Origin of the sequence: Micromonospora sp. RL09-050-HVF-A, assembly GCF_019374995.1 — a bacterium.
Lineage (GTDB): Bacteria > Actinomycetota > Actinomycetes > Mycobacteriales > Micromonosporaceae > Micromonospora > Micromonospora antibiotica.
Map to the genome: position 1 here is coordinate 4566251 of NZ_JAGKQP010000002.1, position 229060 is coordinate 4795310.

The 229060-nt window shown below is 72.1% G+C and carries 213 protein-coding genes, 5 tRNA genes, 5 pseudogenes and 1 riboswitch (2 of these 224 cut by a window edge); of the genes and pseudogenes, 97 read left to right on the top strand and 126 right to left on the bottom strand.

All coding sequences use genetic code 11. The features are described 5' to 3' along the window. The 4 genes from J7462_RS20060 to J7462_RS33375 all read left to right on the top strand — a co-directional run. Positions 1–962: the 3' portion of a hemolysin family protein gene (locus J7462_RS20060; RefSeq protein WP_255598825.1), read on the top strand. The gene continues 346 nt to the left of window position 1, outside the view; 962 of the gene's 1308 nt are visible here — the last part of the coding sequence; its start codon lies beyond the left edge, outside the window; it ends in the stop codon at positions 960–962. Then, complete coding sequence (locus tag J7462_RS20065; protein WP_219465458.1) at positions 955–1959, top strand: hemolysin family protein; 1005 nt, start codon at positions 955–957, stop codon at positions 1957–1959. Before J7462_RS20060 ends, J7462_RS20065 begins: the two co-directional genes overlap by 8 nt. 177 nt (positions 1960–2136) lie before the next feature. After that, positions 2137–3135, top strand: coding sequence for a C40 family peptidase (locus J7462_RS20070; protein WP_219465459.1), 999 nt, complete (start codon positions 2137–2139; stop codon positions 3133–3135). Between the two features lie 156 nt (positions 3136–3291). After that, positions 3292–3428: riboswitch (cyclic di-AMP (ydaO/yuaA leader) on the top strand. Between the two features lie 12 nt (positions 3429–3440). Next, the gene (locus tag J7462_RS33375) at positions 3441–4481 is read left to right on the top strand and encodes an NlpC/P60 family protein (RefSeq protein WP_208565242.1); all 1041 of its coding nucleotides are present in this window, start codon (positions 3441–3443) and stop codon (positions 4479–4481) included. Between the two features lie 50 nt (positions 4482–4531). Here the strand turns inward: J7462_RS33375 and dcd are convergent, their stop codons facing one another. After that, positions 4532–5110, bottom strand: a complete 579-nt coding sequence (gene dcd, locus J7462_RS20080; RefSeq protein WP_208565243.1) for a dCTP deaminase — start codon at positions 5108–5110, stop codon at positions 4532–4534. A 191-nt stretch (positions 5111–5301) separates the two neighbouring features. Here dcd and J7462_RS20085 point away from each other — a divergent pair, with 191 nt between their 5' ends. Continuing rightward, on the top strand, positions 5302–5856 hold the full coding sequence (locus J7462_RS20085) for a pyridoxamine 5'-phosphate oxidase family protein (protein ID WP_219465460.1): 555 nt from the start codon (positions 5302–5304) through the stop codon (positions 5854–5856). 69 nt (positions 5857–5925) lie between these two features. Here J7462_RS20085 and J7462_RS20090 read toward each other — a convergent pair whose 3' ends face one another. After that, on the bottom strand, positions 5926–6960 hold the full coding sequence (locus J7462_RS20090; protein WP_219465461.1) for a zinc metalloprotease: 1035 nt from the start codon (positions 6958–6960) through the stop codon (positions 5926–5928). 234 nt (positions 6961–7194) lie between these two features. Between J7462_RS20090 and J7462_RS20095 the strand changes: the two genes are divergently transcribed. Continuing rightward, a tRNA-Gly gene (locus J7462_RS20095) sits at positions 7195–7268 on the top strand. Positions 7269–7357: 89 nt separating this feature from the next. Here the strand turns inward: J7462_RS20095 and J7462_RS20100 are convergent. From J7462_RS20100 to J7462_RS32390, 13 genes are all read right to left on the bottom strand, one after another. After that, on the bottom strand, positions 7358–8587 hold the full coding sequence (locus tag J7462_RS20100) for a site-specific integrase (protein ID WP_219465462.1): 1230 nt from the start codon (positions 8585–8587) through the stop codon (positions 7358–7360). Continuing rightward, on the bottom strand, positions 8587–8757 hold the full coding sequence (locus J7462_RS20105; protein ID WP_255598827.1) for a helix-turn-helix domain-containing protein: 171 nt from the start codon (positions 8755–8757) through the stop codon (positions 8587–8589). Before J7462_RS20105 ends, J7462_RS20100 begins: the two co-directional genes overlap by 1 nt. Beyond that, positions 8750–10579, bottom strand: a complete 1830-nt coding sequence (locus J7462_RS20110; protein WP_219465464.1) for a replication initiator — start codon at positions 10577–10579, stop codon at positions 8750–8752. The genes J7462_RS20105 and J7462_RS20110 overlap by 8 nt, the downstream gene beginning before the upstream one ends. Further along, positions 10576–11151: a DUF2637 domain-containing protein gene (locus J7462_RS20115; protein ID WP_219465465.1), complete on the bottom strand. Its 576-nt coding sequence runs from the start codon at positions 11149–11151 to the stop codon at positions 10576–10578. Before J7462_RS20115 ends, J7462_RS20110 begins: the two co-directional genes overlap by 4 nt. After that, on the bottom strand, positions 11148–11339 hold the full coding sequence (locus tag J7462_RS20120) for a hypothetical protein (RefSeq protein ID WP_145921118.1): 192 nt from the start codon (positions 11337–11339) through the stop codon (positions 11148–11150). The genes J7462_RS20115 and J7462_RS20120 overlap by 4 nt, the downstream gene beginning before the upstream one ends. Before the next feature lie 5 nt (positions 11340–11344). Continuing rightward, positions 11345–11599 (bottom strand): hypothetical protein, encoded by a 255-nt coding sequence (locus J7462_RS20125; RefSeq protein ID WP_219465466.1) that lies wholly within the window; start codon positions 11597–11599, stop codon positions 11345–11347. Continuing rightward, positions 11596–13212: an FtsK/SpoIIIE domain-containing protein gene (locus J7462_RS20130; RefSeq protein ID WP_255597804.1), complete on the bottom strand. Its 1617-nt coding sequence runs from the start codon at positions 13210–13212 to the stop codon at positions 11596–11598. Before J7462_RS20130 ends, J7462_RS20125 begins: the two co-directional genes overlap by 4 nt. Positions 13213–13491: 279 nt before the next feature. Further along, the gene (locus tag J7462_RS20135; RefSeq protein WP_104113758.1) at positions 13492–13887 is read right to left on the bottom strand and encodes a transcriptional regulator; all 396 of its coding nucleotides are present in this window, start codon (positions 13885–13887) and stop codon (positions 13492–13494) included. A 134-nt stretch (positions 13888–14021) separates the two neighbouring features. Further along, positions 14022–14846 carry a hypothetical protein gene (locus J7462_RS20140; RefSeq protein WP_219465467.1) on the bottom strand — a complete coding sequence of 275 codons (825 nt, stop codon included), beginning with the start codon at positions 14844–14846 and terminating at the stop codon, positions 14022–14024. A 300-nt stretch (positions 14847–15146) separates the two neighbouring features. Continuing rightward, positions 15147–15923 carry a glycosyltransferase gene (locus J7462_RS20145; protein WP_308290960.1) on the bottom strand — a complete coding sequence of 259 codons (777 nt, stop codon included), beginning with the start codon at positions 15921–15923 and terminating at the stop codon, positions 15147–15149. Further along, a complete protein-coding gene (locus J7462_RS20150; RefSeq protein ID WP_219465468.1) occupies positions 15911–16732 on the bottom strand; it encodes a GntR family transcriptional regulator in 822 nt (273 codons plus the stop codon). The genes J7462_RS20145 and J7462_RS20150 overlap by 13 nt, the downstream gene beginning before the upstream one ends. 149 nt (positions 16733–16881) lie before the next feature. Beyond that, the gene (locus J7462_RS20155) at positions 16882–17127 is read right to left on the bottom strand and encodes a precorrin-4 C11-methyltransferase (protein WP_219465469.1); all 246 of its coding nucleotides are present in this window, start codon (positions 17125–17127) and stop codon (positions 16882–16884) included. A gap of 91 nt (positions 17128–17218) precedes the next feature. After that, entirely contained in the window at positions 17219–17551 is a 333-nt protein-coding gene (locus J7462_RS32390) for a hypothetical protein (RefSeq protein ID WP_255597805.1), read from the bottom strand. Positions 17552–18105: 554 nt separating this feature from the next. On the opposite strand from J7462_RS32390, the gene J7462_RS33380 reads away from it, so the two are divergent. Then, complete coding sequence (locus J7462_RS33380) at positions 18106–18525, top strand: GntR family transcriptional regulator (protein ID WP_219465470.1); 420 nt, start codon at positions 18106–18108, stop codon at positions 18523–18525. A gap of 201 nt (positions 18526–18726) precedes the next feature. On the opposite strand, the gene J7462_RS20170 is transcribed toward J7462_RS33380, so the two are convergent. Together J7462_RS20170 and J7462_RS20175 are read right to left on the bottom strand one after the other, a co-directional pair. Further along, the gene (locus tag J7462_RS20170) at positions 18727–19455 is read right to left on the bottom strand and encodes a HEPN domain-containing protein (RefSeq protein WP_219465471.1); all 729 of its coding nucleotides are present in this window, start codon (positions 19453–19455) and stop codon (positions 18727–18729) included. A gap of 2 nt (positions 19456–19457) precedes the next feature. Then, entirely contained in the window at positions 19458–20696 is a 1239-nt protein-coding gene (locus tag J7462_RS20175; RefSeq protein WP_219465472.1) for a DUF262 domain-containing protein, read from the bottom strand. A 635-nt stretch (positions 20697–21331) separates the two neighbouring features. Here J7462_RS20175 and J7462_RS20180 point away from each other — a divergent pair. The 3 genes from J7462_RS20180 (at position 21332) to J7462_RS20190 (ending at position 23469) form a co-directional block, all read left to right on the top strand. Further along, positions 21332–21496, top strand: a complete 165-nt coding sequence (locus J7462_RS20180) for a hypothetical protein (RefSeq protein WP_219465473.1) — start codon at positions 21332–21334, stop codon at positions 21494–21496. A gap of 760 nt (positions 21497–22256) precedes the next feature. Then, positions 22257–22520, top strand: a complete 264-nt coding sequence (locus tag J7462_RS20185; RefSeq protein ID WP_219465474.1) for an e9imm peptide — start codon at positions 22257–22259, stop codon at positions 22518–22520. A gap of 61 nt (positions 22521–22581) precedes the next feature. Continuing rightward, positions 22582–23469: an LLM class flavin-dependent oxidoreductase gene (locus J7462_RS20190; RefSeq protein WP_219465475.1), complete on the top strand. Its 888-nt coding sequence runs from the start codon at positions 22582–22584 to the stop codon at positions 23467–23469. Between the two features lie 113 nt (positions 23470–23582). Here the strand turns inward: J7462_RS20190 and J7462_RS20195 are convergent, their stop codons facing one another. Both J7462_RS20195 and J7462_RS20200 read right to left on the bottom strand, forming a co-directional pair. Then, on the bottom strand, positions 23583–24014 hold the full coding sequence (locus J7462_RS20195; RefSeq protein WP_219465476.1) for an ASCH domain-containing protein: 432 nt from the start codon (positions 24012–24014) through the stop codon (positions 23583–23585). Positions 24015–24178: 164 nt separating this feature from the next. Then, positions 24179–24727 (bottom strand): phosphoribosyltransferase family protein, encoded by a 549-nt coding sequence (locus J7462_RS20200; RefSeq protein ID WP_219465477.1) that lies wholly within the window; start codon positions 24725–24727, stop codon positions 24179–24181. A 219-nt stretch (positions 24728–24946) separates the two neighbouring features. Between J7462_RS20200 and J7462_RS20205 the strand changes: the two genes are divergently transcribed. The 4 genes from J7462_RS20205 to J7462_RS20220 all read left to right on the top strand — a co-directional run bounded on the left by J7462_RS20205 (position 24947) and on the right by J7462_RS20220 (position 29333). Further along, a complete protein-coding gene (locus J7462_RS20205) occupies positions 24947–25591 on the top strand; it encodes a septal ring lytic transglycosylase RlpA family protein (protein ID WP_219465478.1) in 645 nt (214 codons plus the stop codon). Positions 25592–25678: 87 nt separating this feature from the next. Next, positions 25679–26806 carry a PP2C family protein-serine/threonine phosphatase gene (locus tag J7462_RS20210; protein WP_219465479.1) on the top strand — a complete coding sequence of 376 codons (1128 nt, stop codon included), beginning with the start codon at positions 25679–25681 and terminating at the stop codon, positions 26804–26806. A gap of 117 nt (positions 26807–26923) precedes the next feature. Then, complete coding sequence (locus tag J7462_RS20215) at positions 26924–28780, top strand: acyl-CoA dehydrogenase (protein WP_219470507.1); 1857 nt, start codon at positions 26924–26926, stop codon at positions 28778–28780. A gap of 283 nt (positions 28781–29063) precedes the next feature. Further along, positions 29064–29333 carry a DUF6458 family protein gene (locus tag J7462_RS20220; RefSeq protein ID WP_091253403.1) on the top strand — a complete coding sequence of 90 codons (270 nt, stop codon included), beginning with the start codon at positions 29064–29066 and terminating at the stop codon, positions 29331–29333. An 89-nt stretch (positions 29334–29422) separates the two neighbouring features. On the opposite strand, the gene J7462_RS20225 is transcribed toward J7462_RS20220, so the two are convergent. Continuing rightward, entirely contained in the window at positions 29423–29959 is a 537-nt protein-coding gene (locus J7462_RS20225; RefSeq protein WP_219465481.1) for a histidine phosphatase family protein, read from the bottom strand. A gap of 124 nt (positions 29960–30083) precedes the next feature. On the opposite strand from J7462_RS20225, the gene J7462_RS20230 reads away from it, so the two are divergent. Continuing rightward, a complete protein-coding gene (locus J7462_RS20230; protein ID WP_208565265.1) occupies positions 30084–30374 on the top strand; it encodes a DUF6458 family protein in 291 nt (96 codons plus the stop codon). A 129-nt stretch (positions 30375–30503) separates the two neighbouring features. On the opposite strand, the gene J7462_RS20235 is transcribed toward J7462_RS20230, so the two are convergent. Continuing rightward, a complete protein-coding gene (locus tag J7462_RS20235) occupies positions 30504–31181 on the bottom strand; it encodes a hemolysin III family protein (RefSeq protein WP_219465483.1) in 678 nt (225 codons plus the stop codon). Between the two features lie 107 nt (positions 31182–31288). Here J7462_RS20235 and J7462_RS20240 point away from each other — a divergent pair, with 107 nt between their 5' ends. From J7462_RS20240 to J7462_RS20250, 3 genes are read left to right on the top strand one after another with little or no spacing between them, the layout of a single operon-like run. Then, complete coding sequence (locus tag J7462_RS20240) at positions 31289–31900, top strand: allophanate hydrolase subunit 1 (RefSeq protein ID WP_219465485.1); 612 nt, start codon at positions 31289–31291, stop codon at positions 31898–31900. Positions 31901–31931: 31 nt separating this feature from the next. Then, positions 31932–32903, top strand: coding sequence for a biotin-dependent carboxyltransferase family protein (locus J7462_RS20245; protein WP_219465486.1), 972 nt, complete (start codon positions 31932–31934; stop codon positions 32901–32903). Next, entirely contained in the window at positions 32887–33636 is a 750-nt protein-coding gene (locus J7462_RS20250; RefSeq protein WP_219465488.1) for a LamB/YcsF family protein, read from the top strand. Before J7462_RS20245 ends, J7462_RS20250 begins: the two co-directional genes overlap by 17 nt. 84 nt (positions 33637–33720) lie before the next feature. Here J7462_RS20250 and J7462_RS20255 read toward each other — a convergent pair whose 3' ends face one another. Continuing rightward, positions 33721–35559, bottom strand: a complete 1839-nt coding sequence (locus J7462_RS20255; RefSeq protein ID WP_219465490.1) for an NHL domain-containing thioredoxin family protein — start codon at positions 35557–35559, stop codon at positions 33721–33723. 83 nt (positions 35560–35642) lie between these two features. Continuing rightward, a complete protein-coding gene (locus tag J7462_RS20260; protein WP_255597809.1) occupies positions 35643–35825 on the bottom strand; it encodes an AlpA family transcriptional regulator in 183 nt (60 codons plus the stop codon). A gap of 699 nt (positions 35826–36524) precedes the next feature. Here J7462_RS20260 and J7462_RS20265 point away from each other — a divergent pair. Next, a complete protein-coding gene (locus tag J7462_RS20265) occupies positions 36525–36680 on the top strand; it encodes a DUF397 domain-containing protein (protein WP_219465495.1) in 156 nt (51 codons plus the stop codon). 128 nt (positions 36681–36808) lie between these two features. On the opposite strand, the gene J7462_RS20270 is transcribed toward J7462_RS20265, so the two are convergent. The 4 genes from J7462_RS20270 to J7462_RS20285 all read right to left on the bottom strand — a co-directional run bounded on the left by J7462_RS20270 (position 36809) and on the right by J7462_RS20285 (position 43173). Next, a complete protein-coding gene (locus tag J7462_RS20270) occupies positions 36809–40477 on the bottom strand; it encodes a HEAT repeat domain-containing protein (protein ID WP_219465497.1) in 3669 nt (1222 codons plus the stop codon). Positions 40478–40621: 144 nt separating this feature from the next. Beyond that, the gene (locus tag J7462_RS20275) at positions 40622–40975 is read right to left on the bottom strand and encodes a nitroreductase/quinone reductase family protein (RefSeq protein WP_219465498.1); all 354 of its coding nucleotides are present in this window, start codon (positions 40973–40975) and stop codon (positions 40622–40624) included. A gap of 433 nt (positions 40976–41408) precedes the next feature. After that, entirely contained in the window at positions 41409–42059 is a 651-nt protein-coding gene (locus tag J7462_RS20280) for a transglycosylase SLT domain-containing protein (RefSeq protein ID WP_219465499.1), read from the bottom strand. Between the two features lie 301 nt (positions 42060–42360). Then, positions 42361–43173 carry a hypothetical protein gene (locus J7462_RS20285; RefSeq protein WP_219465500.1) on the bottom strand — a complete coding sequence of 271 codons (813 nt, stop codon included), beginning with the start codon at positions 43171–43173 and terminating at the stop codon, positions 42361–42363. 268 nt (positions 43174–43441) lie between these two features. On the opposite strand from J7462_RS20285, the gene J7462_RS20290 reads away from it, so the two are divergent. Then, a complete protein-coding gene (locus tag J7462_RS20290; RefSeq protein WP_219465501.1) occupies positions 43442–44500 on the top strand; it encodes a DUF2690 domain-containing protein in 1059 nt (352 codons plus the stop codon). 45 nt (positions 44501–44545) lie between these two features. Here the strand turns inward: J7462_RS20290 and J7462_RS20295 are convergent, their stop codons facing one another. The 8 genes from J7462_RS20295 to J7462_RS20330 form a co-directional block, all read right to left on the bottom strand. Then, positions 44546–44758 (bottom strand): hypothetical protein, encoded by a 213-nt coding sequence (locus tag J7462_RS20295; RefSeq protein WP_208565277.1) that lies wholly within the window; start codon positions 44756–44758, stop codon positions 44546–44548. A 112-nt stretch (positions 44759–44870) separates the two neighbouring features. After that, entirely contained in the window at positions 44871–47786 is a 2916-nt protein-coding gene (locus tag J7462_RS20300; protein ID WP_219465502.1) for a hypothetical protein, read from the bottom strand. Between the two features lie 342 nt (positions 47787–48128). Next, on the bottom strand, positions 48129–48266 hold the full coding sequence (locus J7462_RS20305) for a hypothetical protein (RefSeq protein ID WP_208565279.1): 138 nt from the start codon (positions 48264–48266) through the stop codon (positions 48129–48131). 220 nt (positions 48267–48486) lie between these two features. Then, positions 48487–49983, bottom strand: a complete 1497-nt coding sequence (locus J7462_RS20310; protein ID WP_219470509.1) for a dihydrolipoamide acetyltransferase family protein — start codon at positions 49981–49983, stop codon at positions 48487–48489. A 5-nt stretch (positions 49984–49988) separates the two neighbouring features. After that, positions 49989–50978: an alpha-ketoacid dehydrogenase subunit beta gene (locus J7462_RS20315; protein WP_219465503.1), complete on the bottom strand. Its 990-nt coding sequence runs from the start codon at positions 50976–50978 to the stop codon at positions 49989–49991. Beyond that, the gene (pdhA, locus tag J7462_RS20320; protein ID WP_208565281.1) at positions 50978–52156 is read right to left on the bottom strand and encodes a pyruvate dehydrogenase (acetyl-transferring) E1 component subunit alpha; all 1179 of its coding nucleotides are present in this window, start codon (positions 52154–52156) and stop codon (positions 50978–50980) included. Before pdhA ends, J7462_RS20315 begins: the two co-directional genes overlap by 1 nt. A 684-nt stretch (positions 52157–52840) precedes the next feature. Beyond that, positions 52841–53005 carry a hypothetical protein gene (locus J7462_RS20325; protein WP_219465504.1) on the bottom strand — a complete coding sequence of 55 codons (165 nt, stop codon included), beginning with the start codon at positions 53003–53005 and terminating at the stop codon, positions 52841–52843. Between the two features lie 3 nt (positions 53006–53008). After that, positions 53009–53185 (bottom strand): hypothetical protein, encoded by a 177-nt coding sequence (locus tag J7462_RS20330; protein ID WP_219465505.1) that lies wholly within the window; start codon positions 53183–53185, stop codon positions 53009–53011. A gap of 734 nt (positions 53186–53919) precedes the next feature. On the opposite strand from J7462_RS20330, the gene J7462_RS20335 reads away from it, so the two are divergent. After that, on the top strand, positions 53920–54495 hold the full coding sequence (locus J7462_RS20335) for a phosphatase PAP2 family protein (protein WP_308290962.1): 576 nt from the start codon (positions 53920–53922) through the stop codon (positions 54493–54495). 255 nt (positions 54496–54750) lie between these two features. Here J7462_RS20335 and J7462_RS20340 read toward each other — a convergent pair whose 3' ends face one another. Beyond that, positions 54751–55437, bottom strand: coding sequence for an NUDIX domain-containing protein (locus J7462_RS20340; protein WP_219465507.1), 687 nt, complete (start codon positions 55435–55437; stop codon positions 54751–54753). Between the two features lie 76 nt (positions 55438–55513). Between J7462_RS20340 and J7462_RS20345 the strand changes: the two genes are divergently transcribed. Then, entirely contained in the window at positions 55514–56623 is a 1110-nt protein-coding gene (locus tag J7462_RS20345; protein WP_219465510.1) for an SPFH domain-containing protein, read from the top strand. After that, on the top strand, positions 56620–57531 hold the full coding sequence (locus tag J7462_RS20350; protein WP_219465512.1) for a hypothetical protein: 912 nt from the start codon (positions 56620–56622) through the stop codon (positions 57529–57531). The genes J7462_RS20345 and J7462_RS20350 overlap by 4 nt, the downstream gene beginning before the upstream one ends. Positions 57532–57634: 103 nt before the next feature. Here the strand turns inward: J7462_RS20350 and J7462_RS20355 are convergent, their stop codons facing one another. From J7462_RS20355 to J7462_RS20365, 3 genes are read right to left on the bottom strand one after another with little or no spacing between them, the layout of a single operon-like run. After that, positions 57635–58861: a hypothetical protein gene (locus tag J7462_RS20355; RefSeq protein WP_219465514.1), complete on the bottom strand. Its 1227-nt coding sequence runs from the start codon at positions 58859–58861 to the stop codon at positions 57635–57637. Positions 58862–58914: 53 nt separating this feature from the next. Then, positions 58915–60597 (bottom strand): GTPase, encoded by a 1683-nt coding sequence (locus tag J7462_RS20360; RefSeq protein WP_308290963.1) that lies wholly within the window; start codon positions 60595–60597, stop codon positions 58915–58917. After that, entirely contained in the window at positions 60594–62447 is a 1854-nt protein-coding gene (locus J7462_RS20365) for a GTPase domain-containing protein (RefSeq protein WP_219465516.1), read from the bottom strand. The genes J7462_RS20360 and J7462_RS20365 overlap by 4 nt, the downstream gene beginning before the upstream one ends. A gap of 208 nt (positions 62448–62655) precedes the next feature. Between J7462_RS20365 and dnaK the strand changes: the two genes are divergently transcribed. The 5 genes from dnaK to J7462_RS20390 all read left to right on the top strand — a co-directional run bounded on the left by dnaK (position 62656) and on the right by J7462_RS20390 (position 67401). Further along, the gene (gene dnaK, locus J7462_RS20370; protein WP_219465519.1) at positions 62656–64533 is read left to right on the top strand and encodes a molecular chaperone DnaK; all 1878 of its coding nucleotides are present in this window, start codon (positions 62656–62658) and stop codon (positions 64531–64533) included. Between the two features lie 48 nt (positions 64534–64581). Continuing rightward, complete coding sequence (grpE, locus tag J7462_RS20375; protein WP_219465520.1) at positions 64582–65325, top strand: nucleotide exchange factor GrpE; 744 nt, start codon at positions 64582–64584, stop codon at positions 65323–65325. A gap of 82 nt (positions 65326–65407) precedes the next feature. After that, entirely contained in the window at positions 65408–66592 is a 1185-nt protein-coding gene (gene dnaJ / locus J7462_RS20380) for a molecular chaperone DnaJ (RefSeq protein ID WP_219465523.1), read from the top strand. A gap of 29 nt (positions 66593–66621) precedes the next feature. After that, entirely contained in the window at positions 66622–67065 is a 444-nt protein-coding gene (locus tag J7462_RS20385) for a heat shock protein transcriptional repressor HspR (protein WP_219465524.1), read from the top strand. Positions 67066–67191: 126 nt separating this feature from the next. Then, a complete protein-coding gene (locus J7462_RS20390) occupies positions 67192–67401 on the top strand; it encodes a hypothetical protein (RefSeq protein ID WP_219465525.1) in 210 nt (69 codons plus the stop codon). Positions 67402–67476: 75 nt separating this feature from the next. Here J7462_RS20390 and J7462_RS20395 read toward each other — a convergent pair whose 3' ends face one another. The 4 genes from J7462_RS20395 to J7462_RS20410 all read right to left on the bottom strand — a co-directional run bounded on the left by J7462_RS20395 (position 67477) and on the right by J7462_RS20410 (position 70156). Beyond that, a complete protein-coding gene (locus tag J7462_RS20395; RefSeq protein ID WP_219465526.1) occupies positions 67477–67908 on the bottom strand; it encodes a hypothetical protein in 432 nt (143 codons plus the stop codon). Positions 67909–68081: 173 nt separating this feature from the next. After that, positions 68082–69287 (bottom strand): cation:proton antiporter, encoded by a 1206-nt coding sequence (locus tag J7462_RS20400; RefSeq protein WP_219465527.1) that lies wholly within the window; start codon positions 69285–69287, stop codon positions 68082–68084. 5 nt (positions 69288–69292) lie between these two features. Beyond that, the gene (locus J7462_RS20405; protein ID WP_088641912.1) at positions 69293–69793 is read right to left on the bottom strand and encodes a cation:proton antiporter regulatory subunit; all 501 of its coding nucleotides are present in this window, start codon (positions 69791–69793) and stop codon (positions 69293–69295) included. Positions 69794–69925: 132 nt separating this feature from the next. Next, a complete protein-coding gene (locus J7462_RS20410; RefSeq protein ID WP_219465528.1) occupies positions 69926–70156 on the bottom strand; it encodes a winged helix-turn-helix domain-containing protein in 231 nt (76 codons plus the stop codon). 468 nt (positions 70157–70624) lie between these two features. Between J7462_RS20410 and J7462_RS20415 the strand changes: the two genes are divergently transcribed. The 15 genes from J7462_RS20415 (at position 70625) to J7462_RS20490 (ending at position 83955) form a co-directional block, all read left to right on the top strand. Then, a complete protein-coding gene (locus J7462_RS20415; protein WP_219465529.1) occupies positions 70625–70876 on the top strand; it encodes a hypothetical protein in 252 nt (83 codons plus the stop codon). A gap of 191 nt (positions 70877–71067) precedes the next feature. Beyond that, complete coding sequence (clpB, locus tag J7462_RS20420; RefSeq protein ID WP_219465531.1) at positions 71068–73659, top strand: ATP-dependent chaperone ClpB; 2592 nt, start codon at positions 71068–71070, stop codon at positions 73657–73659. 329 nt (positions 73660–73988) lie between these two features. Next, positions 73989–74393, top strand: coding sequence for a hypothetical protein (locus tag J7462_RS20425; protein WP_219465533.1), 405 nt, complete (start codon positions 73989–73991; stop codon positions 74391–74393). 96 nt (positions 74394–74489) lie between these two features. Next, positions 74490–75116, top strand: coding sequence for a DUF4178 domain-containing protein (locus J7462_RS20430; protein ID WP_219465534.1), 627 nt, complete (start codon positions 74490–74492; stop codon positions 75114–75116). A gap of 2 nt (positions 75117–75118) precedes the next feature. Next, positions 75119–75826 (top strand): DUF2617 family protein, encoded by a 708-nt coding sequence (locus J7462_RS33695; RefSeq protein WP_374197540.1) that lies wholly within the window; start codon positions 75119–75121, stop codon positions 75824–75826. 173 nt (positions 75827–75999) lie between these two features. Beyond that, entirely contained in the window at positions 76000–76425 is a 426-nt protein-coding gene (locus J7462_RS20445) for a DUF4247 domain-containing protein (RefSeq protein ID WP_208565302.1), read from the top strand. Between the two features lie 40 nt (positions 76426–76465). After that, entirely contained in the window at positions 76466–76888 is a 423-nt protein-coding gene (locus J7462_RS20450; RefSeq protein WP_219465535.1) for a DUF350 domain-containing protein, read from the top strand. Beyond that, entirely contained in the window at positions 76888–77640 is a 753-nt protein-coding gene (locus J7462_RS20455; RefSeq protein WP_219465536.1) for a hypothetical protein, read from the top strand. The genes J7462_RS20450 and J7462_RS20455 overlap by 1 nt, the downstream gene beginning before the upstream one ends. Continuing rightward, entirely contained in the window at positions 77637–79214 is a 1578-nt protein-coding gene (locus J7462_RS20460) for a polyamine aminopropyltransferase (protein WP_219465537.1), read from the top strand. Before J7462_RS20455 ends, J7462_RS20460 begins: the two co-directional genes overlap by 4 nt. 34 nt (positions 79215–79248) lie before the next feature. Continuing rightward, entirely contained in the window at positions 79249–80232 is a 984-nt protein-coding gene (locus tag J7462_RS20465) for a hypothetical protein (RefSeq protein WP_219470515.1), read from the top strand. Positions 80233–80385: 153 nt separating this feature from the next. Then, entirely contained in the window at positions 80386–81264 is an 879-nt protein-coding gene (locus J7462_RS20470; protein WP_219465538.1) for a hypothetical protein, read from the top strand. 73 nt (positions 81265–81337) lie between these two features. Beyond that, a complete protein-coding gene (locus J7462_RS20475; protein WP_219465539.1) occupies positions 81338–81994 on the top strand; it encodes a hypothetical protein in 657 nt (218 codons plus the stop codon). Positions 81995–82003: 9 nt separating this feature from the next. Continuing rightward, on the top strand, positions 82004–82813 hold the full coding sequence (locus tag J7462_RS20480) for an SDR family oxidoreductase (protein WP_219465541.1): 810 nt from the start codon (positions 82004–82006) through the stop codon (positions 82811–82813). 167 nt (positions 82814–82980) lie between these two features. Next, the gene (gene pyrE, locus J7462_RS20485) at positions 82981–83520 is read left to right on the top strand and encodes an orotate phosphoribosyltransferase (protein ID WP_091252187.1); all 540 of its coding nucleotides are present in this window, start codon (positions 82981–82983) and stop codon (positions 83518–83520) included. A 57-nt stretch (positions 83521–83577) separates the two neighbouring features. Next, positions 83578–83955, top strand: coding sequence for a helix-turn-helix transcriptional regulator (locus tag J7462_RS20490; RefSeq protein WP_007454255.1), 378 nt, complete (start codon positions 83578–83580; stop codon positions 83953–83955). A 369-nt stretch (positions 83956–84324) separates the two neighbouring features. Here J7462_RS20490 and J7462_RS20495 read toward each other — a convergent pair. From J7462_RS20495 to J7462_RS20525, 7 genes and pseudogenes are all read right to left on the bottom strand, one after another. After that, positions 84325–85107, bottom strand: a pseudogene (locus J7462_RS20495) (DedA family protein); the annotation flags it as partial. Positions 85108–85289: 182 nt separating this feature from the next. After that, on the bottom strand, positions 85290–86849 hold the full coding sequence (locus tag J7462_RS20500; protein WP_219465542.1) for an LPXTG cell wall anchor domain-containing protein: 1560 nt from the start codon (positions 86847–86849) through the stop codon (positions 85290–85292). 253 nt (positions 86850–87102) lie between these two features. Beyond that, complete coding sequence (locus J7462_RS20505; RefSeq protein WP_219465544.1) at positions 87103–89616, bottom strand: polynucleotide kinase-phosphatase; 2514 nt, start codon at positions 89614–89616, stop codon at positions 87103–87105. Then, positions 89613–91052, bottom strand: coding sequence for a 3' terminal RNA ribose 2'-O-methyltransferase Hen1 (locus J7462_RS20510; RefSeq protein WP_219465546.1), 1440 nt, complete (start codon positions 91050–91052; stop codon positions 89613–89615). The genes J7462_RS20505 and J7462_RS20510 overlap by 4 nt, the downstream gene beginning before the upstream one ends. A 265-nt stretch (positions 91053–91317) precedes the next feature. Then, the gene (locus J7462_RS20515) at positions 91318–92916 is read right to left on the bottom strand and encodes an LPXTG cell wall anchor domain-containing protein (RefSeq protein WP_308290964.1); all 1599 of its coding nucleotides are present in this window, start codon (positions 92914–92916) and stop codon (positions 91318–91320) included. 199 nt (positions 92917–93115) lie between these two features. After that, complete coding sequence (locus J7462_RS20520; RefSeq protein WP_219465548.1) at positions 93116–94663, bottom strand: LPXTG cell wall anchor domain-containing protein; 1548 nt, start codon at positions 94661–94663, stop codon at positions 93116–93118. Positions 94664–94766: 103 nt separating this feature from the next. Further along, positions 94767–94979, bottom strand: coding sequence for a hypothetical protein (locus tag J7462_RS20525; protein WP_219465549.1), 213 nt, complete (start codon positions 94977–94979; stop codon positions 94767–94769). Between the two features lie 124 nt (positions 94980–95103). On the opposite strand from J7462_RS20525, the gene J7462_RS20530 reads away from it, so the two are divergent. Continuing rightward, positions 95104–95487 (top strand): phage holin family protein, encoded by a 384-nt coding sequence (locus J7462_RS20530; protein WP_208565315.1) that lies wholly within the window; start codon positions 95104–95106, stop codon positions 95485–95487. A 143-nt stretch (positions 95488–95630) separates the two neighbouring features. Beyond that, complete coding sequence (gene fbaA, locus J7462_RS20535) at positions 95631–96653, top strand: class II fructose-bisphosphate aldolase (RefSeq protein ID WP_208565316.1); 1023 nt, start codon at positions 95631–95633, stop codon at positions 96651–96653. 88 nt (positions 96654–96741) lie between these two features. Here fbaA and J7462_RS20540 read toward each other — a convergent pair whose 3' ends face one another. Further along, the gene (locus J7462_RS20540; protein WP_208565317.1) at positions 96742–97947 is read right to left on the bottom strand and encodes an LOG family protein; all 1206 of its coding nucleotides are present in this window, start codon (positions 97945–97947) and stop codon (positions 96742–96744) included. Between the two features lie 395 nt (positions 97948–98342). Here J7462_RS20540 and J7462_RS20545 point away from each other — a divergent pair, with 395 nt between their 5' ends. Beyond that, positions 98343–98771 carry a DUF3151 domain-containing protein gene (locus tag J7462_RS20545; RefSeq protein WP_219465550.1) on the top strand — a complete coding sequence of 143 codons (429 nt, stop codon included), beginning with the start codon at positions 98343–98345 and terminating at the stop codon, positions 98769–98771. A 72-nt stretch (positions 98772–98843) separates the two neighbouring features. Here J7462_RS20545 and J7462_RS20550 read toward each other — a convergent pair whose 3' ends face one another. Next, complete coding sequence (locus tag J7462_RS20550) at positions 98844–101102, bottom strand: chromosome partitioning protein (RefSeq protein ID WP_219465552.1); 2259 nt, start codon at positions 101100–101102, stop codon at positions 98844–98846. A gap of 76 nt (positions 101103–101178) precedes the next feature. Then, positions 101179–102060 (bottom strand): annotated as a pseudogene (locus J7462_RS20555) (hypothetical protein); the annotation flags it as partial. A gap of 408 nt (positions 102061–102468) precedes the next feature. On the opposite strand from J7462_RS20555, the gene J7462_RS20560 reads away from it, so the two are divergent. The 3 genes from J7462_RS20560 (at position 102469) to purD (ending at position 106547) form a co-directional block, all read left to right on the top strand. Continuing rightward, entirely contained in the window at positions 102469–103758 is a 1290-nt protein-coding gene (locus J7462_RS20560; RefSeq protein ID WP_208565321.1) for an adenylosuccinate synthase, read from the top strand. A 191-nt stretch (positions 103759–103949) separates the two neighbouring features. Beyond that, entirely contained in the window at positions 103950–104894 is a 945-nt protein-coding gene (locus J7462_RS20565; protein ID WP_219465556.1) for a type IV toxin-antitoxin system AbiEi family antitoxin domain-containing protein, read from the top strand. A gap of 402 nt (positions 104895–105296) precedes the next feature. Next, positions 105297–106547, top strand: a complete 1251-nt coding sequence (gene purD, locus J7462_RS20570; RefSeq protein ID WP_219465558.1) for a phosphoribosylamine--glycine ligase — start codon at positions 105297–105299, stop codon at positions 106545–106547. Positions 106548–106780: 233 nt separating this feature from the next. Here the strand turns inward: purD and J7462_RS20575 are convergent, their stop codons facing one another. The 4 genes from J7462_RS20575 to J7462_RS20590 form a co-directional block, all read right to left on the bottom strand. Further along, positions 106781–107971, bottom strand: a complete 1191-nt coding sequence (locus J7462_RS20575) for a serine hydrolase (RefSeq protein WP_219465560.1) — start codon at positions 107969–107971, stop codon at positions 106781–106783. A gap of 198 nt (positions 107972–108169) precedes the next feature. After that, on the bottom strand, positions 108170–109735 hold the full coding sequence (locus tag J7462_RS20580; protein ID WP_219465562.1) for an AMP-binding protein: 1566 nt from the start codon (positions 109733–109735) through the stop codon (positions 108170–108172). Positions 109736–109884: 149 nt separating this feature from the next. Further along, positions 109885–111099 (bottom strand): acyl-CoA dehydrogenase family protein, encoded by a 1215-nt coding sequence (locus tag J7462_RS20585; RefSeq protein ID WP_219465563.1) that lies wholly within the window; start codon positions 111097–111099, stop codon positions 109885–109887. A gap of 2 nt (positions 111100–111101) precedes the next feature. After that, complete coding sequence (locus tag J7462_RS20590; protein ID WP_208565327.1) at positions 111102–111554, bottom strand: SCP2 sterol-binding domain-containing protein; 453 nt, start codon at positions 111552–111554, stop codon at positions 111102–111104. A 77-nt stretch (positions 111555–111631) separates the two neighbouring features. Between J7462_RS20590 and J7462_RS20595 the strand changes: the two genes are divergently transcribed. Beyond that, positions 111632–112270: a TetR/AcrR family transcriptional regulator gene (locus J7462_RS20595; RefSeq protein WP_219465564.1), complete on the top strand. Its 639-nt coding sequence runs from the start codon at positions 111632–111634 to the stop codon at positions 112268–112270. Positions 112271–112429: 159 nt separating this feature from the next. On the opposite strand, the gene J7462_RS20600 is transcribed toward J7462_RS20595, so the two are convergent. The 7 genes and pseudogenes from J7462_RS20600 to J7462_RS20630 form a co-directional block, all read right to left on the bottom strand. Next, positions 112430–113047, bottom strand: coding sequence for a DedA family protein (locus J7462_RS20600; RefSeq protein WP_219465565.1), 618 nt, complete (start codon positions 113045–113047; stop codon positions 112430–112432). A gap of 107 nt (positions 113048–113154) precedes the next feature. Further along, positions 113155–114455: pseudogene (locus tag J7462_RS33005) on the bottom strand (adenylosuccinate synthetase). Positions 114456–114535: 80 nt separating this feature from the next. Further along, the gene (locus J7462_RS20610) at positions 114536–115501 is read right to left on the bottom strand and encodes a hypothetical protein (protein WP_219465566.1); all 966 of its coding nucleotides are present in this window, start codon (positions 115499–115501) and stop codon (positions 114536–114538) included. Between the two features lie 10 nt (positions 115502–115511). Beyond that, the gene (locus J7462_RS20615; RefSeq protein WP_219465567.1) at positions 115512–116582 is read right to left on the bottom strand and encodes a serine/threonine protein kinase; all 1071 of its coding nucleotides are present in this window, start codon (positions 116580–116582) and stop codon (positions 115512–115514) included. Next, positions 116579–117331 carry an NUDIX domain-containing protein gene (locus J7462_RS20620; RefSeq protein WP_208565336.1) on the bottom strand — a complete coding sequence of 251 codons (753 nt, stop codon included), beginning with the start codon at positions 117329–117331 and terminating at the stop codon, positions 116579–116581. Before J7462_RS20620 ends, J7462_RS20615 begins: the two co-directional genes overlap by 4 nt. A gap of 82 nt (positions 117332–117413) precedes the next feature. Beyond that, the gene (locus J7462_RS20625; RefSeq protein ID WP_219470521.1) at positions 117414–118493 is read right to left on the bottom strand and encodes a MaoC/PaaZ C-terminal domain-containing protein; all 1080 of its coding nucleotides are present in this window, start codon (positions 118491–118493) and stop codon (positions 117414–117416) included. Beyond that, positions 118493–119938: a 3-oxoacyl-ACP reductase gene (locus tag J7462_RS20630; protein ID WP_219465568.1), complete on the bottom strand. Its 1446-nt coding sequence runs from the start codon at positions 119936–119938 to the stop codon at positions 118493–118495. Before J7462_RS20630 ends, J7462_RS20625 begins: the two co-directional genes overlap by 1 nt. A gap of 56 nt (positions 119939–119994) precedes the next feature. Here J7462_RS20630 and J7462_RS20635 point away from each other — a divergent pair, with 56 nt between their 5' ends. The 3 genes from J7462_RS20635 (at position 119995) to purB (ending at position 123655) form a co-directional block, all read left to right on the top strand. Next, positions 119995–121287, top strand: a complete 1293-nt coding sequence (locus J7462_RS20635; protein WP_219465569.1) for an acetyl-CoA C-acetyltransferase — start codon at positions 119995–119997, stop codon at positions 121285–121287. Between the two features lie 324 nt (positions 121288–121611). After that, positions 121612–122049: a hypothetical protein gene (locus tag J7462_RS20640; RefSeq protein WP_219465570.1), complete on the top strand. Its 438-nt coding sequence runs from the start codon at positions 121612–121614 to the stop codon at positions 122047–122049. Between the two features lie 181 nt (positions 122050–122230). Further along, positions 122231–123655 (top strand): adenylosuccinate lyase, encoded by a 1425-nt coding sequence (purB, locus tag J7462_RS20645; RefSeq protein WP_219465572.1) that lies wholly within the window; start codon positions 122231–122233, stop codon positions 123653–123655. A gap of 290 nt (positions 123656–123945) precedes the next feature. On the opposite strand, the gene J7462_RS20650 is transcribed toward purB, so the two are convergent. Next, positions 123946–124563, bottom strand: a complete 618-nt coding sequence (locus J7462_RS20650; protein ID WP_219465574.1) for a YbjQ family protein — start codon at positions 124561–124563, stop codon at positions 123946–123948. Positions 124564–124587: 24 nt separating this feature from the next. Next, positions 124588–125271 carry a DUF1986 domain-containing protein gene (locus J7462_RS20655; protein ID WP_219465576.1) on the bottom strand — a complete coding sequence of 228 codons (684 nt, stop codon included), beginning with the start codon at positions 125269–125271 and terminating at the stop codon, positions 124588–124590. 462 nt (positions 125272–125733) lie between these two features. Here J7462_RS20655 and purS point away from each other — a divergent pair, with 462 nt between their 5' ends. The 4 genes and pseudogenes from purS (at position 125734) to J7462_RS20675 (ending at position 130363) form a co-directional block, all read left to right on the top strand. Beyond that, positions 125734–125994 (top strand): phosphoribosylformylglycinamidine synthase subunit PurS, encoded by a 261-nt coding sequence (purS, locus tag J7462_RS20660; RefSeq protein WP_208565347.1) that lies wholly within the window; start codon positions 125734–125736, stop codon positions 125992–125994. Then, positions 125991–126674 carry a phosphoribosylformylglycinamidine synthase subunit PurQ gene (gene purQ, locus J7462_RS20665; RefSeq protein WP_219465578.1) on the top strand — a complete coding sequence of 228 codons (684 nt, stop codon included), beginning with the start codon at positions 125991–125993 and terminating at the stop codon, positions 126672–126674. The genes purS and purQ overlap by 4 nt, the downstream gene beginning before the upstream one ends. 70 nt (positions 126675–126744) lie before the next feature. Next, positions 126745–129187: pseudogene (purL, locus tag J7462_RS20670) on the top strand (phosphoribosylformylglycinamidine synthase subunit PurL); the annotation flags it as partial. A gap of 420 nt (positions 129188–129607) precedes the next feature. Further along, positions 129608–130363 (top strand): 2-phosphosulfolactate phosphatase, encoded by a 756-nt coding sequence (locus J7462_RS20675; protein WP_219465583.1) that lies wholly within the window; start codon positions 129608–129610, stop codon positions 130361–130363. 220 nt (positions 130364–130583) lie between these two features. Here J7462_RS20675 and J7462_RS20680 read toward each other — a convergent pair whose 3' ends face one another. Next, positions 130584–132926: a carboxypeptidase regulatory-like domain-containing protein gene (locus J7462_RS20680; RefSeq protein WP_219465585.1), complete on the bottom strand. Its 2343-nt coding sequence runs from the start codon at positions 132924–132926 to the stop codon at positions 130584–130586. Between the two features lie 180 nt (positions 132927–133106). On the opposite strand from J7462_RS20680, the gene J7462_RS20685 reads away from it, so the two are divergent. The 5 genes from J7462_RS20685 (at position 133107) to amcA (ending at position 137781) form a co-directional block, all read left to right on the top strand. After that, on the top strand, positions 133107–133430 hold the full coding sequence (locus J7462_RS20685; protein WP_374197585.1) for a sterol carrier family protein: 324 nt from the start codon (positions 133107–133109) through the stop codon (positions 133428–133430). Positions 133431–133597: 167 nt separating this feature from the next. After that, complete coding sequence (gene purF, locus J7462_RS20690) at positions 133598–135133, top strand: amidophosphoribosyltransferase (protein ID WP_204958527.1); 1536 nt, start codon at positions 133598–133600, stop codon at positions 135131–135133. A 59-nt stretch (positions 135134–135192) separates the two neighbouring features. Further along, complete coding sequence (gene purM, locus J7462_RS20695) at positions 135193–136347, top strand: phosphoribosylformylglycinamidine cyclo-ligase (RefSeq protein ID WP_219465588.1); 1155 nt, start codon at positions 135193–135195, stop codon at positions 136345–136347. A 128-nt stretch (positions 136348–136475) separates the two neighbouring features. After that, positions 136476–137579: a cyclophane-forming radical SAM peptide maturase AmcB gene (amcB, locus tag J7462_RS20700; protein WP_219470523.1), complete on the top strand. Its 1104-nt coding sequence runs from the start codon at positions 136476–136478 to the stop codon at positions 137577–137579. Next, positions 137548–137781: a multiple cyclophane-containing RiPP AmcA gene (gene amcA, locus J7462_RS20705; protein ID WP_219465589.1), complete on the top strand. Its 234-nt coding sequence runs from the start codon at positions 137548–137550 to the stop codon at positions 137779–137781. Before amcB ends, amcA begins: the two co-directional genes overlap by 32 nt. 183 nt (positions 137782–137964) lie before the next feature. On the opposite strand, the gene J7462_RS20710 is transcribed toward amcA, so the two are convergent. Both J7462_RS20710 and J7462_RS20715 read right to left on the bottom strand, forming a co-directional pair. Further along, positions 137965–138183, bottom strand: coding sequence for a DUF3073 domain-containing protein (locus tag J7462_RS20710; protein WP_208565355.1), 219 nt, complete (start codon positions 138181–138183; stop codon positions 137965–137967). A 344-nt stretch (positions 138184–138527) separates the two neighbouring features. Continuing rightward, positions 138528–139610: a Glu/Leu/Phe/Val dehydrogenase gene (locus J7462_RS20715; RefSeq protein ID WP_219465591.1), complete on the bottom strand. Its 1083-nt coding sequence runs from the start codon at positions 139608–139610 to the stop codon at positions 138528–138530. A gap of 264 nt (positions 139611–139874) precedes the next feature. Between J7462_RS20715 and J7462_RS20720 the strand changes: the two genes are divergently transcribed. Further along, complete coding sequence (locus J7462_RS20720) at positions 139875–140714, top strand: hypothetical protein (protein ID WP_219465593.1); 840 nt, start codon at positions 139875–139877, stop codon at positions 140712–140714. Between the two features lie 251 nt (positions 140715–140965). Then, complete coding sequence (locus tag J7462_RS20725) at positions 140966–141175, top strand: BldC family transcriptional regulator (protein ID WP_007073996.1); 210 nt, start codon at positions 140966–140968, stop codon at positions 141173–141175. A gap of 109 nt (positions 141176–141284) precedes the next feature. Here the strand turns inward: J7462_RS20725 and J7462_RS20730 are convergent, their stop codons facing one another. After that, positions 141285–141665: a PPOX class F420-dependent oxidoreductase gene (locus tag J7462_RS20730; RefSeq protein ID WP_208565358.1), complete on the bottom strand. Its 381-nt coding sequence runs from the start codon at positions 141663–141665 to the stop codon at positions 141285–141287. 43 nt (positions 141666–141708) lie between these two features. Here J7462_RS20730 and J7462_RS20735 point away from each other — a divergent pair, with 43 nt between their 5' ends. Beyond that, positions 141709–142500, top strand: a complete 792-nt coding sequence (locus tag J7462_RS20735; RefSeq protein ID WP_208565359.1) for a bifunctional 2-polyprenyl-6-hydroxyphenol methylase/3-demethylubiquinol 3-O-methyltransferase UbiG — start codon at positions 141709–141711, stop codon at positions 142498–142500. 77 nt (positions 142501–142577) lie between these two features. Here the strand turns inward: J7462_RS20735 and J7462_RS20740 are convergent, their stop codons facing one another. After that, positions 142578–142883 (bottom strand): hypothetical protein, encoded by a 306-nt coding sequence (locus J7462_RS20740; protein WP_208565360.1) that lies wholly within the window; start codon positions 142881–142883, stop codon positions 142578–142580. Positions 142884–143052: 169 nt separating this feature from the next. Here J7462_RS20740 and J7462_RS20745 point away from each other — a divergent pair, with 169 nt between their 5' ends. Both J7462_RS20745 and J7462_RS20750 read left to right on the top strand, forming a co-directional pair. Continuing rightward, positions 143053–143907, top strand: a complete 855-nt coding sequence (locus tag J7462_RS20745) for a 3-hydroxyacyl-CoA dehydrogenase family protein (protein ID WP_219470525.1) — start codon at positions 143053–143055, stop codon at positions 143905–143907. Beyond that, complete coding sequence (locus J7462_RS20750; RefSeq protein WP_219465595.1) at positions 143904–144647, top strand: enoyl-CoA hydratase/isomerase family protein; 744 nt, start codon at positions 143904–143906, stop codon at positions 144645–144647. The genes J7462_RS20745 and J7462_RS20750 overlap by 4 nt, the downstream gene beginning before the upstream one ends. Before the next feature lie 48 nt (positions 144648–144695). On the opposite strand, the gene J7462_RS20755 is transcribed toward J7462_RS20750, so the two are convergent. Then, positions 144696–146048, bottom strand: a complete 1353-nt coding sequence (locus J7462_RS20755) for an ABC transporter substrate-binding protein (RefSeq protein ID WP_208565362.1) — start codon at positions 146046–146048, stop codon at positions 144696–144698. A 183-nt stretch (positions 146049–146231) separates the two neighbouring features. Here J7462_RS20755 and J7462_RS20760 point away from each other — a divergent pair, with 183 nt between their 5' ends. Next, complete coding sequence (locus J7462_RS20760) at positions 146232–146621, top strand: hypothetical protein (protein WP_219465597.1); 390 nt, start codon at positions 146232–146234, stop codon at positions 146619–146621. Positions 146622–146657: 36 nt separating this feature from the next. Here J7462_RS20760 and J7462_RS20765 read toward each other — a convergent pair whose 3' ends face one another. Further along, positions 146658–147071, bottom strand: a complete 414-nt coding sequence (locus tag J7462_RS20765; RefSeq protein WP_219465599.1) for a hypothetical protein — start codon at positions 147069–147071, stop codon at positions 146658–146660. Between the two features lie 127 nt (positions 147072–147198). Between J7462_RS20765 and J7462_RS20770 the strand changes: the two genes are divergently transcribed. Continuing rightward, entirely contained in the window at positions 147199–147915 is a 717-nt protein-coding gene (locus J7462_RS20770; RefSeq protein ID WP_219465600.1) for a DUF2786 domain-containing protein, read from the top strand. A 12-nt stretch (positions 147916–147927) separates the two neighbouring features. Here the strand turns inward: J7462_RS20770 and J7462_RS20775 are convergent, their stop codons facing one another. From J7462_RS20775 to J7462_RS20815, 9 genes are all read right to left on the bottom strand, one after another. Continuing rightward, positions 147928–148452, bottom strand: a complete 525-nt coding sequence (locus tag J7462_RS20775) for an SRPBCC family protein (protein ID WP_208565366.1) — start codon at positions 148450–148452, stop codon at positions 147928–147930. Positions 148453–148850: 398 nt separating this feature from the next. After that, positions 148851–148924, bottom strand: a tRNA-Phe gene (locus tag J7462_RS20780). A gap of 102 nt (positions 148925–149026) precedes the next feature. Beyond that, positions 149027–149103, bottom strand: a tRNA-Asp gene (locus tag J7462_RS20785). Between the two features lie 31 nt (positions 149104–149134). Continuing rightward, positions 149135–149207, bottom strand: a tRNA-Glu gene (locus tag J7462_RS20790). A 143-nt stretch (positions 149208–149350) separates the two neighbouring features. Then, positions 149351–150139: a polysaccharide deacetylase family protein gene (locus tag J7462_RS20795; RefSeq protein WP_208565367.1), complete on the bottom strand. Its 789-nt coding sequence runs from the start codon at positions 150137–150139 to the stop codon at positions 149351–149353. Positions 150140–150202: 63 nt separating this feature from the next. Then, positions 150203–151141 carry a MerR family transcriptional regulator gene (locus J7462_RS20800; protein WP_219465601.1) on the bottom strand — a complete coding sequence of 313 codons (939 nt, stop codon included), beginning with the start codon at positions 151139–151141 and terminating at the stop codon, positions 150203–150205. Next, entirely contained in the window at positions 151131–151793 is a 663-nt protein-coding gene (gene idi / locus J7462_RS20805) for an isopentenyl-diphosphate Delta-isomerase (protein ID WP_219465602.1), read from the bottom strand. The genes J7462_RS20800 and idi overlap by 11 nt, the downstream gene beginning before the upstream one ends. Positions 151794–151797: 4 nt before the next feature. Then, the gene (crtI, locus tag J7462_RS20810) at positions 151798–153279 is read right to left on the bottom strand and encodes a phytoene desaturase family protein (protein ID WP_219465603.1); all 1482 of its coding nucleotides are present in this window, start codon (positions 153277–153279) and stop codon (positions 151798–151800) included. A 28-nt stretch (positions 153280–153307) separates the two neighbouring features. Beyond that, positions 153308–154462, bottom strand: a complete 1155-nt coding sequence (locus tag J7462_RS20815; RefSeq protein WP_219465604.1) for a polyprenyl synthetase family protein — start codon at positions 154460–154462, stop codon at positions 153308–153310. Positions 154463–154526: 64 nt separating this feature from the next. Between J7462_RS20815 and J7462_RS20820 the strand changes: the two genes are divergently transcribed. From J7462_RS20820 to J7462_RS20830, 3 genes and pseudogenes are all read left to right on the top strand, one after another. Continuing rightward, positions 154527–155438 carry a phytoene/squalene synthase family protein gene (locus tag J7462_RS20820; RefSeq protein WP_219465605.1) on the top strand — a complete coding sequence of 304 codons (912 nt, stop codon included), beginning with the start codon at positions 154527–154529 and terminating at the stop codon, positions 155436–155438. Then, positions 155435–156757 carry a deoxyribodipyrimidine photo-lyase gene (locus tag J7462_RS20825; protein WP_219465606.1) on the top strand — a complete coding sequence of 441 codons (1323 nt, stop codon included), beginning with the start codon at positions 155435–155437 and terminating at the stop codon, positions 156755–156757. Before J7462_RS20820 ends, J7462_RS20825 begins: the two co-directional genes overlap by 4 nt. A 151-nt stretch (positions 156758–156908) precedes the next feature. Next, positions 156909–158392 (top strand): annotated as a pseudogene (locus J7462_RS20830) (NAD(P)/FAD-dependent oxidoreductase). A gap of 222 nt (positions 158393–158614) precedes the next feature. Here J7462_RS20830 and J7462_RS20835 read toward each other — a convergent pair. From J7462_RS20835 to J7462_RS20845, 3 genes are all read right to left on the bottom strand, one after another. Then, positions 158615–159370 carry a crotonase/enoyl-CoA hydratase family protein gene (locus tag J7462_RS20835; RefSeq protein WP_219465607.1) on the bottom strand — a complete coding sequence of 252 codons (756 nt, stop codon included), beginning with the start codon at positions 159368–159370 and terminating at the stop codon, positions 158615–158617. A gap of 450 nt (positions 159371–159820) precedes the next feature. Next, positions 159821–160012, bottom strand: a complete 192-nt coding sequence (locus J7462_RS20840; protein ID WP_219465609.1) for a DUF397 domain-containing protein — start codon at positions 160010–160012, stop codon at positions 159821–159823. After that, complete coding sequence (locus tag J7462_RS20845; RefSeq protein WP_219465611.1) at positions 160003–160770, bottom strand: helix-turn-helix transcriptional regulator; 768 nt, start codon at positions 160768–160770, stop codon at positions 160003–160005. The genes J7462_RS20840 and J7462_RS20845 overlap by 10 nt, the downstream gene beginning before the upstream one ends. A gap of 198 nt (positions 160771–160968) precedes the next feature. Here J7462_RS20845 and J7462_RS20850 point away from each other — a divergent pair, with 198 nt between their 5' ends. Then, on the top strand, positions 160969–161247 hold the full coding sequence (locus J7462_RS20850) for a flavin reductase (RefSeq protein WP_308290966.1): 279 nt from the start codon (positions 160969–160971) through the stop codon (positions 161245–161247). Between the two features lie 149 nt (positions 161248–161396). Then, the gene (locus J7462_RS20855) at positions 161397–162248 is read left to right on the top strand and encodes a Rieske 2Fe-2S domain-containing protein (RefSeq protein WP_219465612.1); all 852 of its coding nucleotides are present in this window, start codon (positions 161397–161399) and stop codon (positions 162246–162248) included. Between the two features lie 396 nt (positions 162249–162644). On the opposite strand, the gene J7462_RS20860 is transcribed toward J7462_RS20855, so the two are convergent. From J7462_RS20860 to J7462_RS20915, 12 genes are all read right to left on the bottom strand, one after another. Then, the gene (locus J7462_RS20860; RefSeq protein ID WP_219465613.1) at positions 162645–163955 is read right to left on the bottom strand and encodes a LysM peptidoglycan-binding domain-containing protein; all 1311 of its coding nucleotides are present in this window, start codon (positions 163953–163955) and stop codon (positions 162645–162647) included. Between the two features lie 131 nt (positions 163956–164086). Further along, entirely contained in the window at positions 164087–164461 is a 375-nt protein-coding gene (locus tag J7462_RS20865) for a hypothetical protein (RefSeq protein WP_244251708.1), read from the bottom strand. 53 nt (positions 164462–164514) lie between these two features. Next, a complete protein-coding gene (locus J7462_RS20870; protein WP_219470552.1) occupies positions 164515–164991 on the bottom strand; it encodes a TadE/TadG family type IV pilus assembly protein in 477 nt (158 codons plus the stop codon). A gap of 176 nt (positions 164992–165167) precedes the next feature. Beyond that, positions 165168–165674, bottom strand: coding sequence for a TadE family protein (locus J7462_RS32410; protein WP_255598854.1), 507 nt, complete (start codon positions 165672–165674; stop codon positions 165168–165170). An 11-nt stretch (positions 165675–165685) separates the two neighbouring features. Continuing rightward, positions 165686–165877, bottom strand: a complete 192-nt coding sequence (locus J7462_RS20880; protein WP_208565381.1) for a hypothetical protein — start codon at positions 165875–165877, stop codon at positions 165686–165688. Positions 165878–165905: 28 nt separating this feature from the next. Next, positions 165906–166766: a type II secretion system F family protein gene (locus tag J7462_RS20885; RefSeq protein ID WP_219470556.1), complete on the bottom strand. Its 861-nt coding sequence runs from the start codon at positions 166764–166766 to the stop codon at positions 165906–165908. Then, the gene (locus J7462_RS20890; protein WP_219465615.1) at positions 166766–167665 is read right to left on the bottom strand and encodes a type II secretion system F family protein; all 900 of its coding nucleotides are present in this window, start codon (positions 167663–167665) and stop codon (positions 166766–166768) included. The genes J7462_RS20885 and J7462_RS20890 overlap by 1 nt, the downstream gene beginning before the upstream one ends. Continuing rightward, on the bottom strand, positions 167662–169215 hold the full coding sequence (locus J7462_RS20895; protein ID WP_219465616.1) for a CpaF family protein: 1554 nt from the start codon (positions 169213–169215) through the stop codon (positions 167662–167664). The genes J7462_RS20890 and J7462_RS20895 overlap by 4 nt, the downstream gene beginning before the upstream one ends. Further along, positions 169205–170008 carry a ParA family protein gene (locus J7462_RS20900; protein ID WP_219465617.1) on the bottom strand — a complete coding sequence of 268 codons (804 nt, stop codon included), beginning with the start codon at positions 170006–170008 and terminating at the stop codon, positions 169205–169207. Before J7462_RS20900 ends, J7462_RS20895 begins: the two co-directional genes overlap by 11 nt. 2 nt (positions 170009–170010) lie before the next feature. Then, positions 170011–170661, bottom strand: coding sequence for an SAF domain-containing protein (locus tag J7462_RS20905; protein ID WP_219465618.1), 651 nt, complete (start codon positions 170659–170661; stop codon positions 170011–170013). Positions 170662–170773: 112 nt separating this feature from the next. Then, a complete protein-coding gene (locus J7462_RS20910) occupies positions 170774–171694 on the bottom strand; it encodes a hypothetical protein (protein ID WP_219465619.1) in 921 nt (306 codons plus the stop codon). Beyond that, the gene (locus tag J7462_RS20915; RefSeq protein WP_208565387.1) at positions 171688–172251 is read right to left on the bottom strand and encodes a hypothetical protein; all 564 of its coding nucleotides are present in this window, start codon (positions 172249–172251) and stop codon (positions 171688–171690) included. The genes J7462_RS20910 and J7462_RS20915 overlap by 7 nt, the downstream gene beginning before the upstream one ends. Positions 172252–172796: 545 nt before the next feature. Here J7462_RS20915 and J7462_RS20920 point away from each other — a divergent pair. Continuing rightward, positions 172797–173525: an A24 family peptidase gene (locus J7462_RS20920; RefSeq protein ID WP_308291123.1), complete on the top strand. Its 729-nt coding sequence runs from the start codon at positions 172797–172799 to the stop codon at positions 173523–173525. A gap of 23 nt (positions 173526–173548) precedes the next feature. Here J7462_RS20920 and J7462_RS20925 read toward each other — a convergent pair whose 3' ends face one another. Then, on the bottom strand, positions 173549–174199 hold the full coding sequence (locus J7462_RS20925; protein ID WP_219465620.1) for a phosphatase PAP2 family protein: 651 nt from the start codon (positions 174197–174199) through the stop codon (positions 173549–173551). A 173-nt stretch (positions 174200–174372) separates the two neighbouring features. On the opposite strand from J7462_RS20925, the gene J7462_RS20930 reads away from it, so the two are divergent. Continuing rightward, entirely contained in the window at positions 174373–176718 is a 2346-nt protein-coding gene (locus J7462_RS20930; protein ID WP_219470562.1) for a glycoside hydrolase family 65 protein, read from the top strand. Here the strand turns inward: J7462_RS20930 and J7462_RS20935 are convergent. Continuing rightward, complete coding sequence (locus J7462_RS20935) at positions 176683–177168, bottom strand: hypothetical protein (RefSeq protein WP_219465623.1); 486 nt, start codon at positions 177166–177168, stop codon at positions 176683–176685. The two genes, J7462_RS20930 and J7462_RS20935, sit on opposite strands and share 36 nt — an antisense overlap. A 183-nt stretch (positions 177169–177351) precedes the next feature. On the opposite strand from J7462_RS20935, the gene J7462_RS20940 reads away from it, so the two are divergent. Next, positions 177352–178134, top strand: a complete 783-nt coding sequence (locus tag J7462_RS20940) for an SAM-dependent methyltransferase (protein WP_308290969.1) — start codon at positions 177352–177354, stop codon at positions 178132–178134. On the opposite strand, the gene J7462_RS20945 is transcribed toward J7462_RS20940, so the two are convergent. Beyond that, complete coding sequence (locus J7462_RS20945) at positions 178107–179345, bottom strand: MFS transporter (RefSeq protein ID WP_219465625.1); 1239 nt, start codon at positions 179343–179345, stop codon at positions 178107–178109. The genes J7462_RS20940 and J7462_RS20945 overlap by 28 nt on opposite strands. 214 nt (positions 179346–179559) lie before the next feature. Next, positions 179560–180033, bottom strand: a complete 474-nt coding sequence (locus J7462_RS20950; RefSeq protein ID WP_219465627.1) for an Rrf2 family transcriptional regulator — start codon at positions 180031–180033, stop codon at positions 179560–179562. A gap of 308 nt (positions 180034–180341) precedes the next feature. Between J7462_RS20950 and J7462_RS20955 the strand changes: the two genes are divergently transcribed. Then, positions 180342–180734: a Fur family transcriptional regulator gene (locus J7462_RS20955; protein WP_208565392.1), complete on the top strand. Its 393-nt coding sequence runs from the start codon at positions 180342–180344 to the stop codon at positions 180732–180734. Between the two features lie 271 nt (positions 180735–181005). Here the strand turns inward: J7462_RS20955 and J7462_RS20960 are convergent, their stop codons facing one another. Next, on the bottom strand, positions 181006–181398 hold the full coding sequence (locus J7462_RS20960) for an SCO5389 family protein (protein WP_219465629.1): 393 nt from the start codon (positions 181396–181398) through the stop codon (positions 181006–181008). A gap of 172 nt (positions 181399–181570) precedes the next feature. On the opposite strand from J7462_RS20960, the gene J7462_RS20965 reads away from it, so the two are divergent. Beyond that, positions 181571–181645: transfer RNA gene (locus tag J7462_RS20965), tRNA-Lys, on the top strand. A 375-nt stretch (positions 181646–182020) separates the two neighbouring features. On the opposite strand, the gene J7462_RS20970 is transcribed toward J7462_RS20965, so the two are convergent. Both J7462_RS20970 and J7462_RS20975 read right to left on the bottom strand, forming a co-directional pair. Next, entirely contained in the window at positions 182021–182395 is a 375-nt protein-coding gene (locus tag J7462_RS20970; RefSeq protein WP_219465631.1) for a type II toxin-antitoxin system VapC family toxin, read from the bottom strand. After that, positions 182392–182646 carry a type II toxin-antitoxin system Phd/YefM family antitoxin gene (locus tag J7462_RS20975; protein WP_219465633.1) on the bottom strand — a complete coding sequence of 85 codons (255 nt, stop codon included), beginning with the start codon at positions 182644–182646 and terminating at the stop codon, positions 182392–182394. The genes J7462_RS20970 and J7462_RS20975 overlap by 4 nt, the downstream gene beginning before the upstream one ends. A gap of 793 nt (positions 182647–183439) precedes the next feature. On the opposite strand from J7462_RS20975, the gene J7462_RS20980 reads away from it, so the two are divergent. Together J7462_RS20980 and J7462_RS20985 are read left to right on the top strand one after the other, a co-directional pair. After that, positions 183440–184021, top strand: a complete 582-nt coding sequence (locus tag J7462_RS20980) for a TetR/AcrR family transcriptional regulator (RefSeq protein WP_208565394.1) — start codon at positions 183440–183442, stop codon at positions 184019–184021. A 454-nt stretch (positions 184022–184475) separates the two neighbouring features. Further along, positions 184476–185339 carry a ParB N-terminal domain-containing protein gene (locus J7462_RS20985; RefSeq protein ID WP_219465635.1) on the top strand — a complete coding sequence of 288 codons (864 nt, stop codon included), beginning with the start codon at positions 184476–184478 and terminating at the stop codon, positions 185337–185339. 54 nt (positions 185340–185393) lie between these two features. Here the strand turns inward: J7462_RS20985 and J7462_RS20990 are convergent, their stop codons facing one another. The 9 genes from J7462_RS20990 to J7462_RS21030 all read right to left on the bottom strand — a co-directional run bounded on the left by J7462_RS20990 (position 185394) and on the right by J7462_RS21030 (position 196135). Next, complete coding sequence (locus J7462_RS20990; protein WP_219465636.1) at positions 185394–186755, bottom strand: aminotransferase class V-fold PLP-dependent enzyme; 1362 nt, start codon at positions 186753–186755, stop codon at positions 185394–185396. Positions 186756–186850: 95 nt separating this feature from the next. Next, on the bottom strand, positions 186851–188389 hold the full coding sequence (locus J7462_RS20995) for a GMC oxidoreductase (RefSeq protein WP_219465638.1): 1539 nt from the start codon (positions 188387–188389) through the stop codon (positions 186851–186853). A 37-nt stretch (positions 188390–188426) separates the two neighbouring features. After that, positions 188427–189599 carry an acyl-CoA dehydrogenase family protein gene (locus J7462_RS21000; protein WP_308290970.1) on the bottom strand — a complete coding sequence of 391 codons (1173 nt, stop codon included), beginning with the start codon at positions 189597–189599 and terminating at the stop codon, positions 188427–188429. Continuing rightward, complete coding sequence (locus J7462_RS21005) at positions 189596–190339, bottom strand: class II aldolase/adducin family protein (RefSeq protein ID WP_219465640.1); 744 nt, start codon at positions 190337–190339, stop codon at positions 189596–189598. The genes J7462_RS21000 and J7462_RS21005 overlap by 4 nt, the downstream gene beginning before the upstream one ends. Beyond that, positions 190336–191079 (bottom strand): dihydrodipicolinate reductase C-terminal domain-containing protein, encoded by a 744-nt coding sequence (locus J7462_RS21010; protein WP_219465641.1) that lies wholly within the window; start codon positions 191077–191079, stop codon positions 190336–190338. The genes J7462_RS21005 and J7462_RS21010 overlap by 4 nt, the downstream gene beginning before the upstream one ends. Continuing rightward, complete coding sequence (locus J7462_RS21015; protein ID WP_208565400.1) at positions 191072–191341, bottom strand: acyl carrier protein; 270 nt, start codon at positions 191339–191341, stop codon at positions 191072–191074. The genes J7462_RS21010 and J7462_RS21015 overlap by 8 nt, the downstream gene beginning before the upstream one ends. Positions 191342–191388: 47 nt before the next feature. Further along, positions 191389–192816: a class I adenylate-forming enzyme family protein gene (locus J7462_RS21020; protein ID WP_219465642.1), complete on the bottom strand. Its 1428-nt coding sequence runs from the start codon at positions 192814–192816 to the stop codon at positions 191389–191391. A 3-nt stretch (positions 192817–192819) separates the two neighbouring features. Next, positions 192820–194301, bottom strand: coding sequence for a nitroreductase family protein (locus J7462_RS21025; protein ID WP_219465643.1), 1482 nt, complete (start codon positions 194299–194301; stop codon positions 192820–192822). Positions 194302–194503: 202 nt separating this feature from the next. Continuing rightward, complete coding sequence (locus J7462_RS21030; RefSeq protein WP_219465644.1) at positions 194504–196135, bottom strand: FAD-dependent monooxygenase; 1632 nt, start codon at positions 196133–196135, stop codon at positions 194504–194506. A gap of 212 nt (positions 196136–196347) precedes the next feature. Here J7462_RS21030 and J7462_RS21035 point away from each other — a divergent pair, with 212 nt between their 5' ends. Next, positions 196348–197382, top strand: coding sequence for a ketoacyl-ACP synthase III family protein (locus J7462_RS21035; protein WP_219465645.1), 1035 nt, complete (start codon positions 196348–196350; stop codon positions 197380–197382). A gap of 34 nt (positions 197383–197416) precedes the next feature. Further along, complete coding sequence (locus tag J7462_RS21040; RefSeq protein WP_219465646.1) at positions 197417–198559, top strand: ThiF family adenylyltransferase; 1143 nt, start codon at positions 197417–197419, stop codon at positions 198557–198559. Positions 198560–198623: 64 nt separating this feature from the next. Here J7462_RS21040 and J7462_RS21045 read toward each other — a convergent pair whose 3' ends face one another. After that, positions 198624–199124, bottom strand: coding sequence for an FBP domain-containing protein (locus tag J7462_RS21045; protein WP_219465648.1), 501 nt, complete (start codon positions 199122–199124; stop codon positions 198624–198626). Between the two features lie 110 nt (positions 199125–199234). On the opposite strand from J7462_RS21045, the gene J7462_RS21050 reads away from it, so the two are divergent. Further along, the gene (locus J7462_RS21050) at positions 199235–200656 is read left to right on the top strand and encodes an MDR family MFS transporter (RefSeq protein ID WP_219465650.1); all 1422 of its coding nucleotides are present in this window, start codon (positions 199235–199237) and stop codon (positions 200654–200656) included. Positions 200657–200772: 116 nt separating this feature from the next. On the opposite strand, the gene J7462_RS21055 is transcribed toward J7462_RS21050, so the two are convergent. Continuing rightward, complete coding sequence (locus J7462_RS21055; RefSeq protein WP_219465652.1) at positions 200773–201999, bottom strand: 3-deoxy-7-phosphoheptulonate synthase; 1227 nt, start codon at positions 201997–201999, stop codon at positions 200773–200775. Positions 202000–202290: 291 nt separating this feature from the next. Then, positions 202291–203184, bottom strand: coding sequence for a glucose-1-phosphate thymidylyltransferase RfbA (gene rfbA / locus J7462_RS21060; protein WP_219465654.1), 894 nt, complete (start codon positions 203182–203184; stop codon positions 202291–202293). A gap of 528 nt (positions 203185–203712) precedes the next feature. Between rfbA and J7462_RS33385 the strand changes: the two genes are divergently transcribed. The 8 genes from J7462_RS33385 to J7462_RS21100 all read left to right on the top strand — a co-directional run bounded on the left by J7462_RS33385 (position 203713) and on the right by J7462_RS21100 (position 212885). After that, positions 203713–204582, top strand: coding sequence for a helix-turn-helix transcriptional regulator (locus J7462_RS33385; RefSeq protein ID WP_219465656.1), 870 nt, complete (start codon positions 203713–203715; stop codon positions 204580–204582). Positions 204583–204613: 31 nt separating this feature from the next. Continuing rightward, on the top strand, positions 204614–205378 hold the full coding sequence (locus tag J7462_RS21070; RefSeq protein WP_219465658.1) for an SDR family NAD(P)-dependent oxidoreductase: 765 nt from the start codon (positions 204614–204616) through the stop codon (positions 205376–205378). A gap of 444 nt (positions 205379–205822) precedes the next feature. Further along, positions 205823–206944, top strand: coding sequence for an acyltransferase (locus J7462_RS21075; RefSeq protein ID WP_219465659.1), 1122 nt, complete (start codon positions 205823–205825; stop codon positions 206942–206944). Positions 206945–206998: 54 nt separating this feature from the next. Then, complete coding sequence (locus tag J7462_RS21080) at positions 206999–208123, top strand: glycosyltransferase (RefSeq protein ID WP_219465660.1); 1125 nt, start codon at positions 206999–207001, stop codon at positions 208121–208123. A 93-nt stretch (positions 208124–208216) separates the two neighbouring features. Beyond that, positions 208217–209002: a 2,3-dihydro-2,3-dihydroxybenzoate dehydrogenase gene (locus tag J7462_RS21085; protein WP_219465662.1), complete on the top strand. Its 786-nt coding sequence runs from the start codon at positions 208217–208219 to the stop codon at positions 209000–209002. A gap of 24 nt (positions 209003–209026) precedes the next feature. Next, on the top strand, positions 209027–209737 hold the full coding sequence (locus tag J7462_RS21090; RefSeq protein WP_305072054.1) for an isochorismatase family protein: 711 nt from the start codon (positions 209027–209029) through the stop codon (positions 209735–209737). Next, the gene (locus J7462_RS21095; protein ID WP_219465666.1) at positions 209704–211656 is read left to right on the top strand and encodes a chorismate-binding protein; all 1953 of its coding nucleotides are present in this window, start codon (positions 209704–209706) and stop codon (positions 211654–211656) included. Before J7462_RS21090 ends, J7462_RS21095 begins: the two co-directional genes overlap by 34 nt. A 26-nt stretch (positions 211657–211682) precedes the next feature. Further along, positions 211683–212885: an FAD-dependent monooxygenase gene (locus J7462_RS21100; protein ID WP_219465667.1), complete on the top strand. Its 1203-nt coding sequence runs from the start codon at positions 211683–211685 to the stop codon at positions 212883–212885. 14 nt (positions 212886–212899) lie between these two features. Here the strand turns inward: J7462_RS21100 and J7462_RS21105 are convergent, their stop codons facing one another. From J7462_RS21105 to J7462_RS21130, 6 genes are all read right to left on the bottom strand, one after another. Beyond that, positions 212900–213946: a hypothetical protein gene (locus J7462_RS21105; protein WP_219465669.1), complete on the bottom strand. Its 1047-nt coding sequence runs from the start codon at positions 213944–213946 to the stop codon at positions 212900–212902. Between the two features lie 268 nt (positions 213947–214214). After that, on the bottom strand, positions 214215–215012 hold the full coding sequence (locus J7462_RS21110) for an ABC transporter ATP-binding protein (RefSeq protein WP_219470567.1): 798 nt from the start codon (positions 215010–215012) through the stop codon (positions 214215–214217). Further along, positions 215009–216076 carry an iron chelate uptake ABC transporter family permease subunit gene (locus J7462_RS21115; RefSeq protein WP_219465671.1) on the bottom strand — a complete coding sequence of 356 codons (1068 nt, stop codon included), beginning with the start codon at positions 216074–216076 and terminating at the stop codon, positions 215009–215011. Before J7462_RS21115 ends, J7462_RS21110 begins: the two co-directional genes overlap by 4 nt. Continuing rightward, positions 216073–217122, bottom strand: coding sequence for an iron ABC transporter permease (locus tag J7462_RS21120; protein WP_255597821.1), 1050 nt, complete (start codon positions 217120–217122; stop codon positions 216073–216075). Before J7462_RS21120 ends, J7462_RS21115 begins: the two co-directional genes overlap by 4 nt. After that, a complete protein-coding gene (locus J7462_RS21125) occupies positions 217119–218057 on the bottom strand; it encodes an ABC transporter substrate-binding protein (protein ID WP_219465673.1) in 939 nt (312 codons plus the stop codon). Before J7462_RS21125 ends, J7462_RS21120 begins: the two co-directional genes overlap by 4 nt. Before the next feature lie 64 nt (positions 218058–218121). Then, positions 218122–218973: a siderophore-interacting protein gene (locus J7462_RS21130; protein WP_219465683.1), complete on the bottom strand. Its 852-nt coding sequence runs from the start codon at positions 218971–218973 to the stop codon at positions 218122–218124. A 234-nt stretch (positions 218974–219207) separates the two neighbouring features. Between J7462_RS21130 and J7462_RS21135 the strand changes: the two genes are divergently transcribed. Continuing rightward, a complete protein-coding gene (locus J7462_RS21135) occupies positions 219208–219768 on the top strand; it encodes a carboxymuconolactone decarboxylase family protein (RefSeq protein WP_219465685.1) in 561 nt (186 codons plus the stop codon). 49 nt (positions 219769–219817) lie between these two features. Here J7462_RS21135 and J7462_RS21140 read toward each other — a convergent pair whose 3' ends face one another. From J7462_RS21140 to J7462_RS21150, 3 genes are read right to left on the bottom strand one after another with little or no spacing between them, the layout of a single operon-like run. Beyond that, on the bottom strand, positions 219818–220669 hold the full coding sequence (locus tag J7462_RS21140; RefSeq protein ID WP_219465687.1) for a serine/threonine-protein kinase: 852 nt from the start codon (positions 220667–220669) through the stop codon (positions 219818–219820). Then, positions 220588–221199, bottom strand: a complete 612-nt coding sequence (locus J7462_RS21145; RefSeq protein ID WP_219465690.1) for an FHA domain-containing protein — start codon at positions 221197–221199, stop codon at positions 220588–220590. Before J7462_RS21145 ends, J7462_RS21140 begins: the two co-directional genes overlap by 82 nt. Positions 221200–221213: 14 nt before the next feature. Continuing rightward, positions 221214–221900, bottom strand: a complete 687-nt coding sequence (locus tag J7462_RS21150; protein WP_219465691.1) for an SAVMC3_10250 family protein — start codon at positions 221898–221900, stop codon at positions 221214–221216. A 94-nt stretch (positions 221901–221994) separates the two neighbouring features. Between J7462_RS21150 and J7462_RS21155 the strand changes: the two genes are divergently transcribed. Continuing rightward, positions 221995–223581, top strand: coding sequence for a protein kinase (locus tag J7462_RS21155; RefSeq protein WP_219465697.1), 1587 nt, complete (start codon positions 221995–221997; stop codon positions 223579–223581). Next, positions 223554–225557, top strand: a complete 2004-nt coding sequence (locus J7462_RS33390; protein WP_219465698.1) for a WD40 repeat domain-containing protein — start codon at positions 223554–223556, stop codon at positions 225555–225557. Before J7462_RS21155 ends, J7462_RS33390 begins: the two co-directional genes overlap by 28 nt. Here J7462_RS33390 and J7462_RS21165 read toward each other — a convergent pair. Then, on the bottom strand, positions 225547–226263 hold the full coding sequence (locus J7462_RS21165; protein WP_219465700.1) for a hypothetical protein: 717 nt from the start codon (positions 226261–226263) through the stop codon (positions 225547–225549). The genes J7462_RS33390 and J7462_RS21165 overlap by 11 nt on opposite strands. A gap of 309 nt (positions 226264–226572) precedes the next feature. Here J7462_RS21165 and J7462_RS21170 point away from each other — a divergent pair, with 309 nt between their 5' ends. Continuing rightward, positions 226573–228108 (top strand): hypothetical protein, encoded by a 1536-nt coding sequence (locus J7462_RS21170; RefSeq protein ID WP_219465703.1) that lies wholly within the window; start codon positions 226573–226575, stop codon positions 228106–228108. A 323-nt stretch (positions 228109–228431) separates the two neighbouring features. Next, positions 228432–229060 carry the 5' portion of a tryptophan dimethylallyltransferase family protein gene (locus J7462_RS21175; protein ID WP_219465705.1) on the top strand. The gene runs 511 nt beyond the window's last position, so the window shows 629 of its 1140 coding nt (coding positions 1–629); the start codon lies at positions 228432–228434; the stop codon falls past the right edge of the window.

The following is a 229060-nucleotide window of genomic DNA, read 5'->3' on the forward strand; positions in this document are numbered from 1 at the left end:
CGAAGAACCTGGCGCTGGCCCGGCCGATGCCGGCAGCGCTGGCCACCGCCGGGCCGATGCGCGCCTTCTCGCGGGCCTTCGGCTGGCTGATCAGAGGGCTGAACAACTCGGCCAACCGGCTGGTCCGCCAGCTCGGGGTGGAGCCGCAGGAGGAGTTGGCCAGCGCCCGCTCCCCGGAGGAACTGGGCCTGCTCGCGGCCATCTCGGCCCGCGCCGGGGCGCTGCCACCGGACACCGCCATGCTGCTGCGGCGCACCATCCGCTTCGGCGACAAGCGGGCCGCCGAGGCGATGACCCCCCGGGTGGACGTGATCGCGCTGCGGGCCACCGCCACCGTCGCCGAGCTGCTCGACCTGTCCCGCCGGACCGGTCGGACCCGGTTCCCGGTCTACGAGGAGACCCTCGACCTGGTCACCGGGGTCGCGGCCGTACCCGACGCGCTCGGGGTGCCGCTGGCCGCGCGGGCCGGCACCACCGTCGCCTCGGTCGCCCGCGAGCCGGTGTACGTGCCGGAGAGCCTCGACCTCGACGGCGTGCTGGCGGCGTTGAAGGCCGCCGGGTCCGACCTGGCGATCGTGGTCGACGAGTACGGCGGCACCGACGGGGTGGTGACCGTCGAGGACCTGGTCGAGGAGCTGGTCGGGGAGATCGCCGACGAGTTCGACCCGGCCACGGTGGACGACGCCCACGACACCGGGCTGACCGTGCCGGGTGGGGAACGGACCGTCCTGGTCGACGGGGTGCTGCGGGAGGACGAACTGTACGAGCAGACCGGCTTCCGGCTCCCCGAGGGGCCGTACGAGACGCTGGCGGGGTTCCTGATGGCCCGGCTGGGGCACATCCCGCTGCCCGGCGAGACGACCGGGGCGGACGGTTACGAGTTCACCGTCGTCGAGGTGGAGCGGCACCGGATCGAACAGGTCCGGGTGGTTCGCCCCGAGGAGCCGCACGTCGATGACTGAGCTGCTGGTGGCGGTGGTGCTGCTGCTCGGCAACGCGTTCTTCGTGGGCAGCGAGTTCGCGTTGATCGCGTCCCGGCACACGGTGGTGGAGCCGTTGGCCGCGACCTCGAAGCGGGCCCGGTGGGCGTTGTCGGCGATGAACCAGATCCCGCTGATGATCGCCGGGGCGCAGCTCGGCATCACCGTCTGCTCGCTCGGGTTGGGCGCGATCGCCGAGCCGGCCCTGGCCCACCTGCTGGAGCCGGTGTTCCACGCGGTGCTGCTGCCGGCGGGCGCGGTGCACCCGGTCTCCTTCCTGATCGCCCTGGGCGTGGTGGTCTTCCTGCACACGGTGGTCGGCGAGATGGTGCCGAAGAACATCACCCTGGCCGGGCCGGAGCCGTCGGCGCTCTGGCTGGGGCCGGCGATGCTGGCGTTCTGCCTGGCCACCAAGCCGCTGCTGCTGGCGATGAAGTGGGCGGCCCGGCAGGTGCTGCGGCTGTGGGCGGTGGAGGCCGCCGACGCGGTCAAGACGGTCTTCACCGCCGAGGAGTTGGCCGGGCTGGTGGCCCAGGCCCGTACCGAGGGGCTGCTCGACGCCGAGGAGCACGCCCGGATCACCGGCGCGTTGGCGTTGCACGCCCGGACGGCGGCGGACGCGCTGCAGCCGTGGTCGACGGTGACCACGGTGGCCGAGGACGTCTCACCGGCCTCTCTGGAGGTGCTGGCGACCACCACCGGCCGGTCCCGCTTCCCGGTGGTGCAGCGTTCCACCCGCCGGGTGCTGGGCTTCGTGCACGTCAAGGACGTCCTGGGGTACGCCGGGGCGTCCCGTCGGGCACCGGTGCCGGCCGAGGTCTACCGGCCGCTGGCCGTGGTGCCACCGGACCGTACGCTGGCCGATCTGCTGCTGGCGATGCGACGCGAGCGGCGGCACATGGTGCTGGTGAGCGACGGTCGCCGCCCCCTGGGTGTGGTCACGCTCGACGATGTATTGACAGCAATCGTTGGAAATTGAGCGAACACCCTTTGTGTGCAAGCGATTGCACTGATGTGATGGAGGGCCCACCCGCCTTGATTCCCCACCGGGACTCCCCCTAATGTTGCACCGGCCGCTGTGGGTCGTCTGCCTCCTTCTTCCCCTTAGCGAGGCGCCCGGCGGTCGGTTGCAAAGGAGTCGACGCCGGTGGCAACCATGCCCCCTCAACGTCACGTCCAGGGCCAGCCGCCCGCCCGGCCGGCAGTCCTTCGGCGGGTCGCCCGCCGCCTGCTCACCGTGGTCGCGGCGGTCGCCGTCGGTGCCGGGATGCTCGCTGTGCCGGCCCACGCCGCGCCGTCGCCCGAGGAGATCGAGGCGGCTCTCGACAAGCAGTGGGAGCAGCTCGAACCCACCATCGAGAACTACAACAAGGTCCGGGCGCAGCTGAAGGTCAACCGCAGGAAGTCGGCCGACCTGCAGAAGAAGATCGAGCCGTTGGCCCTGCAGAGCGAGTTGGCCCTCGGCCGGGTGGGCGACCTCGCCTCCCGCTACTACAAGTCCGGGCCGTCGCAGGAGTTGAGCGCGCTGCTCACCACCAGTCGGCCGGGCACCCTCGCCGCGCAGTTGACCATTCTGGACCGGCTCGCCGCCGAGCAGCGGCGGGAGGTCGAGGCGGTGCTCGTGGTGCGCCGCAAGTACGACGCCGAGAAGCAGAAGCTCGACACCCTGATCGCCGCCGAGGTGCAGCAGGAGAAGGATCTCGCGGCCAAGAAGACCAAGATCAACGCCGAGATCAAGCGGCTCCAGGCGGCCATGCCGAAGACCACCGTCAAGGTGAACGGCTGCCCCACGATCAACGGGGTGGTCAGCTCCGCCGCCCGGACCGCGATCGCCACCGCCTGCGCGCAGGTCGGTGACCCGTACGTCTGGGGCGCCACCGGGCCGAACTCGTTCGACTGCTCCGGGCTCACCCAGTTCGCCTACAAGGCGGCCGGCATCTCGCTGACCCACTTCACCGGTGCCCAGTGGAACGAGGGCAAGGCCATCCCGCGCTCCGAGGCCCGCCCCGGCGACCTGGTGTTCTTCTTCAGCGACCTGCACCACGTCGGGCTCTACCTGGGCAACGACATGATGGTGCACGCACCCCGGACCGGTAAGCCGGTCCAGGTGACCAGCATCAACTACATGCCGGTGGCCGGCTTCCGCCGACCCTGACCAGCGCAGACGCCAACCCCCGGCCCGATGGGCCGGGGGTTGGCCCGTCTTCGGGTCACGGAGTGTGCCGGCCCGGCGGGTTGCGGATCGATAACGACCATCTCTACTCTGGTCAATCGTCGGTCGGCACCAGGTCCGCCCCACCCGGGGTGGCGTCGGCCGGCACCGCCGAGTCGCCTCCGGGCGAGCCGGGGACCCAGGTACGCCGGGGTGAATCCGCAACCACTGCGGTAGGGCGCTCCCTTCCCGCCCGAACCCGTCAGCTAACCCGGTAGGCGGTCGAGGAAGAAGGAGCCCGGAGCCCGGTGGCACACGATGCCCCGCGCCCACCGTCACGCCGGTCGACCCAGGTCGCCCGCGAGACGACGGTGCCGCGCCCACGTTGGTCCCGCTTCACCACCACCCTCGCCACCCTGGCCGCTGTCGCGGTCGCCCTGACCGGTGGCGCCACGGCAGCCCACGCCGACCCCTCGGTCGCCGAGATCGAACGACAGATCGACCAGGACTGGAACAAGCTCGAACCGATCATCGAGCAGCACAACGCCACCCGCACCGACCTCGCAGCCAAGCGCCGGCAGGCCGACGAACTGGGCAAGCGGATCGCCCCGCTGCAACGGCGGGTGGACCAGGCGATGAACCAGGTCAGCGGCCTCGCCGTCCAGGCGTACAAGGGCGAGAACATGTCCACCGTCAATGCGCTGCTCGGCAGCCACAGCCCCAGCCAGGTGGTCGAGCAGTTGGGGTTGCTGGACCGGTTCGCCAGCCGCCAGCAGCGCGAGGTGCGGACCGTCGCGGCACTGCGCGACGAACTCGCCGCGACCAAGGCGCCGTTGGACGAGATGGTCGCCCAGCTGACCCGTACCGAGGCCCAGTTGGCGGCGAAGAAGAAGCAGATCAACACCGAGATCGACAAATTGCAGAAGCTGCGGCTGAAGGTCTACGGCAACGGCGGCGGGGGATCACTGCGCCCGGCACCCTGCCCGGCCGGCTACCCCGGCGGCCCGTCCGGCACGGCCGTCAAGTTCGCCTGCGCCCAGATCGGCAAGCTGTACGTGTGGGGCGCGGCCGGCCCCAACAACTACGACTGCTCCGGGCTGACCATGGCCGCCTGGGCGAAGGCCGGGGTGTCGCTGCCGCACAACGCCCGGCAGCAGCGCCAGGTCACCGACCGGGTCAGCCGGGCCGACCTGCGCCCCGGCGACCTGGTCTTCTACTACTCCGACCTGCACCACGTCGGGATGTACGTCGGGGACGGCTGGGTCGTGCACGCCTCCCAGGCCGGCAAGCCGATCACGATGAAGCGGGTCGACGACGGGCCGGTCAACAGCTACGGCCGACCCGGCTGAGCCACGCGTCCGGGCCCCCTGACCCGGGGGCCCGGCCCGGTGGGGTGTGGTCAGCGGGTGGGCCAGATGCGCCAGTTCTGCCAGGAGCGGCTCTGCGTCGGCCCGCGCTGGCCCTGGTAACGCGACCCGTACACCTCCGAGCCGTAGGGGTGCTCGGCCGGCGAGGAGAGCCGGAAGATGCAGAGCTGGCCGATCTTCATGCCCGGCCACAGGGTGATCGGCAGGTTGGCCACGTTCGACAGCTCCAGCGTGACGTGGCCGGAGAAGCCCGGATCGATGAAGCCGGCGGTCGAGTGGGTGAGCAGGCCCAGCCGGCCCAGGCTCGACTTGCCCTCCAGCCGGCCGGCGAGCTGGTCGCCGAGCGAGATGACCTCGAGCGTGGAGGCGAGCACGAACTCACCCGGGTGCAGCACGAACGGTTCGCCCGCCGGCACCTCGACCATCGACGTCAGGTCGTCCTGCTGCACGGCCGGGTCGATGTGGGTGTAGAGGTGGTTGTTGAAGACCCGGAACAGCTTGTCGAGGCGCACGTCGATGCTGGACGGCTGCACCAGACTCGGCTCGAACGGCTCCAGCGCCAGCGTGCCGGCCTTGATCTCGGAGACCAGGTCCCGGTCGGAGAGCAGCATCGGGCCACCCTATCGAGCACGCCAGTCCGCCCTGCCTACCGGGCCGTCCCGCCGGCCTCGTCGGCGCGTCGGCCGCCCCGACCCACCGGGCCGCCGGCGGTCGTCGTCGGCGGTGGCTGCGGGGCGGATGCCGGGCCCTTCCACCTGCGTGTCGGACTGATTTTCGAACGCCTGTTCGATAGGATGACGGCATGGCATCATGGTCCGCATTCGCCGCCGACGAGCCCCGACTCGCCGACGGGATCCGCCTTCTCCTCCAGCAGTACGGGCCGGGTTTCGGCTACCTGGCCACCGTCCGCGCCGACGGTGGTCCCCGGGTGCACCCGGTCTGCCCGCTGGTCACCGACGGCGGGCTCTTCTGCTTCGTCGTCGACTCACCCAAGCGACGCGACCTCGAACGTGACGGCCGCTACGCGCTCCACTCGTTCCCGGCGGAGGAGAGCGACGACGAGGCGTATCTCGCCGGTCGGGCCGAGCCGGTGGCCGATCCGGCCCGGGTGGCGCTGGTGGCTGCGATCGGTCGGGCCGCTCCCCAGGTCGACTGGCGGCTCTTCGAGTTCAGCGTGGACGTCGCCATGCTGACCCGGCGTGACCACGGCGGCCAGTTGCGTCCCGACGGCGGGCGTCCCGCCGTGCAGGTCTGGCTGGACCCGACAGCGGGCCGGCCGGGTGTCGCCGACCTGCCCGACCAGCGGCCGGCCCGGCGTGGTCGGCACGGGTTCGACACCCGGCGTACCGCCGCCTGACCCGGAAGACGACGGTGCCGGCCCCGTCCGGGAAGGACGGAGCCGGCACCGGTGCCTGCGGTGTGTCGGTCAGGCCGACGCGCGGTAGGCGGTCCAGGCGTTCACCATGCGGCTCGCCTGACCAGCGGTGAACTGGTACATGCACGAGTCGTAGGTGTAGTCCATGAAGTTGGTGATCGGGTCCTTGCCGGACGCGGTGCAGGTGTCCCGACCGGTCGGGCACTCGAAGGCCGGCTCACGCTCGGCCGGGGTGTCCGAGACGCCGTCGCCCGAGCCCGAGCAACCACCCTGGAAGGTGTGGTAGAGGTTCAGCCAGTGGCCGACCTCGTGGGTGCCGGTGTCACCCAGGTTGTAGTTGGTGGCGGTGCCACCCGGCAGCGACTCGCCGAGCACGACGACGCCGTCCATCACGTCCAGGGTGCGCTTGGGGAAGGTCGCCCAGCCGAGCAGGTCGTCGCTCAGCTCGCCCAGGTAGAAGTTGAGGGTGTTCTTGCCGCCGGTGCGCAGCTGGGTCTTCATCGCCCGCTCGGCCGAGGAGCCCTGCACGATCGGGTACCAGGACGCGTTGGTGACCCGGTTGATCTTCTGGAGCTGGAAGGTGAAGCCGGTGGCCGCGCCGCCGGTCGCACCGCTGTAAGCCTGGTTGAGCACGGTGATCTGCGAGTTGATCAGCGAGTCGGGGATGTTGCCCCCGGCCCGGGTGCTGTCCCGCTGGATCACGTGGACGACGACCGGGACGGTGATCGGGGCCAGCGCCACCGTCGTGCCCTCGCTCGAACCGGTGCGGATGCTGGACTTCGACCGCAGGGCGCTGTTGCGCAGGGCGGCAGCGAAGTCCGCCTCCCGCTCCTTGACCTGCGTGGCGGTCAGCTGGTTCGGGTCGTGCCGCTTGTGCGCGGCCTTGCTGCCGCCGCGAACGCGCGCGTCGGAGTGGACGTCCTCGTGGACGTCGGCCGGCTCCGCGCAGGAGGCGTTGTCGGGGGCTGCGGAGTATGCGGAAGCCGCAGGCACGACGCCCACCGCAGCAGTGCTCAGCAGCAGCGCGAAGGTCGTCGATGCGACGCCGGCGGCACGCCGGGTCAGCAGGTTGGGACGTAGTCCCATGGGCCCACCTCTTTCTGGCGGCGCGACAGGGGGTATGTCGCGCCGAGGTCGTGAACGTGGGGGTGACGTTACAACTGATCGACACGTTTGAGAACGTCCCTAAGCTGCTTCTGTGAAACATCTGACCGTTTCATTTCAGCAGGTGGTGGTCGATCGGCTACGGAAGGTGTCCGGCGGCGTGCGGGGGTGCCAGGGTGCGCGGGCGTGGTCACCTCAGGTACAGTGGTTCCGCTTGCGGGTGTAGTTCAATGGCAGAACATCAGCTTCCCAAGCTGACAGTGCGGGTTCGATTCCCGTCACCCGCTCCACCACGAAGGCCCTGACCAGGATGCGAATCCGAGTCAGGGCCTTCGATGTTCCAAGGTCAACGATCATGCACCGTGCCATTGGCGTGCCATTAGGGCCGCTCGCCACCGGCCTCGTCCCGGTCGGTCGGCCGCTTCCCGCCCTTCTTCCCGCCGGCCTTCTTCCCGCTCTTGCCCTTGCCGCCGGTCGCCTTCCTGGTCTTCTTCCGGTCGGCCCGCACCGCCTCGTGCAGCGCCTGGGCGATGGCCCGGTCGGCTTCCGCCGTGGCGTGCTGGTAGATCAGCGCCGCCTGCGGCGAGTCGTGCCCCATCCGGGCCATCAGGTCCCGGGTGCTGGCCCCGGTCTGGGCGGCGAGGGTGTTCCCGGTGTGCCGCAGGTCGTGGAAGTGCAGGTTGGGCTGACCGATCCGGGAGATGTTCGCCTTCCAGTCGATGAGCTTGTTCAGGTTGCCCCGCCAGATCGGGCGCCCACTCTCGGTGGTGAACACGAGAGCTTCCGGGTTGTCGTCGACCTCGGCGGCCAGGTGGTCACGGACGACCGCGACGACCGCCGGGGGCAGGGTGATCGTGCGCCGGCCCGCCCGGGACTTCGGTGGCCCGAGCACCAGGCCGACCCCGCGCTGTTCGGTGTACGCCTGCCGTACCCGGATGGTGCCGGTCACCGTGTCGACGTCCTGCCGTTGTAGCGCGGCGACCTCACCCCAGCGCAGGCAGCCGAAGGTGGTCACGAGGACCAGGGCGCGGTACCGGGGCGGCACGATGTCGGCCAGCTTGAAGACCTGGGCGAGGGTGAGCACCGGCCGTTCCGCCGGCTTTTCCTGGTCGGCCCCTGGGATGCGGCACGGGTTCCGGGGCAGGATCATGTCTTCCTTCACCGCCGTCATCAGCACCGCCCGCAGCAGCCGGTATGCCTTGGCCGCCATGCTCACCGAGACGCCGTTGCCGAGCAGATTCGCCCGCCAGTCGCGGACCATCGGTGTGTCCAGCCGACCCAGCTCGGTCCCACCGAGGTACGGCACGATGTGTTTGTCGAGCAGCCACCCGTACAGGTGCACGGTCCGGGGTCGCAGGTTCGGCCGCTGGTCGATCCAGCGTCGCGCGTAGTTGGCAACCTTGATCTTGGCCCGGGTGGGGTCGGTCCACTCGTGCCGGGCAATCTGCGCCTCAACCAGCGTGAGGTACCGGTCCGCGTCGGACTTCCGGGCGAACGTCTCCGGCGCGTTGCGCATCTGCCCATCCGGGCCGGGGTACCGAGCCTGATAGCGCCCCGAGGGCAGCTTGCGGACGCTGCCGAACCGGCGGTGACCTTCCTTGTTCGCCATCACGCCACCCGCTGAAGGTCGCGCCACACATCCGAGGCGGTCAGCGGCTCCACCCGCCCGGACTCGACATGCGCGGCCAGGTCGACGGCCTTGATCCGGACGCTACGGCCGAGCTTGTGGAACGGGATACGCCGTTCGGCGACCAGCCGGCGGACGTACCGCTCACTCATGTTGATCCGGGCCGCGGCCTGCTCGATGGTCAAAACCTCGTCCACTGTCGCCTTCCTCCCCGTCGTGCCGTGCGTTGTGCTGAGTTGCCGAAGGATCGGCCGACCCCTGGGCGGCCCGGTCCTTGGCGGCGAGTAGTTCGGACCGCCAGCGGGCGCGTTCGCTGATCGACCGCATGAGCCGATGGGACAGCGGCCCCACGTCCGGGTCGTCGGGCCGGGCGAGTTCCCAGGCGTGCCGGACCCGTTCGACGTTGTCGCCCTGGTCGTCGACGAGCTGCCGGGTGTTGTCGGCCGCGCCGCTGTCGGTGGTGGTACCGAGCAATGCCCGCACCCAGGCCCGGACGTCGTGCTTGTGGTCGCTGAGGGTCTTGCCGGACCAGTCGCGGGAGATGAGGATGCGCCGGCCGCCGATGCCGAGGGTGTCCCGCTGGTGGACCTTGCCCTTGCACCGGCCCGGCTTGAGCTTCGGGTTCGCCTTCTTCGGTTGGACGCCGTAGAGCAGCCAGTTGGCGCACCGGTCGGTGCAGGGGGTGACGCGCAGTTCCCGCCAGAGCCGGTCGAGGTGTTTGCGGTGCCGGTCGGTGGTGGCCTTGTGGACGTCGCCGGTGTGCTTGGTGATGTACTTCGTGACGTACCGGATGGTCCGTTCCGCGTCGGTGGTGCCGGGCATGACGCCTCGGGCGTCGACCTGGGTACCGAAGCGCACGACGTGCACCGGTTCCGCGTCCGGGTCGTTGTCGATGGCGTCGAGGGCTTCCGTCCAGGTGGTCAGCGGGCACCGGGTGTCCGGGTCGACCCACGCCGCCGCGTCCTCGTCCCACACCGGGGGTCGGTCGGCGGTGTACTGCTGGACGTCGACCGTCGGCCACCACACCTGGTGATAGGTGGCCGCCGCGACGGTGCGCAGGGTGTCGCGGGGGATGGTGCCCCGGATGGCGAAGTGGGCGTGTGGGGCGAGTCGGCGTTGCGGCTCGACGCAGCCGGCGTACTGGACGTTCCAGCCCTCACAGCGGCGCAGGTTCTGCCAGAACCGATCCAGGAGCCGGGGGAAGTGCACGGCGTCCCAGGCGGCGCGGCGGTAGTCGTACCGGTCGGGGTTGACCGGGGTGCCGTCGGGCCGGACCGGGCCGTAGGAGTCGAGGGTGAGGGTCAGCCACATCGACGGCCGGTAGGTCGACCCGTCCGCAGCGGTATACGTCCTGCCGACCGTGCGCCGCTCGACCTTGCGCCGAGGAAGCTCGGGCGCGTCCTGCCGCCGTTTGGTGGAGCGCTTACGCCGGCGGCCGGTGTCGTCGTCGGCGTCTTCGTCGACGCCCGCGTGGGGTGGCCCTACCCGCCCGCGCAGGCCCTCCGCCGTGATGGCCTCTTCGACCTCGCGGACTCCTTCGTCGAGTTCTTCGACCTGCCCCCACTCGGCGGCGCGGATGGCCTCGTCGCGGGAGAACTCCAGGTGTGCGCGGAACAGGATCAGCGCCTTCTGTTCCTCGGTCGCCGGTTCCGGTGGCGGCAACGGCTCGTCGTCGCGGTGCCAGCCCTCCCGGATCTGGGCCTGCCGCAGTCGGCGGTTCTTCTTGGCGCACGGGGCGCACTTGTCTTCCCGGGTGGCACCACAGGGCAGGTCGATGACTTCGGTCAGGCCGGTGTCGAGGTCGGTGCGGCGCATGGCGAGGGGGCGCACGCAGACGCCGTACTCGGCGGCGATCTCCTTGAGGACGTCGACCGAGCGGGGTAGCGCCATGCGGGCCGCCCGCGACCCCGGCCGAGGAACAGCGACCGGGGTCGGGGTGGCGGGTTCGAGGCCCGGGAGGGTGGGGGCGGTCATCGGATGATCCCGACGACGTGCGGCCGGTTCGAGGGGACAACACGCGGAGGCAGCACGGCCGCCGGGGCAGAGATGGCAGCCGGTGCCGGGACAGCCGGCGGCACGGGGTCGGCCGGACGCTCGGGTACCGGGTCGGTGGTGGCCTGCTCGGGCACCTCGTACCAGTCGCCCGGGGGTTGGTCCGGTGCGGGAGCCGGCGGCACGGCGGGAGCGTTGGACAGGACGACCTTGACCAGGGCGAGGAATGCCAGGGACGGCACGGCCGCCACGGTCCAGCCCCACACCGAGGGTTCCGCTTCGGCGACCTGGGCGGCGAGGGACAGCAACGCGAACGCCACCAGGAGCGAGCCGACCAGGCCGACAGGGCGACCGGCACGGCGGCGGGCGCGGAGTTCAAGGCCGAGGTAGATCGCCATCAGTTCGACGGCTACGGCGTTGGCCCAGCCGATCCAGTCGGGTTGGCCGTGGGCGACGGACAGGTCGTGGACGTGGGTGAAGGCGGCAGCGCCGGCCATGCTGCCGATGGCAAGCAGGATCACCAGGCGTACGGCGGTTTCGGTGCGTGCGGTCATCGCCACTCCTGCATCGGCTTCTCGCGGATGGTGAGGTCGATACGGATGCGCCGGTCGGCCATGTCGGGGCGGCGGTTGACCATGTGCGCGAGGCCGTGCAGGGCGGCGGCGGTCTGGTCGGCGGGGCCGACGAGCCGGATGCGCAGCGGACGCCGGAGCCGGTTGATGACGCGGGCAAGGGTGGTCATGGCGGTTACCTCCGGGCCGGTCGGATGTCGGTGCGGATGTAGTCGGGAGGGGTGCCGAGCGTGGCGACGGCTTCGGAAAGGCAGCGCCACAGCGCCCACGCCTCGTCAGGGGTCAGGGACATTCGCCGCCGGCCCGCACCGACCGCCAGATAGACGGGGTACGGGTCGGGTCGGTCGTGGTCGACGCGGACGGACACGGCGGTGACCGGTTCGGGGGTACGCAGCCGGTAGAAGCGCCGGCCGTCGGTCGGGCCGGTCATCGGGGTTCACCCCGGTCGGCGTCGAGGATGGTGCGCAGCGCGTCGGGAAGCAGTGGCCCGCGTCGAGGCCGGGGCAGCGCCGGCCGGGCCGGTTCCGGGGTCGACTCGCGGCCGACCTGGGCGAGGATGTCCGCCGCGTCGGCCGGGGCCGGGTACCGGTGCGCCAGGTCGCGGATGTCGTCGTCGCTGACGTAGGAGAACCGGACCCGCATCGGTTCCGGGGTGCCGTCGAGGATCACGTACCCCACGCCCTTGGCCCATCGGGGCATCTGATCCGCGAGGGCACCACGGTTGCGGGCACCGTCACCCAACACGAGATCAACCTGAGCTGCCTCGGTCAGCCCGAGGGCGATGCGGGTCGGGAACAGGTCCCGGAACGGCAACACCTCCTTGCGCGGGTCCTGCAACGCGGCCACCACCAGCACCCCGACCCCGGCCCCCTGCGACAGCAGCAACCCCAGCGAGACCGCGATGCGCTTACGCAGGTCGACGTCTTGCAGGTACGCCGTCAGCGCGGCCATCTCGTCGATGACGACCACGACCAGGGGGTCATCCCCGGTCGGCGTGTGCACCCGAACGGTGCCGGCGAGTCGGGTCTGACGCTCCCGCATCACGGTCACGGCCTCGTCGAGGAGATCGGCCATGGCCTCGAACGACTTGCAGGCGAACCGGGCGAACAGCGGCCGGCCCATGGCGAACTCCATCCCGCCCTTGGGGTCGATCACCCACAGCCGCACCAGGCCCGACGTGATGCCACCGGCCAGCGAGCGGACCAGCGACCACAGCACCGAGCCTTTCCCGGAGCGGGTGGCCCCACCGATCAGCACATGGGTGGCGAGCAGGTGCAGCGACCAGGTGCCCAGGTCCTCCCGCCGCGCCAACGGCAACCCGGTGAAGTCGGGAACGGCCGGGGTGTCGAACGGCGGCACCACCGGCCGCAGCGCGTCGGTGCGGACGAGCACCAGGTAGACCAGCGTGGGTCGGTCCCGGAACCGCAACCGGTCGACCCAGCCGAGCGGCAGAGCCCAGTAGCCGGTACGGGTCGGCGGGGTGTCGGGTCGCTCGGAGTAGACCCGGGCGTGCCGCCGGCCGAAGGCGTACGCGAGGTTCGCGGTGACCTGTTGGAAGTCGGCCGGGGTCTGCCCCCGGACCATGCGCACGGTCAGCACGTCCAGGGCCTGATCCGAGCGCACCCGCAGCAATTGCGGCAGGACCGGCCGGTGGTCGTACGTTGCGGCGAGGCCGCACAGGGTCATGGCCTCGGGCCAGGCCCGCCGGTAGACGACGACCTGACGGAATCGGCCGAGCAGCGGCCCGGCGCACCACCGCCACCAGGACGTCTCATCGCGCCACCGCCACAGGGCCGACACCGCCGACGCCAGCACCAGCGGCACGACCAGGCCCGGCCATCCGTGTTCGGTGTAGAGGACGGCGGCGGCCACGGCCAGGCCCACGGTGATCGGGTGACGCAGGCACCACCAGCAGAACCGGGCGGCCCAGCGCAGCACCAGGCCGAGCACGACCAGCCACATCGGCAGGACGAACCGCTTCGGCCGGACCACCATCAGATCCCCGGCGGTCACCATCACGACCCCGCCACGAGGACGGCGCATCATCGCCCACCCCGCAGGGACACGAACCGGCCCGACGCATCCCGGACCGGAGGAAACGGAAGAACGAGCTGCCCGACACACCCGGCACACCGACCGTCGGCACCGGTGGCCGGGTCGAACCGGGACTGACACACCTCGCACCGAGGCGAAGCCGGGGCAGCCGAACGCCTACGCTTGGACACGTCACTACCTCTCTCGACAGAGCAGGGGAAAGAGACACCAAGGGGGCGGGGCTGCCGTCCGCCAAGACCAGACAGCCCCGCCCCCAACCTTCAGCGGCTACGCCGCCGCCTTCTTCGCCACGCCTGCCGGGGCACGCATCCCGGTCGCCCGCAGCGAGTACGCCATCCGGTTGTTGTTGGTCACGTACGGCGTGACCGTCATGCCCTCGAACTCCACCGCCTCGAACGGCGCACCCGTCGGCGGAACCGGCTGGTAGTCGGCGGAGATCTTGACCGTCGTCTCCCGGGAACGCTTGCCAAGCTCCGGGTCCAGGTCCATCACCCGCACCTGCCACACCCGCTGACCGGTCAACTTGTCCTTCGCCGGGCTACGCCGCCCGGTCTTCTCGTCGTAGTCCTCGACCTCACCCAGGGACTCGGGGACCAGGGCGCACCCCGCCGGGAACACGTCCTCACAACGCACGGCGAACCTCGTACCGCCACGCAGAGCCATCGCTCAACCTCCAAGTCGTTGACATGTCTGCCAAGTGGAGACTCCAAGGTAGACGCCACTTGGCAGACAAGTCAACAACTTGGAGGGGTGCGGAAGCCGCAAGCCCTCTGCCAGCGAGAGGGCTTGCGGTCAACTCACTGGATGGCTTTCCCGCGCAAGGTCAGCACCTTCATGAGCTTCTGGTCTAAGTCCACTACTAAGCCGCGAACGTAACAAATTAAGTCAAAACCGAGCCGCCTTCCAAAGGAATCGGCTATTTCGGAATCGGGAATTCCTTCCAACTCTTGGTTAATGTAAGCTCTTTTGGTATAGCCTTCAGACAAAAGTGCGGCATGGAGCGAGAATCTATCCAGAAAGTCCGACGTGAGTCGAATCCCGGCGGCATCGGCCATTTGTTGGTAGACCGTCCTCCATGTTGCCATGCCCAGCTCGTACAACTTCTTCTCAATCAACAGGATGCTCTTGCGGTGCTGCTCTTGCCCAAGCAAGCCTTGCAGACTCACGGTCATCCCCGCCCGTGCGAGGCGCTGGGCTATATAGGCGATACAGACCTCCTCGATGACATCTGGCAGCGTGGCTACATCGCTCCGAACAATGCAGAGCTTCTCCTTCAGAACCCCGGTCGTTGGGGTCAGCACGTTGCTTCTCCATGCGTGATAGCGTGCATAAACTGCGAGATCACCATGGTAGCGATGAATGCTATTCCAGAAGATGTCAAACTTGCCCTGGGTGAGATCTTCCAGCCCGCGAATCCGGGCTTCGGAGAGCAGTGCTTCCCTGCTAGGCCGTCCACTCTTCTGCTTTATCGCGATACTCGATTGCACGCCGTTCCCCAGGTAGATATCAACTCCTAGTGACAAGAAGCAGAGCACTTCGGGACGCCCAGGGTGAGCTTTCTGGTCAAACAAGCCGTGCAACGGCAGAGCAGCGAGGCTGACTTCCTTAGGGTGAGTGAACATGGGAGGATTTTGCCCAAGCCCGGCCAGCTTGACAAGCGGTGGACCTGCTTCCGGCTTCGACCCCGCAGCCATTCGGCTACGGCGGGAGTCGCTGCATGGAATCGCATTGAAACGAAGGCCGCGAGGCAGTCATCCCATCCGAAAGTTACTCACGGATTAACCCGTAGGAATGATCCGAGCGGGCCCCAGCCTGACCTGAGGTAGTGAGGCTGCTCCACGAGGCAGAGAAGGCTGAGACGGCAACCGGGATGAGAGCATGAAACCCTAGCCGCAACCCGACACGCGGCGAGGAGTGCGGTTCTACCCCTTAGTGCTGCTGCCGAAGCCGCGCGGGACCGCCGAGGCGAGAGCCTGGGCTCTGGCCTCGATGATCTTCATGCGGGCTTGGTACTCGGCGGGCTCGCGGTGTGCGGCTTGGCTGGTGACCTGGCCGGGCCATTTACGGTAGAGCAGGCCGTATTCGCGGGTGAAGTAGCCGGCGCTGACGGCGTTGGCGGCCAGGAGCAGGCCGGTGTCTTCGGAGGCGGGTAGGGCCATCCAGCCGCCGAGGGCGAAGACGAGATCCCGCCGTAGGCACAGGGTCGCCGGGTGTACGGATGCCCGGTAGTCGTTGGCCTGCCAGAACGCCAGGACCGCACCCCGGTCGATGACCCCACCGGCCGGGTCCTTGTCCCATCCGGCGGTCGACCCGTCGGGCAGCAGGTCGAGCACCCGCGAGGTGGTCCACCCGATCTGCGGGTGCGCGTCGAACGCGGCGATGTCCCGAGCGAGCGCGCCGGGGGTCAACTGGTCGTCAGCATCGAGAACCTTGATGAGGTCACCGTCAACCCGGGACAGCGCAAGGGTCCGAGCAACACCAGGCCCACCAGGACGACCCGTGCCGAGGCTGATCCGAGGGTCGTCGGGCAGCACGTCGGCCAGGGCTCCGGTCTGTCCGTCTTCCTGGACGAGCCATTGCCAATCCCACCCCGGCGGCATCTCCTGCTTGGCAAGCGACTCGTACGCGCCAGCCAGGTATCCGATGCTGGGCGCGTGGACCGGGGTGATGACCGAGACGAGCTGCGTCAAGTTTTCCACCGCTGGAGTTTGTGGGAGTAGACAAGCTCGGTCCGGTCCCCCGGCATCACCACGTCAGCGACCTCGACCACCCGGCCGGTGGTGTCGACGGAGGTCTTCCGCACGGTGAGCACGGAGACGCCCGGGTCGATGTCCAGCAGTTCGGCCTCATCCGGTGACGGGGGCCGGGCGCGGATCTCGTCGTCGATGCGGTCCAGTTCGATGCCGAGGGTGTAGAGCTGGTGTTGCGTGCCGCCGGGCCAGGGTTCCTTGCCGGCGTCGAGCAGGTCCGGGTTCGCGGCTACCAGGTCGTAGGGCAGGTAGGAGTACGACACGGTCAGCGGCGCGTTCTCGTGCCGCGACGACGTCCAGTAGACCCGGCGCAGCAGCGGCGCACCCGGCTCCACCTGCAAGGCCGCCGCCATCTCCTCATCGGCGTCGACGCGGGTGTACTCGGCGTGGAACTTGAGGTCATCGACGGTCAGGCCGGTGTCGTGCTCGGTCGCGCCGGTCTTCAACCGTTCATCCTCGTCGAGCAGGACCCGGTCCTTCTCCCACTGGTACCGCTCGGTGTTGCGTCGGCGTACCCGCTGACGGGGTGCCCGCACGTAGGTGCCGCGCCCCTGCTCCGCGCGGACCAGACCCCATTCCCGGAGCTGCCGGATGGCGTTGCGGACGCTCGTGCGGGACAGCCCGGACGACTCGGCCAGCTCGGTTTCGCTGGGCATCAGCGTGCCAGGGGCAAGCTCCCCGCTCATGATCTTCACCCGCAACTCTTCCGCGAGTTGCAGGTAGCGAGGGCGCCAGTCCCGGCCATGCACACCGGTCACCGTACCCCCTAGACGTTCCAACGTCTGCCAGGTGGTCCCCCCAGCGGGCCGCTCCGGCACCGCCGGCACCACCACCGCCCCTGCTCGCGGAGCCTGCCCACGACGCCCACCAGGCGCACGGGCGGAAGCGGCCCGCCGGCCGTTGGTGTTCACCGCGGCTCTCCCGTCTGGCCGGGCCGCCCGGCCTGTGCCTGCATGGCGTGTCGGGCGTGGGTCAGTTCCTCGATGAGCCGGTCGACGTGGTTGAGCGACAGGAGCACGGTCTGCGTGGTGCCGAAGTGGGTCGCGTCGAGCTTGATCGCCGGGTCGCGGCGGGTGAACCGGTCGATGAGCAGTTGCAGACTCACCCAGCCGGTCCCCTCCCGCCCGATCGTGGCCAGGTACCCCCGGTGCATCGGATCGTTCGGTCCACAACCCCGACACCACGGCGGACACACCACCGGCCGAGGCGACGCCGGCCCCCGCCGGTTCATCATCGGAAAGCCGTCACTCATCGCCGGCCCCCTGCCCGCCGGCCTGCGCCAGCAACCCACGCAACTGCTCCACCAACTCGGCCGCCTCCGACAGCGACAACTCCGCCCAGGCGTTCCCCGCCCGACACGACGCGTGCACGCACACCAGCGGAGCACCGGGAGTCTCGGCGCTGATGAGGTACGTGACGACGAGCCCACTCGCCCGCTTCTCACCGACGCGCAGCATGTGGCCGCGATGACGACGGGCCATGTGCGCCATCACCGGCGGCACCAGATAGCCGCACCGCTCCGGCGTGCACCAGTCCGGGTGACTCGTGACCGGGGCCGGCTTGCTCGGGCGGGTCATCGTGTCCACCGCCCGCCGTGGCCCCGGTGCGCCTGAGCCACCGTCATCAACGGCGCATACCGCAGCACGGGAAGTTCCCGCGTGACGTCAGCCGACCACCACGACGCAGGGACGACCGATCCGCCGGACGACACCGATGGCTTGTCGCTGCTGGTGGCCGGGATTGGTGTACGTCGGCGCGGCCACCAGGACGACAACCAACCGCGTCGACGATGAGAGCCGGACATCGCACCTCCACAGGTAGACGAGGAACCGGCGGCCGACCACGAGCGTGGTTGTGGCCGACCGCCGGCCCGGATGAAGGCACGGCGCACCGTCCGACGCCGGACGGGTCGGGTATCGCCGAGCCAACTTGTCTACGCGGCTACCGCAACCGGTCCCACAGGACGCCGCGCATAGGTGCGGCCAGGGCCGACACCGCGACCACCCCTGACACGAGCCGTCACCCCGGCCGCACACCAGGAAACGTATCTACAAGTGGACGAGTTGTCCAGACGTCGAAACACGTCGCTTGCTTGGCACTTGGTACAACAAGTGCCAGGTACGGTGAACAGGTGCCCACCCCGCACTACGGACAACCCCGCTACCGCACCATCGCCGACGAACTGAAGCAGCGCATCGAGCGTGGCGCGATCCCGCCCGGAGCCGTTTTGCCGACCGAGAGCGTGCTTACGGCCGAGTTCCGGGCAAGTCGCGGCACAATACGTCAGGCGATATCTGTTTTGCGAGATGAGGGCTTCGTCACCACCGAACACGGTAGGGGTACATACGCGAACGCGCGCACCTGTAACTGCAATACCGACCGGTGTAAGGGCACGAAAGAAAGAGTGAATGAAGTTGCGGCCGATGCAGGCCTAGCAGCCCTTTTCGAGGTCGAAGTTGGCACGCCACTGATCGAAAGCGAGAGCATTTCACGAACGGGAGCGAGAGTTGAGATGGTCGTAAGGTTATATCGGCTGCCGCGGCACGATTAAAATGGCTGCTCCATGTGGACTCGATCGTGTGAGTCGCGAAACAGTCGAGCCAAAGTTGAGAGAGCGTTAAGTCCGTCGATAGAGCGAAGAAATGGAGTCGAGGCGCCTAAACTCGCAGCTCGGATGAACGAGCTCTCTAGGTGCCCTGACTCCACTCTCTTGACCACTCTCAGAAACGCAGGTGGACAGTGACCGAATAGATCAGATATCCAGCTCCTCGGTTAGAGTATGGGCGCGTCGAGCAGAAGCAATTAAAGCATCGATGTGCGTCTCCAATTGCATTGACAAAACGAGGGCTAGACTCTCAACAAAAAGGGCGTTCTCGAGTAGTTCGGCCCGAAGAACGTGGGCGGCGTCGGCCGTATGGGCGACCTGGTGTCGCGAAGTCACCAGACTTTCGAGTTTTTCCGCGCAGTAGTCGAGCGACACAGGCTTAGGCCACGTTTCGCCGAATGGCTGAGAGACCTTTCTGAAAATGTCGTTGAATCCAACGTTCTTGAACATTCGTTTGACGCAATCTGGATCTGGGTTGTTGCCGGTGGAAGACAAAGCTCTTGGCGAGAAAGAGCCGCCAACAATCGCCTTTGCGGCTGCAATTACCTCCGGCAACCGATTCACCTTCTCCGACCCGCGTGAGCGATGATCTCCCTTCATGGCTAACTCGAGCGACGTGTAGATTGCGGCTGTATGAATCTTGTCGCCATAGTGAGCCAGTGGAATTCGCTCTTGACGGAGGCGGTCTAACTGCTCCTCGAAAAGTGTCCGAAGGAACGACTCGAAACATGCGACGGTTAGAACCGTGCAGGCTCCACGCAGCCCAAAGCACACTGCACGATCTTCAACCTCTGGGGGATCAGCGTAGCGCTCTTCCAATTCAGCTAGCGCCCTCACAGCGATTAGGGAATGCCTTAGGCTCTCCAGCGCTGCCATGCCTAGCTCACGATAGAAGCGATCGTGTGGCGGACTAGCCTGATTCGTTCTCGGAAGTAGCTCGGAGTGTTGGTTGCCGAGTCGATTGCCGACCTAAAGGTAGGGTCACTGAAAAGCTCCTTGACTCCGGTAATTAAGGCATCCTGATTCAGTTCTAGCTTAGAAATATCGAAGTCCTGGACAGCAAATATCTCGGCATCGAAAGCCGCTGCCAGCACCGGTTTCCTCCATGTCTGCTTCTCGGGCATCCAACGGCGGTAAGCATATTCGCCGAAAGCTGCCATCGACTTACGGACCGACTCTCTGAAAGCTGATCGAAGTTCCTCGACCTGAGAGATCGGCATGGAGTGATTATTTACCATAAAATCATCGAGACGGCGACCCATTCCCCCCTTGAAGGTCTCCCAATCATCTTTGAAAGATAGGTACCTGAGCACAAATTCAGCATCTCGCATCTCTTTATAGAGTTCAGACTTGTGCCTATCGGCAATCCCTAGAGCTTTGTGAAACAAATCAGAAGAAGATTCTTCGAGAATCATCTCATTCAAGTTGCCGGGCCATGCGCTATTCCGGATTTCCTGGGGATTCAAGCGAATGCCGCCAGTGTTCAGCCTCTGAAATACCTGGTACTTGACGTCGGAGTCCGACTGGCGAAGAATGATGATGGCCCGAATTGCGGCCCTGGTTTCCAGGATGGTCTGAAGGGTTCCGGGCAACTCGTCAATGGAGCTTCCGTTTAGTTCAGAAAAAACCTCAAGGCCAGTGAGGCGAAGACGCCCGACTAGAAAGTCATTGATGGCAGTGAGGCGCTGCTTACCATCGATCACCGAGTATCGACCATACTCGTCCTCGTTGAGGAAGATTGGCGGTACCGGAACATTCATCAAAAAGGATTCGATCAGTTGTGACTTGCGTACGTTGGTCCAGCGATTGCGTCGCTGGTACTTTGGCGACAAGTCGATCTTTTTAGCTCGCACAAGACTGGAGAGCGAGAAGAGGTTATAGTCGACAGCGCTAGTGACAAGGTCTCGCTGCTTCGCCTCCCAGAAGCCAACAGGATCGTTGCCATACTGATCATCGAGCTGTGACTCGGCCTCCTCGACGTCTCGGACTTCATCGACCGGATTCTCGTCACCCGTGTCTAGGGCTCGGTCACTCAAGGGAACCTCCAACTCTCGGCGGGTCTTGTGTATCAGATGGCAGCTGTCTCTTCTAACCGAGTAGCACTCGTAGAAGGTCATGGGTCTCTAAGTCGCGGTGAGGAATGATCCGGGGTGCCCTCATACTCTCGGTACGCTGCGTGACACAGCATCTTATGCCGATCTACGCTTGCGTCGGCAGGGCTCGGCTACTCGACGGTCTTCTCGACGATAGTTGCCGATTCCTTCTATTTTGGATCAAGGCACCGCGCGCAGCGCGGTGCGGGCGCGGTGGCCCCGTCCGGCGGCAAGCCGCCCCGGTCGTCTGCGACGCCGGGGCGGGAAGCCGCCGACAGCCGACGGGCTGCCGCGCCCACAGCACCCCGAATCTGGATAACGAACCACGACCAGGCCGTGACGATCGCCGGGGTGGCTGGCCCCGTCGGGCTTTTGGCGATCGGCTGCCGCGCCGGCTTCGCCGGCTTGCCCTCGGCCCTCCCAGGTCACCCCGCGTCGCGCCGAATCCGACCACACCGGGTCCGCCTACGCTGTCGCGGTGGACGTGGGCAGGGTGTGGCGGCTGTACCACCGGGGCGAACTGGTCGGCGAGATCGACGAGCAGAGTCACGACTTTCCCGTGGACGTACGGCCGGTTCCGACCGCTGCCGGGGTTCGGGCCGCTACGCCCGCTCTTTGTCGCCCAGAACGCCGCCCTCGACGCGGACGACGACGAGGTCATGATCCGGATCGACGACGAGATCCGGGCCGCCCTGACGATGACCCACCCGGACGGCCCCCAGGTGGCCGAGTTCCTGTTGAGAATCGAGGACGACGAGGCCGGCTTCCGGTGGCATGACGAGCCGTTCGAGAACGGGCAGCCCGTGCCATTAGCGTGCCATTAGGGCAGGACAGCAGGGGTCAACCCAGGCCACCAGGGACCACCGCGACCAGGCCGCCGGCCCGTCGACCTCCCACCCATCGTCAATTCCCAAGCTGACAGTGCGGGTTCGATTCCCGTCACCCGCTCCACCACGAAGGCCCTGACCAGGATGCGAATCCGAGTCGGGGCCTTCGATGTTCCAAGGTCAACCAGGGCGCACCGTGCCGATGGCGGGAGCATCAGCGGGCAGTACAGCACGACGCTACTCACCTGGCTCGGAAGCCAGCTGAGCACCGGCGCGGCCGACAGCGGGGTTGTCGCGGTAACAAGTCATGGCCTTGGGCCGGGGTAGCGGCTCCAGGTGCCGCCTGCGTTGGTGACTTGGCGGTTGCGACGAGAGTTACGACCCCGGTGACGTCGCCCAGGCGGCGACCCCGGCGACCTGAAGCCCACTCGATCGGCATGGCGGGGGAGCGGATACCCGTGCGCGTCCTTTAGACCTGATGACGTGAACGACTCACACCGACGGCCGAAGCGGTGTCGACGTCAGCACACTCCGCCGCCCGCCGCCCGCCGCCCGCCGCCCGCCGCCCGTCACCCCCCGCCTGACCACCTGTCACGCCTCACTCGCCGCCTGATTCGTTGACGACATCAGCTCGAAAGGACGCGCCAGGACCACCCGACCTCGGGCCGACCTGGACGACAGCCCGGGGCGGAAACCTCGACACCTCCCCGTCGAGGATCATGTGGGGTGCCATCGGCCCTGCTCCGAGGAGGTCACCGTGCCGGCGAAGCTGACCCGGGACGAGGCCGTCGCCCTCGTCGAGCGGATCATGCGGCTCGACTATGCCGACGACGGCGAGCTGAACGACTGGCTGGACAGACTCGCACGCGACCTCGTCTGTCCGGACGTCTCCGATCTGATCTTCACGACCACCCCGGAGCTGACGGCCACCGAGGTCGTCGACCGCGCGCTGGCCTACCGGCCGATCGTGCTGAAGGCGACCCCGTGGTCGGAGACCGAGGAGCAGACCCGGCCTGACTGACCCACGTGAGCGCGGGCACCCGGCACGGAAAGGGCCGGGGGCGGCGTCGGGACGTACCCTGGTGATCATGCGGATTGGCATCGTGATCCTTCCCGACCAGCGGTGGCCGGAGGCGCGTCGGCGCTGGCAGCAGGTGGACGCGTGGGGCTTCGACCACGCCTGGACGTACGACCACCTGGGTTGGCGGGACCTGGTCGACGGTCCCTGGTTCGACTCGATGTCGACGCTGACCGCCGCTGCCACGGTGACCGAACGGATCCTGCTCGGCACCCTGGTCGCCTCGCCCAACTTCCGGCATCCGGCGGCGTTCGCCCGGCAGGTCACCACCCTCGACGACATCTGCGGCGGGCGGCTGCTGCTGGGTCTCGGCGCGGGTGGGATCGGCTTCGACTCGGCGGTGCTGGGCGGGGAGACGCTGCCGCCCCGGCCGCGGGTGGACCGGTTCGGTGAGTTCACCGAGCTGCTGGACCTGATCCTGCGGGAGGACGGCACCACCTGGCGGGGTGACTGGTTCTCCGCCGTGGACGCCCGCAACAACCCCGGCTGCGTGCAGCAACCCCGGGTGCCGTTCGTGGTGGCCGCCAACGGGCCCCGGTCGATGCGGTTGGTCGCCCGGTTCGGTCAGGGCTGGGTCACCACCGGCACCGGCGAGGAGGAACTGACGGCCTGGTGGGGCGGGGTGGCGACGCTCTGCGCCCGGATGGACCGTACCCTCGACGAGGCCGGCCGCGACCCGGCCAGCCTGCCCCGGTACCTCTCCCTGGACTCGGCGCCGGTCTTCTCGCTGAGCAGCGCGGACTTCTTCGCCGAGCAGGTCGCGCGGGCGGCGGCGCTCGGCTTCACCGACGTGATCACGCACTGGCCCCGGGCCAGCAGCTGGTACGCGGGCGACGAGGCGGTGCTGGCGGACGTCGCCACCCGCCTGCTGCCGGAGCTGCGCACGCCCTGACAGGTCGCCGCACGCACTGCGGGGTGCCGCGGGCCCTGAGCGGCTGCACACTGAGGGACCCCGCACGCACCGGCAGGGGGCCGGACACTGACGGGGTGCCGCCCCGGCCCGGTTCAGGTGCCCAGGTCGCCGGTGCGTATCCCGCCGTCGCCGGCCGAGACCAGTCGGAACCGGATGCAGACGATCTCGGTGTCGTCGGTGACCGGGGTGCCGGCCCGGGCCCAGAAGCCGGCGTGCCCCGCCCGCCAGTCCTCGATCGAGCGGTCGCCCTCCCCCTCGGAGCGGGCGAAGTCCCAGGGGACCCGGGCGAAGGGGACGACGTCGATTCCAGTCACCTCGACCACTCCGACGAGCGCGTCCCGGTCGTCGACCAGGGCCAGCCGTTCACCGACGTGCTCCAACTCCTCGGCCTCGGCGGCGTACTCGGTGAGCAGGCCGGCGGTGGCCGTCTTGACCCCGGTGAGCACCAGCGTGTTGAGGGTGGTGCGCAGCTCACCGGGGGTGCCGAGGGCGAGCGTGCGGAGTCCGCCGATCCGTGGCCACATGCGGCCGAGGCTACCGGGGTGCCGCTGTCCCGTCGCCCGGCGCACCACCGGCGGTGGCGGTGGACTGAGTCGCCGGACAGGTCGCCCCGACCCTGGCCACGCCGACCGATCTGCTGGTCGCCAAGTCGCTCGGCACCCTGGCCGGGCTGACACGGGAGCGTGGGTCAGGGCAGGTCGGCGGGGGTGAGTAGCCCGCGTGCGCCCAGTTCGGCGGCGACCGGGTCGGGCAGGTCGACGACCACGGCGGCGACGCCGACCCAGTGTGCGCCCCGGGCGGCGCAGAGGTCCCGGACGGCCCGCACCTGGGCTCCGGTGGCGACCCAGTCGTCGACCATGAGCACCCGGTCGTCCGCGCCGAGCCGGTCGTCGCGTACCGCCAGGTCGACCTGCCGGCCCCGGAAGTCGGGTGGGCTCTGCGCCCAGGTCAGCGGGCCGGCGGGGAGTCGGCCGTCGCCGGGCTTGTGGGCCGGGACGAAGCCGACACCGAGGGCGGTCGCGGCGAGCGGCCCGAGCATCAACCCGGTCACCGCGGGGGCGACGACGACGGTCGGCCGGTCGGGGTGGAACGGCGCGACCAGGGCTGGTCCGAGCCCGGCCAGCACCTGCGGGTCCCGCCACCAGCCGGAGACGTCGCTGACCAGGTGGCTGCTGCCCGGCCCCGGGTCGACCCAGCGGAACAGCTCGACCAGGCGGGCGCGCAGCGCAGCGGTCATGGCCCCATCCTCGCGGTACGCGGCGCGGCGGTCATGACCCCATCCTCGGCGGTGAATGCCAGCGGTGGCATTCTGGCCCGTGCGGCCCACCGGCCGTCGGCTGATCGGTCACACGTATCACTGTAATTCCGGGCATACCACCATGATCACGTTGACTTCGGAAGTGCTTCTGTCGTTACGGTCCGAGCCGCTATGAAGGCCTACGAAAGGACCGAGCCGGTGGTTGGCAGGCACTCCCGTACCCGGATCTTCTCCTCGCCCGCCGGCATCGCGGCCACCGCCGCGCTCGGTGTCGCGCTCGCCGTCGGCGGCACCGTCGGCGCGGTGCAGCTGACGGCCGACGACGCGCCGGCCCCCGTCGTCGTGGACCCGGTCACCCCCGGCGTCGTCGGCACCACCGCCGCGCCGACGCCGAGCCTGAGTGCCAGCCCCACCGTCTCCCCGACCGCCAGCCCGTCGCCCACCGCCACGGCCAGCCCGAAGGCGACCCGGACCCAGGCCGCTTCCCGGAGCAAGCCGCGCACGCCCGCGCCCAAGCCGTCCGCCACCACGAAGAAGGCGGCCCCGAAGAGCAACGTCGTCGACAGCGGCTCGTGCGGCGCGTCCTTCTACGACGAGGGTCAGTTGACCGCCAACGGGGAGAACTTCGACCCGAGCGCGCTGACCGCCGCGCACAAGACCCTGCCGTTCAACACCAAGGTCCGGGTGACCAACCCGGCCAACGGCAAGTCCGTCACCGTGCGGATCAACGACCGTGGCCCGTTCGTCGACGGGCGCTGCATCGACCTGTCCCGGGCCGCCTTCGCCGCGATCGCCTCGGTCGACCTGGGTGAACTGACGGTCAGGTACGAGGTGCTGGGCTGACGGCGAACGGTGACACCAGCGGGACGGCCGGGTAGAACACCCTCAATCGTGGGGCTAGGTTCATTCTCCGGCCCGGTTCCATCAGGCATGCTGTCCCACGTACGTAAACATGCCTTCCAGTTGGGCCGAGGCCCACTGAGTCCCGGGTCCCGCGCCGGCGTCGGCGCGGCCGTCGGGCTGCTCGCGCTCGTCTCGGCGATCGAGTCGGCCGACGGCCGTGCGGTGCACTACGTCGCACTGATGACGGTGGCGCCGATCCTGGCCGCCGGTTTCGCCTCGTGGCGGGCGGTGGCCGGGGTGGGTTTCCTCGCGCTGCTGGTCGGGGCCGGTTTCGCGGTGGCCGATCCGGCGATGAAGCTGACCACTGCGGTGTCCCTGGTCGGGATCGCCTTCGCCACCGTGGTGGCGGCCAGTGTGGCGGCGGTCCGGCAGGGGCAGGTGGTGCGGATCGGCGAGCTGTCCCGGCTGGCCTCGGTGGCTCAGCAGGCCGTGCTGCGTCCGCTCGGCCCGCAGGTCGGGACCCTGGCGGTGGCGGCCCGGTACATCTCCCCCACGGCCACCGCCGAGATCGGCGGTGACCTGTACGAGGCGATAGACACCCCGTACGGCGTCCGGATGATCATCGGGGACGTGCGGGGCAAGGGGCTGGACGCGGTCCGGCTCGCCAGCATCGTGCTCGGCTCCTACCGGCACGTCGCCTATGAGCGGCCCGACCTGCGGGCGGTGGTGGCCGACCTGGACCGGGCGGTGGCCCGCAACGTGGGGGACGAGGACTTCGTCACCGCGGCCGTGGTCGAGGAGCGCGGCGGGACGCTGACCATCGTCAACTGCGGCCATCCGGCGCCGTTGCTGCTGCGTCGGGGCGCGGTGATCCCGCTGGAGCCGCCCGCGCCCGCGCCGCCGCTGGGTTTCATGCCGGTGGTCCGGCCCCGGGTGGAGCGGCTGGAGCCGGGCGACCGGCTGCTGCTGTTCACCGACGGTCTCGGTGAGGCACGCCGGGACGGCGAGTTCTTCCCGACCGCCGACCGGGCGTGGCGGCTGCTCGGCCACGGCACGGTCGGCGACGGTCTGGCCTCCCTGGAGACCGCGCTGGTCGAGTGGGTGCACGGGCGGCTCGACGACGACATCGCCCTGGTGCTGATGGAGTACACCGGGCCGCGTAGCGGGGTGACGGTGGCGGTGCCCTCGTGGGAGGTCGGCGCGGCGGAGAACTGACGCGCGCCGGGCTGTGATCGCCGTCACTTCGACGATCGGGTTGTCGCTGCCTACCGGTGAGTAATACAGTGGGGGTTACTGATCGGTAACACCTGTCCGGAAGCGGGGCCAGTGAGCATGACCCACTACAAGAGCAACCTTCGGGACCTTGAGTTCAACCTGTTCGAGGTCTTCGGGGCGGACCGGACGTTCGGCCAGGAGCCGTACACGGACCTGGACGTCGACACCGCCCGCAGCTTCCTCTCCGAGGTCGACCGCCTGGCCCGTGAGGACCTCGCGGCCAGCTACCAGGACAGCGACCGCAACCCACCGGTCTTCGACCCCGCGACGCACACCGCACCGCTGCCGGAGTCGTTCAAGAAGTCCTACCAGGCGTTCATGGACTCCGAGTTCTGGCGGCTGGACCTCCCCGAGTCCCTCGGCGGCAGCAGCGCCCCGCGCGCGCTCTGGTGGTCGCTCGCCGAGCTGGTGCTCGGCGCCAACGCGCCCGTCTGGATGTACGCCTCCGGCCCGTCCTTCGCGCACGTGCTGGAGGTCGAGGGCACCGACGAGCAGAAGAAGTGGGCCAAGCTCTTCATCGACCAGCAGTGGGCCTCCACCATGGTGCTCACCGAGCCGGACGCCGGCTCGGACGTCGGCGCCGGCCGGGCCCGTGCCGTCCGGCAGCCGGACGGCTCCTGGCACATCGAGGGCGTGAAGCGCTTCATCACCTCCGGCGAGCACGACCTGAGCGACAACATCGTCCACTACGTGCTGGCCCGTCCGGTCGGCGTCGAGGGCGTCGGCGGCCCGGGCACCAAGGGGCTGTCCCTGTTCGTCGTGCCGAAGTTCCACTTCGACGCCGAGACCGGCGAGCTGGGCGAGCGCAACGGCGTCTACGCCACCAACGTCGAGCACAAGATGGGCATCAAGGTCTCCAACACCTGCGAGCTGACCTTCGGCGAGCACGGCGTACCGGCCAAGGGTTGGCTGCTGGGCGAGAAGCACGACGGCATCCGGCAGATGTTCATGATCATCGAGTATGCCCGGATGATGGTCGGCACCAAGGCGATCGCCACTCTGTCCACCGGCTACCTCAACGCCCTGGAGTACGCGAAGAACCGGGTGCAGGGCGCCGACCTGACCCAGCAGGCCGACAAGGCCGCGCCCCGGGTCACCATCACCCACCACCCGGACGTGCGCCGTTCGCTGCTGATGCAGAAGTCGTACGCCGAGGGGCTGCGGGCGCTGGTCTGCTACACCGCCACCTGGCAGGACAAGATCGCGATCGCCGAGGCGGCCGGCGACGAACCGGCCACCAAGCTGGCCAGGCGGGTCAACGACCTGCTCCTGCCGCTGGTCAAGGGCGTCGGCTCCGAGCGGGCCTACGAGCTGCTCGGTCACGAGTCGCTCCAGACCTACGGTGGCTCCGGCTTCCTCCAGGACTACCCGCTGGAGCAGTACGTCCGGGACGCCAAGATCGACACCCTGTACGAGGGCACCACCGCGATCCAGAGCCTCGACCTGATCTTCCGGAAGATCGTCCGGGACAACGGCAGGGCGCTCACCTCGGTCGCCGGTGAGATCCAGGAGTTCATCAGCACCGAGGCCGGCAACGGGCAGCTCAAGGAGGAGCGGCAGGCGCTCGGTCGGGCGCTCGCCGAGATCCAGAACATCCTCGTCGTGCTGACCGGTTGGCTCGGTGAAGCCCAGGGCGGCGACACCCGCAGCCTCTACAAGGTCGGCCTGAGCAGCCGCCGCTTCCTGCTCGCCCTCGGTGACCTGGTCGTCGGGTGGCTGCTCCAGAAGCAGGCCGACGTGGCGCTGAAGGCGCTGGCCGGTGAGGTCTCCACCACCGACCAGGCGTTCTACACCGGCAAGGTGGCCGCCGCCCGGTTCTTCGCCCGTGAGGTGCTGCCCCGCATCGGCGCCGACCGCCGGATCATCGAAGGCGCCGACCTGGACATCATGGACATCCCCGAGGAGGCCTTCTGAACTGACCGCCGGTCCCGACCGGGTCGAGCCGGCCGGATTCGGCGGGTGACGCGCATGGGGCCGATGTGGCGGTGTCCGGGACGTCCGGACATCACCACATCGGCCCTTCTGCGTCGACCATGAGGATCGGGACAGCGCCACCCCTTGAGGCGTGCGGGAAGCGGTCGGGAGAGGGGCCAGATTTGCCGGGTGCGATCCCGGTAGGAGGGCTGCTGGGCGGGTAACCCGCGCGGACCACGTCAGGGCACGCCCAACGGCCACCGCACGGGGGAGTGCAGCGCACATGGGCATTGGTAGCGGCATCTTTCTCATCGCGCTCGGCGCGATCATGACGTTCGCCATCCGGGCCGACGTCTGGTGGATCAACCTGCGCGCCGTCGGCTGGGTCTTCATCCTGGCCGGCCTGGCCGTGCTGCTCACCACGCTCTGGTTCTGGCAGGACCGGCGCAAGCGGGCGCGCACGCTCATCGTGGAGGAGAACCGGCTCTCCCACCCGACCGCGATGATGCCGCCGCCGCCCGATCCGCCGCCGCCCACCGCACCCCCGTCCTGACCGTCCGCCCCGCTGGACGACACCGGCCGCTGACCGGCCGCGCGCAGGACGACGTCACCAGAGCCGGGCTGCCCGGCGGGTGGGTCGGGTCAGCCGCGGGCGGTGTGCCGGTCGACGACCGGGGTGTCGCCCGGTGTCAACTCCGCCCACGGGGCTGCCGCCCGGTGCACCACCAGACCGGTGGTACGCAACCCTTCCCGGTCGGCCCCTTCCGGGTCGAGGAGCACCGACAGCAGCGAGATGCCCGGGTTGTGGGCGACGAGCAGGACCGTGTGGGCCTCCGGCTCGACCATCCGCACCAGGTCGAGCAGGTCGTCCGGGTGCGCCTCGTACGCGGCGGCGGCGTACCGCACCACCGGTGCTGTCCCCGCCGGGCCACCCTCCGGCGGGACCCCGGTCATGCCCAGCGCCACGTCGTGCCAGGTCTGCATGGTCCGGCGGGCCGCCGAGCAGATCACCACGTCGGGGAGGAGACCCTGCCCGGCCAGCCACGCCCCGGCGGCGGCGGCGTCGGCGTGCCCGCGTGCGGTCAGTCGCCGGTCGACGTCGGAGCCGCTCCCGGGCTGTTCGGCCTTGGCGTGCCGCAGCAGCACCAGTGTCCGTGTCTCGGCCTCGCCGTCCGTCATTCCTCCAGCTTGCCTGATTGACGCGAGTGTCGCCTGGGTATGTCAGTGGGGCCACTCGCTCATCGATGCCCTCGATGGCCGTGGCGGGTGGGTAACGCCAGCTGACAGCCAAGGAGGCGACGTCATGGGCATCGGTGCCAGCATCTTCCTCATCGCGGTGGGTGCGATCTTCGCGTTCGCCGTCGACGCCGATCTGGGATGGCTCAACCTCGACGTGGTGGGCTGGGTGCTGATGCTCGCCGGCCTCGTCGGGCTGCTGACCACCCTCTTCTTCTGGAACAGCCGTCGCCGGGCGGTGGTGACCACCGCCGTGCGTCAGGACCAGGTCGTCGCCGACCGGGTCGTGCCGGTGCAGGGCGGCCAGGTGGTACGCGAGGAGTACCGCGAGGCGCGCGGCCCGGGTTACCCGGTCTGACCGCACCGCACCACATGATCTCAGGGGCCCCGCAACGGCGCGGGGCCCCTGAACTGTTCCCTGCTCAGGCCGGCTCCGGCTTGCCGCGCGGCCGGCGCGACTGCCCCCGGACCGGCCGGAGACGGGTGATCAGGTGAAGAGGGCGAAGTAGATCGCGATGTGGTGACAGAGGGCGGCGAGCAGGGTGCAGGCGTGGAAGAACTCGTGGTGGCCGAAGACGGTGGGCCAGGGGTTGGGCCGCCGCAGCGCGTAGAAGACCGCGCCGATGCTGTACATCGCCCCACCGGCGGCGAGCAGCACCAGCACGGTGACCCCGCCCTGGCGCAGGATCTGCGGGAGGATCGCCACCGACACCCAGCCGAGGGCCAGGTAGAGCGGGGCGGAGACCCAGCGCGGAGCGTGCGGCCAGATCAGTTTGACGGCCACGCCGGCCAACGCCCCACCCCAGACCAGGCCGAGCATCAGGGTGGCCATCCGCCGGTCGAGCAGCAGCGCACAGAGCGGTGTGTAGGTGCCGGCGATGAACACGAAGATCATCGAGTGGTCCATCCGGCGCATGATCTGGTAGCCGCGCTCCGACCACACCCGGCGGTGGTAGAGGGCGCTGGTGCCGAAGAGGCCGCAGACGGTGACGCTGTAGATCAGGCAGCTGACCAGGGGCGCCCAGCCGGGACGGGTGGCCGCGACGGCGCAGAGCACGGTGCCGCAGACGAGCGCGACAAAGAACGCGTAGGTGTGCAGCCAGCCGCGCATCCGGGGCTTACCGATGTCGACAGGCTTGAGTCGAAGCGGTGCGGAGGTGGTCACGGAATCAGGTTACGGCACCGTAGGTTACTTCTAGGTAGTGCGACCCGTCACCAGACCTGTCGAGTCTAGCGACCCTGGACGGCACATCGATCGGGGAGTATGGCGGGATGCGCATCCGACCCGTGGGCCGGCACGCCCTCCTGCTCGACTGTGACGACCCCGGCCAGGTGGAACGGTGGCGGGCCGAGCTGTGGCGACGCCGCGCCGCCGGTGAGCTGGACGCCGCCGAGATCGTCCCGGCGGCCGGCACCGTCCTGCTCGACGGGGTGCCCGACCCGGAGTCGACGGCCACCCGGATCGCCGGCTGGACCCCCGACCCGGTCACCACCACAGCCGACGCCGGCACCGTCGACGTTCCCACCGTGTACGACGGTGAAGACCTGCCCCTGGTCGCCGCGCACTGGCGACTGACCGTTCCCCAGGTGGTGCAACGCCTGCGGGACACCGACTTCCGGGTGGCGTTCTGCGGCTTCGCCCCCGGCTTCGGCTACCTGACCGGCCTCCCCCCGCAGTACGCGGTGCCCCGGCTGCCCACCCCGCGCCCCCGGGTGCCCGCCGGCTCGGTGGCCCTGGCCGGCCCGTACGCGGGGATCTACCCGACCGCCTCGCCGGGTGGCTGGCTGCTGGTGGGGCGGACCACGCTCACCCTCTTCGACGTGGCCGCCGACCCACCGGCCACCCTCACCCCCGGCACCCGGGTCCGGCTGGTGACCGGGTGACCGGCGGTCCCCGGCCCCGGCCGGTGCCGGCATGACCGGGACGAGTCGAGCGGAGCAGCCGGAGCAGCCAACCGGGCCGGCCGGGGGCGGGCCGACCGGGGGCGGGGCGATCGGGGTGCGCCGGGCGGAGCAGCCATCCGGGCCGACCCGTGGGGTGATCGAGGTGCGCCGGGCGGGACCGCGTACCACCGTGCAGGATCTGGGGCGGCCCGGGTGGGCGCATCTCGGCGTACCCCGGTCGGGGGCGCTGGATCCGGCGGCGCTGGCGCTGGCGAACCGGCTGGTCGGCAACCCGGCGGACGCCGCCGGTCTGGAGTTGACCCTCGGCGGCGGTGAGCTGCGGCTGACCCGGGCCGGCACGGTCGCGGTGACCGGGGCCGACGTCGACGTCCGGGTCGACGGCCGCCCCGGCGACGTGGGCCGGCCGTTGGCGGTGCCGGCGGGGGCGGTGCTGCGGATCGGGTCGCCCCGGCACGGGCTGCGCAACTGGCTCGCGGTCGACGGGGGGATCGCCGTCGACCCGGTGCTCGGCAGCCGGTCCACCGACACCCTCTCCGGCCTCGGCCCACCCCCGGTCGGCGACGGCGACCGGCTCCCGCTCGGCCCGCCGGCCGGGCCACCCGCCCCGGTGGACTTCACCGTCGGCCGGCCGGTGCCGGACGAGCTGTGGCTGACCCTGCGCCCCGGCCCACGCGCCGACTGGTTCACCGCCGACGCGCTGGCGTCGCTGCTCGGCACGGCGTACACGGTGAGTCCGGTGAGTGACCGGGTCGGTGCGCGACTTGTCGGCGCGGCGCTGCCCCGCGCGGTGGCCGGGGAGCTGCCGAGTGAGGGCGTGGTGCTCGGCGCGGTGCAGGTGCCCGCCGACGGCCAGCCGTTGATCTTCCTGGCCGACCATCCGACCACCGGCGGGTACCCGGTGATCGGGGTGGTGGACGACGTGACCGGGCTCGCGCAGGCCCGACCGGGGACTACGGTGAGATTCCATGGACCTCAACGCTGACCTCGGCGAGGGATTCGGCATCTGGCGGCTCGGCGACGACGAGGCGCTGCTCGACCTGGTCACCTCCGCCAACGTAGCGTGCGGCTTCCACGGCGGCGACCCGTCGACCATGCGGCGGGTCTGCGCCGCCGCCGCCGAACGCGGCGTCGCCGTCGGCGCGCAGGTCGGCTACCGGGACCTGGCCGGCTTCGGCCGCCGGCACATCGCGTACGGCTTCGACGAGCTGCGCGACGACGTCACCTACCAGCTCGGGGCGCTCGACGCGTTCTGCCGACCGTCCCGCACCCGGGTCCGCTACCTCAAACCGCACGGCGCGCTCTACCACGCGGCGGCCACCGACGAGGTGCAGGCTGCCGCCCTGGTCGCGGCCGTGAGCGGGTGGGATCACGAACTGCCGATCCTCTGCGCGCCCGGCTCCACCCTCGCCCAGCTCGCCGTCGGCGCGGGCCTGCGGGCGGTCCCCGAAGGCTTCGCCGACCGGGGTTACCTGCCCAACGGGGCGCTGGTGCCGCGTACCGCGCCGGGCGCGCTGGTCACCGACCCGGAGGAGGTGGCCGTCCGGGCGGTCCGGATGGCCACCGAGCAGACGGTGGTGGCGGTCGACGGGACCGTCGTGCCCTGCCCGGTCGCCTCGATCTGCCTGCACGGGGACAGCCCCGGCGCGGTCGCCTCGGCCGCCCTGGTGCGGGCCGCGCTGATCGACGCCGGGGTCACCCTCACCCCGTTCGCCTGAGAACCGTCCCCGGTCGCCTGCTGGCCCGGCGCGGGTCCGGTGCTCCCGCCCGCCCGCCCGGCGCGGTGCCGACCGGGCGGGCGCTCAGGTGTCCAGGCCGCGCAGCACCAGCGGGACCCGGGTCGCGCCGTCGTCGACGACCCGCACCGGGACGCCCCAGTCCTGCCGGGTCAGGTGGCAGGCGGCGTGCTCGACGTCGGCGTCGCAGGTGGCGGCCTGGGCGGTCACCTGGAGCACCCCCTGCGGTACGGCCGGGTCGATCACCAGCCGGCGGGACAACTCGGTGCCGGTGCCGGCCCCCTCGACCAGCAGCTCCGGCGGTGAGGCCGAGACGACCAGCCGGGTCGACGGCCCGTACGTCTCGTCCAGCTTCTGTCCCGGCGCCGGCGTGAAGATCACGTCGAGGGTCACCTCGCCGGGCGCGACGTCCGTCGGTTTGCGTTCCAGCCGGTGCCGGGGACCGTCCACGGTGTCCGCCCCGGCTGCGGTCAACGCGCCCGGGGCGAGCCGGGTCAACCGGTGCGCGGCCGACTCCACCACCAGCACCCCGCCGTCGGCGGTGAGCACCAGATCGCTCGGCTCGGCCAGCCCGTCGGCCACCGTGGCGACCTGGCCGGTCGCCGGGTCGAAGCGGCGTACCGCGCCGTTGTAGGTGTCGGCGATCAGCACCGAGGAGTCAGGCAGCGCGCACACCCCCAGCGGATGCTGGAGCAACGCCCGGTCGGCCGGCCCGTCCACGTGCCCGAAGTCGAACAACCCCTGCCCGACGGCGGTGCCGAGGACGCCGTCCTGCACGAAACGGATCGCGCTGGTCTCGCTGTCGGCCACCCACAGCCGGGTGCCGTCGGCGGAGACCGACAGGCCGGACGGCTGGGCCAGCCACGCCTCGGGCAGCGGGCCGTCGCGCAGCGCCTCGACGGTGGTGCCGGCCCACATGCCGGCGGTCCGCTTGATCGGGTCGAACCACCAGAGCTGGTGGATGCCGGCCATCGCCACGATGACCTTGTCGTCGTACCAGGCCAGGTCCCAGGGGGAGGAGAGGTCGACGGAGAGCGCGTCGTGGGCGTGGTCGTCGACCGTGGAGCGCCACTGCCGGCCGGTGCCGGCGACAGTGGTCACCTCGCCGGTGTCCAGGCGTACGCCGCGCAGCAGGTGGTTGACGGTGTCGGCGACCAGCAGGTCGTAGCCGGCGACCTCGGCGGCGTGCGCGGGCAGCAGGCAGAGCCCCTGCGGCTCGGCGAAGCCCGCCGAGCCGGCCGGCCCGTCGACCCGACCCCGCTCACCGGAGCCGATCCGCCGGATCAGCGTCTCGCCGTCGGGGGCCAACTCGACCAGGCTGTGCCGGGCCGAGTCGGAGACCAGCAGGTTTCCGCCGTCGCGCAGCACGGCCTTGCCGGGGAAGCGCAGCGTCGTGTCCGGCGGCGTCGGCGGCACGTACGGCCCGTCGCCCCGGTGCAGGGTGCCCTTGGCCTCATGGGTGGCGATCAGGTCGTCGAGCAGCCGGATCAGCCCCTCGGCGTGTCCCTCGCCGGCCATCGTGGCGACCACGTAACCCTCCGGGTCGACCACCGCCAGGGTGGGCCACGCCTTCGCCGCGTACTGCTGCCACATGTCCAGCTCGGGGTCGTCGAGCACCGGGTGGTGCACGCCGTACCGCTCGACGGCGGCGGCCAGCGCGGCCGGGTCCTTCTCGTGCTCGAACTTCGGCGAGTGCACCCCGACGACGACGAGCACGTCGGCGTACTTCTCCTCAAGCGGGCGCAACTCGTCGAGCACGTGCAGGCAGTTGATGCAGCAGAAGGTCCAAAAATCGAGCAGAATGATCTTTCCCCGCAGGTCGGCGAGCCTCAGCTCCCGCCCACCGGTGTTGAGCCACTGCCTGCCCCGCAGTTCCGGGGCCCGTACGCGCGGTGTCGTTCCCATGCCTGTCAGCCTGCCACGTCGCCCCGGGCCGGGCCGGGCATCGTGACCCGGACGACGGTCAGGCCGGCCGCCGACCGAGCTTTCTAGCCCGAGCCGCCTTCGTTGCGCTCTCGTCGCTTCGCGGCGTAGGCACGGACCTCGACCGCATCCCAGATCCGGCCGACGGTCAGGGTGTCGATTGGGGCCGGAAAGTCCGGGCGGTCGACCAGGATCGCGGCGCGCTGGCGGGAGACGCCGAGATAGTCGGCGACCTCCGAGAGGGCCATCACACGCACGGTCGGACCATCCGGTGACGCAGGTAGGCAACCTGTCACCGAGGGGGTTGACGACCTGCCTACTGGTCCGCCAATGTTGAGCCTATGCCTCTACGCAGAGCAACGGAGCCGATACCTTCTGATCTCGTCCACCGTCGCCGCCGATGGTCCCGCGCCTGCATCTGCGGCCTTCGGTGGCGGCACTGCCCGGATCGCCTGCGGAGCCCGGAGCCGGCCGAGCCGCTTCCTCTGCGCCCGGGATGGGCGAACGAGCCGACCCACACCTACCCGCAGCCTGGCCGGGGACCTTGGCCGACGCGGGGTCAGGCGCATCGCGCCAACGTGGGGCGGCACTGGTGACCGCCCACCGGCCGCAGCGTCCGGCGTGGTGCTGCGGGGCATGCCAGCAGCCGTATCCGTGTCCCGAGGCGCAAAAGACCCTCGCGGCGGGCGATCTGTGGACAACCCAGAGATACCTGGCGCGCCTCTTCGTGACGGCAGTGGATGATCTTCCGACGGTGCCGGTGGCGGACCTGTACGCCAGGTTTCTGCTGTCGGTGCCCGTCCGGGGCTCCAGAGCGGACCGTAGCCGACAGGTGTCATCGGGCAGGCTGAACTGATTGCTGACCTTGGTATGTCATGGGACGCTATCCGAGGTGAAGCGTTGCCGCTGGGCCTGACCCTGGACCTTCTCACGGAAGTAACGAGGACATGGACCTGACCGGTGCCAAATGGTGGAAGTCGTCCCGCTCGTCCACCAATGGCGGCGCATGCGTCGATGTTACCGGGGATCTGGGCGATGCGGTCGGCGTGCGAGACGGCAAGGATCCGAACGGCCCTGCTCTCGTCTTCGCCCCGGCGGCCTAGTGAGCATTCGTCTGCCGGCTCCCTGAGTGGGCCTGATCGGTCCAGTACCGTTGCGCCCGGTGCGATTGAGCGGCTGTGCTGTCAGGGCGAGGGCTGACGTGCACGTGCTGGCTGGCTGTCCAAGCCGCTCATTGTTCGCCGATTGAGGGAGAGGCTGTTTCGGCGTAGGCTCGAAGGGTTTCATACGCTTCGTCCCTTATTAAGGCTCTTCCCCACGCGTCATGACTGCATGCTTTGGCCAGTTCCGGTAGGAGATCGGGCGCTAGTTGCGGATGGCGGCGGGAAAAATCGATCAATGTTCCCTTTGCCTCTCGGCGCACAGCGTCATCTCTATTGGCCAATAAAGGCAGAAGCGCACCTTGGAGTTTTTTTGAGGCCGTTGCTTGGCGCAGCGCCCGGACTGCTTTAGCCATTGTTTGCCTTGAAAAGTCCATGGCGATGATGGTGATCAATGCGGCAGTGGTCGATTCGGTGAGTGTGCCGACTTCGGCCAGTGCTCGGATCGCCTCGACCTGTACATCTGGGTTGGTGTGAGTGGTGGCGAGATCGGTTATCGCGGTGACGGCGGGGTCGGTGAGTGCGCCTGCTTCGGTCAGCGCCCGGATCGCCTCGATCTGTACAGCCGGGTTGGTGTGGGTGGTGGCGAAGGTGGCCAGTGTTGTTCTGGCGGGTTCGGTGAGTGCGCCTGCTTCGGCTAGTGCTCGAATCGCCATGATCTGTACGTACGGGTTGGTGGGGGCGGTGGCGAGGGTGGCCAGCGCGGTGGTGACGGGTTCGGTGAGTGCGCCTGCTTCGGTCAGCGCCCGGATCGCCTCGATCTGTACGTACGGGTTGGTGTGGGTGGTGGCGAGGGTGGCCAGGGTGGTGGTGGTGGGTTCGGTGAGTGTGGCGGTTGCGGTCAGCGCTCGGATCGCTTCGATCTGTACCTCTGGGTCGGTGTGGGTGGTGGCGAGGGTGGTCAGCGTGGTGGTAACGGGCTCGGTGAGTGTGGCGGTTGCGGTCAGCGCTCGGATCGCTTCGATCTGTACCTCTGGGTCGGTGTGGGTGGCCGCGAGGGTGGTCAGCGTGGTCGTAACGGGCTCGGTGAGTGCGGCACCGTCGGTCAGCGCCCGGATTGCCCGGATCTGCACATAAGGGTCGGTGTGGGTGGTAGCGAGGGCGGTCAGAGCGGTGGTGGTGGGTTCGGCGAGTGCACCGCCTTCGGTAAGCACCCGGATCACTTCGATCTGTAAGCGTGAGTGGATGTGGGTGGTGGCGAGTGTGGTCAGCGCGGCGATGGCGGGTTCGGTGAGTGCGTCGGCTTCGGCCAGCGCCCGGAACGCCTCGATCTGCACGCGCCAGTGGGTGCGGGTGGTGGCGAGTGTGGTCAGAGCGGTGGTGCTGGGTTCGCTGAGCGCGCCGAGCCGGGCTGCGATGACCGCAAGTTGGCACCACCGCAGCAGGGTGGTGTCACCCGACGGGACGGCACGACTGTCCAGGGCGGCGCGGAATCGATCAGCAGCCTTGGTGCCGCCCAGTGCGGCCAACCGCTCCCTCAGGGCGGCCAGATAGGCGGAGAAACGGCACCGGCTGTGTTCCTGGTCCAGCCACTCGTCGACCGCCTGGCCGATCACAGCGTCGATGGTCGCGGTCTTCAGGGGTGTGTCGTCGGCCAGGACCCGGAGCATGAACAGGAAGTCCCGGCCCAGCAGTTCCTCGTACGGGCTGGGGTTGCCTTCGGCTGGATAGATCGCCTTCGCCACCACGTCGTCGATCTGCTCGACGTAGTCGGTGCCGATCAGGCCGAGCGCGAGCAGGATCGGCTCCTCGTAGCGGGGGTCGTGCAGCCGGCGGCGGATCTCGCTGATCCGGTCGGTGGCCGAGCCGCGGAATGCCAACGCCCGGCCGGCGTAGTACTCCTCGAAGGTCAGGTGGGCGAACCCGTACCGGCCGGGAGCACGTTCGACCAGCAGGCCGGTGTGCGTGTCGGCCTTGTCGACGAACTCAGTCACCCCCAATCCGGCGTCGGTGCCCAGCGGGTCGGCAGTCTCCAAGAGGCGCGGATCCCACCTAATGCCCTGGTGTGTCGCCCACAACGGACCGAGGACTTCGAGTAGTTCCCGACGGGTGGCGGCTCCCTCCGGGCGGTGCTCGTGCATCCACCAGCCCAGCTCGGTCAGCCACCGGGTCAGGATCCGCTCGTCGGGCAGGTCGGCCTCGGCAACCCCCTGGGCGCTGCGCCAGGTGCGCCCGAGCGCGTTGCACACCTCCACGTACGCCTCGACCCGGCGGTGCGGAAGCCGGCCGCTGGCCCGGTGCACCAGCACCAACGCGGTCAACAGCAGGGGGTTGGCGGCCAGCCGGCGTACCCCGGCGTTGGTCTTGAGGGCCTGTTCGATCGCGGCGGCCTCGCGCGCTCCGGCCAGCCGGGTCGCCTCGGCGGACCGGCCCGGGGTTTCGGCGCGCTCGACCTCGCGGCAGTAGACGTCGAGGAACCGGCTGATCGTCGGGTCGTCCATGTCCTGGAGCCGCACAGCGCGGAACGGCTCCGGCAGCGGGGCGGCCTGGTAGCCGGCGATCCGGCTGGTCACCACGAACCGGTTGCCCTGCCGTGCGTGGGCGGTCACGAAGTTGACCACCGCCGTGACCACGCCCCGGCGCAGCTCGGCCGAGGCGATCTCGTCCAGGCCGTCCATCAGCACCAGGCAGCGGCCGGCGTCGAGCTGGCGGCGCAGCAGGTCGGGCAGGCCCGGCAGGGTGCACTCCGCGCGGCGGAGCTGGCCGGGCAGGAACTCGCCGATGCCCACCTCCGCGAACCCCTGGCGGGCATACTCGCCGATGCGGAGGTAGATCGGGAACAGTGCGTCCCGGCCCTGAACCTGCTCGCCGTCGATGAGTGCTCGGGCGTGGGTCAGCGCCAGGTAGCGCAGCAGGGTGGTCTTGCCCGTTCCCGGATCGCCCAGGACCAGCAACTGGGCGGTGTCGCGGGCCGCGTCGAGCACCGGCTGCCTGGCCGGCTGTTCGGTCTCGGTGGCGAAGCGGTGGCCGTACTCCGTCTGCAACCGGTCGAGGGCGGTCTCGAAACCGGTGTGGTCCAGCGTCCCCTCGGCCACCTGGGCGGCCAGCCGCTCCCGCTCGCGCTCGAACCAGGCCCGCGCCCGGTCGCCGGGATTGCGGTCCCGCTGCCCCTGCAACCCGACGAACACCTCGCCCAACGGAAGCTGCACGGTGGTGTTCCGGACCACCCCCACGGTACGCAGGTAGCGGTGCTGGTCGATCAGCCAGCGCAGGTAGGCGATCCGGTCGTCATCGGTGGCGTCGACCGCGCCCAGGTGCTCGGCGATGCGGCTGGTCGCCTGGGCGGTCGACGCGGCATCGGAGCGGCCGAGCATCCCCTGGAGGGCCGCCTCACGGCGTACCTCGGTGTCCAGCCCGTCGAGCAGGGCCTTGAACGCCGGCCGCAGCAGGCCGATCCGGTCGAACCGCTCGTCGTCGGAGGCGGCCGGGCCCAACGAGTCGACGGCCCGTTCCGCCAGCCGCACCGGCGAGGCCGGCACACCGGGGATGAGCACCTTCGTCAGCTCGGGAGTGCCCTCGTGCACCCAGAAACCGTCGTTGACGTCGAACTCGGCCAGCCGGTCGCCGTACGACCGGTTCAGCTCGGTGAGGGCGCGGCGCAACGCGCGCTCCAACGCCTTGCGTTCCGGGTCTCCCCACACGCGGGCCTTGATTTCCTTGGCGGCGGCGGTGCCGATCTCCTTGCCGAGCTGCGCCATGATCGACTTTGCCAGCGCCGTGGCCAGCGCGACAGGGTCCATGGCCGGCAAGTGTAGGCGTCACCAACCACAAGGGAGGGTCGCATAGCCGACCGGCTCCCGGTCGGCACGCACGTCGATACCCGGCCGGACCGGGCATCGTGACCCGGACGTCGGTCGGGACGGTCGACGCGCCGGCCCGCCGCGTCAGGGGGTCAGGTCGACGGTGACGGTGACCCGGCCCCGGTCGTCCCGGCGGGCCACCGCGTGCCCGGCCCGGTCGACCCCGTCGAGGTTCACCGAGATCGGGCCGCCCGCGCCCAGGAAGTTCCGCCACCACTGCTTGGCGTCGGGCATCGCGACCCGGATGACCACCGCGTCGCCGGCCCGTCGGTAGGCGACCGGCGTGCTGAACGTCCGCCCGGAACGGCGACCGGTGTAGGTGACCACGGCCAGGTGTCGCTGGAGGAACCGCCCCCAGCGTGGCGACGACCGCAGCGCCATGATCCGGGCGTTGAACCGCCGCGCGAATCCCGAGGGGAACGATCCTCGTTGACCCATCGGGCCTCCGTCGTCGATGTGAAAGCTCCACGCCGACCGTAACACCGACCGGTCCCCGGGAACGTGAGCGAGAGCCGCGATTGCCGGCCGCTACAGGGCCGGGGAGTGATGCCGGCGTACACCGGTATGCCTGTCAGTCATATTTATGCCTGTCAGGCATACCGCTCTCCGGACATGGTGTGGGTCGCCGCCGCCGCGCCCGGAGGGGCGAGGCATGGGTCTCCGCCCCCACCCGGAGGGGCGAGGCATGGGTCGCCGCCCTCACCCGGAGGGGTGAGGCATGGGTCGCCGCCGCCGCGCCGGAGGGGCGAGGTGTCGGTCGCCGCCGCCGCGCCCGGAGGGGCTGTGGGTCGTCGCCGCGCCGGAGGGACGGCGGCCACGACGGAGCCGCGCGGGAGGGTCGGCCCTGCCCGCGCGGCCCCGAACGGGACGGTCAGCAGCGACCGACCATCGTCTTGACGTCGTAGGTGGTGTTGACCCAGGTGTCGGCCACGTAGCCGGTCACGCCCGTCGCCGGGTTGGTGATCCGGTCCCAGGTGGACGACGGCCAGTAGCCGCCGCTCACGTACTCGCCGAAGGTGTAGCAGGCGATGTTCACCGTGGCGCCGTAGTTGACGGAACCGGCGATGCCGTAGGTGGTGCCGGGCCCGGTGCGGATGTTGAGCGAGGGGTTGGCCAGGATCGTGCCGGTCACGCCGACCGGCGGGTTGCCCCCGCCGAGGCGGGCCACGGCGGCCTGCGCGGCGGACAGATAGCTGGCGTACGCCCCGTTGTTGTACGTCGACCAGGGCTGCCAGTTGCTGCCACCGCTGGAGATGTTGTAGGCGGCGTTGGCGTTGCACTGGGCGGTGTACGCGCAGGTGTCGTTGACGGTGGGGTGGTAGCAGTTGTTGATCTGCCACAGCCCCCGGTCCAGCGAACCGTTGGGGCAGCCGGCGGTGGGGCCGTTGCTGCCGACCGCCGACGGGTTGCAGGAGGACTCGGCCATCGCGACGGCCACGGCGGTGACCAGCGGGTTGTTCCGGAACCCGGCGGCGTACGCGACCTGGGCGCACAGGTCGATGCCGACCGCGTTGACGCCCACCCGGTTCGCCTTCGCGCCGGTGGCGGGGCCACCGACACTGGCCGGCTTGGCCTGGTCGACGGGACGGGGAGCTGCCTTGGCCTGGTCGGCCGGGCGGGGGCCTTCGCGGCGTGGGCGGCCGGGCCGGTGGTGGCGGGTGCGGCGGTGGCGGGGGTGGGCATGGCGCTGACGCCGACGACGGCGACCAGCGTCAGGCCGAGGGCCAGGCGCAGGGCACGCCGGGCCGCGGGGGTGGGAAGGGGGAGACGCATCATGATCCTTTCAGCGGACGACCGGAGGGGAGCCGGGCAGGGTGGGGGCGTCAGCGCCCGGTCCACTCCGGGTCGGCGTAGGACCAGCCGAGGTACGGCGCACCGGGCCAGGACTGCGAGACGCGGCGGACGGTGGCCGCCGAGGTGATGTAGTTGCCGTTGCCCTCGGAGAGCATCACGTGGCCGTAGTACCCGTTGATCGACGCGGCGGCGTAGAAGACCAGCGCGCCGGCCGGCGGGGTGCCCGTGGTGCGGATCATGCCGCGCGAGTACAGCGAGTTGTAGTGCACGATCGCCGACGCGTAGCCGCTGGCCGCCCGACCGTAGGCGTGCCCGACGAAGTTGTCGCACCAGCCGTCCCACTGGTGGTTGGAGTCACCCAGGTCCCCGTTGGTGTACGCCTGGCCGATCACCGACCGGGCCCAGGCCATGGCGCGGTCCTCGCGGGTGCCGGTGGGCGGCGGGGTGGTGGTGCACTCCGGCTCACCGGCCAGGTACTGGTTGAACCCCGGCGTGTTGGTGTAGTAGTCGCTGATCCAGCCGCTGGCCGGGGAGCTGATCCGGTGCCAGACGGTGTTGCCGGAGATGTTGCGCCCGCGTACCGCACACTCGGCGACGAACCCGGTGCCGTCACCCAGGAGCGCCACCGAGCCGGCGTTCGCGTCGTACGGGCTGGTGCGCACCATCAGGCCGGCGCCGCCCGTGCCGGCGACGCTGTAACCGGAGATGCCGGCGAACGACGGTGCGGCCGTGCCCACCAGGACCACCGCCGTGACGGCGCAGGCGGTGAGGATCCGCCCCACGAGTCGCGGCAGTCGGCGGGGCACTGCGCCGGTGGCATTCGTACCGTTCGGCTGATACACGCGGTTCTCCTTGTCGAGAGTTCGGCACCGCCCCGGAATCGGCGCGGTGGGCCCGTCGGACGGTGACTCGCGCGGTCCGGTATCCCCGGGGTGAACGCGATTTCGAGCCGTTCGGATGCGTGCCGGGGCCGACACTCCCCGTGAGATCATATTCAGCGGCACCTATCCGGCGGGTGGCTGCTCCGGGGTCGATCCTGTCCTGACGCCCGCCTGTAAAGCACTGGCATGACGCACGTTGACACCAGGGTTTACACGCAGGGGAGGGCCCATGACGGGGCGAAGTGGACGACTTGACGGCCAGGTTCCCGCCGACGCCGGGGACCACGACGACAACGGCCGGAATCATGCGGGCGTTACCCGGGACCACGACGGCGAGGGCGGCGGACACGACGGCGAGGGCGGAGATCACGACGGCGAGAGCCGGCACCACGAATTCGTCGCTGACCTGGCCCGGCTCCGGCGCGAGGCCGGGCAACCGTCGCTCCGGAAGATGTCCGCGACCGCGCACTACTCGCACACCGCGCTGGCGGGTGTGCTGTCCGGGGCCCGCCTGCCGTCGCTGGAGCTGACCATGGCGTTCGTCCGGGCCTGCGGCGGTGACGAGGCGGCCTGGCGGGCCCGCTGGCACCGGGAGGCCGGCTCGGGGCCGCAGCAACCGGGGCCGGAGCCGGCGGGGTCGCAGCCGGCGGGGTTGCAGCAGCCGGGGTCGCAGCCGGCGACGGCAGAGTCACCGGGGGACTCGACACCGCGACGGCCGGTGACGCGACGGCCGGCGGTGCCCCGGTGGGCGCTGGCCGCGACGGCAGGGCTGACCGTGCTCCTCGCCGGCTCGATCGTGCCGCTGCTGGTCGACGCGCGCTCCCACCCGAACCGGCAGGCCGAGCGACCCGTGGACACGTCGCTCCCGGCACCCGCCGCCGCTCCTCCGACCGACGGGGCCGACCCGCAGGAGGAACGCTGCCAGGTCGACGCGGTCAGCGCGGAAACCGTCCCGGTCCCGGACCCCGACCCGAAACAGCCGCCCTACGGGAGCCTGACGCTGCGCTACTCGCCGCGCTGCCGGGCCGCCTGGCCGCTGTTCGTCTCCACCGAGCGGGTCCCGACCGGGTCGACCGTCCGGCTGTCGGCCACCCGCCCCTCCGACGGGGCGGTCACCCGGTTCGACTACCCGTTCATGGTCAAGCGCCAGGTGTACAGCGTGTTCGGCAACATCCTGCGGACCACCCCGGGGTGCGTGTCCGTCACCGTCGACATCACCGCGGCGGACAACCGCAGCGTGCTGGCGAGCGCGCGGACCCCCTGCGTACGACCCGACGCCCGGACATGACACCGCCCTCCGCGCCGGGCGCGGAGGGCGGTGCTGGCTCGTCGGTCAGACGTGCTGGGTCTCGGTCGTCGAGGGGTGCAGCTCGGCGGTGGTCTCCGTGACGAACCGGCCGGTGCTCGCGCTGCGGTGGACCTCCTGGTCCCCGCCGCCACCGACCTGCTCGGTGGTGGTGTGCCGGGGGTCCCGCTCGGTGGTGCTCTCCTTGACGAACCGGCCGCTGCGAGCGCTGCGGTCGACCTCGTTCTCGTTGCCTGCCATGGGGGTTACCTCCTCGGGCCACGTCACTGTGCCCCATAGACTGCCCAGCCCGCAGCGCCCGAAACACCGACGGCGGGGCACGGTCCACCGTGCCCCGCCCGTCGGTACGCCGTTACTGGCCGGCCGGCTTCAGGCAGAGCACCCGGTCGACCCCGCCGCCCGGCAGCACCACGTGCGGCTGGGTCGGATCGGTGCACTTCTCCTTGGCGTCCACCTTGGACACCACCGTGAAGGCACCCGGTTCGTTGCAGCCCGCCGCACTCGCGTTCTCACCGGACTGCTTGACGCAGGAGCCGACGGCCGGGTTGAAGGGAGCCGGCCCGTCGTCCGAGCCGATCTTGCCGAGGAGCATCAGCAGGCCCAGCGGGACGGCCAGGATCAGCACCGCCACGATCAGCACCAGGGCGAGCACCCGCCCGTTGCGTACCTTCGGGGCGGGCTGCTCGGCCTTCTGCTCCGGCTCCGGGTCCGGCTTGAACGCGTCGAAACGCCCCTGCTCCGATTCCGCCGGCCAACTGGCGGTGCCGGACTGCTGACCAGCCGGTGCGGACTGCTGACCGGCGGCCGGGAACTGCTGACCGGCGGGCGGGAACGGGGAGGCGTACCCGCCGTGCGCGGGGTCGTGCGCCGGGTGGCCGTACCCCGGCACCGGTGCGGCACCGGCCGGTGCGCCGCTGGTCGGGCCGGCACCGTACGGCTCGGCCGGCCGGTCCGTCGGCCCGTGCGGGCGGGTGCCGTTCATCGGCCGGTTGCTGCCGGCCGGGTCGGCGAAGGCCGGGATGCCGCCACCGAACGCGGGCGGGGCGGCCGGCGGCGCGGACGAGGGCGCGTCGGCACCGAAACCGTGCGGCCGGTCCTGATCGTCGAAGCGGGACCGCTCCGGACCGTCGAACCGGGTCCGGTCCTGGTCGTCGAAGCGGGGGCGTTCCGGCTCGTCGAACCGGGGCTGCTCGGCACCGTCGAACCGGCCGCGGTCCTGGTCGGCGAAGCGGGGGTCGTGCTCGGGCCGGTGGTCGTCGTGCTCCGGGGTCTCCTCCGCCGGCTCCGGGCGGGCCGGTCGCCCGTACACCCGGGGCTGCGGAACCACCGGACCACCCGGACGGGCCCCCTGGTCGCTGGGGGGGACGACCCGGCTGGCCATGGGCACCGAGGCGCTGGCGGAGGCCCGGCCGACAGCACCGGCCTCCCCGGCGTCGGCGGCCGGCACCTGGGCGCGACCGGCACCGGCGCTCTCGGCCTCGGGGGCGAGTCGCTGGGCGGGCAGTGCCGGACCGGCCGACAACTGCGGCTGCTCCGGCGCACCCCAGGCCGCTGCCTCACGGCCGTGCGGCGACTGCTCGGCGGGCCCACCGAACGCGGCCGGCGGGACGTAGTCGGCGGGCGGCGCGGCGGCCAGGCTCGCCCCGGGGACGCGCTGCTCCTGCGGCGGGAGCGGCACCGCGTTGGCCGGTGAGATGCCGGGGGCCGGCCCTGGCTGGTAGATCGGCTGGTCCTCGTTGCGTCGGGGCTCCCACGCCCCCTCGGCGGGCTGGCCGGCGGGCTCGGGGTGGCCCCACGCCTGCCCGGGCGCCCACGGCTCGGCGTCCGGCACGACCGGGCGCTCGACACCCGCCCGCTGTGGCGGGTGGTGGTCACCGGCGGCACCGCCCCAGGCGGGGGGGCCGTCGGGTGCGGCCACCGACGCGGACGCCCGTCCCGGCAACTCCGGGGGCGTCCAGGCCCCGGGCTCCGGGTGGTCCTCCCGGGAGGGTACGGCGGCGGCACCACGGGAGCCGGCCTGTGGTGCCGGCCACTCCTGGCCCGGTGCCGGGTCGTCCTGTTCGGTGCGGGGCGGGGCCCCGGCGGGCCAGGCATCGAGGGCGGGCTGCTCGCGGCGGCCTTCCCAGCGGGCCGTGGCGGGCTCTTCCGGTGCCCCCCACGACGGCTGCCGGTCCTCCTGCGACCCGTTCGACCAGTCACCGGGACGACCGGTGTCGTCCGGTCCGGACCGGTTGGCGGACCAGCCGCCGGAGCGGGCCGGGTCGTCCTCGGTGGACCAGCCCTCGGCACCCGGTGCGGTGCCCGGCGACGCGTGGCCGCCCGGGTGTCCACCGGTCTCCGGCTGCGGCCACCCCGCCTGGTTCGTGGGCTCCGGCTGGGCCGGTACGGGCACCGAGGCCCTACCGGCGGAGCGGTGCACCTCGTCGGGGTGCGCCGGAGCACTGGTCGCCCAGCCGCCGGAGTTGCCCGGCGCGTCCTGCGGGTCGGCCGGCCAGCCACCCCGCGCCGGATCGGCCCCGGCCCGGTCCTCGGCCGGCCAGCCGTTACCCCGGGCGGCGTCGCCCGGCCAGCCGTTGGTGCCCGCTGCCTCGTCCCGCTGTGGCGCGGGCGCGGTACCCCAGCCGTTGGTGCCGGGGGCTGCTTCCTGCTGCGCGGCTTCCTGGCCCGCCCAGCCGGCGGGCGAGGTCGGGGCCGGATCGGCCGGAGTGGACCAGCCACCGCCCGCCGGCTTGTCGGGCTGCGGCACCCGGGCGGCACCCCGGGCACCGGCGTCGGACTGCGCCCAGGCCGGGGCGGGCTGCTCGGACTGTGCCCACGCGGGCTGCGGAGTGGACTCGGCGTTTCCGGCGGCCGGTGCGGGCGCGGTGGCCCAGGCGGGCTGCTCCGGCTGCCCGGCCCAGGCGGGCTGCGACGGACCGGCCGGCGGGGTCCACGCCTCGGTGGGCGGTGACTGCCGGGCCGGCGGGGCCCACGCCTCGGTGGGCGGTGACTGCCGGGCCGGCGGGGCCCACGCCTCGGTGGGTTCGGACTGTTGCGGAGCCTGCGCGCCACCCCAGGCCGCCGGTGGGGCGGGGGGTGTCCAGGACGGACCGGTCGGGTTGGCCCGGCCGGTGGGGGGTGGCGGCGCCCAGCCGAGGTCGGGCGTGGCGGGGGTGCCGTACCCGGGGTCCTGCTGCGGCTGTCGGTCGCCGTACGGCACCGGTCCGCCGGAGCCCGGCGGCACCTCGTCCGGCTCCTGGCCGGGGCGGTGCTGGCCCTCGGACGTCATGGGTGCGCCTCCTCCATCACATGTCGGCCGCCGATGCCGTCCGTCCGGTCGGCCGTGTCGCCGGTGCCCGGCGGGTCGGCCGTGCGGGCTCCCCGCACGGTATCCGGTTCGCGCGCGCGGCACCCAGGGAGCACCGGCCGTCACTCCACGTCACCGGGCGGTGTCGATCGGCATCCATCGGGCGCGATCGGTGCCCAGGTCGGCGGTTGGCGACCGGAACCACCGTACCGGGCGTCATGGCGAGGGGGAATCCCGGTCTCAGGGGGTGCGGAACGCCGACGACCCGCCCGGGGCCCGGGCGGGTCGTCGATCTGGAGGAGGGGGAGAAAAGTCGGTGTGGCGTCAGCTCAGGTGACGCTGGGCGATCGCGAGGATCTCCTCGCGGACCGCGGGCGAGTTGGCGGAGCGCAGCGCGTGCTCGATGGCACGGGCCCGACGGGTGGCGTCACGACGGGTGCGGATTCGCTCGATCATGCTCATGGTGTCTTTCCTTCGGCTATTCGGTTGTCGGCCCCTTGATGACTCCATTGAACACCCACCGGCCGCCGATTGCCATCGATTATTAGGTGAGCTGCAACACGGGCCTAAGGATCGTAGGTCAGGGGGCGATATGGGCCACTGTTTCTTTCCCCAACGGCAACGGCCGGTGTGCCGGGTGTTCACCCTGGGCACACCGGCCGTGGCCGGAACGTCACCGGTCTCAGGTCCAGGCGAGCAACGCCGCCTCCGGGTCGGCGAGGAAGTCCCCGATGTCGCGCAGGAACTTCGAACCCAACTCGCCGTCGATGATCCGATGGTCGAAGGAGAGCCCCAGGGTGGTCACCTGGCGTGGCTTGACCTTGCCCTTGTGCACCCACGGCAGCTCGCGGACCGCACCGAAGGCCAGGATCGCCGACTCACCCGGAGGCAGGATCGGGGTGCCGGTGTCCACCCCGAACACCCCCACGTTGGTGATCGTCAGGGTGCCGCCGGACATGTCCGCCGGAGAGGTCCTCCCCGCCTTGGCCGTCTGCACCAGACCCGTCATCGCATCCGCCAGCTCACGCAGCGTGAGTCGACCGGCGTCCTTGATGTTCGGCACGATCAGGCCACGCTCGGTGGCCGCCGCGATACCGAGGTTGACGTACTCCTTGACGACGATCTCGTCACCGGCCCAGGTCGAGTTGACCATCGGGTGCCGCCGGACCGCCAGCAGCACCGCCTTGGCGACCAGCAGCAACGGCGACACCCGGACGTCCCGCCACTCCCGCCGCCCGCGCAGCCGGTCCAGCGCCTTCATCGCCCGGGTCACGTCCACGGTCAGGAACTCCGTGACGTGCGGTGCGGTGAACGCCGAGCGGGACATGTTCTCGGCGGTGAGCCGACGTACCCCCTTGACCGGGATGCGCTGCTCGCGGTCCGCGCCGAAGCTCGCGGCCGAGGTGGCCGGCGACGTCGCCGCCAGCGGCTCGGCCACCGCCGTGCTCCCGTCCACCGCCCGCTGTACGTCCGCACGGGTGATCGACCCGAGCGGACCCGACCCGGTCACCGTGGCCAGGTCGACCCCGAGGTCCTTGGCGAACTTGCGCACCGGCGGCTTCGCCAGCACCGGGCCGGCGACCCGGCCGTTGCCGTTCACCGTCGGCGCGACCGGTGCCGCAGCGACCGGCGCCGCAGCCACCGGCGCGGCCGGAGCCGCCGTCGTGACCTGGGCCGGCTCGGTCGGCCGGGGGCTGGTGGCAGGTTGCCGGGGCGGGCCGTCCCTGCGCTGCCGACGCTTGGCCGGCGCGTTGCGCGGGCCGTAACCGACCAGCACGGCGGTACGCCCACCCGGGGCGACCCCACCGATCAGACCCGGCTCGACCATGCCCTCGGCGGGCGCGACCTGCACCGCCGCCAACGAAGCAGCCGACGGGGTGGGCAGGTCCGCCGACGCGGCGGCGGTCGTCGACTCCGGCACCGGCCCGGCACCCGGGTCGGTGTCGATCGCGATGATCGGGGTGCCGACCTCGACCGTGCTCCCCTCCGGGTGGAAGATCGACCGCACCTCACCGGCCCACTTCGCCGGGATCTCCACGGCCGCCTTGGCCGTCTCCACCTCGACGATCGGCTGGTTCAGCTCGATGACGTCGCCCACCTTGACCAGCCAGGCGAGGATCTCCCCCTCGGTCAGGCCCTCACCCAGGTCGGGCAGGTTGAACTCCTTGATCCGGGACATCGCGCTCACCAGCCGAAGGTGCGGTCGACGGCGTCGAGCACCCGGTCGAGGTCGGGCAGGTACTCCTCCTCCACCCGGCTCGCCGGGTAGGGGGTGTCGAAACCGGTGACCCGCAGCACCGGCGACTCCAGGGAGTAGAAACACTCCTCGGTGACCCGGGCCGCGATCTCCGAGCCCAGCCCCAGGTTGCCCGGGGCCTCGTGGACGACCACGCACCGGCCGGTGCGCCGCACCGACTCGTAGACGGCGGTCAGGTCCAGCGGCGAGAGCGTACGCAGGTCGACGACCTCCAGCTCCCGGCCGTCCTCGGCGGCGGCGGTCGCCGCGTCCAGCGCGGTACGCACCATCGGGCCGTACGCCAACACGGTCGCGTCGGTGCCCGGCCGCACCACCCGGGCGGCGTGCAACGGGTACGCCCCGGACAACGGGGCGTCCAGGTCGACCGGACCCTTCTCCCAGTAGCGCCGCTTCGGCTCCAGGAAGACGATCGGGTCGTCCGAGGCGATCGCCTGCTGGATCATCACGTACGCGTCCTGCGGATTGGCGCAGGTCACCACCTTCAGCCCGGCGGTGTGCGCGAAGTACGCCTCCGGCGACTCGGAGTGGTGCTCCACCGCGCCGATGCCCCCGCCGTAGGGGATCCGGATCACCATCGGGATGGTGACCTTGCCCTGCGAGCGGTAGTGCATCTTGGCCACCTGCGACACGATCTGGTCGTACGCCGGGTAGACGAAGCCGTCGAACTGGATCTCGCAGATCGGCCGGAAACCCCTGATGGCCAGGCCGACGGCGGTGCCGATGATGCCGGACTCGGCCAGCGGGGTGTCGATCACCCGCTGGTCGCCGAAGTCCTTCTGCAACCCGTCGGTGATCCGGAAGACGCCGCCGAGCTTGCCGACGTCCTCGCCCATGATGACGACCTTCGGGTCGTTCTCCAGGGCCCGACGCAGACCGGTGTTGAGGGCCTTGCCGAGGGTGAGCGTCTCCGTGGCCATCAGTGCGCGCTCCCCTCGAACGACTCCAGGTAGGTGCTGAACCGGGCCCGCTGGGCGTCCAACTCGGGCGAGCCGTGCGGGTAGACGTGGTCGAACATCGACACCGGGGCCGGGTCGGGCAGTTCGAGCACCCGTTCGCGCAGGTGCACCGCCTCGGCGCGGGCCTGCTCGTCGACCTCGGCGAAGAACGCGTCGTCGGCGATCTGCTGCTTGTCGAGGAACGCCTTCATCCGGGCGATCGGGTCCTTGGCCTGCCAGGCCTCGACCTCACTGGCGATCCGGTAACGGGTCGGGTCGTCCGAGGTGGTGTGCGCGCCCATCCGGTAGGTGTACGCCTCGATCAGGCTGGGGCCCTGGCCGAGCCGGGCGTTGTCCAGCGCATGCCGGGTCACCGCGTACGACGCGAGCACGTCGTTGCCGTCGACCCGGACACCGGGGAAGCCGAAACCGCCGGCCCGCCGGTAGAGCGGCACCCGGGTCTGGCGTTCCAGCGGCTCGGAGATGGCGTACTGGTTGTTCTGGCAGAAGAAGACCAGCGGGGCGTTGAAGACGCTGGCCCAGACGAACGCCTCGTTGACGTCGCCCTGACTGGTGGCGCCGTCGCCGAAGTAGGCGATCACCGCCTCGCCGTCCTCGGTGCCGGTCTTGCCGTCCATGTGGACGCCCATGGCGTACCCGGTCGCGTGCAGGGTCTGCGCCCCGATGACGATCGTGTACATGTTGAACTTGAACTCGTTCGGGTCCCAGCCGCCCTGGTCGACGCCACGGAACAGGCCGAGCGGCATGATCGGGTCGATGCCCCGGCAGTAGAGGACGCCGTGCTCCCGGTAGGTCGGGAACGCCATGTCCTGGCTGCGCAGCGCCCGTCCGGAGCCGACCTGGGCCGCCTCCTGACCGAGCAGCGAGGCCCACAGGCCCAGCTCGCCCTGCCGCTGCAACGCGGTCGCCTCGGCGTCGAGCTTGCGGACCAGCACGAGGTCGCGGTAGAGGCCGCGGTACTCCTCGTCGGTGAAGTCGACGCGGTACTCGGTGCCGTCCGGGCCGGTCGCGCTCTCGATCCGCTCCCCGGTGGGGGTGAGCAGCTGTACGAGTTCCGGCTCAGCGGTCGCGGCGGCTCGCCGGGACCGGGGTGCGGCTCGCCGGCCGCGGCTGGAGACCGCAGGGTCGCCCTTTGCCATCCGTCTCTCCCTGTCGTGTCTGTGCCCGAGCCGGGGGGTCACCCGTCCGCGCACAACGTGCGCCGGCCCGGCTGTTGCCGGACTGGTTCCTGGCGGCCGTGCCTAGCCCCGGTGGGGGTTGCCGCACGACCTGAGCCGGATCCATGGGTCGAACCCGGTTCGGGAGCGTCGGCGAGCAGCCATGCCTGCCACGGGGTACGCGGAGGTGCGGCTGCGTTGCCGTCGTGCCTGAATGATTGCAGAGGAGGTGAGCGGCCCCACAGTATGGCCCTCCCGCCGGTGACGACATGTCCGCTTGGTGACCCGTGGACTTTTTTGTCGCCGTGCCGCGCCTGCGCCGGCCGGGCCTGCGCCTGCGCCCGCGCGGGCCGCGCCGATGTCGGGCGATCGTCGCCGGACCGGCCGGGTGACGGACTTTTTGTGTGTCGACACGCTGTGGTGCCTGGTGAACTGGGCGTCACTGGGTCAAGCTGACCGGTATTGGTGGGCGTTTGGCGCATAATGTCCGTTCTGATCCGTGCTGCCCACCGGCGAACACGTCCAGGTCGACGAGGGAGTTGCGGTGTCCGAGCCAGGTGACGGTCCTCCGGTCCCCCTCCTCGGCCGGCACCGGGCCGGCGGCGGCAGCTACCGGCGGATGATCGGCGTCCACCGGGCACCCGGCGTCGGTGCGCCGCACCGGGGCTACCTGTTCACCGTCGCCCTGCTCGCCGGGGCCGCCTCGATGCCGGTGCTCGCCGCGATCAGCGCCGGCTCGGCCACCGTGGGCAGCACCGCGTTGCCGGACGAGGGCACCCCGTTCCTGCCCACCCCGTCGGTCGGGCCGGTCGTCGTCCCGGTGCCCGCCACCGGTCAACCGGCCCGCCCACCGGCCACCGCACCGGCACCGCCCGCCACCGCCCCGGCTCCCGCCACCACCGGCCCCGTCCACCGTCGGGCTGTGCCCGCCGCCACGCCCCGGCCGATCCGCCGGACGTCGGCACCCAACGCGCCGTCCCATCCCACCCCCACCCCCCACCCGACCCCCACCGCCACACCCCACCCCACGCCGAGCCCGAGTCCGGACCCGGACCCGGACGTCGAGCCGACCGCCACCCTCTCCGAGCCACCGCCGGACCCGTCGCCGACCTCGGCACCCTCCGACACCGCCACGCCCACCTCCGCACCCCCGCCCACCCCCACCCCCGCACCCACGTCGACCCCGGAGCCCGCCCCGACGCCCGGGTCCACGTCGCCCCCGCGTCCACCCCGACGCCAGGCCAGACCGCCACCCCGAGCCCCGACCCACCTTCACGGTCACGCTGGTCCCCACCGCGCGGCCCCGACCCACCGCGACGGCGATCCCGGCCGGCACGACCCACCCCACGCGTCCACGGTCGCAGACCCGTCCCGTACCGCGCATCGGACCAACCGCCGGTCGCCCGTCGATCCCGGTCGCCCGCCCGTCGGCCACCCCGGTCCCCGCACCGCAGGCACCCGCCGTACCCGTGTCGCAGACCTCCGCCGGGTCCGCGTCGACCCTCCACGACACCACCGACCCGGACGGTACGGTGACGAGCGAAGCCGCAGGCTGAGCCGCGGCGGCCCGGATGCCGTCGGTCGACCCGTCGACCACTGCGGTGTGCCGGATCGGGCACCACGGATGCGGGGGCGGAACGCTGAGTACGCGCGACGAGGGCGGCGACCGGGCCGCCCCCGACCTGGCCGACCCTGCTCCGTTCGGAGGGTCACCTGCCGCTGCCGAGCCGGTCGGGTCGGGGGCGGTGGCGACCCGGGTGGCCCGGCTGGTGACCGAGGTGACCGCGCCGGCCGTGCTGGTCACCGCGCTGACCGTGGTGATCGGCTGGCACGGTGCGGGTGGGGCGCGCGGACTGGCCTGGGGGCTGCTCGCCACGGTCTTCGCCGCCGGTATCCCGTTCACGTATATCCTGGGTGGGGTGCGGCGGGGTCGACTCACCGATCATCACATCGGTCGCCGCGAGCAGCGTCGGGTGCCGCTGCTGCTCGGGCTCGCCTCGGCGGCCACCGGGCTGGCCCTGCTCGCGGCGCTCGGTGCACCGCGCCCGGTGCTGGCCCTGGTCGCGGCCGGGGTGGTCGGCCTGGTGGTCGCGGTGGCGGTCAGTCACTGGTGGAAGATGTCCATCCACTCGGCGGTGGCCGCCGGCACGCTGGTGGTGCTGGTGCTCACCTTCGGCCCCCGGCTGCTGCCGGCCGTGCCGCTGCTCGCCCTGGTCGGCTGGTCCCGGGTGCGGCTGCGCGACCACACGGTCGCGCAGGTCGTGGTGGGCGCGCTGGTCGGCGGCCTGGTGGCCGGGCTGGTCTACGCGCCGCTCTCCTGAGCCCTCGTGCCGAGCCGGGCAGACCTGGCGCAGCGCCCAGACCGGTCGCAGCGCCCGGCGACCGGTGCCGGTGGGACGGGTGCCGGTGGGATCGGTGCCGGGTGGTCGGTCCGGGCAGTGACGAGGTCGGGGGCGGTGATCCGGTCCGGGCAGTGCCCCGGTCCGGGCAGTGACGAGGTTCGGGCGGTGACGAGGTTCGGGCGGTGACGAGGTCCGGGCGGTGGTCCGGTCGGGGCGTCGGGCCCGGCGGGCGGTTCAGGGTTCGGGGCGGAGCATGGGCGGGTGGAGCCGGGTGGCCGGGCCCCGGCGGAACAGTTGGGCAGGTCGCCCCCGGTCGCCCTCGGTGGCCCGGCCGGCGGGGCTGACGAAGCCGGGGGTGCCGGTGACCTTGCGGTGGAAGTTGCGCGGGTCCAGCCGGGTGCCCCAGACCGTCTCGTAGACGGCCCGCAGCTGGGCCACGGTGAATTCGGGCGGGCAGAAGGCGCTGGCCAGCGGGGTGTACTCCAGCTTCGCGCGGGCCCGTTCCAGGCCGTCGGCGACGATCCGGTCGTGGTCGAAGGCGAGCTGGCCGGGGGTGAGCCGGTCGACCGGCACCCACTCCGCCGAGGCGGCGTCCGAGCCGGCCACCGGGGTGGGCAGGTCGGGCAGCAGGGCCAGCCAGGCGACGGTGACCACCCGTCCGCGCGGGTCGCGGTCCGGCCGGCCGTACGTGCCGAGCTGCTCCAGGTGGCCGGCCGGCTCGGGGAGCCCGGTCTCCTCGGTCAGCTCCCGGACGGCGGCGTCGGGCAGATCCTCGTCGATGCCGACGAAGCCGCCGGGCAGCGCCCACCGGCCCTCGTCCGGTGGGATGCCCCGGCGGACCAGCAGCAGGTGCAGCGCGTCGGCGCGCACGGTGAGGACCACCAGGTCCACCGTCACGGCGAAGGGCGGGTAGTCGGTCATCTCTTTATCACCACCTTGACGATAACCTATCAGAGTTGTTATCGTCGGGTAGACGAAAAAGAGGAAGGTGTGAGACATGGCCGACGTGACGAGGCGACTCTTCCTGCGCCACCTGCGCGGGACACCGACCAACTGGGTGCGGCTGCACGTCGACGGGCGGGTCCGGCGGGAAGGGACCGGCCAGTCGTTCTGGTACCGACCGCTGACCGCCGTGCTGAGCGAGGTGCCGGTCGACGACCGGGAGCTGCCGCTGCTCTTCCACGCGCGTACCGGCGACTTCGCCGACATCACCGTCCAGGCCACCGTGACCTACCGGGTGGCCGACCCGACGCTGGCCGCCGCCCGGCTCGACTTCTCGATCGACCCGCGCACCGGTAAGGCCCGGTCCCGACCGCTCGACCAGGTGGCCACCCTGCTGGCCGAGCTGGCCCAGCAGCCCGCCCTGGACCTGCTCTCCCGGGTCCCGCTGGCCGAGGCGCTGACCACGATCGCGCCCATCCGGGAGGCGGTCTCCGCAGCGCTCGACACCGAGCCCCGGCTCGCCGACATCGGGGTGGCCGTGGTCAGCGCCCGGGTGGTCGCCGTCCGGCCCGAACCCGAGCTGGAACGCGCCCTGCAGACCCCCACCCGGGAGGCCGTGCAGGTGCAGGCCGACCGGGCCACCTACGCCCGCCGGGCCCAGGCCGTCGAGCAGGAACGCGGCATCGCCGAGAACGAACTCCAGAACAAGATCGAGCTGGCCCGCCGGGAACAGCAGCTCGTCGAGCAGCACGGCGCGAACACCCGCCGCCGGGTCGAACTCGACGCCGCCGCCGAGCTGGCCACCGCCCAGGGCAAGGCGGAGCGGGAACAGGTCGCCAACGCCGCCGCCGCCGAACGGGCCCGGGTGTCCGCCACCGCCGAGGCGGACAAGGAACGGCTGCTCGCCGCCGGTGCCGCCGACAAGGAACGGGTGCTCGCCGTGGCCAAAGCCGAGACGGTACGCGCCGTCGGCGCCGCCGAGGCCGAGGCGGAGGCGGCGAAGCTGGCCACGTACGCCACCCTGCCGCCCGGGGTGCTGCAAGCCCTCACCGTCCGGGAACTCGCCGGCCAGCTCCCGCCGATCGGCCAGCTCACCGTCACCCCGGACCTGCTGGCCGACCTGCTCGGCCGGCTCACCGGCCCGACCGGGACGGTGGACCGGTGAGCGGCACACTGACCCCCCGGGTGGTGGTGGTCCGCCGCCGCAGCGAGCTGGAGGAGCTGCTCGCCCGGCACGGCACCCGGGCGGCGGCCCAGTGGTACCTGCGCGCCCGGGGCCGGGACCTGGCCGAGGTGGTGGACCGGCACGAGGCCCTCCAGACGGCGCTGACCGCCGTCGGGGCCGCCGTACCGGCCGACTGGCGGCGCGGCACGGTCGACCGGGACGACCTGCCCCGGTTCCTGTTCGGCCCGGAGGACGTGATCGTCGCCGTCGGCCCGGACGGCCTCGTCGCCAACGTGGCGAAGTACCTCACCGGGCAACCCGTCGTCGGCGTCGACCCGGAACCGGGCCGCAACGCCGGGGTGCTGGTCCGCTGCACCGGCGACCAGATGGCCGCCCTGCTGCCGGCGGTGGCCGCCGGGACCGCGCCGCTGCGCCACCGGGCCATGGTCCGGGCCACCCTCGACGACGGACAGGAACTCGTCGGCCTCAACGAGGTGTACGTCGGGCACGCGTCCCACCAGTCGGCCCGCTACCTGCTCGACGTCGGCGGGGACGGCCGGCCCCGGCAGGAACGGCAGTCGTCCTCCGGGGTGGTCGTCGGCACCGGCACCGGGGCCACCGGCTGGTGCGCCTCGATCGCCCGGGACCGGTCGGCAGCCGTCCCGCCGCCCGCCCCGCAGGAGCCGGCCCTGTGCTGGTACGTGCGGGAGGCGTGGCCCTCACCGGTCACCGGGGTCGAGCTGGTCGCCGGCCGGCTCGACGGCACCGACGCGCTGGAGCTGACCGCCGAGTCCGACGGTCTGGTGGCGTTCGCCGACGGGCTGGAGGCCGACCGGCTGACCCTGCGGTGGGGCCAGCGGGTACGCCTCGACGTCGCCCCCGGCCGGCTGGCCCTGGTCGAGCCGTAGACCGGCCGGGGACGTCACGGGGCCACCCCGGCGCGTCGCCGGGTGGTCAGCGCGTCGCCGGGTGGTCAGCGCGTCGCCAGGCCCGCAGCGCGTCGTCGGACGGTCAGGGGGTGTCGTCCCCCAGCCGTTGCCGGTTGGCCTCGATCCAGGCGTCCAGGGCGACCGGGTCGTCGGGGTCGATGCCGTCAGCCATCAGCTGGGCCACCGCCGCCGTCGCCGGGCTGCGCCGCTCGCCTGTTGAATAGAGCCGGGCGAACTCCGGCACCAACTCCTCGATCGCCTCGTCGGTCTGGGTGCCGGCCCGTTCGGGCAGCCCCCGCCGCCGGGCCGCGAACGCCGCCCAGGCCCGCAGCACCCGGGGCAGCAACGCCGCGTCGTCCATGTCCAGCACGGCCCGCCGGTGCACCCAGTCGAGCAGGAACAACCCGGCCACCGCCGGGCTCCAGCGCAACGGGTCGGCGTCCGGGAAGCTCGCCGAGTGGTCGAAGAGCAGCCCCAGGCAGAAGTGCAGCGAGGCCAGCTCGGCGTCGCTGTCGAGGGTGTTCAGCCCATGGCGGGCCGCCTCGGGGGAGGACAGGAAAGCCCGGACCAGCGTGGTGCGCTCGTCGGCGCTGAGCGGCTGCGCGTCCCAGCCGGTGGTGCCGGCGCTCGGCTCGGGCAGCACCGCCAGCCGTGCCCCGACCAACGCCCGGTCGGTGGCGAGCGAACCCTCGGCGGGCAGGTCACCCAGGTCGTCGGTGATCGTCAGGTGACGACCCACCTCGCCGTGCATCCGGGCCGGGTCCTCCTCCCGGAACCATGTCAGGTCGTCGTCGGCGCACATCTGCCGGACCTGCTCCAGGATCCGTTCGGCCGGCCCGCCGACGAAGACGTCCTTGGTGATGCCGATGTTGTGGTCGACCAGTGCCACCAGGGCGTGCTCCGGGCCGCCCGACTCGTCGTCGTAGGCGAAGGTGGCCAGGTAGGAGGTCTGGTCGCCGTACACGTCGCCGTACGACCAGGTGCCGGTGAGGTGGACCCGGCCGAGCTGACCGGCCCAGGCCGGGGCCTGCGCGCCGGGGCGGACCTTCGCCGCGCCCTCGGCATCGGGCACCAGCGCGGCGAAGACCTGACGGATGGTGGTGGCGGCGGCCGTCCGGCGGCGGGAGGTGGCGGCGAGGAAACCGGAGACGAATTCCCGGACCGCCGTTTCCCGGTCGGTCTCGGCGATCGCGTAGACGCTGCCCAGCAGCGCCGTGCCGAGCATCTCGGCGTCGAGCGCGCAGTCCAGCCTGGTCACGTCGCGGGCCGCGGAGAGCACCGCGTCGTAGGGGGTCTTTGGCGTGGCCATGGCACGACCCTACGCCGCCGCGCAGCCCCGGACACCTGTGCCGGCGGCGGCGTTCACCGGGTGGCGTCCTGCCAGGCGCAGCGGGCGAGGGCGTACCGGTCGAGGAGGGCCCGGACGGGGATGAGGACGTACTCCGCGCCGACCCGGGCGACCGCCTCGGTGAGCCGCTGCTCGGCCCGCTGTCGGGCCCGTCGGGCCGCCCAGCGGATCACCGGCCGGGTCACCGCGGCCACCAGCAGACCGGCGAGCAGCCCACCGAGCAGGAGCACGGTCGGCAACGGTGCCTCCCCCACCCGGGGATAGTCCAGCGCCGGCAGACCCAGGGCACGCAGCGCGTAGCCGAGCACCAGCCAGCCGAGCCCGGCCACGGCGGCGAGGGTGACCAGCCACTGGAGGGCACCGACCAGCCGCCACCAGAACGGCCGGCGGTCCATGCCCAGGTCGGTGCCGGCGACCGCGCCGTCCAGCGCGTCCGGCAGGTCGGCCAGCCGGGACCGGGCGGCGGCGGTCACCGCGGCCGGCCAGGGTGCCGGGAGTTTCTCGCCGGACCGGTGGCCGACGGCGCGGATGGCCAGCCCGAGGGCGGACTGCTGGGCGGCTGTCGGGTCGGGCACGGAGGTGGCAGCGAGCACGGGCTCCGCCGGGCGCTGCGGATCGGTGGTCGGGCCGGGCAGGTGCAGCCGGTGCAGCGGGTCGGGGCGCAGTTTGCGCCAGCCGCGTACCAACGGCCAGCCGGTGGCCCCGCCGGCCCGGTGCCGGTACGCCCCCTCGACCGCGGCGGCCACCGCCGGCACCCCGGCCGACTCGGCCAACGCCCGGTCCAGGGCGCGGACCGTCGCGGCGTCCGGGACGTGCCCCGGGGCTTCGACGGCGACCAGTTCGCCCAGGGACGCCGCCACCGTGTCGGCGTCGCCGGAGAGCCGGCGCAGCGCGGCCTGCCGGTCCGACACCGCCCGTTCCAGCGCCTCCCGCAGCCCGGTCATCCCGTCCGGCTCGACCGCCGTGGTGGCCAGCAGCGGCACCCCGTCGAGCCCGTCGACGTCGAGCAGCCGGCGCAGGTCGGCCAGCACCCGGGGCAGCTCGGCCGGGGGCAGCCGGTCGGCCTGGTTGAGCACCACCACCGTCACCTCCCGGTGCCGGTGGAACTCGCGCAGGTAGCTGTTGTGGATCACCCGGTCGGCGTACTTCTGCGGGTCGACCACCCAGACCACCAGGTCGACCAGGCCGAGCAGCCGGTCCACCTCCAGCCGGTGGGACCGTTGCACCGAGTCGAAGTCGGGCAGGTCGAGCAGGATCAGACCGTGCAGGGCGGACTCGTCGTCGCCGTCGAGCGCGCTCTCCCGGACGAACCGGTGCCGGGGCAGCACCCCGACCCAGTCGAGCAGCCGGTTGCCGCCGTCCAGCGGCCCCCAGACGCAGGCGTGCGCTACACCGGTGGTGGGCCGGCGCACCCCGACCGGGGAGAGTTCCATCCCGGCCAGGGAGTTGAACAGGCTGGACTTGCCGCTGCCGGTGGCGCCGGCCAACGCCACGACGGTGTGGTCCCGGGACAGCGACAACCGGGTGCCGGCCCGCTCGACCAGGGTGTGCGCGCCGACCAGCCGGGTGTCGGGCACCTCGCCGTCGACCGCGTCGAGGAACCGGCGGATCGCGTCGAGGCGGGCCACCAGCGCGTCGGCGTCGACCCGCTGTTCACCCCGGAGCGCCTCGCGCATCCGACCGACGATGTTGGTCACCGGGTGCCGTCCTCGGAGGTCGGGGTCGGGATCGGTAGGGCCTGGCCGGTCTGCCCGGCGAGGCCGCTGTGGTGCCGGGCCAGCTCGACCCGGCCGCCGGCCCGGCGCAGCGCCGCGCCGACCTCCGCACCGGGTCGGGCCCCGTCGGTGCGGGCCAGGTAGCGGCCCGCCTCCTCGTCCAGCAGCGCGCGGACCCGTTCCAGCAGGTCACCCCGGGCCTTCGCGGCGAGGGTACGCACCGCCTGGTCGCCGAAGATCGCCTGGAGTACGGCCTGCGCGGCGACGGTGGTGCCGGCCCCGGTGGCCACCTCCAGCCCGGTCGGGATGAACGCGGTGGAGGCGAAGACGGCGATCATCACGGCCAGCCCGGTGGCGTTGACCGCGTACGCGGCCGTCCGGGCCACGAACCGCCGGTCGCCGCCCTCCTCCCGGACCAGCTCCAGCACCCCGCGCTGCCAGTCCCGGACCAGCCGCTCGGCCCGCTCGGGCAGGTCGGCCGACGGGTGCGCCAGCGGCGGGTCGAGTAGCGCGGCCCCGGCCGGGTTCGCCTTCCAGGCGGTGTACGCGTTCTCCGCCGCCTCGGAGGCGACCCCGCGCAGCAGGGTGACCAACTGTGACTCGATGGCGTTGCGCAGGTCGGTGGCGGGGGTGGCGGGCCGGCCGGTTACCGCGGCGACGACCCGGTCGCGCAGCCGGCCGATCCGGGCCTCCAGCGTCCGGAAGAACTCGCCGGTGCCGACGAACTCCTGCCAGCGGGCGAGGACCTCGCCGCGGAGCAGCCGGCCGTCCTTCAGCCCTTCGGTGACGGTCCGGTGCGCGCCCTGGTAGGCGGCCCGGACCCGGTCGTCGAGGGCGTCGGCGGCGACCATCTGCTCGTCGGCCGCGTCGGCGAGCATCTCCACCGTCGGGTGCAGTGAGGCGAGTGCGCCGTCGAGGGTCTGCCGGACCACGGCGGCCCGGGCCTCGGCGTCGGCGGCGAGCCGGGCGAACCAGGTGCCCAGCGGTGCGGTGACCCGGTCGGGCAGCAGGCCCTGGCCGTCGACCCAGGTCTCCGGCAGGACGAACAGCGGTGCCGCGCCCAACTCCTGGGCGGCGAGCATCTCGGACAGGTGGGCGGCGATCTCGTCGGCGGCCTCGGGGGGCACCCGGTCCAGCACCATGGCGATCGCGGCACCCCGGGAGCGGGCGGTACGCAGCAGCTCCCACGGGACGGCGTCGGCGTACCGGGCGGCGGTGGTGACGAAGAGCCAGAGATCGGCGGCGGCGAGCAGTTGGCCGGCGAGGGCCCGGTTGGCGTCGACCACCGAGTCGATGTCGGGGGCGTCGAGGAAGGCCAGCCCCGGGGGGAGCGCGGGCGCGGTGACCAGGTGCAGGGTGCCCGGATCCTCGCTGGGTTCGTTGGTCCGGGTCAGGCCGGGCAGCAGCTCACCCTGGCGGAACCAGGCGGCGTCGGCGGGGTTGCAGACCAGCACCGGGGAGCGGGTGGTGGGGCGGAGCACGCCGGCGGCGCTCACCCGGGCCTGGACCAGGCTGTTGACCAGGGTCGACTTGCCCGCGCCGGTGGAGCCGCCGACGACCACGAGCAGCGGGGCGTCGAGCCGGGCCAGCCGGGGCAGCAGGTAGTCGTCGAGCTGGTCGGTCAGCGCCCGGCCGGTGTGCCGGGCCGGCTCGGCCGAGGGCAGCGCGAGCGGAAACCGGGCCGCGCCGATCGCGGCCCGCAGGCCGGTGAGGGCGGCGGGCAGGCCGTCTCCGGTGGGGCCGGGCGGCGTCTCGTCGGTCTCCGACGGCCCGGTGCGGGCGGCGACGGTGGGCGCGCCGGACCGGGTGGCGGGATCGCCGTGCGTCGTCACCGCTAAAGCGTGCCCGACCGATGCAACAGAGACAACCGGAGGGTAGTAACGGTCGGGTTGCGTCGGGTCGGCTCAAGTCGACTTGCGCTTTGGCGATCGCGTGGCACTATTGAGTCAAGTTCACTCAACTTGTGGTGTGGTCGCTGCGGGCGGCCCTCCCGGGCAGGCCCTCCGACCTGCCCACCCGTAACGAAGCGAGGAAGCGAAGATGGCACGTGCGGTCGGTATCGACCTCGGCACGACGAACTCCTGCGTCAGCGTTCTCGAGGGCGGTGAGCCCACCGTCATCGCCAACGCTGAAGGCTCGCGGACGACCCCGTCGATCGTCGCGTTCGCCCGTAACGGCGAGGTGCTCGTCGGTGAGGTCGCGAAGCGCCAGGCGGTGACCAACCCGGACCGGACCATCCGCTCGGTCAAGCGGGAGATCGGCACCAACTGGACCGTCGACATCGACGGCAAGAAGTACACCCCGCAGGAGATCTCGGCGCGCACGCTGATGAAGCTCAAGCGGGACGCCGAGGCGTACCTGGGTGAGCAGATCACCGACGCGGTGATCACCGTTCCCGCCTACTTCAACGACGGGCAGCGGCAGTCCACCAAGGAGGCCGGTGAGATCGCCGGCTTCAACGTGCTGCGGATCGTCAACGAGCCGACCGCGGCGGCCCTGGCGTACGGGCTGGACAAGGGCTCCAAGGAGCAGACCGTCCTCGTCTTCGACCTGGGCGGCGGCACCTTCGACGTGTCCCTGCTGGAACTGGCCGAGGGCGTCGTCGAGGTCAAGTCGACCAGCGGTGACAACCAGCTCGGCGGTGACGACTGGGACCAGCGGATCATCGACCACCTGGTGAAGACGTTCCGCGGCGAGCACGGCATCGACCTGGGCCAGGACAAGATGGCCCTCCAGCGGCTCCGCGAGGCGGCCGAGAAGGCCAAGATCGAGCTGTCGGCGGCCACCACCACCAACATCAACCTGCCGTACATCACCGCCGGCGCGGCCGGCCCGCTGCACCTGGACGTGACGCTCAGCCGCGCCGAGTTCCAGCGGATGACGCAGGACCTGCTGGACCGCTGCAAGGGCCCGTTCGAGCAGGCCGTGAAGGACGCCGGCATCAAGATCTCCGACGTCGAGCACGTGATCCTGGTCGGCGGCTCCACCCGGATGCCGGCCGTCACCGACCTGGTCAAGCAGCTCACCGGTCGCGACCCCAACAAGGGCGTCAACCCGGACGAGGTCGTCGCCGTCGGCGCGGCCCTGCAGGCTGGCGTGCTCAAGGGTGAGGTCAAGGACGTCCTGCTGCTCGACGTGACCCCGCTGAGCCTGGGCATCGAGACCAAGGGCGGCATCTTCACCAAGCTCATCGAGCGCAACACCACCATCCCGACCAGGCGCTCCGAGGTCTTCACCACGGCCGACGACAACCAGCCGTCGGTGCTGATCCAGGTGTTCCAGGGCGAGCGCGAGATCGCGGCGTACAACAAGAAGCTCGGCACCTTCGAGCTGACCGGCCTCCCGCCGGCGCCGCGTGGCGTGCCGCAGGTCGAGGTCGCCTTCGACATCGACGCCAACGGCATCGTCAACGTGCACGCCAAGGACCTGGGCACCGGCAAGGAACAGAAGATGACGATCACCGGCGGCTCCTCGCTGCCGAAGGACGACATCGAGCGGATGCGCCGCGACGCCGAAGAGCACGCCGACGACGACAAGCGTCGCCGCGAGGAGGCGGAGGCCCGCAACGTGGCCGAGGCGCTCCAGTGGCAGACCGAGAAGTTCCTCGCCGAGAGCGGCGACAAGCTGCCGACGGAGAACCGGGAGCAGCTCAACGAGGCCCTCGGCGAGCTGCGCGGCGCGCTCGGCGGTCAGGACATCGAGAAGATCAAGGCGGCCCACGAGCGGCTCGCCCAGGTCTCCCAGCAGGCCGGTTCGCTGCTCTACGCGCAGCAGGCCGAGCAGGGGGAGCAGCCGGGCGCGGCAGGTCCGGGCGCGGGCGCCGGTGCCGGCGCGGGTGCCGGTGCCGCCGGGGCCCCGAAGGCGGGCGGCCCGGACGACGTGGTCGACGCGGAGATCGTGGACGAGGACAAGAAGTGACGGTCCGCGCCGGACACGAACTCACCGCACAGGGATCGAGGTAGTCGTATGACGGAGAAGCCACGAGTCGCCGACCCGGGCGCCTCCGGGTCGACGCCGGGTGGCTCCGAGCCCGCCGACGACGGGCCGCGGGTCGTCATCCGGAACAACCGCAAGCTGGGCAGGACCGAGGAGCCGCCCGCCGCCGCCGACGCCGGGGCGGACGCCCCGGCCGAGGGGCTGGTCGAGGAGGCCGAGGTGATGGTCGACGAGATCGAGGCCGAGGCGACCGCGCTCGACGGGCCGGCACCGACCGGTCCGCCGGTGGTGGACGCCCCCGCGCAGCCGGTCGACGACAGCCCGACCGGCTCGCCGCTCGGCGCCGAGCTGGAAGCCCTCCGGGCCGAGCTGGACGAACGGACCCGGGACCTGCAACGGGTGTCGGCGGAGTACGCCAACTACCGCAAGCGGGTGGACCGGGACCGGGGCGTGGTCCAGGAGCAGGCGACCGGCTCGGTGCTCGCCGCGCTGCTGCCCATCCTGGACGACCTGGACCGGGCCCGGGAGCACGGCGACCTGGTGGGGCCGTTCGGCACGGTGGCCGAGCAGCTCACCACGGCGCTGGGCAAGTTCGGCCTGACCCCCTTCGGCGAGAAGGGCGATCCGTTCGACCCGACCCGGCACGAGGCGGTCGCGCACCAGACCTCGCCGGACGTGGACGAGCCCACCTGTGTCCAGGTGATGCGCCGGGGCTACCTGCTCGGTGAGCGGCTGCTGCGGCCGGCCATGGTCGCGGTCGCCGACCCGCAATAGTGCACGGCCATCCGGTCGCCCCGCCCACCCTCACCCGGTGGGCGGGGCGACCGGGCCACATCTCACGGAAGGGGGTGGACCGGTGAGTTCCAAGGACTGGATCGAGAAGGACTTCTACGCCACGTTGGGCGTGGAGAAGTCCGCCTCCTCAGACGAGATCAAGAAGTCGTACCGGAAACTGGCCCGGGAATCGCACCCGGACCACAACCCCGGTGACCCGAAAGCCGAGGAGCGGTTCAAGGGCGTCTCCGAGGCGTACGCGGTGCTCGGCGACGACACCAAGCGCCGCGAGTACGACGAGATGCGCTCGCTGTTCGGCTCGGGCGCGTTCCGTCGGGGCGCGCCCGGCACGGGTCAGCCCGGCGGTGCCCCGTTCGACGTCTCCGACCTGTTCGGCGGCGGTGGCGGGGACACCCGGTTCGGTGGTGGCGGCTTCACCGACCTGTTCAGCTCGATCTTCTCCGGCGGTGGTGCCGGTGGTGCCGGTCCGACGCGGGCACGTGGCCCGGCCCGGGGCCGGGACGTGGAGACCGAGGTGGCCCTCGACTTCGGGGACGCGGTGCGTGGTGTCACCCTGCCGTTGACGCTGCGCGCGCCCGGGGTCTGCGACACCTGCCACGGCAACGGCGCGAAGCCCGGCACCCAGCCGACCGCCTGCCCGGTCTGCCACGGCGCCGGGGTGACCACCCGGGACCAGGGGTCGTTCAGCTTCTCCGAGCCGTGCCGCAACTGCCAGGGCGTCGGCACGGTCGTCGAGGAGAAGTGCCCCGAGTGCCACGGCACCGGCGGGGTCACCAAGACCCGCACGTTGAACGTCCGCTTTCCCGCCGGGGTGGCCGACGGGCAGCGGATCAGGTTGGCCGGGCGGGGCGAGCCGGGTCAGCGGGGTGGGCCGGCGGGCGACCTGTTCGTCCAGGTGAAGGTCCGCCCGGACGACCTGTTCGGGCGTACCGGTGACGACCTGACGCTGGCCGTGCCGATCACCTTCGCCGAGGCGGTGCTCGGCACCGACCTGCGGGTGCCCACGCTGGACGGCGCGGTGACCCTGCGCGTGCCGCCGGGGACCCCGTCCGGTCGGGTGCTGCGGGCCCGGGGCAAGGGTGTGGTGCGTCGCGACGGTCAGGCCGGTGACCTGCTGGTCACGTTGGACGTGGTGGTGCCGGCGACGGTGTCGGACGAAGCCCGGGCGGCGCTGGAGTCGTTCGCCGACGCGACGCCGCCGGCGGCCCGGGAACATCTCGACGCGCGGGTGCGTCGGGTCGGTTGACCGGTTGACGGGTGCGGAGGTGAGTGGAGATGTCGGACGGGTTCGTCGGTTCGGGTGACGCCGCCTACGAGGCCAAGGTGCTGATGATCTCGGTCGCGGCACGGATGGCGGGGATGCACCCGCAGACGTTGCGTCAGTACGACCGGCTCGGCCTGGTGCAGGCCGGTCGGGCGGCCGGTGGCGGGCGACGCTACAGCGTGCGGGACGTGGTCCTGCTGCGTGAGGTCCAGCGGCTCAGCCAGGACGAGGGTGTCAACCTGGCCGGGGTGAAACGGATCATCGGGCTGGAACGCCTGGTGGAGCAGGCCCAGCAGCGGGTGGCCCGACTGGAGGCGGAGCTGGACGCCGCCTACCGCCGGATCGCCGAGCTGGAGACGCTGGCCAGCGGTTTCTCCCGGGGTGACCTGGTGCCGACCAGTCGCACCTCCACGGCGCTGGTGGTCTGGCGTCCCCGCCGCACCCCCGACCGCTGACCCTGGCCCGGCCCGCCGGGTCGGCGGTGGTCTGCGGTCGGGGTTTTCCGGCGGTGGGTGGTCGTTCCGGCTAGCCTGTTGTCAGGTCCAACCAGGTCAATTCGGACTCCGACGGCGGGGGGAACCGTGGCGGAATCGGCGAAGAAAGTGGCCCGGCAGGCGGAGGAGCGGCTCAACAAGGTGGCCGAGAACGTCCGGGAGAAGTTCGACCGGGTCACCGAGGGCAAGTTCTCCGACACGGTGAAGAACGGCAGGTTCGCCGAAGGGGCCGACCCCGGGGCGGACCGGGAGCGGACCGGGGAGAAACGCCGCAACCAGGGCGGATCGGCACGCTGACGATCCGTCGACGTGCGGGCCGGGACCCACGGGGGTCCCGGCCCGTTCGCCGTCCGGCTGCGGGTGCGCCGCCGGTCAGCCGAGCCGGCGGTTGTCCCGGACCAGGCCGCCCTCGCACCAGTCGTGGTAGGTGAAGAGTTCCTGCCGGGCCAGCAGCGCCCGACTGTTGTACGCCCAGTTGCGCATCAACTCGTCGCCGTCGCGTTCGGCCTGCTCCACCAGTTTGCGGAAGCGACGCTTGGGGTGGGCGCGGAAGTTCGTTCGGATGCCGTCGGCCGCGTAGATGTAGAGGCAGTGCAGGGCGAAGCGGCGCGCGGGGCAGGCCGGGTCCAACGCCAACTCGAACAGGGTGAGCACCAGGTGGTCGCCGGAGACCAGCAGGTCCCAGTCTTGTGGCAGCGAGGTCAGCGGCACCGAGTCCGGCTGGTACGCCCAGGCCCGTAGCTCCCCCGACGACGGGTCGACGGGGTTGGCGAAGCCGTGGAACGGCGGATCCTGCACGCTCACCGGCAACCTTCCGCTCACATCCACGGGGTGCCTCCGTGCGCCCGCGGGACCCTGTCCTGCTGGGGCGCAACGCTAGCCGCCGCTGCCCGGCCGGCGGAAGACCCCGCCGGGAGCAATTCGGCAACGGAGGCCCTGGCCAGGCCACCTGTGTGAGGGGCCTGGCCAGGCGGTTCTCAGTCCGTGGCGGGTACCGGCTGGGGCTGTCGGGCGGCGATCCGTCGACGCAGCCTCTGCTTGAACCAGCGCATGTCGGGCAGGCGGGCGAGCATCGGACCGGTGATCACGGTGATCAGCACGTACGCCGTGGCGAGCGCCGCCAGTTTGGGTTCGACGGTGCCGGCGGCGACGGCCAGACCGGCGATGACGATGGAGAACTCGCCGCGCGGCATCAACGCGAAGCCGGCCCGCCAACGGCCCGGTTCGGCGATGCCGGCCCGGCGGGCCGCCAGGTAGCCGGTGAGCAGCTTGGTCCCCATGGTGACCACGGCCAGCACGATCGCGGGCAGCAGCACCGGCGGCATGTCCCGGGGGTCGGTGACCAGGCCGAAGAAGACGAAGAAGACCGCGGCGAAGAGGTCCCGCAGCGGGGAGAGCAGTTCGGTGGCGTGGTGCGCCACCGGCCCGGACAGGGCGATGCCGACCAGGAACGCCCCGACGGCGGCGGAGACCTGGAGCCGGGCGGCGATGCCGGCGACCAGCAGGGTCAGGCCGAGCACCCCGAGCAGCAACGCCTCCGGGTCCTTCGCCGACAGGGCGGCGGAGATCAGGTGGCCGAAGCGGATGGCGACGACCAGCACGATCACCACGGTGAACACCGCGACACCCAGCGCGATCCCACCCTTGACCAGGCCCACGCCGGCCAGCAGCGCGGTCACCAGCGGCAGGTAGAGCGCCATCGCCAGGTCCTCGATGACCAGCACGGAGAGGATGACCGGGGTTTCCCGGTTACCGACCCGGCCGAGGTCGCCGAGCACCTTGGCGATCACCCCGGACGACGAGATCCAGGTGATGCCGCCGAGCACCACGGCGGCCACCCAGCCCCAGCCGAGCAGCAACGCGAAGCCGAAACCGGGCAGGGCGTTGAGCGCCGCGTCGATCAGGCCGGCCGGGGCCGCCGAGCGCAGGTTGCCGACCAGCTCGTTGGCGCTGTATTCCAGGCCGAGCATGACCAGCAGCAGGATGACGCCGATCTCGGCGCCGACGGCGAAGAACTCCTCGCTCGCGGCCAGCGGGAGCAGGCCACCGTGCCCGAAGGCGAGCCCGGCGAGCAGGTAGAGGGGGATGGGGGAGACGCCGAACCGGCGGCTGAGCCGGCCGAGCAGCCCGAGCAGAAGCAGGAGCGCGCCGACCTCGATGAGCAGTGTGGTGGTTTCGTGCATACGCCTCAGCCGTCCGGGTCACTGTCGGCGAGGATGGCTGTCACCCCGTCGAGACCCTGCCGGGTCCCGACCACGACCACCACGTCACCGGCCGCGAAGCGGAAGGTGGGATCGGGCGAGACGTTGACCTCGCCCTGCCGGAGCACCGCCACGATGGAGGCGCTGGTGCGGGTACGTGCCTTGGTGTCACCGAGCCGCTTGTTGACGTACTTCGACCCGGCCGGGATGGCGATCTGCTCGGTGAGCAGCCCGGCCGCCTGCTCGCGCAGGCCGGAGAGCTGACCCAGCATCAGCGACGCGCCGAGGATGTCGGCCAACGCCTCGGCCTCGTCGTCGGTCAGCGGGATGTCATGCTGGCAGGAGTCGGGATCGTCCGGGTCGTAGAGGACCAGGTCGCGGCGGCCATTGCGGTGGGAGACCACACCAAGCCGGCGACCGGACTCCGTCATCAGATCATGACGTACGCCGATTCCGGGTAAGGCGGTCTGTTCGACACGTACTCGCACGGACGCGAGGCTATACCCTGCGCCCAAGCTGGGCCCGTTGGACGTCTGTGCTGCTGGCGGGCGCTTTCCGGCAGGCACCGGCTGTGCTCGCCGGCTCGCCGGTCGGTAACCCTGTGGGGCCGGGTGGCTGGCTCAGGACGAGCCCTCGGCGGGTGCGGCGACGAAGACGCCGACCCCTTCGAGGGTTTCGGTGAGCCCGGTGGCACGCAGGATCATCATGGCCTTGCCGACCACGGTGTCCGACACGCCGTATTCCCTGCACAGCTGCGACCTGCTCGGCAGCTTGGTGCCGGGCGGCCACTCTCCTGAATCGATCTTGTTCTTCAGCTCGTCTGCGAGCACCTGGTACTGCTGCTTGGGCATGCTTCACTCCCCGGATGGCACGCCTATCTGATCACGCTCGCACCTCCAACCTCAAGCAATTGTGGGTGGGTCGTTGACCTGCAACCGGTACCGATTGTAGGTTCGAGGTGAACGCCCCCGGATGGCACTCGGGGCGCTCAGACGGTCGGGGCGGGCATCCCCCGTGGCCCGTCCCGACCATGTCACCGGCCCTGTCGTCGTACCGCTGAGGTGGGCTGCGACGGCAGGGCGGGCAGCCCGGCCGAACCGGCAGCGCGGCCGGGCTGCCCTTCCAGCACCGCGACACCGAGCCGTCCAGCGAAGGAGCGCCATGGGGTACGAGTCGCCGCACCCACCGTCGAAGCTCGACCTTGGTCAACTCAGGTGGGGCGATATTGCGGTGTCCGAGCCATCGCTATACCGCCATTGGGCCGATACTGCTTCGGCCCGCCCGGGGTGGCGTGAGCCGGGTCGGGCGGGTGGGGAGGCATGACCGGGCGGTATGTCGTACACCTGCCGGTGGTCGCTGCGGACCTGGCGCGGGCCAAGATGCTCGCCCGGACGGCGGCCCGCTCGCTGGCCTTCCTCGCCCACGTCGACCCCGGCGAGACCACCGTCTCCGCCGAGGATGATCAGGGGGCACGCCACCGGGTCTTCTGCGACAACCGGCTGGACAGTGGTCGGCGGTGCGTGCTCCGGGCCGACCACGAGACCCCCTGCGCCGCCCGCCTGCCCCGCTGACTCCTGAGCGGAGGTGGGCGAGGCGGGGTGGAGTGCGGCAGGGTGCGGTGGGTCAACTGAGGTGGGCCGGAGTTCGTCGGCCGACCTCGAACGAGAGTTTGTGACGCGAGTCACATAGCGAGAGTTGAGCGGAATAGGCTCAACTCTGGTGGTGTCTCTTACTAGTGGACACGCCGATCCCGGGGGAGCCCATGAACACGGAACGACTCACCACCAAGAGCCGCGAAACCATCACCGGTGCCGTCGCGCTGGCCAACCAGCGTGGTCACGCCACCGTGGAACCCTGGCACCTGCTGTCGGCACTGCTCGACACCGACGGTTCCACCGCTGCCGGCCTGCTGCGCGCCGCGGGTGCCGACCCCGCCGAGCTGCGCCGGGTCGCCCAGCGCGCGGTCGACGCGCTGCCCGCAGCCCGTGGGTCCAGCATCGCCGAGCCCACCCTCGCCCGCGAGTTCGTCAACGCCATCGGGGCCGCCGAGCAGATCGCCCGGCCGCTCGGCGACGAGTACACCTCCACCGAGCACCTGCTGGCCGGTCTGGCCCGGGTGGGTGGCGCGGTGTCCAACGCGCTGAAGTCGGCCGGGGCCACCGAGGAGAACCTGGTCGCCGCGTTCCCGACGGTGCGGGGCGGGGACCGGCGGGTCACCACCGCCGACCCGGAGCAGACCTACCAGGCGCTGACCAAGTACGGCGTCGACCTCACCGCGAGCGCCCGCGACGGCAAGATCGACCCGGTGATCGGCCGGGATTCGGAGATCCGCCGGGTGATCCAGGTGCTCTCCCGGCGTACCAAGAACAACCCGGTGCTGATCGGCGAGCCCGGCGTCGGTAAGACCGCGATCGTCGAGGGCCTGGCCCAGCGGATCGTGGCCGGCGACGTGCCCGAGTCGCTGCGCGACAAGAAGCTGGTCTCGCTCGACCTCGGCGCGATGGTCGCCGGGGCGCAGTACCGGGGGCAGTTCGAGGAACGGCTCAAGTCCGTCCTGGAGGAGATCAAGAACTCCAACGGGCAAGTCATCACCTTCCTCGACGAGCTGCACACCGTGGTCGGCGCGGGCAAGGGCGAGGGCTCGATGGACGCCGGCAACATGCTCAAGCCGATGCTGGCGCGCGGCGAGCTGCGGATGGTCGGCGCGACCACCCTCGACGAGTACCGCGAGCACATCGAGAAGGACCCGGCGCTGGAGCGTCGGTTCCAGCCGGTGCTGGTCGGCGAGCCCACCATCGAGGACACCATCGGCATCCTGCGCGGCCTCAAGGAACGCTACGAGGTGCACCACGGCGTCCGGATCACCGACGCCGCCCTGGTCGCCGCCGCGTCGCTGTCCGACCGGTACATCACCGACCGGTTCCTGCCCGACAAGGCGATCGACCTGGTCGACGAGTCCGCGTCCCGGCTCCGCATGGAGATCGACTCCCGGCCGGTCGAGGTGGACGAGATCGAACGGGCGGTCCGCCGGCTGGAGATCGAGGAGATGGCGCTGGCCAAGGAGCCCGACGCCGCCTCCGCCGAGCGGCTGGAGCGGCTGCGTAAGGAGCTGGCCGACAAGCGCGAGCAGCTCACCGCCCTGTCCGAGCGCTGGCAGACCGAGAAGAGCCACATCACCAAGCTCTCCACCGCCAAGGAGGAGCTGGAACGCCTCGGCGGCGAGGCCGAACGGGCCGAACGCGACGGCGAGCTGGAACGCGCCGCCGAGCTGCGCTACGGCCGCATCCCGGCGCTCAAGGCCGACCTGGCGCGGGCCGAGGAGGAACTCGCCCGGCTCCAGGCCGACGGCGCGATGCTCAAGGAGGAGGTCGGCGCGGACGACATCGCCTCCGTCGTCGCCTCCTGGACGGGCATCCCGGCCGGCCGGCTGCTGGAGGGCGAGACCGCCAAGCTGCTGCGGATGGAGGAGTCGCTGGGCGGCCGGGTCGTCGGCCAGGCCGAGGCCGTCGGTGCCGTCTCCGACGCGGTACGCCGGGCGCGGGCCGGCGTCGCCGACCCGGACCGCCCCACCGGCAGCTTCCTGTTCCTCGGCCCCACCGGCGTCGGCAAGACCGAGCTGGCCAAGGCGCTCGCCGAGTTCCTCTTCGACGACGAGCGGGCCATGGTCCGCATCGACATGAGCGAGTACGGCGAGAAGCACTCCGTCGCCCGCCTGGTCGGTGCCCCGCCCGGCTACGTCGGCTACGAGGAGGGCGGGCAGCTCACCGAGGCGGTGCGCCGCCGCCCCTACTCGGTGATCCTGCTGGACGAGGTGGAGAAGGCCCACCCGGACGTCTTCGACATCCTGCTCCAGGTGCTCGACGACGGTCGGCTCACCGACGGTCAGGGTCGTACCGTCGACTTCCGCAACGCGATCCTGATCCTCACCTCCAACCTGGGGTCGTCGGTGATCAGCGACCTGACGCTCGCCGAGGAGCAGCGCCGGGAGGGGGTGCTCGCGGTGGTCCGCTCGCACTTCAAGCCGGAGTTCCTCAACCGGCTCGACGACATCGTGGTCTTCGCCGCGCTGCGCGGGGACGACCTGCGGTCGATCGTCGACATCCAGCTCACCCGGCTGCGTCGGCGCCTCGGCGACCGCCGGCTGGCGTTGGACGTCAGCGACGCCGCCCGGACCTGGCTCGCCGAGCACGGGTACGACCCGATCTACGGTGCCCGCCCGCTGCGCCGCCTGGTCCAGTCGGCCATCGGCGACCAGCTCGCCAAGGCCCTGCTGGGTGGCGTGATCCGGGACGGCGACACGGTACGGGTCGACCTGTCCGACGACAAGAACGCCCTCACCGTCACCTCCACCTGACCCCGCCCCCGCCGCCCCTCCCCCTCCCGCCCTCCCTCCCGCCCCGCCCCCGCCCTGGTGATCAAGAGGTTTACGTCACGAGAGCGCTTTCCCTCGACGTAAACCTCTTGATCACCCCCCGCCCCGGCCTTCCTGCGCCGGTGATCAAGAGGTTTACGTCACTGGGAGCGCTCTCTGGTGACGTAAACCTCTTGATCACCGCGGTTGGCGAGAGCTGAGTGCGGTTGGGCGGAGGTTGAGTGGGGGCGGGGTGGGTCGAGTGGGGGGTGGGGCGGGTTGGGTGGGGGTGGGGTGGGTGGTCAGGGGTGGGGCGGGGAAAGGAGAGGGGCATGTTCGGGATGCGGAAGAAGAGCGGCGACCCGGAGCTGGACGCCGCCGTGCGGGAACTCGCCGGGGCGGACACTGTCGCCTTTGGCGGGGTGGGGTTCGCCGGCACGCTGCTGCCGGTGACCGAGGCGTACCGACGGGTGGGGGAAGCGTTCGCGCAGCGCCCCCGGCAGGCCCGTGAGCAGGTCGACTGGCTGCTGCGGCACGGCTCGCCGGCCGGCCGGGCGTACGCGGCGACGCTGTTGGAGGGGGTCGATCCGGCGGCGGCCCGGGATGCCTGGGCGGCCCTACGCGGCATCGACGACGAGTTCACCACCTTTGCCGGCTGCACGATGGGCAGCACCACGCTGGGCGGGTACGCGGCGGACCGGCTGGCTGGTCAGCACACCGACGATGACACTCGGTAGCTGACTGTTTACTCAGGATTCGCTGAGTTTCCCCAGGTGCGCGGGGTGCGCGGGGTTGTTACCGTCTCCGCCGATGCACTTGGGGAGGTGGTCGGGGTGAACGGTTCGGTCGCGTACGTCGTGGCAACGTTGGGATGTCTGATCGGGGTCGCCGGGATCGTGGTGGCGGCGGTGGCTTTCAGCCGGAGCCGGAAACCGAACCGGCCGACACCGGCGAAGGACCCGTTCCGCGACACCGACTCCGACGCGCTGCGCGGGGACCCCCGCAAGCTCAAGCCCGGCGACATCGTCGAGATCCGTGGGGTGTCCTACGCGGTTCGTGGCTCGGTGCACCTGGTCGAGGGCGGCTGGAGCTGGGCCGAGCACCTGCTGGACACCGTCGAGGGCGACAAGCGCTGGCTCTCCGTCGAGGAGGACCCGGACCTGGAGCTGGTGCTCTGGACGGCCGAGCCGGCCGCCACGATCACCCCGGGCGCACCCACCCTCGACTTCGCCGGCCGCCGCTACTCCTGGGAGGAGTCCGGCCAGGCCCGCTATTCGGCCACCGGCAGCACCGGCCTCGACCCGTACGGCACCGTCCGCTACCAGGACTACCGGGGCCAGGGCGGCGAGCGGCTCTCCTTCGAGGCGTACGGGGACGCCGGCTGGGAGGTGGGCCGGGGCGAGCGGCTGCACCGCGCGGACGTGATGGTGTACCCGCAGTCCGGCCCGGGGGGGTCCTGATCGTGCTGGTCAGCCTGGACACCCCGTACGTCGACACCTGCGCCGCCGACCTGAGCCTGGCGCTCGGTGGCCCGGAACGCCCCGCCCTGCACATCCGTGACGTGACCCTGCCCGGCGGCGTACGGCTGCGGCTGCGCCTGCTCGGCGCGTCCCACCAGGTCGTCCTCACCACCCCGACCGGGTTCACCACCCCGGCCGCTTCGACCGGGCTCGCCGACGCGGACATCCCGACCGGGCTCGGCACCCCGGCCGCTCCGACCGGGCTCGGCACCCCGGCGGCTTCGACCGGGCTCGCCGACGCCGACACCTCGACCGGGTGGGCCGACGCGACGGGTCCGGCAGCGGCGGGTGGGCTGGTCGAGACGGTCGCCTGCCTGCCCGGTCGGCCCCCGCACCTGCCCGGCGACCTGCACGACGAGGCGGGTGGCTACCGGTTCACCGCGACCGTGCTGCGCCCCGCCGAGGGGGAGCTGCACACCCGGATCGCCGCGCTCCGCGCCGACCTGGCCGACGACCCGTACGCCCTGGTCGGGGTCTTTCCGGGGGACCCGGACGCGGTCACCGCGCTGGCCGTACGCCCCGACGCGCCGGACGGCACGGTGGGCTGGCGCACCTGGCACGCGTACCCCCAGACCAACGAACTGGTCCTGACCGAGACGGTGGTGGACCTTCTGCGAGCCCCGCAGTCGCGAACGGAGGAGGCACCGTGAGCGCGAGGAGTGAGCCGGTTCTGCGAGCCCCGCAGTCGCGAACGAAGGAGGCACCGTGAGCGCGAGGAGTGAGCCGGTTCTGCGAGCCCCGCAGTCGCGAACGAAGGAGGCACCGTGAGCGCGAGGAGTGAGCCGGTTCTGCGAGCCCCGCAGTCGCGAACGAAGGAGACACCGTGACGTACCGACGTTGGTTCGTGGTGGGGGTGGCGTTCGCGGTCGTCGGCGCGCTGGTCGCCGCCTTCGCGATCTTCTACGGCAACTTCTCGCCCCGGGGCTACATCGAGGACCGCTACACCCGGGCGGCGGCCCGGGACATCGGGCGGGACGCCGTCGCGTACACCTCGAACCGGACCCCGAGCCAGGTGGCGGACGACGTCACCGGTGCCTGGAAGCCGGCCGACCAGTACGTCGACGGCAGCGGCGTCTACCTGCGCTACGACGACGACTCGCTGGTGATCCTGCCGATCGCCGCCGGCTCGCTGATCCTGCTGGAGCGGATGCGCACCGCCTACCCGCGTTACCACTCGACGGTGGGCAGCCACTGGGGTTGGGGTCGGGGCAGCACCGTGCGTGGTGGCGGCCCCGGCTCCGGCAAGTGACGCGTATCGATCCCGACCGAACGAACCCCTGGAGCACGCTGTGCAGAACCTGGTCACCGACCTGCTGGTCACCCTCGCCTACGGGGTGGTCGGTGTCGTCCTGATGGCCGTCGGCTACGTGCTGGTGGACGTGGCCACCCCGGGCAAGCTCCACGAGCTTATCTGGACCGAACGCAACCGTAACGCCGCGCTGCTGCTCACCTCGAACCTGGCCGGCGTCGGCATCATCGTGGTGGCCGCGATCGCCGCCAGTGAGGACGACTTCCTGCTCGGCCTGGTCGGTTCCGCCGCGTACGGGATCGTCGGCCTGGTCATCATGGCCCTGGCGTTCGTGCTGCTCGACGCGTTGACCCCGGGCAAGCTGGGCACGCTGCTGGTCGACCAGCAGCCGCACCCGGCGGTCTGGGTGTCGGCGATGGTGCACCTCGCCACCGGCGCGATCATCGCCGCCGCCATCAGCTGATGACCACGGCGAAGCAGCCGGCGAAGCCGAAACAGAACGCGGGTGCCTGGGTCGTCTGGATCGTCCTCGGCCTGGTCGTGGTGGTCTGCGTGGGCAGTAGCCTCTTCAACCGGGACTCCGGCGGCACCGACGTCCCCGCCCCGGCGGCCGACGAGCGCGCCGACACCGTGCCGCTGCTCGCCCAGGCGACCGCCAGCCAGGGCATCTGCTACGGCTGGCGGCTGGAGGAGTCGTTCCTCTCGCCGGTGAGCGTCGGCTCCAACCTGGGTGACGGGGTGGCGGTGGAGGAGGACGACCGCTGCCCGCGCTGGGTGCAGGTCCGCGCCCGGATCACCTACACCGCGGAGAGCAGCGAGAGCAGCGACTCGGCGACCATCACCGTGACCGGCTCGGGCGACTTCTCCCGGGCCGACCTCTACGCCGTGCAGACCGGTCTGACCCGGTTCGGCCTGCACGAGGACGTCTTCGTGGACGACCCGGGCTGGGCGATCTGCCGCGCCGCCGTGGCTTTGCCGCTGCTGGTCGCCGAGACGGGTGCGGCACCACCGGCGGCCACCCCGACCGCCGACCCCGGCGTGGTGGCGGCCCCGCTGCCGGACACCGGCAGCGACTTCTGGCGGGACCGCTGGGGTACGGTGCTGGCCGCCGCCGGCCTGCTGCTGGTCGCCGTCCTGCTGATCACCGTCGGGTTCGTCCAGCGCGGCCGGCAGCGGGCGGCGACGCCGGCCGGGCGTTTCCGGGGGGCGCGGTGACCACGGTCGACGAGACTCCGGCGGTCCGGCCGCGCTGGCGGTGGGCCCGCGCGTCGGTGCTGCTCGCGGTCTTCGTCTGCGCCGCCTGCGGCCTGGTGTACGAGTTGGCCCTGGTCGCGCTCGGCAGCTACCTGATCGGCGACACGGTCGGGCAGGCGTCGATCGTGCTCGGCGTGATGGTCTTCGCGATGGGGATCGGGGCGCTGGTCGCCAAGCCGTTGCAGCCCCGGGCCGCCGCCGCGTTCGCGGTGATCGAGCTGACCCTGGCCCTGCTCGGCGGCCTGTCGGTGCTCGGCCTCTACGCCGCGTTCGCCTGGCTCGACCTGTACGGCCCGGCGCTGGTCGGCACCGCGTTCGTGCTGGGTCTGCTGATCGGCGCGGAGATCCCGCTGCTGATGGTGATGCTGCAACGCATCCGGGAGCAGGCCGCCGGCAGCGCGGTCGCCGACCTGTTCGCCGCCGACTACGTCGGCGCGCTGCTCGGCGGGCTCGCCTTCCCGTTCCTGCTGATCCCGGTCTTCGGCCAGCTCAAGGGCGCGTTGGTGGTCGGCGCGGTGAACGCGGTGGCCGGCCTGGCCCTGGTCTGCACGGTGTTCCGCGCCGAGCTGAGCCGCCGGGCCCGGCTCGTGCTGGGCGCCGGCTCCGTGGTGGTCGCCCTCTGCCTGGGGTACGCCTGGGTCACCGCCGCCGACTTCGAGGTGACCAGCCGTCAGCAGCTCTACCGCGACCCGGTGGTGCACGCCGAACGCTCCCGCTACCAGGAGATCGTGCTGACCCGGTCGGTTCGCGAGGTCGGCCACTCCGTCACCGACCTGCGGCTGTTCCTCAACGGCGACCTCCAGTTCAGCTCGATCGACGAATATCGCTACCACGAGGCGCTGGTGCACCCGGCGATGCGTGGCCCGCGCGGTGAGGTGCTGGTCCTCGGTGCCGGCGACGGTCTCGCGGTCCGCGAGATCCTGCGCTATCCGGACGTGCGCCGGGTGACCGTGGTCGACCTCGACCCGGCGGTGGTGGCGCTGGCCCGCTCCGAGCCGCAGCTGCGCGCGCTCAACGGCGGTTCCCTCGACGACCCCCGGGTCCGGGTGCTCAACACCGACGCCTTCGGCTGGTTGCGGACCGCCGGCGAACGCTTCGACGTGGTCGTCGCCGACCTGCCCGACCCGGACGAGACGGCCACCGCCAAGCTCTACACCGTCGAGTTCTACGCCCTGATCCGTTCGGTGCTCGCCGAGGGCGCCCGGCTGGTGGTGCAGTCCGGGTCGCCGTACTTCGCGCCCCGGTCGTACTGGTCGATCGAGGCGTCGATCCGTGAGGCGGGCTTCGCCACCGTGCCGTACCACGTCGACGTGCCGTCGTTCGGTGACTGGGGGTTCGTGCTCGCCGCGCCGGGCGGGGCCCCGCCGCCCCTGGAGTTACCGGCCGACGCGCCCCGGCTGCGTTTCCTCGACCCGGGGGTGCTGCGGGCGGCGGCGGCCTTCCCCGCCGACCGGGGCCGCCTGGACGTGCCCTCCTCCACCCTGTTGCGGCCCAGGGTGCTCGACTACGCCCGCAGCGAGTGGCGCGGCTACTAGCCTCGGACTGATGTCACCGTCGCTGCGCCGCCGGCTGCCACCGCGTGCGGTGGACGCTGCGGCGTACCTGCAGGCGTTCGTGCTGTCCGGGGTGGCGACGGTGCTGGTCACCCGGGCGTTCCTGCACGCCACCGGCTACCCGCAGCTCGGCGGCGGCGGCCTGCACATCGCGCACGTGCTCTGGGGTGGCCTGCTGATGACCGTCGGCCTGGGCGTCGCGCTGATCTTCCTCGGTGGGGCCGCCCGGATGGCCGGCGCGGTGCTCGCCGGGGTTGGTTTCGGGCTGTTCATCGACGAGGTCGGCAAGTTCGTCACCGCCGGCACCGACTACTTCTACCGGCCGGCCGCCGGGATCATCTACGCCGTGTTCGCCCTGCTGGTGGTGATCACCCAGGCGCTGCGCGAACGGATCCGGCTGACCCCCGGCGAACGGGTGGCGAACGCGTTGGACGTGATCGTCGGCGGGGTCGGCCGGGGGTTGACCGACCGGCGCAGGGTGGCCACCCTGCGGCTGGTCCGGGGTGCCGGCCCGGAGGTCGAGTCGGCGGTCTCCGCGCTGCTGGACGTGGTGCCGCGCCGGGAACCACCGCCACGGCGGTTCTGGCAGCCCTGGGTGGCCCGGCTGCGCGGCGCGCTGCTCCGGCTGACCGCCCAGCGTTGGGTGGTCCTGCTGGTGGTGGCCTACCTGGTCATCGAGCCGGTGGCGACGGTGGTGGCGGTCACCACCGAGGGGGTGACCGGCGAGCTGGACCAGCTCGGCGAGTGGGGCGCGGTGCTCGGGGTGTCGGCCTCGGCGGTGGTCGCCGGGGTGCTGAGCATCCGCGCCGCGTTCCTGCTCCGCAACGACCGGCGGGCCGCGTTCCGGCTGTTCAAGCTGGCCCTCCTGGTCGACCTGCTGTTCGGGCAGATCTTCAACTTCACGGTCAACCAGTTCGGCGCGGTGACCGGGCTGGCGGTGGACCTGCTCCTGCTCGGTGTGGTGACCGCCGAACACCGCCGGTTGGTGCGCGAGTCGTGACCCGGGGAAGCGCCCGCCTGATCCGCTTCGGTCGCGGCCCCGCGCCCGGCCGATGGATGATTCGGCAGGTCGATCATCGGGTACGGCTCCGTCGTAGCCGGTACGACGGGACTGCGGACGTTACCGTGGTGCGGTGATCTAGGAAGGAGAATCATGGTCGATTCCCACAGCACGCCCGCCCGGACCCGTCCGGGTCTGGTGACGCTCTCCAGCTATCTGCTGATGTTCTTTGCGGCGCTCCAACTGATCGGGCTGATCCTCACCCTCGCGATCAGCGGCAAGCTCCGCCAGGCGTTCGAGGACGCGTTCGAGGGGACCGCGAGCGAGGTCGAGGGGCTCGGCACCGCCGTCGTGGTCTTCGCCGTCGCCGCGTCCGCCATTCTGCTGCTGATCGCGCTGGCCCTCGTCGTCCTGGCGATCTTCAACAACCGGGGCAAGAACGGCAGCCGGATCGCCACCTGGGTGGTCGGCGGCATCATGGTCTGCTGCGTCGGTGGTGGACTGGTCAACGGTTCCGCCGGTTTCAGCGGTTCCGCCGGCTCCGGCTCCGGCAACGCGCCGAGCGCCGAGGAGTTGGAGCGCAGCATGAACGCCGTGCTGCCCTCCTGGTACAACCCGGTCAGCACCCTGCTCGGCGTGCTCAGCCTGTTGGCCCTGCTGGCGGCGCTGATCCTGCTCGCCCTGCCGAAGTCCAACGAGTTCTTCCGCAAGCCCAAGGGCGGCTGGGAGCCGCCGGTTCCCGGTGCCGCCTACCCGGCCACCCCGGGCTACCCGGCCACCCCCGGTTACCCGGCCACCCCGGGTTACCCGGCGACGCCGGACTACCCGCAGCCCGGCACCCCCGGCCAGCCCGGTGCCCCCGGACCGTCGTCGACCCCGGGTCAGCCCGGCCGGTCGGCGTCCACCCCGGGCGTGCCAGATCAGCCGCAGCCGTCCGACGGCCAGTCCTGGCAGCCGCCGTCGGGTGGGGAGCCGGACCGGCCCGCCGGAGGCAGCGGCCCGGACGACCCGCAACGCCCCGCCGGCAGCTGACGGGCGCGTAACAGCGACACCGACGATTCCCTCCGAGTAGGTTGCACACCGACGCCTACCGGAGGGAATCGTCGTGTCGTACCCGGATCAGGTGCCGGCCCGCCGGCCGGTCGTCGTCACCACGGCGGCGGCGCTGCTCGGGCTGATGGCGCTCGCCGCCGGGGTCTACGCCGTGACCACCCTGCTCGCCCTGGGCGGCACCGTCGACCGGTTCCGGGTGGCCGCCGCCGACACCGCCGCCGACCCGGGCGACGTCGACGGCGTGGTCCGACTGCTGCGGCTCGGCACGGTCGGCGCGGCGGTGCTGACGGTGCTGGTGGGGCTGCTGCTGGTCGGCCTCGCCGGTGGGCTGCTCGCCCGTCGTCGGGCGGCCCGGATCGGCGTCTGGGTGGTCTGCGGGCTGGGCCTGCTCGCCGGTGGGTGCGCGCTCGCGGCGCTGGTCGGCCAGCGGGTCAGGCCGCTGCGGCTGGGCAGCGGGGACCAGGGCGTCGCCGACCTGTTCGGCACCCTCGACGACGCCTACCCGTCCTGGTGGGTGCCGGTGAACGCGGGGGTTTCGGTGGGCCAGGCCCTCGGCTACCTTGTGGTGGCCGTGCTGCTGGTGCTGCCGGCGGCGAGCACCTGGTTCGCCACCCGCCGCCCGGTGGGCCCCGGCTCCGGGCCGCCCCCGTTCACCCCGGCGTCCGAGCCTGACCCCGGTGCCGTTCCGCCGGTGCCGCCGCCCCGTTGAGGAGCAACCGTGACCGCCGACCGACCGGCTCCGGGCCGCCGCGCGCTGATCACCGGTGCCACCGCCGGCATCGGTGAGTCGTTCGCCCGCCAACTCGCCGCCGAGGGCTGGGACCTGATCCTGGTGGCCCGGGACGCCACCCGGCTCGACGCGACCGCCGCCGAACTGACCGGCCGGTACGGCAACCAGGTCCAGGTCGTACCGGCCGATCTGTCCACCGACGACGGTTGCGCCCGGGTGGAACGGCGACTGACCACGGGCGACCCGGTGCACCTGTTGGTCAACAATGCCGGGCTCAGCCTCAGTCGGCCGTTTCTGCGTTCCACCGTCGCCGACGAGACCCAATTGCTCCGGTTGAATGTGCACGCGGTACTCCGGCTCACTCTCGCCGCGCTCGGGCCAATGATCGAACGCGGCGATGGGGCAGTGATAAATGTCTCTTCGGTTGCCGGGTTCGGCCCGGTGATGCCGGGCTCCACCTATCCAGCCAGCAAGGCATGGGTCACCAGCTTCAGCGAGTCGATCGGGCAATCCACCCGGGTGGCGGGCGTGCACGTGATGGCGCTCTGCCCCGGCTACACCCGCACCGGCTATCACGAGCGCACCGGCATCGACATGTCCGGCATGCCACGGTGGATCTGGCTGCGGGCCGACGACGTGGTCGCCGAAGCCCTGCGTGACCTGCGGAAAGGCAAAACGGTCAGCGTGCCGGACTGGAAGTACAAGCTGGCCGTCGCGAGCCTTCGACACGTACCGCGGCGGTTGTTGCGGGGTGCCTTCCGGGACCGGCGGGGGCAGCTCGATCCGGCCGGGGAGTGAGCGGGCGTCGGCGCGGTACGGTGCGCGGGCCGCCCGCTGTCCTGCGACAACTCTGCCCGTGCGATCGCGCAGCGTAGCCGTCCATCGCCAGTCATCGGTCGATCGGGTGACCGATCCGGGTGGGCCGCACACACGACCCACAGACTTGCGCAGTACCCTCTATCGGCATGGGGGACCACGACGACCTGCGTAAATTCATCACTGACCTGGCTGTGGTCCATGGCCGGGTCGTGCTCTCCTCGGGGCGGGAGGCGGAGTGGTACGTCGATCTGCGTCGCGTGACTCTCCATCACCGGGCCGCTCCCCTGGTCGGTCGGGTGATGCGGGAGCTGACCGCCGACTGGAATTACGACGCGGTCGGTGGGTTGACCCTGGGTGCCGATCCGATCGGCATCTCGATGTTGCACGCCGCCGCGGAGACCGATCGACCCCTGGACGCCTTCGTGGTCCGCAAGGCCGGCAAGGCGCATGGTCTCCAACGGCGGATCGAGGGTCCTGAGGTGGCCGGCCGGCGGGTACTGGCGGTGGAGGACACCTCGACGACGGGCGGCAGCGTGTTGACGGCCGTCGAAGCACTACGCGAGGCCGGGGCGGAGGTCGTGGGCGTGGCGGTTATCGTCGATCGTGGCGCCAGCGACGTCGTACGCGCCGCCGGACTGCCGTATCGGGCGGCCTTTACGTTGGCTGACCTCGGCCTTGTGGCGTGAAAATTTGCCGATTCGGATCTGCTGATATGCAGGCGGATCGATGCTGCTGGTGGAAGGATGGAATACGTGGGAACTGCGTTGGCTGAAATGACCATGCCTCAGATCTCGCCGCTTGCCGGCGAGCCGATCGAACGTGCCGACGCCGAGCGGCTGGCGGGGGTCCTCAAGGCCCTCGCCGACCCCGCTCGGCTGCGGCTGCTCAGCCTGATCCAGTCGGCGCCCGAGGGCGAAGCGTGCGTGTGTGACCTCACCGCGCCGCTCGGCCTCTCGCAGCCGACGGTCAGCCACCACCTCCGCATCCTCACCGAGGCCGGCTTGCTGGAGCGGGAGAAGCGTGGTGTGTGGGCCTACTACCGGCTGGTGCCGTCGGCGATCGCTACGATCGCCGACCTCCTCACGCCGCCGCGCAAGCGGGCCACCAAGAAGGCCCGCTGACTGCACCCGTCGCCCCCACCAGGGGGTGACGTCCGATGGCGTACCAGGGGTGGCGTCATCGGGTGGTGACGGTTCTCCGTCACCGGTCAGTTTGCTGATCCACCACCGTGCCCGCGGTGGCGTACGCGTATGCAACGGCCGGTCCTCTCCCCGAGGGCCGGCCGTTCGTCGTCCCGGCGTTCAGCGGCCCTGACCGTGCTCCGGGTACCGTCCACCGTCCTGCGGCGGCTGGGGCTGACCGTAGGTCTGCGGCGGGAACTGCTGGTCGCGGCCGTGCGGCTGGCCGGGCTGCCCACCGCCGTAGGGCTGCTGCTGCGTTTCACCGTGCTGCTGCCCGTGCTGCTGCGTTTCACCGTGCCGCTGCCCGTGGTGCGGGTGGTGGTGCTCGACGGCGTCCCGGACGGCCTCGACCGCCCCCACCGCGCTCGCGGCGGCGACCACCGCGACGGCCTCACCGCGTCGACGGGCCTTACGGTCGCGCAGGAACTCGAAGAAGATCGGCAGCACCGAGATCAGGATGATCAGCGCGACCACCGGCAGGATGTACCGGTCGATCTTGTCGCCGATGGCGTTGTAGATCTGGTCGGCGAGCAGGTAGCCGATCAGCAGGATGCCGTCGACCCAGAGGATCGCCCCGACGACGTTCCACAGGAGGAACTGCTTCGCCGGCATGCCGAGCGCACCCGCCACCGGGTTGAGGAACGTCCGCACGATCGGGATGAACCGGGCCAGCACCACGGCCTTGGCCGGGCCGAACTTCTGGAAGTAGAACTCCGCCTTCTCCACGTACTCCTTCTTGAAGAGTCGGGAGTTGGGGCGCTCGAACATCCGGCGGCCGTAGCGGGCCCCGAGCCAGTGCCCGAGCTGGGCCCCGACGATCGCGCAGATCGGCCCACCGATCAGCAGCCCGACCAGGGAGAGCCGGGTGCCGTCGCCGAACATCGCATCGGCCACCGGCGAGGCGGCGACCCCGGCCAGGAAGAGCAGCGAGTCGCCGGGGAAGAAGAACCCCACCAGCAGACCGGTCTCGGCGAAGAGGATCACCCACACGCCGACCAGTCCGAAGGTCTGGAGCAGATCCTTGGGGTCGAGCGGATTCAGCGCGACCGTCTCGGCGACCACCCGCGTCTTCTCACCTGTGTCCACGGCCACACACCATACCGAGCCCGCGAAGCGTCGGTCGCGGCACGCGCCCCTTCGACCGTGATCTCACCCCGGGCCCGCCCGGACGGGCCGCGACGCGGCCCCACCCAGGCCACGACGCGCCCGGGTCGGGCCACGACGCACACCCGCCCAGACCACCCGCGTCTGCTCAGGCCACGACGTGCGCCCGCTCAGGCCACGAAGTGCGACCGGCGGCGGCGGGCCGCCAGGTAGCTGCCGACCCCGGCCACCAGCAACAGACCACCGACGGTGGCCACCAGGCCGGTCGGGGAGCCGGTGATCGGCAACGAGCCGTCGTCGCCACCCTGACCACCCGAGGCGGGATTCACCAGGATCTTCGCGGTGTCGTTGCTCGGGTCGAGGTCCTTCGCGCCCACCGGGCCGTTGCTCAGCTCGACCTTGCCCGTCAGGGCGCCCGCCCGATCGATGCGGAACGAGAACGGCAGGGCGACCTTCCCACCCTTGCGGATGACGTCGTACTGGTAGCAGAGGTAGGCGCGGGCACCCGGCCGGCCGCCCTCCTCGTCCTGGATGTCGGCGTCGAGGCAGTTCTTGGGTGCCTTGACGGCGGTGACACCCTTCGGCACGGTCATCGTGACGACCGTGTAGAAGTCGCGACCGCCGTTGGACGACGAGGCCGGTCCCCGGTTGGTGTAACCGATCTTGACCGGCACGGTCTCGCCCACCCTGGCGGTGATCCGCACCTCGTCTGCCGCCAGGTCGGCCCGCTGGTTGCCGGTGACGGTCAACTCGACGGCGGTTTCGTTGTCGGTCGGCCTGACGTCGGTCTGTGCTGCCCGGGCCGTGCCGCCGGGCAGGCGGGTACCGGTCGACTCCAGCCGCAGCACACCGCCGGTCCCCTGCTGGTCGAGCGTGTAGCTGGGCTGCGCGTCCGCCCAGTCCTGCGCGGTGAACCAGGTGGCGGTGCCGGGCTGGATGTTCGGCGCCGAGACGTCACGGGGCACGGTGACACCGAAGCCGCCGTCGACCCGGAGTGCCCGGCCCGGCGCGATCTCATCGTCGAAGGTGCAGGCGAACAGGTTCGGCGTGAAATGCACCAACCCACCCTTGCTGCCGTAACGGCAGTTCTGGTAGCGCTTCGACGGGGTGAGCCCGTACGCGGCCGAGACGAGGAGCACCACGCCCCGCGCGGTCTCCTTCCCCCGGTTGCCGACCGACAGGCTCATCGGCACCGTGGCACCGGGACCGCCGGTCAGCGTGACCGCGGGACCAGCCACCAGGTCGACCCCCTCGCCGATGAGAACGGTCGAGGCGGTGGTGCTCGTACCCGTCTGAGGGCTGGTCACGGTGATCCGGATGCGGCCCTCCTGACCCACCTCGGCCCCGGGGCGCGGCAGCACCGGGATCAGCAGCAGGTTCGACCTGTCGTTGTCGATGGCCGAGCAGGTCAGGACGGTGCCCTTGCGGGTGCAGGCACGGCTTGAGGGATTGCGTACGTCGGCGAAGGCCTCGACGGCGCCGAAGTCCACGGTGGCGGTGTACTCAAGCGGGAGCCGGTCGCCCAGCACGTTGAGGGACACGTCCTTGCCCGGACCGCCCGGGGCGAGGGTGATGTTGTTGGCGTAGGTGGTGAACCCGGCCACCGTGACCACATCGGGGGAAGCTCCGGGGCTGGCGGGGGCGGCCGGGGCCGGAGCGGCGGAGGCGACGACGCACACGCCCACCACACCGAGTCCGGCCAGCCAACGACGCGTCGCGTGCTTGCGCATCAGTGGATCCTGTCCTGAGGAAGGGCTGGGGCGGTTGTCGCAGCCTACGGAATCCGTCCCGGTCGGGCCGCCCCGCGACGACGGGTGTCGGCGGAATGGACCGAACGGTCGTCGACTCCACCCAACGACCCGACCCACCCTGCGACCCGCCCTCTGCCCGACCCGACCCCCTGCCCGACCCGCCCTCTGCCCGACCCGACCCCCGGGCTGTCCGCCCTGGGCCGGGTTCGCTCACCCGGCCCGGGGCGGGCGGTCAGAGGCGTGGGTCGACCGGCTCCGACTCGCAGGCGAGGATCGCGAAGACCAGCGCGTGCCGACGCCACAGCGGGACGTCGGCGGCGTACCCGTCCAGGGCGGCCAGGCCGAGCGCGTGCTCGCGCAGCGCCAGCCCCCGCTTACGGCCCAGCGAGCGGCGACGCAACGCGGCGAGCTGGTCGGGAGCGGTGTAACCGGGGCCGTAGATGATCCGCAGGTACTCCCGGCTCCGGCACTTGATCCCCGGCTGGAGCAGCGAACCGCGTGCCGACCGGGCCGCCGGACCGGCGTACGGCTTGACCACCATCCCCTCGCCACCGGCCCCGGTCAGCGCCGACCACCACTCGGTGGCCGTCGCCACCGCCGCCTCGTCGGCCAGCTCCACCACCTGCCGTCGGGTCGGCGTGAAGAACTCCGGGTCGGCCGCGCAGAGCCGGTCGGCCAACGCCAGGTGCCAGCCGTGGTCCCGGTCGGTGAAGGTCACCGTCGCCCCGGCCAGCACCGCGAACGGCGCCAGGGTCACCCCGCGCAGCCCTTCGGTGGGGGCCACGTACGCCCGGTAGGCCGCCGAGTAACCCTCGATCTCCGCCCGGCGGGCCGCCATCCGGTCCCGCAGCGCGTCCACCGGCAACCCGCGGGCGCTCGCGGCCTCCAGCGCGGCCAACGCCGCCGGCACCGCCGCCCGGCCGGCCGCCCCGACCCCGGCATACTGCTCGCGGATCAGCCCGCCCGCCTTCGCCGACCAGGGCAGCAGCTCACAGTCCAGCAGCAGCCGGTCGGTGCCCAACTCGTCCCACAGCCCGGCCGTGCCGACCGCCGCCCGGACCCGGTCCAGCAGCTCCCCGTCCCACGGCGGGCCGAAGAACGGCCGGCCGGTGCGGGTGTGCACCACCCCGCCGCCGAACGGACCCGGTTCCCGTTCGACAAGCACCACCGCCCGGGAACCCATGTGCTTCTCCTCGCACACCACCCGCTGCACGCCGGCCGACCGGTAGTCGTCGAACGCCTGCGCCGGGTGTTCCAGGAACCCTGGCACGGTCGACGTCGAGCAGGGTGCCATCGTCGGCGGCAACCAGACCAACCGGCCCGGGTCCACCGCGAACCGGCTCATCACCTCCAGCGCGGCGGCGGCGTTCTCCGCCGGCACGGTCAGCGTGCCGTAGGCGTGCTCCAGGTGCCGCCGCCCGGTCACGTCGGCCAGGTCGAGCACCGTGTCCGGGCGGGTCGGGGTGCTGACCAGCGGCCGGGCCGGGGCGTACCACTCCCGCTGGGCGTCGACCGAGACCAGCTCCCGTTCCGGGTAGCGCAGCGCGGTGAGCTTCCCGCCGAAGACGCAACCGGTGTCCACGCAGATCGTGTTGTTGACCCATTCCGGCGTCGGGGTCGGGGTGTGCCCGTACACGACCGTGGCCGCACCCCGGTAGTCGCGCGCCCACGGGTAGCGCACCGGCAGGCCGTACTCGTCGACCTCGCCGGTGGTCTCGCCCCAGAGCGCGAACGAACGGACCCGGCCCGACGTGCGGCCGTGGTAGGCCTCCTTCAACCCGGCGTGCGCCACCACCAGCCGGCCGCCGTCCAGCACGAAGTGGCTGACCAGGCCGTCGATGAAGGTCGCCACTCCGGCCACGAACGCCGGGTCCTCGGCGTCGAGCTGCGCCATCGTCTCGGCCAGGCCGTGGGTGAGTTTGACGTCCTGGCCACGCAGCTTGCGCAGCAGCTTGTGCTCGTGGTTGCCCGGCACGCAGATCGCGTGCCCGGCCGCCACCATGCCCATCACCAGGCGCAGCACGCCGGGGGAGTCCGGGCCGCGGTCCACCAGGTCACCCACGAAGACGGCGGTACGACCAGCCGGGGGCACCGCGTCCACCGGGCGACCCGCGTCGTCGCGGTGCAGCAGGTAACCCAGCCGCGTCAACAACGACTCCAGCTCCGCCCGGCACCCGTGCACGTCACCGACGACGTCGAACGGCCCGGTCAGCTCCCGCCGGTCGTTGAACAGCTTCTCCAGCCGGATCCGCGCGGCGTCGATCTCCTCGACCCCGCGCAGCACGTGCACTGTGCGGAACCCCTCCCGGGCCAACTGCCCGGACGACCGGCGCAGGTCACGTTGCATCCGGGCCAGCACCTGCCGGCCGTGCGTGCGGTCGGTGCGGGCCCGGGTCCGTTCCCAGGCCAGCGCCTCCGGCACGTCCAGCACGATCGCCACCGGCAGCACGTCGTGCTCCCGGGCCACCGCCACCAGCCCGGCGCGGGCGTGCGGCTGGAGGTTCGTCGCGTCGACCACGGTGAGCCGGCCCCGCCGCAGCCGCACCCCCGCCACGTGGTGCAGTGCCCCGAACGCGTCGGCGGAGGCGGACTGGTCGTTCTCGTCGTCGGCGACCATCGCCCGGAACGCGTCCGAGGCGAGCACCTGACTGGGCGCGAAGTGCCGGGCGGCGAAGGTGGACTTGCCCGAGCCGGAGACACCGACCAACGCCACCAGGGCCAGCTCGGGAATGTCGAGAGTGGTCATCGGGTCGCCTCCTGGCTGCCCACGGCGGTGAGGACGGCGAGCTGGGTGGGGTGGCCCAGCTCGGGGTCGTGGTCGCCGACCCCGCTGATCGTGGCCGTGTAGCCGTGCGCGGCGGCCACCCGGTCGACCCACGCCGCGAACTCGGCACGGGTCCACTCGAACCGGTGGTCGGGGTGCCGGAACCGACCCGCCGGCAGCCCCTCGTACCGCACGTTGTAGTCCGCGTTGGGGGTGGTCACCACGAGCGTGCCCGGTCGGGCGTGACCCAGGACGGCATCCTCCAACGCGGGCAGCCGGGCCGGGTCCAGGTGCTCGACGACCTCCATCAGCACCGCCGCGTCATAGCCGCGCAACCGGTCGTCCCGGTAGGTCAACGCCGACTGCCACAGCCGGACCCGGTCCTGCTGCCGCTGGGGCAGCCGGTCCAGCCGCAGCCGACGGGCGGCCACGGTCAGCGCCTGGGGAGCGACGTCCACGCCCACCACCTCGGTGTAACGCCGGTCGGCGAGCAACGCGGTGAGCAGCGCACCGCCGCCACACCCCAGGTCCACCACCCGGCTCGCGCCGCTGGCCGCCAGCGCGGCGAGCACCGCCTCGCGCCGCCGCACCGCCAGGGACGCCCGCCCAGGGTCGGCGTCCGCCGGGCCGGTGGCCTCGTCGACACTGTCGTCCGGCGCGGGTACGTCGGCCAGCCGCAACTCGGCCAGCCGGGCCATCGCCTGCCCGGCCAACGCCCGCCGGTGCGCCAGGTAACGCCGGGTGATCAACACCCGGTCCGGGTGGTCGGCCAACCAGCCCGCCCCGGCCCGCAGCAGCTTGTCGATCTCGTCCGGGGCGACCCAGTAGTGCTTGGCGTCGTCCAGCACCGGCAGCAGGACGTACAGGTGGTTGAGGGCGTCGGCGAGGCGGACCGTGCCGGTCAGGCAGAGGTCGACGTACCGGCTGTCACCCCATTCGGGGTGCTGTTCGTCGAGCGGGAGCGGGGCTGCGGTGACCGTCCAGCCGAGCGGGGCGAACAGGCGTACCGCCAGCTCCGCACCGCCCCGGCAACGCAGCACCGGCACCCGGATGCTCAGCGGGATCGCCGTGCCGGCCAGCTCCGGGCGGTCCCGGGACACCCCGCGCAGCGCGGAGCGGAACACCGTGGACAGCGCGGAGGACAGCAGGCTCGACGCGGCGTAGGCACGGTCGTTGACGTACTGCCCGAGGGTGAAACTCTCGGGGGTGGACGCCGCCCGCCGCCGCCCCACCCCGAGGCGCTGCGGATCGACCTCGACCAGCAGGGCGGCCGTGCACCGCTGCTCCGTCGCCTCCGGGTAGAACACGTGCGCGGTGCCCGCCGGCAGGTCGAACTCCTGCACCCGGTCGGGGTGCTTGACCAGTAGGAAACCGAGATCCGTCGCCGGCCGGTGGGTGGTGGTCAGGGTGAGCAGCACGCGCCCATGATCCCAGCGTGGCCGATCCGGCGTCGTCCTCATTTCCCCCGGGGCCGCAGCTCCCCGGGGCCGCAGCTCTCCGGGGCCGCAGCTGTCCGGGGCCGCAGCTCTCCGGGGCCGCAGCTCCCCGGGGCCGCAGCGGTCCGGGTGCGCGGGCGGCGAGGCGCAACGCCCGGCGGTCCGGCCCGGTCGGGTGCGCGGGCGGTGGAACGCGACGCCCCGCCGACCCGGGCGGGTCGACGGGGCGTCGAAGGTGCAGCGGAGATCAGGCCACGAAGCGGGTCCGGCGGCGGCGGGCCACCAGGTAGCCGGCGGCACCGGCGACGAGCAGCAGTGCGCCGACCCCACCGACCAGGGCCGTCGAGCTGCCGGTGATCGGGAGCGGGCCACCGTCACCGGCGCCCGCGCCCCCGTCACCCCCGCCGGGGCCGTCCGTGCCGCCGTCGGGGCCGGTCGCGTTGACGAGCAGCTTCGTGACGTCGTTGGCCGCGTTGGTGTCCTCGGTGAACCCGTCGCACGCGCACTTGGCGTTGATCGTCACGGTGCCTGCGGCGTCCGGGACCACCTTGTCGATCCGCAGGTCGAACGAGAAGGTCTGCTTCTCGTTCACGGCGAGGTAGGTGTCCGGGAGGCAGCGGTACGCCTTGGCGCCGGGCGTGCCGGCCTCCGACCAGTCCGCGTCGCCATCGTCGAAGGGCATGCAGGTGTCGGGCACCTCGACGGCGGTGGTGCCGGTCGGCACGACGACGTCCACCTTCGTGACGGGGGTGCCGCTACGGCTGAAGTCCAGCGACGCCGGTCCGTCGTTACGGACGCCGATGGTGGCATTGACCACCTCACCGGCCTTGCCCTTCACCGAGTTGCCGATCGCGGCCAGGTCCGTCCCGTTCTTACCGGTGGCCTTGACCACCACGCTGGACCAGTTGTTGTAGGGGTCGGTGTCGGACTGGAGACCCCGGCGGTTGCCGCCCTTGCCCAGGCTGAGTTCACCGCCGTCACCGGGCTTGCCGATCGAGATGTCCAGATGCGCCAGGTACGTCGTGAAGTCCTCGAACTCCGCCACCGTCATCCAGTTGTGGTAGCCGTAGCTGCGGCCCGGGGCGTAGGCGTCCTTGCCGAGCAGGTACGGGGCGTCAGCGGTCCAGCTCTCACCGGGAGCCGCGACGAGGTCGGTGAAGCTGCACGTGCGTAGCTGGTCACCCTCGTAGGTGCAGTTGCTGTACTTCTTGCCGGGGCGGATGGCCCGGTCGTGGTCGAAGACCGCCACGGCACCCTTGACGGTGCTCTGCCCGACGTTCTGCACCGTCAGCGGGGCGGTGAAACTCCCACCGGGGGCCGTGGACCGCGTCACCTCGGTGCCGCCGGCGAGGTCGACACCCTCCCCGACCCGGACCTTGGCGGTGTGGCTGGCCGACTTGGCACCGTCCGCGCTGACCGTCACCTTGAGGTCGCCGCTGTCGCCGTCCTGGGCGTCGGCGGTCGGTGCGATGACGACGTTGAAGTAGCCGCCGATGCCCCACTCATCGAGCTCGACCTCGAACGGGTCGGTGCAGACCAGGACGCCCTGCTGCGGCGAGGTGCAGTCACCGCTGCCCACGCTCTCCGGCTTGACCGTCACCTTTGCGCTGAGCCCGGCGAAGTCGTAGCGCACGCTCAGGCCGCGCAGGACGGCCGGCACGGAGCTGTGCAGCGTGGGCGAGTTCGTCTTGCCTTCGGAGCCGAGTGCGACGGTCGTGTCATCGAAGTAGATGCCAAGATTGACCTTTGCGCTCTCGGCCGACGCCGGGGTGGCCGAGGCGGCGACGAATGCTCCGGCCACGCTCAGCCCGGCGAGCCAGCGCCGGGTCGAGTGCTTGAGCATCATGGATTTCCTCCCGTGGGTGAGCAGCGAAGCCTGCGAATCCTATGGATCTCGCGCTTCCCGTGCTGCCCGTGCTGCCGCGCGGGTCCAGAGATGGGCCGAACGGCCGGCTGAACCGACACAACGGCCGGGTCGGGTCCGTGGACGGTTGCGGCGACCCGCCGGACCGGGTCGCCGACGGGACTCGGATGGTGGAGGAGGATCAGGCGACGAAGCGGGTCCTGTGACGGCGGGCCACCAGGTAGCCGCCGAGGCCGGCAATGAGCAGCCCCCCACCCAGCGCGGCGAGAGATGCGGCGGCGCTGCCGGTGATCGGCAGTGAACCGTCCCCGTCCGGTTCCCCACCGGCACTGCCGTCGGCGGCCGGCAGGAACACGATCTCCGCCCGGTCGTTGCGGTGATCGGTGTCACCGTCGAGGGCGGTGGTCACCGCCCCGGCGGTCCGTCGGGTCAGCCGGTCGACGCGCAGCGTCAATGCGTAGGAGAAGGTCTCCCCGGCATCGGCGAAGTCCCCGGGACCACCGCACCCGTAGGACCGGGCACCGGGCTCGCCTATGTCGCCACCGTTCCACTTCCCGTCGGTGACCGGGTAGCAATCCCAGACGATGTCGACCACCGTCAGGCCGTCCGGGATGTCGACCTGCACCAGGGGTTGTTCCCGCCACGTCTCCACGGTCGTCGGCCCCAGGTTGCGGAAGCCGATCGTCATCTTCACCCGGTCACCGACCCGCACCCGGGCCTCGTCGCCCACGGCGGCGGCGTCCGCCGTCCGGTCGCCGGTGATGGTCACCCGGACGTCGGTCCAGCTGTTCCGGACGGCGGGATCGGTCCGTGCCGCGGACGGTTGGGCGACCAGGCGCAGCTCGATGCCGTTGCCGGGAGTGTCGGGCGGTTTCGGGGCGGTCGGATCGTTCTCGACCAGCGCCCAGTCGTCGGTGGTCCACCACTGGAGCCGGTTGGTCAGCACCAGGCCGCTGCGGGCGATCCGGTTCACCCTGAACGGCAGCGGATCCGAGAGGCGGTAGGTGACGCCCGGTTCGAGTTCCGTGTCGAAACGGCAGACGAGCGGGGTGCCCTCCCTCCACCGGCAGTTGCGGAAGTTGTCGCGGTACGTCAACAGCCAGTCCGGATCCATGGTGAGCACGACACCGCGTTGGGGTCCGGGGCCGGCGTTGCGCACGGTGCCGGTGACGTCGAGCAGGTCGCCGGGTTCGACGCTCAGCTCCGCCTTCGGTGCGGTCTGCAGGTCGACCCCCTCGACGACGGTCACCGTGGTGGTCCGGGTGCCGCTGGCCGCGGACGACGTCACGTCGAAGCGAAGCTCGACCCGGGTGTCCAACGGCGCGTCGGACCGGGCGTCGATCTGGAAGAACAGGGTGGGAAACTCGTTCGACATGGCCGCCTTGCCTTTTTTGGCGGTGCAGCGCAGGTGCCTGTCGGGCTGGGCGCAACTCCAGCCGTCGCCCGAGGTGGTGAGGCGGCCGACCTTGTCTAGCTCGGACAGGTCCAGGCCGAGGTGGAAAGGCTCGCCCTCGGCAAGGTAGGTGATGTCGATGCGGACCTGACCCGAGGTGCCGTGCCCGGGGGCGACCAGCAGGTCCCGCGATTCGATCTTCACCGCGCCGGCTGCGGCCGGCGCGGCGGCGGAGACGAACGCGCCAACGGCCAGGGCGGGGGTGGCGGCCGTGCCGACGAACACGCCGACGGCGACGAATGTGGCGAACCAGCGCCGTAGGTGGTGCCGAAGCATGAGGACTACCTCCCGGCGGGTGACGGAAAGTGCTTAGCCTCTCACGCAGGTCACACTCCGCGTTGCCCCGCCACGCCGGGACGACGTCGGTCGGCCCGCACCGTCAGCGGTAGTCGTCCTCGTCGGCGGTGACCACCCGGGCCTGCTCCATCGCGTCCCAGTCGTCGACCTCCAGGCCCCGGTGCGGCTCCGCGTCGGTCTCGTCCGGACCGACCACGGCGGCCTGCTCGACCGCGTCGGCCGGCTCGGCCTCCAGGTCGCGTTCCTGCGGGTCGAGGTGGTCGCTCGGGGTGAAGTCCTCGTGGGGCTGACCCATCGTCCCTCCCTGGTGCCGGCGGCCTGTCCACCCCACCGTACGGGCTGGTGGCGCAGGTCGCCCGGTGGGCGCGGGAACGCGGGAACGTCCCACCGGGGACGTCGGGTGGTGTCAGGATGGGTCGGTGGGCTTCCTGATCCGACTGGTGATCACGGCGATCGCGCTGTGGGTCACCACGCTGATCGTGCCCGGGGTCGACGTCACCGGGCGCAACGGCGCGAACACCGCGCTCACCCTGCTGGTGGTGGCGCTGATCTTCGGCGTCGTCAACGCGGTCCTCAAGCCGGTGATCAAGGTGGTCGGCTGCGTGTTCTACCTGCTCACCCTCGGGTTGTTCGCGCTGGTGGTGAACGCCCTGCTGTTCATGCTGACCGATTGGCTCGCGCGCGCCCTCGACCTGCCGTTCCGGGTGGACGGTTTCTGGGCCGCCTTCTGGGGGGCCATCGTGATGGCCGTGGTGACCTGGTTGATCAGTGTCGCCGTACCGGACCGGTGGGAGCGCCGGTGAGCCGACCGGTGGACGGCCACCGGGGCGGTGGTGCCCGCCGTCGCCTCCTGCGGGATACTGCCGACGGTGGACAGCGCGGTCCGGCGCACCGATGGAAGTCAGCGGCCAGCGCGGCCGAGAGCGGTAAGTAAGGAGCTTTTCACATGCCCATCGCTTCCCCCGAGGCTTACGCGGAGATGCTGGACCGGGCCAAGGCCGGCCGGTACGCGTACCCCGCGATCAACGTGACCTCGTCGCAGACCCTGAACGCGGCGCTGAAGGGCTTCGCCGACGCGGAGAGCGACGGCATCATCCAGGTCTCCACCGGTGGTGCCGAGTACCTGTCCGGCCCGTCCGTCAAGGACATGGTGACCGGCGCCGTGGCGTTCGCCGCGTACGCGCACGAGGTGGCCAAGAAGTACCCGGTCAACATCGCGCTGCACACCGACCACTGCCCGAAGGACAAGCTGGACGGTTTCGTCCGGCCGCTGATGGCCATCTCCCAGGAGCGGGTGAAGGGCGGCCAGGAGCCGCTGTTCCAGTCGCACATGTGGGACGGCTCGGCCGTGCCGGTGGCGGAGAACCTGCAGATCGCCGCCCAGCTCCTCGACGAGGCCGCCAAGGGCAAGATCGTCCTGGAGATCGAGGTCGGCGTCGTCGGTGGCGAGGAGGACGGCGTCGAGAACGCCATCAACGACAAGCTCTACACCACCGTCGAGGACGGCCTGGCCATGGTCGAGGCGCTCGGCCTGGGTGAGAAGGGCCGCTACATGGCGGCGCTGACCTTCGGCAACGTGCACGGCGTCTACAAGCCGGGCAACGTCAAGCTCCGGCCGGAGATCCTCAACCAGATCCAGGAGGCGGTCGGCGCCAAGTACGGCAAGGACAAGCCGCTCAGCCTGGTCTTCCACGGCGGCTCCGGCTCGCTGCTGGAGGAGATCCGGGAGGCGCTCGACTACGGCGTGGTGAAGATGAACATCGACACCGACACCCAGTACGCGTTCACCCGGCCGGTCGCGGACCACATGCTCCGCAACTACGACGGCGTCCTCAAGATCGACGGCGAGGTCGGCAACAAGAAGCAGTACGACCCGCGTACCTGGGGCAAGCTGGCCGAGGCCGGTCTCGCCGCCCGGGTCATCGAGGCGTGCGAGCACCTGCGTTCCACCGGCACCCGGATGAAGTGACCCTGACGTACCCCGTCGACGGCCGGCTCCCCCACGGGAGCCGGCCGTCGCCGTCGGAGCCCGGCCACGACGGTGGCCGGGACGGCCGTCAGCCGGTCGCGGTGAGCACCCGGACGGCCTCGTGGACGTCGTCGGTGAGGTGGATGCTGGCGGACAGGTCACCGGCCGGCGACCCGGCGAACAGCGGGCGCAGCAGCGACTCGATCGGCAACTCCCGGGTCCAGTACGCCTGGTCGAGGAAGACGTACGCCCCGCTCGCGCCGTCCGTGCCGTAGTACGTCTTCGTCGCCGCCTGGAACACCTCCTGCACGGTGCCGGCCCGGCCGGGCGCGAAGACGATCCCGCCCCGGGCCAGCCGCAGGATGGTGTCCTCCCGGATGGCGTTGGAGAAGTACTTGGCGATCCGCCCGGCGAACAGGTTCGCCGGCTCGTGGCCGTACAACCAGGTGGGGATGGCCAGCCCGCCGGAGCGGGCCCAGTCCAGGCCGGGGCCGCGCTGCTGCGGCACGGTGGCGACGTAACGGTCCCGCACCGCCAGCGCGGCGGCCGTGTACCGGTCGTGATCGGTGAAGTCGGGGGCCACCGCCAGCAGGTCGATCGCGGTGTCCAACTCCCGCGCCGGCCAGGCCGCCAAGAACGCGCCCAGGTTGGCCGCCTCCATCACCCCGGGGCCGCCGCCGGTCACCACCAGCCGGTCGGCCCGCGCCAGCTCCCAGCCCAGCACCGCCGCCATCCGGTACGGCACACTGCCGCGCGGCACCGCGTGCCCACCCATCACCCCCACCACCGACTGCGGCCCGTGGGTGGCGAGCCAGGTCCGGGTCGCGTCGGCCAGGGCGTTGTCCACCCCGTGGTCGTGCAACCGCTGCCCGAGCGCCTCCTTCACGTCGGGCAGGGCGCCACCGTGGGCGCGGAAGTGCTCGTAGACCCGGGTGTCGTACATCCCGGCGAACCCGCCGTCGGCGAACCCCTCGGCCAGGTCGGTCGGGGTGTACAGGTGGGCCGGCTGGGTCGGGTAGGGCAGGCCGGAGAAGGGCGGCACCACGTTCGCCCCGCGCCGGACCAGGTCGGCCCCGACCTCCCGGCCGGCGAACCGGCAACCCACGAAGAGGGTCCCGGTCACCTCCGTGGCGGTCAGGTCGGGAACCGGATCGAGGTCGAGGCGCAGCCCCTGCACGGTCAACCCGGCGAGGCTGCCGGCGACCAGGTGCCTGTCGAACTCGGCCCGGGTCTCGATCTCGTCATGACTGGTGTCGTGCGGCGCGATGACGTCCGCAGGAGGTGGGGTCGGCACCCCGCCATCCTGCCCCCACCCCGCCACCCCCGCGCGGCGGCCGGGCCGGCATCCGGCGGGCCGGGGCACCCGCCGCGCGGCGGCCGGGGCACCGACGACAGGAGCCCGGCGACCGAGGTCGCCGGGCTCCTGCGTAACCGGGTCCTGGGGAGGCTCCGGACCAATAGTTGTAGTGGAAAATATCTTCGTGCGGCATGGGCCGCAGGGCCGACCGGCGGGACCGCTGGGGTGGATCGTCCGAGCCGCGCGGGTCGCCGGTACGACCGCAGGGCCGGTACGGTTGGCCGAGGGTTCACCCGACAGGGTCCCGGGCGTGACGTAGACCTCCACCGTTCAGCCACCGTATGCGTCCGACCCCCTCGCGCGGTGCAGGGCGAAGCGGGTTGAATGGGGCGATGCAGAACCTGTTGCCTGAGCCTCCGGCCACCCTCCTGCCCGCGCACGACGACGCGGACGCCGCGCTGGCCACCGCCGCCGAGCACGGCACCGACGAGGCGTATGCCGAGGTCGCGGCCCGCTTCCCCACCCACAGCGCGGCCTGGGCGGCCCTGGCCACCCGTGCCCTCGACGGCGGTCAGGTGATCGCCGCGTACGCGTACGCCCGCACCGGCTACCACCGTGGCCTGGACCAGTTGCGGCGCAGCGGCTGGAAGGGGCACGGCCCGGTCCCGTGGTCGCACGCCCCGAACCAGGGCTTCCTGCGCTGCCTCTACGTCCTGTCCCGGGCCGCCGGGGAGATCGGCGAGGCGGACGAGGCCGCCCGGTGCGCCCAGTTCCTCCGCGACTGCGACCCGGCGGCCGGGGACGCCCTCGCCGGCGCCTGACCGTCCGGTCGACGCCGGCCCGCCCCGGACGGTCCGTTCGGGGTGGGCCGGTGCCGACGGTCGCGGGGCCGCTCAGAGCCCCTCGGCCACCGCTGCGGCGATCTTCAGCCAGGCGTCCCGGGTGGCCGAGGAGAGCCCGCCGTACCGGATCGGCTCACCGGTGTCGATCAGCCGCTCGTACGGTGCGAGCAGCACCGCCCTGGTCCGGGCGGCGAAGTGTTCCTGGATGGCCGGCAGGTCGATCTCCTTGCGCGACGGCGGCATCGACACCACCGTCACCGCCTGCCGGACGAGCCGGTGCCGGCCGCTCTGTTCCAGGTGGTCGAGCATCCGGGCGGCCGTCTCCGCCGAGTCGTTCCGGGCCGACATGGTGACCACCAACTGGTCGGTGGCGTCCATCGCGGCCTGCCAGTTCTGCGCCCGGACGTTGTTCCCGGTGTCCACGAAGATCAGCTTGTAGAACCGGCTCACCACCTCGCGGATCTCGGCGAACGCCGCCGCCGTCAGCATCTCGCCCCCGGTGGCCGACTCGTCCGAGGCGAGCACGTCGAACATCCCCTCGCCCTGCGAGCGGACGTACTGCGACAGGTCCCCGATCCGGCCGTGCGGCCCCTGGAACTGCCCGAGGTCACGCAGCATGTCCCGGACCGTCCGGGAGTGGAAGTCCTGCTGCGCCCGCATCCCCAGGGTGCCCTGGGTCTCGTTGTTGTCCCAGGCCAGCACGTAACCGCCGCGCTTCTGCCCGAAGGTCATGGCGAGCAGCAGGATGGCCACCGTCTTCCCGGCGCCGCCCTTGGGGTTGACCACGGTCACCTGGCGCAGCCCGCCGAAGTTGCGGCGCACCATCTCGATGTCCCGCTTCACCTCCTGCTCGTGCTGCCCCGGTGGGAGTTTCACCAGGCCGATCCGGTTGACCACGGCCCGTACGCCCATCGTGGCGATCGGTTCGGCCGGCCGGATCTGCCGACGGCGGGCGAAGTCCTCGGCGGTCGGCGCGATCCCGCTGTCCGGTGACCAGCCCAGCTCCGGGTAGCCCGCCGGGTCGGGATAGGCCGCCGGGGGCCCGGCGGCCGGTGCCGTCCCGGCCGGCGGGGGCTGCTCCGGCCACGACGACCGGTGCCACCCGCCGGGCACCTGCGGTCCGGGCAGCAGACCGGATTCCCCGGGACCCGTCACCCCGGGCCGGATCGGTCCGGGAGTTGCGGGTCCGGTCGGCCCGGGGCCGTGGGCGGCGGGTCCGGGGCCGTGGGCGGCGGGTCCGGGAGTTGCGGGTCCGGTCGACCCTTGGCCGTGGGCGGCCGGTCCGGGCGTGGCCGGCGCGGAGGCGATCGGGTCGAGCGCGCCCGGACCGGCCTCCTCCGCCGCATGGCGCTCCGGCCCGAGGCGTTCCGGGCCGGGATAGGTCGGGCCGGGATGGGGCGGGCTGAGGTGCTCCTGGCCGGGATAGATCGGACTGAGGTGCTCCGGCTCGGGGAAGGTCGGGCTGAGGTGCTCCGGGTCGGGGTGGGCCGGATCGGATGCGGCGGTGTGGCCGGGTCCGGGTCCGGTGGGGCCGAAATCCGCGTCGGGGGCGGTGGGCCTCGGCGGCGGTCCGGCAGCGGTCGGGGCCGACTCCTCGACGCCGACCGCGAGTCGCTGGGGCGGCAGCGCCCAGGGCGACTCGCCTCGGCCTGCGGGCTGTGCCGGCACCGCCGCCACGACTGCCGCCGCCTCCGGTCCGGGCTCCTGGACCGGGGCGGATCTCGGCCGCTGGAGGGGCCCGAACCTGCCGAGATTCCACTCGGTCGGGTCAGTGCCGTGCGCCACGACGGTCGCGTTACGCGCCGGGGACGGCGGGGCGGGGTTGGGTGGGCCGTCGGGCGGGTCCGTGGGCGCCGACGGAGCTGCCCCCCGGGCCGGGCCGGGCGGCGGCACCGGTGGGCCGGCGAGCGACGGGTCCAGCGAGAAGGGCAGGTCGATGTCCACCCGCCCGGCCCGGCCCGTCGCCGCCCGCCCGGGTGGGTCGTCGTACCCCGGGGGGTCGTCGTACCCCGGGGGGTCGTCGTACCCCGGGGGGTCGTCGTACCTCGGGGGGAGGGCGGGGGTGGGGGTCGGTTCCGGGTGGGCGGGCGTCCAACCGTCACCGGGTGGGGCCCAACCACCGTCGGCCGGCGTCGGAGTCACCTCCGCCGCGAGCGACGGGTACGCCGTCGGCGGAAAGACCGGCGGGGGTTCACCGGCCCAGTGCGGCACCGGTTCGGTCGGGTCGGGCGGCCAGAGCGGTTCGATGTCCCGCTCCGGCACCGGCGGCTGGCCGGGCAGTCCTGCCCGGTCGGCGTTGTCGTCCACCACGGCTCCTCCCCATTCCTCCCGCCGAGGATAGGCCGTCCCGTTGCCGTCACGCCGGGTGACGGACGCGGGTGGGTGGTCAGCCCGTGAAGACCGCCCAGGCCCCGGGCTCGGTCCACCAGGAACGCTTCCGGCTCAACTCGCCCTCGACCCCGTCGTCGAGGAACGGCACCCGTTCGTCACGGGGGATCACGGCCACCGCCCGGCCCCGGGCCCGACGTACCTCGTAGCGGATCTTCTTCTTCCTACCCAACGTGGAGCGGGTCGGCACGGGAACGGCCACCGCGACCTCCACCAGACCGTCGGTCGGGTCGCCGGCGGTGAGCAGCGGCAGCGAGTCGAGGGTGGCGTACCCGCCGGCGTTGCCGATCGCGCAGGCCAGGATCGGGTCCGCGCCGTCGGTGAGCACCGCGTCGTCCACCTCGACCCGACCACGCCAGTGCAGCGGCCGGCCCGAGTCGTCGGCCGCGCCGAGCAACGCGCCGTCCAGGGTCACCGAACCGCCGTCGTTGCGCAGCAGGTCGAGCCGGCGTACCCCGCCGTCGAGCACGGCCGCCGCCACCGCCGCCGGGTCCCGGGGCAGGCCGAGCTGCGCGGCCAGATCCCGGTGCGGGCCACCCCGGGCCGGATCGAGCGGGAGTACGCCGATCGGCGGCAGATCAGGCACCGTACGGTTGCCGGCCAACTCGGCGGGGCGACGGCTCGGCGGTGGGGCGTACCGGCGGACCAGGCGGCGCACGACGGCGCGCAACTGGGCGTCGGTGGCGGTGGCGACGACCAGCCGGACCTTGCTGTCCGGGTCGGGCCAGGTGAGGCCGTCGGGGCGGGCCGGGGCGTCCAGCCGGGCCAGCACCTCGTCGACCTCGGCGTCGGAACGGGCGACGACCGTCTCCACCCGGGCACCCCGGGCGGTCAACGCGTCCGCACAGGCCAGCACCGGCACCCGGGGCGTCTCGCAGCGCCCCTGCTCCGTCCCGTGCCCACCGGCCTCGGCCCGCTCGTGCCCCTCGGCCCCGGTCTGCTCGTGCCCACCGGCCCCGGTCTGCTCGTGCCCACCGGCCCCGGTCTGCTCGTGCCCACCGGTCGGACGGCCCGTGGGGGTCTGCCCGGCGGTCGGGTCGGTCCGTTCTCCGGCCGGTTGCCCGGCGGCCTGCGGAGCACCGCCGCAGCAGCCGTCGCCGCTGCCGCAGCCCCCACCGGGAGCGTCCCGCTCCGAGCCGAGGGTGAGCAGCACCACGTCGTACAAACCGGGCCTCCTGACCTTCGACGCGAACCCCTGCTGGCCACGCCGTTCCTACTTGTTAGCCTGACACCCCGGGCTCGCCAACCGGTCGCCACCTGGCACCCGAGCCTTCTGGAGGCGGAAAAGATGCCAGCGATCGTGCTCATCGGTGCTCAGTGGGGCGACGAGGGCAAGGGCAAGGTTACCGACCTGCTGGGTGAGCGGGTCGACTACGTCGTGCGCTACTCCGGCGGCAACAACGCCGGCCACACCGTGATCACCCCGGACGGGCAGAAGTACGCGCTGCACCTGATGCCGTCAGGTGCGCTCTCCCCGAGCGCCATGATCGTCATCGGCAACGGGGTGGTGGTCGATCCGAAGGTGCTGCTCGCCGAGATCGACGGGCTTGCCGAGCGCGGGGTGGACGTGTCCCGGCTGAGGATCTCCGGCGACGCGCACCTGATCATGCCGCACCACCGGGCGCTGGACCGGGTGGTGGAGCGCTACCTCGGGTCCGCCCGGATCGGCACCACCGGGCGCGGCATCGGCCCGGCCTACGGCGACAAGGTCGCCCGGATGGGCATCCGGCTCCAGGACCTGCTCGACCCGGGCATCCTGCGCAAGAAGCTGGAACTCGCGCTGCGTGAGAAGAACCAGCTGCTGTTCAAGGTCTACAACCGCAAGGCGATCGACGTCGAGGAGACCGTCGAGGAGTACCTGCGGTACGCGGAGCGGCTGCGGCCGTACATCGCCGAGACCCGGGTGATGCTCTGGGACGCCCTCGACCGGGGCGAGACGGTGCTGCTGGAGGGTGCCCAGGCCACCATGCTCGACATGGACCACGGCACGTACCCCTTCGTCACCTCGTCGAACCCGACGGCCGGTGGGGCGTGCGTGGGTGCGGGCATCCCGCCGACCGCGATCACCGGGGTCATCGCGGTGAGCAAGGCGTACACCACCCGGGTGGGGTCCGGTCCGTTCCCGACCGAGCTGTTCGACGACAACGGCCAGCACCTGCGCAAGGTCGGCCACGAATACGGCACCACCACCGGCCGGGAACGCCGCTGCGGCTGGTTCGACGCCGTCGTCGCCCGGTACTCCTGCCGCCTCAACGGCGTCACCGACCTGGTGATCACCAAGCTGGACGTGCTCACCGGCCTGCCCAAGGTCCCGCTCTGCATCGGGTACGAGATCAACGGCGAGCGTTTCGACGACATGCCGATGACCCAGACCGACTTCCACCACGCCACCCCGATCTACGAAGAGCACGACGGTTGGTGGGAGGACATCAGCAAGGCCCGTACCGAGGACGAGCTGCCGGACAACGCCCGCCGCTACATCGCCCGCATCGAGGAACTCACCGGCACCCGCGTCAGCGTGGTGGGCGTGGGCCCCGGCCGCGAGGAAAACGTAGTCCGCCACCCCCTCCTCCCCTAACATCCCCCTCCCTTCCCCGCCCTCCCCCCGTCGCGGTCCCGCTCTGCCCCCGGTGATCAAGAGGTTTGCGTCACGAATTCGCCTTTCGTTGACGTAAAGCTCTTGATCACCTGTGGAAACCCGGGGGTTGTCCACAGGTTTATCCACAGGGGTGGAAGTGGGGGTGGGTGGGGCGTGAGGGTGGCGGGGTGATGCCGCTCGAAACTCTCCGTCGGATCGCCCTCAGGCAGGACGGGATGGTCACCACGACGCAGGCCCTCGCGGCCGGGCTGACCCGGGACCATGTCCGGCAGCTCTGCCGCTCCGGCCGGTGGACGCGCCTGTCCCGTGGTTGTTACGCACCCACCGGGCGGCCACCGGACGCGGTCGCCCGGCGGGCCCGCATCCGGGCGGCAGTGACGAGCCTCGGCCCTGACGCCTTCGCCGTCCTCGACAGCGCCCTCCTGCTGCACGACATCGCCGGGCCACGCCGACCCGCGGTCCACGTCTCGGTGCCGGTGGACCGACCCCGACCGCAACGGCACACCGACCCCACGCTCGTCGTCCACCAGTTCACTGTGGCCCCGGGCGACCTCGCCGAGGTGGATGGCATCCTCACGACCTCGCCGTTGCGCACCGTGACGGACATGATTCTCCGGCTCGACCGGTACCCGGCGGTGTCCGTGCTCGACTCGGCACTGAACCGCGGACTCGTCACCCCGGAGGACCTGGCCAGCGCACCGACGCTCATCCGGGGCCGGCGAGGTGCCCCGGCGGCCCGCAGTCACCTCGCCGAGGTGGACGGACGCGCCCAGTCACCACTGGAGACCTGGTCACGCTTGCGTTGCGTGGACGGTGGAGTCCCGCCCGACACCCTGCAACAGGAGGTCCGGGACGAGGACGGGCACCTGCTCGGCATCGGTGACCTCGGCTGGCGGGCCGCGCGGCTGATCGCCGAGGCCGACGGTGCCGCCCCGCACGGCACCCCCGAGGCACTCTTCGCCGACCGTCGCCGACAGAACCGTCTGATCAACGCGGGGTGGCGGATCCTCCGCTTCACCTGGTCCGACGCGCTCCGCCCGGACTACATTCCCCACACCGTCCGCCATGCCATGTCCCTCACCCGCACCCCGCCCCACCCCGAATCCCCACACTGACCCCGTCCCACACCGGATTCCACCCACCCCGCCGGGCCCCCACTCCGCCGGGCCCCACTCCGCCGGGCCCCACCCCATCGAGCCCCACCCCACCCCACCCCGCCCGCTGCCCTCACCCGCCCCACCCGCCCTAGCCGGTGATCAAGAGGTTTGCGTCGGCTGATCAAGAGGTTTGCGTCAAAGTTGATCTCCAATCTGACGCAAACCTCTTGATCACCGGGGCGAGGCGGGGGTGAGGTGGCGGCGAGGCGGGGGTGAGGTGGCGGCGAGGCGGGGGTGAGGTGGGGGCCGGGGTGGGGGCGAGGCGGGGGTGAGGTGGAGGCGGGGCGGGGCGGGGGCGGGAGTGGGGCGGGTGGGGCGAGGCACGGTGGGGTGGGGGTGGGGTGGGTAGGATTCGTCGCCGTGCGCGTACTTCTTCTGGGTGGTGGCGGGCGGGAGCATGCGCTCGCGCTGGGGTTGGTCGAGGATCCGGCGGTCGAGGTCCTGTTCGCGGCACCCGGTAACCCGGGGATCGCGGGTGTGGCGGAGCTGCGGCAGGTCGATGCCGTCGATCCCGCCGCGGTGGCCGGGTTGGCGGTGGAGGTCGGTGCCGACCTGGTGGTGATCGGGCCGGAGGCCCCGCTTGTCGCCGGGGTGGCCGACGCGGTACGCGCCAAGGGCGTCCCCGTGTTCGGTCCGTCGGCCGAGGCGGCCCGGCTGGAGGGTTCCAAGACCTTCGCCAAGGAGATCATGACGGCGGCCGGGGTGCCGACCGCCCGCGCGTACACCTGCACGGATGCGGAGAGCGTCGGGCGGGCGCTGGACGAGTTCGGCACGCCGTACGTGGTGAAGGACGACGGGCTGGCCGCCGGCAAGGGCGTGGTGGTCACCGACGACCGGGACGTCGCGTTGCGGCACGCGCAGGAGTGCGGCCGGGTGGTGATCGAGGAGTACCTGTCCGGGCCCGAGGTCTCCCTGTTCGTGGTGACCGACGGTGAGGCGGCCCTGCCGTTGTTGCCGGCGCAGGATTTCAAGCGGGTCGGCGACGGCGATGCCGGTCCGAACACCGGCGGCATGGGGGCGTACGCGCCGCTGCCGTGGGCACCGCCGGGCCTGGTCGACGAGGTGCTGGCCGACGTGGTCCACCCGACGCTTGCCGAGATGCGCCGCCGGGGCACCCCGTTCGCCGGCCTGCTCTATGTCGGGTTGGCGCTGACCGCCGCCGGCCCCCGGGTGATCGAGTTCAATGCCCGCTTCGGTGACCCGGAGACCCAGGTGGTGCTGGCGTTGCTGCAGACCCCGCTCGGTGGGCTGCTGCACGCCGCCGCGACGGGCACGCTGGCCGCGCACCCGCCGCTGCGGTGGCGCGACGGTGCGGCCGTCACCGTGGTGGTGGCCGCCGAGGGTTACCCGGCGACCCCACGTACCGGTGACGTGATCACCGGTGCCGACCACCCGGGCGTCATTCACGCCGGCACCGCCCGCCGGGCCGCCGACGGCGCGTTGGTCTCCGCCGGCGGCCGGGTCCTCTGCGGTACGGCCACCGGCCCGGACCTGACCGCCGCCCGCGATGCCGCCTACGCCCTGGTACGCGGCATCGAGTTGGCCGGCTCGCACCACCGCAACGACATCGCCGCCACCGCGATCGACGGCCGGATCACCGTCCCGGACTGACCACAGCCGGGGCGGCTGCCCCAGCGCCCGCCCGACGCCGGGCGCGATGGATCGTGCCCGGGCCAGCGGTCGGATCACTCTCCCGAGGCCGACCGCCACCGCGATCGACGGCCAGGGAGCCGCCTGGGCCGGTGGACTCCGGGCGGGGCCGACCCGTTCCCGGGCCGGCGACCAGTTCACCGTCCCGGCGACGGACCCGTCGCTGGCCGGGTCGTGCCCCGTCGGGTCGGCGGTCAGAGCAGGGACAGGGCGGCGGCGATGACCCGTTGGGCGGTGGCGCTGAGTTCCTCGCCCTTGGCGTCGGTGCTGGTGATCGAGTATTCCACCCGGAAGCGGCCGTCCCGGGTGGAGGCGGTCCCGGCGAGGTAGCCGTACCGGGAGCCGGTCTTGATCCACAGGGTTTCGCCGTCGGGCAGCGGGAACGCGGTGAGCCCGGCGCTGTAGCGGGCCGGCCCACCGCTCACGTCCGGCACTCCGGGCAGGGTGAACATCGTGCTGAGCTGGGCCGCCGGCACCACCCGACCGGCGAAGAGCGCGGTGAGGAAGGTGTCCAGGTCGATGAGACTGGATATGATGTTGCCGGCGGCCGGGGTGAAGGTCTGGCTCCAGGTGGTGACGTCCACCAGTTCCGTCCGGCCATCCCGGTCGACTGCCTGGTAGCCGTGGGCGTGCGGGCCCCGGAGGCGGGGGTCGTCGCCCGGTGCGTAGGTGTCGCGCAGGCCGAGCGGTCGGGCGATGCGCCGGTCCAGTTCCGTCGCGTACGGGTGGCCGGTGACCTTCTCGATGAGCAGCCCGGCGACGATGTAGCCCATGTTGGTGTAGTGCTGCCTCGTGCCGGGGTCGAACTCGCGGGGGTTGTCGAGGCCGAGCCGGACCAGCTGTTGCGGGGTCCACCTGTCGTACCGGTGGGCGAGTTGCCACTCGATGTCGTCCGGCACGCTGGGGCTGGGTAGGCCGCTGGTGTGGTCGAGCAGCTGCCGGACGCTGACCGTCGGGTAGTCGGCGGGGAGCAGCCCTGGCAGGAGCCGCTGCACCGACGCGTCGAGGTCGAGCCGGCGTTCGGCCACGAGTTGCAGCACCATGGCCGCGGTGAAGGTCTTGGTGACGCTGCCGACCCGGAACCGGGCGTGTGGCGGTACGGGTTGCTGGCTGCGCAGGTCCCGTACGCCGGTGGTGCCGGTCCAGCAGCCGTCCGGCGTGGTGATCCTGACCTGGGCGCTGGTGGCGTCGGCGTCGGGCAGTCCGGCTATCGCCTGCCGGACGGGGGTCGGGTCGAGGGTGCCGGGCCGGCAGCCTGGAGCTGCGTGCCGGTCACCGACGGTGGAGGTGGGAGCGGCGAAGGCGAGCGTCCCGGGTGCCGTGACGCCGAGCAGGGCGCCGAGCGTGGTGGCGACGAGGACCGTACGCCGATTCATGATCTTCATGGTGTCGAGCCTGCCGGTCACGGGGAGCGACGGCATCGGGGACAGCCCCCCACGGCACCCGGATCGTCGGCTCGGGGAGACCACCCCGGGGTCGACGGCCCACCGAGCGTCCACCGTGCCCGTGCCCGCGCCCGGAACCCGCCCGGCACCCAGGTCTACCCTGCCCGCAGACCGTCGCCCGACGAGGTCAGGGACAGGTCAGCCGTAGTAGCGGCGGAGTTCCCGGGTGAGCACCTTGCCGGTGGCGTTGCGCGGCAGGTACTTCACGAAGATCACATCCCGGGGTACGGAGAACCGGGCCAGGTAGTGCCGGACGTACTCGCGTACCGCCTCGGGGTCGAGGGTCTCGCCGGGGTGCAGGGCGAGGAACGCGGCGAGCCGTTGCCCGTACTCCGGATCGGGTACGCCGAGCACGGCGGCCTCGCGGACCTGCGGCAGCCGGGCGAGCAGGTCCTCCAACTCGGACGGGAACACGTTCTCCCCACCGGAGACGATCATGTCGTCGGCCCGGCCGTCGACGAAGACCAGCCCGTCGGCGTTGACCCGGCCGAGGTCGCCGGTGTCGAGCAGCCCGTCGTGGGTCTCCCGGCGGGCCCCCGAGGTGTAGCCCTCGAACAGCATCTCGTTGCCGACGAAGATCCGGCCGACCCGCCCGGCCGGCACCGGCTTCCCGTCGTCGCCGAGGATCTCCAGTCGGGTGCCGTGCGGGGGGCGACCGGCGGTGGTGGGGGCCTGGCGCAGCTCGGCGGGGCCGGCGATGGCGGCCCAGGAGACCTCCGTCGAGCCGTACAGGTTGTAGAGGACGTCGCCGTAGGTGTCCATGAACCGGGTGGTGAGGTTGCCGGGCAGCGCCGAGCCGCTGACCGCGACCACCTTCAGCGCCGGCCGGGGCTCCGGTGGCGGCACGTCGAGCAGGCGTTGCAGCATCACCGGTACGGCGAACAGCGCCTGGCACCGGTGGGTCACGAGCGCGTCCAGCGTGGCGGCCGGGTCGAACCGGCGGTGCAGCACGATGGTGGCGCGCAGCGCGAAGGCGACCTGGAGTGCCGCGTACCCCCAGGTGTGGAAGATCGGGGCGGCGACCAGCACGGTGTCGTGGGTGTGCAGCGGGATGCGGTCGATGATGGACACCAGCGGGCCGAAGCCGGTCGGGACGGGCCGGCGGGCACCCTTGGGTGTGCCGGTGGTGCCGGAGGTCAGCACGATGGTCCGGCCGTCGTGGGCGGGCGGGGTGAGCCGGTCGGCGGGGAGCGCGGCGGCGATCAGGGCGTCGAGGCCGGCTTCGTCGACCCGGTGCACCTCGGCGGGGACGCCGAGGACCCGCTCGGCGAACTCGGTGTCGTGCACCAGCAGCCGTAGCCGTTGCTCCTCGGCGACGGTGGCGAGTTGCGCGGCGGACAGTCCGCTGTTGACCAGCACCGCGTCGGCGCCGAGCAGGGTGGCCGCGACGATGCCCTCGATGAGCCCGTGGTGGTTGCGGCACAGCAACCCGACCCGGTCCCCGGCCTGTACGCCGAGCACGCTGCGCATCGACCGGGCCAGTCGTTCGGCCCGGTCGAGCAGTTCCCGGTAGGTGAGTTCGTGGCCGTGCTCGTCGACGACGGCGACCCGGCCCGGGTCGCGGGCGGCGGCCTGCCGTAGTTCGCCGGCCATGCCCCAGCCCCACTGGCGCAGCGCGGCGAGTTGCGAGGCGACCCGGACGGGGTGCCCGGGGGTGAGCAGTCCCCGCCTGGTCAGTGTGGCCACGATGAACGGCAGGTCCATCCGGCGACCTCCTTCGGGGTACGACGTGGGGCCGGCCGGGGCCCTCACCAGGGATTCCTTTCCGATCATGCGTCGTCGCCGGCCGACCGCCCAGTCGACGTCGCCCATGGTGGACGGGCGGTGACGGGGCGGTCGACCGGTGGCGACGGTCAGCGGATCTGGACGCCGGAGATGGCGCGGGAGATGACCAGCCGTTGGATCTCGGAGGTGCCCTCGAAGATGGTGTAGATCTTGGCGTCCCGGTACCAGCGTTCGACCGGGTGGTCGCGCAGGAAGCCCGCCCCGCCGAGGAGCTGCACGGCCCGGTCGGTCACCGAGACGGCCACCTCACCCGCCTTGAGTTTGGACATCGAGCCTTCGCCAGCGGTGAACGGCCGGTTGTTGCGGCCCATCCAGGAGGCCCGCCAGACCAGCAGTCGGGCGGCGTCGATCTCCATCTTCATGTCGGCCAGGGCGAACGCGACGGCCTGGTTGGCGATGATCGGCCGGCCGAACTGGACCCGGTCCTTGGCGTAGTCGAGGGCGTACTCGTAGGCGGCGCGGGCGACGCCGAGCGCCTGCGCGCCGACGGTCGGCCGGGACAGCTCGAAGGTGCGCATCGCGGCCTGGCCGCTGGCCCGCTGGCCGGACCGGGCCCGCGCCAGCCGTTCGTCCAGCGCGTCCTTCCCGCCGAGCAGGCAGCGCCCGGGCACCCGGACGTCGTCGAGGAAGACGTCGGCGGTGTGCGAGGCGCGCAGGCCCAGCTTCTTGAGCTTGCGGGTCGCGTGCAGCCCGGCCGTCCCCGGCGGTACGACGAACGCGGCCTGCCCACGGGAGCCCAGTTCGGGGTCGACGGAGGCGGTGACCACGTGCACCCCGGCGATCCCGCCGTTGGTGGCGTACGCCTTCTGCCCGGTCAGTACCCACTCGTCGGTGGCCTCGTCGTAGACGGCTCTGCTGCGCATGGCGGAGACGTCGGAGCCGGCCTCCGGTTCGGTGGTGCAGAACGCGGCGACGGCGGGGGCGTCGACGGTGCCGAAGCACTGCGGCACCCATTCGACCATCTGGTCGGGGGTGCCGGTGCCGTAGATGGCGGCGACGGCGAGCGAACTGCCGAAGAGGCTCAGCCCGATGCCGGCGTCGCCCCAGAAGAGTTCCTCACTGGCGATCGGCAGGGACAGCCCGGTGGGGTCGGCCCAGCAGGTGGCGAGGAACTCGAAGCCGTACAGGCCGATCTTCGCCGCCTCCTGGATGATCGGCCAGGGGGTCTCCTCCCGGGCGTCCCACTCGGCGGCGGCCGGGCGCACGACCTCGGCGGCGAAGCCGTGCACCCAGTCCCGCAGATCCCGCTGTTCCTCGTTCAGGTCGAGCGAGAACTCGGCCATCGTCAGGCCTTGGGGATGTCGAACAGGTTGGCGATGTTGGCGGCCAGGCCCAGGTCGCCCTTGGCCTTCAGCTTGCCGGTCATGAACATCATCACCGGGTTGGCCCCACCGGAGACGATCCTCAGGAACTCGACCGGGCCCATGGTGAGGGCGAGCTTGGGGTCGTGCTGCGGCGGCTCGTTGACGGTGCAGGTGCCGTCGGCGATGACGATCTCGTAGGTGTCGGTGCCACCGTCGGGCCGGCCGGTGATGTTCCAGTGGATGACGGCGCTGGTGGTGCCGGCGCGGTCGGCGCGGAAAATCTGCGGCATCCGACCGAAGACCTCGCTGAGCACCTTGCCGCGCAGGTCGCCGGACATCACCTCGGCGATCTTGTCGTCCGGGGTGGACTTGACCAGCTGGGCGAACTCCTTGGGGCCGAAGTTGGCGAAGTTGGCCGGGTCGAAGTCAGTCATGGGAGTGGCACCTCTCGGGGCGGACGATTTTGGTTACTCAAGCGTAACCTTACGCACGAGTAGGTATGCTCGCAAGAGTGTCCAGCACACCCAGCTTCAAGCGCCTCCCCCGGGCCGTACGCGAGCAGCAGATGCTCGACGCGGCCGTCAAGGTCTTCTCCCGACGCGGCTTCCACGCCGCCAGCATGGACGAGATCGCCGAGGACGCGGGCATCTCCAAGCCGATGGTCTACGCCTACCTCGGCACCAAGGAGGAGCTGTTCATCGCCTGCCTGCACCGGGAGACCGCCCGGATGATGCTGGCCATCGCGGGGGCCGCCGCCCCCGACCTCCCGCCCGACCAGCGGCTCTGGCGTGGGCTGCGGGCCTTCTTCGGCTTCGTCGGGGCGCATCGCGACGGCTGGGCGGTGCTCTACCGGCAGGCCCGGGGCTCCCAACCGTTCGCCACCGAACTGGCCGCGATGCGCGCCCGGCTGGTCGAGGTGGTCGCCGGGATGCTCGACCACGCGTTGCGCGCCCGGGGCCGGGAGGTCGCCGCGACCGAGCTGGAGGTCGTCGCGTACGCCCTGGTCGGCGCGAGCGAGTCGCTTGCCGACTGGCTGGCCGACCACCCCGAGGCCGAGCCGGAGAAGACCGCCACCCAGATGATGAACGTCGCCTGGCTCGGTGCGGCCCAACTCCTCGACGGCGTCACCTGGCGGCCCCCGACGGACTGACCGCCCCACCCGCCCCACCCGCCGACCCCGGACGCCCGGACCTCGGGACCGATCACACCACCCGCCGGCCCCGGACGCCCGGACGCCCGGACCGACCGCGTCACCCGCCGGCCCCGGGCCGGTGCGTGGCTCGTTCCCGGCCCCACCTGGCCGGACTGGTCAGTGGTGGCCGGCGGCGCGGCGGCGGGCCCGCAGACGCCACCAGCGGGCCAGCTCCAACAACCCGGTCACGGCCAGCGAGAGGCCGACACCGACGAGCAGCCCCCGGACCGGATCGCGTTCGAAGGCCAGCCCGCCGAAATAGCCGAGCAGCCCGCAGTACAGGCTCCAGATGACGGCGGCGACGGCGTCGAAGACCAGGAACCGGGGGAGCGGATACCGGACGGCACCCATGGTCAGGGTGACGGCGGTCCGGCCGCCGGGGACGAAGCGGGAGGTGGTGAGGATCGAGCCACCCCGCCGGTCCACCGCCCGCCGGGCCCAGTCCGAGCCGCTCCGGCGGCGGCTGCCGTCGGGCAGCCGGGCCAGCCGGTGTGCGCCGCCGCCCCGACCGATGCCGTACGAGACGTGGTCGCCGCTGAGCGCGCCGAGGGCCGCCACCGCGATCACGGCGGTGAGGTTCGGCTCGCCGCTGGCCGCGAACACCCCGGCGGTGATCAGGACGGTCTCGCCGGGCACCGCCGGGAAGAAGGCGTCGACCGCGGTCACCACGAAGATCACCAGGTACACCCAGGGTGAGGTGACGGTGTGGTGGAGCAGGTCGAGCACCGACTGCATGCCCTCATGCTCGACGCTGCGCCGCCGGCCCGGGGCCGAGTCGCCGGATCAGGGCCGCGGGCCGGGGCGGAGTCGCCGGGTCAGGGCCGCCGGGCCGGTCCGGTGGATCAGGTCTTCTGCGGGACCTGGTCGCTGGTCGGGGCCGGGAGCGGCTCGCCGGACGGCGGGGTGTGCTCCCGCTTGTCGGCGGCGGTGGGACCGTGCGAGGTGAGCACCACCGGGGCGGCCAGCGCCCCGGCCACCGCCGCCGGCCAGTCGGTGGGCGTGGGGTCGTACACCGGGCGGGTCCGCAGCAGGCGGGCGGTGAGGGCCGCCTGCCGGTCCAGGTCGCCGGGCGGGCCGGGGTGCAGCCGGTCGACGTCCTCGTAGCGGCGGCAGAGCCGCAGCGCGGGACGGGCGGAATCGGTGCGGGCCGGGTCGGGGTGGGTCAGGTCGAGGTGGGTGAGGGCGAGGCCGTCCACCCCACCGGCCACGTCCAGGGCGTACCGGTGGGCGACGGCGTCGAAGTGGCCGAAGCGGAACCGGCCCTGCCACGGGTTGGTCGGGTTGTGCGGATCGGTCAACGGCAGGGTCCGGTCCTCGGTGACCAGCGGACCGGGCCCGTGCCGGGTGGTGACCGTCCGCACCACCCCCAGCCGGTACGCCGACCCGGCCGCCCCCGCCTCGGCGAGCAGCGCCTCGGCGTTGGCGAAGGTGGTGGTGCTCCACGTGGTGTACGGGTGGAAGCCGTGCCACTCGTCCAGCAGCACCCCCTGTGCCCCCTCGAAGACGCAGGTCCCCGCCCGCAGCACCCCGGCCAGGTACGACCGGTCGACGATCGCCACCCGGTCGGCGAAGCCGGTGAACGCGGGCAGGCAGTCCGCCACCGGTGGGGCGTCCAGCGGGCCGAGTTCGGCGGTCAGCCGGTCCCGCAGCACGGTGAGCCGGCGGCGCAGCAGTTCCGGGTCCCGGCAGTCGGCCACCCGGGGCGCCTCGTCGGGGTGGGCGAGCCCGTACCGGACGGACTCGCCCACCCCCAGCCCGCAGGAGCCGTGCCGGGCGGCCCCCGGGCGATCTCCCGGAGCCGGTTGGCGGCCCGGTGGTACGGCGTGGCCAGCAACGCCTCCCCGTCGACGGTGAGCCGGTCGAGGGCGTCGGGTACCCCGACCGAGGCGAGGTGGTCGGCCTCGGCGGCCAGCGCCAGCGGGTCCACCACCTGCTGCCGGGCCAGGTGGGTGCGAACCCCCGGGTGGAACGTCCCCGCCCCGAACTGGGCGAACGTGTGGTGCCGGCCGTCGGGCAGCACCACGTTGTGGGCGGCCTGCGCACCCCCGTTGAACCGCACCACGGTGTGCACGTGGCGGGTCGCGCAGAGCCAGTCCACGACGGTGCCCTTGCCGGCGTCGCCGTAACCGAGATCGACCACGATCACGTGCCGGCCCGGTCCGGTCCCGTCCGGTCCCGTCGGGCCCGGACCGGGCCGCCGGGTCGCGGGGGCGGGGACGTCGGTCACAGCCGGGTCACCCCACCGGCGTGGCGCGACCCGGTCGGGGCCGGCAGCGTGGAGACCTCGGTACGCCGGCCGCCGGCCAGCGGGGCCAGCGCCTTCGACACCGTGCCGCCCGCGGTGGAGCCGGCCCGGTCGAGGTCCCGCAGCCCCTCGTCGAGGTCGATGGCCTGCTCGCCGAGGCCGACGGTGAGCGCGATGGTCTCGCAGACCGCGTCCAGGTCGTCGAGGACGACGGCGCGCTGCCCGAGCAGGTCCCGCCAGAAGTCGAGCACCTTGGCGTTGCCGGCGTAGTGGCTGCCGGCGGGGAGCAGGTAGTAGGTGTCCCAGCGGCGGGTCACCTCGTCGAGGATCTGCCGCAGCGGCACGTCCTCGCCGAGGTCGTCGCCGATCAGCCGGCGCACCTCCCGCCGGCTCACCCGGGGGTACGCCAGCTCGTCGCCGATGATGAACAGGTAGCCGCGCCGCCCGCGCTTCTCCCAACTGTCGGTGACCGTGTGCCGGGCCATGAAGTACATCGCCAGCTCGTACGACTCGGTCATCTGACCGCCGCCGCCGCCCTCCAGCACGATCCGGCCGAGGTCGGCGTCCATCCGGTTGTCCGACTCGAACTGCCCCACCTGCAACGGCACCCGGTCGCAGGTGGCGTCGCCGATCGCGCCGAACATCACCTGCGGGTCGCGGGCGTAGCCCTGGCGCAGCAGCAGCCCGAGCAGCTGCGGCAGCTTGGCCTGGAGGGTACGGGGCACGTGCCCCATCGAGCCGGTCACGTCGAACAGCACCGCGATGGGTGTCGACTGCGGGTGCTCGGCGTTGTCGCGGCTCTCCCGCAGGGCGTCGCGCGGGTCGAGCGCCGGGTGCACGGTGCGGGCCCCGCTGTCGCTGTAGGAGAACGCGCTGGTGCCCTTCTTCTTCCGGTAGCGGTCGGCGGCGTCGTACACGTCGGTGGACCAGATTCCGCTGCCCATGGCAGCCTCCCTAGGGGTTGAGGGTGAACGGTCGGAAGGTGCGCGGCCCGTAGAGCCGGTCGAGCACCTCGTCGAGTTCGCCCAGCAGTCGCCAGGCGTCGTCGGGTCGGGCGGCCAGCGCCGGGCGGCGGCAGCCGTCGGCGAAGGCGCGTAGTTCACGGGGGGCACGGTCGCCCATCAGCCAGCTCATGCACGCCGCGGCCATCGCCAGGTCGGTGCCGGGGCCGGCGGGCCGCCGCGCGGTGACCTCCGGCGGGTACCAGTCCTCGTGCCCGGGGACCAGCGCCGGGACGGTGCCGCCGTCGACGGCGGAGAAGCACCAGTCGACGAGCACCACGCCGTGCGCGTCCGGCTCGATCAGCACGTGCCGGGGGAGCACCGCGCCGTGCACCACGCCGGCCCGGTGGGCCAGGCCGAGGGCGACCAGCAGCCGCCGCCACATCCAGGCCGCGTCCCGGGCGTCCAACCCGTCGGGGTACGCCCGGCGTACCGCGTCGAGGTCGTGCAGCCCGGGTACGGCGGCGAGCACGGTGATCCGGCGTTCGGCCCCGCTGGCGGCGTCCCGGTGCCGGAAGGTGTCGACCAGCCGGGGCACGTACGGCAGGTGGCGCGGGTCGCCGCGTTCCTCGATCTGCCGCAGGGCGTGCGCCTCGCGGGCCAGCAGGTCGTTGTCGGCCGGGTCGCGGGGCAGCTTGAGCAGGCGGTCGGCCCCCACGTCGTAGAGGTCGGCGAGGTCACCGACGTGGGCGAGCGCCCCGAGTCGGTATCCCCCCAGCACGACGGTGGCCGGGTCGGTGGCGGCGCGGCCGTCCGGTGCCTGTCGGCCGGCGGTGCCCGTCGGGTCGCCGGGGGTGCCGGTCGGGTCGCCGGGTGCCGGGGTCCGGGTGGCCTGCCAGCGGGTGGTGACCTGGATGAACGCGTCGGTGGCGGCGGCGCGTACCTGATGGTCGAGCGCGCCCAGCCGGTCGGGGTGCAGGGCCGCGACCAGCTCGCGGTAGCGCTGCGCCGGGGTGTCGACGCCGAACAGGTCGGCGTCGGTGCGGGCCGCCGCGACCAGCCGGATCGCCTCGTCGGTCCTCACCGGACGGTCTCCTCCCGGGCGGGGCGCAGCAGCGCCGGGTGCAGCAGCCGGGCGTCGCCGGCCCGGTAGAGCCGGGCCCGGGGACCGCCCCGGGCGCCGCCGCGTTCGGTGTTGCCGCCGGTGCTCTCGACGAAGCCGGGGACGGAGAGCACCTTGCGGTGGAAGTTGCCGGCGTGCAGCGGGTGCCCCCAGACCGTCTCGTAGACGCCGCGTAGCTCGGCGATGGTGAACTCGGGGCCGAGGAAGCGGGTGGCCAGCGGGGTGTATTCGAGCTTGGAGCGGGCCCGTTCCAGCCCGTCGTCGACGATCCGGGCGTGGTCGAAGGCGAGCTGCCGGCTGGGCAGGGCGGTGACCGGCAGCCACCCGGCCTCGTCGGCGTCGCTGTCGGCGACCGGGTCGGGCAGGTCGGGGGCGAAGGCGAGGTGGGCGACGGAGACGATCCGCATCCGGGGGTCCCGGTCGGGGGCGCCGTAGCTGGCGAGTTGTTCCAGGTGGACCCGGCGCAGCCGGTCGCCACCGAGGCCGGTCTCTTCGGCGAGTTCGCGGCGGGCCCCGGTGGTGAGGTCCTCGTCGGGCTGGACGAAGCCGCCGGGCAGCGCCCAGTGCCCCTGGTAGGGGGGTTGGCCACGCCGGATCAGCAGCAGGTGCAGCGCGCCCTCGCGGATGGTCAGCGCCACCACGTCCACGGTGATCGCGGTCGAGGGGTAGGCGCTGGGGTCGTATCCGGCGAGGAAGTCCTGCTCGTTCACGGCGTCCCTCTCAGGTTGAGAATTACTCGATCTGAGAACAACTTAGCTCACGAAACGGCGGTGGGCAACCGCCGTGCGTCGTTCAGCGGACGGTGCCCACCAGGTGGGGGCGTCCGGTCCGGGTGTCGTGCAGGGCGAAGTCCCAGCCCGGGGCGGCGCTGAACGCCACCGTCGACGGCAGCGGCACCGGCAGCTTGAACCCCACCTCCACGGTGTACGCCTCCGGTAGCCGGCTCTCCAGGGCGGCCAGGCAGCGCGCCTTGCTCCACATGCCGTGCGCGATCGGCCGGGGGAACCCGAACAGCCGGGCCCCCAACCGGGAGGTGTGGATCGGGTTGTGGTCCCCGGAGATCCGGGCGTACTCCGTACCGACGCGGGGGGTGAGCCGCCAGTGCGCGGTGGCGGCCGGCGGCACGGGGCGCCCACCCGGGTCGCGCCCGGCACCCCCGCCGGCCCCGCGCTCCCGACCGAGGTACGTCGACACCCCGCGCCACACCTCCTCGCCACCGACCGAGCCGACCAGGACGACGTCGACCTGCCGCCCCCGGGCATGCGGCCGGAGATTCTCGGCGTACGCGACGAAGTCCCACGGTTCGTCGGCCCGGACCGGGCGGTGCACGGTGATCCGGTTGCCCACGTGCACCACCCCGGCCAGCGGGAACGGGAACTCCGGCAGGGTCATCAACCGCAACGCCAGCGGGAACCCCAGCACGTGCGGGTAGGTCGCCGGCAGCGTGTCGGCCAGCCGGAAACCGCAGACCCGGTCGTACCCGGCGAGGTGGGCCCGGTCGACGGTGACCCCGGCGACGGCCAACTCGACCGGGGGCGCGGCGTCCGGCCGGCGGGACCTGCCGATGCCGGGCAGCGCGTCGCGCAACGCCCGCCGGTAGAGCATGCCCGGCCTGGGCAGACCGGGCAACTCCACCCGGGCCCGCCCGGCCCGCGCCGCCAGGTCCCCGTCGGCGTGCCCCGCGGTCGGACCCCCGGTGGCGTACGCCGACAGGTCGTGGGTCTCGTCGACGCTGCGGTCGGGTCCCGGGCCGGCGGTGCGGGCGGCGGCCAGCGCGGCCGGTGAGATGACCTCCGTCGGCCCCTCGATGAGGTCGCCGACCGACAGTTCGCCGTCGCCGGACTCCTCGGGTCGGTTGCTGCGCCGCGCCATCACGCCCCCAGCAGACTCTGGCCGCAGACCCGGACCACGTTGCCGCTGACCGCGCCCGAGGCCGGCCAGGCCAGCCAGCCGATCGTCTCGGCGACGTCCACCGGCAGGCCGCCCTGGGCCAGGCTGTTCATCCGGCGACCCGCCTCCCGGACCACCAGCGGAATACGGGCGGTCAGCCGGGTCTCGATGAAGCCGGGGGCGACCGCGTTGACGCTGATCCCCCGCCCGGCCAGCGCCGGGGCGAGCGAGTCGACCAGGCCGATCACCCCGGCCTTGCTGGTCGCGTAGTTGGTCTGGCCCCGGTTGCCGGCGATCCCGGCGATCGACGAGACGGCGACCAGCCGGCCGCCCTCGGGGATCAACTCCCGTTCCAACAGCACGTCGTTGATCCGTTCCTGACTGGAGAGGTTGACGTCGAGCACCGCGTCCCACCGGTCGGCGTCCATCCGACCCAGCGTCTTGTCGCGGGTGATGCCGGCATTGTGCACCACCACGTCGACCCGCCCGTGCCGCTCGGCCAGGTGGTCGGCGAGCCGGGTGGGAGCGTCCGCCGTGGTGAGATCGAGCTGTACGGCGGTGCCGCCGATCTCGTTGACGACCGCCGCGAGGGCGTCCCCGGCCGCCGGGACGTCCAGCGCGACGACCTGCGCGCCGTCGCGGGCGAGCACCCGGGCGACCGCCGCGCCGATGCCCCGGGCCGCGCCGGTGACCAGCACCACCTGCCCGGCCAGCGGCCGGTTCCAGTCCGCCGGTACGACGGCCGGCCCGGTGCCGACCCGGACCACCTGCCCCGAGACGTACGCGGAGCGGCCGGAGAGCAGGAACCGCAGGGTCGCCTCCAGGCTGGTCGGGGTGCCGGCGTCACCGGTCGCGGTGACGTGGACCAGTTGCGCGGTGACGCCCCGACCGAACTCCTTGCCGATGCTGCGGGTCAGTCCCTCCAGGGCCCGCTGGGCGGTGGCCTCCCGGGGCGAGCCGCACTCGGCCGGCGGGGTGCCCAGCACGATCACCCGACCGCTGGGCAGCACCGCGCGGGCCTGCGGGTGGAAGAAGTCGTAGAGCTGGCGCAGGCCGGTGGAGTCGGTGATGCCGGTGGCGTCGTAGACCAGGGCCCCGAACCGGGCGGACGTCCCGCCCCCGGGCGGTGCGCCGCCGTTCCCCGCCCGCTCGTCCCGGCCTGCGGGTCCGTCGGCTGCGGCGGCGTCGTCGTGCCCGGCGGTGGGTGGCGTGGTGCCGGTGCTCACGTCGACCCCGGCGGCGGTGAGGATGGCGGCGACCGGGTCGGCGAGTCGGCCGCCGGTGGCCGCGCCGAGCAGGACCGGGCCGGGCAGCAGTGGGTCGCCGGGGCTGTGCCGGCGCAGTCGCGGTGGATCGGGCAGCCCGAGGCGCTTGACCAGCGCGCGGCCGGCCCCCGATTGGACGAAGCTCGCGTACCTGTCGGTCATGGGCGTAGCCTACTGGCCAGTAGGTTGTGGGCAAGTCCTGAAACGGAGGCGGGATCGTGCAGAGCATCCGGCGGGTCGCGGTCATCGGCGGCAACCGCATCCCCTTCGCCCGGTCCAACTCCCGGTACGCCAGCGCGTCCAACGCGGACCTGCTCGGCGCGGCGCTGGACGGGTTGATCGCCCGGTTCGGACTGGCCGGGCAACGGGTCGGTGAGGTGGTCGCCGGGGCGGTCCTCAAGCACTCGAAGGACTTCAACCTGACCCGCGAGGTGGTACTCGGCTCGAAGCTCGACCCGCACACCCCCGCGTACGACATCCAGCAGGCCTGCGGCACCGGCCTGGAGGCGGCGATCCTGGTCGCCAACAAGATCGCCCTCGGGCAGCTCGACGTGGGCATCGCCGGGGGCGTCGACACCACCTCCGACGCACCGCTGGCGATCAACGAGGACATGCGTCGCACCCTGCTCAAACTCAACAGCGCCCGGACCCTCGGCGAGCGGCTGAAGATCGCCGCCAAGCTCCGCCCGCACCAGCCGTTCCGGCCCGAGCTGCCGCGTAACGCCGAGCCCCGCACCGGGCTGTCGATGGGCGAGCACGCCGCCCGGACGGCGCTGCGCTGGCAGATCGACCGGCAGGCCCAGGACGAGTTGGCGCTGCGCTCGCACCAGCGCCTCGCCGCCGCGTACGACAGGGGCTTCTTCGACGACCTGATGACGCCCTACCTGGGGCTGACCCGGGACCAGAACCTCCGTGCCGACACCAGCCTGGACAAGCTCGGCGCGCTCCGGCCGGTCTTCGGCACCCGGGGCCCGGACGCCGAACAGGCCACCATGACCGCCGGCAACTCGTCCCCGCTGACCGACGGGGCGTCCACCGTGCTGCTCGCCTCCGAGCAGTGGGCGCGTGAGCACCAACTCCCCGTACTGGCCTGGTTCTCCTGGTCGGAGACGGCGGCGGTGGACTTCGTGCACGGCGACGAGGGGCTGCTGATGGCCCCCGCGTACGCGGTGCCCCGGATGCTGGACCGGGCCGGGCTGACCCTCCAGGACTTCGACTTCTACGAGATCCACGAGGCGTTCGCGTCGCAGGTGCTGGCCACCCTGGCGGCCTGGGAGTCGGCGGAGTTCGGCAAGGACCGGCTGGGGCGGGACACCCCGCTGGGCGCGATCGACCGGGACCGGCTCAACGTCACCGGCTCGTCGCTGGCCGCCGGGCACCCGTTCGCCGCCACCGGTGGCCGGATCGTGGCGACGCTGGCGAAGTTGCTCGCCGAGAAGGGCGGCGGCCGGGGGCTGATCTCGATCTGCGCGGCCGGCGGGCAGGGCGTCACCGCCATCCTGGAGCGCTGAGCCCGCTGCTGAGCTCACGCCACCACCCCAATCCCTGACCGCCTGCGGTGACCTGCTGAGTGTTCGCGCAGTTCGGGGCGGTGTTGCCGAGGCTTCCTACCGTGGTGTCAGCCCGCCCGGACGTCCTGGTGGCGGCGCCCCGTCGAGGAGTGTCATGCCCGGTCGTGCCCTGCTGCGTACCGCTGCCGTTGCTTTTGCCGTCGTGCTCGCGGCCGGCGGTTGTGCCCCCACCACGAGGGGTGTCGAGGGACCCCGGCGGGGTCGGGCCACGCGAGGACCGGCTCCGGCGATACCGGCACGGTCACCGACGGCGGGGCCCCGGGCGTGGGGATCAAGGACGCCGGTCCCACCGGCAGCCCTTCGACCGCCGGTCCCACCGGCAGCCCTTCGACCGGCGGCGGCGGGAACAGCGGCGGTGCCAAGTCCGGTACGAAGGCGAGCGGCCCCACCATCAGCTACTTCCGGGTCACCGACAAGCCGCGCTGCCCGGCCGGCACCACGGTCAACCCGATCGCCGGCGGCGGGGTGCTGATGGAGTGGCGGGTCGGCAACGTGACCTCGGTGGCCCTGTCGGTCGACGGCCCCGGCATCTACCGCGACGACTACCCGTCGGCCGGCAGCGAGGAGTTCACCTTTCCCTGCTCGGGCCGGGAGGGCGACATCCAGCGGCACACCTACACGTTGACGGCGCGCAACGCGCACGGCACGCAGACGAAGACCATCGTGGTCACCGCCCCGGTGCACGACATCCCGAAGGTCTGACCCGGGCCGCCGCTGATCACGCACCGACGGCAACCCCGCTGCACCGCAGGGAATACCTGGCACACGTACTCAAACGGGGGTGACCGGTCGCCGGCTTCACGCGGACACCGGGTGGCACGCGACCGCCGCCCTGGTCGGCCCGACCAGGGCGGCGGTCGTCGGGTAGGAGACAATGAGGTACGTGACGACGATCCCGAACGTGCTCGCCCACCGGTACGCCTCACCCGAACTGGTCGCCCTCTGGTCCCCGCAGGAGAAGGTACGGATGGAGCGGCGACTCTGGCTCGCCGTGCTCCGCGCCCAGCGGGACCTCGGCGTGGCGGTGCCGGACGGCGTGGTCGAGGCGTACGAGCGGGTGGTCGACCAGGTCGACCTGGCGTCGATCGCCGAGCGGGAGCGGGTCACCCGGCACGACGTGAAGGCCCGGATCGAGGAGTTCAGCGCGCTCGCCGGGCACGAGCACGTGCACAAGGGGATGACCTCCCGGGACCTCACCGAGAACGTCGAGCAGCTCCAGGTGCGTGCCTCGCTGGAGCTGATCCGGGACCGGGTGGTCGCCGCGCTGGCCCGGCTGGCCTGGCTGGCCCACGAGCACTCCGGCCTGGTGCTGACCGGCCGTTCGCACAACGTCGCCGCGCAGGCCACCACGCTGGGCAAGCGCTTCGCCTCGGCCGCGGAGGAACTGCTCATCGCGTACGAGCGGCTGGAAGACCTGATCGAGCGGTACCCACTGCGTGGCATCAAGGGTCCGGTGGGCACCGCCGCCGACCAGCTCGACCTCTTCGACGGGGACGCGGAGAAGGTCGCCGAGCTGGAGCGTCGGGTCGCCGGTCACCTCGGTTTCGCCCGGGTGCTGGACAGCGTCGGGCAGGTCTACCCGCGTTCGCTGGACTTCGACGTGCTGTCCGCCCTGGCGCAGGTGGCTGCCGCGCCGTCGTCGCTGGCCACCACGATCCGGCTGATGGTCGGTCAGGAGCTGGCCACCGAGGGCTTCAAGCCGGGTCAGGTCGGCTCCAGCGCGATGCCGCACAAGATGAACACCCGTTCGTCGGAGCGGGTGAACGGCTTCGCGGTGATCATCCGGGGCTACCTGTCGATGGTCGGCGAGCTGGCCGGCGACCAGTGGAACGAGGGGGACGTCTCCTGCTCGGTGGTCCGCCGGGTGGCCCTGCCGGACGCTTTCTTCGCCGCCGACGGGTTGTTCCAGACCTTCCTCACCGTGCTCGACGAGTTCGGGGCGTACCCGGCGGTGATCAGCCGGGAGCTGGAGCGCTTCCTGCCCTTCCTGGCCACCACCAAGATCCTGGTCGCGGCGGTGCGCCGGGGCGTCGGCCGGGAGGTCGCCCACGAGGTGATCAAGGAACACGCGGTCGCGGTCGCCCTCGCCATGCGGGAGAAGGGCGCCCCGGAGAACGACCTGTTCGACCGGCTGGCCGCCGATTCCCGCCTCGGCCTCACCCGCAGCGAGATCGACACCCTGGTCGCCGACCCCGCCACCTTCACCGGTGCCGCCCAGGCCCAGGTGGATGCGATCACCCGCCGCATCACCGCGGTCGTCACCGCCCACCCCGAAGCCGCCACCTACTCCCCACCCCCCATCCTCTAACCCCCTCCCCGCCTTCCCCACCCACCCACCCTCCCCGCCCGCCCTGCCCGGTGATCAAGAGCTTTGCGTCACCAATGAAGATCAACCAGCCCCAAACCTCTTGATCACGCCCCGCACGCGTGGCCGGGCATGGGCTCACCCCCGTGATCAAGAGGTTTACGTCAGCCGTGGAGATCAACCAGCCCCAAACCTCTTGATCACGCTCTCCGGGCCTGGCCAGGCGTCGGCTCTCCCCGGTGATCAAGAGGTTTGCGTCACTAATAGAGATCGAATTGGCGTAAACCTCTTGATCACCGGGGCCGAGGGGGGCGGGGCCAGGGGGGCGGGGCCAAGGGGGGTGGGTCAGGAGTTTCGGGTGGGGTTTCGGGGGCGGAGGTGAGGTTGGGGGCGCTCGCCGGTTCGGCGATGCCGCCGGGGGCTTCGGTGAAGCCGGGGTCGTGGGCGGTCGCGGCGGCGATGAGGGGCTGGTCGTGCGGCATCACGTCGGGGACCTTGGGTGCCACGATCACCGCGGTGCCGTAGGCGCAGATCTCCATCCACATCTCGCCGCAGTCGCGGCTGTCGAAGCGCATTCCCACCACGGCGTTCGCGCCGATGCGCAGGGCCTCCTCGCCGAGCCGGGCCACCGAGTCGGTACGCCAGCGGGTGAGGTTGTCCGGGGCCATCGGGTCGTACGCGCCGCCGCGCAGGTTCTTGACCCCCTCGCGGTACGGGTTCCGGGTCCGCGCCATCGACGACACCACTTCGCCGAGGATCTGGCGGATCTCGTAGCCGGGCAGTTGATCCGTCGTCACGACCAGCACGGTTCCGATGCTGTCAGTAGTCGCAGAGCGTCGGAGCGTGCCGTGTGTGGCTGGTCGGATGCTGCAAAACGAGGCGGCGCGGACGGCCGGCACGCGACCGGCCATCCGCACCGCGCGGGGTGGTAACCGTCAGACACCGGCCGTCGAGGTGATCCAGGCCCGGTTGTACGCGACGCTGCCGTAGTTCTGGATGCTGGACCCGTCGGCGGTGGAGGCGACGCCGACCTGCCTGCCGTCGTAGAACTGCGGGCCGCCGGAGTCGCCGCGCCACGCGTTGCCGTTGACCCGGGTGCTGCGGATCGCCTGGCCGCCGTACGCGTCGCTGGCGTTGGTGCTGGTCACCCGCACCGAGGCGGTCTTGAGCTGGCTGGACGCCCCGCAGCCGCTGTAGCAGGTCATGCCCCAGCCGTAGATGGTGTTGGTGGAGCCGACGGGCGGGTTGCTGCCGGCCAGGCTGACCGGGGTGTTGGTGACGGTGCTGGCGAGCCGCAGCAGGGCGAGGTCGTTGCGGGTGTAGGAGGCGCTGACCGTACGGGTGGTGCCGCCGGAGGCGTAGTAGACGCTGCCGACCCGGACGGACATGGTGCCGCTGACGCAGTGCCGGGCGGTGAGTACCCACTGGGCGGCGATGACGCTGCCGGAGCAGGTGAACGACCCGTTGCTGAAGACGGCGGCGGCCCAGGGGGCGGAGGAGACGGTGCTGCCGCCGATGATCGGCTGTGGGCCGGCCGGGGCGGCGGTGGCCCCGGAGGCGGCGACGAGGACACCGGCGAGGGCGGTGGTCAGCACCGCGAGCGTGGAGCGGAGGCGCATGTCGGGGGGCTCCTTCGGGTCGGGCCCGGGATCGCCGGGCCGGGTCGGCCGCCGGGGCGGGGGTGGCCCGCCGGTACGGCGACCATGCATCGACACTTGGCGATAGAGGTTAGGGGTGACCCGGCTCGTTCACAAGATTCTGATCTGGATCGGTCGATGTGACAGAGCTGACCCGCGACGCGCTCGTCCCTGTTTGTCGGATACCGGTCGCAAATCTGGCGTTGGACCACGTATTGCCTGCTCAGGACGGGTGTGTGGAGGCGACGCGTCGACAATCGGCAACAAAACCGCATCAGAGCGGCAACGAACGGATCTCGGCCGCCCGTCCGGACGACCGGTAACGTCGATCACTGCCTGAACTGCGCCCGGCCGGTGCGTCCGGACCGGAATCTGCCAGGTACGCTGGCCTCGCTCGCCCGTAGTGGGCCGGCACCCAACTGCGTACACAGTCAGGAGTGCCCAGTGCCTCGCGTCGTCGTCGACGTCATGCTCAAGCCCGAGATCCTCGATCCTCAGGGCCAGGCCGTCGCAAACGCGCTGCCGCGGCTCGGCGTCAGTGACGTCGCCTCCGTCCGGATCGGCAGGCGGATCGAGATCGAGTTCACCGGCGAACCGGACCTGGACCGGGCCCGGGAGATCGCCGACAAGCTGCTCGCCAACCCTGTCATCGAGGACTTCACGGTCCGGGTCGAGGCCGACGAGACCGCGGACGCGCACTCGTGACCGCCCGGGTCGGAGTGGTGACCTTCCCCGGCTCGCTGGACGACGGGGACGCCGCCCGCGCCGTGCGGATCGCCGGCGCGGAGCCGGTCCGGCTCTGGCACGGTGACCCGGAGCTGCACGGGGTGGACGCCGTCGTCCTCCCGGGTGGCTTCTCCTACGGCGACTACCTGCGTTGCGGGGCCATCGCCCGGTTCGCCCCGGTGATGGAGACCCTGGTCGACGCCGCCCGGGGCGGCCTGCCGGTGCTCGGCATCTGCAACGGCTTCCAGATCCTCTGCGAGGCCCACCTGCTGCCCGGCGCGCTCACCCGCAACCAGCACCTGCACTTCCGCAACCGGGACCAGGTCCTCCGGGTCGAGTCGGTCGGCACCGCCTGGACGAACACCTTCCAGTCCGGCCAGGAGATCCTCATCCCGGTCAAGAACGGCGAGGGCTGCTACGTCGCGGACACCGCCACCCTCGACGCACTGGAGGCCGAGGGGCGGGTCGTCGCCCGTTACGTCGGCGGCAACCCGAACGGTTCGCAGCGGGACATCGCCGCGATCACCAACGCTGCCGGCAACGTGGTCGGCATCATGCCCCATCCGGAGCACGCGGTCGAGGCGCTCACCGGCCCCTCGCTGGACGGCCTCGGCTTCTTCACCTCCGTGCTCAAGCACCTGGTGGGGACGCCGGCGTGACGGTGCGCGGCGGGAACATCGGTCGGCTCCACCGCCCCACGGGCGGGTACGAGCGCAGCGAGGAGAGGTCATGACCACCCACCAGGACCCGGCCGTTCGGGCAGCCGCGGGCTCCGGCCCGGCGGAGCCGCACGCGGCTGTCGCGCCCCCGGCCGGCACAGCCGCAGCCGGCCGGCACAGCGGTCCGACACCGGCCATCGACTGGACGGACGGCGTGGACACCGTGCAGCGGGCCACCACCACCGGCGACGAGCTCCAGCCGTACGCCGAGCTCGGCCTGCGCGACGACGAGTACGACCGGATCCGGCACATCCTCGGCCGCCGCCCCACCCAGGCCGAGCTGGCCATGTACTCGATCATGTGGAGCGAGCACTGCTCGTACAAGTCGAGCAAGGTGCACCTGCGCCAGTTCGGCGAGAAGGCCCCGCCCAGCGACCGGCTGCTCGCCGGCATCGGGGAAAATGCGGGCGTCGTCCGGGTCTCCGACACGCTGGCCGTCACCTTCAAGGTCGAGTCGCACAACCACCCGAGCTTCGTCGAGCCCTACCAGGGCGCGGCGACCGGTGTCGGTGGCATCGTCCGGGACATCCTGGCGATGGGCGCCCGCCCGGTCGCGGTGATGGACCCGCTGCGCTTCGGTGCGGCCGACCACCCGGACACCGCCCGGGTACTGCCCGGCGTGGTGGCCGGCGTCGGCGGCTACGGCAACTGCCTCGGCCTGCCCAACATCGGCGGTGAGCTGGTCTTCGACCCCTGCTACCAGGGCAACCCGCTGCTCAACGCGCTCTGCCTGGGCGTGCTGCCGGTCGACCGGTTGCAGAAGAAGGACGCCGCCGGCCCCGGCAACATCGTGGTGCTGCTCGGCGCGAAGACCGGCCGGGACGGCATCGGCGGCGTGTCGGTGCTGGCCAGCGCCACCTTCGACGAGGGCAGCGAGCAGCGCCGCCCGTCGGTGCAGGTCGGTGACCCGTTCATCGAGAAGCTGCTGATCGAGGCGTGCCTGGAGCTGTACGACGCCGAACTGGTCGTCGGCATCCAGGATCTCGGCGGCGCGGGCCTGACCTGCGCGCTCACCGAGACCGCCGCGTCGGCCGGCACCGGGATGCGGGTCTGGCTGGAGCGGGTCCCGCTGCGCGAGCCGTCGATGGAGCCGCACGAGATCCTGGCCAGCGAGTCCCAGGAGCGGATGCTGCTGGTCGTCACCCCGGACAAGCTGGAGTCGGTGCTCAAGACCGCCGAGAAGTGGGGCGTGCTCGCCACCGCGATCGGCGAGGTCACCGCCCCCGCTCCCGACGGCCGGCCGGGCCGGCTGCTGGTCACCTGGAACGACCACGTGGTGGTCGACGTGCCGCCGGGCTCGCTGGTCGACGACGGTCCGGTCTACGCCCGCCCGATGCGGGAGCCGGCCGACCTGATCCTGCTCCAGGCCGACCGGGCCGAGACGCTGCCCCGGCCGAGCACCCCGGAGGCGCTGCGGGAGACCCTGCTGCGCATGATCGCCTCGCCGAACCTGGCCGACAAGACCTGGGTCACCGAGCAGTACGACAGGTACGTGCTGGGCAACACCGTGCTGGCCCAGCCCGAGGACTCCGGCGTGATCCGGATCGACGAGCAGAGCGGCCTCGGGGTCGCCCTCTCCGTCGACGGCAACGGCCGCTACGCCCGCCTGAACCCGTACCAGGGGACGAAGCTGGCGCTCGCCGAGGCGTACCGGAACGTGGCGGTGACCGGTGCGAAGCCGATCGCCGTGACCAACTGCCTCAACTTCGGCTCGCCGGAGGACCCGGGCGTGATGTGGCAGTTCGCCGAGGCCGTCCGTGGCCTGGCCGACGGCTGCCTGGAGCTGGGCATCCCGGTGACCGGCGGCAACGTCAGCTTCTACAACCAGACCGGTGCCGCCGCGATCCACCCGACCCCGGTGGTCGGTGTGCTCGGGGTGCTGGACAACGTGGCCGACCGGGTGCCGATGGGCTTCGTCCCGCGTACCGGCGGCGACCACGACCAGTTGTTCCTGCTGGGCGACACGCACGTGGAGCTGTCCGGCTCGGAGTGGGCCTGGGTGACGCACGAGCACCTGGGCGGGATGCCGCCGCAGGTCGACCTGGGCCGGGAGCGTCAGCTCGCCGAGCTGATGGCCGAGGCCGCCCGGGTGGGTCACCTCAGCTCCGCACACGACCTCTCCGACGGCGGTCTCGCCCAGAGCCTGGTGGAGTCCTGCCTGCGTCGGGGGGTCGGGGCCCGGATCGGGGTGCCGGAGCGCTTCGCCGACGGTTCGCTGCCGTTCGTCTTCCTCTTCAGCGAGTCCGCCGGCCGGGTGCTGGTGACCGTCCCGCGCGGGCACGAGAAGGCGTTCACCGCCCTCTGCGACGAGCGGGCCGTGCCGTGGGAGCAGATCGGCGTGACCGACCCGGCGAGCGGCGCCCTGGACGTGCACGGCCAGTTCCGGATCGGTCTGGACGAGCTGCGGGCCGCGCACACCGCGACCCTGCCCCGGCTCTTCGGCGGGCCGGAAGCGGCCCAGGTGCAGGTCGAGGCGGTCCGGACGGGCACCACCACGATCGCGCCGGCCACCGTCGGGCAGCCGGTGGACGTGCCGGACCGGCAGCAGCCGGCGGACGCGGACGACCCGGCCGGCGAGGTCGTGGCCGCCCCGACGACCGCCGCGCCGGTCTCGGGTGGCCCGGTGCCGGGTGGTCCGGAGACCGGGACCGCGCCGGACGCCTCCGCTGACTCCACGCCGGCACCGGACGCCCCGACGGGCACCGCCCCGGCGGACGCCCCCTCCGGGGCGGGCGACGCGCCGACGGCCGGTGGACAGGGCACCGACGTACCGACGGCGGGGTCCACCCCGCAGGCCGGCGCGGACGACGCCGCAGCCTCCGGGGCCGGTGACGGCGACGGGCAGCGTCCGACGCCCGACCAGCGCTGAGGCGGTGGCCTCGGTCGTCCACGCCCAGCCCGGATCGGGTGCCCGCTTCGACTGGGGGCTGACCGGGGCGGCGGAACTCGGCCGGGTCTGCGCGGTACTGGTGGTGGTGGACGTGCTGTCGTTCACCACCGCCGTCGAGGTGGCGGTGGCCCGGGGGATGCGGGTCCACCCGTTCCCCTGGGGCGAGCAGGCAGCCGACTACGCGGTGCGGGTCGGCGCGGTGGCCGCGGTGGGTCGCCGGCAGACGAGCGCGGAGCACCCGTGGTCGCTCTCCCCGGCGGCCCTGAGCAGCGCACCGCTCGTCGCCGATCTGGTGCTGCCGTCACCGAACGGTTCCGCGATCAGCGCCGCCGCCAGTGCCACCGGGCGGCCGGTGGTCGCTGCCTGCCTGCGCAACGCCCGCGCCGTCGGGCATTGGCTGCTCCGCCACGGGTACGGCGGGACGGACGCACCGGTGGGGGTGGTGGCCGCCGGTGAACGCTGGCCGGACGGCACGCTGCGCCCCTCGGTGGAGGATCAGTTGGGCGCGGCCAGCGTGCTGGACGCGATCTCCGGGGTGCCCGGGGGACTCTCGGTGGAGGCGGCGGTGACGCTCGCCGCCCTGGCCAGCACCCCCGACATACCGGCGGCGGTATGCGGGTGCGTCTCCGGTCGGGAGTTGATCGAGGCGGGCTTCGCCGGTGACGTCGAGGTCGCCGTGCAGCGGGACGTCTCGACCGTGGTGCCGGTGCTCCGCCAGGGTGTCTTCTCAGCCGGCTGAAGCGGCCCGGTGTCTTCTCAGCCGGCTGCAGCGGCCCCGGCCGGCGCGGACCGGCCCGCTGCCGGTGGCTGCCCCGCCGCGACACCCGGGCCCAAGCCGGCCGTCGACCTGGGCTGTCGGGCGTTCCCGGCCTGACCGTTGGTCGCCCGGGCGTGGGTCAGCGCGACTGCGGGCCGCCCGGTGTGTCGGGCGGCCCGCAGTCGTCGGTGTCGTCGGTGGGTCAGTCGTCCAACCAGTCGAGGCGGCGTCCGCCGCGCTCCGGAGCCGACCCGTCCGGCCGGGCCCGTCCGGCCGGGGGCTGGTCGTGGCCGGCCTGTGGCTGGTCGCCGTAGTATCCACCCTGCTGCTGGTCGTAACCCTGCTGGTCGTACCCGCCGGTGCGCTGCGGCGGCGGCTCCTGACCGTATCCGCCCGGTGACTGCTCGGCACCGTAACCACCGGTCTGGCCGTACCCGCCCTGCGGGGAGCCGTAGCCGGGTTGCTGGTCGTAGCCCGGGCCCTGCTGGTCGTACCCGGCGGGCTGGTCGTAACCACCCTGGTGGGCCCCACCACGCTGCTCGTAGCCGCCGTGCTGACCGCCGCCACGAGGGTCGTAGCCGCCCTGGTGGGCACCCCCGCCCTGCTGGCCCCCGGCGGGCTGGTCGTAGCCGCTCTGGTGGCCCCCGGCGGGCTGGTCGTACCCGCCGTGCTGGCCGCCGTAGCCCTGGGCCGGACCGGAGTCGTAGCCGGCCTGCTGGCCGTAGCCGCCGCCGGGGTAACCGCCGGTCGGCTCCCCGCCCCGGCCGTAGCCGCCCTGCTCGGGCTGGCCGTAACCGGCCGCGCCGGACTGGCCGTAGGCGTCCGGCTCCGGCTGGTAGGTGCTGGTCGGGTAGGGGTCGGCCGCCGGGGCGTACGAGGTGCTGTCGCCGGTGTACCGGCCGGTGGGCTCGTCGTAGCGGTCGCCGCCGTAACCGCCGGCCTGCTCCTGCGCCGGATAGCCGGCGGCACCGGCCGTCGCGCCGTAGTCGCGACCGCCGTAGCCACCGCCCGAGGCGGGGGCGTTGCCGTAACCGCCGCCGGAGGCGGGGGCGTTGCCGTAACCGGCGCCCGAGGCCGGCGCGTTGCCGTAGCCGGCGCCGGAGGCCGGGGCGTTGCCGTACCCAGCGCCCGAGGCGGGCGCGTTGCCGTACCCGGCGCCGGAGGCGGGCGCGTTGCCGTAGCCACCAGCCGGTGCGGGCGACGCACCGTAGGCACCCGCCGCGCCGGCAGCTCCTGCCGCACCGGCTGCGCCGTAGCCGCCACCGGAGGCGGGCGCGTTGCCGTAACCGCCCGGCTGGCCGTAGCCGGCCTGGCCGGCGGGCTCCTCGCCGTAGCCGCCGGCACCGGCCCAGTTGTCCTGCGGTGCGCCGTAGGGCTGCGGCGGCGCAGCGTACGGGTCCGGCGGGACGTCGTCGACGACCGGTCGTTGCAGCATCGTCGGCGCGTCGCTCAGCGCGGAACTGCCGACCATCGTCGGGTCGGGGCCGGCACCGACCCGGTTGACGACCCGGGTCTGGTCGTCGGTGCCGCGTGGGCTGCGGGGACCGGGGACGCCGCCCGCCGCTCCGGCACCGGCCGGACCGTCGCCGTCGTCGGCGTTCTTGCGGCGGATCCAGAGCAGCACGATGGTGCCGACACCGGCCGCCACCAGCAGGCCGCCGAGCAGGATGATCAGGAAGGAGCCGAATCCGCTGTCGTCGTCCTGGGACGCCGCCTGCTGCTGCCCACCGGTCGGTTCGGTGGTCTCCTCGGCGGTGGTCTCCCCGGTCGTCTCGTCCGTCGGCGTCGCCTCAGCCGTGGTCGACGGGGTGGCGCTCGGGCTCACCTCGACCTTCAGGGCCAGGCTGATCCGCTGGTTGCTCAGGCTCTGCCCGGCCCCCGCGCTGATCGGCTTGGTGGCGACGATGCCGTCCTTGCTGGCACCGAGGACCATCGAGCCGGGCGCGATCGGGTTCGCACTGGACCCGGTGATCCGGAAGTTGCCGCTGCCGTCGCTGGTGGTGTTGAACTGCTTGCCGGTGGAATCCTCCAGGCCCACCACCGCGTTGGGCACCGCGTCTCCGGTGGCCGTCACGACCACCTTGCCGGAGATCGACTTGACCGTCGGCTTGTCCTGCGGCGCGGTGGTCTGCGGCGCGGCCTTGGCCACCAGGGTCACGGTCGTGCTGGCCGAGTTCTCGGCACCGTTGGCGTCGACGGCCTTGACGGTGATGGTGGCGGAGCCGTTCGACGCGTCGTCGGCGAGGCTGAAGGTGGCGCTGGACCCGCCGCTCTGGTCGACCTTGGTGCGACCGCAACCGTCCACGCAGCGGAGCTTGCCGTTGCTGGAGGTGACAGAGACGTCGACCGGGGAGTCGTCACCCACGGTGAGCGAGTAGTTGACCCGGGTGGACTTCCCGGCCTCGACGGAGCTCGGGGACGCCGACACGTTGGTGACGCTCGGAGCGGCGAAAGCGGGTGTGGCGGGGACGGTGAGCAGGGCGCCGGCCACCAGCGCTACGACCACACCGGCCCGCTGCGTCCAGGCACGTCGGTGTGTTGACACGTCAACCGCCTTCCGGTCTGACCTCCCCGGCGGGGGCCGGGGATCATCACGGTACGAATACGCCGTCGGCAACTATGCCTTGTCTGACCGGATCGGCGCGACCCAGGGGCCAGCGTGGCATCCGAGAGTCAGGGGTCGTATCGTCCCGTCGTGTCCTCTCCGCACATTAAGTCCGCCGCGGTGCTGGCGGCGCTGACGGCGCTCGATGAGGGGCGTACGCCCGAACGACCGGTGTATCGGGAGGCGGTCCGTACCCTTCTGACCGTCCTCGCGGAGCGTGCCCCCGGCCGATCGGTGGAGGTGCGTGTCCCACCTTACGGTGCAGTTCAGTGCGTAGCGGGTCCGCGACACACGCGGGGCACCCCGCCGAACGTGGTGGAGATGGCGCCGGACACCTGGTTGGCGCTCGCTACCGGTCGGTTGTCGTGGGCGCAGGCGGTCACGGACGGTCGCGTACAGGTGAGCGGAAACCGGGCGGACCTCGCCGACCATCTGCCGCTCTAGCTGCACCGTTAGGCGCGAGCGGGTGACTGGGTGGAGGGGGATCGTGACTTTCTGTATTGACTCGTGTTCGCGTACACTGTCAGGCGACGACAGTGGTCCAGGGCCGAAAGGCGCGGAGCAGCCCCCGGCTCCGCCAGGCCAGTCCAGACCAGCATGAGGGAGCGGCAGTGCCCCGAGGCGATGGCCGGCTGAGCCACGACCTTGACCCCCAGCGACCCGGCCCCCAGGACGCCTGTGGCGTCTTCGGCGTCTGGGCCCCGGGTGAAGAGGTTGCCAATCTCACCTATTTCGGTCTGTACGCCCTCCAGCACCGCGGCCAGGAGGCCGCCGGCATCGCGGTGAGCGACGGATCGGGTGTGGTGGTCTACAAGGACCTGGGTCTGGTGGCCCAGGTGTTCGACGAGCCGACGCTGAAGAGCCTGCGGGGCCATCTGGCGATCGGGCATGCGCGTTACTCCACCACCGGTGGCTCGACCTGGGAAAATGCCCAGCCGACGATCCGTTCGACCACCTCGGGCACCACGATCGCCCTGGCGCACAACGGCAACCTGGTCAACACCGCCGAGTTGCAGAAGGAGGTCGCCGAGCGCGGCCTGCTCGACGACGGGGCCACCAACGACACCTCACTGGTGACCATGCTGCTGGCCAGCCGCCCCGACCTGTCGGTGGAGGCCGCCGCGCTGGAGGTGCTGCCGCAGCTGCGCGGCGCGTTCAGCTTCGTCTTCATGGACGAGTCGACCCTCTACGCGGCCCGTGACCCGCACGGCGTCCGCCCGCTGGTGCTCGGCCGGTTGGAACGCGGCTGGGTGGTGGCCAGCGAGACCGCCGCGCTGGACATCGTCGGCGCGAGCGTGGTGCGCGAGGTCGAGCCGGGTGAGCTGATCGCGATCGACGAGGAGGGGCTGCGCTCCAGCCGGTTCGCCGCGCCGGAGCCCAAGGGCTGCCTCTTCGAGTACGTCTACATCGCCCGCCCGGACGCCACCATCGCCGGCCGCAACGTGCACGCCGCCCGGGTGCAGATCGGCCGGCAACTCGCCAAGGAGCACCCGGTCGAGGCGGACCTGGTGATTCCGGTGCCCGAGTCGGGCACGCCGGCCGCCATCGGTTACGCCGAGGCGTCCGGCATCACCTACGGCGCCGGCCTGATGAAGAACCCGTACGTCGGGCGTACCTTCATCCAGCCGTCGCAGACCCTGCGTCAGCTCGGCGTACGACTCAAGCTGAACCCGCTGCGGGAGAACGTGCGGGGCAAGCGGCTGGTCGTGGTCGACGACTCGATCGTGCGCGGCAACACCCAGCGGGCGATCGTGCGGATGCTCCGCGAGGCGGGTGCGCTGGAGGTCCACGTCCGGATCTCCTCCCCGCCGGTGAACTGGCCGTGCTTCTACGGCATCGACTTCGCCACCCGGGCCGAACTGCTGGCCAACGGGCTGGACAACGAGGGCATCCGGCGGTCGATCGGCGCCGACACCCTCGGTTACGTCTCGCTCCCCGGTCTCATCGCCGCGACCGAACAACCCCGCAGCCGGCTCTGCCGGGCCTGCTTCGACGGGGAGTACCCGATCGACCTGCCGGCCGGGAACCTGATCGGCAAGCACGTGCTCGAAGGGGTGGGCCGGCGGGTCGCCGACGCCCCTGACGCTCCGGAGCACCACACACCGCTCGTCGCCACTCCGGGCGGCGCGACCGCCCACCGCCCGTAGTACACCGGGGCCGTCCGGCCACCGTCGGCGCGGCACCGAGAACCACAAAGGGGAGAACCGTGACCTACGTGTCCGAGCGCAGCGGCGCAGGAAGTAGCCCGAGCGGCGCCGGTGGCGACCGCCAGCCCTGGACGGCGGGCACCAGCCGCACCAGCCGCAAACGCTCGGTCTCGTACGCCGACGCCGGGGTGTCGATCGAGGCGGGCGACCGGGCGGTGGAGCTGCTCAAGTCCAAGGTGAGGGAGACCCGGCGGCCGGAGGTCATGGGTGACCTGGGCGGCTTCGCGGGCCTGTTCCGGCTGGACACCAAGAAGTACAAGAACCCGATCCTGGCGTCCTCCACGGACGGCGTGGGCACCAAGCTGGTCATCGCCCAGCAGCTCGACATCCACGACACGATCGGCATCGACCTGGTCGCGATGGTCGTGGACGACCTGGTGGCCTGCGGGGCCGAGCCGCTGTTCCTGCTCGACTACATCGCCACCGGCGAGGTCGTGCCGGACCGGGTCGCGGAGATCGGCGCGGGCATCGCCGACGGCTGCCGGTACGCCGGCTGCGCGCTGCTCGGTGGCGAGACCGCCGAGCACCCGGGGGTGCTGCGTCCCGACGAGTACGACGTCTCCGCCACCGGGGTCGGTGTGGTCGAGGAGAGCGAGATCCTCAGCCCGGACCGGGTCGAGGTGGGCGACGTGGTGATCGCGATGCGTTCGTCCGGGCTGCACTCCAACGGCTACTCGCTGGTGCGGCACGTGCTGCTCGGGGCGGGCCGGATGCGGTTGGACGTGGTGATCGACGACTTCGGTCGGCAGCGCACCCTGGGCGAGGAGCTGCTCACCCCGACCAAGATCTACGCGCAGGACTGCCTGAAGCTGATCACCGAGGCGGAGGTGCGTTCGATCGCCCACGTCACCGGCGGCGGCATCCCCGGCAACCTGGTCCGGGTGCTGCCCGAGCACGTCGACGCGGTGGTCAACCGGGCCACCTGGAAGCCGCAGCCGATCTTCGACCTGATCCAGTCCAAGGGCCGGATCGAGGACCCGGAGATGGAGTCGACGTTCAACATGGGCGTCGGCATGTTCGCCATCGTCTCCGCCGAGGACGCCGACCGTGCGCTGGCCACCCTGGCCGGCCGGGGGGTGGACGCCTGGCAGGCCGGCGAGATCATCGAGGGCACCGGCAACGTCCAGATGATCGGCCAGCACACCCGGGGCTGATCGTCGGGGTTGATCGGACGGGCACTGGTCGGGGGTTCACCCGAGCGGCCGTCGCCGCCTAGCCTGAAGGACACTTCGGGCAAGCGGGAGGAGGGTCGATGACTGCTCGGGCCCCGGCCGTGACGGGTATGCGGGGCGTCGCGACGATCCCGTCGTACGTGGTGATGCAGCCGACGACGCTGTGCAACCTCGACTGTGCGTACTGCTATCTGCCGCACCGGGCGGTCGACCGGCGGATGCCGGTGGCGGTGGCCGAGGCGGTGGCTGCCGCGGTGGCCCCCTGGGCGGCGCAGGGCCGGTTCTCGGTGGTCTGGCACGGCGGGGAGCCGCTCGCCGCCGGGCGGGAGCATCTGGCCGCGCTGATCGCCCCGTTCCCCGCCGGGGTCGAGCACCATGTGCAGACCAACGCCACGTTGATCGACGACGCCTGGTGCGCGTTCTTCGTCGAGCACGGGGTGCGGGTCAGTGTGAGCGTGGACGGCCCACCCGACCGCAACGGGGAGCGGGTGACCCGGGCCGGCCGGCCGGCGTACGACCGGATCGTCCGGGGGATCGCCGCGTTGCGTCGGCACGGTCTGCCGTTCTCGGCGCTGGCGGTGGTGAGCCGGCCGACGCCGGGGCTCGCCACGGAGCTGTACGACTACTTCCTCGACCTGGGTTGTGACGTCCTCGGCCTGAACATCGAGGAGACCGAGGGGGTCAACACCCGCAGCAACGCCTACGACGCGGCGACGGTGACCGCGTTCTGGGCGGAGCTGGTGTCGGCCTGGCGGCGGACACCGCGGCTGCACCTGCGGGAGGTGGAGTGGTCGTTGCGGTACGCGGCGGCGGTGCTCGACGGCGCGGAGGGTGACCTGCTGCCCCGGCAGCTCGACCCGATCCCGACGATCGGGCACGACGGCTCGGTGACCGTGCTCTCCCCCGAGCTGGCCGGCTTCTCCGACGCCCGCTACGGCGACTTCAGCAGCGGCAACGTGCTGGTCACCCCACTGGCCGAGATCCTGGCCGGGGCGGCGGGCACGGACTGGGTGGGTGAGTTCCTCACCGGTGTCGAGGCGTGCCGGTCGTCCTGCCCGTACTTCGGCTTCTGCGGCGGTGGCCACGCGGCCAACCGCTACTTCGAGCAGGGGCGGTTCGACGGTACGGAGACCGAGCACTGCCGCAACAGCAAGATCCGCCTATTGGAGGGAGTGTTGGAGCATGCCCGAGACCACGAGTCGCCGGTCGCCTGAGCGCGTCGGGGCTGGCACGGACCAGGTCGCCGACCGGGTGCGGGAGGCCGCTGGGGAGATCTCCGCCCTGCTCCACGAGGCTGACGCCGCGCGTCGTTCCCGGTCGGAGGCGTCGGGCGGGGAGGGTGCCGGCGCGGTGTGCGCCTGGAACCACTTCGAGAACATCCCGACCTTCTACAACTGGAACAACCGACCGCGTTGAGCCCAGCGACGACGGTTCACCGCACCGGCAGGGTAGCGGTGGCCGCCGGGATCAGGGACCGCGCCGATCGGCCGGAGCGTGCTCCGGGACGGCGGGGTCCCTGATCGTCGGTGGTAGCGCCGCTCTGGTCGGGCACATGCGTGAGCACGCGGAGAGTTGCCGCGTGCTCAATGTGACCGGAGGTCAGCGGGTCGCCGGAGCCCAGGGGTCCGGATCGTCGCCCGCATGATCCTCGTCGTCGTCGTCGACATACTCTTTGTAGTCGTCGTCGAAGTGCTGTTCGGACTTCCCACCAGCACTCGCCAATTCGCGCTGCAAGGCGGTGAGGTCGGTGTTCGGGGAGTGGTACTTCAACTCCCGGGCCACCTTTGTCTGCTTGGCCTTAGCACGGCCGCGCCCCATGGCTCGACCCCCTCGCACAGAATGCGGGGCAGCCCGAAGGCGGGCCCCGATGACGTCAGGCATCTCTCGTGGCTCTTACGGTACATGGGGATGCCACCGTTCGGCACCTCGGGTTACCGTCTGCCGGCCCTGCGCGTCGCAGTCACCCGGCCGTCACCGATTGTACCGGGTAAGGGGTGATTGCCGGAGCCGCCCATGACGCCGGTCAAACCCCCCCAAAAGCCACGTAATCCCCATGCTGTCGAGCGGGTTTCCCCACCCCGGCGGCGGTCGGGTCGGGACCCGGTGGGCCGCCGGGGGGCGGTGTCCCGGGCGCGGCCGGCCGCCAGGCCCGGGACGGGCGCTCACCGCAGGTGGATGGCGCGCAGCCGGCCCACCTCGGCCATCCGGCGCTCGGCCAGCCGGTCGGCCGCCACGGCCGGCGGCACCCCCTCGTCGTCGGCCAGCCGCAGGATCTGCCGGGTGGTGTCGAAGATCCGGGTGGCCCGCAGCTTCGCCCGGTCGAAGTTGAAGCCCTCGATCTCGTCCGCGACCTGGATCACACCGCCGGCGTTGACCACGTAGTCGGGGGCGTAGAGGATGCCCCGGTCGGCGAGCTGCTTCTCGATGCCCGGGTGGGCGAGCTGGTTGTTGGCCGCCCCGGCGACCACCCGGGCCCGCAGCGCCGGCACGGTGTCGTCGTTGAGCGCCCCGCCCAGGGCGCACGGGGCGTACACGTCGATGTCGGCGGCGGCCAGCGCGGAGGTGTCGTCGACCAGGGTGACGCCGGGATGGTTGGTCCGGGCCCACGCCAGTGCCCTCGGGTCGACGTCGGTCGCCACCACCTCGGCCCCGTCATCGACCAGGTGGCCGGTCAGGTGCCGGCCGACCTTGCCGAGCCCGGCCACCCCGACCCGACGCCCGCGCAGGCTCGGGGTGCCCCACACGTGCTCGGCGGCGGCCCGCATCCCCTGGAAGACCCCCCAGGCGGTGAGGACCGACGAGTCGCCCGCGCCGCCGTGCTCCACGCTGCGGCCGGTCACGTAGCGCGTCTCCCGCGCGATCACGTCCATGTCCGCCACGAAGGTGCCGACGTCGCAGGCGGTGTAGTAGCGCCCACCCAGGGACTGCACGAACCGGCCGTACGCGCGCAGCAGCGACTCGCTCTTGAGCTGGTCCGGGTCACCCCAGATGACCGCCTTGCCGCCGCCCAGGTCCAGCCCGGCCAGGGCGTTCTTGTACGCCATCCCCCGCGACAGGTCCAGCACGTCGGCCAGTGCCGCCGCTTCGCTGGCGTACGGGTAGAACCGGGTGCCGCCGAGCGCGGGGCCCAGCGCGGTCGAGTAGATACCGATGATCGCCCTGAGGCCGCTCTGCCTGTCCTGACAGAAGACGACCTGCTCGTGACCGGCTGATCCCGGGTCGTCGGTGCTCGCGAATACGCCCATGGCACGCTCCTGTGTCGGTGTGCGCCCTCGTGGGGCGCGGACCTGGTCGGCTGCCGGCGGGGATGGTGCCGGCCCCTGACCAGCCTAGTGGCGGTCGGAGACCGTGCCGTAGCCCGACGGGCCCGGTGCCGGGTCGTCCGCCGCCGACCGGCCCCGGTCCGGCCGGACCACCCGGCACCGGGTCACCTGCCGCCCGCCGGGCACCGGCCCGGCCGGGCACGACGGCGGCGGCACCGGCACCGGGTTTCGTGGGAGGATCGCGCGGTGCCGTCGCTCTTCGCTTCTTACCTGCGCGTGTACGAGCCGCTGACCGCCTTCGACCGGGACCGTCAGTCGTACTGGCGGCGCTACGTGCGGGAAGGGCGGGCGGTGGCCCCGTTGGAGGGGCCGGGTCGGCAACGGACCTCGGTCATCGCGGCGCTCGGCGCGGGCTGGACCCGGCTGCCCGACCTGCCCGACGAGGCGTACGTGCTGGAGATCGACGATGCTCTGCTGGTCTGCCCCTGGAACCTGCGGGTCCGGGTCGCCGAGGCGGCGCTGAGCGCCCGCGAAGGGGTGCCGTCGGTGATCGCCGACGCGTTCGTCCCGCCGATCCTGGCCGGGCAGGCCAAGTCGGTGGTGGAGGACTGGCGCAGCGGTGCCCGGGTGCTGGAGCACGGGGTGCCCCGGCTGCACGAGCAGATCGCCACCTGGGGCGTACCGCTGCGGTGGTTCGTGCTCTTCGAGGGGGGCGAGCGGGACCTGGTCACCCGGCCGGGGCGGCGGGCGTTGCGCTACCGGACGGAGATCTCCAGGGCCCGGCGACGGGCCTCCCGGGCGCTGTCGGTGCTGAAGAAGTCGATCGGTGAGGCGCCGATCACCGAGGCGGTGGAGGAGGCCGCCCGGTGGTTGGAGGAGTTCCACCCGCGCTCGGTGGTCGAGCTGGACTACGGCGGTCTCGTGCAGTTGCTCTCCGACGAGACGCTGGCGGGGGACGACTCGCCGGAGCTGGTGGCGACGGGTCTGGCCGGGCTCTCCCGGGGCGAGGCGGACGAGGCGTCGGCGGCCTATGACCGGCTGGTTGCCAGGTGGCGGGCGATCCAGCTGCTGGAGCGGTGCAATTAGCCATAAAACGCCCAGTAGCAACGCCAACCATGAGACAGTCTCGTAGTTGACGCATCACGAACCGTGATCATGAGTCCGAATAAGGTACTTTCTGCCGTGTAAAAGTCAGATAAATCGGGCATGGTTCATCCGTCCGTCTAGGGACCTTCGGCCGTTCGGCCCATGTCGGACATCGGGGACTAGCCGGACCATGGGAGACGCGTCGGCCGGCGGGACCCCGGCCGATGTCTATCCATGTGGAGGAGTGACCGATGGCATCGCGAACGCACGAACCAGAGCCGCTACTCACGCCGGCCGAGGTGGCGTCGATGTTCCGTGTCGACCCGAAGACGGTGACCCGGTGGGCCAAGGCGGGGAAGCTCAGCGCGATCCGAACCCTGGGCGGACACCGTCGGTACCGTGAGTCGGAGGTGCGGGCGTTGCTACAGGGACAGATCCCCCAGCAGCGCCAGGGGGACTGACCCGGTCAGAGCGTTTCGACCTTAGGGGCGGGCGGACGTCGCGGCAAGCGGCGACCGACCGCCCCTGAGTCATGTACGTGGTCGGTGCGGTCACCGGCCGGGCCGACGGTCACGGCCCGACGGTGACCCGGATACCGATGGTGCCCGCCTCGCCCCGGCGCAGCCGGCTGCCGAGCAGGGTCAACCGGCCCAGCAGCCGGTACTTGCGCTTGAGCAGGTCACGCACCCGGCTGCTCTCCTGCGGCCCACAGAGCACCGCGTGGCCCGGCACCGCCTCGCCCAGCGGACGGCCGCGCACGTCACAGGGGGCCACCGTCACCGTGCCGTCCCGCCGGATCCGCTTGACCTTGCCCGAGTCGGCAACCGTCCAGATCGCCAGGGTGTCGTCGTCACGGACCGCCCAGACCGGGGTGGACACCGCACGACCGTCCTTGCGGAACGTCGTCAGCAGGACGTACTTCTCCGCCGCCAGGCGGTCCAGATCGGTCACGCCGCCCAGGATACGGCGACCGCTCCCGGATAACGTGCAGGTCGTGACCGGAGAACCTCGGCTGGGCGACGTGTTCGGAGAACTACTGCGCGACGCGTACGCGGTGCACACCGGGATCGGCCCCCGGCCGTTGGTCGGCGGACGGCTGCCCCGACCGGTCATCGAGATCATCGAACGGGACGACGGACTGGTCAACGGGGCCCCCGCCGCGCACTACCTCGACGGGCCGGAGCACTGGCAGCCGTACGACCACCGGGCCGTGGACCGGACCCGGGGGGCCACCCTGGACGTCGGCGTCGGGGGCGGGCGGATCGCGCTGGTGCTCCAGGAGCGCGGGGTACCGGTCACCGGGCTGGACACCTCACCGGGGGCGCTGCGGGTCAGCCGGCACCGGGGGGTCCGCGACCTCGTCCTCGGCACCGTCGACGAGCACGTCGCCGATGGCCGCCGCTACGACACGTTCCTGCTGCTCGGCAACAACCTGGGGCTGATCGAGGGACGGGAGCGGGCCCCGGCGTTCCTCGCCGCGCTCGCCGCGCTGGCCCGGCCCGGCGCGCAGGTCATCGCGCACGGCACCGACCCGTACGGCACCACCGACCCGGTGCACACCGGCTACCACGAGTGGAACCGGCAGCGGGGGCGCCTGGGCGGGCAACTACGGTTGCGGCTGCGCTACCGCGAACTCGGAACCGAGTGGTTCGACTACCTCGTCTGCTCCGCCGAGGAGTTGGCCGAACTGGTCCGGGGCACCCCGTGGCGGCTGACGGACGTGGACGACCGCGACGCCCCGTACTATCTGGCCACCCTGCGGCTGGCGGGGCCCGGCGGGCGGTGAGCGGGGCCGGCAGGCGGTGATCGGGGCCCGGGGCGGGTGGGCGGTGAGCGGGGCCCGGTCGGGCCCCCGCGTCCGGATCAGACCTGGACGGTCGGGGGAAGCGGCTCCGGGGGGAGGCCGCCGTCGCCGTCGACCACCTCGTCCGGGGTGCCGTCCTCGTCGATGTCGACCATGGTGATGTCGACCTTGCCGTCGCCGTCGGTGTCGAACTGGAACAGGTCCGCCCGGCCGTCGCCGTCGGTGTCCACCACCCACACGTCGGTCTTGCCGTCGTTGTTGGTGTCGGCGCGGAGCAGGTCGACGCGCTCGTTGCCGCGCGTCTCCACGACCGCCGTGCCGTCGGTGGTGCCGCTGCCGTCCACGGTCTCCGGTGCCTGGCTCATGTCGACTGGTTCCTTCCCTTGACGTTGGCCCGTCTGTACCCGGTGCGGCGATCCCCCACGCATGCCGCCGGGAACGGTGCTGCATAGGGTCGCACCCATGAGCGAGCGAAGCGAGCGGTCGGGCGTGCCGGAGACCCCGCACGTCACCGTGCGCAGTGAGGGAGCGTCCATGAGTCGTCTTGTCGTCGTCGGGGCCGGCACGATGGGGCTCGGCATCGCCTACGTGGCGGCCGGCGCGGGCTACGCCGTCGAGTTGGTGGAGGTGGACCGGGGGCGGGCCGAGGCCGCCGCCGTCCGCCTCGACGAGCTGTGCGCGCGGGCGGTGCAGCGGGGCAAGGCCGGTGCCGACGAGGCCGCCGCGCAGCGGGCCCGGATCACCCTGCGGGGCGCGCTCGCCGAGGTCGCCCCGGTACCGGAGGTGATCGTCGAGGCGGTCCCCGAGCGACCGGAGCTGAAGCGGTCGGTGCTCGCCGAGGCGGAGCGGCTGCGCCCGGCGCTGCTGGGCAGCAACACCTCCAGCATCCCCATCGGCGAGCTGGCCGAGGGCCTGGCCCGGCCGGAGTCCTTCCTCGGGCTGCACTTCTTCAACCCGGTCTGGGCGATGGCCCTGCTGGAGGTGGTGGTCGGCGCGGCCACCGCGCCGGAGACCACCGCGGCGGCCGTCGCGCTCGCCGGCCGGCTGGGCAAGGACCCCGTCGTGGTACGCGACCTGCCCGGGTTCGCCACCTCCCGGCTCGGGGTGACCCTCGGCCTGGAGGCGATCCGGATGGTGGCCGACGGGGTGGCCGCACCCGCCGACGTGGACAAGGCGATGGTGCTCGGCTACCGGCACCCGGTCGGCCCGCTGGAGCTGACCGACCTGGTCGGGCTGGACGTGCGGCTGGACATCGCCCGCACCCTCCAGGCCGCCTACGGTGACCGGTTCGCCCCGCCACCGCTGCTGGTCGAGATGGTCGCCGCCGGGAAACTCGGCAAGAAATCCGGCCAGGGCTTCTACGCGTGGAAGGACGGTCGCCGGCAATGAGCGGACTGCGGGTGGAGGAGCTGCCCGACCGGGTGGTGGTGACCCTGGACCGGCCGGAGAAGCGCAACGCCATCGACGCCGACCTGATCGGTGCGCTGCACGACGTCTGTGCCGCGCTGGAGGCCCGGCCGCGGCTGCTGCTGCTCACCGGCGGCGCCGACGGGCTCTTCGCCGGCGGGGCCGACATCGGTCAACTGCGCGAGCGGGGCCGGCTGGACGCCCTCGCCGCGATCAACTCGGCGGCCTTCGCCCGGCTCCGGGCGCTGCCCATGCCGAGCGTGGCCGCCGTCGACGGCCCCGCGTTGGGCGGCGGCGCGGAGCTGGCGTACGCGTGCGACCTGCGGGTGTGCACGGCGCGGGCGGTCTTCGGCCAGCCGGAGGTGCGGTTGGGCATCCTGGCCGGCGCGGGGGCGACCCACCGGCTGCCGGCGCTGGTCGGCGAGGGCCGGGCCAAGGAGCTGCTGTTCACCGGCCGGCGGGTCGACGCCGACGAGGCGCTGCGGATCGGCCTGGTCAACCGGGTGGTGGCCGAACCGGCGGAGCTGCTGCCCACCGCGCACGGACTGCTCGACGAGATGGCGAAGGGTTCCGCGTTGGCGTTGCGGCTGACCAAGCTGGCGGTGGACGCCCCGCCCGCCGCCCACCCGCAGCTGGACCTGGTCAGCCAGGCGGTGCTCTTCGAAGACGAGGAGAAGCACCGTCGGATGACGGACTTCCTGGAACGTCGGCGACCCCGCTGAACGTCGGTGGGGCGGCACCGCACCCGGTGCCGCCCCACCCACGTCGCGTCAGTGCCGGATCGGTACGCCCGCGTCGGCCAGTGCCTTGATCAGCCCGGCGGACTCACCGAAGCCGATGACCAGCACCGCCTCCGGCTTGTAGTTCTTGATCTCGCCGGCCAGGCTGCCGAAGTCGACGGGCGGGGCCTTGGCGTCGGCCGGCGGCTCGTAGGTGAACAGTTTCACCCGGTCGGTGCCGAAGCCGGCCCGCTCCAGCTCGGCGCGGACGGTCTCCTGGAGGCCCTCGCCGTAGGAGTCCTTGCGGGCCACCACCACGATCTTGTGCGGGCCGTCGCGGAGGATCACGTCGGCCAGGGCCCGGCCCTGGAGGCTGTCCGGCGGGGCGGTCCGGAAGTAGAGGCCCTTGTCGTCGGCCTGGCTCAACCCGGAGTCGGTGTTGGACGGCGAAAAGAGGATCTTGCCGGCCGCCACCACGTCCGGCAGCACCGCGCTGGAGATGCCGGAGGCGGCGGCCCCGATGATGACCTGGACCTTGTCCTTGACGTGCGAGGCCACGGTGGCCTTGGCGACGGCCGGGTTGGTGCCGTCGTCACCGTCGATCCACATCACCGGGTCGCCGAGCACCCCACCGGCGGCGTTGATCTCCTTGAGTGCCAGCGCCACGCCGGCCGCCAACGGGGGGTTGGCCAGGGCCAGGTCACCGGTCTTGGGCAGCAGGCCACCGAGGATCAGCGGGGAGCCGTCGCTGCTGTCGTTGCGCCCACCCCGCTGCTTCTTGGGCTTGGGGGCGGCCTTGGTGCTCACCCCGGACTCGTCCCCCGCACCGACGAACTCGGTCTTCGCGTCGTTGATCTTCTGGTTGTCGAAGTGCAGGGTCGCGTAGCTGGCGGTGGCCGGCTCCCCGAGGTCGGTGAAGCCGGCGCGGGTCAGCGACGGGCCGCGGTACTCGATGTCCTGGGCGTCGCGGGCCAGGGACAGGCAGCTCGCCGCGTCGGTGCAGCGCTGCCCGTTGGTGGTCACCCCGACGATCTGCTTGGCGATGTCGGCCGGATCGGTGCTGCCCGCCAACTGGGCGGCCAGCGCACTGATCATGACCGCGTCGTACGACTCCGCCGCGTAGAGGTAGTCGGTCAACTTCGGGTCGATGGAACGTAGCCGCTGCTTGAAGTCGTCGGTGAGCGGCGTGAGCGGGGTGGTGCCCTTCATGCCGTCGACGAGATCCGCCCGGTCCTTCAGCTCGGCGGCGAAGGAGTTGAGCATGTTGCCGTCGGTGCCGTACAGGCGTACCTGCGGGGCAGCCGTCTCCTCGGGCTTGTCGGTCGTCCCGCAGGCGCTGGTGACGAGCAGGAACGACGCGCAGGCCGCCAGGATGGCCGCGCGCGGGCCGCGTGTAACGAGCATGGTCGTCCTTCCTCCGGCGCAGGTCCGGTGGGCACCATAGCGTGCCGACGACAACCGTGGGACCAGGGAGGCTGCCCTGGTCGCCGGCCCGACAGCAGACCTCACGGTGTGTCACGTCGTCTCAGCAGGTGGTCACCATCTCGGCGCTCTGTTCGCTTGACCTGGCGTCCTACTGTGCCGCAGGTGACCGACGTACCGGATCAGACGCTGGCCGACGCTACCGCCGTGCTCCATTCGGCGCTGACCGGGGACGGCGCCGCGGTGGCCGGCACCTTCGACGCCGTGGTGGACCGGTCCGGCCTCGCCGGTGCCTACACGGTCGCCTGGACGCTGGCCGCCACCATGGTCGGCGACCCGCCACCGCCGGGCGCCTGCGCGTTGGACTTCCCGGGCATCGACGACGCGGGGTACGACACCCGCTGGGTGGCCCGCTTCGTCAGCGCGTACGCCAACCACGACGCCGACACCGGTGAGGCGCTGTTCGGGGCGGCGGTCGCCGACGGGCAGCTGCCGGACTGCCTGCTCACCCTCGCCGGTTCGACCGTGGCGACCCTGCGCAGTCGGGCCGGTTGACGGCGCGACGCCCGTGCGGACGCCGCGCCGGCCGGCTCAGTACGCGTGGTACGCCACCAGCGGCTCGTACTCGTAGCGCAGGTTGGTGAAGCGGACCTTGAAGTTCGCGCCGTCGCGCACGTTGGTGGCGACGGTGATCCAGTCGGACTTCGCCGGCAGGTAGGTCAGGTAGTTGCACTTGTTGGTCTTGTCGATGAAGACCACACACGCCTCGGTGCCGAACTCGCTGCTGTTCTTGACGTTGACGTCCTTGCACCGGGTGCTGGCCTTGTACGGCCCGGCGTCCCCGCCCCAGCCACCGACCTGGAAGTACGACCGGACCGCCCCGCCATAGCAGGTGGCAGCCGATGCGGAGAGGTTCGTCTCCGGGGCGGCCTGGGCGGGTGCGCCGAACCACAGCAGGGGCAGGGTGGCGACGATTGCGGTCAGTCGGGCGGTCCGGGATGCCATGGTGGTGCCTCCAGGGAAGAGGGGCGGACCCTGCGTCGTGCACAGGGTGCGGTGAGTGGCGATGATATCTGTCGATCTCTGATCCCGCTGTGACACAACCGTGAACCTTTTGTGGTAACTGTGACCCATGTCCGAGGCGATGCTCAGCAAGGTGCGCAAGCTGTTGGCCCAGGCAGAGGACGCCGCCTGCACCCCCGCCGAAGCGGCCGCCTTCACCGCCAAGGCCACCGAGTTGATCGCCCGCTACGGCGTCGACCGCGCCCTGCTGGCCGCCCGCGACCCCACCACCGACCCGGTCGGCGACCGGGTGGTCGACGTCGTCGCCCCGTACGCCCGGGACAAGGCCGGGCTGCTCGCGGCGGTGGCCGACCCGCTGCGCTGCCGCTGCATACGCCGACCTGCCGGCACCGGCTTCGCGCTGCACCTGTTCGGCTTCGCCAGCGACCTGGAGCGGGTCGACCTGCTCTTCACCTCACTGCTGGTGCAGGCCGCGCACGGCCTCGCCGGCACCGTGGTCCCACCCGGCGAACACCCGGCGGCGTTCCGGCGCTCCTGGCTGGCCGGCTTCGCCCGGGTGATCGCCGAACGGCTCCGGGCCGCCGAGGCGGGCGCGGTGGCGCAAGACGGCACCCCGTCGGTCGCGCTGGTGCTGGCCGACCGCTCCGACCGGGTGGCCCGCCGGGTCACCGAGGTCTATCCCCGGCTGCGGACCGCGCCCACCCGCCGGCTCGCCGGCTCCGGGTTCGGCGCGGGGGAGGCGGCCGGCCAACGGGCCGACCTCGGCGGGCCCGACGCGGTGCACGCCCCGACCACCCCACCCCACCCCGGACTCCCCGGACGGTGAACACCGGTGGGGTCAGTGCGGGCCCGGGGCGGCGCCGGTGAGGGTGGCGAGATAGCGGCCGAGCAGCTCGTGCCAGCCGGCCGTCAACGCCGCACGGTAGCCCTCGGCGGCCTCACCGTGCCGGTCGAAGTGCCGGTGCTCCAGCTCGATGCGGGTGCGCCCCGACTCGTCCGGCAGGAACAGCACCTCCACCTCGCTGGCGCGCGCCGGGTCGGGCACCGGGAGCCGGTCGGGGCCGAGCTGCCAGGTGAAGACGAGCCGCCGTGGCGGGTCCCAGGTGAGCACCCGGCCCCAGTCGCCCCGGAAGCCGTACGGGCCGATCTCGTAGAGCATGCCGCCGGCCCGGGGCTCCATCCCCAGCTCGGCGAGCGCCGCCGGGCCGGACCAGGTGTACTCCCGGACCCACCAGTCGGCCAGCGAGCCGGTGAAGACCGCGAAGGCCTGCTCGGCGGTGGCGGGGACGAGGAGCGTGGAGCGCAACGAATATCGGTCGACGTCCTGATGGACGCCCTCCGGATTCGCCTTCTCCTGCCCCATAGGCCCGGACCATACCGGCTGATGAGGCGCTCTGCAGCCTCGCGTACTGGCCCCTTCCGGACAATGGACCTGGACCGGGCGCGGTTGGGCACCACCGGGCGGGAACGGGCTCAGGTGACGGCCACCGTGCAGCCGCCAAGCGGACGGCCCGTGACTGCGCGACAGGGACACTGTGGCCGGCGGCTACCGGGGCGCGGTGGTCGCAAGGGGAGGTCTTGAGTGGTGCAGGGTCAGATCGCGGGTGCAGCTACCCGTGGCCGGGGCGGCGGTGGGCTGCCAGTGGGCATTCCGGCCGGAACGGGGCAGGCCGGGTGGACGCCACATCTGGGCCGGATACACGAAAACGGTGACCGCGTTTCCGCAGGTCACCGCTCTCTGTAGCCCGGCGAAAGGCTATGTGGCCAGGGGCGGGGTCGAACCGCCGACCTTCCGATTTTCAGTCGGACGCTCGTACCAACTGAGCTACCTGGCCTGGTGCTTCGGGACATGTTACCCGGAGGGCGGGGTCTCCGCCGACAGGGTGACACGTCCCGATACGCAGAACGCCGCGCAATGGTGCACGCGGCGTCGGCGCTGGCGGTCCTGACGGGACTTGAACCCGCGACCTCCGCCTTGACAGGGCGGCGAGCACTCCAACTGCTCCACAGGACCTAGCTTTGTTGCCTCCGGCTGGGCCGGATCGTGCCCCCAACGGGATTCGAACCCGTGCTACCGCCTTGAAAGGGCGGCGTCCTGGGCCGCTAGACGATGAGGGCGGCCCCGCCATCATTGCACACTCGCAACTTCAAGCGGACTTGCTCCCATCCGGCCCCGCCGGAGGCATGAGAAGCATATGCCATGCCCCGGCGGTCGACCAAACCGGTATGCCTGCCGGGGTGCGGCCCGGCAAAGTAGCAGGTCAGCGAGGTGGTGCGATGCCGAAACGGCGCTTGAGGTCGCCGATGACCTGCGGCACGGCGCCCAGGGTGCGGCTCCGGTCACCCCCGCCGTCGTGCATCAGCACCACCGCACCGGGGCGGGAGGCGCTCCTGATCCGCCCGGAGATCACCCCGGAAGTGGGCTTCGCCCAGTCCTGGGGGTCGACGGTCCAGTGCAGCGACCGCATGCCGAGTTCCTTGGCGACCTGCACCACCTCCGGCGTCCACCGGCCACCGGGCTGCCGGTAGAACGGCACCTTCGCGCCCGGAACGGCCTTGGTGATGGCCTGGTTGGTGCGCACCAGGTCGGCCCGGATGTCGGCGACCGGCCGGCGGCCCAGGTCGACGTCGTGGTGCCAGCTGTGGTTGCAGAGCTGGTGCCCCTCGCGGACGATCCGGGCCACCAGCTCCGGGTGCTTGCGGACCTGGGTGCCGACCACGCAGAACGTCGCCTTGACCTTCGCCGCCCGGAGCTGGTTGAGCACCTTCGGCGTCCAGGTCGGGTCGGGTCCGTCGTCGAAGGTCAGCGCCACCGCGCGTACCCCGGTCGCCTTACGCAATCCGGCGGGCAGCGTCTTGGGCTTGGGCCGCAGCCGGGGCTTCGGCTTCTTGGTCGGCGGCGGCGTCGGCACCGGGGTCTGGGCCGGCTCGGGTGCGGAGGTCGTCGGGGCGGGCGCGGCGGCCGGCCGGACGTGCCGGGGCTTGTCTCCACAGCCGGCGACCAGCAGGAGCAGACCCAGGACAACCGCCAGGACGGGGCGTGAACGCATCGTCACTCCGAGGGATGGGGGTACGCGGACGGCCCCGACGGTAGTTCACGAAAGCGAAATATGTCAGGCCAGGTCGGTCCCGGTGGACTGGTCCAACGAATCCCGGACGGCCAGCGCGAGCGACACCGCCTCGGCCAGGTCGACCGGTCGGACCACTCCGGCGGGCAGGGTGTCGGCCCGCCAGCCCGGCCCGGCGGCGAGCACCAGCAGCGGTCGGCGGGGCACCGCGAGCAGGGCGGAGAGCTGCCCCGGATCGGCGGTGGGGCGGGTGTGCGACCAGACCACCACGGCCGCCGGCCCGGTCCGGTTGACCGCCTCGACCAGCGCGGCCACCGGCACCCGGGCGCCGAGCATCCGGTACGCCACCCCCGCCTCGGCCAGCGCCGCGGCGAGCGCCTCCAGGGGCAGGGTGTGCTGCTCCTCGTCGGCGCAGGACAGCAGGATGCGGGCCGGCCCGGTGGCCCGGCCGGAGCGGGCGACGGCGGCGAACGCCTCGGAGACGCACCGGGACATCAGGTGCTCCACGTCGATCAGGCCGGCGGTGGCCACGAACCGCTCACCGATGCCGGCCAGCACCGGCCGGAGCAGCCCCTCCCAGGTGGCGATCACCCCGTCGGTGGCCAGCGCCTGGGAGATGGTGTCGCCGATCGCCGCCGCGTCCAGTCGCATCGCGGCGCGGGCCAGCCCCCGGGCCGCCGGTCCCGCCCGGCCGACGGGGATGGCCTGTCCGCCGCCGTCCCGGCTGGCCCCGGCCGGCAGGCGTAGCGCGGTGCCGGGGCTCTGTTTCGCCCAGCGGGCCGCCTCCGCCGGGCTGACCCCCTCGGCGGTGAGCTTCCGCATGATCTCCAGGCGGGCCAGGTCGGCCGGGGTGTAGCGCCGGTGGTGACCGGGGACGTGCTCGCTCGGGCCGAGGCCGTAGCGCTGGTGCCAGGTACGCAGGGTGGTGACCGCCACGCCGAGCCGGCGTGCCACGGCCCCCGCGCTCAGCGGCTCAGCGACCACCCGACCGCTCCGACGCGTCGTCCACCCGGCGGCCGGACGGTATTGCGGAGCCGGCGGCGGGACCCCCGGCGGGAGCCTCGGGACCCCCGGCAGGGGCATCGGGGCCGGTGGTGGTCGGGGCCGGCCGGAGCAGTCGGCTCACCACACCACCGAGCCAGGGGGCGTACGGGCGCGGGTCGGCGTCGATCTCGGTCATCAACCGGGTCGGGTCGACCCAGCGCAGCTCGGCCACCTCGTCCGGGTCCGGCCGCAGGGTGAGTACGGCCGGCACGTCGGCCCGGAGCACGTGGTCGTACTCGAACTCGACCCGACCGGTGGCCGGGTCCTCGGCGTAGTAGAGGTAGACGCCGACCTCGGTCAACGACACCGGCCCGGCGCCCAGCTCCTCGGCGAGCCGGCGGTTGGCGGCCTCCGCCAGTGACTCGGCCGGCAGTGGGTGCCCGCAGCACGAGTTGGCCCAGCGCAGCGGGAACCGGGTCTTGACCGGGGCCCGCTGTTGCAGGAGGACCCGGCCGTCCGGGTCGACCAGCAGCACCGAGAAGGCCCGGTGCAGGCGACCGGGTGCCTGGTGGGCGGCGGCGACGGTGGTCTCGCCGAGCACCCGGCCGGTGTCGTCGACCAGCTCGACGAGGTGAGCCTCCCGGGATTTCACGCGGTCACCGACCCGCGCCGGTGATGCGGTTGGCGGCCAGCTTGCCGGAGATCAGCACCATCGGCACACCGACACCGGGCTGGGTGCCGGAGCCGGTGAAGACCACGTTGGGCAGGCTGCGGTGCAGATTGGACGGGCGGAACGGCCCGGTCTGGAAGAGGCTGTGCGCGGCGGCGAACGGCGTACCGGCGGCCATTCCCTGCTCCTCCCACTCGGCGGGGGTGATCGTACGCAACACCTCGATGCCGGCGCCGAACCCGACGTACCCGCGCTCCTCCAGCGTGGCGACGAGCTGGTCGGCGTAGCGCCGGCTCAGGTCGCCCCGCCAGTCGAACGGGGCCCGGTCGAGGTTGGGCACCGGGGCCAGCACGTAGTAGGTGTGCCGGCCGTCCGGGGCGACCGACGGGTCGGTCCGGCTCGGGTTGGTGACCAGCAGCGACGGGTCGCTCATCAGCTCGCCGCGCCTGATCACCTCGTCGAAGGTGCCCTTCCAGGACCGTCCGAAGTGGATGTTGTGATGAGCGATCTTCCCATACCCCTGCGTCGATCCGACGTGCAGGACCACGCAGGACGGCGAGTAGGTCAGCTTCCGCTGCCGACCCTCGGGGAGCAGGTCGCGGTAGGCGACCGGCAGGTCCGGGTTGAGCACCACCACGTCGGCCGGGATCAGCTCGCCGTCGGCGGTGACCACGCCGGTGGCCCGGCCGTTGGCGGTCTCCACCCGGGCGACCGTGGTGTCGTAGCGGATCTGGACGCCGTGCTTCTCGGCCGCGCCGGCCATCCCCTTGGAGACCGCGTGGATGCCGCCGCGCGGGAAGTAGACCCCGGCCACCGAGTCGAGGTACGCGATGACGCTGTAGATGGCCAGCGCGTCGTGCGGCGAGAGCCCGGCGTACATCGCCTGGAAGGAGAAGATCCGCTGGGTACGCGGGTCGGAGAAGAACTGGTTGATCTTGGTTTGGAGTCGCCGGAACGCCCCGTTCGCCAGCAACTTCAGCAGGTTGCCGGTGAGCAGGTCGGTCGGGGCGTCCAGGTTGCGGTCGATGAAGTCGGCCCGTTCCCAGTTCCACAGGTTGCGGGCGTAGTCGACGAACCGCAGGTAGCCGTCGGCCTCGCGGGGGCCGCAGACCCGGGAGATCTCGGCCGCCATCCGGGTGGTGTCGGTGATCACGTCCAGGGTGGAGCCGTCCGGGTAGTAGGCCCGGTAGGCGGGGTCGATCGGGGTCAGGTCGAGCCAGTCGTGCAGCTCCTCGCCGACCGCACCGAGCGCCTCGGCGATCAGGTCGGGCATGGTGAGCACGGTGGGGCCGGTGTCGAACTCGTACCCGTCGACGCTGAGCCGACCGGCCCGTCCGCCCGGCACCGGCTCGCGTTCCAGCACGGTCACCTGCCGGCCGCTACCGGCCAGGTGCAGCGCGCACGCCAGCCCGCCCAGGCCCGCGCCCACGACCACCACCCGGTCCGTACGTCCCGTCACGGTCCGCACGCGACCACCTCCTTCAGAAAGTTGCCCATCATGCCCGCCGCGTCGCGGCGGCGGTGGCGAGACCGGTCAGCGCGGTGCGCGCCGTCTCGTCGATCGACGCGGTCTCCAACGCGGCGAGCGCGTCGGTGACCCGGTCGGAGATCATTCGCTCGACCCGGCCGACCGCTCCGGTGTCGGCGACGATGTCGGCCAGCCGGGCGACCTCGCGGATGCCGACGGCGGTGCCGGCCCGCTCCAACGCCCGCCGCTGGCCGCCGGTGGCGAGTTGGCGGGCGAGCATCAGCAGCACCGTCGGCTTGCCGGTGCGCAGGTCGTCGCCGGCCGGCTTGCCGGTCGCCGCCGGGTCACCGTAGACGCCGAGCAGGTCGTCGCGGAGCTGGAACGCCTCGCCGACGGCCAGTCCGTAGCGGGTGTACGCGGCGATCAGCGGCGCGTCGGGCTCGGTGCCGGCCAGGCAGGCGCCGAAGAGCAGCGGACGCTGGACGGTGTAGCTGGCCGTCTTGTAGCGGGCCACCCGCAGCGCCCGGTCCACCGACCAGTTCGCCGCGTCGTTTTCGCCGAGCACGTCGAGGTACTGCCCGGCGATGGTCTCGACGCGCATCTGGTCGTAGCAGCGCCGCACCTCCAGCATCCGGGTCGGCGGCACGGTGGCGTGGGCGAGCAGCCGGTCCGCCCAGACCAGGCAGAGGTCGCCGATGAGGACGGCAACCGACTCACCGAACCGGCCCGGATCGCCGGTGTGTCCGGCGGTGACGTGCCGGGCGGCGGCGGCCCGGTGCACGGTGGGCAGGCCCCGTCGGGTGTCCGAGGCGTCCATCACGTCGTCGTGCACCAGGGCGAAGGTGTGCAGCAGTTCCAGGGCGGCCAGCGCGGGCAGCACGGTGGGCAGTGGCGCGTCGCCGCCCACCACACCCCGCCAGCCCCAGTAGGCGAAGGTCGGGCGGACCCGCTTGCCGCCGGCCAGCACGCAGTCGCGTGCCGTCGCGGCGAAACCGCCCATCGCTGCGTCGATCTCGGTCAGCGCGTCGACCTCGCGGGCGAGGAACGCCGACAGGGTGCCGTCGACGTCGTCGACCAGGTCACGGGCGAAGGCGGCCAGTACGCCGTGGACCGGATCGTCCGTCGCTCCCGGCTGTGCCGGCGCGACGCGGAGCGCGTTACCCGCAACTGCGTCGTTGGCCATGGGGGCGAGCGTACCCTAGGGTTACGAGTTGCGTCGATTGCTGCGTCGAATCAGAGGAGGCCCGGTGGACACCGATCTCGCCGCTGCCTATGCCCGCTGCCAGGAGCTGCACAGACACCACGGGCGCACCTACTATCTCGCCACCCGACTGCTCCCCGCATGGAAACGGCGACACGTGCACGCCCTGTACGGCTTCACCCGCTACGCCGACGAGATCGTGGACCGCACCGAGGACCTGCCGCCCGCCGAACGCGCCGCCCGGCTGGACGCCTGGGGCTCCCGCTTCGTCGCCGGCCTGCACGGCGAGCCGGTCGACGACCCGCTGCTCCCGGCGGTGCTGCACACCATCGCCGTGTTCGACCTGGACCGGACCGACTTCGCGTCGTTCCTGCGCAGCATGGCGATGGACCTGACGGTCCTGTCGTACCCGACCTATGACGACCTGCTCGACTACATGGAGGGCTCGGCGGCGGTCATCGGCACCATGATGCTGCCCATCCTCGGCAGCTCCGACCCGGTCGCCGCCCGGGAACCGGCCCGGCAGCTCGGGTTCGCCTTCCAGCTGACCAACTTCATCCGGGACGTCGCCGAGGACCTCGACCGGGGCCGCACCTACCTGCCCGACGAGGACCTCGCCAAGTTCAACGTCACCCGCGAGGACCTGCTCGCCGCCCAGGCCGCCGGCCACAGCACCGACAAGATCCGCGACCTGATCGAGTACGAGGTGACCCGCGCCCAGGCCCACTACGCCGCCGCCGCGCCCGGTATCACCCTGCTCGCCCCCGCCTCCCAGGCGTGCATGCGCACCGCCTACGCCCTCTACGGCGGCATCCTCGACGAGGTCGCCGCCCAGGACTACGACGTGTTCGTCAAGCGGGCCGTGGTGCCCCAGCGGCGACGGCTGGCGGTGGCGGCGAAGGCCCTGCTGACCCGTACCGGCACCCCGGTCGTGGTGCCCGGCCCGGCCCTGACGTGAGCGGCCGTACGGCGGTGGTGTTGTTCACCCGCGACCTGCGGGTGCACGACCACCCGGCGCTGGCGACGGCCTGCGCCGCCTTCGACCGGGTGGTGCCGCTGTACGTCCTCGACCCGACGCTGGCCGACCACTCGCCCAACCGCACCCGGTTCCTGCACCAGTGCCTCGCCGAGCTGCGGGACACCCTGCGCGGGCTCGGCGGTGACCTGGTGATCCGCCGGGGCGACCCGGTGGCCGAGACGGTCCGGGTGGCCCGGGAGGTGGACGCCGAGGGCATCGGCCTGTCCGCCGACGTCAGTCGCTACGCCCAGCGCCGGGAACGCCGGCTGCGCGCCGAGTGCGACCGGCACCGGCTCGCCCTGCGGCTCTTCCCCGGCGTCACGATCGTCGAGCCGGGGGCGCTGCGACCCGGCGGCGGCGACCACTACCGGGTGTTCACCCCGTACCACCGGGTCTGGTCCGCGGCGCAGTGGCGGGAGGAGCTGGCCGCGCCCCGGCGGGTCACCCTGCCCGACGGGGTCGCGGTCGGCCGGCTGCCGGCGCTGCCGAAGGGCGAGTCGCCGCAGGCCGCGGTCGGCGGCGAGACCGTCGGGCAGCGCCGGCTCACCCAGTGGTTGCCGACCCTGCGCCGGTACGACGACATCCACGACGACCTGGCCGGCGACGAGACCTCCCGGCTCAGCCCGTACCTGCGGTTCGGCTGCCTGTCCCCGCTGGCGGTGGCGAACCGGGCCGACGACCGGGGGCACCCGTTCGTCAGGCAGCTCTGCTGGCGGGACTTCTACCACCAGGTCACCGCCGCCTTCCCGGAGATCGCGGCGAAGGCGTACCGGCGCGGGGCCACCGAGGACTGGCGGTACGACGCGGCGGCGTTGACCGCCTGGACCGAAGGCCGGACCGGGATGCCGATCGTGGACGCCGGGATGCGTCAACTGCACGCCGAGGGGTGGATGCACAACCGGGCCCGGCTGATCACCGCCGGCTACCTGACCAAGGTGCTCGGCCTGGACTGGCGGCCCGGTCTCGCGGTCTTCTCCCGCTGGCTGCTCGACGGGGACGTGCCCGACAACTCCGGCAACTGGCAGTGGGTGGCCGGCACCGGCAACGACAGCCGCCCCTACCGCGGGCTCAACCCGGTCCGCCAGGCCGAACGCTACGACCCCGACGGCGGGTACGTGCGTCGTTGGGTGCCCGAGCTGGCGGCGGTGGCCGGCAAGGCCGTGCACCAGCCGTGGCGGCTGCCCGCCGAGGTGCGACGCACCCTCGACTACCCGCCGCCGCTGGAGGTGCCCGACGCCGACCCGGTCTGGCTGCGCTGAGGTCTGGCCCGTCGGCCCGGGCCGCTTGCGCCGGGCCGCTTGCGCCGGGCCGGGTCCCAGGCGGTGCGGGGCCGGGTCCGGCGGTGCACGCGGGCGGGAATTCCGGGGTGGACCGGTGGCCGAGGGTGGGGTCGTGCGGAATGCTGACGGGATGGCAGAGCCGGAACTGGTGGACGTGGTCGTGATCGGGCTCGGCGTGGGCGGCGAGGAGGTGGCCGGGCGACTCGCCGAGGCCGGCCTCAGCGTCGTCGGCGTCGAACGGGACCTGGTCGGCGGGGAGTGCCCGTACTGGGGGTGCATCCCCAGCAAGATGATGATCCGGGCGGCGAACGCCCTGGCCGAGGCGCGACGGGTCGACGGGCTGGCCGGGTCGGCGCAGGTCCGGGCCGACTGGGCGCCGGTGGCGAAACGCATCCGGGAGGAGGCCACCGACACCTGGAACGACCGGGCCGCGGTGGACCGGTTCACCGGCAAGGGCGGGCGGTTCCTGCGTGGCAGCGGCCGGCTCGACGGTCCCGGCCGGGTCCGGATCGGTGACCAGGTGTTCCAGGCCCGGCGGGGCGTCGTCCTCGGCACCGGTACCCGCCCGTCGATCCCGCCGATCGACGGGCTGGCGGGCACCCCGTACTGGACGAACCACCAGGCGATCGAGGCGGCGGAGCTACCGGCGACCCTGCTGATCATCGGGGCGGCGCGATCGGGCTGGAGCTGGCGCAGGTCTTCGCCCGGTTCGGGGTCGGGGTGACCGTGCTGGAGGCGTCCGGCCGGGTGCTCGCCCTCGAAGAGCCGGAGTCGTCCGAGGTGGCCGCCGCCGCGTTGCGTGCCGACGGGGTGGAGATCGCCACCGAGGTCAAGATCGAACGGGTCGGCCACGACGACGACACCTTCACCGTGTACGCCGGTGACCGGTCGTTCAGCGCCGAGAAACTGCTGGTGGTGACCGGTCGCCGGGCCCACCTGGACGAGTTGGGGTTGGACACCGTCGGGGTGGACGCCACCCAGCGCTACCTGCCGGTGGACGACCGGATGCACGTCACCGACGGGATCTGGGCGGTCGGCGACGTGACCGGCGAGGGCGCGTTCACCCACATCGCCATGTACCAGGCGTCGATCGTGGTCGCCGACGTGCTCGACCACGCCCGGCGGGCCGAGGGCGGCCCCGACGCCAGCGGCACCGCCAGCGTGGTGGGCGGTGCGATGGGCGCGGCCAGCGCCGTCGGGGGTTCGATGGGCGCGGCCGGCCCGAGCGGCGCCGCCGGCACCGTGCCCCGCGCCGACTACCGGGCGCTGCCCCGGGTCACCTTCACCGACCCGGAGGTGGGCGCGGTCGGGCTCACCGAACGGCAGGCCCGCGAGCGGGGCATCAACGTGCAGGTCGGCTTCACCGAGCTGTCGTCGTCCACCCGGGGCTGGATCCACGGTGGCGAACCGGGCGGCTTCATCAAGGTGATCGCCGACGCCGACCAGGGGGTGCTGATCGGTGCGACGTCGGTCGGCCCGGCCGGGGGTGAGGTGCTGTCGGCGCTGGTCGTGGCGGTGCACGCGGCCGTGCCGGTCAGCCAGCTGAGGCACATGATCTATGCGTACCCGACGTTCCACCGGGCCATCCAGAGCGCCCTGAACGACCTGAGCTGAGCCCGGCGCACCGGCCCGGCGCGGCGCAACCGCCGGGTCGGCCGGTCCGGTCCGGCCTCGGAGCAGACCGGGCCAGGTTCCCGGTTCACGCCGGCCGGGTGGGGTGCGCGGTTCGTGCCCCGGGCCGAGTGGGTTCCAGGTTCGTGCCCCGGGCCGGGTGGGGTGAGCGGTTCGTGCCCCGGGGCCGGGTGGGGTGAGCGGTTCGTGCCGGCCGGGCCGGAATTACTGTCCGTGCCGGCCGGCTCCGGCGGCGAACCGGGCCGCGCCGGCTGTGGCGTCCGCCGCCAACGAGTCGATGCCGTAGGCGAACTCGGTGGCGAACGCCTCCGGCTCGGGCCGGCCGGCACCGGCCAGCACCGAAGCCCGGTCGTTGCGCAGGCAGGTCTGCGGATGCCGGGCGATCTCGGCGGCCAGCCGCTCGGCCGCCGTCCGCGCCTCACCCGGCGCGACCACCCGGTTGACCAGCCCCATCGCGTACGCCTCGTCAGCGGGCACCGGGCGGCCGGTGAGGATCAGGTCCATCGCCCGGCTCTGGCCGATCAGCCGGGGCAGTCGTACCGTGCCGCCGTCGATCAGCGGCACTCCCCAGCGTCGGCAGAACACCCCGAGCACCGCGTCCGACTCGGCGACCCGCAGATCGCACCAGAGCGCCAGCTCCAGGCCACCGGCCACCGCGTACCCGGAGATCGCCGCGACGACCGGCTTGGACAGTGCCATCCGCGTCGGACCCATCGGGCCGTCGCCGTCGGGCTCGACCCGGTTGCCGCTCGGCGTGCCGATGGCCTTGAGGTCGGCACCCGAGCAGAACGTGCCGCCCGCACCCCACAGCACCGCGACCCGGGCCTCCGGGTCGGCCTCGAACGCGCGGAACGCGTCGGCGAGCGCCCGCGCGGTCGGCCCGTCGACGGCGTTGCGCGCCGCCGCCCGGTCGAGGATCACCGTGGTCACCGCCCCGTTCCGGGCAACATGCACCGCCATCCCCCCAGCATCCCCGCCCACCCCCGCCCGGCCACCCCGCCTGCACCCGCCTGCCCCGCCTGCTGCGCGGGGCCTGCGGGTGCGCTCCCCGCCTGTCCTGCCTGCTGCGCGGGGGCGCTTCCGCTCACCCCGCCTGTCCGCAAGCCCTGCCTGCTGCGCGGGCTTGCGGGTGCGCTCCCCGCTCCTCCCGCCTGCCCGCAAGCCCCTGCCTGTTGCGCGGGGCTTGCGGGTGGCGCTGGTGCTGGGTCCCCTGGGGCTTGGGCAGCGCCATCGGCGCGACAATGGCGGGGATCTGCGTGGGCGGGTGGTGCCGTGCCTGGGCCGCAGCGCCGGGCCGTGCCGGGGGCCGCGGTGCCGTGCCGGGGCCGCAGTGCCGTGCCGGAGGCCGCAGCGCCGGGCCTGGGGGTGGCCCGGTCGGTGCGACCCGGTGTCACGGCGGGCGGGGTGGGGTCAGCGGCGGTCGGTGATCCGGGTGAGGAAGGTGTGCCAGGCGGCGGGGGTGAAGGTCAGGGTGGGGCCGTCGGGGTCCTTGGAGTCGCGGACGGCGATCACCCCGGGCAGGTTGCCGGCCACCTCGACGCAGTTTCCGCCGTTGCCGCTGCTGCGGGTGCTCTTGCGCCATCGGGCGTGGTTCAGTTCCATGTCTGGGCCACCTTCGTGATCAGATCGACGGACTGCCGGTGGGACAACGCCTCGCCGCGCACGTTCTCCCACGCTGCCATCATGGCCGCGAGGTCATCGAGATCGCTAACCACCTGTCCCTGGAGTTGGTTGTCGAGATAGCCGGCCATCCGGTGATCCGGGTTCGTGGCGATCACGAAGGGGCCGTTGAGGCCGGCGTACTCACCCACGGTGGCCGGCACGACGTGCACCCGGACGTGTAGCTGGTCGCAGGCGTCGGCGAGGGCGAGCAACTGCTCGTGCATGGCCTGCCGGCCGCCGACCGGCCGATGGAGGACCGACTCGTCGAGCACGGCCGTGAGCTGGGGTGGATCGTCGCGTTTCAGGATCGACTGGCGGGCGAGCCGGGCCGCGAGGTGCCGGTCGACGTCCCCCCGGGGCAGGGTGCCGGCACCGAGCAGGACGGCTCGGGCGTACGACTCTGTCTGGAGCAGGCCGGGGATGACGACAGACTCGAATGAGCGCAGCGACAGGGCGTCGCGTTCGATCTCCTGCCAGGGACGGAACCACACCGGCTCGCGACGTCTAGAAGTGTCCGGCCAGATGTCCACAATGTCCCGCCGGAGCGCTTCCGCGGCGGCCACCCGGTGCCGGGCGTGCGGGATCCGCCCCTCGCTCAGCCAGCGGCCCACCGTCTTGGGGTCGACGCCGACGCGCTCGGCGAGGGATTCGGTGGTGTAGCCGGTTTCGTTGAGTGCCGCGCGCAGCGCATCGTTCACGACTCCTCCATCGGACGTCTCGAATATCTGCCCACCATACGCCTACGCGGTGTATCTGTCTGACCACAGGGAGGCACGATCTGGTGGAGGGCGGCGCGGCCGGTGGAGGTGAGGGAACCCGGCGGTCGACGTCCAGCCCGGGGCCACCCCGCCGGTGACGGGTGGGGTGGCCCCGATCCACCTGGAAGGAGAACCGCAGTGCGACACCGCTCCCTGCGCCACACCCGACCGCACCTGCCGATGCGTCCACTGTGGCGGTGTCGGGGCTGCGGCGCGGAGTGGCCGTGCCAGCCGGCCCGGCTCGCCCTGCTGGTGGAGTACCGCGAGGACCGGACCGGCCTGCTCGTCTACCTGAGCACCCTGATGGCCGAGGCGGGTACGCAACTGTCCCAGCTCAACGGGAACGTCGTACCCGATAATCTGATGGGTCGTTTCCTCGGCTGGGCCAGAGCGCGCGGGTCGGACACCAGCCCCTGACACCGGCCGGCGGCCCGCCCACTGGGGTGTGGGTGGCGGGATGCCGCGCCGGTCGGTGCCCGTGTCCCGGCACGGCGCTGATCAGGGCAAAGGGCAGATTCGTCCCGGCCGCCCGGTTTGCGGCCCGGTCAGCCGGGAAGTCGGGGAACGTGCGAGCGTTGATGACGAAACTCGAACAGGCCACCGCGCTGGACCGGGCCGGCGACCGGTTGCAGCGTGCCGTCCAGGCGACCCTCCGCCCACAGCGGGTGCGTGACCTGCTGCACGGCGTGTTCCTGGGGCATCCGCTGCACCCTGCGATGGTGCAGGTGCCGGTGGGGGCCTGGATCAGCGCGGCAGTGGTCGATCTGCTCCCCGGTCAGCGTCGCGCGGCCACCACACTGGTCGCGCTGGGCACCGTGAGCGCGGTGCCCGCCGCCGTGGCGGGGCTCAACGACTGGGCGGAGCTGTCCCGGGACCAGCGTCGGGTGGGGCTCGTGCACGCCGCCGCCAACACCGTTGGCCTGACCCTGTACGCCGGCTCCCTCGCCGCCCGGTTGAGCGGCCGGCACGGCGTCGGCCGGGCGCTGGCCTACCTGGGGCTGGGCGCGGCGAGCGCCGGGGCGTACCTCGGTGGGCACCTGGCGTACAAGCAGGGGGCGCAGGTCAGCCAGAGCGTCTCCGAGCTGCACCGGATGAGCGACGGGTGGCAGTCGGTGGCCGAGCTGGCGGGGCTGCCGCAACGAGAGCTGGTGACCCGCGAGGTGGACGACGTCTCGGTCATCCTCTACCGGCACGGCGACGAGGTCACCGTCATGCTGGAGCGCTGCCCACACCAGAGCGGCCCGCTCGGTGAGGGCGAGGTGCAAGAGATCGACGGGCACGCCTGTGTGGTCTGCCCCTGGCACGGCTCGGCGTTCCGCCTCAACGGTGGCGAGGTCGTCCACGGCCCCTCCGCGACCGACCAGCAGACCCTCCCCACCCGGGTAGTGGACGGCACCCTCCAAACCCGCCTCCCCTAACCACCCGCCCCTCCCCACCCGCCCGCCCTCCCCACCCGCCCCGTCGTCCCTGCGCCCCCACCCGCCCTGCCCCGCCCCACCCGCCCTGCCCCACCTCGCCTTGCCCCGACCTCGCCCCGCCCCGCCCCGCCCCGCCCCGCCCCGCCCACAGCGTGATCAAGAGGTTTGCGTCGTTTGATCAAGAGGTTTGCGTCAAAGTTGATCTACAAATTGACGCAAACCTCTTGATCACCGGGGCGGGCGGTGCGGGCGGGCGGTGCGGGCCGGGCGGTGCGGGGCGGGCGGTGCGGGGCGGGCGGGGCGGGCGGTGCGGTGCGGGCGGGGCGGCGGGGCGGCTGGAGCGGGCTGGCTGGGTTGGGCGGCCGGGGGCGGGACGGGGTGGGAGTGGGGACGGGGTCAGTCGCGGCGGTGGCGGCCGGTTACCAGGTCTCGGGCGGCGGAGGCGCGGCTGCCCATCGAGCGGCCCGGGGTGCGGCCGGCGGTGCGGTTGGTGGACATGCGGGCGGCGGCGATCCGGGCGGCCGAGGTGCGCCCGGCGGTCACCCGGACGGGTCGGCGGCGCAGGCCGAGTACCGCGCCGATCTGCGCGCCGACGATGCTCGCCACCGCCAGTACCGCCGACACGGCCAGTGGCCGGTTGATCGCGTCGTCCGGGGTGGCCCGGGACGCCCCGGCGGCCATCGCCGGCGGCACCCCGACCGGTCGCTCGGCCGGCGGCTGCGCGGGCGGTTGGGCGGTCTGCGGGGTGGCCGTCTGCGGGGTGGCCGGTCCGATCTTGCCCGGTTTCGGGGTGGCCGGCCCGGCAGGCTTGCCCGGGGTGACCGGCGTACGGGGGGCACCCTGATGCTGCGGGTCGGCCTGGCCGCCCGGCGTGGTGACCGGCGGGCGCGGGGACGGCTTGCGGGGCGTGTTCGGGACCAGGTGGCCGCTGGCGTGCCGGCGGGCACCGGTGTCGTCGGCCTCGGTGGGGAGTTTGATGAGCTGACCCGGCCGGATCCGGTCGGCGTCGCGCAGGTCGTTGAGCCGGGCCACTTCGGGATAGCGGTCGAAGTCGTCAAGGTAGCGTTCCGCGACCTCTCCCAGGTAGTCACCCCGGGCCACCCGGTACATCGGCTTCGCCGTCGACTTCCCGTCCTCGATGCCGGTCCGGGGGACGGGACCGAGGCCGGAACCGGGGACCGCGCCGTGGGTGACACCGGCGCTGGCACCGAGGCCGGCGCTGGGGGCGGCACCGAGCCCGGTACGGGAGGTGTCCAGGGTGGTCGCCACGCCGGTGCCGGCGGCGGCCGGGAGCGGCTGGGCCAACGTCACGGCCGCGCTCGCCGCCGGGCTGGCCGCGACGATCAGGGCGACCGAGCCCAGTAGGGCTGCTGCCGCCCGCTGCTGCCGGCTCATCCCGGGCAGCCGGGGCGTCTGCCGGCGGGTGATCTGGGCACCCATCTCCACCAGCACCGAGAAGGCGAACGTCGCCCAGCCGAACCAGCCGACCAGCGCCAGTGCCCGGATGAAGAGCTGGCCGTCGTCCCGGCTGGTCAGCACGGAGCCGACCTCGGTGAGGGTGGGCAGGTGGTCCGGCAGCGGGTTGCCGGCGAAGGCGAGCAGGGCGATCGGGGCGCCGACCAGCAACGCCACCAGCACCACCAGCGACCCGAAGCCGGTGAGCAACTGCCCGGTACGTCGGGCAGTGGAACCACGCGGTGTGGCCATGCTGCCCTCCTTCCTACGGTCTGCCGGTGCGGGGACACCGGATGGGTGGGCCTACGGTCTCGGTGCGGGACCCCGGTGAGCGGGCCTACGGTCTGGGTGCGCAACGGACGGAATCCGCCAGGTCGACGGGCTCATGGTCGGTCGGTGAGGGTGCGGGCGGTCGCCTCGCCGACGACGGTGACGGTGCGGTCCATGCCGATCAGGCCGAGCATGTGCCGGCGGTAGACGACGGTGACGCGTACCCGGATCTGTTTCTCGCCGGCCACCACCGGGAAGCTGACCTGCTGGCTGGTCACGTCGGAGTTGCCCCGCAGGTACTGGGTGACGGCCGCGCGGGCACCCGGCTCGTCGATCACCTTGGGCCGGCCCTCGATCGCGGCGGCCCGGTCGATCACCTGCCCGCCGCTGCGGGCCGCCTCGGCGGCCAGGTCGTCGGCGCGTTGCAGGGTACGCAGCTGACCCGCGCCGTCGTACGCGACGCCGATGATCGCCAGCACGCCGATCATGGTGACGGCGAGGAAGAGGCTGATCCGGCCCTCGTCGCCGGTCGGACGCGCGGTCACTGCCGGGTCCGGTAACGGTCCAGGGGGGAGGCGAAGGTCGCCTCGACCCGCCGGTCACGCATCGGCAGGCCGGGGAAGCGCATGCCGGCGAAGGAGACCGTGCAGCTCACCCGGACCCAGATGCTCACCGGTTCGCCGAGCGGCCGCCGGAACGCCGTGCCCACCGAGGTGTGGTCGGAGTTGCGCGTCGAGCCCCAGACCGTGACCTGGGGTGCGCTCGTACAGTTGAGGCCACGCCAGTCGAGCTGCCGCCGGGCGGCCGTCCGGGCGGCGCTCTCCGCCGTGCCGGCGTCGCGGGCGATCGAGGCGGCCCGCGCGGCGTCGTGCGCCGCCGCCTCTACCGCCTCGTCGGCCACGGCAACCCGGCCGGCCACCCCGGCCAGCATCAGCAGCGCCAGGAACGCCGGGGTCAGCACCGCCACCTCCACCGACACCGATCCCCGGGTACGCCCCGCACTCCGGTCGGCCGACACCGATCCCCGGGTACGCCCCGCCGCCCGATTCACCGACACGTGGCCCGGGTGACACCCGACCACCTCGTCGGGGCTGCCGGATCGCGGGGCGTGCACCACGGCCCGGTCGCCCCGGACACGTCGTCGGGCGGGCCGGGTCAGCAGTTCGCGCCAGGTACGCCGGGGCGGGTGGGCGGTCACGGGTTGGTCCACCGTTCGGCCGTGCCGTGGGCGGTCTGCCGGACGTCGAACCGGACGGCCGGGATGACGCTCAGGGATTTCCCGGTGACCGTGCAGGTCACCTCGGTGGCGGTGGCGGCGCAGGTGGTCTTCGCGCCGACCAGCCAGTCCCCGGCGGCACCCAGGAAGTGTCTGGCGCGGGCCTCACCCGCCCCGGCCGGCGCGTCGAGGACCCGTTGCGCGTTCACCCCGCTCTGGGCGGCGTGCATCGCCGTCGACCGGGCCACGAACCAGGCGGCGATCTGGACGGAGCTGAAGAGCAGCACCAGCACCGCCGGCATCACCACGGCCAGCTCCACGGGGTTGGCCCCCCGGTCCGTACCCCCGGCGGTGAGCCTGCGGTGGGCGGCCCGGCCTGCGGCGCGGAGCCCGGTCGGGGTGTCCCGCCCGGCCGTGGACGCGCACGGGGGTGCGCACCGGGACCTGGCGGTGGGGGCCGTCCGGTCCCGGCGCGAGCCGGTCAGGGGGAGACTGGTCACGGGTTGTCGATGCTGTTCATCCAGTCGGTGGCCTTGGTCAGGACGATGCCGGTGACTGCGACCCCGGCTACCACCAGGCCGGCGATGATCACGGCGGTCGGGACCGGGCTGTCGCCCCGCTCCGCCTCGCGGCGTAGCTCGGCCAGGCGGGCCACGGTGGCCGCGTAGAGGAAGGTGACGAGGTGCATGGCGGAACTCCTTGGGGAGGTGGGTTACTCAGAGGCGGGCGATGAACGGATAGAGGACGAAGGCCAGCAGCACGAAGACCAGCAGCGAGCCGGGAATGTCCAGCCGGCTGGTGACGCCCTCGGCGCGGGCCAGGTTGTCGGTGCGGATCTGGTCCCGGAGCGACTCGGCGCGGCTGCGCAGCGTCTCGTGCACCTGGGCGCCCTCGCTGCCGGAGGACCGCATGATCGCCCCGACGTCACCCAGCTCCGGGATGCCGATCTTCTCGGCCAGCGCCTGCAACTCGTCCCAGGGCGAGTGCATCTGCATCTGGGCGATCCGCAGCGACTCCCGGATGCGGGCGAAGACCCAGCCGTCGCAGACCGCCGCCGCGCGTTCCAGCGACTGCACCGGGCCGTGCGCCGCCGACAGCTGCAACGCCACCAGATCCAGGTAGGTGCAGACCGCCGCGCGGAACTCGTCCCGGGCGGTGTCCGCCTTGGCCAGCACCGTGTGGTGCGCGAGCAGCGCGCAGACCAGCGCCAACCCCAGACTGCCCAGCACCGGTACGGCCACCGGAATGCTCACCCCGGCGAGGAAGAGCAGGGCCCCCGCCACCGTCGGGGTGGCCAACCCGACCAGGGCGGAGAGCAGGATCGACATGGTGTACTGCTCGGGGGTCTGGTCGAGCAGGGCGAGCTGGCGGTGCGGCGGGCGCAGCCAACGGGCGACGCCCCCCAGCCAGTCCGGCCCATGTCCGGTGGCGACGGCGGTGCCCGCCGGTTGGTGCAGTCGGCGCAGCGCCGGGCCGAGCGCCGGGGAGGCCGGCAACGCCTCCCGGACCAGCAGGAACACGCCGAGTCCGATGGCGGCCCCGCCGAGCACCGCGATGGTGAGCTGCCAGTTGAGCATCATGCGACCAGCTCCGCCGGGTCGGGTCGGGGCAGGAACCGGGGCGGCGGTGGGGGCTGGCTCATCGCGCGCACCCACACCAGCAGGGCGATGAACGCCGTCGCGAGCACCGCCATCAGCACCTGACCGAACAACGTCCCGTACGGCCGGACGTACTCGGTGTTGACCAGCCCGTACGCCAGCACGGCCAGGGTCATCCCGGTGAGGAAGCGGACCGCGAACCGGGGCTGGGTGCGTTTGGCCTCCACCTCGCGCCGGGTGGCGACCTCGGCGGAGGCGGCCGACGCGATGGAGCCGAGGACGTCGCCGAGGCGTTCCCCCCGGTCGGTCAGGTGCAGGATCAGCGCGGCGACCACCTGGTCGCAGACCGGGTCACCGATCTCGTCGGCGAACGCCAGCAGGGCGGACCGGGCCGTCCAACCGGCCTGGAGGCGGGCGGCGAGCAGCCGTACCTCCTCCTGGATCTGGTCCGGGACGGTGGCGATGGTGACGACGATCGCCTGCTGGAGGCCCTGTCCGGTGTTGGAGACGTCCTTGAGTCGGCGGGTCCACTCGCCGACGGCCTCGATCCGGGTGATGGCCCGTTCCTCGGCCCGCCCCACCGCGAACAACCAGGGCACCCCCGGCACCGCCACCGCCACGATCAGCCCCACCACCGGCAGCCCGGTCAGCAGGAACGCCAGCGCCCCCGCCACTACCGCCGCACCGAGCGTCATCTGGTGGGCCCGCTGGTCCCGCCGGTTGGTGCCCGAACCGAGCCAGAGCCGACGCAGCCCGGTGGTCGAGGTGCGGGTCGGGCGGGTGGGCTTGGTGGTGCCGAACAACGCCACCACGGCCAGCACCATTCCGCCGACACAGGCCGCCCCGGAGACCACGGCGAGCAGTTCGATGGTGCTCATCGGCGCACCACCGGGGCGAGGCGGCTGTGCCGGGGGCGACGCCACGCGCCCGCCCCGGCCTCGATGAAACGGGACAGCAGCCGGGCGTCGTAGCCGACCCGCAGCAGCTGGCCGCGGACTCGTTCCGGCAGGTGGCGGGGGATGGCCCGACCGTCCGGGCCGGGCCCGAACACGGTGGTGGTGGTGATCCGGTTGGCGTCGCCGACGCCGATCACCTCCTCGACGTGGGAGACGAACCGGTGCTTGCGTCCGCCGATCGCGGTCTCGTCCTCGACGGTGACGTAGACGATCAGGTCGAGGGCGTTGCCGGCCATCCGGCGGGCCTGGTCGACGGTCATCTCCCGGCCGTGTGCCAGCGCCAGCTCGATGATCCGCTCGCTCACCCCGCCGGGGGTACGGGCGTGGATGGTGCACATCGATCCCCGGCTGGTGGTCATCGCCTGGAGCATCGGCACGATCTCCCGGGACCGGACCTCGCCGACGATGATCCGCAGTACGCCCATCCGCAGCGACACCGGGATCAGGTCGGCGATGCTCACCTCACCGGCCGGTCGACCGTCCAGGCCACGTTCGCCGTGCCCCTCCCGGGATTCGAAGCTCATCACCGCCCGGTGCTTTTCGCCGCGTCGGGCCGGCAGCAGTTCCCGGCTCTCCTCCAGCAGCACGTACGGTTCGTCGGGCGGGATCTCGTCCATCAGCGCCCGGATGACCGTGGTCTTGCCGGCCCCGGCCAGCCCGGCGACCATGATGTTCAACCCGGCCCGCATGGACGCCCGCAGGAAGTCACGCAGCAGCGGGTCGATCATCTCGTCCAGGTCGGGGCGGCTGCCGGCCAGGTCGTCGAGGCTGACGTCCAACGTGTTGTGCTTGCGGATCACCGCGTAGGGGCGGTGGCTGACCAGGAACACCGCCGCCAACCGGCTGCCGTCGGGCAGTTGCAGGTCAAGCGTCGGCTTCGAGGTGGACAACGACCGTTCGGTGGCCCCGGCCCGGCGGGCCGCCGCCTGGAGGATCTCCACCAGCTCGTCGTCGCTGTCGGCGATCGGCTCACCCCAGTCGACGCCGCCGCCGTGCCGGGTGATGCGCACCTGGTCGCAGCCGAGGATGTGCACCTCCTCGATGGTGTCGTCGACCAGCAGGGTCTGTAGCCGGCCCAGCCCGACCAGCTCGGCGGTCACCTGGTCGAGCAGGGTCCGTTCCTCGTCGGCGCTGAGCGGGGTGCCGGCCCGGCGTACCGCGTCGGCGTAGCCGGAGACCACGGCCACGGCGAGCCGGGCCCGCTCGACCTCCTCGGCGTCGGCGTCGAACTCCCGGCCGCGCTGCCACTGGGTGAGTCGTTCGCTCAGCTCCCGGCGCAGCTCGCGGACCACCGCGAAGTCCACCTTCGGCCGGGGTGGCGCGGTCGGCGCGGGTGCCGGCGGGGCGGCGGCCGGTGGCGCCGCCGGGGCGGTGGCGTGGTGCCGGCCGTTCACCGGGGCCAGCGGCGGCATGGTGGAGGTGACCCCGGGCGGCGGGGTGCGTGGGTCGTGGGAGACCGGCTCAAACCGCATCCGGCACCCCCTGCGCCGGGGTCGGCCAGGCCAACCGGGCCCGCCGCTGCTCCAGCAACTCCCGCACCGGGGTCTCCAACGCCGCCGCCGCGCGCATCAGCGGCCGTCCGGCGCGGATCGTGCCGCCGAAGCTGAGCGCCTGCGCGGTACGCGGGTCCTGCGGCAACCGGGCGATCACCGGCACCCCCAGGGCCTTGCCGATCTCGCCGGTGCCGTGCCCGTCGCCGACCACCACCAGCCGCAGCGTGCCGGGGGGCACCCGGTGGTTGGTGAAGTCCCGTTCGATCGCCCGGATCATCGACCGGGTGCCGGAGAGGCCGGGCAGCTGCGCCCGGGTCACCAGCAGCACCACGTCGGCGGCGCGCAGCAGCGGCCACGGCGGACCGAAGACCTGCAGGCGTCCGCAGTCGACGATCACGTCGTAACCGGGCCGGCCCTTCTCCAGGGTGTGGAAGTAGTCGGCGAACCGTTGCCACAGCGGGGCGACGCTGCCGGCCTGCGCCGGGTCGACCACACCGGGCAGCAGCAGTCGTTCCCGCCTCGGCGCGTCCAGGTCGACCAGTTGGGACCAGAACGTCGACTCCAGGCTGCCGTCGCGCAGCTCGCCCACGGCCAGCTCACCGATGCCGCGTGGCCCGTCGAGGGCACCGCCCAGGTAGCCGGCGAGCACCGAGCCGCCGGCCGGGTCGCACTCGGCGAGCACCAGCCGCCGGTGCCAGCTCAGGGTGCAGGCCAGCGCCGTGGTGGTGACGCCGGGTGAGCCCTTCGCCGAGACCAGCGCGATGATGGCCATGGTCAGGCCGCCTCGGTCAGCACGAGGGCGATCCGGTCCTGCGCGGCCAGCACCACCACCGCCGGGACGTCCCGTACGGCGAGTGCCAGGTAGATCACCACGTCGTCGTTCTCGGGGACGACCGCGTCGATCACCGTGGCGGTGAACCGGGTGGCCGACGGCTGGTTGTCGGCATCCTCGTCCGGGGTGCTGACCAGCAGCACCTTGTCACCGGGGTGCAGTTTGCGGGCCGGCACCTTGCTCGGTTCGAGGCCCAACGCGATCTGCTGCTGCCCCTGGCCGAGCAGCGGGGCGTCGGTGAGCTGGGCCATGGTGAGCAGCGAGCCGGGGACCAGGGACACGGCGGCCCGCTTGCCGACCACCTCGTCCCGCTTCTTCGCCGGCACCGGGGACAGCCCCGCGCCCCCGGAGACCTGCACACTGACCAGGTCGTCGGCGGTCAGGATGCGGCCCACCTCGACCGGGCGGGCGACCGCCAGGTAGCTGCCGGTGGCCCGGACCGAGGTGACCGCGAAGGCCGCGCCGAGCCCACCCAACGCGATCAGCAGCACGGCGAGCCCGAGCAGACCGGGCCGGGTACGGCGCTGCCGGACCACCTTGGGTGGGGCGACCGGCGCGTCCACCGGACCGCTGTTACGGGTGGCCAGACTCACTGAACAATCTCCGTTCGCGACTGCGGGGCTCGCAAAACCGGCTCGCTCCTCGCGCTCACCGGAACAATCTCCGTTCGCGGCTGCGGGGCTCGCAAGATCGAGCGGTGGGCGCTCATCGGGTCACCACCTGGAGTTCCTTGATCTGGATCTCGACGACGCCGCTGGTGCGGGTCTGCGCGATGTCACCGCTGCGGCCACCGCCGACCCAGTGCACGTTCCAGAAGGTGGTGGCGCTGACCCGGTAGTTGTTGGCCTTGGGATAGCCGTCGTATCCGCAGGTGGGCGACTTCTTGCCGGCGTTCGGGCCGGTCGTCTTGTAGGGCGTGCCCGGGCCGGTGCAGGTGACCTTCTTGCCGTTGCCCATGGTCCACACGGTTCGTTGGACCTTGGCGGTGATGGTGACGGTCAGCCCCCGGTCGCTGGCCGAGGCGGTGAGCGGGCCGAAGTAGTTCTGGCCGGGGCTGGCCCACATCCAGACCGGCAGGCCGACCAGGCCGGGGCCGACGCTGCGCCGGGGCGCCACCGAGGCCCGGGGCGGCAGCAGGCTGATCGAGGCGAGCGCCCGGCGGGCCAGCTCCTCCGGGTCGGGCGGGGTGCCGAACCCGGGCGGCGGCCCGTCGAGCAGCACCATCGACTGGTCGCCCAGGTCCCCGCCGTTGCAGGTCCGGACGTACCACACCTGGCCGTCCGGGGCGTCGCGCTGGGGCTCGGCGACCTTGTAGTAGCAGCCGCTGGCGTTGTCGAACCAGCCGAGGTTCGGGTTGTAGCAGGGCAGCGGCCTGCCGTTCCACTGGCACTTCGGGGTGGCGCCGGGGCTGTTCGGGCCGCCCGGTCCGTCGCCGCCGCCGGGATCACCGGGGGTGCCGGGCTCGTCGTCCCAGACACTGCAGTCGTTCTGCCCCGGTGGGCACTCCACCCCCGGGCCGGCGGCCTGCGCCCGGGCCGGTGCGGCGAACCCGGCCGCGAGCACGGCCACCAGCAGGCCGGCCAGCACCCGACGGATGGGGAGGCGTTCGGTGCTCCGTGTCAACATGGCTGGTCCTCGTGTGCCGCGCCGGCGCTGATCAGCCACCGGCCGTCCGGGTAGCGGGTCGCGGTGGCGGTCGCCAGGTGCCGGCTTCCGCCGGAACCGGGCACCACCCGCTTGTCCTTGACATAGACCAGCCGGTAGCCGGTGGCGTCCAGGCAGTCCTGGATCTCCACGGTCGGTGGGTCGCCGTCCAGGCTGACGGAGGTGACGGTGGGTGCGGACTTGAGCGTCCCGGTGCGTACCGCGCCGTGCCGGCGGGTGTCGTCGATGGCGACCCGGACCCGGGTGAGCAGCGGGTCGGCCAGGAACCGGGTCAGCTTCGGGTGGCGGGGGTCGCTGTCCCGGCTCGCCTCACGGGAGGCGTCGAGATAGCCGGCGTACGCCGCCAGCGCGGCCCGCTCGGCGGCCCGTTCCGCCTCGGTTGGCTGGCGGGTGTCGCTCGCGGGCCGGGGTGCGGGCGCGGTGGTCGTCTCCGGTGAGTCGCCGCAGCCGGCGGCGGAGCCGGCCACCACGGCGACGACCAGGCAGGTGGTCCAGCGGCGGGAATGCCGAGTACGCATTGCCGTGCCCCTCCTCGGTATCACCCGGCGGCGGCGGTCGTGGCGGCCTCCGGGCATGCGGCGGTACGCCGGGATGATGTCGATCGGACATGTCCGGGTGCTGTCGCATTTACCTGTGCGGATCTTCTGCCAACTGTGGAGCGTCGTGTCCGGTGTGGGCGGTGACGCGGCTGCGCGGGGTTGCGTCCCACCCAAGGGGCGAGCATAGGCTGACGTGCGCCGATGCAACAGAGGCAATTCAACTGCGCACTCTCGGTGATGGGCAGGAGTGACGACACGTGGGCGATGTCCAGGGGGGCCGGCCGGGGCTACCGGTGCCGGCCGAACGAGGGCCGGTGCCCGTCGACCGGCCCGGCCCGGCCGTCGAACCGTCCGCGCCACCGGGGGATTTGGGGTGGGTCGAGGCGGCCGGTCCGATCCGTTCCCCGGTCGTCACGGCCACTACCGCCCAACCTTCCGGACGGGTGAGGGCGGTTCCGGGCTCCACCACCGCCGACGAGCTGATACCGGACCGTTACGTCGGCCCGGACGGGAAGTCACCCTCCGTGTTTTTTCTGCGGCGGCTGGCGGGGGTCCTGGCGGTCGTACCGGTCCTGCGGCTCGCGGTCGCCCGGTACGCCGTACCCCCGGGGGTGGTGGACCGGGCCGGGTGCGACGGCTGCGGCGCACCGATCGGGCTGGACCGGCCGCTGCCGGCGCTCGGGCCGGTGGCCCGCTGCCCGGCCTGCCGGGGGCGGATCGGCGCGGCGCCGCTCGCGGTCGAGGCGCTGTTGCTGGCGGCCGTGGCGGTGCTGGTGCTGGTCGACGGTTCGTTGGCCGAGCGGGCCGCGCTGGCCTGGTGGCTCGGCTGGGCGATCCCGCTGGTCCTGGTGGACCTGGCGGTGCACCGGCTGCCGGACCGGCTCACCTGGCCCGCCGCCGTCGGCACCTGGGCGTTGCTCGGGGTGGCCGCGCTGACCGGGGCGGGTGCCGGCCCGTGGCTGCGCGCGATGGCGGCCGGCGCGGCGCTCGGTCTGGCCTTCGCCACCACCACGCTGCTGCTCGGCCGGCGCGGCTTCGGGCTCGGCGACGCCAAGCTGGCGCTGGGGGTGGGGGCGCTGCTCGGTTGGCAGGGCTGGGGCCTGCTGGTGACCGGCCTGGTGCTGACGTTCCTGCTGTCGGCGCTGGTCAGCGTGGCGCTGTTGGCGAGTCGTCGGATTGGCTGGTCCAGCCACCTACCCTTCGGCCCGTTCCTGGTCGCCGGCACCTGCGCCGCCCTCCTGCTGACCGGCTGAGCAGACCCGGCCGCTGACCCCGCTCAGTGGCCGGCCCGATCCCGCTCAGCGGCGGGGCCGGGGGCGGTGGGGACCGGTTCCCGCCCGGCCGGGACGCCACGACGGCGCAGCGTCCCGGCGACGGCGCGGGCCGTCACCGGGGCGAGCAGCAGGGTCACCGCCACGCCGAGGAGCAGGCCGGCGAGGACGTCGTGCGGGTAGTGCACGCCGACGAACACCCGGGAGAGCGCGGCGAGCAGGGCCAGCGGCACGGCGAGCAGACCCCACCGGGGGGACAGCAGCAGCACTGCGGTGGCCAGCGCCCCGGCGATGGTGGCGTGGTTGCTCGGGAACGACCAGTCGCCCACCGGCGGGCACTGCCCGGCCAGGATGGCCACCGCACCCCGACAGGGCCGGTCCTCGTCCACCAGTGACTTGAGCACCTCGCTGCACCCGTACGCCAGGACGACGGCGGCCGGCGCGACCAGCGCCAGGGCCCGGCCCCACGGGTCGGCGTGGCGCAGCCGGGACACGGCGACGGCCACCAGCAGCAGGCCGAGCAGCAGGATCACCCCCTCGGTGAAGTGCACCGCGAACCACTGCACCGGGGTCGGGGCGGAGTCGGCCACGTCGACGACGTCGCGGTACCACTGCTCGCTGATGTCAGGAATGTCTGCGGTAAAAGTCTTTTCCATCACTCACCTCACCAAAGTGTCATACCGCTTTCAGTGCCATCGAGGTGGAGGAAACCGGTGGAACCGTCACATGCTGCGGGATGCGACGGCGGTTCGCCGCCCGCGTCACAGCGAGTTCACAGCGCCCCCGCGATTGGCCGCCCACCGCCGCCGGGTACCTCCCCACCGTGCAGATGGACGAGACCTGGCAGATCCGGCGGACCGCCACCGACCTGGACCGACTCAGCGAGACCGAGTCGGTCTTCGCCCTGTCCAACGGCTGGGTGGGCTGGCGGGGCACCCTCGACGAGGGCCAGCCCTACGGCATGCCGGGCAGCTACCTCAACGGCCTCCACGAGCGGCGGCGACAGAGCTACCCCGAGGACGGGTACGCCTTCCCGCAGGAGAGCGACACCGTGATCAGCGCGCCCAACGCCGCCCTGATCCGGCTCTGGGTGGCCGGCGAACCCCTCGACCTGCGCACCGGGACCGTCCGCGCCCACGAGCGCACCCTCGACCTGCGCGCCGGCGTGGTACGCCGACACACCGAGTGGATCTCACCGGCCGGGCACGGGGTGCGGGTCCGCAGCACCCGGCTGGTCTCCCTGCCCCGGCACGCCGTCGCCGCCGTCGACTACCAGGTCGAACCGCTCGACGACCGGCCGGTCGAGATCCGGGTCTGCTCGGACGTGCTCGCCAACGAGCGGGTGCCCGAACGGGCCGACGACCCCCGAGCCGCCTCGATCGTGCCCGACCCGCTCGACGCCGAGCTGCACCGCCCCGACGGCCACCGGGGCGTGCTGGTGCACCGCACCGACCGCAGCGCCCAACGGGTCGCCGTCGCGGTGACCCACGCGACGGACGTGCCGGCGGGGTTCACCGACGGCGACGACCACACCCCGGACCGGCTGCGCACGACCCTCGAAGGTCGGCTCGCCCCCGGGCAGCGGCTCCGACTGACCAAGTACGCCGCGTACGAGTGCACCCCGGTCGACGGCGGCACCCCCGACGAGCTGGCCGACCTGGTCACCGCCGAGGCCGACGCCGCCCACCGGCACGGGTTCGACGCGCTCCTGGCCGACCAGCGGGCCACCCTCGACGAGCGGTGGCGCACCGCCGACGTGGAGATCGACGGCGACCCGGAACTCCAGCAGGCCGTCCGGTTCTCCGTGTTCCACCTGCTCCAGGCGGGCCGGGCCGACGGCGACCGGACCATCGCGGCGAAGGGACTCACCGGCAACGGCTACGACGGGCACGTGCTGTGGGACACCGAGAGCTACGTGCTGCCGGTGCTGACGTACCTGCTGCCCGGGGTGGCCCGGGGTGCGCTGCGCTGGCGGCACGACCACCTGCCGCAGGCCCGGGACCGGGCCGCCGAGCTGCGGCTCACCGGGGCCACCTTCCCGTGGCGCACCATCGGCGGCCGGGAGTGCTCGGGCTACTGGCCGGCCGGCACCGCCGCCCTGCACGTCAACGCCGACATCGCCGACGCGGTGCTGCGCTACGTCACGGTCACCGGGGACCAGGAGTTCCTCGCCGACACCGGGCTGGAACTGCTGGTGGAGACGGCCCGGCTGTGGGCCGGCTACGGCCACTGGTCCGACGACGGCGCGTTCCACGTCACCGGGATCACCGGCCCCGACGAGTACGCCGCCCTGGTCGACGACAACGTCTTCACCAACCTGATGGTCCGGCGCAACCTGCGGGGCGCCGCCGACGCCGCCGGACGGCACCCGGAGCGGGCCACCGCCCTCGGTGTCGACCCGGCGGAGATCGCCGGCTGGCGGGCCGCCGCCGACGCGGTGCACCTGCCCTACGACCACAAGCGCGGCGTACACCAGCAGGCGGCGGGCTTCACCGGGCAACCCGAGTGGGACTTCGCGGCGATGACCGACGACGACTACCCGCTGCTGCTGCACTACCCCTACCTGGAGCTGTACCGGCGGCAGGTGGTCAAGCAGGCCGACCTGGTGCTGGCCATGCAACGCTTCCCGGGGGAGTTCACCGCCGAGGAGAAGGCCCGCAACTTCGCCTACTACCAGGCCCGCACCGTCCGCGACTCGTCGCTGTCCGCCGGCTCCCAGGCGGTGCTCGCCGCCGAACTGGGTCACCTCGACCTGGCGTACGACCTGTTCGCCGAGGCGGCCCTGCACGACCTCGCCGACCTCGGCGACAAGACCGGCGACGGGCTGCACCTGGCGGCCCTGGCCGGGGCGTGGACGGCGGTGGTGGAGGGCTTCGGCGGGTTGCGCGACGACACCGGGGTGCTCTCGTTCGACCCCCGGCTGCCGGCCCGGATCGACCGGCTCGCCTTCCACCTGCGCTGGCACGGGCACCGGCTGCGGGTCACCCTGACCCGCGACGGGGCCCGCTACGAGCTGCCCGACGCCGACCCGGAGACGACGGTCGACCTGCGGCACGCCGGGGAGCCCGTGACGGTCACCGGCGCGGCGGCGGTCACCCGGCCCCTGCCGCAGGTGCCCGACCCGGGGCCGGAACCGCCGTCACCGCACGGCCGGCGGCCCGCCCGCCGGGCCTGACCCGCCCCGCATCCGCTCCCGCACCACCGCCAGCTCCTCGAAGGCGTACGCCCAGTTGTGGCACTTGAAGCTGCGCAGGCCGGTGATCGGGGTGTGGCAGTCGAGGCAGTGCACCCCGGCGATCGCGTCCGGGACCTCGGTGTTGACGTAGCGGCGGTCACCGAGGATCACCGTGGCGATCATCAGCGGGTCGTGCACCCCCTTGAGGGCCGAGGCGACGATGTCCAGCCAGGTGGTCCGGCGTCCGCACTTGGGGCAGTCCGGTTCGTCGCCGCTGACCCACAGGGGTGCGCCGATGCTCTGCGCCGGCATCCCGAGCAGCTTCTCCAACCGGCGTACGTCGTGTTCCGGGGTGGTCCAGCGGTGCCGCCCCGGCAGCGAGGCGGGTGAGTCGTACACGGCCCGGAACAGGGCCGGGTCCACCTCCACGGTCTCCCGGTCAGTGTTCATCGGATGCCTCCTCGCCGTCAGTCGGTGTCACCGTCATACCGGCCCGGGGCGGTCCCGTGCTGCCGGCTCGCCGACACGGCGGGTCAACATGTCGTCGCCCGGGGTGCTAGACATCAGGGCGCGACGTGCCCGCCGCCCGGCGGTGGGTCGTCCCGCAGCGACGTGAGGGGAAAGGGAGGGCCGGTGACCGCGCCGACCGACGCCGAGCCGGGGCCGAACGTGGCCCGGATGTACGACTACTACCTCGGCGGGTGCCACAACTTCGCCGCCGACCGGGCCGCCGCCGAGCAGATCCTGCGGATCTTCCCGGACACCGGGATCGCCGCCCAGGCCAACCGGCACTTCATGCGCCGGGCCGTGCGGCACGCCGCCGAGCTGGGCGTACGCCAGTTCCTCGACATCGGTGCCGGGCTGCCCACCCAGGGCAACGTGCACGAGATCGTCCGCCGGGTCGCCCCCGAATCGACGGTGGTCTACGTCGACTACGACGAGGTCGCCGTCACCCACGCCCGGCGGCTGCTGCCGGCCGACGGGCGGACCAGCGTGGTCCGGGGCGACCTGCGCCGGCCGGACGAGTTGCTGGCCCACCCCGACGTGCGGGCGGCGATCGACTTCGGTCGCCCGGTGGCCGTGCTGCTGGTGGCGGTGCTGCACTTCGTCACCGACGCCGAGCAGCCGTGGGATGCCGTCGTCCGGCTGCGGGAGGCGACGGTCCCTGGCAGCCCGCTGGTCGTGTCCCACCTCACCACCGACGGTGCCCCGCCGCTGCCCACCCGGCAGGGGCAGGCGGTCTACCAGCGCAGCAGTGCCCCGCTGGTGCCCCGCCCGCACGCCGACGTGCTGCGTTTCTTCGACGGGTACGACCTGGTCGATCCGGGGCTGGTCCGGGTGGCCGAGTGGCGGCCCGACGGGGAACCCCGGGAACGGATCTCCCACGGCTACGCGGGGATGGGCCTGCGCCGCTGACCGTCGCGCCGGGTGATCCGCTGTCCGAGGTGGAGCACCAGCAGGGCGACCACGGCACCGGCCGCGCCGAGGGCGTACATGGTGGGCACGCCGGAGGGCAGCGTCGCGCCGCCGACGGCGGTGCCCAGGCCGATCCCGAGATAGATGGCGGACGAGTTCAGCGACACCACCAGGGGGGCCTGCTGCGGCGCGGCGGCGATCAACCGGTGCTGCTGTGCCGGGGTCTGACACCAGCTCGCCGCGCCCCACGCGCCGACCAGCAGCGCCACCAGCACCGTCGGGGCGGACCCGGCGGTGCTGAGCGCACCGAGCACGCCCAGCGCGACGGCCAGCGCGGCATAGCCCGTCGCCAGCACCGGCACCGCACCCCACCGGTCGGTGGCGTACCCGGCGGCGACGTTGCCGACGACCGCCCCCACGCCGTAGAGCAGCAACATCAGGTTGACCTGGTACGCGTCGACGTCGAGCGCGCCGAGGGTCGGCACCGCGAAGGCGTACACGGTGTAGCAGGCCGCCATCCCGATCACGGTGAGCGGCAGGACGGCGAGCACGGCCGGTCGGCGCAGCGCCGTCAGCCGGGCGCGCAACGGGACCGCCGGGCCGCCGGGCAGCGCGGGCATGGCCAGCCGGACGGCCGCCGCGACGGCGAGCGCCAGCAGGGCGACCGCGACGAGGGCGGCCCGCCAGCCGAGCCACCGCCCGGTCAGCCCGCCGAGCGGCACGCCCAGCGCGGTGGCGACGGTGAGCCCGCCGATCACCACGGCCAGGGCCCGACCCCGTTGCGCGGGCGGCACCAGCGAGGCGCCCACGGCACCGGCGTTGGGGGTGTACGCGGCGGCGCCGGCGGCGGCGACGATCCGGCCGAGGAGCAGCACCGGCAGCGTCTCGGCAGCCGCCGCGACGAGGTTTCCGGCGGCGAGCACCAGCAGCGCGGCGACGAGCAGGCGACGGCGTGGCAGCCGGGCGGCCAGCGTGGACAGCAGTGGGGCGAGGATCGCGTAGGAGATCGCGAACACCGTCACCGACTGCCCGGCGGCGGTGGTGGTGGTCCGCAGTGCGGCGGCCATGTCGGGCAGCAGCCCGGCGACGACGAACGCGTCGGTGCCGACGGCGAAGGTGCCGGCCGCGAGGATCAGGGTGATCCGTAGGCCGCGCCCGGGTCCGGCGGTGGTGGCCGGCCCCGGGCCGGTACGGGTGTGCGGGTGGGACATGAGGTCTCCGGTCGGCGGGACGGCGTGCGGCGGCACGGCGGGCCGTGCCGGGCACGGGACTCGGGGGTGGACGGTCGTCGGGGCCGGCGGGTGCGCCGGCCGGGCCGGTGGCCGGGGTCGCCGGTCGGGCGCGGGTGGGCCTGCGGGTGGCGGCGGGGTGCGCCACCGGTCGGTGCGACCGTGGGTCGGGGGTCGCGGAGGTCGCGGGCGGGCGTCAGCCGCGCAGTTGCGCGTAACGGCGACGGGTGCGTTCGGCTGCGCCCGCCGGAGCGGATTCGAGCAGGTCGGCCAGGGTGTGGCTGGCCAGCTCGCGACGCCAGGCCAGGTCGGCGCGGTGCATCACGGTGCTGATGGCACACGGGGTGCGGAACTCCGGCGCGGAGGGGTCCACCCCCGCGCCCCGCTGGCGGATCTCGGTGCACCGGAACGGGTTGTCGGGCCCGTCGACCGCCACCAGCACGTCCATCACCGTCACGTCCGCCGGCCGGCGGGCGAGTCGGAACCCGCCGCGCGCGCCGGGCACGGAGTGGAGGATGCCGGCCCGGGTCAGGGCCTGGAGGCACTTGGTGAGGTACGCCGGGGGCAGCTCGAACCATTCGGCGAGCCGGGCGGCGGGCATCGGGTGTTCGCCGCCGATCCAGGCGAGCGTGAGGCAGCAGTGCAACCCCCACTCGACCTGCTCGCTCATCCGCATAACCAGGATATTAGCTGTCCTGATTATGCGGCGGGGGGCGACACCGACGGCCGGCTACCCGCGCGCCGGTTCCGGTGCGGGACCAGGGCGGTCGGCCGGCCGGAACCCCGGTCACGGCCGTCGCGCGTGTCGATGCCGGGCGGGGCGGTCGCCGTGGGCGTGGACACGGGCCGTGGCGTGCTCATATGCGCAGCGCATAATGGTTACGGTCTCCGCGCTGTCCGGTGGAGGCGAGGGGCAGCGACGGCCGCCGGTCGGGGGTCGGGGCGACGAGCGGAGACGGCGGTACGGTGACCCAGGCGATGCCGAACGTGACCCGGAACACGCGTCAGCGCGGCGAGGTGCTGGCGTTGCTGCGTGAGGTCGACGGTTTCCACACCGCGCAGCAACTGCACCAGATGCTGGTGGCCCGCAAGGCGCGGGTGGGCCTGACCACGGTCTACCGCACCCTGCAACTGCTCGTCGATGCCCAGGAGATCGACTCCACCCGGCTGCCCGGCGGTGAACAGCTGTTCCGCCGGTGCAGCCAGAGCCGGCACCATCACCACCTGGTCTGCCGCCGGTGCGGTAGCACAGTGGAGGTGGCCGGGCCGGCGGTCGAACGGTGGGCCGACCAGGTCGCCGCCCAGCACGGCTTCACCGAGGTCGGGCACACCTTCGAGATCTTCGGCACCTGCGCGCAGTGCGCCCGTTGACCCGCGGCACACCGCACCGCCCCCGGCGATAACCGGACCCCCGTCGTCGGCGGGCTGCCGCCCGTGTCCGACTGTCGGGCACCGTCCGGTTGTCACCCGCGTCCGGTCGTCCGGCACCCGCTCGGGTTGTCGCCCGTATCCGGTTGTCGGGCACCGTTCGGGTGGTCGCCTGCGTCCCCGCTGTCCGGCTCCGCTCGGGTTGCCGCGTGTGCGGTGCCGTCCGGTGTGCCGGACCGGGAGTGGTGTCCTCCGGTCCGGCACACCGGTGCGGTCAGCAGTTGCGCAGCTCGGGTGACTGGTTCAGGAGCTGACCACGGGTGGAGACGAAGCGGCGGTAGGGCTCCGAGTCCACCGCCGCGGGGCGGAACGCGGCGACCCGGTGGCAGTTCTGGAACGCCAGCTTCACGCCGAAGTGGCGCTCCAGGCTGGCGCGGATGGCGTCGCTGGCCAGTGCGCGCAGCAACTGCCCCCGCTCCGCCTCGCCGGGCGGGGGTACGGAGTTGTCCGCCCGCTCCGCGCCCGACGACTCCAGGTCGGCGACGACCCGGCTCACGGTCTGCCAGGCGTACGGCAGGGATTCCCGAACGCAGGCGACGAAGTCCCGGTCGTCGACCGGGCCCGCTTCGGCGGCTTCCAGCAGGGCGGGTGGCACGGTGAGAGACATGATCCTCCTCAACTGATAATGATAACGATTGTCGTTAGCGCTAACCCCGTGAGCACACCACGTCACTCCGCCCGCGTCAAACACCGACACTCCCGACGGTGCGCACGCAGCGGAGGGCGGGTCTCAGGTGGACCCGACCCGGCCGACGTGGTCGGGTAACCTGTGGCTCAGCGGGCCGTTAGCTCAATGGCAGAGCTGAGGACTTTTAATCCTTAGGTTCTGGGTTCGAGTCCCAGGCGGCCCACCAGCAACCACCGCTGAGCTGCCGAAACACCTGACGAAGATCATCGGGCACAACCAGGGCGCAACTCAGCCCCGATCCTGGTCCGCACGGAGATCCCGTCGAGCGCTGCCCGCGTCCCGCGAGAGGCCACCGGCCAGGCCGCGCGGCCGGTCCTTTTTCGGCGACCGGTGAACGTAGGCCTCCTACGTGATCCGCAGGTTGGCGTGCCGTAGAGCCCTCCACACCCCCGCGGCAAGCTCATCAGGGGGCAGTTACAGACGTTTGGTTGGATCTATGCGTTGGGTCTGTGTGGAGATCGTTCTGCGGGTTCGCAATGGCGCCGGCTTCCGACGCGTATGCCCAGATGTCGGTTCGGTGGCCGTGAGACCAGCCACTGACTCATACCTTCAGGATGTCCACGTCGTACAGCGTTATCGACGCGTCGCGGGTGGCCAGGGTCAGCCTTTCGGCGGTCGCCTGTGCCACCAGCATGCGGTCGAAGGGATCGCGGTGATGTGGCGGCAGGCGGCCGGCGGCGATGGCGTGGGCGTGGGTCACCGGGAGTGCGCGAAAGCCCATGTCCCTTACCCTCTCGGCCAGGTCCGGGGGGCCGGCGAGTTTTCCCACGCTCTGCTTGATGGTGATCTCCCACAGGCTGACCGGGGAGAGGAAGATGTCCGGGTCGTGGCGTAGTCGATCGAGGAACTCGTCGCCGAGAGTCGCATCGCCTGTGATGGCCCACAGTGCGACATGGGTGTCCAGCAGCAGGGTCATGCACCGATGCCGAAATCAGTGGCGATCTCTGCATTGGTCTGGTGTGAGTCCCAGTCGCCGGAGAGATCCAACTGACCGGCGAGGGAGCCGACCGCGGTTCGGTTGGCCCGCCGTACCAGCGGCACGACCTTCGCCACCGGAGTTCCTGCCCGGTCGATGATGATCTCCTCGCCGTGTTCCACCCGGTCGATGATGCGCGACAGGTGGGTCTTGGCATCATGCATGTTGTAGTGCACGGCCTCAGCGGACATGACGCCACCTCCTCGATTAGCTAACAGCTTAGCCTGCCTGGATCGATGTCGTCACGGATTCGTAGGCCGCCGGCCTAGTCGGGCTCGTCGGGGGTCGCTCGACGACCGCGAGCTGAGCAAATTCAGTGGTAGTGGGTTACCAACGATGAGGGCAGTGTGGTTCGCATGGTGGTGCCTCCGGCCCACCAGCAATCGCAGCCGAGCTGCGGAAATGCCTGACGAACATCAGCAGGCACCACCAGGGCGGCAGTTCGGCCCCGCTCCTGGTCCGCACGCAGATCCTGCCGAGCGTCGCCCGCGTCCGGTAGGAGTCGGCCGGCCACCTCGCACCAGCCCGCCCGCGACCCGACCGGCGGGCATCGACCCGTGCCGCTGGTACGCGCGGGACCCGGCAGTATCGGTGCGGGTTCCACGCGTTGCCGGCGTCGTCGGCGGGGGGCAACGGGCGTCGGTCGAGCCTGAGAATTTTTGATCATAATTATGGTGATTTTGCATACAGTAAGTGCGGCAATATGTCGTCATTTCCGGTCAGTGTCGGCATTTCGCGCCGGGGGTCGAGGCATAAATCAGCTTCTACCGGCGCTAAGATGGAGCAAACGTGGTGCGGGGCTACTCCGGTGACGGCTCGTGACCTTGAGGTTGCGGGGTGGCCGTGTGTGCTCTGCCGCCCTGCGTGTGCTATGAAGGTACGGCGACTTCCTATGGCCCATAGGTTGCAGCCGGTAGCTAGTTGCATGACTGGTCGCTTGAGTTGACGCCTCCAGGACGAGGCTGAGGGATCAGGGAGGCAAGGGTGGCCCGAGTCGGATTGGTGGCGTCGCGGGTGACGACGGCCGCAGCCGACCTGGCTGACAAGGTCGGCTTCGACAAGGTCACCCTCTCGGCCGTGGCTCGCATCCTCGGCATCGCCGAGCCCAGCATGTACTCGCACGTCCGTAGCGTCGCGGAGCTGCGTAAGGGCGTCGCCGTGCTCGCCGCCACCGAGTTGGCTGACTGCATCGGTGAAGCGCTCGCGGGTCGGGCCGGCAAGGACGCGTTGGTGGCCTTCTCCAATGCCTACCGGGAGTTCGCCCGCACCTGCCCGGGCCGGTACACCGCCACCCACATCCAGCTCACCGAGGAGGAGCTGTCCCGGTCGACGGGCCACCAGCGCATCTTTGCGATGACGATGGCGATGTTCCGCGCCTACGACCTGAGCGAGGGCGAATTGACCGACGCGGTGCGGCTCGTCCGGAGTTCTCTGCACGGCTTCGTCTCACTGGAGTCGATCGGTGGTTTCGGTCATCCCCGGGACGTGCAGAAATCTTGGGAAAATGGCATCGAAGCAATTCACGTGATGCTCACCGAGTGGCCCTCGTCCGGCGCTGCGCGATAGGTGACCCCCGGCGGTAGTCCGCCGCCGGCAAGCGCGCTCCCCCGGCCGCGCCTTTAATGCCTGGGGTAACTCTTCATTCCCGTTTTCCGGGTGCCGTCGTACGCCTCATTATCACTCTGAGTAATTGTAGAGTGACCCGTTGCGTCCAGGGATATACATTGATAGATTTGCACTGATGTTTACATGTGTAACAGCGCCCGACCCGGCGCGAGGGAGGCTTCAACGGGTCAATCACTCCGCACTGCACCGTGATTTTATTGTGGAGGCAAAGATGACTACGGGGACGACAGATTCGACGAGCGATGACGTGAATTATTCGGGGGATTCGAGGCACCACCGGGTCGAGGGGGGCGAGACCAGCCCGACCGTGGAACAGGTTCCTCTTAACGAGCTCAGCGGGTCCTGCTCGCCGAGAATCGCCGGAGCGGACGGATCCCACGTACAGACGCTCGCGGTGTGCGCCGGGCAACTACCGCCGATCATCGTGCACCGGCAGACCATGCGGGTGGTGGACGGCTGGCACCGGTTGCAGGCCGCCGGCATCCGGGGGGACGCCACCATCCCGGTCCGGTTCTTCGACGGAAACGAGCAGGACGCCTTCGTCCTGGCCGTACGACTGAACGCCAAGCACGGTCTGCCGCTCTCGGCCGCCGACCGGCGGGCCGCCGCCGAACGTATCGTCGCCTCCCATCCGAGCTGGTCCAACCGGGCCATCGCCGCCGTGGTCGGCATCGCCGACAAGACCGTCGCCTCGATCCGACGGCAGCGCAACGAAGGCGTCGCCTCGGAGGTGAGCAGGGTCGGCCTCGACGGCCGGACCCGGCCGGTCTCCAGCGCCGACGGACGCCGACGTGCCGGTGAGTTCATCGCGCGGCATCCGGACGCGTCGCTGCGGGAGATCGCCCGCAGCGTCGGCATCTCACCCGGAACCGCCCGCGACGTCCGGACCCGCCTGGAGCGTGGCGAGGACCCGGTCGCCACGAAGCAACGAGACACCGACGCCAGGCAGGACACGGCACCGGTCCGCCAGGTGACGCGACCGCCCCGGGACGATCTCGCCGCCCGGCGCACCAGCGTCGAACAGCCGACGCCGGTGTTGGACCTCCGGCGGGACCCCCGGCTCCGCTTCACCGACGCCGGCCGCCTCCTGCTGCGGTTCCTGGAGTTCCGTGCCCTCGACGAACTGCAACGGCGACGGCTGGTGGAGGCCGTGCCGACCTACCAGTCGGGCGCGGTGGCACGCATCGCCCGGGAGTGCGCGCGGAGCTGGCAGATGTTCGCCGATCAGCTGGAACGGCGGGAACGCTACTCCGCGTGACACCGGCACCAACGGCGCCGCCGGGCGGAGATCCGGCGGCGCCGTTCGTGCCGGTCACCGGACGGGGGCACAGCGCTCCCCGTCGTTGCGGTACTCGTGCCGCGTGCCCTCGTGGACGATCGACGACACCGCGTCCACCAACCGATCGACGTGTTCCACCGGAGTCCCCGCGCCGAAGCTCGCGCGTATCGCGTGCTGGCTGCGCCCCTGCGGCCGGGAGTCCCGCCCAGAAGCGGGCCCCTGGTGCACGGCACCGACCAGCACACGCATCAGGGGATGGGCGCAGAACAGGCCGTCCCGCACGCCGATCCCGTGCTCGGCTGAGAGCGCTGCCGCCACCTGCGAACTCCTCCACCCCTCGATCACGAAGCTGACCACGCCCACCCGTGGTGCCCCGTCGCCCAGCAGGGAGAGCAACGTGACACCCGGAATGGCGGCCAGGCCGCCCGTCAGCCGGCGCAACAAGGCGTCCTCGCGCTCCACGAGAGCGCTGAACCCCGCTTCGGCCAACGCCCGGCAGGCCGATGCCACGGCGTACGCACCCACGACGTTGGGCGACCCGGCCTCGTGCCGTGTGCTGCCGCCGTGCCACTGCACGTCGAGGGTGCCCGCCGCCGTCACCTCCACCCGCCGGCTCGCCCCGCCGCCGGCCAGGTAGGGCCGTGCCGCACCCAGCCAGTCGGCCCGACCGGCCAGGACACCGGCCCCGAACGGGGCGTACATCTTGTGACCGGAGAACGCCACGTAGTCGACGCCCAGGGCGCCGACGTCGATCGGTCGGTGCGGTGCCAGCTGGGCGGCGTCGAGCACCAGGCGGGCACCGGCGGCGTGGGCCACCGAGGCCAGCTCCGCCACCGGCCACAGTTCGCCGGTCACGTTCGACGCCCCGGTCACACAGACCAGCCCCGGTCGTCGCCGGCTTCGTCCGGCCAGCGCCGCGGTCAACCGGTCGACCGCGTCCTGCGCCGAGCACGGTGCGGCAAGGACGGTGGTCGCGCCGTCGTGCCACGGCAGCAACGCGGCGTGGTGCTCGGTCTCGAAGACATACACCTCGGTGTCCCCCGGAAGGGCCCCGGCGAGCAGGTTGAGCGAGTCGGTCGTCGAGCGGGTGAACAGGACCTCGTCGTCGGGCCGGACACCGAGATGCTGGCGGACCGTGTCCCTGCTGCGCTCAAGCAGCGCGGTGGACAACTGCGAGAGATAGCCCGCGCCGCGGTGCACGCTCCCGTAGTACGGCAGGAAAGCCGCGACGTCGTTCCACACCCGTTCCAGGGCAGGGGCGCTCGCGGCGTAGTCCAGCGCCGCGTACGTCACGTGTCCGCCGGTGACCAGCGGCACCGTGACGTCGCGACCCAGGACCGGCAAGGGTGCGCGGAGCGCCGGATCGATCGGCGCAGAGGTGGAAGTGGCCGGCATGGAGGACCTCCTGTTCCTGAGTGCACGCCCGACGGGCACGGACTGGTTCCCTCGACACGGTGAGCGCGGGCCCCGGGCCGGAGAGCCGGTTCACCTCACCGCCGCGGACGCGGCCCCGAGGCAGCGCCGACGACTGCCGGCCGCCCCAGCCGGTCGCACAGATCCCGCGCTCCCAGCACGGCCAGAGCCATGCTGGTGAGGGTCGGATTGCACGCCGTACGCGTCGGGATGACACCGTTGCCGGCCACGTACAGCCCGCGCACACCCCAGACCTGCGAAACCGGGTCACAGACACTGGTGCCGTCGTCCGAGACTCCCATCCGTACGGTGCCCTGGTAGTGCAGGGAGCTGCCGGGCGGATGCACCCAGGGCACCTCGCCCTCGACCGGCCGGCCGAGCAGCCGGCTCAGCCGCAGCACCGCCTCCCGCGCCGCCTCGATCGTGGCCCCGTCTGCCGGGCTCGGCCGGTGACGCAGCCGCATCACCGGCAGGCCGGCCCAGTCACGCTCGTCATCGCTGAAGGTCACCCGGTTGCCCGCAGCCACGTCCTGCGGCACGAAGAGGTGCACCGCGGCCCAGGGGTGCGGGGCAGGGACCGGCAAGGTGGTCGGATCGAGGGGAGTCACCATCCCGTGGAACGGGAAGGTCAGGTCGTCGTAGGGAATCCAGGTGACGCCCCGGGCCGGGCCGGCCGGCACCTCACCGGCGAAACCGTGCAGCTCGGCGGCGAGCGACACCTGAGCGTGCTCGTTGAGGTACCGACCCAGCGCCGGTGGCCGGATGCCCGAGGCGAACAGCAGTTGCGGGGTACGCAGCGAGTCTGCGGCGACCACCACGTGCCCGGTGCGCACGGTGGAAACCGATCCGGTGGCGAGATCGCGCAGCTCCACCCCGGTCACGCCACCGTCGTCGGTCAGGACCCGGCTGCACAGGGTCCGGGTACGCAACGCGACGTGGCGGTGCCGGTCGCCGAGCAGCCCGCCGAGGACCACGTCGACACCGGCCCGCCGTACCGACCCGTGCTCGACGGTCAGCGCCATGGGCAACGGCTGAACGCGCCGGTGCGCAGCGCGGCCGTCGTCGAGTGCGGCACCCAACCGTCGCCGTATCCGTGACTCGACGGGCGAGTCGGCGAACTGCCGTGCCGAGACGCGCAGTAGACGTTCGGCGACCCCGAGCGCCCCGTCGAGCACGGCCGGGTCGAGAAAGTCGATGCGCTCGGCACCGGCGGGCCGTGGGCAGGCTGCGAACCACTGGGTGGCCATGCCGCCGACGTTGCAGGCGGCCTGCGCGGCGGGGAGGGAGCCGCCCGGGTCCACCGGGAACAGGCCCGGACGGCTGAGAAAGGCATCGTCACGTTGACCACGCGGAACGTTGTGGGCGATGCCGGAGGCGACCGTCGTGCCATGCCGGACCCGCAGCGGCCCCTGTGACGCGACCTGGGCCCGGTCGAGTTCCCCCGGATCCGTGACGTGACTCAGATGCCGGCCCGGTGGCTCGGTCACCGCCGGACCAGCCTCGACGATCAGGATGCGCACGGCCGGTACGGTGTCCGCGACCAGCCGCGCGTAGACGGCACCGGTGAGGCCGCTGCCGACGATGACGACGTCCGCGACGTCGGTGGACTCGCTCATCTGTGCTCCTCAGCCGGAGTCGAGGTGCGGACCGCGGTCACAGTGACCGTGCGATCACGACGCGCTGTATCTGGTTCGTCCCCTCGATGATCTGCAGCAGCTTGGCCTCCCGCATCCAGCGCTCGACCGGATGGTCCCGGACGTAGCCGTACGCGCCGAGCACCTGGACGGCGTCGGTGGTCGCCCGCATCGCCACGTCGGTGGCGAAGAGCTTGGCCCGGGCGGCCATCGCCGTGACGACGCCGTCCGGCTGGCCCTCGTCCAGGGCCCGAGCGGCCTCCCGGACCAGGGCCCGCGCCGCGGCGATCTCCGTCGACATGTCCGCCAACAGGAACGCCACACCCTGGAAGTCGGTGATCGGACGATCGAACTGCCGCCGGTGCCTGGCATAGGCGGTGGCGTACTCCAGGGCTGCCTGGGCGAGCCCGACGGCACAGGAGGCGATGCCGAGGCGGCCCCGGTCGAAGAGCCCGGCCGCGATGAGGAAGCCCTTGCCGCGTCGGCCGATCAGCCGGTCGGCCGGCACCCGCGCGGCATCCAGCACGACGGAGGCGGTCGGCGACGACTGCACCCCCATCTTCCGCTCCGGCCGCTGCGGCGAGACACCCGGCGTGTCGGCGGAGGCGAGCAACACCGACAGTCCCCGTACGCCCTCGCCACCGGTGCGGCAGAAGACGTTGTAGTAGTCGGCGACGCCGGCATGGCTCGTCCAGGCCTTCGTGCCGTCCACGACGTAGACGCCCGCGGCCTCGTCCAGGCGGGCCGCGCAGGCGATCGCGCCGACGTCCGACCCGGCCGCCGGCTCGGAGATGCAGTTGGCACCGAGCAGGTCACCGCCGAGCATGTCGGGCAACCAACGGCTGCGCTGCTCCGGACTGCCCCACCGGGCCAACGGGTAGCACGACAACACATGGATGTTGACGGACTGCGCCACCGCCAGCCAACGGCTCGCGAGTGTCTCCAACACGCTCAGGTAGACCTCGTACCGCTGACCGCCACCCCCGTACTCGACCGGGTAGGGCAGGCCCAGCAGGCCCACCCGGCCCAGCGTGCGGAGCAGGTCCCGGGGAAAACTGCCGCGTGCCTCGAACTCGTCGACGAGGGGCGACAGCTCCTTGTCGGCCAGTTCCCGGGCCAGCGACAGCAGGTCCCGGACCTCCGTCGCCTCCGCCGCCCCCGGAGGTGCTCCCTGCGGGATCCGCCCCGTCACCACCGGGCCGCCGCCGGCCACGTCGCGTCGACCCGGCGGACCGCGTACTCCCAGTACGACCGGATGGACAGATCGGCGTAGATGAAGTCGCGCTTGAGCTGGACGTCCTCGTCGGTGGCCCAGACGTACGGCACGCCGGTCTGCTCGGCCAGCAGTTGCAGGCGGCACGCCCGCTCCAGGACCTGCGCGAGCACCGCGGCGTGCCGGACGCTCCGACCGACCACCACCCCGCCGTGGTTGCGCAGCAGCAGACCCTCGCCGCTGCCGAGGCTCTTGGCGATCGCCTCGCCGGTCGACTGGTCGAGCACCGTGTTGCTGGTCTGCGTGAACAGCCCGAGCCGGCCGGTGAAGTAGGAGCCGTCGTGCGAGAGGGGCCGCAGGTGCAGATCGGTGGCGCCGAAAACGAGCGTGTACGGCGCATGGCTGTGCACGATCCCGTTGACGTCCGGGCGGGCCCGGTAGATGGCCTGGTGCAGCGGCAGCTCGGGGGGCGCCAACGGGTCCACCGGAGCGTGCGGGTCCGTCGACGCGGCCACCACCTGGGACGGGGTCGCCTCGTCGAAGCCGCAGAGGGCGTTCTTGATGAAGAACACGTCCGAGCCGGGCCTACGTGCCGAGATCTGACCCTGGTTGAAGTCGTCGTGACCGTCGAGCGACAGCATGCGTGCGCCGTACGCGATCTGCCTGCTCAGGTGCGCCGGAACCGGACGAGGAGTCACCTGGTCGGCCTCGGGGCTCATCGTTGGTCCTTTCCGCCGTCGCCGCCCATGACGGCCAGCATCTGGTCGAAGACGTCGTGTGCGTGGTGCACGCCCACCGGCAGACTGGTGGCCGCGGCAGCGATACCGATCGCCCCGGCGGCGGCGGTCCGGATGGACCCCACCGTGTGCACCAGGGCGAGCGACTGCCCGTCCCAGCCGAGTCGCAACTCGTGGTCGCTGACCGCGTCGCCCGCGCGTAGCGAGGCCACGTCGCTGACCTCGTGCCCGGTCAGCGACGTCCACAACCGGCTCAGCTGAACCGCCGTGGTGCTGGGCCGGTGCGCCTTGCGGGCCGGGTGACGCTCGAAGACGGCGGCCTCCGGGACCGCCCCGGTGACGCCGGCCCGCGCCATGGTCGTCACCACCTCGGCGACGCACCGCACCGCCCTGCTCAGCAGGTAGTTTCCCAGGGTCAGGTTGGGGGCGGCCACCACGGCGACGGACCGGCCCAGCCGGCCCAGCACGGCCTCCTGCTGCTCGTCCAGTCCCGAGACGCACTGGACCAGCGGGCGACGCCAGTGGTGACAGAGCTCGGCGACGCCGGTCAACGCCGCGGGCGCGGAGCAGTCGACGACGACGTCGGGTGCCGTCTCGGTGCGTGGATCGGGCAGGGCGCGGGAGGCGTAGACGCGTACCTCGTGCCCCTCGGCCCGGGCCAGGTCGCGCACCGCGGTGCCGAGCCGGCCCCGGCCGACCACTCCCAGTACCGGCTCAGACATGCGCCGACTCGTCCTGTGCCGCGACCAGGGCGACGATGCCGTCGACCGACCGAAGTCGATCATCCTCCTCGTCCTGGTCGATCTCGATGCCGAAGGTGTTCTCGATCGCGTCGATCATGCGGATGTAGGACAGCGACGAGTACCCCAGCGCCGGAAGCGATCCGCCGGCCCGGTCGAGGTCCGCCTCGCTGAGCCCGCCCTCGGCCGACTCGGTGATGATGCGCGCGACTTTCTGTCGAATTCTGGTGCCGCTTTCCGACATGACCATCTCCTTGCACATTGCGGCTATCGGGATCGATACGTGGCGTCTCAGCCGTCGGTGCGGTCGACGGCGAACAGTCCTTCGAGGGCCGCCATCGCCGGCTTGCCGGCGGACCCCCGGGGGATCTCGGGGACGACACGGACCAGGCTGGGAATCTTGTACGGTGCGAGCCGGCCGGCCAGGAAGCGTCGTGGCCCCGAGGGGTCCAGCGAGTCGTCGGCGGCCAGCACGGCAGCCAGGGCGGGCACGCCGTGCCGGTCCAACACCTGGAGCACCACGGCGTCGCGGACACCGGCAGCCGCCCGCAGGGCCTCCACCACCTCGGTGGCATCGATCTTCCGGCCGCCCACGTTGATCACCCGGTGGCTGCGTCCACTCAGGAACAGGCTGCCGTCGGCCAGGTAGCCGCGGTCACCCGTGCGGTAGTGACCGTCGTCGGTCATCCGGCTCTCCAACAGCCCCGGGGCGTTGAGGTAGCGGGTGCCCATGGACTCGCTGCGTACCTCGACGGGACCCGGGTTCGCCCTGGTCCCCGCGCGCAGCAGTACGCCCGGCAGCGGCCCACCGAGGCCCAGGTCGGTCAGTGGATCGGTGGCGAAGGTGAGCGGGCCGGCCTCCGCGGCGCCGAAGTAGTTCCGCAGCGGCACCCCGGTCGCCTCGACGAACCGGTGTTTCGTGCCGGGATCGAGCGGTGCCGCCGACGAGATGGCCATGCGTAGCCGGCTGAACGAGCCGTCGGTCACCGGTCGGCGTACCAGCGAGTCGTAGAGTGCGGGAAAGCCGACCAGCCGGGTGGCGGCGCACGCCGCGACCGCCCGGCCCACCGCACTGCCGGACGGCAGACCGTTGGGCAGGTGCAACCGGGCGCCCACCAGGAACGCCGACAGCAGCGAGGTGTTGAAGGCGAGGCCGTTCGACAGGGACGCGAAGCAGGCGATGCTGTCGTCGGCGTCCAGGCCCGTCCCCGTCGCCCAGTTGACGGCGGCCCGGTGCACCGCCTGCCCGCGGAACTCGATGCAGTGGGGCCGCCCCGTCGAGCCGGAGGTGAAACGGCAGACCTCGGTCTGCGGGTCGAGTGCGGCGCGACCGGCGGACGGGGCGCCGGTGACGGTCAGGGTGCCCAGCTCACCACGCGGGGTGCCCCAGCCGGGCGCGGGGGAGTCGTGCACCAGGAGGTCGAGGCCGCAGTCCTCCCGGATCGCCGCTGTCTCCTGCACCCCGCTGACCCGGTCGATGAGGAAGGGGACCGCGCCGCAGCGGAGGGCGGCCAGGTAGGCGACCACGTAGGCGACACCGTTGCCGGCCCGGATTCCGATGCGGCCACGGTCTCCACCCGGCAGCAACCCGGCCAACGTGTCGGCCCAGACCGCACTCGACCGGATGAGCTCACGGTAGGTCAGTGTGGTCTGCCGGTCGGAGACCGCCGGCCGGTCGCCGTGCCGTCGGGCGGCGTCGTCGATCACCTCGATCAGCATGTCTCAGGCCTCGTCATGGGCGTAGGCGCGTTGCAGCCGGTCGAGCTTGACCGCCACGACGCCGGCCTGACCGACCAGGGCCACGTACAGGGCTTCGTCCCTCTGCGGCAGCGCACTGAGCCGGTGCCAACCGGCGGCGTCGAACCCGCCGATGGTGGTGATCGCCAGTCCCGCGTCGGCGGCACCCAGACACAGCAGGTGGGCCAGTACGCCCGCCCGGAACAGGGCCGCGTCCACGCCGTCGATGCCGAGCTGGAAGATGGCGTCCCGGGGGGCGTGGAAGACCACCGCCGCAGCGGCATGTCGGAGGTGCTCCTGACCCATGCAGATACGCACCAGTTCGTCACCGTCGACCACGTGCTCCGCCACCGGCTCCGGGGCGAGCGTCCCGTCGTACACCCGGTAGGCCCCGGCCGCCAACCCTGCCACCCGGCGGGCGAGCACGGTGATGCCGAACGTGCCGGTCACGGGAAGGTCCCACGGCAGGCGGGTCCCCGTGGCCCTCAGCGCCCGGCGGACGTCGCCCACCGGCACCGTCTCGCCGGTGAAGTCCTTGGCGGAGCGTCGTCGCGGCGCCGCCACGGCCAACTGTCCGGCGACCGGGCCGGCAGCCGCCACCCGGGCTGCGGTGAACGACCCGGCGCCGCTGTCCGCGACGGGCGTTCCCGGCTGCGGTCGGGCCGGAAGACGTTGCCAGCACTGCTGTTCGGGGTGCTCGGGCAGCGTCTGCCTCAGCGGGGCCCCGTGCTGGTCGACGCAGGCCCAGCTCTCCCGAGGTGCGGACGACCCAGCGGTCGGCGAGTCCAGCCACAGTGCGCTGTGGACGAAGCGGCAGCGGCCCGGCAACCCCAGCACCTGATCCAGCGGACGAACCTCGCGCGCTGTCAGGCCGCGTGTCCGCTCGAAGCGCGACTGAGCGAGACAGAGCAGATGTGTGCTCAGGTGGGCGGCGTCCAGGTGTGCGTAGAGGTAACCGCGGTCGCCGTACTTCCGCATCGACAGCCACGGGCGCACGTTGGTGAGCAGCAGGGTCCTGCCGGGCCCCGGCAGCGGCAGGCCACCAGGCCACTCGGCTGGTCGGATGCGGCACTGCAGATGGACCGACCGGCGTGCGGCGTCCACCGCGAAGACCGCCAGTTCTCCGGCGTGCTCCGCGACGACCGCGTGCTCGTACGGGTAGAGCGCCCCGGCCGAGGGCACCGAGATCCCACCGTGCCGGGACCCCCGGCAGGCCACCTCGAGAAGTTGCAGCACCGGATGGAGCTCGGCCGGTACCGGGATGCGCCCGGGGCGTGGCGCGTCGGCGGCCGGCGCCGCGAGCGCCATCCGGTGCCAGAAGGCCACGACGTCCGGCTCGGCCTCGGTGGAATGGCGGGCCAGCGACGCCGGGAGGCCCCGGTCGCCGTCGAGACCGTCGGCGAGACCCCCGGACACATCTTCGCGAGTGTTCCAGGAATTGTGGTACGCGACCGAAGATCGATCCATCAGCAGTCCGCTTCTCGTCTGCCGGCGCCACAATTCAACCATGCCGCAGGAGTGGCGGATGGTGTGCGCCGAGATGCGTGTGGAATTGCTTGTCGGCCGACCGCTGAAACAGGTCCGGCGCGAAATCAACCATGCCAGACCAACTATTGGCGGTCCAGCCCGGCAACTGCGGGATTCCGCAGTTGTACGGATGCGGTCGCGGTCAGTGGGTCCGCGACAGGATCGTGAGCAGTGCCTTCTCCAGGTCGTCGGCCGAGGCGGGCCCGATACGCCGGGCCCGCCACGCGACGAAGTCGTCCGGGCGCACCAACAGGACGCCGGACCCGTCGATCCCCACCGAGGCGGCCCACGAACCTTCCGGGTCCCCGCCGGACGTCTGGTCGATGCAGTGCACCGCCAGCCGCAGACCGAGCCGTCGGCTGACCTCGTCCGCCACGGCGTGCCAGGCCTGACCCTGCGGGCCGGCGAACAGGGTGAGCCGGTAGCCGACCAGGTCGAGGGTCGACACGGTGGCGCCGTCGTGCCGCAACCAGCGGTGCGGCAGGCGGGAACCGGGTGCGCCGTCCAGGTCGAGCTCGACCTCCTCGGTCGAGGGCAGCGCCGGCACCGGATCCAGCACCGCTGTCGACGCGTACCGGTAGCCGAGGTGCACCACGGGCGCGTGCAGGGCACCGGCGTCGGCGCGACGTCGCGCCCCGGCACTGCCCGTGGCCCAGTGCAGGGACGGGTCCGCCAGGCGCAGCGTCGACTGTTCCAGAGCCGTCCGGGCGACCGGGCGGCGCTCCGCCTCGTAGGTGGCCAGCAGGTCAGGTCCGGCTGAACCGGCCAGCACGTGCGCGATCTTCCAGGCGAGGTTGTGCGCGTCGGCCACCCCGGTGTTCATGCCGAACGCGCCGACCGGCGGCACGACGTGCGCGGCGTCGCCGGCCAGGAAGACGCGGGCGGCGCGGAACCGATCGGCCAGTGCGGCCCGTACCTGCCAGGTCAGCGTGCTGATCACCGCCACCGGGAGGTCGGCGCGGCCGACTGCGGCGCGGATCAGGCTCCGACACCGTTCGGGCGTGAAGTCCTCGGCGTGCTGGCCGGCGGTGGGCGAGTACCGAACGACGTAGAGCCACTCGCCCCGCCCGTCCACGGGCAGCAGGCCACCGGCCGCCTCCGGGGTGGTGATGTCGCACATGACGAACGGTTGGCCCTGCGTGAACTCGTCGAGGTCTGCCTGGAACAGCACGCTGACCAGCGGATCGCCGATGGCGCCCCGGCCGGTCACGCCGATGCCGAGGGCCTCTCGCACGCCGCTGCGCGCGCCGTCGGCGGCGACGAGGTAGTCGCAGGCCACCTCGTACGGCCCCTGTGGGCCGGTCAGGCTCACGGTGACCCCGTCCGGTCCCTGCTCGAAACCGGTGAGCTCGGTCGAGAACTCGAGGCGGGCTCCCAGTGCCCTGGCGCGGTCGATGACCACGCGGTCGAGCCGTCCCTGCGGGCAGGTGCCCCGCAGGATCTGCGGCGTCGTCCGCCGGAACGGCTCGGCGCGGGGGGGCGCCTGCCGGGCCAGCGCGGGCAGGTCCGCCTCGGCCAGGGTCGGTGTGCTGATCATCTCCAGGTTGCCACCCGACATGTCCACGCACAGGCGGTCCACCTCGTCGGCGATCCCGGCGGTCCGCAGCAGCTCCACCGTCCGGGGCCCGATGCCCATGGCGCGGGGGTGACGCAGCGGTGCGGGATGCCGTTCGACGAGGAGCGTCGAGACCCCCGACCGGGCCAGGAACATCGCGGTGAACAACCCGACGGTGCTGCCTCCGACGATCACGACATCAGTTTTTCGAGGTGCCACGGGATCTCCTTCTCCGAGTCCATGCGGTTGCCCTGCCGTGCCAGCGATAGCGGTTTTCGCGGGGCGCGTCAACTGGTGTTCAAAATTGCGTGCGGGTGATCCGGACAGGTATTTCCGGCTGTTACGGTGCCCCTGCGTTCGGCGCGAACGTCAGCCCGATCCTCGCCCTTGCGGCTGCTGTCCCTCTTTCCGCGGAAGGACCATTCGCCTTGATGATGAACGAGGTCTACTTCGACTCGGTCGGCGTCCGTCTCGGCCGTAGGCTGGACCTCCGCGAGGCGGTCGCGGACGGCCGCTACCCGGACGCCGAGTACGTGGGCAACGCGCTGCTCGCGGTGTGCGTGTCGGACGACGAGTTCGCACCCGACCTGGCCGTCGCGGCCGCACGGCAGGCCCTGGACCGGCGTCAGCCGTCCGCTGCGGACGTCCGGCTCCTGCTGCACCACGGCACGTACTTCCAGGGGCAGGACGTGTGGACGCCGTCCTCGTACGTGCAACAGCAGACGATCGGCGGCAGCGCTCCCGCGATGGAGATCGACCAGAAGTCCAACGGAGGTCTGGCCGGTCTGTTGATCGGCGCGTCCTTCCTGTCCGCCTGTCCGGACGACGCCACGGTGCTGATGACCACCGGCGAACGATTCTGCCTCCCCGGTTTCGACCGATTTCGTACGGAGAGCGGGACGGTGATGGCGGACGGTGGCACCGCGCTCCTGCTCAGCTCCCGGCCCGGCTTCGCCCGGGTGTTGTCCTGTGTGCTCAACGCCGACCCGTCGCTGGAGGCGATGTATCGGGGCACCCGGCTCAAGGACGCGCCGCACGCCGGGGACAAGCCCCTCGACCTGCGGGGCCGCAAGGCCCGGTTCATGCGCAAGAACCTCGACGATCTCGAGGACATCTCCCAGCGGATCGCCAGCGGGTTCTGCGACACGATCGGTCAGGCGTTGGACGAGGCCAAGGTCGCCGCGGCCGACGTGCGGCGCTTCGTCCTGCCCAACAACGGTCGCACGGTCCGCTGGTGGACGATGCTGGCCGAGATGGGTGTCCCGGACGACCGGACCACCTGGGAGTTCGGGCGTCGGGTGGGACACCTCGGCGCGGGGGACCAGGTGGCCGGTCTGGAGCATCTGCTGACCACCGGGTGCCTGGCCGTGGGTGACCACGTCGTCCTGGCCGGGAGTGGCTACGGCTTCAACTGGGGCGCGGCCGTCCTGGAGATCGTGACGATCCCGGACTGGGCCCGACCCTGACCGTCCGGCATGTCTGCCTTTCGAAAGGAGCACCATGTCTTTTCCAGCCCTGGTCGAGCCTGCGGCAGCCCTTCCTGACGGCGAGGCCGCTCGGCAGGCGCACCAGCTGATCCTCGGCGGCTTCGGATCGACCGGTCAGCGGCGACTGGCGGCCGGCCGCGTTCTCGTCGTGGGCGCGGACGAGGTCGGTGGGCTCGTCGCCGCGCACCTCGCCGACTCGGGCGTCGGTGTCATCGGCGTCGTCGACGCCGCGCCCCCACAGCCCTGGGACGATCACCTCGGCATTCCGGACGGCGGCTGCGCCACCCGCGCCGAGGCGTGGGTGACCGCTCTGCGGCGGACGCGTCCCGCCCTGCGGGCCGAGGTGGTGCCCGGGCGCTTCGACCTCGCGAACGCCGAGTCCATGGTCGACTCGTACCACCTGGTTGTCTGTGCCGGCGAGGACGCCGCCCGTTGTCAGCTCGTCGACGACGTGTGCGCCCGAGCCGGGATCCCCTTCGTGTGGGGCGAGCTGGACGGCGGCCGGGCTCGCCTGTCGGTGTTCTGGGACGGGCAGGGGCCGGGCTTCCGCGATCTGCACCACGAGCGGCCAGCCGCCTACTTCCGGGGCATGTCGGGGACGCTGCGGTTGTGGGGCGGGTGGTTGGCCGGGGCCATGAGCATGGAGGTGGTCAAGCTGCTCACCGGCACCGGTGAGCCGCTGGTGGGTCGTGTGATGACGTACGATGCGACGCTGGGTGAATGCTCGGTCCGGCCGTACGAACGCCGGCCCGGTGTGGACCGGCCGGCCGAACTGACTGCGGCGGAGCCGTTCTTCGGTCTGTTGTCACCGGCGGCGGCCGAAGCCGCCCGGGGCGGGACCATCTCGGTGCTCGCCCTGCGCGACCTGGTGGCAGGCGGCGAGAAGTTCGCGTTGGTGGACGTACGGGAGCCCGAGGAGTACGACTACGTGCACCTGCCCGGCTCGACGTTGATCCCCAAGGGCGAGTTCTTCAGCGGGGACGCCACCGAGCGCCTTCCGCGCGACCGCCGGGTCGTGTTGATCTGCCGGTCGGGGATCAGGTCGGCGGAGGTGCTGGCCCTCGTGCACCGCAGTGGTCTCCCGGACGCCGTCCACGTCGGAGGCGGGATCCTCGCGTGGGCGCACCAGCTGGATCCCTCCATGCCGGTCTACTGAGGGCGGCCCGCGCCGCTGCGCCCGGGGTTCACCGTCCGGGCGCAGCGGCGCGCGTCGACCAGGGTTACGTGCTGGCGACCTGCTGGATGAACGCCGCCACCCGACTCTTGATGCGCTCCACCTTTTCCGGCACCGTGAGCGTCTCCTCCATCCGCAACCCTGGCGGGAGGGCTTTGAGCCCCCGCACGTAGAGGGAGCAGTTCAGGTCGGCGCACATGTACAGCCCGACGGTGTCGCCCTTGCGTCCGGCCGGACCGGACTTGCGCGCTGCCATCAGCGTGACACCACCCGAGCCGTGGGTGGTGAGGCACAGCGAGCACATGTTGCGCTGCAGGCCCGGCAGCCTGTCCGGGTGTCGCAGCATCACGCCGATCGGCGCGTCGTCCTCGCCCTGCTGCCAGACGAGGTAGCTGCGTTCGGGTGCCCGCGGGTCGGTCCACCCGAGGAAGTCGAGGTGCTTCCACGGAAGCTCCTCCACCTCCCGCGGTAGCGAGATGCGTCGTGACTCTCCCTTTGAGCAGTTTATGAAGGAATCGCGGATCGCGGCCTCAGCCAGCTGCTTCATGGAGCGACTGTAACAACACAAATCACCTAAGGCAAACGGCTATATGCTATAGGTAGAGAGGTGAAGAAGACCTTCATCCGGCAGGTCACCCGTCCCGACGAGGAGACACGATGAGTACGGACCAGGCAACGACAGATCAGAGCCCGCCACCGAGCCTGGACCGGGCGCTACTGGGCAAGGTGATGCTCCTGGCCCTCGGAGGATTCGTCGGGCTGCTGGACAGCACCATCATCGGGGTGGCCGTACACAGCCTGTCGGCTGCGTTCTCCGCCACCCTGGCCCAGACGCAGTGGGCCTCCACGGCCTATCTGCTGGCGATGGCGGTCGTCATCCCCGCCACCGGGTGGGCGACACAGCGCTTCGGTTCGGCAGCGACCTGGGTCGCCTCGCTGAGCGTCTTCCTGGTCGGCTCCCTGGCCTGCGGGCTGGCCTGGTCGCTGGGCAGCCTCATCCTCTTCCGCGTGGTGCAGGGCCTGGGCGCGGGCATGCTGTTCCCGCTCATGCGCATCCTCGTGGTGGAGATCGCCGGACGGGAGCGGATGGGCCGCGCCATGGCCGTCATCGCCATTCCGGTGCAGATGGCACCCATTCTGGGGCCCGTGGTGGGCGGGGTCCTGATCGAGAGCCTGTCGTGGCGCTGGGCCTTCCTGGTCAACGTGCCGATCGTGCTGGTCGCCGTGATCCTGTCCGCTCGCCACCTGCCCAACCGCAAGGGGCAGGACGCGCCACGACTCGACGTCTTCGGCCTCGTCACGATGGGTCTGGGCATCGCCGGGTTGCTCTACGGGCTGAGCATGCTCGTCGACGGAACCCCACCCACCGCCGTGCGGGTCTGGGCACCGCTGCTGCTGAGCGTGGTCTCGCTGGCCTGGCACGGCATCCGGGCGAGCCGCGCCACGCGTACCGGAGTCGTCGAGTTCGACCTGTTCCGGGATCGCGCCTTCACCGCCTCGACGGCGATCACCCTGCTCAACAACGCGGCCCTGTTCGCCGTCGTCTTCCTCGTCCCGTTGCTCCTACAGGAGGGCGACGGCCGCGGTGCGGTCGACGCCGGCCTGGCGCTCGCTCCACAAGGCGCCGGGATGCTGGTCGCCGTGCTGGTCGTCGGCAAGATGGTGGACCTGAAACACAACTCCCGGGTGATGGTCCTCGGCGGGCTGGCGGTGGTCGCGGTGACCACCGTCCCCCTGGCCTTCGCCGAACCCGGATCGGCGCAGTGGCTGATCGTCGCCGCGCTGTTCGTCCGTGGTATCGGCCTGGCCTTCGTGGTGTCACCCACCATGCTGACGCTCTATCACTCCCTGAGCCAGGAGCGCGTCCCGGCCGCCACCACGGCGAACGCGATCATCCAGCAGATCGGGGGCGCGGTGGGCACCGCGGCAGTCGCCCTGCTGCTGCAACCGCTGACCCGGCAGCAGGGCAGTGAGCTCGGCGGCTTCCACGCCACCTTCTGGGTGGTCGTCGGGGTCGTGGTGCTGACCGCGGTGCCCGCGATGTTCCTCCCGGCACGGCGCAAGCCGGTCGTGAGCTGAGCCGGGCGGCCGGGTGGCGCAGCCGGTCACCGGTGTCCACGGACACCGGACCGGCTGCCCACCCGGTGCCGCGACGAGCAGGCCCGGCTGCGGAGCCGGACGGGCGTACGCGGTCCTCAGGCGTGCCAGGCGGACACCACCCGGGCGGCCTGGTCCCCGTTGAGCCGTGGATCGCAGAGGGTCGTGAACGGACCAGCCGGTTCGTTGCCGGCGACCGGTACGCACTCGGCGACGGTGTTGGGTGTCGTTTCCAGGTGGAGTCCCCCGGGTACGCCCTTCCCGGCGAGGACCGCCAGTTGAAAGCGTTCGACCTCGGCGACCACGTCGGCCACGGAGCGCGTCTTGCGACCGCTGGGGCTACGGATGGTGTTGCCGTGCATCGGATCGCAGAGCCAGATTGCCGGATGCCCCGCCCGGCGTACGGCTCGGACCAGCGGCGGCAGTGTGTCGGTCACCCGGCCCGCCCCGAGCCGCGCGATCAGCGTGAGCCGGCCCGGACGGCGCTGCGGGTCGAGCTTCGCGCACAGCTCGAGCAGTTCACCGGCGCTGATTCCCGGGCCGACCTTGCATGCCACCGGGTTGTCGACGGCCGCCATCACCTGGACGTGGGCCCCGTCATGACGCCGGGTGCGCTCACCGATCCAGGGCCAGTGTGTCGAGGCCAGCAACGAACTGCCGCCGGGGGCCCGCCGCAGCAGGGGAATCTCGTAGTCGAGCAGCAGCGCCTCGTGACTCGTCCACACCGGGTCGACACCCGCCTGCCCGGGGTGGCGGCCCAGCAACTCCAGATGCGCCAGCACGGCGCGAGACATCCGATATCCGTGGTACAAACGCACCGGGTCCGGGGAGCGGTCCGCCATGGTGTGCCCGGGGCGATTCACCAGCGCCCCGCGGAAGGCGGGCAGGTCCACACCGTTCACCCGCTCGAACGGCTCGGAGCGGGGCTTGGCCAGTTGACCTGCCAGTCGTCCGACCCGCAGGACCGGTAGCCCGGAACCAGCCGTCATCAGGGCGGCGAGTTCGTCGATCAGACGGATCCGGTCGCGGACGTGCGTGGCCGTGGCCTCCCGGGGATCCTCGACGCAGTCACCGCACTGCAGGACGCGACGCCGGCCGTCGGCGACCTCGGCCAGCAGGCGACTCAGCTCCTCGACCTCAGGCGAGGTGACCAGCGGTGCGCTCCAGGCCAGGGTGGCGCGGGCCCACTCGAGCAGGTGGCGGTTGCGCCAGACCGGTTGCTGGTGCGGCGGTTCCTTGAATCCCCGCCACACGTCGCGCAATCCGTCCGGCACGCGGATCTCGTCGTCGGCGAGGACGTCGTACCGGAATGCCTTCTCGGTCACGGCAGACTCCTTTCAGTTGCTGAACGTCGTGCTGATCGCCGTCGTCGAGCGATCGATGACAGGACTCTTCGGGTGGGCGAGTGCGTAGTTCCGCACTTGGACGTGCGCGCTGGACGGTCTGCCCGGGTCGGGCCGGGATGTTCGCCGGCCGGCTGCGCTCCCGCCGGGCCGGCTGCGCTCCCGCCGGGCCGGCTGCGCCACCGCCGGGCCGGCTGCCTGGCAGGCGGTGGCGTCGGCGCCGGGGTCGCCCCGACGTCCCCACGCGCCAGCAGCGGCGGGGCGTGCTGCGGGTCAGGCGAAGGCCTCGAAGCCGAGAGGTTCCCGGGCGAGCAGCCCTGCCAGGTAGGTGGCCACGGCACTGCCCTCGGGATAGTTCCTCGTCAACCGGACCATCTGCCGGGTGCTGATGAAACCCATTCGCCAGGCGATCGCCTCCAGGCAGGCGACGGGCTCGTTGCGGTGCTGGAGCAACTGCACGACGTTCCCGGCGGCCAGGAGGCTGTCGTGCGTGCCGGTGTCCAACCAGACCGCTTCCGGTCCGAGACCGACGATTCTGGCCCGCCCCTCACCGAGGTAACGATTGTTGAGATCGGTTATCTCCAGTTCACCGCGGGCGGAGGGTGCGAGTGCCCGCGCGTGATCCACGACGTCGGGAGTGTAGAGATAGAGGCCGGTGACCGCCTGGTTCGATGACGGGGAAATCGGCTTCTCCGCCAGTCGGACCAGGCGCCCGTCGCGGTCCAGTTCGGCGATTCCGTACCGGGTGGGATCGGAGACGGGGTAGGTGAACAACGTGCAGCCCGACACCTGCTCGGCTTCTGCCCGAAGCAGCGGGCCCAGGTCGGTGCCGTGGAATATGTTGTCGCCCAGCACCAGGCAGACGTTCTCGTCGCCGATGAAGTCGGCGCCCAGGAGAAATGCCTCCGCCAAGCCGCCCGGCCTTTCCTGGACGGCGTACTCGATATTCAGTCCGAGTTCCGCCCCCGTCTCGAAGAGTTGTTGGTAGAGCGACAGGTGGTCAGGGGTGGAGATGATCAGGACGTCCCGGATGCCGGTAAGCATGAGAACGGACAGCGGGTAGTAGATCATGGGTTTGTCGTAGACCGGCAGCAGCTGTTTGGACAGGGCCTTGGTTGCGGGCCTCAGCCGCGTACCCGAGCCGCCGGCGAGAACGATACCGCGCATATTTCAACCTCTCCAGGAGAAGATGGTCGGTGGTGAATCGCCACCAGTTGTTTCCGCCGGCACCGACTCTGTCGGCACCATTCGACCGTTTCGGTGGGGCTGTTGCGCACCCGGTCACGTCGCGGGCCGCGTGATCGAGAGAAGTCGATTGATCTTGGCTCGACGTCCGCCGTGTCTCCGGTGGTCCCGACACCCGGTGCGCCCTCGCCCGGGTGCGTGGGACCAGTGCGGGTTCGGTCAGCGGCGATTGGTCGGCGTCACTGCCGGACAGCTGCGTCCCGGGTGGCTGTTGAACATCGACGTGCTCCGGGCAAGGTGATTTCGATCATGGCCCGAGTGGATTGCCTGATGCGGCGGAGTTCTTCGCCAACTGCACCGTACCGACTCTTCTCGGCGGTGTCCTCCAGTCGTTGACGACAGCTTGTCAAAGTTACGGCGACTCATGTAGACCAATTTGTGGCCCGTAGCGGCCGTGGCCCCGGGCGGACAATGGAACGAGGAAGAGGTGGCTCGATGTGCCCTCTCACCGTGAAGGACGATCGACGTCCTTTGGAGGCCCTGCTGGACCTGCTGGAACGGCACGAAGAGGCGCAGGTCGGGGCGGCGGCTGCGATCCGGTCGGTCCGGGCGAAGGTCGCGGCCCTGGCGACATGTGGATGGCCGGTCACGGCAGGCGCCACCGGTATAGAAGAGGTGGCGGGCTGGTCGCGGATGGAAGAGTTGCTCAAGAACGCTGCGGTTCACGCCGCCGGTGAGATGATGTGGATGGATCCGCCGGCACCGGCCCAGCAGATTGTCACCGACGCCGTGAATCGCCACCGTACGGGCATTGATGCCGGGCTGGTGATCCGAGTGATCCGACAGAATACCTCCGTCGGCGCCGCACGGATCGCGGGACCATTGCAGAAAATGGCTTCGGTCAGCGTGCAGGTGCGCAGCACACAGCTCGTTCCGTTCCGTTTCCTGGTCGTCGACGACGATCTTGCCCTGATCTGGCCGACCGGTCCGGGCAATAGGATTTCCGGCCACCTGCTCGTACGACAGGAAACTGTCGTCGCGCTGCTGCGACGCGTCTTCGAGTTCTGCTGGAGTACCACCACGGAAAGCCCCACCGCCATGACGCCGGGCGTCGCACCCGACGATCGGGACCCGATCGCCCGGTACACCTCCACCGACCTCGTCGACAGCCCGTTGCGCCTGACGGAGCAGCAACTGATGATCCTGCGGCTGTGGGCACGTGGCCGGCCTGACACCGCGATCGCCCGCGAGTTGCAACTGTCGGCCCGCACCCTGCGGCGGCTCGTCTCCGCGCTGCTGCGGAGGCTGGGCACCAGCAGCCGCTTCGAGGCCGGAGTGGTGGCCGGCCGTATCGAGGGCCTGTTGGACTTTCCGTCGTAACCGATCGTCGACGACAGCTCTGGGAGAAGACATGGACAGAGGTACCACGCGCGCTGTGCTCGTCACCGGCGCCAGTCGCGGGATCGGCCGGACCATCGCCGTACGGCTCGCAACGGCGACGACCGTGGTCGCCGTCCACTACCGTCGCGACGACGCGATGGCTGCGGAGACGGTGGACCTGATACGTGACCGGGGTGGGACGGCGTTCGCCGTCCGTGCCGACTTCGCCCACGACTCGGGTCTGGACGTGCTCCTCGACGGACTGGCAGCGGGTCTCCGACACCACACCGGCGACACCGCGCTCGACGTGCTGGTCAACAACGCCGGGGTGGGCTGCCGGGCGGATGTCGCCAAACTCGTCCCGGAACAGCTCGACCGGGTGTTCGCGATCAACGTGTGTCTCCCGGTGTTCCTGGCGCAGCGGGCCCTTCCCCTGATGCGCGACGGGGGTCGGATCGTCAACATCTCCTCGCTGGCCACCCGGGTGGCGCACCCCGAGATCGTCGGTTATGCGATGAGCAAGGGGGCACTCGAGGTCTTCAGTCAGGCACTGGCCGAGCAGCTCGGTCCGCGCGGGATCACGGTGAACAGCGTCGCTCCCGGCCTCATCGACACGGAGTTTCACGGTGACCGCCTGCGGCAGCCGGGAACGGCGGCGGAGCTGGCGTCGAAGGCCGCGCTCGGCCGGATCGGTCAGGTGGACGACGTCGCCGACGTGGTCGCCTTTCTGGCGTCCGATGCCGCACGCTGGATCACCGGTCAGCGCATCGAGGTCGCCGGCGGGACCTCGCTCTGAACCGGGAGTCGCCAGGCAGTGGGCGCGGCACCCCGATCGTGCCGCTGTCGCCCGCGACATGGTGAGAATGTCCGCATCCGGCCACGACCGGCAATGGTCAGATGCGCGCCTGTACCGGTCGGCGGCGGTCTGGCAGCCTTACCCGTGAGCCGCCCACCGATCGCCCCCGGTCGCCGGCGGTTCGATGTCATCACGATTCTGGAATACCAGCGCGGCTGACCGTCGGCACTGTTGCCGCCTGCCCCGCGCACCGGCCGCCTGATGCGGTCCGCCGGGGTCGTACGCCCTGTACAGCCAACCGCGTCGAACCATGGTCGAGACCGTGCCCCGACCGGGTCGGCCGGAAGAGACCGAATGTGGTCGGTCGGTCCTCACTTCGGCGTTCACTGAGGAGATCCGTTGACTAGTGGTGCTGCGCGGCCAGGCGGTGGTCGCCTCGAATCGTTGACCGGCGCGCGATTCGTCGCCGCGTCGATGGTGTTCCTGTTTCACGTGGCGACACTGCGGCTGTTCGCCGATGGCACCGGTGTCTCCGGTGCGCTCACCTATGCGACCAAGAGCGCCGCCACCGTCGGCGTCTCCTTCTTCTTTCTCCTCAGCGGCTTCGTCCTCACCTGGTCCGCCCGGCCCGACGACACGTACCGTGGGTTCCTGCGGCGACGGCTGGTCAAGATCTATCCCAACCACGCGGTCACCTTCGGGCTGGCGATGCTCGTCTTCGCCGCCGCCTCCACACCGTGGTCCACCGCGCTGCTCAATCTGCTGCTGTTGCAGGCATGGGTGCCGAAGCCGGACGTCTTTCTCAGTGTGAACGGCCCCAGTTGGTCGCTGTCCTGCGAGTTGTTCTTCTATGCGATGTTCCCCCTGCTGCTGCCCCGGCTCGCCCGGATCAGGGCCGGGCAGTTGTGGGCGTGTGCGGCCGGCGTCGCCGGTACGGTGATCGCGTTGCCCGTGCTCGGGTCGCTGCTGCCGGCGTCACCGCGGTTCCCGGAGGGCTTCGCCGGCACCGTGCTGGCCGACCAGTCCGTCGACCAGATGTGGTTCCTCTACGCCTTTCCGCCGGTGCGGCTCCTGGACTTCGTACTCGGGATGCTGATGGCGAGGATCGTGCTGACCGGTCGGTGGGTGGGCCCGGGGCGGGGCGTCGCCTTCGCGCTGACCGTCGTCGGTTACCTGGTCGGCCTCATCGTCCCGATGACGTACACCGTCAACGCGGTCCTCATCGTGCCGTTGGCGCTGCTGGTGCCCGCACTGGCGGTGGGCGACGACCGCGAGGGCCGGTCGTGGCTGAGCAGCCCGGTCATGCGTCGGCTCGGGGAGGCGTCGTTCGCGTTCTACCTGGTGCACGAGATCGTCCTGGTCGTCATGCGGGCGGGCATCGGCTTCGACCGTGACCTCGGACGGGGTGCCGGCCTGCTCTTCGTCGCCCTCGCCTTCCTTCTCAGCCTCGGCCTGGCCGTTCTTCTCCACCGCCTCGTCGAGTCACCTGCGATGCGCCGGTGGGGCCGACCGCCGCAGGGCAAGCGCATCGAGACCGACGCCGCCGTCCGGGTCGAACCGTCGTAGCCGACGCGCCCGGCATGCCCGCTCATCCCCGTCAACGAAACGTGAGGAATCGTCATGCGCTTCTTGTTCGTCACGGGTGGGAGCCCGGCCACGGTCTTTCCGCTGACGCCGCTGGCCACCGCCGCGCGCAACGCCGGTCACGAGGTGATCGTCGCCTCGACTGAGGAGACGCTGCCCGCCATCGTCGGCGCCGGCCTGCCGGGCCTCTGCGTCTCACCGGTTCCCATCCGCCACCACATCACCACCGATCGCTCCGGCGCTGCGATCACGGAACCGACCGATCCGGAGGCTCACATGATCTACATCGGTCATGCCTTCGGCCGGTTGGCGGCGGCCTGCATCGACCCGCTGCTCGACTTCGCTGCGCAATGGCGACCGGACGTCGTGGTGGGCGGCATGCTCACCTTCGCGGCGCCGCTGCTCGCCAGCAGGTTGGGCGTACCCTACGTGCGGCACTCCTGGGACACCGGTGAACCACCTGTCGTGGATTCGGCCGCCGAACGGGAACTACGCCCGGAGCTGGAGCGCCTCGGCCTGGCCCGGCTTCCCGTTGCCGACCTCTGGATCGACATCTGCCCGCCGAGCCTGCGTCCGGCCGACGCCGGCCCGGCCCAGCCGATGCGGTTCGCACCGACGAACATGCAGCGCCCACTGGAGCCGTGGATGTACGTCCGGGGCGAGCAACGCCGCATCGTGGTGACAGCCGGTACGAAGGTCGCCCGCGGCAACTTCTTCGACTACCTGGTCGACCTCGTCGGCAAGGTGAAGACGGTCGGGGCCGAGGTCGTCGTGGCGACGCCGGCAGCGGTCAGCGACGAGCTGTCGCAACGGCTCGGTGTGCGGGCCGGCTGGTTGCCGCTCGACGTGGTGGCCCGCAACTGCGATGTGCTGGTGCACCACGGTGGCGGCGGCACGGCCCTGACCGGTATGGCATGCGCCGTGCCGCAGCTGCTGATACCGAACATGCCCAAACTCCTGGCGCCGTCGCGTCGTCTCGCCGACTCCGGTGCGGCCGTCATGCTCCTGCCGGGCGAGGACACCGCCGAGGCGATCGCGGCCGGGGTCGACCAACTGCTCCACCAGCCGATCCACCGAGAACGTGCGGCGGTGTTGGCCCAGGAGATCATGACCATGCCGTCAGCGGCCGACGTCGTGGACGTGGTGGAGAAGTTGTGCTGAGGCACCCCGACACCGTCCCGCCGGCCCGGTCAAAGGCGACGGCGTCCCGTCCGTTCCGCCGTGGAATCGACCCACTCTGGAGGACCAGCCCTCATGTATGAGGATCAGTTCCGAGGTCAAGTCGCCATCGTCACGGGTGCGGCCGGCGGTATCGGGGAGGCTGTCGTCTCCGCCCTCTGCCGGGCCGGTGCCTCGGTGGCGGCCCTCGACGTCGACGGTGACCGCCTGTCGGCGCTCTTCGGTGCCCGCGACGACGTGCCCGGCACCGTCACGCAATTCACCGCCGACGTCCGCTCCGCGGTCGAGGTCGAGGACACGGTGGCCGCAGTGGAGGAGCGACTGGGCCCCGTCGTCTTCCTGGTGAACTGTGCCGGGGTGCTGCGGGCGGCGACCGCGGTCGAGCTGACCGAGCGGGACTGGGACGACACCCTCGCGGTCAACGCCCGCGGTGTCTTCCTCATGTCGACGGCCGTCGCCAGGCGGATGACGCCGCGCCGACGGGGCAGCATCGTGACCGTGGCCTCGAACGCGGCCGGAGTACCCAGGGTGCGGATGTCCGCCTACGCCGCATCGAAGGCGGCGGCGACCGCCTACACCAAGACGCTCGGGCTCGAACTGGCCAGCAGCGGCATTCGCTGCAACGTGGTCGCCCCGGGCTCCACCGACACGGCGATGCTGCGGGGACTGTGGGGCGGTGGTGACGGCACGTCCGTGTCCGTCGCCGGTGTCCCGACCGAGTACCGCGTGGGCATCCCGCTCGGCCGCCTCACGACCGTCGCCGACGTCACCAACGCCGTGATGTTCCTGCTGTCCGACCAAGCGGCCAACGTCACGATGCACGACTTCTACGTCGACGGTGGCGCCGCCCTCGGGCGTTGACCCGTCCGGACCAGGGAGATGAACTTGGACACCACCACTACGCCGTACGCGATGCCGGACCCCTGCGAACTACCCGCCAACACGGCCGGCTGGCGGCCCGATCCGCGCCGTGCCGTGCTGCTGGTGCACGACATGCAGCGCTACTTCCTGAGGTCGTTGCCGGCCTCGGGTCAGCCCGGCGGGGCACTGATCGCGAACACCGCAGCGCTGCTGGGCCGTTGTCGACAGCTCGCGGTGCCTGTCGTCTACACCGCGCAGCCCGGGGACATGACGCAGGTCCAGCGCGGACTGCTGCGGGATTTCTGGGGCCCCGGCATGACCGCCACCGCACAGGACCGGCAGATCAGCGACGAACTGGCCCCGGGTGAGCGCGACACCGTGCTGACGAAGTGGCGCTACAGCGCCTTCCACCGCACCGCACTACTGGATCACCTCCGCGACGTCGGGCGGGACCAGCTGCTGGTGTGCGGGGTGTACGCGCACGTCGGATGCCTGATGACAGCGGTCGAGGCGTACTCCCACGACATCGAGACGTTCCTCGTCGGCGATGCGGTGGCCGACTTCTCGGCTGAACACCACCGGATGGCCCTGCGGTACGCGGCCGACCGGTGCGCCGTCGTGCTCTCCACCGAGGCCGTCCTCGCCGAGCTGGGCCAGCGGTCGGTGCCCGCAGAATCCGTCAACCCTATCGAGGGGGAGCTATGCCGTTCGACGATGGACGTTTCGCCCGGTTGATGGATCAGGTGCTGGGGGCGGAGCCGCCGGCGTTCGCCCTGTTGCATCGGCCGGAGGCCGTGGGTCGCCGGGTCGAGCTGCTCGTCGGTGACGTCGGGTGCGTGCGTACGCTGGCCGACCTGCCGTTGCCCCGGTTGACGGGGCCAGGACAGCCCCGGCACGACCTGTTGGCCATGGTGCCGTACCGGCAGCTCACCGAGACCGGGTTCGAGTGCCACGACGACGGTGCCCCGCTGGTCGCGATGACCATCCGTGAGCAGGCGGTCGGTTCGGTGGCGGCCACGTCGAGGTTGCTGCCCGACGGCGTGATAGACCTCGGCACCCCGCAGTTCGACATCGAGGACGACGAGTACGCGGAGATCGTGCGCCGGGTGCTCGTGAACGAGATCGGACACGGCACGGGTGCCAATTTCGTCATCAAACGCACACTCACCGCGCCGTTGCGCAGCTCGCCCGTCCAGACCGCGCTCACGGTGTTCAACCGGCTGCTGGCCGACGAGCGTGGCACGTACTGGACGTTCGTCATCCACACCGGCTCCCGCACGTTCGTCGGCGCGACACCGGAGCGACACCTCAGTCTCTTCGACGGCACCGCGATGATGAACCCGATCAGCGGGACCCTGCGTTACCGGCCCGGTGGACCGGCGCTGTCCGAGGTGCTCGACTTCCTGGCCGACCGCAAGGAGACCGGGGAGCTGTACATGGTCCTGGACGAGGAGTTGAAGACGATGGCCCGGGTCACCGACCGGGGCGGGCGGGTGGTGGGTCCCTTCCTGAAGGAGATGGGCAACCTGGCGCACACCGAGTACCTGATCGAGGGGTCGACGTCACTCGACGTGCGGGACGCTCTCCGCGAGACGATGTTCGCGCCGACCGTGACGGGCAGTCCGGTAGCGAACGCCTGCCGGGTGATCAGGCGTTACGAACCCGACGGGCGGGGCTACTACAGCGGCGTGGCGGCACTGTTCAGCCGGGACGTCAACGGCGGTCGCTCACTGGATTCGGCGATCCTGCTGCGTACCGTCGAGATCGTGGACAGCCGACTACGGATCACGGTCGGTGCGACGCTGGTGCGTGACTCCGACCCGAGGCTGGAAGTTCTCGAAACGCACGCCAAGGCGCAGGGTGTGTTGCGTGGACTCGGCGTGGCCCCCGGGCCCGACCGTACGGCGTCCGCCAGGTCGAGCCTCGCGGGTCACCCCGCGGTACAGGCGGCGTTGGCGGCGCGCAACACCGACCTGGCGCGTTTCTGGTTCGATGACCGGGACGGGCGCACCAGGGTGCCGCAGGTCGCGCAGCTCGTGGGGCGGCGGGCGGTGATCGTGGACGCGGAGGACTCGTTCACCGCCATGCTGGCCCATCAGTTGCGCGAGTTCGGGCTACAGGTGACCCTGTGCGGGGCCACGGAGCCGTTCCCCCGGGAAGAGGCCGACCTGGTCGTCATGGGGCCGGGCCCGGGCGACCCGAACAACCGCGACGACGTACGGATCGACCGTCTGCACACCCGCATCCGGGACCTGCTGCACGCCGGTACGCCGTTCCTGGCGGTCTGTCTCAGCCATCAGGTCCTCGGTTCGCTTCTCGGGCTCGACCTGGTGCGACGCAGACGACCCAACCAGGGCGTCCAGCGGGACATCGAGTTCTTCGGCCGGCGGGTCCGGGTCGGGTTCTACAACACCTTCGCCGTCCGCAGCGCCGACGACCATCTGTGGCCGGCCGGGGTGGGGCCGGTGGCGGTGAGCCGGGACCCGCGGACCGGTGAGGTGCACGGGTTCGTCGGTCCACACTTCCGGTCGGTGCAGTTCCATCCTGAGTCGGTGCTCAGCACGGACGGCACCTCCATATTGGCTGAGATGGCCACGTCCGTGCTGTCCGGATCCGTGCACGAACTGGCCGCCGTCGACACGTCACGTGGATGACACCGATTTCATCGCCGAGGGGCAAAGTGTCCACAATTCTCGTCGCCGGTGGCGGCATCAGCGGGCTCGCCGTGGCCCTCGGGCTGTCCCGCCAGGGCCGGCACCAGATAGAGGTCTTCGAGCGCAACGCCCAGTTCGCCGAGCTCGGAGCCGGAATTCAACTGGCCCCGAACGCCTTCCACGCACTCGACCTGCTCGGTGTGTGCGATCAGGTGCGGTCGCGGGCGGTCTACATCGACGAACTGGTCCTCAGAGACGGCCGGTCCGGGGAACGACTGGTGACTCTGCCGGTGGGGGCCGACTACCGGCGACGATTCGGTAATCCGTACGCCGTGGTCCATCGGGGTGATCTGTACGCGCCGCTGCTGGCCGCGTGCCGCGCCGAGGAACGTATCCGGCTCAGAGCCGACAGCCCCGTGGTCGGGTACCGCACCTCCGACGAGTCGGTCGTCTGCGAGCTGGCCTCCGGTGAACAGGTGGTGGGCGACGTCCTGATCGGTGCGGACGGGATCCGCTCCCGGGTGCGGCACCAGCTCGTCGGTGACGGTGAGCCCCGGGTCACCGGGCACACCATCTTCCGCTCCGTGGTCCCGACCAGCTCCGTCCCCGCTGAACTGCGGTGGAACGCGGTGTCCCTCTGGGCGGGCGAAGGTTGGCACCTGGTCTCCTACCCGATAGCGGGTGGGCGGGAGCTGAACATCGCCGCAGTTCGTGACGACGGAGCCACCCGGGCGGTCAGTGGTGAACCCGTCGACCAGCACCTCGTACCGGCCGCCTTCCCGGAGGCGGGAGGGCAGGCACGCCGGCTGCTGCACCTCGGCAGACGGTGGCGCAGGTGGGTGCTGTGCGACCGGCCGCCGGTGGCGCGGTGGGTGCAGGGGCGGGTCGTCCTGATCGGCGACGCCGCCCACCCGATGCTGCAGTACGCCGCCCAGGGCGCCGCGCTGGCGTTGGAGGACTCCGTCGTCCTCGCCCGGTCGCTGAGGTGCGACCCCGACGAGATCCCGGGCCGCCTCCTGCACTTCAACGAGGTACGCCGGGTGCGCACCTCCCGCGCGCAGGAGGCGGCGCGGTGGTTGGGCGATGAGCTGTACCACCCTGCCGGCGTCCGGGCGCGGACACGGGACGCGATGCTGAAGTCGATGACCGCCGACGATCTCATGGAGGCGGTGTCCTGGGTGCACGGTTTCCGGCTGGGCGCGCAGGAGGCGTCACCCGCACCGCCGTGACCGGCACCCGGCGGTCACCGCCACAGTGTCAGCCAGAGATCGGCTTGGAACCCGGACACTCGCGGGTCGAAGGTGACGGTGCGAATCTCGACCAGGGCGAGAGCGTCGTCGTCCGTACGTGTGCAGAGCCAGAGGCCGGACCGTGGTTCGACGACTCTGATCTTCCTGTCGGACGGGGCGGCTTCGTCGCACTCCTGCGCCGTCGAGGGTTCGTGCGGCACGGTGGCCATGCCCAGATAGAAGATCATCCGCAACGTGCCCTCGTCGCAGTAGTCGTAGAAGGCGAGGTCCCGGGCGTCGCTTGAGGTGCCCACCCCGGTGGGTCCCGTAGCGAGTGTCACGGCTGGACGGTCCGCGTCGACCGTCGACCGGGTCGCCGTGTTCTTCGTCCTCCAGTCGGAGGCGCACCGGCCGGCGACAGCCGTGAGGCGGCGCTTCTCGTACACCAGGGAGTAGTGCCTGGGCAGCTGATGCCTGACGATGACAGCTGCGAGCAGCAGCAGCAGGAGTAGTAGTAGCGCGCGGACGGTGGGGGACTTCAGAAAACGGCGGACGCCCGACTCGGACGCGATTTTCAGATAGGACTCGACGACGTCGTCCATCGTCCTCGACCTGGCCAGTTGGTCGGCGATGTGTGGCCCGTCCCAGATCTGCAGATCGATGCCGTATGCGGATCGTGCCCATTCCTGGAGTTGGTGCTGTTTGGCGATCTCCATTCCCTGGGCCAGGAAGAAGATCACCCGTTGCACCGGTCGTCCGGTGGTGCATGCTCCTTTGACGTCACTCTTGACCTTTCGCGAAAGGTCGTTCTTCTGGATCGTGCAGCAGAAGGCGAGGTCCCCGTCGGAGGAGGAGGTCTCGCTCCAGTAACTCTCGCCGTCGCGCCCCTGGTCCCCGCCGGCGCTGACCGGGCCGGTGGAGATCCGAACATTCGGGGCGATGAACTCGCGGGTCAGGTGAAAGCAGATCTGCTCAAAATCGTGATGCCCGTTCCTCTCCCCGAGCAGGGCCAGAGCGAAGCGGATCTGCGCGGCCCGATGGATCCGGTTGACGGTCGTCAAGGCAGCCGCCGGGGCCGGCGCGTCAGCAGTCGGATGAGGTGCCGCACCACAGTGGTCATCGCTCGATCTGCCCTGTCTTCTCGGGCGGCCGGAGAGGCGCCCTGCCGGATCGCCTCAACTCCTCCACCGCGCAAGGGGGTGCTACGCGTAGCCCGTGATCGTACCAACGCGGCTGCCAGCAACGGGGCCTTCGCCTCGCGTGGGAGCGGACGTGCCGGGACGGGGTGGTGGACCGGGCCGGAGCCCGGCGGCGCTGTCAGCCGACGGCTCAGCCGGCGGCCGGCTCCCGGGTGTCGGCCGGTACGACCATGGGCGCTCCGGTGACCGGGTCGGGGACCACCTGGTTCGGCATCCCGAACACCTCGGCGACGAGCCCGGCACCGACGGTCGACGCCGGGTGCCCCTCGGCCACGATCCGGCCGTCACGCATCGCGACCAGGTGGGTGGCGTACCGGGCGGCGTGGTTGAGGTCGTGCAGCACGGCCACCACGGTGCGTCCCCGGGTGACCAGGCGGTGCAGCACGTTGAGCACGTCGATCTGGTGTGCCACGTCCAGGTAGGTGGTGGGCTCGTCGAGCAGGACGAGGGGTGTCTCCTGGGCGAGCACCATGGCGATCCAGGCCCGTTGGCGTTGCCCGCCGGAGAGTTCGTCGACCCGCCGATCGGCCAGCTCGGTGGTGCCGGTGGAGTCGAGCGCCGACTCGACGGCCTCCTCATCGGCGTGGGAGAAGCGGCGCAGCACCCGCTGGTGGGCGTAGCGGCCCCGCCCGACCAGCTCGCGGACGGTGATCCCCTCGGGCGCGGTCATGGTCTGCGGCAGCAGCGCCAGCCGGCGGGCGCGTTCCTTCGCCGGCAGGGTGACCAGGTCCGATCCGTCGAGCGTGACCCGACCCTCGGCGGGGCGGAGCAGCCCGGACAGCGCCCGCAGGAGCGTCGACTTGCCGCACGCGTTGGGCCCGATGAGCACGGTGAACGAGCCGTCGGGCACGGCGAACGACAGGTCGGCGCTGACGGTCCGCTGGTCGTACCGGAGGGTGACGTTCTCGGCCCGCAGCCGCGCGGTCAGCTGGTCGACCATCGGGTCCTCCTGATCTCGTGGACGAGCAGCCAGAGCAGGTACGCGCCGCCGAGGGTGACCGTGACGACCCCCACCGGCACGGTCAGCGGGATCACGTGTTGGGCGATCAGGTCGGCGCCGAGCAGCAGCAACGCCCCGACCCCGGCGGTGGCGGCGAGTGGCAGGCCCGGTGCCCGGACGAGACGACGGGCGATCTGCGGGGCGGCCAGGGCGACGAAGGAGATCGGGCCGGCGACGGTGGTGACGGCGCTGACCAGGGCGACCGCGATGACCACGAGGACTGCGCGGTTGCGGTCGACCGCGACTCCGCTGGCGGCGGCGACGTCGTCGCCCAGTTCCAGTTGGGCCAGGGCCGCCGCCCACAGTGGGGTGACGGCCAGCAGCACCAGGATGATCGCGGCGGCCGGCCAGACCACGTCGGCGGTGGCCGTGTTGAGCGAACCGGCGCCCCAGGCGGCGGCGAACAGCGCCGTCTCCAGGTCGGCGCGCAGCAGCAGCCAGGTGTTGGTGGCGGCGAGCATCGAGGAGACGCCCACCCCGACGACGATGAACCGGAACCCGGAGAGCCCGTCCCGATAGGCGAGCAGGTAGATCGCCAGCGCCGCCAGCAGGCCACCGGCGAGTGAGCCGAGCATCAGCAGGTGCCAGCCGCCGCCGAGCAGCAGCAGGGCGGTCAGCATGCCGGTGAACGAGCCGTTCGCCAGGCCGATGATGTCCGGGCTGGCCAGCGGGTTGCGGGTGATGGTCTGGAAGATCGCCCCGGCGACGCCGAGCGCCGCGCCGAAGGCGACGGCCGCGGCGATGCGGGGCAGCCGCCACTCCAGCACGACGGTGCGGGTCAGCCCGCCGATCCGGCCGCCGAGCACGCCGAGCACCTCGTCGAGGCGGAGCGGGAAGTCGCCCAGCCAGAGGCCGACCACCGCCAGCGCCGCGACGACGAGCGCGGCGGCGGCGCAGACGGCGGCTTCGCGTACGCCGACGGTCACGTGCCGATGGTCGGTGCCGAGCAGCAGCCGGCGACCCCCGGCGGTGCGGCGGACCGGCCGGTTCACAGCGCGGTCGCCCGTCGGCGTCGGGCCAGCGCGATCAGCACCGGAGCACCGACGAACGCGGTGACGATGCCGACCGGCATCTCACTGGGCAGCACGGCGATCCGGCCGAGCACGTCGGCCAGCAGCACCAGCATCCCGCCGGCCAGCAGCGACCCGGCGAGGATGCGGCGCTGGTCGGTGCCGACGCCCCAACGCACCAGGTGCGGCACCACGAGCCCGACGAACGAGATGGGGCCGGCGATGGCGCTGGCCCCACCGGCGAGCAGGGTCACCGCACCGAGCACGAGCAGCCGGGTCCGGACCAGGCTGACGCCCTGGGCGGCGGCCAGGTCGGGGCCGAGCGCGAGCGCGTTGAGGCTGCGGGCCGCGACCAGCGCGGCGAGCAGCCCGGCCACGATCAGCGGGAGCACCGGCAGCAGCACTGCGGTGTCACGTTCGAGCAGGCTGCCGGCGTTCCAGCCGCGCATCCGGTCGAAGGTGTCGGGGTGGGTGAGGGTGATCCCGGTGGTCAGGCCGGCGAGCACGGCACCGGTCGCCACCCCGGTCACCAGCAGCCGGGTGGGGGTGGCCCGCAGGTCGGCGGCACCGCCGACGGCGTACACGGCGGTGGCGACCAGGAGCGCGCCGAGCAGGGCGAGCCACATGTAGCCGGCCGGCGAGGTGATCCCGAAGAAGGCGATGCCGGCGGCGACGAACGCGGCGGCACCGGCGTTGACGCCGAGGATTCCCGGTTCGGCGAGCGCGTTGCGGGTGAACGCCTGCATCAGCGCGCCCGCGACCCCGAGGCCGGCTCCGACGAGTAGCCCGGCGAGGGTGCGCGGGAGGCGCTGCCCCCAGACGACGTACTGCGCGGTGTCGCTGCCCGCGCCCCGCAGCGCCGCCCAGACGTCCGCCGGGGGCACCGGGTTCGCGCCCACGAAGACCGACAACACCACCGACCCGACGAGTACGACGACCGCCCCGACCAGCCACCGCCGGGTGGTACGCCGACGCGCGGCACGGCCGGTGGTCGGCCGTACCGCGCGGGCGGGTGTGGTGGCGGTCAACTCGACGCGGTGAGGATGCGTTCGAGGTCGTCGAGGACGGCCTGCCCACCGACCGTGCCGACCCCGGTGATCCAGAAGGACTGGTCGACGAGGTGCAGGCGAGGGAAGGCGGCGGCGTTGGCGGTGACCGAGGCGGGGATGGTGCTGCGGTCGTTGACGTCGACGGTGGTGACGAAGACGTGGTCGGCCTTGGCCTCCAGCACCCGTTCCGGGGAGACGTCGACCGAGATGGAGTTCTCCCAGTCGCGCTCGGGGGTCTTGAAGCCGACGCACTCCAGTGCGCTGCCCGCGAACGAGGTGGGGCCGTAGAGGGTGAGGACGCCGTCGCGGGGGCGGATGAGCTGCGCGCTCTTGCCGGCGGTACCGAACTTCCTGGCGATGTCCGCGCACCGCTGCCGGAAGTCGGTGAGCAGCTTGTCGGCGGAGTCCGCGCCGCCGAGCGTGGTGGCGGTGAACTTCACGTTGTCCTGCCACGGGTCGGCCTGGGACGCCATGAACACGGTCGGGGCGACGTCGGTGAGCTGCTGGTAGAGGGCGGAGTGCCGGGATTCGGTGCCGATGATCAGGTCGGGCTTGAGGGCCGCGATCTTCTGCACGTTGGGTTCCTGGACGGTGCCGACGGTGGTGATGCCGGCGGCCTTGTCGCCGAGGTACTTGGGCACGCCGGCGGCCTCGTTGAGTACGGCCGCGCCGACCGGGGTGAGCTGCAACGCGATGGCGGTGTCGAGCTGGACCGGTTCGAGGACGACGACCCGGGTCGGCTTGTTCGGCACGGCGGTCTTGCCACGCGCGTGCTCGACGGTCCTGGTGTCGCCGACGCTGCCCGCCGGCTCGGAGTCGTCGGAGCCGCAGGCGGCCACGGCGAGCACCGCCGCCGAGGCGACGGTGAGGGCGAGGAGGCGTCGGCGGAGTGTTCGAGGGGTCGGCGTACGCATGGTGCGAGGTTCCCGTCTGGCTACTTACAGTGATTATTCACTAACATTTTTAGGTTAGCATTACCTAATCATCCACCTCGTCGCGGGCCGGGCGGTCATGCCAATAGCCCTGTGTGTGGACCTGCTGAGGATCGACGCGCGCCTCGGTGAAGAGCCTGCGCACCTGCGCAATACTGCTACTCTCCGTAGCTGTCCAGGCGTAGAACTGCGCCCCCGACGATGCCGCCGCCGGCCCGTACTCGGCCAACCAGTCGCCCACCATGGCGGTCAGGACCGTCCCGCCCGGTGCCCCGCGACGCAACCGGACCTCGACCGCGTGGCCGGCGGTCACCTCGTCGAGGGTGGCGGCGTCCGCCGCGACGCCGGCCTCCAGCAGGACCGTCGCCCGCACCCCCGGGCCGAGACCGGACAGGATGCCGCGCACCGCCGGGTACGCCGTCTCGTCCGCGGCGATCAGCACCCGGGTCGCCGGCCCCGGCTCCCACTGCACGCCGTAACCGGGTTGGCCGGCCCCCACGTGCGGGCCCGACAGGAGCAGCCGGTCGCCCGGCCGGGCCGTCGCCGCCCAGCCGCTCGCCGGGCCGTGCGGCTGGTGCAGGTAGAAGTCCAGGTCCAGCTCGCCCGTCGCCGGCCGGGTCCGGTACGCGGTGTAGCTGCGCAGCCTCGGGCGCACCTCGCCGGGAACGGACCGCCACTCACGTCGCCACGTCTGCTCGGGCAGCCCCGCCCGCAGCGCGGTCGGATAGCCACCGTCGACCGGCAGCATGATCTTGATGCGCTGGTCGAGCTGGTAAGGCGCCATCTCCCGCAACCGCTCGTCGCCGAGCGTCACCCGGACGAACCCGGGCGACAGTCGCCGGGTCGCCGTCACGGTCGTCGCGAACAGGACGTTGGGCGAGTTGCCGAATGCTGACATGCCGGCAGAGGCTAGCGTGCCCCGTCCGGGCAGCTCACCGCCCCGGACCCGGCGGGTGATCAGGGCCCACCCGGCTCGTGCCCGGGTCACCCCCGGCTGGGGCGTTCCCCGGATCCGGCCACCGGACCAGGAAGAATGCGCAGAACATTGACGGTGACCATGGCGATGATCCAATCTGACGCCGGTCCGGGTCAGGAAGTCCGGGCTTTCCATTGCGTCGGCGAAGGAGCTCGCATGCCACACATCACGTTAAATACCAACGAACCCGGAATCCGTGGCCTGTTCCGCTTCCGGCCGGAGACGGCGTTGCCACTGAACGGGCTGGTCGAGGCGCTGCTGTGTGCACCGGGCACGTTGACCCGGGGCGAAAGGGAACTCATCGCAGCCTATGTGTCCGGCCTCAACGAGTGCCGCTACTGCTACTCCGCCCACGCGGCGTACGCGGCGGCGCAACTCCCCGAGGGCATGCCCCTGGTCCAACAGGTGCACGACGACGTCGACAGCGCCCCGGTGTCGGCCAAGATGCGCGCGCTGCTCGACGTCGCCGGCGCGGTGCAACGCGGTGGTCGGGAGGTCACCGGAGACCTGGTGGCCGCCGCCCGGGCCGAGGGCGCCACCGACGTGGAGATCCACGACACCGTGCTGATCGCCGCCGCGTTCTGCATGTTCAACCGCTACGTCGACGGGTTGGCCACCGTCCTGCCGGACGACCCGGACTTCTACACCGACCGCGCGCAGCGGATCGCCGCCCACGGCTACCTCGGGGTACTGCAACAGGAGGTCATCCACGAGTGACCGGCCCGGCGGGCACCGGCAGGTCGGCGGGCGTCGGCGCGGCACGCCGTCACCGGGCCTGCCGGAGCGCGTCGGCGAGCGCGGCGGCCGTCGTCGCGGCCACCCGGGGTTGGTCGACGAGCATCTCGTCGATCACGTCGGCCAGCCTCGCCGGAACAGCCCCGTCCCGCTGCCGGACGGGCACCGGCCGGGTCCGCAGGACCACCGCGACCGGGTCGGCCCCGGCGGGGAAATCCCGGGGCGTCGTCCCCGTCAGCATCCAGTACAGACAGGCGGTGACCGCCCACAGGTCCACCTCCGGGCGGGCGTACCGGTAGTCGATGAGTTGGGCGCGGGGCTGGAAGGCCAGGCTGCCGCCGATCGCACCGGTCCCGGTGTGCCCGGACAGGCCCGCCTTCTCGAACGCCTTCGCCAGCCCGAAGTCGGCGACCTTGGTGACGACCTCACCTCCGGCCCCGGTGGTGAGCAGCAGATTGTGCGGGGTGACGTCCCGGTGCACCAGGCCGTGGGCGGTCTGGGTCCGGCCGTCGGCCAGCACGACCGCAAGCTCCGCCCGGTGGGCGTAGGCCAGTGCGTCCAACGCGTCGAGCGTGATGGGCAGCGCCTCGTCGACCGGGAGCCGGCCACCACGCCGGGCCACGAACTCGGCGACACTGCCGCCCGGGCAGTATTCGCAGGTGAAGAAGAAGGCGGCATCGGCCGCGCCGCTGCTGTGCAGGGCGACGACGTTGCGGTGCCGCAGCCCCCGGACACACGCGATCTCGCGGCGGAAGGCGTCCCGCGCGGCGGGGTCCACCGCCCGGTCGGCGAGCAGCGTCTTCAGGGCCACGAGCCGGCCGGACGGCTCGTGGCGGGCCAGGTAGACGACGCTGTGGCCGCCCCGGCCGATCTCCCGCAGCACCCGGTGGTCGGTGAAGTCGTCGAGGCCGGGGCCCCGACCGCCGCAGCCGTCACCAGCGCCGGCAGGGCCCGTCCCCGCTCCGGACCGGGGGGCCCGGTGTCCGGGGTGGTCGGCGTGGCCCCGGTGGGGGTGGCCCCGGTGTCCTCCGGTCCGGCGGCGGCTTCCCGAGTCCCGTCGTCGGGCAGGGTGACGCGTAACGTCGCGCGCCCGACCCGTACCTCGTCACCGGCCGACAGGTGCTGCCCGCCGTCGACCGGGCGGCCGTTGAGGTGGGTGCCGTGCCGACTGCCGAGGTCGCGTATCCGCACGTGGGGAGGGTCGACGTCGAGTTGGCAGTGCCGGCGGGAGACCAGCCGCTGCCCGTCGTCGACCCGGATCCCGCAGTCGGCGGCCCGCCCCACCACGACCGTCGTGCGACGGTGGAAGACGTACGTGTCGACGGTGGACCCGGCCTGCACGGTCACCGTGACGGGCGGGGGGACCGGCACCGCCCCGGCGGGTCGCCCGGCCCCGGGGTCGTCGGTGCCCACGCCCGGCCGCCCGGTCAGTCGACCAGCGCCACGTACAGCGGGCTGCCCAGCAGCACGGTCATGCCGGGCCGCCCGTCGAGTTCCGGGTACGGGCTGGGCCCGTGGAGCAGCCGCTTGGCGAGGAACTCGACGTTCTGCGTGGGCCCACGCAGGCGGGTGCCGGCCTGGTGCACCGAGGCCAGCGCCGCCACCTCGGCCGCGTCCGGCTCGTCCGCCGCGTCGTGCGCAGTGCCCGGCACCGGTGCGGCCTCGTCGTCGACGAGCCCGGCGAGCAGCGCCGGCATCGTGGACGATCCCATGGGCCCACGCCCGGTGGACTCGGCCGCCGGGGCCGCGCCGACGAGGTGGAACGGTGACCCGCCGAGGCCGACGATGGTGTCGTCGGTGCGGCCACCGAAGTAGACGAGCGACAGCTCACCAGTGGTCGGGACGATGCCCCACCGCATCGGCAGCAACCCCCGGAAGAACTGCCCCGGCTCGTCCACGGAACCGACGTCGGCGTGCTCGTCCAGGTAGCGGGTGACCCGCTCCAGGCGGGCCAACCGGTCGGTGCCCGGGTTCTCGACGCTGCGTTTCACCCCGACGACGGTGAGGTTCACGCTGAACTCGGCGGCCCGCCTGCGCTGGTGACCCGGGTCGATCTGGGACAGCAGCATGTCCACCTTGGCGTCGCTGACGTAGAGGTAGTAACGAAAACTCACGGTCACTCCCTGACGACGCGGCCCGACCCCCGAGGTTACCGTCCGCGACCAACCGATGGTTGTCCCGTGTGTCGGGGGGTGCCAGGCTCGAACCATGCGGTGGCGTCCCGGGGACCAGATTCTGGATCTCTACGAAGTGCTCGACGAGCCCCTCGCCGGTGGCATGGGTCTGGTCTACCGGGTCCGGCACCCGGGCTGGGACACCGACCTCGCCGTCAAGGTGCCGCGCCCCGAGCAACTGACCACCGAGGCGCAGCGTGCCCGCTTCGAAGCCGAGGCGGGCACCTGGGTCGGGCTGGGCCTGCACCCCCACGTGGTCAGCTGCGCGTACGTGCGCCGGGTCGACGGGCTGCCCTGCGTGTTCGCCGAGTGGGTCGCCGGTGGATCGTTGGACCAGGTGGTCCGGGCCGGGCGACTGCACGAGGAGCCGGACGGCGGGTTCCTCGCCCGGGCGCTCGACCTCGCGGTGCAGTCGGCGTGGGGCATCGACCACGCCCACCAGCAGGGCCTCATCCACCAGGACGTCAAACCCGCGAACATCATGGTCGGCCTCGACGGCGCCTGGACGGCGAAGGTCACCGACTTCGGGCTGGCCGGTGCCCGCGCCGCCGTGGACGGGGCCACCGGTGCCGCAGCGGACGTCAGCCTGGGTGCGAGTTTCGGCGGCATGACCCCCGCCTACTGCTCACCCGAGCAGGCCGAGGCGGCGGCCGGTGCGCGGGTGACCCTCACCCGGGCCACCGACGTCTGGTCGTGGGCGCTGTGCGTGTGGGAGACGTTCGCCGGTCACCGTCCCTGCCGTTACGGTCAGGCGGCACGGGAGACCTTCGCCGAATACCTGGCGGCGGGGGAGACCTGGCCTGCGGCGCAGCCGATGCCGCCGGGGATCGTCGACCTGCTCCGGCGGTGCTTCGACGTCGACCCGTCGACCCGCCCCCGCCGCCTCGCCGACCTGGCCACCGAGGTCGCCGGGGTGTACGCGGACGCGCTGGGCGTCCGCTATCCACGGGTGCGGCCGTCGGCGGCGGGCCTGCTCGCCGGCAGCCTGTCCAACCAGGCGCTCTCGCTACTCGACCTCGACCGGCCGGCGGAGTCGGAACAGCTGTGGCGCTCCGCCGTCGACACCGACCCGCACCATCCTGGTGCGGTCTACAACTGGGCGCTGTACCGGTGGCGGCAGGGCCGGATCACCGACGAACAGGTGCTGGCGGAGCTGCTGGCGGCACGGGAGATCGCCGGGGAGAACTGGCGGGCCGACCATCTGCTGGGGTTCGTACACGCCGAACGGGGTGACGATGCGGCGGCCCGGCCGCTGCTGGCCGCCGCGCCCGCCGGCCCCGAGATCACCGAGGTGACCGCCGCCCTGGCCCGGCGCGGGACGCAGCCCGGGTCGCCGCGGTTGTCCGGCCACCGGGGCCGGGTGACCGCCGTCGCCGTCGACGGGAACGGTCGGGTGGCGGTCACCGGCGGCAGGGACGGCAGCCTCCGGACGTGGTCGCTGACCGGGCAGCCGGTGGGCACCGAACTCGGTGCGGACTCAACCGGTGCCGAGGTCACGGCCCTGACGGTCGACCGGGACGGCCGGGCCGCGCTCGTCGCCCGCAAGGGGGCCCGGTCGAGTGCTGGGACCTGGCGCGGGACAGGTGCGTCCGGGTGCCGTCCGACCAGCGGGCGGCGGTGACCGCACTGGCGCTCACCGCCTCGGGCACGGCCGCCATCGGGTACGACAACGGTCGGATCGAGGTACGGGACACGGCTGACGGGCGGCTGCGGCGCACCCTGGAGCACCCGCCGAGCACCCACCAGAACCTGGACGCGGCGGGCCGGATCCTGCCGGAGATCCAGGAGAGCCCCGCGGCGGTCACCGTGCTGGGCCTGAGCGAGGACGGCGCGGTCGCGGTGTCGGCGGCGCCCCCGGACGGCAGTGTGGTGGTCTGGGAGGTCGACACCGGACGGTGGCTGCACCGCCTGGTCAAGTCCGCCGACATGCGGATGACCGGGGTAAACCAGGTTGCGTTGGGCGGGTCCGGCAGATACGCCCTGCTGATCGGGCACCAGACACGGGTGGCGCACCTGTGGGAGACCCGACCTAACCGGGTTCGGGGTCCGGTGCCGAGCACCCTGAACCGGCACTCGACGATCGTGCTCAGCGGCGACGGCGAACGGGCGGCCTCCATCGGGTTCGGCAGTGCCAACCAACCGGCACGGATCTGGGAGACGGATTCCGGTCGGTGCCTGCGTACCGTCGCCACGCGTACCGACGGGCTGCCACCGGAGCTGGTCGGTCTGCTCTCGCTCACCTGTGTGGCGATCAGCGGCGACGGCACGCTGGTCGTGGTCGGGGACGAGTACGGGGGGCTGCACGTCCACCGGTTGCCCCGCCCCGACCTGCGGGCGCCGTGGAGCTACGAGCGGCCCCTGGCGGCGCGGGCGGTGCTGGCGGCCGAGGAGCAGGTCCGGCAACGGATCGCCCGGGCGGAGGCGCTCGTCCGGGAGGGTCGGACGGCCGACGCCGCCGGGCAGCTACGGGCCGCCCGCGACCTGGTCGGGTTCGAGCGTCACCCGGAGCTGCGGGACCGGTGGGAGCGGTTGGGGCGGACGGCGGGCGGGCGGGCCGCACCCCTGGGCATCTGGCAGCGCTACGAACTGCGCGGCGGCAACTTCACCTTCGTGGCCGGGCTGGAGCCGGCGCTCAGTGTCGACGGGGAGCTGGCGGTGACGGGTGGCGCCGACGGCCTGATCCGGGTGTGGGAGCTGCCGACCGGCCAGCAACGGCACACCTTCGCGGAGCGGGTGGGCAAGACGCACACCCTAGTGCTCTCCGCCGATGCCCGGCTCGCGGTCAGCGCGGACTGGGCCGGGACCGCCCACCTGTGGGACCTGACGGCCGGCCGGCGGCAGGCGGAGCTGCACGGCGACCACGGGGTGGTGCGGGCGGTCGCCCTGGACGGTGCGGGGCGGTACGCGATCGTCGGTGACGCCGAGGGGAACCTGTGCCTGTGGAGCCTGTACCGGTTCCACCTGAGCCGCACGATGGTGGCGCACCAGGGGCCGGTGGGGGCGGTCCGACTCAGCGACGACGGTCGGTACGCCGCGTCGGCCGGCGCGGAGGACCGGACGTGCCGGCTGTGGCGTACGGGCACCGGCAGCCCGGTGCTCACGGTCCCCGTCGGGTTCGGACGGACGACGCTGCGGTTCACCCCGGACGGCTGGCAGCTCCTGGTCAACTCGGCGAGGGAACTGACCGCGTGGGACGTGCACACCGGCCGCCAACGGTACGTCCTGCCGAGCCGGGGCGACGCCGTGGCGGTGAGCCGGGACGGACGGGTCGGGCTCGTCCCCGCGTACGACGGGTCGTACGGGCGGGTGGTGTCGGTGTGGGAGCCGGCGACCGGGCGGGTGCTGTGCGAACTCGCCTCCGAGGCGGACGTGTTCGACGTCAGCCCGGACGGGCGGCACGCGGTGACCGCCGACGCGGACCGTACGCTGCGCATCTGGGACGTGCGGACGGGGCGGCGCGTGCACACGTGCGACGGTCATCCGGAGCCGGTGACGTCCGTGGCGTTCACGGCGGACGGCCGGAGCCTGGTGTCGATGGACGACCGACCGGCGATCCGGCGGTGGGAGCTGGACTGGGACTACGACTTCACGGGCTGACCCGCAACCGGGCCGAGCCGAGCCGGGTGCTGAGCCCACCTCCCGCCACGGGCTCCATCAGCTGGTCGTCGTACGCCGCCGCGCGCAGCGCTTCGTCGTGGGCGGCCCGCTGCTTGCGGGAGAACCGGCTGCGGTCGACCGCGAGGTCCGCCACGACCGGCGGGACGAGATCCCGGAACTCCTGCGGCAGGCCGGCGGTGTTGCGTTCGTAGTGGGGATCGTCGGGGTAGCTCAGCGTCAGGGTGATCGGTGGCTCGCCGCGTAGCCGGCCGCCCAGGGCGCGCAGGGAACCGGCGAGGAACTCCAGGGCGATCTTGATGTCCACCGACAACCCGACGTTGTTGGAGTCCGGCTGGTATACGGGTGGGACGTCCTCGGGCACCACGAACCGTACGGTGACCCGCTTGGCGGGCAACTCCAGCAGCAGGCGGGGCCAGGGTCCGCCGCCCTCGATGGTGACGTCGACCCGCTGGGGATCGACGGACAGGCGAAGGCTGAGCCAGTCGATCATCGCCAGGGCCTCGGGCGGCAGGTCGTCCTGACGGTACGGGCCCCGGCTGCGGGTCCGCAGCGCGCTCGCGTGCATGGTGGTCAGCACGCGTGCCCCGGTGCTGTCGACCTCCAGGGTGAGCGGGTGGACCGCCAGGTCCCGCATGACGCGCACGACCGCGCCGATCAGCACTGATGGTGCCGCAGCGGTGGCCATCGCCTGCCCTTCCGTTGGGTGTGTGACAGGTTTCGCACCGTGACGGACAGTGTCGCACATGAATGTGTTCGGCGCTGTCGCCCGGACGCCGACCGGGGTACGCGGTGAACCGCCCACCCGCCGGGCACCGCGGCGGATCGTCGACCCGAGCGGGATCAACGCGGGTCGACGGGTGCGCCCGGTCCTTTCTGGATGGTGTGGCCTGGCTATTGTCAGCAGGTGATCCATCGAGGGATCTCTTTTGCACGGGGAGAGCAGATGATGTCTCGGCGCCTTCGCGCGCTTTCCGCCACCGTGGCAGCTGCCGCGGTGGCCCTGTCGATCACCACTGCGGGCGGGGCGGCAACGGCCGCCGGGCCCGTCCTGGAGATCACGTCGATCGCCTTCGACCGGCCGCAGGTCGACGTCACCCAGGACTACGCCGTGGTCGACCTGACGTGGACGATCACCGACCGGGCGGCCAGGGCCCAGCGCGTCAACGGCGCGGTCGAGCTGCGCCAGTTCGCCGGAGACGAGCAGGTCGGCCAACCCCACACGGTCTCCTACGACCTGCTCGGGGGTCGTACGCAGGTCGGGGGCACCGGAACGGCCCAGCAGTCCACCTACGTCTACGAGTTCGTGGTGCCGCGTTACTCCGTCGCGGCCGAGACGGTCTGGCGGGTGACCAAGGTGACCATCGCCGACGACGTCGCCCATGCCCGTACGGTGCGCGACCCGGGCCCGGCGGCGTTGGCGGTGACCCAGCTCGTCGACTCCCAGGGTCCGGTGGCGGAGCAACTCTCCTTCGACTTCGGTCAGCCGAGCGGCTTCTACGATGACGGTTCCGGGGTGACGTTGCGCTACCGGGTGCAGGTCGTGGACGAGTCCGCCTTCAGGAAGGGCAAGCTCACGCTCGCCGGCCCGGGAGGTGCCCGGCTGACCTCCACGTTCCAGCTCGTCCAGAGCGGTTCGCAGTGGTCGTGCAACGGCGAGACGGTCTATGAGCCGACCTGGGCGTTCTGCCCCGTCTCGATCGTCGTGCCGGCCGGTTCACCGTCCGGCACGTGGCGGGTGGCCCGGCTCGACCTGACCGACAGTTGGGGCAACACCCGGACGGACACCTCGCCGCAGGGGCCCGAGCCGATCCAGGTCAGCCGCAACGACGTGGTCAGCGCGTCGGGCTTCGCGCTCGTCCCGGCGCAGGTGAACAACTGGCGGGGGCAGGCGACGACGTCGCTCAGCTTCACGCCGCACGGTGCGGTTGGTGGCCTGACCGCCGTCGACGTGGACCTGTCCTGGTGCTCCCAGCTGTCACACACCCCGACCGTGGGTGAGAACGGCGTGGTCTCGGTGGAGATCCGGGTGCCGGCGGGCTGGGCCAGCTCCTGCCGGATCGACGGGATCAAGCTGACCGACGGCGCGGGTAACGTCGCGTTCTACGGCACCACCTACGCTGCTCCCGAACTCGACCTCACCGTCACCCGGGTGCCGGACGAGAAGGCGCCGGTGGTGCTCTCGGCGAAGCTGCCCAAGGCGACCTGGACGTCCCAGGAGACCGCGGACGCCTGGGGCCTCGGCTTCGACGTCACGATCGAGGTCGACGAGTTCGCTCCGATCTCGTCGACCAGCGCGACGATCTACGACAGCACCGGAGCTTCGCGGGGCGGCATGTACGGGGGGCAGCACGACGACGGCACCGGTCTTCTCCACCTGGCGGTGTCGACCGGCCGGTTGGAACCGGGCCGGTACACGATCGGGTTCACGCTGGACGACCAGGCCGGAAACTCGAGTTCGTGGGGCTATCCGAACAATGCCGGCACCCCGCTTCCCGGCGGTCCGTTGACCCTGACCGTGGTCGCTGACTGACGGTCGGACGGACCGCCCCGGCCCGGGTCCTGCCGGAAACCGGAGGGCGACCCTGTCGCCGTGCCCCGATGTCGGGCCGACGCCACCTGGCGTCGGCCCGACGTCTTTTCGGGCACCCCGACGGGTTCGACCCCGGCCGATGACCCCCCGTCGGACGGCAACTACGCGTGACGTATCCTGTACGCGACTCTGGGTAATTGTTCAGGGTGATTTGCCAGTCTCGATCCTGTTATGTCATTGCAAGTTGTGATCAATCTTGACCTTCTTGATAAACGCTTCCTAAGGTCTCTTTTGGTCGCCGGCATGATCAGGAGAGAGAATCGATGGACGAGGTGTCCCTTTCCGATCGTCTGAGCGACCAGCTGAGGCGTTTGTGCGAGGCCAGCGGAATCAATGCGGCAGAACCGCTGGAACTGCTGGAAAGCCTGCTCGGGCCCGCCGGCCCGCAGCCGTTGTCGGCCCCGCCGCGTTGGCCGTCCAACATCGCCGACGATCACACTCCGGTGGAGTTCTCCATCGCCTTCAGCGGCACCGAACCGCCCACGGTGCGGATTCTCGGCGAGACGCTGGGAACGCCACCCGGCCGGTTGACCAACATGTTCGCCACCCGGCGGTTCCTCGACCGGCAGGCGCACCGCGCCGGACTCTCCACCACCCGGCTGGATTCGGTACGCGACCTGTTCGCCACGTACGACCCGCAGGGTGTCTTCGCCCTCTGGTGCTCACTGGTCTTCCGCAACGGACGACGCCCCGAGTTCAAGGTCTACCTCAATCCGGAACTCCGCGGGGTCGACCGGGCACCGGGCCTGGTCTCCGAGGCCCTGCACCGACTCGGCCTGGGCCGGTCCTACCGGGCGATGCTCGACCACGGCATTCGGCCGGGCGAACTGGGTCACCGGGACCGGCTGACGTTCTTCGCCCTCGACCTGCACGACGGTGCCCAGGCCCGGGT

Excerpts from the sequence above, each read along its gene's own strand:
- J7462_RS20650 (WP_219465574.1), bottom strand. The coding sequence starts at position 124,563 with ATGGCCGGTCGCGTGCCGGCCGTCCGCGCCGCCTCGTTTTGCAGCATC.
- J7462_RS20520 (WP_219465548.1), bottom strand. The coding sequence starts at position 94,663 with ATGCTTCGGCACCACCTACGGCGCTGGTTCGCCACATTCGTCGCCGTC.
- J7462_RS20170 (WP_219465471.1), bottom strand. The coding sequence starts at position 19,455 with ATGGCAGCGCTGGAGAGCCTAAGGCATTCCCTAATCGCTGTGAGGGCG.
- J7462_RS20865 (WP_244251708.1), bottom strand. The coding sequence starts at position 164,461 with ATGATCGGCGTGCTGGCGATCATCGGCGTCGCGTACGACGGCGCGGGT.
- J7462_RS20260 (WP_255597809.1), bottom strand. The coding sequence starts at position 35,825 with ATGGCCCTCTCGGAGGTCGCCGACTATCTCGGCGTCTCCCGCCAGCGC.
- J7462_RS20755 (WP_208565362.1), bottom strand. The coding sequence starts at position 146,048 with ATGCTCGTTACACGCGGCCCGCGCGCGGCCATCCTGGCGGCCTGCGCG.
- J7462_RS20265 (WP_219465495.1), top strand. The coding sequence starts at position 36,525 with ATGGACCTGACCGGTGCCAAATGGTGGAAGTCGTCCCGCTCGTCCACC.
- pyrE (WP_091252187.1), top strand. The coding sequence starts at position 82,981 with ATGGGGGACCACGACGACCTGCGTAAATTCATCACTGACCTGGCTGTG.
- J7462_RS20175 (WP_219465472.1), bottom strand. The coding sequence starts at position 20,696 with ATGACCTTCTACGAGTGCTACTCGGTTAGAAGAGACAGCTGCCATCTG.
- J7462_RS20105 (WP_255598827.1), bottom strand. The coding sequence starts at position 8,757 with ATGAGTGAGCGGTACGTCCGCCGGCTGGTCGCCGAACGGCGTATCCCG.
- J7462_RS20245 (WP_219465486.1), top strand. The coding sequence starts at position 31,932 with ATGACCGGGACGAGTCGAGCGGAGCAGCCGGAGCAGCCAACCGGGCCG.
- J7462_RS20560 (WP_208565321.1), top strand. The coding sequence starts at position 102,469 with ATGCCAGCGATCGTGCTCATCGGTGCTCAGTGGGGCGACGAGGGCAAG.
- pdhA (WP_208565281.1), bottom strand. The coding sequence starts at position 52,156 with ATGGCAAAGGGCGACCCTGCGGTCTCCAGCCGCGGCCGGCGAGCCGCA.
- J7462_RS20400 (WP_219465527.1), bottom strand. The coding sequence starts at position 69,287 with ATGCACGAAACCACCACACTGCTCATCGAGGTCGGCGCGCTCCTGCTT.
- J7462_RS20410 (WP_219465528.1), bottom strand. The coding sequence starts at position 70,156 with ATGCCCAAGCAGCAGTACCAGGTGCTCGCAGACGAGCTGAAGAACAAG.
- J7462_RS20425 (WP_219465533.1), top strand. The coding sequence starts at position 73,989 with ATGTTCGGGATGCGGAAGAAGAGCGGCGACCCGGAGCTGGACGCCGCC.
- J7462_RS20305 (WP_208565279.1), bottom strand. The coding sequence starts at position 48,266 with ATGAGCATGATCGAGCGAATCCGCACCCGTCGTGACGCCACCCGTCGG.
- J7462_RS20215 (WP_219470507.1), top strand. The coding sequence starts at position 26,924 with ATGACCCACTACAAGAGCAACCTTCGGGACCTTGAGTTCAACCTGTTC.
- J7462_RS20300 (WP_219465502.1), bottom strand. The coding sequence starts at position 47,786 with ATGACGTCCGAGGGCCAGCACCGCCCCGGCCAGGAGCCGGACGAGGTG.
- J7462_RS21095 (WP_219465666.1), top strand. The coding sequence starts at position 209,704 with ATGCCGTTCGACGATGGACGTTTCGCCCGGTTGATGGATCAGGTGCTG.
- rfbA (WP_219465654.1), bottom strand. The coding sequence starts at position 203,184 with ATGCGCGGTATCGTTCTCGCCGGCGGCTCGGGTACGCGGCTGAGGCCC.
- J7462_RS20490 (WP_007454255.1), top strand. The coding sequence starts at position 83,578 with ATGGAATACGTGGGAACTGCGTTGGCTGAAATGACCATGCCTCAGATC.
- J7462_RS20515 (WP_308290964.1), bottom strand. The coding sequence starts at position 92,916 with ATGATGCTCAAGCACTCGACCCGGCGCTGGCTCGCCGGGCTGAGCGTG.
- dcd (WP_208565243.1), bottom strand. The coding sequence starts at position 5,110 with ATGCTGCTCTCCGACCGGGACCTGGTCTCCGAGATCAAGGCCGGCACG.
- J7462_RS20525 (WP_219465549.1), bottom strand. The coding sequence starts at position 94,979 with ATGGGTCAGCCCCACGAGGACTTCACCCCGAGCGACCACCTCGACCCG.
- amcB (WP_219470523.1), top strand. The coding sequence starts at position 136,476 with ATGCGGGGCGTCGCGACGATCCCGTCGTACGTGGTGATGCAGCCGACG.
- J7462_RS21125 (WP_219465673.1), bottom strand. The coding sequence starts at position 218,057 with ATGCGTACGCCGACCCCTCGAACACTCCGCCGACGCCTCCTCGCCCTC.
- J7462_RS20140 (WP_219465467.1), bottom strand. The coding sequence starts at position 14,846 with ATGTTCACTCACCCTAAGGAAGTCAGCCTCGCTGCTCTGCCGTTGCAC.
- J7462_RS21045 (WP_219465648.1), bottom strand. The coding sequence starts at position 199,124 with ATGAAGCAGCTGGCTGAGGCCGCGATCCGCGATTCCTTCATAAACTGC.
- J7462_RS20125 (WP_219465466.1), bottom strand. The coding sequence starts at position 11,599 with ATGACCGGCCCGACCGACGGCCGGCGCTTCTACCGGCTGCGTACCCCC.
- J7462_RS20100 (WP_219465462.1), bottom strand. The coding sequence starts at position 8,587 with ATGGCGAACAAGGAAGGTCACCGCCGGTTCGGCAGCGTCCGCAAGCTG.
- fbaA (WP_208565316.1), top strand. The coding sequence starts at position 95,631 with ATGCCCATCGCTTCCCCCGAGGCTTACGCGGAGATGCTGGACCGGGCC.
- J7462_RS20585 (WP_219465563.1), bottom strand. The coding sequence starts at position 111,099 with ATGGCCGAGTTCTCGCTCGACCTGAACGAGGAACAGCGGGATCTGCGG.
- J7462_RS20455 (WP_219465536.1), top strand. The coding sequence starts at position 76,888 with ATGACCACGGCGAAGCAGCCGGCGAAGCCGAAACAGAACGCGGGTGCC.
- J7462_RS20630 (WP_219465568.1), bottom strand. The coding sequence starts at position 119,938 with ATGACCGACAGGTACGCGAGCTTCGTCCAATCGGGGGCCGGCCGCGCG.
- J7462_RS20240 (WP_219465485.1), top strand. The coding sequence starts at position 31,289 with ATGCGCATCCGACCCGTGGGCCGGCACGCCCTCCTGCTCGACTGTGAC.
- J7462_RS20230 (WP_208565265.1), top strand. The coding sequence starts at position 30,084 with ATGGGCATCGGTGCCAGCATCTTCCTCATCGCGGTGGGTGCGATCTTC.
- J7462_RS21050 (WP_219465650.1), top strand. The coding sequence starts at position 199,235 with ATGAGTACGGACCAGGCAACGACAGATCAGAGCCCGCCACCGAGCCTG.
- J7462_RS20775 (WP_208565366.1), bottom strand. The coding sequence starts at position 148,452 with ATGGGGCAGGAGAAGGCGAATCCGGAGGGCGTCCATCAGGACGTCGAC.
- J7462_RS20725 (WP_007073996.1), top strand. The coding sequence starts at position 140,966 with ATGGCATCGCGAACGCACGAACCAGAGCCGCTACTCACGCCGGCCGAG.
- clpB (WP_219465531.1), top strand. The coding sequence starts at position 71,068 with ATGAACACGGAACGACTCACCACCAAGAGCCGCGAAACCATCACCGGT.
- J7462_RS20315 (WP_219465503.1), bottom strand. The coding sequence starts at position 50,978 with ATGGCCACGGAGACGCTCACCCTCGGCAAGGCCCTCAACACCGGTCTG.
- J7462_RS20840 (WP_219465609.1), bottom strand. The coding sequence starts at position 160,012 with ATGGAACTGAACCACGCCCGATGGCGCAAGAGCACCCGCAGCAGCGGC.
- J7462_RS20070 (WP_219465459.1), top strand. The coding sequence starts at position 2,137 with ATGCCCCCTCAACGTCACGTCCAGGGCCAGCCGCCCGCCCGGCCGGCA.
- amcA (WP_219465589.1), top strand. The coding sequence starts at position 137,548 with ATGCCCGAGACCACGAGTCGCCGGTCGCCTGAGCGCGTCGGGGCTGGC.
- J7462_RS20505 (WP_219465544.1), bottom strand. The coding sequence starts at position 89,616 with ATGACCACTCTCGACATTCCCGAGCTGGCCCTGGTGGCGTTGGTCGGT.
- J7462_RS20815 (WP_219465604.1), bottom strand. The coding sequence starts at position 154,462 with ATGGCCAACGACGCAGTTGCGGGTAACGCGCTCCGCGTCGCGCCGGCA.
- J7462_RS32390 (WP_255597805.1), bottom strand. The coding sequence starts at position 17,551 with ATGACCCGCCCGAGCAAGCCGGCCCCGGTCACGAGTCACCCGGACTGG.
- J7462_RS20950 (WP_219465627.1), bottom strand. The coding sequence starts at position 180,033 with ATGAGCGAGCAGGTCGAGTGGGGGTTGCACTGCTGCCTCACGCTCGCC.
- J7462_RS20210 (WP_219465479.1), top strand. The coding sequence starts at position 25,679 with ATGCTGTCCCACGTACGTAAACATGCCTTCCAGTTGGGCCGAGGCCCA.
- J7462_RS20110 (WP_219465464.1), bottom strand. The coding sequence starts at position 10,579 with ATGACCGCCCCCACCCTCCCGGGCCTCGAACCCGCCACCCCGACCCCG.
- J7462_RS20745 (WP_219470525.1), top strand. The coding sequence starts at position 143,053 with ATGAGTCGTCTTGTCGTCGTCGGGGCCGGCACGATGGGGCTCGGCATC.
- J7462_RS20770 (WP_219465600.1), top strand. The coding sequence starts at position 147,199 with ATGTCCGAGGCGATGCTCAGCAAGGTGCGCAAGCTGTTGGCCCAGGCA.
- J7462_RS20385 (WP_219465524.1), top strand. The coding sequence starts at position 66,622 with ATGTCGGACGGGTTCGTCGGTTCGGGTGACGCCGCCTACGAGGCCAAG.
- J7462_RS21165 (WP_219465700.1), bottom strand. The coding sequence starts at position 226,263 with ATGGCCACCGCTGCGGCACCATCAGTGCTGATCGGCGCGGTCGTGCGC.
- J7462_RS20470 (WP_219465538.1), top strand. The coding sequence starts at position 80,386 with ATGGTCGATTCCCACAGCACGCCCGCCCGGACCCGTCCGGGTCTGGTG.
- J7462_RS20115 (WP_219465465.1), bottom strand. The coding sequence starts at position 11,151 with ATGACCGCACGCACCGAAACCGCCGTACGCCTGGTGATCCTGCTTGCC.
- J7462_RS21010 (WP_219465641.1), bottom strand. The coding sequence starts at position 191,079 with ATGTCTGAGCCGGTACTGGGAGTGGTCGGCCGGGGCCGGCTCGGCACC.
- J7462_RS20065 (WP_219465458.1), top strand. The coding sequence starts at position 955 with ATGACTGAGCTGCTGGTGGCGGTGGTGCTGCTGCTCGGCAACGCGTTC.
- J7462_RS21020 (WP_219465642.1), bottom strand. The coding sequence starts at position 192,816 with ATGCTGATCGAGGTGATCGACGACGCCGCCCGACGGCACGGCGACCGG.
- J7462_RS21085 (WP_219465662.1), top strand. The coding sequence starts at position 208,217 with ATGTATGAGGATCAGTTCCGAGGTCAAGTCGCCATCGTCACGGGTGCG.
- J7462_RS20935 (WP_219465623.1), bottom strand. The coding sequence starts at position 177,168 with ATGAACACTGACCGGGAGACCGTGGAGGTGGACCCGGCCCTGTTCCGG.
- J7462_RS20130 (WP_255597804.1), bottom strand. The coding sequence starts at position 13,212 with ATGCGCCGTCCTCGTGGCGGGGTCGTGATGGTGACCGCCGGGGATCTG.
- J7462_RS20655 (WP_219465576.1), bottom strand. The coding sequence starts at position 125,271 with ATGCGCCTCCGCTCCACGCTCGCGGTGCTGACCACCGCCCTCGCCGGT.
- J7462_RS20900 (WP_219465617.1), bottom strand. The coding sequence starts at position 170,008 with ATGGCCATCATCGCGCTGGTCTCGGCGAAGGGCTCACCCGGCGTCACC.
- J7462_RS20415 (WP_219465529.1), top strand. The coding sequence starts at position 70,625 with ATGACCGGGCGGTATGTCGTACACCTGCCGGTGGTCGCTGCGGACCTG.
- J7462_RS21015 (WP_208565400.1), bottom strand. The coding sequence starts at position 191,341 with ATGTCGGAAAGCGGCACCAGAATTCGACAGAAAGTCGCGCGCATCATC.
- J7462_RS20270 (WP_219465497.1), bottom strand. The coding sequence starts at position 40,477 with ATGGACCCTGTCGCGCTGGCCACGGCGCTGGCAAAGTCGATCATGGCG.
- J7462_RS20960 (WP_219465629.1), bottom strand. The coding sequence starts at position 181,398 with ATGTCTCTCACCGTGCCACCCGCCCTGCTGGAAGCCGCCGAAGCGGGC.
- J7462_RS20835 (WP_219465607.1), bottom strand. The coding sequence starts at position 159,370 with ATGGCGGTGCATGTTGCCCGGAACGGGGCGGTGACCACGGTGATCCTC.
- J7462_RS20860 (WP_219465613.1), bottom strand. The coding sequence starts at position 163,955 with ATGGCCACACCGCGTGGTTCCACTGCCCGACGTACCGGGCAGTTGCTC.
- J7462_RS21135 (WP_219465685.1), top strand. The coding sequence starts at position 219,208 with ATGCCACACATCACGTTAAATACCAACGAACCCGGAATCCGTGGCCTG.
- J7462_RS20590 (WP_208565327.1), bottom strand. The coding sequence starts at position 111,554 with ATGACTGACTTCGACCCGGCCAACTTCGCCAACTTCGGCCCCAAGGAG.
- J7462_RS20310 (WP_219470509.1), bottom strand. The coding sequence starts at position 49,983 with ATGTCCCGGATCAAGGAGTTCAACCTGCCCGACCTGGGTGAGGGCCTG.
- J7462_RS20740 (WP_208565360.1), bottom strand. The coding sequence starts at position 142,883 with ATGAGCCAGGCACCGGAGACCGTGGACGGCAGCGGCACCACCGACGGC.
- J7462_RS21035 (WP_219465645.1), top strand. The coding sequence starts at position 196,348 with ATGATGAACGAGGTCTACTTCGACTCGGTCGGCGTCCGTCTCGGCCGT.
- J7462_RS20220 (WP_091253403.1), top strand. The coding sequence starts at position 29,064 with ATGGGCATTGGTAGCGGCATCTTTCTCATCGCGCTCGGCGCGATCATG.
- J7462_RS20610 (WP_219465566.1), bottom strand. The coding sequence starts at position 115,501 with ATGGGCAGCGGAATCTGGTCCACCGACGTGTACGACGCCGCCGACCGC.
- J7462_RS20890 (WP_219465615.1), bottom strand. The coding sequence starts at position 167,665 with ATGAGCACCATCGAACTGCTCGCCGTGGTCTCCGGGGCGGCCTGTGTC.
- J7462_RS20765 (WP_219465599.1), bottom strand. The coding sequence starts at position 147,071 with ATGGCATCCCGGACCGCCCGACTGACCGCAATCGTCGCCACCCTGCCC.
- J7462_RS20225 (WP_219465481.1), bottom strand. The coding sequence starts at position 29,959 with ATGACGGACGGCGAGGCCGAGACACGGACACTGGTGCTGCTGCGGCAC.
- J7462_RS20275 (WP_219465498.1), bottom strand. The coding sequence starts at position 40,975 with ATGGGTCAACGAGGATCGTTCCCCTCGGGATTCGCGCGGCGGTTCAAC.
- J7462_RS20710 (WP_208565355.1), bottom strand. The coding sequence starts at position 138,183 with ATGGGGCGCGGCCGTGCTAAGGCCAAGCAGACAAAGGTGGCCCGGGAG.
- J7462_RS20545 (WP_219465550.1), top strand. The coding sequence starts at position 98,343 with ATGCAGAACCTGTTGCCTGAGCCTCCGGCCACCCTCCTGCCCGCGCAC.
- J7462_RS20575 (WP_219465560.1), bottom strand. The coding sequence starts at position 107,971 with ATGAAGATCATGAATCGGCGTACGGTCCTCGTCGCCACCACGCTCGGC.
- J7462_RS20340 (WP_219465507.1), bottom strand. The coding sequence starts at position 55,437 with ATGACCGACTACCCGCCCTTCGCCGTGACGGTGGACCTGGTGGTCCTC.
- grpE (WP_219465520.1), top strand. The coding sequence starts at position 64,582 with ATGACGGAGAAGCCACGAGTCGCCGACCCGGGCGCCTCCGGGTCGACG.
- J7462_RS21155 (WP_219465697.1), top strand. The coding sequence starts at position 221,995 with ATGCGGTGGCGTCCCGGGGACCAGATTCTGGATCTCTACGAAGTGCTC.
- dnaK (WP_219465519.1), top strand. The coding sequence starts at position 62,656 with ATGGCACGTGCGGTCGGTATCGACCTCGGCACGACGAACTCCTGCGTC.
- J7462_RS20120 (WP_145921118.1), bottom strand. The coding sequence starts at position 11,339 with ATGACCACCCTTGCCCGCGTCATCAACCGGCTCCGGCGTCCGCTGCGC.
- J7462_RS20915 (WP_208565387.1), bottom strand. The coding sequence starts at position 172,251 with ATGCGTACTCGGCATTCCCGCCGCTGGACCACCTGCCTGGTCGTCGCC.
- J7462_RS20895 (WP_219465616.1), bottom strand. The coding sequence starts at position 169,215 with ATGCGGTTTGAGCCGGTCTCCCACGACCCACGCACCCCGCCGCCCGGG.
- J7462_RS20250 (WP_219465488.1), top strand. The coding sequence starts at position 32,887 with ATGGACCTCAACGCTGACCTCGGCGAGGGATTCGGCATCTGGCGGCTC.
- J7462_RS20995 (WP_219465638.1), bottom strand. The coding sequence starts at position 188,389 with ATGAGCGAGTCCACCGACGTCGCGGACGTCGTCATCGTCGGCAGCGGC.
- J7462_RS21040 (WP_219465646.1), top strand. The coding sequence starts at position 197,417 with ATGTCTTTTCCAGCCCTGGTCGAGCCTGCGGCAGCCCTTCCTGACGGC.
- J7462_RS20580 (WP_219465562.1), bottom strand. The coding sequence starts at position 109,735 with ATGGACCTGCCGTTCATCGTGGCCACACTGACCAGGCGGGGACTGCTC.
- J7462_RS20200 (WP_219465477.1), bottom strand. The coding sequence starts at position 24,727 with ATGACCGCTGCGCTGCGCGCCCGCCTGGTCGAGCTGTTCCGCTGGGTC.
- J7462_RS20195 (WP_219465476.1), bottom strand. The coding sequence starts at position 24,014 with ATGTGGCCACGGATCGGCGGACTCCGCACGCTCGCCCTCGGCACCCCC.
- J7462_RS20625 (WP_219470521.1), bottom strand. The coding sequence starts at position 118,493 with ATGGCGCGGCGCAGCAACCGACCCGAGGAGTCCGGCGACGGCGAACTG.
- J7462_RS20180 (WP_219465473.1), top strand. The coding sequence starts at position 21,332 with ATGATCCGGATCGACGACGAGATCCGGGCCGCCCTGACGATGACCCAC.
- J7462_RS20255 (WP_219465490.1), bottom strand. The coding sequence starts at position 35,559 with ATGGGAACGACACCGCGCGTACGGGCCCCGGAACTGCGGGGCAGGCAG.
- J7462_RS20090 (WP_219465461.1), bottom strand. The coding sequence starts at position 6,960 with ATGGGACTACGTCCCAACCTGCTGACCCGGCGTGCCGCCGGCGTCGCA.
- J7462_RS20155 (WP_219465469.1), bottom strand. The coding sequence starts at position 17,127 with ATGCACCGGGGGTACCTGGCCACGATCGGGCGGGAGGGGACCGGCTGG.
- J7462_RS20990 (WP_219465636.1), bottom strand. The coding sequence starts at position 186,755 with ATGCCGGCCACTTCCACCTCTGCGCCGATCGATCCGGCGCTCCGCGCA.
- J7462_RS20345 (WP_219465510.1), top strand. The coding sequence starts at position 55,514 with ATGGCCGACGTGACGAGGCGACTCTTCCTGCGCCACCTGCGCGGGACA.
- J7462_RS20295 (WP_208565277.1), bottom strand. The coding sequence starts at position 44,758 with ATGGCAGGCAACGAGAACGAGGTCGACCGCAGCGCTCGCAGCGGCCGG.
- J7462_RS20500 (WP_219465542.1), bottom strand. The coding sequence starts at position 86,849 with ATGCGCAAGCACGCGACGCGTCGTTGGCTGGCCGGACTCGGTGTGGTG.
- J7462_RS21080 (WP_219465660.1), top strand. The coding sequence starts at position 206,999 with ATGCGCTTCTTGTTCGTCACGGGTGGGAGCCCGGCCACGGTCTTTCCG.
- J7462_RS21130 (WP_219465683.1), bottom strand. The coding sequence starts at position 218,973 with ATGTCAGCATTCGGCAACTCGCCCAACGTCCTGTTCGCGACGACCGTG.
- J7462_RS21070 (WP_219465658.1), top strand. The coding sequence starts at position 204,614 with ATGGACAGAGGTACCACGCGCGCTGTGCTCGTCACCGGCGCCAGTCGC.
- J7462_RS20085 (WP_219465460.1), top strand. The coding sequence starts at position 5,302 with ATGGCATCATGGTCCGCATTCGCCGCCGACGAGCCCCGACTCGCCGAC.
- J7462_RS20565 (WP_219465556.1), top strand. The coding sequence starts at position 103,950 with ATGCCGCTCGAAACTCTCCGTCGGATCGCCCTCAGGCAGGACGGGATG.
- J7462_RS20880 (WP_208565381.1), bottom strand. The coding sequence starts at position 165,877 with ATGCACCTCGTCACCTTCCTCTACGCGGCCACCGTGGCCCGCCTGGCC.
- J7462_RS20910 (WP_219465619.1), bottom strand. The coding sequence starts at position 171,694 with ATGTTGACACGGAGCACCGAACGCCTCCCCATCCGTCGGGTGCTGGCC.
- J7462_RS20135 (WP_104113758.1), bottom strand. The coding sequence starts at position 13,887 with ATGGCTCTGCGTGGCGGTACGAGGTTCGCCGTGCGTTGTGAGGACGTG.
- J7462_RS20945 (WP_219465625.1), bottom strand. The coding sequence starts at position 179,345 with ATGTCCCACCCGCACACCCGTACCGGCCCGGGGCCGGCCACCACCGCC.
- J7462_RS20600 (WP_219465565.1), bottom strand. The coding sequence starts at position 113,047 with ATGCAGTCGGTGCTCGACCTGCTCCACCACACCGTCACCTCACCCTGG.
- J7462_RS20885 (WP_219470556.1), bottom strand. The coding sequence starts at position 166,766 with ATGCTCAACTGGCAGCTCACCATCGCGGTGCTCGGCGGGGCCGCCATC.
- J7462_RS21005 (WP_219465640.1), bottom strand. The coding sequence starts at position 190,339 with ATGAGCCCCGAGGCCGACCAGGTGACTCCTCGTCCGGTTCCGGCGCAC.
- J7462_RS20925 (WP_219465620.1), bottom strand. The coding sequence starts at position 174,199 with ATGGAAAAGACTTTTACCGCAGACATTCCTGACATCAGCGAGCAGTGG.
- J7462_RS20955 (WP_208565392.1), top strand. The coding sequence starts at position 180,342 with ATGCCGAACGTGACCCGGAACACGCGTCAGCGCGGCGAGGTGCTGGCG.
- J7462_RS20930 (WP_219470562.1), top strand. The coding sequence starts at position 174,373 with ATGGACGAGACCTGGCAGATCCGGCGGACCGCCACCGACCTGGACCGA.
- J7462_RS20975 (WP_219465633.1), bottom strand. The coding sequence starts at position 182,646 with ATGTCCGCTGAGGCCGTGCACTACAACATGCATGATGCCAAGACCCAC.
- J7462_RS21025 (WP_219465643.1), bottom strand. The coding sequence starts at position 194,301 with ATGGATCGATCTTCGGTCGCGTACCACAATTCCTGGAACACTCGCGAA.
- J7462_RS20355 (WP_219465514.1), bottom strand. The coding sequence starts at position 58,861 with ATGGCCACGCCAAAGACCCCCTACGACGCGGTGCTCTCCGCGGCCCGC.
- J7462_RS20715 (WP_219465591.1), bottom strand. The coding sequence starts at position 139,610 with ATGGGCGTATTCGCGAGCACCGACGACCCGGGATCAGCCGGTCACGAG.
- J7462_RS20795 (WP_208565367.1), bottom strand. The coding sequence starts at position 150,139 with ATGCGTTCACGCCCCGTCCTGGCGGTTGTCCTGGGTCTGCTCCTGCTG.
- J7462_RS20290 (WP_219465501.1), top strand. The coding sequence starts at position 43,442 with ATGACGGGGCGAAGTGGACGACTTGACGGCCAGGTTCCCGCCGACGCC.
- J7462_RS20970 (WP_219465631.1), bottom strand. The coding sequence starts at position 182,395 with ATGACCCTGCTGCTGGACACCCATGTCGCACTGTGGGCCATCACAGGC.
- J7462_RS20750 (WP_219465595.1), top strand. The coding sequence starts at position 143,904 with ATGAGCGGACTGCGGGTGGAGGAGCTGCCCGACCGGGTGGTGGTGACC.